We start from the raw sequence: 230,686 nt of genomic DNA on the forward strand, positions 1-230,686 counted from the left end.
AAATATTCTCCATTTTTGAATTCAGGAATTATAGTTTCATCAATCACTTTTTTACATTTTTCATCAGTCAATATTTTTTCCGTACCAAATCCAGTCGTAATGCGTAATTCTCTTAGGTTTTTACTGAACAATATCAAAAGTCCATTATCCGACTCTGGATTTCCGATTCCCCATTCGTTTGCTAAATCTGTTGAGTAATCTTTAATATTATCATACGGTTCAATAGAATGCACAGAAACAATTGCAATTTCGCGTGTTGTTTTCTCTTCGTATTGTGCAATTATTTTAGTCAGTTTTGAAATTTGGTTATCATTAAAAACATTTTCATAATCTGAAACAGAACCTATCGGAAATGGGAAGTTACCGATACTGTCTAAAACTAATTCAGAGGATTTTGTTTCAGAGTATTCTTTTTCGTGTTCAGTCCAAACCTTTTTAGCTTGATAAGCAGCTAATGGAACAGCAATAAAATTTGGCAAAATAAAAGCTAGGAAAACGTATAAAATTCCGATTGAACCAACGATTATTAATGCTTTTTTCATTTTTTCGGGTATTGTGTACAACGTTTCGTGTATGAGCAGTGGCGTGGTTCGTCACGGACAGTTGCAAACAGGTACTTGCCATTGGAAATTCCGCAGGAATTTCCAAGTAGGCGAGGACAAGCCATTGCTTATACACATTGTTGTGGTGCGTATTTTTTTACGTTTTTAGTCAGATATATTTTCGTAAATCAATATGTTTTCTGCTTTTAAAATTGATATTCGATGATATGTTGGTGTGTATCCTCTTTCATTTGGTTTATAATATTCATAGATATATTCTCTTTCAGTTTGGTAATTAGCTGTAAATTCTTCGTCATTGTTACTGTCGGAATACCTTGGTTTATCAACTCTAATGTCAATTGGTTTATCTACGAGATGTTGATAGTTTTCAGCGTTTATAATTTTATTCGTGATTCTTAAGTTGTCGGATTCAGATATTGTTAACTCAAACCGGTGATAAAAGTCTTTAATTCCAGTAAACTCATTAGAGTTCAATTCAAAGTTGTCTTTAAGTTCAATATTATGTTCAGCTATTAATTCTTTTGCGTCTGACTTGAAAAAGAGTTCATCTTCAAAAACAACCGAAAGTATAAAAGTCAGAACCGCAATTGACAAAATTCCCACAATCCATTTTCCTAATTTTCTTTTCCCAAAACGTTTAGGAATCCAATATCCGAGGTAAATCAATCCGATTGTGAGTCCGATAATCAGAAGTATGATTAAAATCCAAAATATCAAAAAAGAATCCATTTTAATTTAATCGTTTCGTTTTTTTTATATGCACCACAACGTTTGGTGTATGATTAGTTGCGTTGGCTAGTAACTAAATTAGTAAAAGAAAACGAACCAGAGGGAATTCCGAAGGAATTTCCAAGTAGGCAAGAACCAAGCAATTAATTATACACGGTGTTATCTCTTGTTTTTTCCGCTCGATTTCCCATTATTAGACAATTCAGAGCTTTCTAAATTCAATACTTTTTGTTTTAAAATACTCCCAAATTTCGAATGGGTTTCTATTCTCGGATAGTTTAGAGAAATCGGATTGTCCCTCGCAATACTCAAAAAATAGTTTTATATTTTCTTTAGGTATATTAAATTCATCGGATAATGTTTGTTCCGAGTAAATATTCCTAATTTCATTCGTGATTTTCAATTCTTTGTCATCCGCAACTCTTTCTCGCATATTTCTAGTTCGACCAGATACTCTGTTGATTATTTTATGTAGGTTAATTATTAAGGTCGGACGATAAATATAGATACTGTCTTTTTGATAAAAGTATACCCATTTTCCATAATCAGTATGTGCTAATCGACGTTCATTTTGGGTTAAAGTTTTAACATCTGCGTTAGGTAAACCTAAAGATGATGCGGTAACAACTGGTTTTAATTCAATGCTCTTAACATCGGAAGCCAAATTTCCAGACAATTTATACGGTGAAATTGTTACTTCGTCTAATTCTATAACATTTTCTTTAAGTTCAATTGTTATTTTCTTTTGATTAAATACTGAATCATTAACTATTACTTTTTTAGAAATAAATTGAAATGCTCTTAATTGTAAGGTGTCATTTAGCTTGACTTCAATAACGAAACCTCCTTTGTAATCAGTAATGGTCGTTTTACTTGAATTTAAATTGATAACCAAAATGTCAGAGATTTCATTTTCTGAGTTTAATACTTGACCTTTTAAAGAAATTTCTTTTTGGCTATAAGTATTAACTGAAATTAAAAACAGAACGGTTACCGATATAAATTTTAAAAGTGAATTCATTTACGGTAAGGTGTATTCTAATCCTGAATAAATACTTAAGATTCCAATTGCAACATCATTAGCAGGCATTGAAACACCGTTAAGAATAAAAGATACTGTTACATTATCATCTGGGAAGTGTTCCGCATAAGATTGAAAACCGTCTATTAGACCAGTATGACCTAATGCTGTTTTCTGATAAAATGGAATTGGAATCAAACCAATACCAAAACCATCAACTACAACTTGCATTGTTTGTAATGAATTTTGAGATACTACATTACCATCAAAAAGTTCTTGATAAAATGTATTTAAATCTTCTGGGTTAGAAACTATTGAGCCTGTAGCGTGTACAAGCGTAATATTTGTTTCAATTGCTAAAACCCAATCATTAGATTCGGGATTATAGGATAGAGCCTCGTTATTTGTTGTTTCTATAATTCCTCCATTATATGTATTTGTTAAACCTAAAGGAATGGTTATTCTATCTCTCAAAGCATCTGAAAATGATTTTTGGTCAATATTTTCAATAATAAAGCCCAAAAGGGCATAATTCGTATTTGAATAAAGTGCTTGTTCATTAGGTTCAAAAACTGTCCCATTTTCGATAAATAAGTCAATAAGTTGCTGTTGTGTAGCTGGTTGTGTCAACACATCGACTCCATATTCTTCAAGTGTATAATTATAAAGTCCACTTCGATGTCTCAACAAATTTTCTATTGTTATTATATCTGAATTTGGTAATTCTGGAAAGAAATTATCCAGCGTTGTAGATAAAGTCAAACTATTTTCATCAATCATTTGCATAATCATTGATGCAGTAAAAGTTTTAGTTATTGAAGCAATTCGATATTTAGTTTGTGCTGTTGAAGAAACACTATTTGCAATATCAGCTTGACCAAATGAATTTTGATAATCTAATTGTCCATCTTTGAAAATAGCCACACTACCCATTCCAAGATTTTCTTGTTCAAGTATTGAAAAAAAAGTATCCATTTTATTGCGGTCAAAATTTTTGCCTAATTCAAAACTTTCGTTCGTGTCGTTCGAACAACTTACCAGAGAACAAATGATGAATAAGTTCAAAATGCATAATTTAATTGTTTTCATAGTATTTTTTAAAATTAAGAGATAGATTGTTTTTGTGTTTGGTCTAATTAACAATCAAAAGTAAATAAAATCGAACTTTGTAAGGTTTCAATATCTTAAAATTGAATAAATCGGCACTTACTTTTGACTTTTACGATACTCTTTTGGGGTCATTCCTGTAATTTTCTTAAACGCTTTATAAAAGGTAGTTTTTGAAGTGAAACCTGATTCTAATCCTATCGCTAAAAGGCTGTAGTTTTCAAATTTTGAATCTGAAATCATTTTCTTAACAGCTTCTACACGATATCGATTTATGTAATTTGTAAAATTTCCTTCTGTTATTGAATTCACAAGTTGAGAAACATAGCCTGCACTTATTCCTAATTTTATAGCAATTTTCTCTCTGCTTAATGTATTATCTCTATAAATTTGATGGCTTTTACAAAGAACTTCGAGTTTTTTATAATAGGGATTATCTATTGTAAAGGCTTCCTTCTTATCGTTTTTTTTATTAGGAATGTCAGTAGGAACATTGTTGTAAGGAACTAAAAAATCATTATTTAGTAATGTATTTATTCCTGCTTTGTCTTTGGCAAGTTTATATTTATAGATTCCAATGTAAGCTGTCCAATGAATTAGAAATGTTGCAAATAATGCAATGATTTTCATAAAAAAGGAAATGTCGTATTGTAAAAATAAAAAGACGATTATGGCGATTACCCAAGAGAATAAGAGTGTAAAAACAATTGACCATAAGAAAGTTAGCAATTGTTTTTCCTGTTTTTCTTTTGAGAATTTTATGAAGCTATAGGTATAAATTAAAATTGCAGGTATGAATATTACTGCTAAAAAAAGTTCTATTTGGTATAGAACCTCAAATAATCTTATACCTGAATTTGGAATGTCATAAATACCTGCAACAACATCAAGGTCATTAATAATACCGATAATGGCTGAATACCCAATTGGAAGAAACATCCACCACAATTTTTTAGAATTTTTTATGGGATGATTTACTTTATTTACAACAAACAAGAAAATAAAAACTGGAAAAATAAATGCCCATTCTATATCATCAAAAAATCGTAGAAGTGGAATAGTATTATAAGCTTCAGTAATTTCGAAAACAAGATTTAATAATAGTAATGATAGTGTGAAAATTGCATAAGCTAAATATTTATTTGCTACTCCTTTAAATAAAGGTGATTTCAAAATAATTATGCTTAAAATTATTCCTTGAAAAATAGCAATATTTAAAAGTGTTATATAAATCAAAAGTAAATACGCTTTAATAAAATGTTTTTCATTCCTTGAGTGTTTTTCCGTTCAATTTTCAATTCCGTCCGAGCTGTGATTCTGTCAATAATTATTTCTTTTTTCGGAATCTTAAACTCTACCAAAAAGTTTCTGTAAAATAAGAGATAACGTGATTGTATAAGGTTAGTTGCGTTGGTAAGCCACTAAATTAATAAAAACGGAACGAACCAGAGGAAATTCCGAAGGAATTTCCAAGTACACTAGAACCAAGCAATTAATTTTATACGGTGTTGGCAATAGTATTTTTTATTTGTCTTCTTTTAAATAACGCAAATATGAAAACAATTAAAACGTGGGATATTAAGCAAAATGCTAATCTAAATAACATTCCTAATCCATATTCATCGTGTTCCCAAATAGCAGTTTTTCCATAAATTATAATTCCTACATATGTAATTACTAAAAGTGCGTTTGCTATAAAAAAAAGTTTAAACTTAATCCAGTTAGAAAGCATATAAGCACTTAAAACCCAAAGAATAATTGGAATCAAAATGATTAGTAGTATTAGCAAGTCTTCCATTATTTTAGTTTGTTAATGTCTCAATTTTTGGTAATTCAATAATATCGGATTCTCCATCTATTGAGTAAAATTCTAATTCAGTCGGCATTTGGTCAGTTCCGAATACAGATATTCCAATCAATTCTCCATTTTTACCTTTTCCTGCGTAATCTATCATTAAATCTCCTTTTTGAATTTCCGAGTCAAATGATTTTCCAAAAACTATAGTCGGACATTTTCCACATCCACATCTTGCAATTACTTTCAGGTTTTTAATTAAGTTACTCCATTCCGATTTTTCATTCCGAAACAAATAAGTCAGAAATTCAATCTCTGATTTGGTCAATTCTCTTTTATCTGGAATGCTATATTTCATTAAGCAATTTGTTCGTTTTTTGCGTTCTGCTATATTATTGCCAACACAGTACCTATGAGCAGTGCGGAAGCAAACTTGCGCTTAACTTCCCTTTAATCACTTAGCCAAAGCATTTTATTTGCGTTTAATTTTATTTCGTTCTAAATGTCGAATCAAACTGATTTGGCGACATAGTAAATATACACAAACGATTTAATTAAACACCATACCTCCGCATTGCTTATAGGTTTTGTTACCACACGTTTTTATGCTAACGTACGACTACATAACGCTTTTCCGCTTTTATTTAGGGTAAAGATTGGCGATTGCTATTTAGTTTTGAGTGTAAAATCTTTTGCGCATAAACAAGCTAAAATCCGCCCGTAAGAGTTGCGTTTGAGTAAGAGTTTCGGATTCGTTAAACTAGCTAAATTCCTTTTGAAGTATAGGCTTAAATTCCGTAGAAATCTGCTAAAAATAGATGTTCAAATTAAGGGGTAGGGAGTAACTTGTTCATTCTGTGCTTAAACGCTTCTCGCTTGCACGACTTTCTCAAGTTACTCCTTTCCAAGGTAATATGAAAATAAATTTGTTGTAGTGTATTGATTATTAGTTTATTGCAATTTTTGGTAAGATTTGAATACTTGTTTATTCATTTTTTTCTTGATAAAAAAACGAACCAAAAAAATCAAGGCTTGACCCTTCGGATATATTTCACATCCTTATTCGCTAAATCAAATGAACTCGCTATCGCTCAAACAGCATTTGATTCTTAACGCTCTTTTCGGTGGAAATATGAATCCTGCCAGGGATCTAGGCCACAAAACGTCAACAGTATAATTTTTATACAGCTCACTTAGCATAAGCACTGTAAAACAATTATAGGTAATGTGTGGTAACGGTTCGGCTATGATTAGTGCGGGGCGGAAATCCAGCGGATTTCCAGTTAAGCGCTAAGCTAAAACTTTGGGTTTTGCTTTTTCTTTTTTTTGTCTAAAGCTAAATTCCAAAGATTTAGCGACATTCTAAATATACACAGAACTTGGCGTTTAAACCTAAGCCCGCATTGATTATAGGCATTGTTACAACAAGTTGCGAAACACAAGAGTAAGCACGATCCTTCGCGTTTCCCTATTTATTACGCTCGAGTTGGAAGTCCATCTGCACAGCAGTTGCGTTTGAGTAATTTGTCCTGCACAAACTAGCTAAAAAGTCCATATGCATAAACTTGCTCAGAAGTCCATTAGGATTTCATTTGCTCGAAAGAAAATTCCATTCCGAATTTTAGCGTTTTTTATTTGAACTTTTCCGATAAGGCTATGCTCTTTAGGGGAGGTGCAAAGCTATCTTCTCGCATCCACCAACAATGAGCTTAAAAAAAAACAAGATATGATAATGCTTATAAATATTTTCTACCAATTTGCAGACCGTAATAGAAGATGGTATCACCATTAGTATCTGATTGAACTCCACCCATCAGTCCCATCTGCCATTTTTCGTTTAGTTGATATTGGTATTTAAGCTTTAACGATGCGCCAACAGAATATGTTCGATAAGGAGTTTCTGACTCTATAACCCTTACCGGAACAGGAAGACCTGTTCCCGCAGGGTAAATTGTTCCTATTCGGTCGCTTATGGAGGTTGCTTGATATCGAAAAAGTGGATTCAAACTCACACCAAGTATATGTTTTTCAGAATTGATAAATTTGAATCCTACTCCACCAATCAATTGCAAGCCATTTGTTACAAAATGCAACGTACCATTTTGAATATTGCCATTTGGTTCTTCATAGAATAAAGGTAAATCAGGGGCATCATTCAAAGTTGCTTCAATTCCTAAAGACCAATATAATATTGAGGTTATTGGTGTGTCGAATTGAAAACCTAAATAATATCCCGCTAAATCTCCAGTACCATGGATACTTCTACCTAAGGCTATGTCGGTTGATGAACTTAATGGATTCTGAGCGCTTGTATAAAAAGACAGCATTAAGAAAAGGATTAAACTATTATACCTCATGTGATTTTAATTATAAGTAAAAGCAAGTTTATGAAAAAACTCGCCTTTAAAACTTGTAAGATGATTTTTTTTTGAGCTATTTGTTGTAACGTTTATGTATAAGAATAGTTGCGGGTTTGTATGCGAGGATTTTCCGAAGGAAAATCAGACGTTACAAACACGCAACGACCTTTGATTAAGCGCTAAACCGCAATTATTTTTATACGGTGTTGGCAAATCGTTTTTTATTTTATTCAACTTATTTGAATTCCGATATTTTTAAACAACTCTTTAGTTTCTATAATATCAGATTCATTTTTCATTTCCATTAAGTCTCTCAATTTTCCGTTTTTCAATTTCAGACTAAATCTTTTTCGACCAAAAACTTGTTTTTCGGTAAGCGAGCTGATTTCAGATAAATTCAATTTTTCCGATGTCGATTTTTTCATTATTTGATAAATCAACATTATCACAGATGCCAATCCAAGAATTATCCAAATAAATCCCATCCATTCTAATTGCTTTTTGTCTAAAACAAAAACAGGAAAAAGAATAGAATTAATAAGAGTAAAAATCAGCATTACTTTTATCATTAAATACTGCGTTTTTAATCCGTCTTTTATTTCAATCGACTTTTCTTTTTCGTTAAAATTTATTTTCATAGTTCTGATTTTTAAATGTTTGCCAACGATATAGCTATGAGCAGTGCGGAAGCAAACTTGCGCTTAACTTCCCTTTAATCACTTAGCCAAAGCATTTTATTTGCGTTTAATTTTATTTCGTTCTAAATGTCGAATCAAACTGATTTGGCGACATAGTAAATATACACAAACGATTTAATTAAACACCATACCTCCGCATTGCTTATAGGTTTTGTTACCACACGTTTTTATGCTAACGTACGACTACATAACGCTTTTCCGCTTTTATTTAGGGTAAAGATTGGCGATTGCTATTTAGTTTTGAGTGTAAAATCTTTTGCGCATAAACAAGCTAAAATCCGCCCGTAAGAGTTGCGTTTGAGTAAGAGTTTCGGATTCGTTAAACTAGCTAAATTCCTTTTGAAGTATAGGCTTAAATTCCGTAGAAATCTGCTAAAAATAGATGTTCAAATTAAGGGGTAGGGAGTAACTTGTTCATTCTGTGCTTAAACGCTTCTCGCTTGCACGACTTTCTCAAGTTACTCCTTTCCAAGGTAATATGAAAATAAATTTGTTGTAGTGTATTGATTATTAGTTTATTGCAATTTTTGGTAAGATTTGAATACTTGTTTATTCATTTTTTTCTTGATAAAAAAACGAACCAAAAAAATCAAGGCTTGACCCTTCGGATATATTTCACATCCTTATTCGCTAAATCAAATGAACTCGCTATCGCTCAAACAGCATTTGATTCTTAACGCTCTTTTCGGTGGAAATATGAATCCTGCCAGGGATCTAGGCCACAAAACGTCAACAGTATAATTTTTATACAGCTCACTTAGCATAAGCACTGTAAAACAATTATAGGTAATGTGTGGTAACGTTGCAGCTATGCGTAGTGCGGAGGCAAGGAAACTTTTACTTTCCGTCTATGCACGAAGCTAAAGCTTATTGTTTAGTTTTATTTTTTTGTTTCAAAGCTAAATCCATAAGATTTAGCGACCTTATAAATATACACAAACCTTGCCGTTTAAGCTTTAAAGCCCGCATTACGTATAGGTTGTGTTGTACCACGTTTTATTTTTTTTCAACGCCAATTATTTTACTCAGCTTATTTAGTCCATTTTCGGAAATAATCCGAAATCCAAATTCGATAAAAACAAAACGTAATGCGATTGGAAACATTATTGTCGGAAATATTAATTCTTTTGAGTTTCCAAATCCGTTTATTATTAACGAAATTATAAATCCAATAATTGGGAGTAGGAAGAGTCCAAATAAAACTGTTTTAAAGTTCTTGTTTATTCCAATTTTCAAAACCCCATTTTTATTTTCAAGTTTACCTTTTATCACACAGAAAGCTCCGTAAACTTTTTTGGATAACTTAACTTCAAATTCTGAATCATTTATTTTTCCGATAAAAACTTGCTTATCCCAGTCAGAAACGAATTGCTTTTCCGACAGCGTTTTCTTTTGTAATTCAGATATTGCTATCGAACTATCTTCTGTTAATGTAACCAAATGTATTTTAGTTGGAAAGATTTTCATTCAGGTTACAAGCTTTTCTTAAATGTGGTACAACGGTCTTGTATATGGCTCGTAGCGTGCAAAAAGGCTGTTTCCATTCGGTTGAGCACAAGCCAGATTTTTAAATTTTACTATTTATCTTTTTTATTGCAAATCGTCAAATTTGAAAATTTGGCGACTTCGCAAATATGCCTTAACTTCGTTTAAGCAACTAATTAGCTATGAGCTATATACGTTGTTGTGGCACGTTTTTCTTACCACTTGTCTTTTTCCTTAACTTTAAATTCAGTTATATTTTCGAATGTAAAGTTTATAATTTTAGATGGCTTTTTTAGAAAACTTGATTTAAATTCTGTGTTTCTTTTCTTGAGTGCGAAAACTTCTAAATCAGTCATTTCGCCTTGACTAGATAAAGCATCATCATAATTTTGTGTCAGTTTTATATGTTTTATAGACACACGATATTTACTCTCTTTAAACTCAATTTGAACAAAAGAATTTACGCTATTTCTTGCAATATACATTGGCGTTGACATTTCGGACGAACCATATCCTTTGAAGTCAAGTGTAAGATTGGTAATTTCCGCAATTATTCCGCTTTCGTTCAATTCCACATTTTTGAAATTACCTGAATTTTTAATTTTGTCAGTTAATTGCTCCTTTGTCAATTCAGTTTCGTAAACTTTTTGCCATATTAATTTGCCGTTTTCAATCTCGAAATTATCAGTTTCAGACGTACTAAATCCGATTAAAATTGGTAAATAAATGAGGAATATTAATGTTTTCATAGGTTTTTCTTAAATGTGCCACAACGGCTGAGCTATGCATAGTGCGGGGCTGAAATCCGACGGATTTCCCGCCACGCACTAAGCTAAACCTTTGGGTTTCGCTTTTTCTTTTTTTTGTCCAAAGCTAAATCCCAAAGATTTAGCGACATCACAAATATACCCAGACCATTCCGTTTCACCCAAAAGTTCGCATTATGTATAGGTTTTGTTAGCAAATGTGGCGATACACAAGAGTAAGCGCAGGCTCTTTATGTAGATTGGAGACCGATTAGAAAACGATTCCATTTTCATAAACTAGCTAAAAAGTCCATCTGCGCAACGGTTGCGTTTGATTATGTCCATTTACGAATAATTGTGTTTGTGTAGTAGTTCAATTCAGATTTCGTTTCTTCAAGAGTATCTCCAATTCATTATTTTTTTTTGAATTACTAACAATTTTATAAATAAAGTAGATAGGAAATAGTAACGGAATAAGTACTACATAATTTTTTCCAATAATCGACGAAACAATTCCAGCTATAACAATGCTCACAAGAAATCCAATAACAAAAGCATTTATTATTTTTGACTTCTTTAGTTTCTTTTTTTCGACCAATAGTTCTTCGTCTGTTAATCCCGTAAGGTTCGTTACTTTCATTATTAGTATTTTTTATTTCGCTTATGCGTTAAGCCAACTGTAAATTTTTTTGAGCCATTTTTGCTAACGTTTTGGCTATGAACAGTACGGGAGCAAATTAGCGTTTACTTTCCGTCATGCACGTAGCGAAATCTTTTGGTTTTGTTTTTTCTTTTTTTGTGTCAAAGCGAAATCCCAAAGATTTCGCGACCTTATAAAAATACGCAAACCCTAGCGTTTATAACCTAAGCCCGTATTGTTTATAGGTTTTGTTATCTGCAGTTATTTTTTCAGATAGAACGGGTCCGTAACATTTCCACCATCATGAACGTCAAACATAAAAAGACCGCCAGGTCTCAGTTTTAACCAATCAAAAAGTCCCTGATTATCAAATTCAGCGAAAACATCATTTAAAATTAGTTTAGATATTCTCCTAGCCATTTCATTAATAATCTGAATGTCGTTTTGGGTGGCTGCGTCGTCATAAATTATGTCCCACTCATCAGAACCTATTTCTGAAATATGATAAGGTTTGCAAATTTCAAATGGATTTAAATTAATTCCTACTCCTGCATCCCAGTAGCCTAGCTCATAGGTTTGAAAATAATAAGGTTCAATAGATATTTTAAAATCTTGCAATTCAGAAAGTGCATGGGAGTAAGCCTCGAAAGGAGGAGTTTCTTGGTCACTATATTCAAATAAAATACAATCAAACAACTCTCTTTCATCATTAGATTGATGGTCTTTCCAATGAGTCAAAGAATTCTCTTTTATCGATTGAGTTATTGACGCTTTGTATTTATTCATATCATATTCTGAATAAATATTTAGAGCTTTTTGAATATAAACTTTATCGCTGCTTATGTTTTCGATTTTAGCCTTGGTCTTCTCATATTCGTTTTTAATTCGTGATGATAATTCTGAATTGAGTTTGTCGACCATATTTCGATAGGTTTTTTATAATTGCAGATAACGTTGCAGCTATGCGTAGTGCGGAGGCAAGGAAACTTTTACTTTCCGTCTATGCACGAAGCTAAAGCTTATTGTTTAGTTTTATTTTTTTGTTTCAAAGCTAAATCCATAAGATTTAGCGACCTTATAAATATACACAAACCTTGCCGTTTAAGCTTTAAAGCCCGCATTACGTATAGGTTGTGTTGTACCACGTTTTATTTTTTTTCAACGCCAATTATTTTACTCAGCTTATTTAGTCCATTTTCGGAAATAATCCGAAATCCAAATTCGATAAAAACAAAACGTAATGCGATTGGAAACATTATTGTCGGAAATATTAATTCTTTTGAGTTTCCAAATCCGTTTATTATTAACGAAATTATAAATCCAATAATTGGGAGTAGGAAGAGTCCAAATAAAACTGTTTTAAAGTTCTTGTTTATTCCAATTTTCAAAACCCCATTTTTATTTTCAAGTTTACCTTTTATCACACAGAAAGCTCCGTAAACTTTTTTGGATAACTTAACTTCAAATTCTGAATCATTTATTTTTCCGATAAAAACTTGCTTATCCCAGTCAGAAACGAATTGCTTTTCCGACAGCGTTTTCTTTTGTAATTCAGATATTGCTATCGAACTATCTTCTGTTAATGTAACCAAATGTATTTTAGTTGGAAAGATTTTCATTCAGGTTACAAGCTTTTCTTAAATGTGGTACAACGGTTGGGCTAAGCGTAGTGCGGAGGCAAGGAAACTTTTCGTTTCCGTCTGCGCACGAAGCTAAAGCTTATTGTTTTTCTTTTTCTTTTTTTGTCCAAAGCTAAATCCATAAGATTTAGCGACTTTATAAATATACACAGACCTTTCGGTTTCGCCCTAAAGTCCGCATTACGTTTAGGCTTTGTTGTAAAACGTTTTTATTTGTCCGTACGGTATTTATTGTACTTCATAATAAGTCCTTCAGCTGCCCTGACCATCATAGGTTCAGCTCGAGTTGTCCAATTAAGGGATCCATCTTTTTCAAGGTCAGAATGTTCTTCTGTGCTTATCGCTTTTCCGTTTGAAGAGGAGATTAAAATTCCGTTCTTCAAATCAAATATTTTGATAAAAACTGCTGAACGATTACTTGTTGAATAACTTAAGTTTTGGTCATTGCTGTAAAAACTACTAGCATTATTTGAGATTATTTGTCCTCTAACATTTATCAAAAAGTCACACTTGGAGTTTTTGTATAATTCCTTTAATTCCGATTGGTCTGGTTCGAATTTTATTTCTGGCTCTACCAATGAGATATTCCTCAATGAGGTTAAGTCGATTAACGAATCTCCAAGTATTTTTCTAAATTCTTCGTAAGATTCCCCGTAAAGTCTTTTGTTATTTTTGGATTCTGAATTAGACGAAACTTCGTTAAAAATCCATTTACCATTACTGAAATCCAAATTCTTTCCAGTATCAAATTCGTAAGCATATTTCCCTCCGACACATGACGAGGCAAGGGTAAGAATTACAATGTAAATTAGGTTTTTATAGTTTCTGTTTCCCATTCTCAAAATGTTTTACAACGTGATGTGTATAGTTAGTTGCGTGGTTAAGCAACTAAATTAGTAAACAAATACGAGCCAGAGAAAATTCCGAAGGAATTTTCCAAGTAGGCAATTGCCAAAGCAATTAATTATACACGTTGTTGGCAAATCGTTTTTATATCAAATATTTTGAATCGTCTCCTAAAATTTTCCTTATTTCTGAATAAGTTTTATTAGTCGTGTTTTCGGAAATGTCAAACTGCTGATAAGTTGAAACATAGCTAAAAACCAATTTACCTTCTAAATCCGAAAGTAATTCAGACGTTATATTTCTAAACTCTTCAAAATGTTCTGGTTTTTCTTCCATCGGTAAAAAACCATTAAAAATCAATTCAGCCATTATTTATAATTTGTACTATTCTTCTTATTCAATTTTTCAAGAACGATATTTGCATTTTTAAATGTATCTGTAAATAATTTTCCGTCTTGAGGTGCGAGGTTCATTTCTACGTAATAAATTACAGCAGATAAATCCATTAGATTGTCCAATTCTAAATCTTCACTAATTCCAGTCAATCGGACTTTAGCATCTTTCGATAAAACTGGTAGGCTTTCATATCGTACGTCAAACATATGTTTTAGAATTTCCGATTTTGTCCAATCTTTTTTTTCGCTCTGTAACTGTCTGAAATTCTTGTAAGTCCATCTAATTACAGAGCCTACAGAACCTTTTCTTTGTAAAATATCAAATATTCCCATTATCTTAATTCAAATGTTTGCCAACGTTAAATATATGGCAAGTAGGGCAGAAACCAGGTGATTATTTTCGGTTAAGCCACAAGCCAAATCTTTTTATTTTGTTTTAATTTTTCTTCTTTAATACCAAATAAAAAGATTTGGCGACTTAGTAAATAGACACAGATCTTTCGGTTAAGCACTAATCGCCCAATTTGCTATATATCGTGTTGTACAACGTTTTCTTGTTTACTTAATTACTTTTTTTTCTATTCCAGATGAATCTTTTACCGTTTCAATTTTTTTATTAGTCAGTTGTAATTTAATTATTGAATTAGTCGCTTTAAGTACTGTGTTTTCTTTATTCAACTCGCTATTTATATTTTCTAATTTCGAAATATTGTGAGTTATTATGATACTATAAATGGCAAGAAATAACGTGGATAATCCGAGTATTGAACTTAATATAATTCCATTTTTGCTATATCTGTTTAACTCGTTTTGTTCAACAAGATTAACTCCTTTTGGTTTTATTTTTATAATAGCAGAAACATCTTCTCTTGCTACTTTTATTCCAGCCTCGACTATAATCCATATTCCACGTTTACTTTGAATTTCTACATATTCTTCTAAACTTAAAAACTTTAAGAAGTCTTTCATTTTTCTTCTTTCTCTCAAATCAGATTCTTCTGGAAAGTTATCTAACAAGAAGGATTTAATTTCGACGAATCCAAAAAAATTACTCTTTTCTATTAGAAATTTCAGTAGTTCAATATGTAGAAGTTTGCTTTTCATTTAAATGTTATATCCTCGTTATTTCATCTACTTCTAAGAGTAATAGAAAGTTTTTTTTAGAAGTGTATTTTTTGTTGTCAATATCTTTCAATTCTGCTCTTATTTTATATCTTCCTTTGTCTCTATTCTCAATTTTACTAATTCCGATTGCTGCATCTAGAAGAACACCAAACCTATAACTTTGACCTGGATTAATTGGGTTTTCAAATTTTTGTTTTCCAATCCAGTCAAGTTCATATTGAATTTTATGTCCGTTTAATAGTATGATAATTGAATTTTTGTCAATTGCAATAGTTTTTGCACCTTGATTAATAATATCAAGTACTATAACTCTGCTTTCTTTCATTCCATTTTCATCAGAATTAAATTCATTGTCTTTATCTAATTCCTCAAGACTTTGACAATACAAATCAATTGATAGTTTTTTTCTTCTTTCAATTCTCGTAAGAATAAAAGTGACTAACGCTAGAACAAAGCCAAAAACTCCTAATATTTCAGTTAATTTTATATTCAAAATTCAGGTTATTAATTCAATTTAGTTGGTTTTTTCTAATGTTGTACAACGTTGTTGTATATGGTTTGTTGCGTGGTTTAAGCAACTAATTTAGTAAATAATTACCGACCAAGAAAGTCCGCGAGGACTTTCGTAAGTAGGCGAGAAGCCAGCAATAAATTATATACGGTGTTAGGCTTTGTTATTTTATTCTAACTATAAATTTCATAAATGAACTTGCCATTTCAATTGTGATTTCAATTTCATTTTCATTCACATCGTCATTATGTTTCACATAAGTATTTTGATATTTCGAAAAGTAATCGATAAGTTTTAAAAACATATTATTCAATTCTTTCGAGCCATTTCTTTCGTTAATATACTTTCCTAATTCGGCAATTTGATTTTCCAACGATTTATTATTCTCAAGCACATTTTTGAGTAACGTTTCCAATGAAAGTCTTAAATCGTCCAATAAATTCCTTTGATGAATTCCATTTGAATGTTTCTCCAAACATTCATTATAGAGTTTTAAGGCATCTGGATATTCAGAAAGCCAATGTTGAGTTTCTTCAATTAAAGATTCATTAATTTCCTCTTTTGCATTTCCTTCTCCTAATGCTCCATATCTTGATATTAGTTTAATTCTCAAATCTTTTACTCCAGCGTTATTTTCAAAATGCGGAAGTTCGGAAAGTTCTTTTATTATTTTAAACTGTTGAGATGGATTAAATACTTTTAAATTCTCACGTAATGCAGTTCTTTTATTTGGTAATTCAGAAGGAAATGGATATTCAGGAAATGGAATATCAACTTCAAAATCGATTGCATATGCTGAACAATATTCAGCAATTCGACTTCCAGAAAGTCCTTCGTGAGTTTCTGCAAGTGTATCAGATGCGTAATTTATAAATGTTGCTGGTATCATTCTATATGTTCGTTTTTAATAAAGCCTAACAATTGGATATACGTTATTGCGTATATCCGTACTATGTGCCTAAGATAGTAAATCTTTTATTTCCATAAATGATCTATTGGCTACATGCGTGTAAATTTCAGTCGTTTTCGTGGAACTATGTCCTAATAAGAGCTGAATGTGTCTAATATCAGTACCATTTTCCAAGAGGTGTGTTGCAAAACTATGCCGTAACATATGAGGCGTAACTCTTTTTAAGATACCAGCTCTTAGGGCAGCACTAGAAATTAAATTAAGTACACTTGTAGGACTATACTTGCCTCCGCTTTGCCCTTCAAATAGGAATTTTTTTGGGCGGTACTCTTTGTAGTATTCCTGTAGATCCTTTAATATACTTGGACTCAACAAAGAGATTCGATCTTTATTACCTTTTGCATTTTTAATTTTCACCACCATTCTTTTACTGTCTATATCCGTAATATTCAAGTTTAATAACTCCGCTCTTCTAAGTCCCGCAGAATACAGTAAACCTATAATACATCTGTGTTTTAGGGTATTCGTATTGTTCATAATTAGTACAATCTCATCTTTAGATATAACTTCGGGCAGTTGTCTTTCTTTTCTAGGCCTTTCAATAGCATAGAACCTATTTGGCATTCCGTGGACTATTTCATAAAAGAATTTTATACTATTAACGGCCATATTTATATAAGAATTAGACTTCCCTTCCTGTATTAGCTTTTGTAGATATTTTCTAACGTCTATTTCATTAAGCGCAATAGGATCAATAGTGTAATAATAATTTATGAACCCTTCAAAGCAAGAGACATAGTTGCGTACAGTGTTGTCAGCGTATCTTTTTAACTCTAGTTTTAATAAGTATTCTTCAGGGCAATATTTAAAGCCATCTTTAGGTTTTCTACTTCTATACCGTTCTAAATTAAGGATGGGATTATTTGCATTAATAATTTTTTCAGAAAAGAAGAAGTTACCATTTACCCAGGCTACACCTTGGAAAGTACAATATATTAATTCTAAATTGGAGGTAGTATTAGGCACATAAAACATCGCAAACTCTTTGCTCCAAGATACTTCAGGTAGCGTATCTATAAGCGCTTGTATAACCTTATTCGTGCTAAATTGAATACCAATAAACTTCTTTTGATTAATAAGGAGATGTTTTAATGTTATGCTTTTGTGTAATTCCATTTTTTTATACTAAACTAATTGATATAAAGTACTTAGTGGTTTGTTAATCGGATAATATGCGTATATTATACTTTTAAATTATGGAATGAAACAACATAAAAAATGTGTGTATTGCGATGAAAAACTGGTAGGAAGATCAGATAAAAAATTCTGCGATGCACAATGTAAGAGTGCATACCAATACCAACAAACAAAACTACAGCCACAACGCTTTTATACTAAAGTAGATAATCAGCTAAAGCTAAACCGTAAAATATTAAAAGAATACAATAGAGGGGGTAAAGTAACCGTAAGGGAAGCTTTATTAGTCGATAAAGGATTTGATCCTAATTTTTTTACACATTATTGGAAAAATCAAAAAGGAGAAGTCTATTTGTTTGTGTATGAATTTGGTTTCTTGAAAATAAAAGAAAGGAATAATGAAAAATATGTTTTAGTACTTTGGCAAGAATATATGTCAAAATGATATAACAAAGGGCACCGTATAAAACTTGAAAATTAAAAAAAAGCATAAAATTGCACCGTTTTTAAATCTTATTTATTTTATGCAAAGGCAATAAGATATTTAAAATCATCGAGGATTTATAGATTTGTTTCCTGAAATTTAGGTAGTAAGGTACGTAGTGCTATTTTAGAAACACTATAAATGAAGCATAAAAAAAACGGTTTAGAATAATCTAAACCGTTTGTTTACTGGTAGCGAGAACGAGAGTTGAACTCGTGACCTCCGGGTTATGAATCCGACGCTCTAACCAACTGAGCTACCTCGCCATGTTTTTTTTAACGGCTGCAAATATATGCTTTAATTTCCTACCTATCAAAATAAATTTCGAAAAAAATATTCTGCTACTTTTAATTTTTTTATCTTATATAAATATATATATTGCCCAACGAAAATACTATTTAGAATGAGTGATAAAGTAAAATTTGAAATTGAGTTCGTGATACAATCGTCACCTCAATTATTATATACCTATATTTCAACGCCTTCAGGATTATCTGAATGGTTCGCAGACAACGTTAATTCAAGAGGAGAAAAATTCTTTTTCATTTGGGATGAGTCCGAAGAAGAAGCAAAGTTGTTGAAAAGAAAAAATGAGGAATTTGTTAAATTTAGATGGACAGCCGAAGAGGACGATAGTTTTTTCGAAATGAAAATTATAGTAGACGAAATTACCTCTGATGTTTCTCTATTCATTACAGATTTTGCTGAAGAAGATGAAATTGAAGAATCTAAAATGCTTTGGACCAACCAAGTATCTAGTTTAAAACAAGTTTTAGGCTCTGCTTAAGGCTATTTTAACATAAAACAATATCTTTGACCTTGAATTTTTTCAAGGTTTTTTTATGCTCAATTATAACGGAAAATTAATTCCGACAACATCACACTTTATCAACCAAGAAAATAGAGGGCTCCGCTATGGCGATTCTCTTTTTGAAACAATCAGGGTTGTAAATAGTAAAATCTATTTCTGGGAAGATCATTATTTAAGGCTAATGGCTTCTATGCGAATTCTACGTATGGAAATACCGATGAGTTTTACCATGGAATATCTTGAAAATCAAATTCTAGATACCATTACTCAGAATGCCTTAGAAAATGCTGCAGTACGCATTCGTTTTACCGTTTTTAGGAACGAAGGAGGCTTATATGCTCCTAAGACCAATGAAATTTCTTATATCATTGAAGCTAAAAAACTAGAAAACACCTTTTTTGTTATTGATGAATCTCCCTATGAAGTAGAACTTTTTAAAGACTTCTATGTAAATCCAGACATGCTTTCTACGCTAAAAACAAATAATAAAATACTAAATGTAGTTGGGAGTATTTTTGCGAAAGAAAATGGATACCAGAATTGCTTGCTTTTAAACAACCAAAAAATGGTAGTAGAAGCATTAAACGGTAATTTATTTCTTGTTTCTGGGAAAACAATTAAAACACCTCCAAAAAGCGAAGGGTGCTTAAACGGCATTCTACGTAAAAAGCTTATTGATATTTTAGGAAAACTAGAAGACTATACCTTTGAAGAAGCTTCAATTTCTCCTTTTGAACTTCAAAAAGCAGATGAATTATTTATCACAAATGCCATTGTCGGAATTCAACCAATTACAAAATACCGTAAAAAGATTTTTGCAAATACGGTAGCTAAAAACTTAATAGGAAAACTAAATGCAGCAGCGCGTTTAGGCTAGTCTCAAAGAATACGGAGTAGCATTAATTTCTTCAAATAGATGTGAAGGAATTTTTATATACAGTTAAACTTCGTATTTAGTTTAAGCTAGGGTTCTCTGGAGTGTTAGACCACAAGAGGTAATCTCCGCCCAAAGTAAGCATATTCTCTTTCCAGAAGGCTCCAGGGGCTTTCTGAATGATGCTGCTTTCATACTTGTTAGGCAATATTGCCCAAGATTTTGAAGACAACTCTTGGTCTAATTGTAAGGAAGACCATCCTGTATACCCTAAGAAAAACCTAATATCTTCTTCAGATATGGCATTGGTATTAATAAGACCTACAATGCACTCAAAATCTCCTCCCCAATAGATACCATCAGATATTTCTATACTGTTGGCTATAAGTTCTGGTACTTTGTGTATAAAATATAAATTGTCTTGCTCTACTGGTCCTCCATTAAATACTTTAAAGGGTACTTCTATTTCAGTAACTAAATCACTAATAGAGTAATCCAAAGGTTTATTTAAAATAAAGCCAACAGACCCATCTTCGCCGTGTTCGGCGAGTAAAACAACAGATCTACTAAAGGAAACATCACCAGCCAACGCTGGTTCTGCAATTAAGAGCTTACCTTTTTCAGGTTGAAGATGTATCATATAGTCGTGGTTCGTTGTTCTAATGTAAGATTTTTTTTAGTTTCTTACAAAATGTAGTATAAAAAAAAAAGCACTTCTTAAAAAGAAGTGCTTTAATTATAGTACTAAAGTATTTTTAGTTTACTGCTTTCGCTAATTCAGCACCAGCTTTAAACTTAACAACGTTTTTAGCAGCGATTTTGATAGTTGCTCCAGTTTGTGGATTTCTACCATCTCTAGCTTCTCTTTTAGATACAGACCAAGATCCGAAACCTACTAAAGAAACTCTATCACCTTTTTTAAGAGAACCTTCAACATTTCCTAAAAAAGACTCTAAAGCTTTCTTTGCAGCTGCTTTCGTGATACCAGCATCTGCTGCCATTGCATCGATTAATTCTGTTTTGTTCATAATTTTAATAATTAATTGTTGTTAAAATTTCTATACCCTAACAAATTTATAAGTAAAAGTGGTTAACGCAAGTAAAACAAGGGGAAATCAGTGTTTTTGTTAATAACTCTAACAGTTTGTTGATAAAGTAGGCTATTTTTTACACTTCATCGAGACTAGTGATAGCAAGGGTTTAGCCCACATATGCTTTTTCATCCAGTTTTAAGCCATTTAGTACCTCATGTGTTTTCATTTTTCTTTTCCCTGGTAACTGTATTTCTAAGAGCGCAACAAAACCACCAGCTACCGCAATTTTCATCGTCTTTTTATCAAAAACAATCGTTTTAAGTTTTAGATGGTGTGGCTCCTTTAGTATAACAGCGTCGTATATTTTTAGAAATAATTCGTCATCACCAGTATATAAGGTAGTCCATGCTGCTGGATACGGACTAAGACCTCTAATGTGATTGTATATTTTATCAATAGTTGTATCCCAATTAATCTCACAAGTGTCCTTATGTATTTTATACGCTACTTTTTCAATAGGAGTAGTGGGTTGTTTTTTAGGACTTATAGTATCAGCCTCAATTGCTTTCACTGTCTCCACAACTACACCTGCGCCCAGGCTCATTAGTTTATCATGCAAACTTCCTGCGTTGTCTTCAGGAGTAATAGCAATTTCTTGTTGTAATAGTATTTCTCCTGTATCGATTTTATTATCTATAAAAAAAGTGGTCACTCCTGTTTTTGTTTCGCCATTAATAACAGCCCAATTAATAGGCGCTGCACCACGGTAATCGGGTAGGAGAGAGGCGTGCAGGTTAAATGTGCCTAATGCCGGTATTTCCCAGACTACTTTTGGTAACATTCTAAAAGCAACTATAATTTGCAAGTTTGGTTTTAAGCTTTTCAATTCGTCAAGAAATTCCTCACTCTTTAAATTGGTAGGCTGCATTACCTTTAGGTTATGTTCAACAGCATATTTTTTTACAGCAGATTCGTTTAGTTTTCTACCACGACCTGCAGGTTTATCTGGAGCAGTAATTACACCCACTATATCGTATGAATTTTGCACTAAGGTATCTAGTATCCCTACTGCAAAATCTGGGGTTCCCATAAAGACAATTCTTAGTTTACTCATGTTTTTGCTATTTTGTATTCGTTTATTTCGTTTATTTCAATAATTTCATCCTCTAAAAGCGCTTGTAAGGCATTAAAAATTGCGGTCTCTTTGTACAATACGGTTTTAATGATTTCTCTTGAGGTTTTAGGTTTTATATGCAATTGCATTAAAATAGCTTCTTTAGCCAATGCAATAATTTCTGCAGCAATTGGGGGCGTTTTTAAACAGACATCACAATGGCCGCAGGCTTTTTTTGTTTCTCCAAAGTAAGCCAATAATTGTTGACTTCTACAAACTTTATCATTTTTTAAATACTGAAGAACAGCTGCTATATTTTTAGTTTTCTGTGCCGTTAGTAATTCTACTTTTTTAGCAAAAAGATTAATCGTTCTATCATCTTCCCGTGGTACAAGAAACAATACTTCTATATCATTATGCTGTGCAGTATAAGTAATGATTTCATCTTTTTTTAATTGTTCCAATACTTTTACGACTTCTCGTTCGCTGATGCCCGATTTTTTGGCAATGGTATACGTATTTATCTTGGTGTCGTATTCAAAAATACCTCCGTAGGTTCTAAGAATAATTTGAATCACAGGAGCTATTTTACCATACCTATCGATATAATCAAAAATATGATTTTTAGGAGCGATAAATCGGATGCTTGTTTTCTTTGAGAACGATTCTGATAATGCGATAACCGAATTCTGATCTAGAATACGCAAAGCATTATACGTAAGAAAAGGACTCAAAGAATAGGTAGCACAAAAAGCATTGAAATTTAATTGATACGTTTCTGTAGTACTTTCTCCAAAAGAAATCTGAAAATAATTATTTAGCTTATTGTAAAGCGTTTTTAAATAGGGAACCGTTGGCAAGCCACTTAAAAACTGCCTTTTAACCTGTGTCTCATCAGCCTTATTAATAAGTACTGTAGCGGTAGCAGGGGTGCCATTTCTACCACCTCTACCAGCTTCTTGAAAATAATTTTCTATGCTATCTGGAATTTGATAATGTATAATGGTGCTAACATCTGGCTTATCAATCCCCATTCCAAAAGCATTAGTAGCGACCATGACTTGTACTTTGTCTTCTAACCACAATTTTAACCGCTCTCCTTTAATTTCTTTAGAAAGTCCGCCATGATAAAAAGTAGCACTTATCTTTTCTGCAACTAAATAATTGGCTAATTCATTGGTTAATTTTCTAGTACGCACATAGACAATACCGCTTTGGGTACTGCTGCGTAGTATTTCTTTTAATTGGTAATTCTTGTCCTCATCCCAGCGTACGTTAAACGCTATATTATCTCTAGCAAATGATGTTTTTTTTATTAACGGATTATTTAGGTGTAGATTTTCTACAATATCTTTAGCTACTATAGGGGTAGCTGTTGCCGTTAACGCAATCATAGGAGCTTCTGGTGCTAAGTCTCTTAAGATACTGCACGTAAGATAGGAAGGTCTAAAGTCATTACCCCATTGAGAGATGCAGTGTGCTTCATCTATGGCAATAAGGTTTACATTCATTTCTTGAATGCGATCTTTAACTAAATCTTGTTGTAGCCGCTCAGGAGAAAGGTATAAAAATTTATAATTACCATAAAGACAATTATCTAAGAGGTCTACAACTTCATTTTGAGAGATACCTCCCGTTAAAGCAATTGCCTTAATATTTTTACTTTTAAGGGTGTCAACTTGATTTTTTATTAAGGCGATTAAGGGCGAAACCACAATGCAAATTCCGTCATTTACTAACGCAGGAACTTGAAAGCAAAGAGATTTACCACCGCCTGTGGGTAGCAAAGCTAATACATCTTTTTTGTCTAAAATTGAAGAAATAATTTCTTCTTGAGATTCTTTAAACTCAGAAAAACCCCAATACTTTTTTAAAATGTCTTTTGGGCTTATCTGCACTACTTCAAATTTAATTGATCTAGAATAAATGCTATTCGTTCCTCTACAGACACTTTAGGTACTTCAATAACGCTATAACCAAAGCTTTTGTAGGCTTCTTCTAAAGCATCATGAATCTGCAGGGCCTCCTCAAAATTCTCAAAGCGTTCATTATCAGAAGTGTGTATTTCTTTCCATGGAGGAAGTAGAAATATAGCATCATATTTGTGCGCTGCACAGATTTCAGAGAATGTTTTTGGGTATGCTGTGCCAAAGCAATCTAAATACGCAACAACATCTGGTAATCCTCTATCAAAAAATACTAAAGGATCTGTAAGAGATTCAGAGTCTTTAAATTGTGAACGCCTGCCTTCTAATATACGCTGACTAAACAATAAAGGATCTGTTAAGAATAACTGTTCAATGCCTTCTTCACGCGCTTGTAAGGTTATTTCTCTAGAAATTTCATGGAAGCATTTGAAACCAGCTTTTTCAATTCCGTTTACCACAGAAGTCTTTCCTGTACTTGGTCCGCCTGCAATTACAATTTTCTTTGTGCTCAATACTTTTTTTTTAGAAGCACAAAAGTAATGAAATGATGTAGTATTGCCACATCAGGTAAAAATGTTTCCTTTTAAGTGGGTTTGTAGCTATGATTTTATTTGAAAGAATCACGAACAGAATAGGGTCAATTGCCTACCGAACAATTTAATTAATCGAAAAAATCAGATTATCTTTGTAAAAAGACTTTTTATGGATTTAGATAAAGAAAAAGAGTTTTACGATACGCTTAAAGAGCGTCTTGAAAAAACAAGTACCTTTCCTACTACGTATTTGTATAAATTTATAGTACCTACCGAAGGAACAGGAGTAAAAGAAATTGAAAGTGCATTTGATGATACCAATGCTATAGTGATTAATAAGCTATCTAAAAACGGAAAGTTTACAAGTGTTTCTATTAGTTTACCCTTAGATTCTGCCGATGCTATTATAGCTTATTATAAAAAGGTTGCTACTGTAGAAGGTTTAATATCTTTATAATTTTAGCATATCTAACAGAATTTTGTTATTTTGCGTGCTTTAAGAGCATACTTTCCTCTTTATAATTATTAAGAAAAATTTTTCAATTTGAATTTAGCCAACAACGAAGTATTCAATCTAGAGTACAACACGGAGCGTCCACAGCTTATTATTCCTGAATACGGGCGTCATTTTCAGAAAATGGTAGACTATGCGATGAGCATAGAAAATGATGAGGAACGAAATAAAGTTGCACAATCTATTATAAGTGTGATGGGTAATTTACAACCTCATTTTAGAGATGTTCCAGATTTTCAACATAAATTATGGGATCAGCTTTTTATAATGTCTGACTTTAAGCTGAAAGTAGATTCACCATACCCTATTACTACAAAAGAAATGCTTTTGGAACGCCCGGAGCCTTTAGAATATCCTCAAAATTATCCTAAATATCGTTTTTACGGAAACAATATAAAGCAAATGATTGATGTGGCTATGTCTTGGGAAAAAGGAGATAAGCGTGATGGTCTTGAGTATGCCATTGCTAACCACATGAAAAAATGTTACCTAAACTGGAATAAAGATACGGTAGACGATAAGATTATTTTTAAGCATTTACATGAGTTGAGTGATGGTGAGATAGATTTAGCGGTAGAAGGAGAACACCTTACAGATAGCGGACAATTCTTGAAAAATAGACCCGCAAAACAAAACTCAAATCGTTCGAACAACAAGAAGAGTACCAATAATAGAAATACTAATCGCGGTAAAAAACGCTATTAATACTAGTTTACATTAAATGGGAACATTTAAAATAGAAGGCGGTCATCAACTTCATGGTGAAATTACACCACAAGGTGCAAAAAATGAAGCACTACAAATACTATGTGCAGTATTATTAACAGCAGAACCTGTTACTATTCATAATATCCCAGATATTATTGATGTTAATAAACTGATTGCTTTATTAGAAGATTTGGGAGTAAAAATCCAGAAAAAAGGAAAAGGATCTTACAGCTTTGTAGCTGATGATGTTAATCTAGACTACTTACAATCAGACCAATTTAAACAAGACGGACGCGGCTTACGTGGATCTATCATGTTAGTTGGACCTTTATTAGCGCGTTTTGGTAAAGGATATATTCCTAAACCAGGAGGAGATAAGATAGGAAGAAGAAGATTAGATACACACTTTGAAGGTTTTATAAATCTAGGTGCTAAGTTTAGGTATAATAAAGAAGAGCATTTTTACGGGGTAGAAGCTAAAAAACTAAAAGGTACTTACATGCTTTTAGATGAAGCCTCTGTTACCGGTACTGCTAATATTGTTATGGCAGCGGTTCTTGCAGAAGGTACCACTACTATTTACAATGCAGCATGTGAGCCTTATTTACAGCAACTTTGTAAGATGTTGAACCGTATGGGGGCTAAAATTAGCGGCGTAGGTTCTAATCTACTTATAATAGAAGGGGTAGATAGTTTAGGAGGAACAGAACATACGATGCTGCCAGATATGATTGAGATTGGTAGTTGGATAGGTCTTGCAGCGATGACTAGAAGTGAACTTACAATTAAAAATGTAAGTTGGGATGATTTAGGGCAAATACCTAGCGTGTTCCGTAAATTAGGAATTACTATTGAACGTAAAGATGATGATATCTTTATACCAGCACATACGAACGGTTACGAGATACAAAATTATATTGATGGTTCTATTTTAACTATCGCAGATGCTCCATGGCCTGGTTTAACGCCAGATTTATTGAGTATTATTTTGGTAGTAGCTACTCAAGCAAAAGGGGAGGTTTTAATCCACCAGAAAATGTTTGAAAGTAGATTATTCTTCGTAGATAAATTGTTAGATATGGGGGCCAAGGTTATTCTTTGCGATCCGCATAGAGCTACCGTTATAGGGCACAATTTTGAGTCTACCTTGAAAGCAACAACAATGGTATCTCCAGATATTAGAGCAGGAGTTTCTTTATTAATCGCTGCCTTATCTGCAAAAGGTACATCTACCATACATAATATAGAACAAATAGATAGAGGATACGAGAATATAGACGAGCGTTTACGTGCTATTGGCGCAAAAATTACGCGAGTGTCTTAATTAGTTAAACCTATAAATTATATAAAACCGCAACGTGAAAGCTTTGCGGTTTTTTTAGGTCTTGTTTTTACAAACGCTTTCTAATATGATTGAAGATGCCTCTAAGAATAAGGATGAGTATTTGCATCGCAATTATCGCTACAAAAGCAACACCAAACCCTACTATAAACATAAGTCCGCTTATCACAATCCAACCAGAAGCTAAAAAAGCTATAAAAATTCCTATGACAGCAAGTATGGCTACCGTAATTGCAAAAGGAGTCACTCATTTGTCTTCCGAATAGGTATAATTCGTAGTTTTTAATAAATACCCTTTTTTTCCTAAGCGGTTATCTACTTCAATAAATAAACTGTTGTTAGTTTCTGCGTCATTGGTTACGTAGAATTCACTTTCTTTAGTGAATATTAATGGAATAACAGTAATAATATCTGCATTGTATTCTAGTTCTAATTGTGCCGTTTTTTTCTTATCAGAATCATCTACAGTCTTCATTTCGACAGTAGCTACAGTACATTGTTCTTTGTTGAGGGTGTTTTGACCCCTATAAAACAAGAGTAATCTTTTAAATTTCGATTATTGCTTAAGCTGTTAATTTTTTCATTAGAATGAGGTGTTCATCAGCGTCCCATTTTTCCATTGGTGTAATACGTCCTAAGAGCCCATGTAACCTAGTATTATTGTAAAAAGTCACATACCTTTTTAAGATTTGTTCAATTTGCCCAAAACATGTGTAATCCACTCTTTTAAAAATTTCTTTTTTTAGTATTCCATGATAGGCTTCTATATGCGCATTTTCTTCTGGTGTGGCTATATGTGTAAATTCTTGCTGAACTCCAATTAGTCCAAGATATTCACGTACATTATTAGCAATAAACTGACTACCGTTATCACTTCTAATAACAACGTTATCAGGGTGTTGATATTCTTCAAACAACTCTGATAAAAATGCTATCACCTTATCCTGTTTAATAGAAAAAGAAAAATAGTCTTTTAATATTCTACGAGTATGTACGTCTATGATGGATAATAAATAAGCGTTTTTACCCACACTAGGAATCCATACCATCTTTATATCCATCTCTAGACATTCCATTGGTCTTGAGGTGTTTACTTTCCTGAATTTTACAAATTTACGTCCAGAACCACTCCTGTTTATCCGATTCTCTAGTTTTAGCATTCCCTGTTCTTTCATAATTCTGTAGAGCTTTTTATGATTAATCAGGTATGCTTCTTTTTTTAAGTAAGAAGTCATTAACCGGTAACCACAATCTATAAATTCATGACTTAAAATCTCTTTTATAGAAGCAATAACAGCGTCTTGATTCACCCAGCCCTTAGATTTATGATAGGTGAGTTTACTAGGAGTATTACCTTTTTTACCAAAACTTGGAGTACGGTAATAGCTACTATGAACCATCCCTACCATATTAATTATGTTGGTTTTACTAATTTTATGCTTGCTATAAATAGCATTCACTAAATCTTTCTTGGATCGGACGTTCCAAACTTTTTTTTTAAAAGTTCTCGTTGTACTTCTAATTCAATTTCTTTATTGCTCAGAAGTTTACGTAGTATTCTATTTTCTTCTTCTGCCTGTTTATGTTCTTTACTTTTAGTGTCATAGGTGACTTTTAAGCCTGCTTCTCCTTGGCTCTCATGTTTCTTCTTCCAACTATAAAAAGTACCTGTACTAACTCCGTATTTACGACAGGCTTCTACGATGCCTATATCTTCTGAACTAGAGAGAATTTCTAACTTCTGATCTAAGGTCCATTTCTTGTATTTCATATCTCAAATATATTAAGTTTGAAATTTAAAAGAGCACTCCGAACTTATTAGGGGCTAAACTAGAGGGTGCCTCTTTGGTGAAAAAGAGTATCTAATCCTGGAGTGTGTTTAGATTTAAATTCATAATTAAAACCTGTAGATATTTCATCATTTAAGCTAGCAAAACTGCAACGAAAAAAGGTGTCACTATCTTTTTTTAGATATCCAACTTTATCTTTTTCAAGATAAATTTCCATCCAATTCTGTTGGTTTCTTCTTTTTTCACGGTTGAATAGAATAAGTTCGTCGGGTGCTAATTCTTTTATAATTCTAGATTTAGATTCATGTTTGGCATAAACCTTTACAGGTTTTAAAATTCGTAGAAATTTGTCCATGACGTTGGTGTTGATAAGGTTGGTTTGAGAACGCTATCCTTGGTAACGTATGGAAAATAGGTTTGATTATTTGCACAAACGCTTATTTTACTTTTTTTCGATGAAAGGCAAATATATTTTATAAAGAAATTTTATAAAAAGGTTATATTTTTTAATGCTTTTATTTACTTAAAGCTTTCAGAATTCTTTCTTCATTTATTACAATGTCTCTAAATAACACATGTGGAAATTCTTTAAATTTGGATGCTTTAAAAGATTCAAATATTTTTGATAGTGTTGTAGCAGTTAGTAAAGACAAATTCATTTCAGTGTCCATTTCACAATCATATATAAAATCGTCACTAAAGTCTGGTGCAACTAGTAATATTTTGACAATCCTTAAGTCATTTTTGAGTGCTAAATTTTGATAAGATTTTAGTTGTCTTGAAACAGCGCTAAATTTATTGTACCCCTTTTCTTTAATAGTTTTACATTCAATAATGATAATTTCATTATTGCCAAGGTTTATAAGAATATCCATCATATCTTTTTGGGTATTTAATTGATTTTTAAATTTATCATCAACATCAAAGCCCAAGCCTTTAAAGATTACTTTAGTTAGTTCTTCAAACTTTAAACCTAATTCACTTTCCTTAATCGATATTCCGTTTTCTTTTAATAAATTTAAGTTCCTAAAACCAACGTTTTCATAATTCTCTAGATATAAATTTTCAACATCTTTATAATGATCAAGAATATTCAGAATATCATCTCCTCTTTGTTTAATTTCGTTATTCTTGATAAATTTGGATAAATCTGTTTTACTTATCAAATCTAGAATATCCCTGGGTTTAATGTTATAGTCTAAAAGGAAATTAGCATTAAGAACATATTCATCTTGTAGTTCAAATTGTTCTTTAAGTTCTTTATTAAGTTTTGGTAAATCTTTATTTAATTCAGTAAGCATTTTGTCAAATCCATCTAAAGAAATGCCAACTTTTTCATCTTTTTCGACATGATCAAAGTGTTCAATCAAACTGGTGATTTTGTCATCGAGAGTACTCCCTTTTAAATTTTGAATATTTAATCCTTTTTCACATAGCTCATTTAGAGTTTTTTTCTTTTCAGTTAAATTTGAACCCTCTTTGTAAATGTCATTTGACAGTAAACTAGTAAAGGAAATACCTTCCTTAATAATTTCCTCAATCTTTTCACCATTGGTTAATTTTCTATCAATATTATAATTCTTTGAAATTTGATTTACTATTGGCTCTCTTAGTAATTTTAACGTACGTCTGTAGAATTTTTCAGCAATTTCTTTTCCCCTAACAGCTCTTAGTAGCTTGACCATTTCATCAGCAACGTAAATTGTGTTTTCCTTTTTTGAAAAGAAAACAACACCTAAATTTTTTAAATCATTTATAACATCTAGAATATCAATTTTTTTGATAGGTAATATCGAATAGTTTATCAATTTTACATCTTCTTGGGATAAATTCAATTGTTTTGATAATGTTAAAATAATTGATAATTCATCAGAAGTAATTTTTGCTTCACGGTTATTGGCAATATCATTTTTATAGGCTGTTGATAAACAGTTTTTATAGATTTTATAGTCCCTTTTTCTTGACTCACTTAATTCAGATTTGTCATTTTCTAATTCTGTATTGAGAACTTTAATTTTGACCTTTAGTTTTTTAATTTCAGTCTCGTATAATCTTGAAAACCAATCTTGTTTCATTACGCAATTACCATCTCTAATTATAATATCAATTAAAATATCTAATTGGGAATTTGCTTCCTGAAATTCACACTTTAAATGGTCTGTAAATTCGGATGCTATTAAGTGAAATATTTTTGAAATATTTTGGTTGTCTGCAGATTTCAATCCTTTATTAGAAGAACTTAATATCTTTTCAATTTCTTTTCCATTTTTTGGATTTTGTGAAATAATATTATCTATTATTTTGATGAAAGAATTTTTTTCAAGGGCACCAAGCTTATCTAATATTTTTTCTAATTTCATTTTAGTAGTTTTAGTATAGTAGTATTTATTCAAATTTATTATGAAAAAATGAAACCATAGTGTGGAAAACCGCAATAACCAAAAAAATTAATGCTTTAAATATTAGGAGCTTATTACTAATTCAATGAATTAAGACATTATTAAAAGTTAGAAAGAGACAACAGATGTTTATAATTCATACTTACTCTACTAAACGCATAGTTATAATACGGACATCCTCAGTGGGCCTGTCAAATTCTCCAATGTCAGTAGTGGCAATAGAATCTATAATAGGCAAGCCTTCAATAACTTCCCCAAAAACAGTATAATTCTGATCTAAATGAGGTACACCCCCTAGTGTTTTATAAACTGTGCGCTGATCTTCAGGAATAGTATAGGCTTTGAATTCCTCAGAATGTGCAGCCCAGTTAGTAATGCTATCTTTATATAGCATGTATTTTGTGTTATTTCCGCTAGCGCTATGATGCTGTAATGAATCTAAAAGATAGCTGTGTGCACGGTCTGTTCTAATATAATGTTCTGCTAACCACCCATTTATTCTCTTTTCTGCAATAGTTAATAGGCTATCATTATATATTTTTCCTTGAACAATATAGAATTGCATTCCACTAGAGGCGCGTTCAGGGTTACCATCACGGGCAGCAGCTAAAACCCCTTTTTTATGAAAAAGATGAGGCAAAATTTCTGCTTTCACACGATAAGGAACATCACCTTCTCCTAAAGTGTCATTAGCCTTTGCACTTCTGCTTTCAGGATCTCCTGCCTGAATCATAAAATTAGAGATAACTCTATGAAATAGAAGACTATCATAGGCCTTGTGCTGTACTAGATTAATAAAGTTATCACGATGAAGTGGTGTATCATTATAAAGCGCTATAACCATAGTTCCTTTATTCGTAACTAGTTCTATACGTTGTCTTTTTTCTGAGGGAGTCTCGGTATCCTTTTGTTTTTCTTGGCAACTATAAATAAAGATGCATGCAAATAGGAGGGAAGAAAATGTTGAAAATAATTTCATCAGGATTATTTTAGGATAGAGAGCATCTAAGATAATCAAATATTAGTACGTAACGCCCTTTAAAGACTTCACTAAGTAAGCTGTTTTAAAAGGCGTGTTTTTAGTGGTAAATGAGGGTATTACAAGAACGAACTTTTTACGTAATGTAATAACTTGGTGCCATCAGAATCTAGATTTGTTTTTAAAGCTGTAAATTCTTCTGCCCATTCAGAAGTTCTAATACGCAAAGGAGGGTTCTCATTGCTAGCAACTTCTAGAAGAACCTTAGCTACTTCTTCTGGAGTTTGATATAAATTTATAGAGGTCAGTAGTTAATTACTTATTAATTCAGCTTGATTGATTTTATCATTATTGACCATTTTAACAATAAGATTATTGAATATTGTAGCTTTACTTTGAGATCTGTTTATTCTAAAACAAAATTCATTGAAATATCTATTTAAATTATTGTCACTAACCCAAGAATAAGTTGTTCTTATCCAAGATTTAACCTGATGTATCATTGTATGAAGCGCTTTAAAATTTAACCCTCCATTACTTTCTATTTGTGTGATGTCGTAAGCCTTTGCAATAGGACTATAGCCTCTCCATTTATCTGTAGTAATCTTTGCGTTTCGGCTGATATGGTTGACAAAAATATATTGTAAGGATTGTGCTGAAAAATCATCTATTTTCATAGCATACATTCTTTTTACCTTTCCATCTTCTGTAAGCTGAACAGCTGTAACCGCCTTCTTTTTCTTAGCATTGTAGCTTCTGCCAACTTTTGTTTCTTCTCTGCCCCCTAAAACAAATTCATCTACATGAACAACTCCGTCCATAGGATTATTCCCACTCGAAGACATAGCTTCTCTGACCTTAAGCATAAAAAGTCTAGCTGTTTTTTCTGTTACTCCGTAACGTACTCCCATATAACTTGCAGATAAGCTTTTCGTGCTTGTAGCCATCTCAAAACAAATAAAAAATGCTTTGCGAACACCAAACTTTACCTTGTGAAATAATGTATCTGCTGTTGCGGATTCTGTATGTCTACAAATATTACATTGCCTAGAGAAATCAGCACGTGTTTGACAGGCTATATGATTGCATCTAGAACATTTAAAAGGGGTTTTAGACTTAATATTTGTTAAATATTCTTTGCAATCATTGTCCGTTTTGAAGCAATCAGAGAACTCTAGAAGATTTTGACCCTTGAAAATATCCATAATTTAATATATTTACTGAGTATCAAGATACGAAGTTAGCTACTGACCTCTATAAATTTAATTTACTTTCATTCCCTCTTTTTTGAATACCAGCCATGTATCTTTCAAAAATTGGGGCATATTCTCCTGTGGCAAGTTGACCGTCAATGGTTGTTTTAGATATGGCCGACTTCATAAATTCGGTAGCAATTCCACCAGGTTCAACACAGGTGATTTTTATATGAAACGGATCAGAAATATAAGTGGCTAAAGCTTCCATATACCCTTCTACGGCAAATTTAGCGCCACAGTACAGTTCATTAAAAGGTTGCCCTACTAAACCACCTACAGAGGTAACGTTTATGATTTGCCCTGATTTTTGTTTACGCATATGGGGTAAAACTGCTTTGGTACATAAGACCACTCCTGTATAATTAACATTGGTCACCCAATCTATTTCATCCTCTGTGGCTTCTTCGGTAGTTTTTGCGAAGCCAGCGCCTGCGTTATTAATAAGCATATCAATCTTTCCATCCTGGGAAATTATTTTCGCTACAGCTGCTGTAATTGAGTCATTCTTAGTAACATCTAAGGGGAGTAGTTCAATAGCTAAGCTTTCAGCCTTAATGTAGGTTTCAAGTTCGGTTGCTTTTGATAAATTCCGCATTGTAGCGTACACTTTGTAGCCATTTCTTGCAAATAAAAGAGCAGTTTGTAAACCTACACCTGTAGAAGTTCCTGTGATTAAAACATTTTTTTTCATAATAAATAATTTTTAATTTTGAATTGGAGCGAACAATCATTCCAAATTAATAATAAATTTTTTTAGTTCTTAATGGAGTCCCACGCCATTGTTAATTGATTTTGGTAGGCTTGACGGACATCCTTTCGGTCTTCCTTAAAATACCAACGTAAGTAGGAGCCTATAGATCCACCTATAAATTGAAGCAGCTCTTCTGTAGGAATATTTTTAACGATGAGTGCTTCTTTTCCTTTATCAAGTAAGTTGGTGACAGGTTCAATAGCTTTATACCCTACAAGTTTACTCTCAGGCGTAATTATTGGTGATGCCTGTAATTGTTCCATAAAACTAAAATAACTTGAGTTATCGATAAAGAAATCTATTATGGCCGAATAATAAGCCTCAAATTGTAGCCTTAGGGGCTGCTCGGAGCTGAGCGACAGGAAAATGGTTTCTTCTTTCTGCTTTATAGCCACATATATTTCATTGATTAAGGCATCTTTGTCTGGGAAATAATTATAGATAGTTCCCATTCCAGTACCAGCCTCTTTTGCAATTGCAGAGACAGGGGTGTTATGAATCCCCTTTACAATTAAAAGCTTTAAAGCTGCCGTTATGATTTGTTCTTTCTTACTCACACAGCAAAGATATATAATTTGGAATGAATATTCCAAATTATAAGTAAGCGAATTTTTAAATTATATAAAGTAGTCCATGTACCTGCTTATACTACCTGTCGTTCTAAAGCCAAATAATGGGTGGTTTCTGCGGTATATAAAGGAATTATTTTTATTTCACATTTATATGCAGACTTATCTTTCCGGTAATTGGTAATAATGTCAGTAAACGGTTTATCTGCTTTTATCTTCGCATTAATACGAGATTTTACGGCTTGAGTCGTTTCTTCACCTTGCAAGAAAGCTGGTGTTTGGTCTATTGCGAATTTTTTAGAATACCCAGTCATATCAGAAAAACCATCACTAACCCAAACGATCTTCTTTTTTAAATCGGTAATGACAAGTGCTTCAAATTCTTGATTTTCGAAAAGAGATGAAATATCATTTTTCCAATGTAATTTTTTAGCAATTTTTTCAAACTCTCTTACAGCAGTTTCCTTTTTAGATTGTATGGACAGATTGTAAAAATTATTAATATGCATATCCCAGCTTAGTAGCGGTGCCATAGCTCCTTTTTTTGCAGGTTTTATCCGGGGTGCAATCTTTTTATTTTCTTCTTCAGTTAATGACGAAAGATAAATATCTAAACACATCATTTGATCCATTTCTTTTTTCATTTCCTTTTTTTTTGTTTTGCTATTTTATGCTAAAGATACTTATTATAGGTTTGCCAATATTTATCTTTATAAACTTCAAAATCGAAACTTATGATTTCTTTATTTTCTCTTTGCATTTTATCGAAAACTTTAGCTGGTTTTCTAAAGTCTAAACAAGAAAAATAAATCTCTCTCGTGGAATCTGCCGTTTCTCTACCGATATTCACATAGCCATCAGAATCTTTTAATTCTAGCATGATAGTATCTTCCAAGGTGTTCAATAACTCATACGTCTTATCATCAGGCATTCCATTATTACTATCTCCATCAAACTTAAATGTAGCAATGGCAATCCAAGGATGAGAAGCCTTAGCATTCCATTGCAATATATCTGTATTGACAATGGCAATAATAGGGAGTCCGTTTTTTAAGGTACCGTTAAAACTTGAATAATTATCTTTTTCGGTATGGTGCCGTATACCTTCATATTTCTCTATAAATTCTTTTTCTCGCCATATTAAAAAATCTTTTAATTTCTCTAAAGGGATAATTTCTTTCTCAGCGTTCTTTGTATTCTTAAAATTTATATGATCTATAGTGGTCACACAATTTAATTCTCCCAAATAATTATCTAATAGGAGGTAAGCGCCATGTGAAATTTCTGATTCATTTTCACTAGTATATTCTTGATGTAGAATAGTGATTTCTATCTGGTCTGGCATTTCAGGATTTTCATTAGCATAGAAACTCATGGTCTCTTCACTAAATGTATATCCATTCATTTTAATTCCGAAAGTACTAGATGCACTGGGTTGTTTTAATGCTGTAATTTTCCAATTCTCAATAACAGGAGCAGCAGCCACTAAGTCTTCTATAAAAGGAATGTTTCTTAAATTTCCGTCAGCTGTCAGAATTAATTCTGCTGTATTGTCATCATACATACCAGCTAAATACCAAAAAGTACTTTCCTTTAATTCATTTAATTTTGGGCCTAGAATATCAAAAAAGTTCTTTTCGATTGCATCACCTTTTTTAACAACCTTAAAAAATTCTTTTTCATGCTTTTGAAACCAGGCCCAAAATTCTTGGTACCTAAGGTCAGCTGTGGCTGTAGTAACGACTTCCTTTTTATTAAATAAAGATTTTAAAAAACTCATAAATACTTGTTCTATTTTTCTACTATATTTCCATCCGGATATTTTGCAAATCTACCTTTAGATTTATCGTGAACATTTGCAGCATCTGGCCAAGGCCATCCTCCAAATTGTGTTCTTTGGTATTCTTCCATGGCTTCTTGTATTTCTTCGTCAGAATTCATAACAAAAGGGCCATATTTAGCAATAGGTTCGTCAATAGGTTTTCCTTGTAACATAAGAAAATGTGCATTTTTCCCACGTACTTTTATTTCAAGCGACTCTAGAGCATCAACACTAATTCCATGGTTAGGAGTAAGCGTTCTTCCTTCAATTTCTACCGTATCACCTTCATAAAAATACAACATTCTAGGAATATCGTTTTTTGCCTTTGGTAAAATATAGGTACTTTCTGCGGCTACTTGTATATTCCAAATAGCAACATCATTAGCCCTGTCTGCAGCCCATGAGTTTGGTGCGGGATCTAAAGCTTCGAGTGTATTGTAGCTTCCTGCAATTACTTTTACAGTACTTGTTTCTGTTTTTAGGATTGGTATTTCTTCATGCCAAAGCATAGCAAAATGAGGTGCTGCAAATTTGTTTTTTTGTGGTAAATTAAGCCAGATTTGAAACATTTCTAGCGGATTTTCTTTATCGGTGCTCAGTAGCGGAAACATCTCTGAATGTTGTACGCCACTACCAGCTGTCATCCATTGTACATCTCCCATTCCAAAACGACCCGCAGCTCCTAAAGAGTCTGAATGATCACAAAAACCTTTATTTACAATGGTTATAGTTTCAAAACCTCGATGCGGATGTGCAGGAAAACCAGGAACCTTTTTTCCATGATACATGCGCCAACCATCTTTTAAGGTAAAATCATTACCTAAGGTTCTGCCTTCTAAAGATGCTTTTGGTCCTAGTTCCTCATTTCCTTCAGGATAATGATCGGAATGATACACACAGAATAAAAAAGGATCTTGTGTTTGCCAAGGGAAGCCCAGTGGGAAAATAGATTTTATTTTGCTCATGATATTTAATGTTTTGCATCGTTTATTTCTATCCAATAACCCTCAGGATCTGTAATATAGATTTGTTTAATACCATCTGCACGTAAGGTAACGGCACCTTTTGTACCTGGCCAATCCTCATATGGAATTTTATTTTCAACTAAGTTTTTTATAAAAGCATCGAGCTGTGAGGTGGATAAGCATACATGGCTAGATTTGTGTTTTTTCATAACCACATTTTCCTTATAAATCAAATGCAATTGTGTATTTCCTTGAATAGAAAACCATCGGAAACCAGGGTCTTTGGTAGGATGATCAATTTCTTTTAAGCCTATAACCGTTTGGTAAAAATCGCCCGTAGTTTTTAAGTCATTGACAATAAGTGTGGTATGGTCAATAGTAAAATCAAATTTTTGAGCGTTGCTTATGGCAACCGTAAAGAATACCAAAAAGAATAGTAGTTTTTTCATTAATTTTTATTTTGAATTACTAATCTACGGATATTCATTTATAGCGCTGTGTATTAAAACGTCTATAAATTCATTTCTAGTATAATAAAATCGATACCTGCCTCAGTATAGGTTTTATTAGTTTCTTTGTCCCGTCCTGAAATAAGTTGACACAAAATCGACTTATTTATGAAACATTCAATTATTACGGTAGACAAGCGTACCCAACGCGATTATAATTTGGGCTTTAAATTAAGTGTTGTCCATCAGGTTGAAAAAGGCGAAATGACTTATAAGCAGGCGCAAAAGGCTTATGGTATTCAAGGTAGAAGTACTGTTTTGGTTTGGTTGAGAAAACATGGTACATTAGATTGGACTAAACCAATACGCCATCAAATGCCAAAATCAAAAGAAACACCTGCCCAAAAAATCAAACGCTTGGAGAGAGAGCTTTCCGATGAAAAACTCAGGAACAAAATTCTCAATACTATGATTGACATCTCCGATAAACAGTATTGTACCGCTATCAGAAAAAAGCATTCGCCCAATCAATCCAGCGCATCCGACAAGAACAACGATTAAGTTTATCTCGTTGTTGTCGATTGTTTGGGGTAAGTAGACAAGCGGTCTATCAAGCAGAAAAACGGATTATAAAAAGAGAACAGGAGTTTATAAAAGTAAAGAACTTGGTTGAAGGTGTTCGCAAGGATATGCCCCGGCTCGGTACACGAAAGCTGTATTACCTGTTAAAGGAAGAATTCGCAAAGCACAATTTAAAAATAGGAAGAGATGCCCTGTTTGGATATTTGCGCTCGGAATCGATGCTGATAAGGCCAAGGAAGAATTACACCAAGACAACAAACTCTAAACATTGGCTTAGAAAACATCCTAATCTGATGAAAGAAATCAAAGTTTCCAGACCAGAAGAGTTCTTCGTCAGTGACATTACATATATCAAAAGTAGAGAGCGGACACATTATCTATCCTTGGTAACCGATGCCTATAGTAGAAAAATAATGGGATATCACCTTAGTGATGATATGAGTGCCGAAAATGTGGTAAAAGCAGTAAGAATGGCTAAAAACAATAGATTGACAAGTAAAGATCTAATTCATCATTCCGATAGAGGATTGCAGTATTGCTCCGGCATATACCAAAAAGAACTAAGGCTAAGCAATATGACTCCGTCAATGACAGATGGTTATGATTGCTACCAAAATGCATTGGCAGAACGAATCAACGGCATATTGAAAGGGGAATTCCTAATCTATAAATGTAACACTGGCAAAGAGTTGAAAAAGCTTATAGCAGAATCAATAAAAACGTATAACAACAAAAGACCACACTTGAGTCTAAAATATAAAACACCTAACTTTGTACATAACAAAAAACCAGAGAAGCTAGCTTCTCTGGTTTAATATTAATTATTTAAAAACTGTCAACCTATTTTAGGACGACTCACTTCTAAGCCAAATTTTTTGTAATAACTGGTTTTGTTAGCTCTAGCATTACACCACAATTTTTTGGCATTGTTCTTTTTTGCGTAGGTAATTATAAAATCTAGAAGCTTAGAAGCATGGCCTTGACCTTGCTCAGATTCTAAGGTAGCAAGCTTACGAAATTGGGCACTATCATTTTCAAAAAACAGAGAAACTACAGTGACGTTTTTTGCTTTCTTTACTACTGCAAAGTGCGTGCCTTCTTGGTCTTTTGGCAGTTTTATATACTCAAAAGGATGATTAGGGTACATCACCTTATGCCGCAGAGGATAGGTCTCCTCTGCGGTAATTTCTTTTATTTCAATCATTTTATTCGTCTCTATAACGGGTCATAATTTCTTTAAATAACTCTCCCGTAGAAGGCGGGGTGTAAGATATAGCATTGGCACCAGCTTCTATGGCTTGAAATATAGTATCCTCAGATTTTCCTCCAGTAGCTAAAATAGCAACATTCGGATCTATGTCTTTAATTCTTTTAATAATATCTGTAGTCTTACTAGCTCCGGAAACGTTAAATATATCTACGCCCGCTTTAATCCTGCCGCGAATATCATCTTTATCAGATACGATTGTTATGGTAACGGGAATATCTATTTTTTCTTTTAATTCTGCAATTAAACTATTTGGAGTGGGTTTGTTGAGCACAACCCCCATTGCACCTTGAAATTCCGCATGTATGGCTAACTCCAAAGAACGAATCCCTGTGGTAAGTCCGCCACCTACACCACAAAAAATAGGTTTATCTGCTGCTAAAATAAGGGCATTGGAAATTACAGGTTGGGGTGTAAATGGGTAGACGGCTATGATTGCATTTGCATTGGTGTTTCTGATAATCGCCACATCGGTGCTGAATAAAAACGATTTTAATACCTGGCCAAAAACACTAATTCCTGAGCATTGATCGATAATTTCTGGTACTGTTACGATGTTTCTTCTAAGGCGACTGCCAAACGATGGGATTTTATCCATAAGATTCACGAATCTTTTTAATCAAGAATTCAAGATTAAAGATATAGTAAATTATTATTTACTATATAACTTTAACATCATGAGTTTAATTTAAGATAAAGCTTCTTTATACGTTTTTAAGCAACGTTCTCTTGCCATCTTATGATCCACCATTTTATCAGGATAGCTCAATTCTTGTAAATCTGAAACCCATGTGTTGATGTATTCTTTTTGTTTATCAAATTTATCCACCTGTGTCATTGGGTTAAAAATTCTAAAATACGGAGCAGCATCAACACCACTACCAGCAGCCCATTGCCAATTACCAACATTAGCACTTAAATCAAAGTCTAAAAGTTTTTCAGCAAAATAAGCTTCTCCCCAACGCCAATCTATTAATAAGTGTTTACATAAAAAACTAGCCACCAACATACGCACTCTATTGTGCATGTATCCTGTAGTATTTAGTTCACGCATACCAGCATCGACCAGAGCATAACCCGTTTCTCCATTTTTCCATTTTTCAAATTCAGCTTCATTGTTACGCCATTCAATTCGGTCATATTTTGGTCTAAAAGCATTTTTAGTTGTATGAGGGAAATGCCAGAGAATTTGCATAAAAAATTCTCTCCAGATGAGCTCACTCCAAAAAACTTCATTTTTCTCAGCGATAGCGCGTTTTGTTATTTCACGAATAGAAACGCTGCCAAAGCGTAAATGTGGTCCTAAACGTGAAGTTCCATTTTCAATAGCAGGGTAGTTGCGGGTATCCTCATAATTTTGAATCACTTTAGAACCTGCGCTATAGTTGGGGACTTTTATTTTAGAAGTTTCAAATCCCATATCAGATAGACTCAAATTAGGGAGCCTACTGTGTGCAATAAAATTTTTAAAATATTTTTTAGTGTTATAGGTTTCTAAATCTTTTTTTGCATCAAAAATAGTCTTCCATTTGTTTTTGTACGGCGTGTACACCACATAAGGATCGCCATCGTCTTTCAAAACATCGCCTTTTTCAAAAATCACTTGATCTTTATAGGAGTGAAAATCAACTTGCTTATCTTTTAAATAGTCTTGAATTTTTGTGTCTCTCTCCGTAGCATATGGTTCATAATCATGATTGGTATATACGGCTTGTACTTCATAATCTTTTATAAGACTTTTAAAAATCTCTTGTGGAGTTCCATGATAGATAGCCAAAGAGCTTTCCACCTCCTCTTGCAGCGTATTTCTCATGCTTTCCAGTTGCTCAAAAATAAAACTCACACGAGCATCGTCTTTAGGAAGATTTTCGAGAATTTCTTTATCAAATATAAAAATAGGTAAAACTGGATAATCTCCTTTTAAAGCTTGGTATAATCCGACATTATCTTCTAATCGTAAATCTCTTCGAAACCAAAAAATTGAAATTTTATTTTGCATTAATTTGTTTTAAAAAGAGGTTAATTAATATTTAAGGTAGACATTCCTCCATCAATGCCCACAATCTGTCCTGTCATCCAAGTGCTGTCATCGCTCAATAAAAACACCGAAAAAGCAGCAATATCTTCAGGTTGTCCAACGCGTTTTAGTGGGTGCCTCTCAGACATCATTTCAATTTTCTTATCATTACTTAATAACCGCTTTGATAAAGGAGTAGCTACTAAAGAAGGAGCGATAACATTTACTCTTATTTTTGGAGCATATTCTGCTGCCATTGATTTTGCAAAACCTTCAATAGCTCCTTTTGCTGCAGCTACACTGGTATGAAAAGGCATGCCTGTACCCACTGCAACGGTACTAAAAAAGACCATGCTAGAATTATCAGCCATCTTTGAAATAATGGATTTAACCACTCTAACCATGCTAAAAAAATTAAGTTCCATGTCTTCATGAAACGTATCTAAACTCATCATTTTAAATGGTTTTAAATTGATGCTGCCTGGGCAGTAGACAAATCCGTCTAGGGTATCGGGTAGGAGTGAAGTATCTAATTCATCATTCAAAGCATCAAAAGGAATATGAGTTACAGAAAGTCCTTCTAATTCTTCTTTGGTTCGTGATGCAACAAAAACGGTATGTTTTTCTTGTATTATTTTAGCGATAGCCAACCCAATACCATGGGAACCTCCTATAAGTAATATGTTTTTTTTCATCTTTTAAATCTTTTTTATTTCAAGAAGACTCGGTTTCCCATCTACTTGTCCAAAGAGTTCTATTAATTTTTCTTCTCGATATTTAAAAATTGTAGCCAATTGCTTTTTTATAAATAGACCGTGCGCGAATTGTCCTAATAGTCCAAATGGAATTTTATAATCAATAATATCTTCCATTACTACGCCATTTTCCGTTGGATGGATAAAGTGTTTATGATGCCAAAGAGCGTAAGGACCAAAACGTTGTTCATCTACAAAATAATTACCTTGATCTACGTGGGTTATTTCTGTAACCCAGCGCGTCTTAATCCCTGCAATGGGAGATACATTATATTGGATGATCTGCCCTGCATACATTTCTTTGTCGGCTCCGGATAAAATTTCAAACCCCATGGCTTCAGGAGTAATCACTTTTAAATTAGCAGGATCGGACAGGAAGCTCCAGGCTTTCTCCTTAGCTATAGGTAATTGTTGCTTTGAATGTAATCTGTAAAGTCGCATTCTATTAATTTTGTTTAAAGTTACAAATTAATGTTTAAACAAAAATTACATTGTTTAATAATTTTTAAGAATTCTTATTTAAGGATTTGTTAACAATTGATGGATTCCTTTATTAGTAGCTTTGTTAAAATTAAATAACTAATTATTATGAAAAGAACACTATTTTTATTTTTAGCACTTTGCACTGGTATTGCAGTGAATGCTCAAATAACAACCCCACAAGCAAGCCCTGCTGCTAAAGTGACACAAGTTGTTGGTTTAACAGATGTAACCTTGGAATACTCTAGACCAGCAATGCGTGGTAGAACGGTATTTGGAGATTTAGTACCTTTTGACAAAATGTGGAGAACAGGAGCTAATAAAAACTCAATAGTTACTTTTAGCAATGATGTAAAAGTTGCAGGGAAAGAACTTAAAGCAGGTTCATATGCTATTTTTACAGTACCAGGAGAAGCCGTTTGGGAAGTTAATTTTTACACGAACACAGAAAACTGGGGAACTCCAGAAAGTTGGGATGCAAGTAAAGTTGCTGCGGTAGTAAAAATAAACCCTACGACAACTGCTGATAAAGCAGAATCTTTTACATTGGCAATCAATCATATTTCAGATAATGGTGCGCACTTAGAAATATCTTGGGATATGACTAAAGTAGCTATTCCTTTTGAAGTTCCTACTGATGCTACAGTAATGGAAGGAATAAGTAAAGTTATGGCTGGTCCTGGTGCTGGTGATTATTATGCATCTGCAGTATACTACTTAAATTCTGGTAAAGATATTAAGCAGGCTAAAGAATGGATGGACAAGGCTATGTCAATGACTGAAAAACCAGCATTTTGGCAACTAAGACAACAATCGCTAATTTATGCAAAAGCAGGAGATAAAAAAGGTGCTATTGAAGCAGCTAAAAAATCTTTAGCAGCAGCGGAAATAGCTAAGAATATGGATTATGTTAAAATGAATAAAGATTCATTAAAAGAATGGGGAGCAAAATAATAGCGACGTATTAAAAATTTAAAAAAGCTTCATAACGTGTTATGAAGCTTTTTTTTTATGCTTCTAGTGACGGTGTCTTAAGGATATTATCAAACAATTGTAAAAAAATTGAAATACCCATTACCAGTAAACAACCAATTAAATTTAAAAGAAGGTAACTTATTTTTTCTTCTCCCTCAGGCATAATGTAAATGAAGAAGTAATAGGTGGCAATAACTAAAAATTGCGTAATTATAGCCCCTATAAAAACAGCATTGCCTTTGACAAATTTAACAAAAAAGGCTAGTAAGAAAATACCAAGTACATTGCCGTAAAAAATGGAACCTATAATATTTACTAACTGTATTAAGTTATCAAATAAATTAGAGACACATGCAATACAAATGGCTATAACGCCCCATATAAGCGTAAACCATTTAGATGCGGCAACATAGTACTCTTGGGGTTTTTCACCATTTTTCTCAGTATGTCTTTTAAAAATATCTAATGCGGTAATTGTACCTAAAGCATTTAGTTCTGATGCCGTAGAGGACATAGCTGCAGATAAAATAACAGCAAGTAGTAAACCTATAAGTCCTTTTGGTAGATAGTTTAAAATAAAATGGATAAAGACATAATCTTTATCATTAGTCTCTATAGTAGGGGCTGCCTCACTAATTACTTCACGAGCAGCAGCTCTGTTTTTTTTATCTTTAGCATTTACAGAGATGATATGTTGCTTTGCTTCCATAGTGGCATCATACTCTTTAATATCTAATGCTGCTGAAAATTCATCTTGCGCAATTTTTTTCTCAATTGCCAATTCATCATGTGCTTGTTCTAATAATTTATAATCTTGAGCATACTTAGAATTGTATACTGCAGTGGTCGCAGCAGGATTAAAATTTAATGGAGAAGGGTTGTATTGGTAAAAAACAAAAACCAAAACACCTAGAAGTAAAATAAAGAACTGCATAGGAATTTTTAGTATGCCATTGAAAATAAGCCCAAGCTGACTTTCTCTTACTGATTTTCCTGAGAGATAGCGCTGAACCTGACTCTGATCTGTTCCAAAGTAAGCTAAGAATAAGAAAAGGCCTCCTGTAATCCCATTCCAAAAAGTATATCTTTTAGAGGTGTCAAAACTAAAATCTAAAATATCTAATTTTCCACTTGCTCCTGCAACTTTTAAGGCTTTACTAAAGGTGATATCTTCTGGTAAATAGCCTAGAATATAGAAGAATGCCACAAACATACCAAGCATAATGATAAACATTTGTTGCTTTTGTGTAACGTTTACCGCTTTAGTACCACCAGAAACGGTATAAATAGTTACAATAGTCCCAATGATTATATTTAGGGTTAATAGATCCCAGCCTAAAACAGCAGATAGAATAATAGATGGGGCATAGATAGTAATCCCTGCAGCCAAACCTCTCTGTATTAAAAATAATAAAGCGGCTAGCGTTCGTGTTTTAACATCAAAACGTGTTTCTAAAAATTCGTAAGCGGTGTATACTTTTAGCCGATGATAAAGTGGAACAAAAACAATACATATGATAACCATGGCTAACGGTAAACCAAAGTAAAATTGAACAAATCCCATCCCATCATGGAATGCTTGTCCCGGAGTAGATAAAAATGTAATTGCACTGGCTTGAGTTGCCATCACAGATAAACCAACAGTAGCCCAATTAGCTTCTTTACCGCCTAAGACGTAATCCTTAACATTTTTACTCCCCTTTGTTTTCCAAACACCATAACCCACAATAAAAGTTAAGGTTCCAATTAAAATACTCCAATCAATCGCTTCCATACTACCTATTTCCTGTCATGATGAAGTAAAATATTATGATATAAATAATATTTAATATTAAGACTACGGAATATTCATTTTTCCAAGTAAATTTATTTTCCATGGCCCTTAATCATTTAATTTTTTATCAGTATTTATGGTAGACTTTCCTACTGATAACATATTGGCAAATAATTTATAAGCACCTGTTACACCAGCCGGTAATTCTCTAAAGAAACTAAGTCCTGTATAAATATAAGTTCCTTTTCCGTAAGGAGCGACAAGTAAGCTTCCTTTTTTTTCTGATTCTCCCTCATCATGCATTCCTAAGATAGGGGTAAATGCTTTATCCCAGGCCTTTGGGAAGTATAATCCCCTTTCTTGAATCCAACCATTAAAATCGTCATTAGTTATTTTATTTGGAAAATTCAATAAAGAATGTTTTTTAGCTAAAATAGTTACCACAGCATTTTCATCAGTAACACGGTCATTAGACAAGGTTAGGTCAAAAGGGGCAATGTTTTCAAATTGCTCATCCCACCTACCAGCAGTATTGTATTGCACAATCATGGTACCACCATTTTTTACGTAATCTAAAAGATTTTTTTGTTTAAATTTTAATTCAGGCAGTACGTTGTAAGCTCTTATACCCATAACAATGGCATCATATTTTTTTAGGGATGCATTTGAAATAGTTGCGGGATCTATCTTATGCACAGTATACCCTATTTGTTCTAAACTTTCAGGAACATTATCTCCAGCACCTACAATATAACCTATATGTTGTCCTGCTTTTTGAATGTTTAAGCGTACCACCTTTGTTTCTGATGGCATTAATACCGTTTGCTGCGGAATGTGATCGTAGTTTATCGTGATTAATTCTCTAGCAATTTCCTGACCATTTATTTTTACAACGGGAGTAATATAACTTTCATCTTGATTTGAAGGCGGAGTGACAGTAAAAATAAGCGTCTGTGCATCATTCTTTTTAGCGATAGTAAAAGCTTGTGTAGGATTGTCAATTGTCCAACCTATTGCATGTGCTAAGGTTACACTTCCTTCTGCCGCATCTTTATGTGCTTTTACAAGTACAGTTATTTGCTTTGGAGTTCCATCAGCAAAAATTAAGACCTTATCTTTTATAGCGGCGGTAGCGGCAGGAACTATTTCAAAAGGTTGGTATAATTCTCCTTTATCGGGTTTAGAGTATCTGTAAATTACAGGTTTTTTTATAGTAATGATTTCTCCCTCAATGTTTAAAGTAAAATAAACATGAAAAGGTCTAGGGGTTTCTGGCTTACCAATTAGTTCTTGGTCTTTTATCGTATAGGTTCCAAGTGTTCCTTTTTCATTTAACCAATAAGGATTCGTATAATTTTCAGATGCAGGTACATTCAATACTAATGTATTTTTGTATTCAACATTATTTTTCAGTGGCGTACCATCAATGACCACTTCATCAGGATTTAGCTCTAGTGCTTGTAATTGCATACTAACAGTACTTCTATTGATAGCTTCGATAGCGATGTCAATACTTTCTCCAGGAACGGCAGAAGCAGCAGTTGCAGAGGCTTCCAAATAAAGACCAGTGACAGCTTCAATAATGGCTAATAATTCTTTTTCTTTATCTTCTTTCCAATCTTTGTCTTTGCTGTTTTGAAGTAATTTATAAGCTTTAATTAATTCTGGAAGATGGGCAGAAGGATTTTTAAAATTGAAATTTTCTTGAACCTTGTAAAGTATATCTCCGATGGCTTTACCACCGTCTATACGACTCCATGTTGTATTAATTCCGTCAAAAAGATTGGTTTTGTCTTCTGGTAAATCTCCTTTTAAAAGTTCTATATATTCTGTTTCTGAGCCTCTAGAAGTAAGTCTTCCAAAACCTTGACACAAATGTTGACTTCTTGCAACATCTGCTATTTCGTTATTGGAGAGCCCTAAATTAGGGTAATATATACCTGTATCTACACTTAATAAATTTGTTTTATCCGCTTCATCAAATTTTTCTTGACTTCCGTAAAACCACCAAGACGTATTAAAAAACAAACGCTTTGGTTGCCATGTACTTGTTTGTGAAAGTTGTTCGGGGTAACTAGTTGCGCTGCCTGCTAAATCAAAGGCTTCAAAACTTAACATTGCCGAAGAAGTGTGGTGTCCGTGTGTGCTTCCTGGAGATCTGTGATCAAATCGATTTACAATTACATCTGGTTTAAAATTTCTAATGACCCAAACAACATCGCTTAAAACAAGATCTCTATCCCATATTTTAAGGGTTTCATTAGGATGTTTAGAATATCCAAAATCTTTAGCTCGAGTAAAAAACTGACTTCCGCCATCAACATTTCTAGCGGCTAATAACTCTTGCGTTCGTAATACACCTAATAATTCTGATAATTCTGTACCTATTAAATTCTGCCCACCATCACCTCTTGTAAGAGATAAATAGGCCGTTTTGGCCTTTACATTATTTGATAAATAAGAGATTAACCGTGTGTTTTCATCATCAGGATGGGCAGCTAAGTATAAAGCCTTTCCTAAGAAGTTTAATTTTTCAAGAGAATGGTAAATATCTGAAGAAGAACTTTTCTTCGGTGCTTGAGCAAATGTGAAATTTGATAATAGTAGAACTGATGCAAACAACGTGGTTATTTTGCGCATATATTGATTGTTGAATTTAGTTGGCACTCAAATATAGAAAGATTAACTGCTAGAGTGCAATTTTTTAAAACTTCTTTAACAGGGTTAATTACAAATCCTGAGTATCTTCATTATAGGTTTGTACTAAGGCAACCCCTTTTTGTAATACTAAGCTATTAGGGTACGTTAATATTTCTCCATTTCTTCGTCTTAAATGTAAATGGAAGGCACGGATATCTTCGATTACAAAGGTTTCTTCTCCATTTTCATCTGTTTTATGAATTTCCTTGTCAAAAATACGGATGGTGTTTCCAATTTTAAACGGGTACGAAAAGAAGATGATTACCCCAGCAGTAATATTACTTAAAATAGACCACTGTGCAAATAAAGCAACACCAATTACGGCAAAAATTGACGCCAGTAATGCGCCTAAATCTTTGAAGTTAACACTCCATATTAACGTTAACACTGCTACAGATATAATGGTTAAAGCAATAGAAATGTATTTGATGATTAAGTTGGTTCTAACCTTGTTAAAATCGCCTAGTTTCGCTACTTTTTTTACAGCTTTTGTGAAGACAAATTTTAAAATTAAGACCACCATAAAGGTGATTAAAGATCTTAGAAATTCTTCTTGATGGTGAATAAAAAAAGTTGTCATAAATTATAATCCTAAACTATCGCGCAAAAATAAGTCACTATTCTTATTTTGTTGCCAATATGGTGTTATAATTGTCTTATTTTTAATAGCTGTTGTTGTTAATGATTTTGCTTTATTCCCGTAGCCGCTAATATAAGTTTCCGACCACCCTTCTATGGTGTGTGGAAACGCTTTTGTGAAGTCAATTTTAAGAGTGCGTTCTAATTCTGGATACGTTAATGTGTACGTTTGTAACGTGTCATTTTTAGCTTCTAGACTCAGAGTAGCAGGATATGCTTTTGGTGTTTTGTGTGTTTGTCTGATGTATTCCAAAGAAGGAATTACGTCATAAGATCCTACAGGTAAATTTTCCGGGTTTATTCTAATTTTATTCCAGAGTTCATTTTCAAGAATTGTTTTTTCTAAACTGAATTCTTGATCTGCTTCACTTTCAAAATAAGAATGCGATACAAGCTCAAATTGTTCTCTGTTATTTAATTGTGCATAGATGTGTCCGCACCATTCTTGAGCAGAAAAAGATAACTTTACTGCGTGTGTATCGTCTTGAACAGGATAAAAACTACTCGTCATTAAGGAATATGGATAGATTCCTGTAATATAGTTTTTAACGCTGTTCAGTTTTAAAACAGGAATATTGGTAGGATTGCTACCATCTGCTTTTACTTGTTTATCTGCTAAAAAAGGTTCGGTTACATAAATTAAAACAGCATTACCACCTCGCATTTCGCCATACCTAGCTTGGTCTAATTTATATGAAGTAATTTCGGCATTCCCTGAATACCAATACGTTTTAAATTCTGCAGATAAATTTTTCTTAGTTTTTGTGCTAGCTTTTTCTGCTGTAGTGGTCTGCTCAGGCTTTTCTTTTTTCTCACTTTGGGCGCAAGATTCTAAACTAATAACACTTAGCGAGAAAATAATTAGTAAGAACTCAAATTTCATCCACTTCATCATAACGTTCAATATTTATTTTAAAATTAAAGAAATAAGCTTAGTTAACCATATCCATAAGCATTTTATGTACTAAATGCGTAGGTAAGCCAACGACATTGGCATGAGAACCTTTAATCTCTTCTATGCCAATAAGGCCTATCCATTCTTGAATACCATAACCTCCCGCTTTATCAAAAGGTTTGTAAGTATTTATGTAATACCAAATTTCTTCGTCGCTTAACTCTTTAAATCTTACAAGGGTGGTGCTATTTACTACTTCTTGCTTTACTGCGGTGGTAAAACAAACAGAAGTAATAACCTCGTGCCAATCATTAGACATTTTTCGTAGCATTTGGTACGCTTCCTCTGCATTTTCTGGTTTGGCTAGAGATTCGTCTTTATACCATACCACAGTATCAGAAGTAATAACCACGTCATTTTTATTCAGTGTTTCTTTAAATTTTGATGCTTTTAATACCGCTAAATAATCAGGGATTTCACTCCCTTTTAAATGTTCGGGATAAACCTCTTCTACAGGTCTTACATCGATAGAAACTTTTAAGTCAAGTTCTTCAAAGAATTTTTTTCTTCTAGGAGATCCTGACGCTAAAATTATAGTAAGGCTTTTTAATTTTTCGTTCCACATAGGTTATGCATTATAAGCATCAAAATTTTCATACCAATCTCCACGAACTTTTAAAACTTGTTCGATAACATCACGTACACAGCCATTACCACCGGCTTTATGTGAAATATAGCTAGAAATAGCTTTTACTTCTGGCGTAGCATCTTGTGGACATGTAGCTAGGCCTACTTTTTTCATTGGAGGAATATCGGGTAGGTCATCACCCATGTATAAAACATGTTCAGGTAAAAGACTATTGTTGTTTAAATAGTCATTTAGAATTTCAATTTTTTGATGCGCTCCTAAGTGAATATCTTTAACGCCTAAAGAGATCATGCGTTGGCGAACCCCTTCATTTGTACCGCCAGAAATAATGCACACATTGTAGCCTTTATTTAATGCCGTTTTTAATGCGTACCCATCTTTTACGTCCATGGTTCTAAGCATTTCACCCTCGGTAGTTATTAGTAACTTACCATCCGTAAAAACACCATCAACATCAAAAACAAATGTGGTAATATTTTTCAGGTACTCTTTATAACTTTTTTCCATATTTTTTTTGAATTGATTCGCTTAGTAATTTATAAATCTGTTTTTTATCTTTAGTCTTTAATTGCTCTAAATGACGCTGCATAGTAGCTACATCATTGCGTCTTGCAGGACCCGTTTGTGCTTCTTTTGGTTTTAGAGTCAGAATTTTAGCAGATGTTTCTTTAATTAAAGGCTCTAGAATTTCAAAAGGTACTTTGTGATCATCACAGATTTCGTTTCCTATGGTGTACATATAATTTGTGAAATTATTTACGAAAACAGCCGCCAAATGTAAATGACTTCTTTGTTCCGTAGAAATTTGATATACCTTGTCAGAAATAGTTTCTGCAAGAAAAGAAAGTGTTTTTAAATTATCTTCATTTTCAGCTTCTATACAAATTGGTATAGGTCTAAAATCTACTTTTTTACCTTTTGTAAAAGTCTGTAAAGGGTAAAATACGCCATAGTTTTTACAAGTGTTTAATGCGTTTATAGAAACACTGCCAGAGGTGTGCACAACCAAACCAGTAACATGTTTTAATTTAGAAGAAACTTCAGGGATAGCATCATCACTTACCGCAATAATGTATACATCTGCTTTTTTGAGTGTGTCGCTCAAAAGGCAGGTCTCGGTTTTCTGACTAAAATAGTGTAGGGATTCATTACGTCTTCCTACAACTTGTAAAACATTAAGCATGTCATATTGCAGGAATGTATCAAAAAAATGCGTTGCAATATTTCCAGTACCAATAAGAACAATTGAAATCATACCCAAAAGTACTAATTTTCGCAAAATTGCTCTAGAAATATGAGACTTCTTCGTTTTATTTACAATTTTAGAGAATATAGCATATTGAGGCTGAATCCTTTCAGAAAGAATTGCTGTAGAAATTATAAGAAATAATTAACATCTTAAAGCAGTTATTTGCAATAGCTAGGTTTTCTTTTAGTACTAAAAGGGCGTACTTTTGTAGACCAAAACTCAATTGGTTATTATCCATGAAAGCACTTCTTCAAAAGTTTTTTTTCTCTACCAGATTAATGTCCGTTTTATTTATTGCATTTGCTATCTCTATGGGGATAGGAACTTTTATAGAAAGTTGGTATAGTACAGATACCGCTCGTATTTACATCTACAATACCACGTGGTTTGAGGCTATAATGGTATTTTTTGTAATCAATTTTTCAGGTAATGTTTTCAGATATCGATTGTTAAGAATAGAAAAGTGGCCCGTACTATTGCTTCATTTATCTTGGATTTTAATTATTATAGGGGCTTTCGTTACACGATACATAAGTTTTGAGGGAATGATGCCTATTCGTGAAGGGCAAACTGAAAAAGTTTTCTATTCTGATAAAACATATTTGAGTGCTACTATTGATGGAGATATTGATGGAGAACGCTTGCGCAAACCTCTTGAAGATGATCTTATAGTAACTCCAGAAGGTATAAAATCTAGTTTGCCTTGGAAAATGGATTTTAACGGTCAGCCTTTTAAAATTTCATTCGTAGAATTTATAAAAGGAGCAGAAGAAGGGTTGTTGCCTGATGAGAAGGGAAATGAATATTTAAAAATTGTAGAAGCTGGTGATGGTGAACGTCATGATCATTATCTAGAAAGCGGGCAAGTGGCAAGCATTCATAATGTATTATTTGCTCTAAATAAACCAACAGATGGCGCTATAAATATTATGCTTACCAATGGGGAGTACCAAATAAAATCTCCTTTTGAAGGCGATTTTATGCGTATGGCAGATCAATTTAAAGGAACCCTTTTAAAAGATAGCCTACAAACCTTACAACTACGCTCTTTATACAATACAGCAGGAATGCAATTTGTAATTCCTGATCCAATAATGAAAGGTTCTTACGGAATTATAAAAGTTCCAGAAGCAGAAGTAACTGAAAAAACAAGAGATGCCATTGTTGTAGAAATAGAAACAAAAGGAGAGAAGATACAACAGACCTTACTTGGCGGTAAGGGTTCTGCTAATTATTCTGATAAAGTTACTATTGGCGGGCTAGATTTTTCCTTACGTTATGGGTCTAAAGTCTATGAATTGCCCTTCGGAATTAAATTAAACGACTTTATAGCCGAAAAATATCCAGGAACAGAAAGAGGATTCTCTTCTTTTATGAGTAAAGTTACTATTGAAGACGAACGCCCATTTGATTATGATATTTATATGAATCACGTTTTAGACCACCAAGGATATCGTTTTTTTCAAGCAAATTTTGATCCAGATGAAAAGGGAACAGGACTTTCTGTAAACCATGATTTCTGGGGAACATGGATTACATACATTGGTTACTTTCTTCTGTATAGTGGATTAATGGGAATTATGTTTTTTGGCCAAACACGCTTTAAAGATTTAACGGCTTCCTTAAAAAAGTTGAATGCGAAAAAAATAGCTTCAACAATTGTATTGTTTATCGGGTTAAGCTTTAGTGTCTCTGCTCAATCTGGTCACACCGATGACGATGGTCATGGGCATAATGCAGCACCTACAGCACAGCAAATAGATTCTATGATGCAAGAAACCATTGTATCTAAAGAGCATGCTTCGCATTTTGGGAAACTAGTAATCCAAGATGATGGTGGGCGTATGAAACCTATAAATACCTACTCTTCTGAGTTGTTACGAAAACTTAGTTTTAAGGATAAATTTAATGACTTAAATTCAGATCAGGTATTGCTATCCATGATGTTAAACCCTTCTATTTGGTACAATACTGAGTTTATAGCCTTAGATAAGAAGGGTGTAAATGATAGTATTAGAAAAATTATAGAAATACCAAGTGATCAGCGTTACGTAAAAGCAACAGATTTCTTTGATGCAAACGGACAAACTAAATTTGAGCCTTTTTTAGATGATGCTTTTAATACTACAAACCCTAATAAGTTTCAATCAGATATAAAAGACACCTATTTGCGATTGGGCTTATTAAACCGAGCTTTAGGGGGAGATATCATTAAAGTTTTTCCTTTATTAGATGATGAAAATAACAAATGGATTTCTGCTGTAGAATTCCGTTCTGGCAAATATCAAGTGAGTGATACGTTATACGGTAACTTTATCAGTAATGCTTTGCCTTTTTATTTAATGACTCTGAAAACGGCAATAGCGACTAAAGATTATACGCAAGCAGATAAATTACTTCAAGCTTTTAAACAAAACCAAAAGAACCATGGGGCAGCGGTGTTGCCTTCAGAGAATAAGGTGAATGCAGAAGTTTTTTATAATAAAGCAGATATTTTCAATAAACTATATAAGTATTATGCCTTAGCGGGTATCATCATGTTCTTTCTTTTAATTTTTCAAATATTTAAAGATAGAAAAGGACTTAGAATTGGAGTGACAACGTTTAAAGTTGTTATTTGGATGTTATTTGTTTTTCATACTGCGGGGCTTATCTTGCGATGGTATGTTTCTGGGCATGCACCATGGAGTGATACTTATGAAAGTATTTTGTATGTAGCATGGGCAACTATGGGTATTGGTTTAGGTTTTAGTAGCCGAAGTAATTTGACCATTGCATCTACAGCTTTTGTTACTTCAATGTTATTATGGGTAGCACATATGAACTGGATAGACCCTGCTGTTGCAAATTTACAGCCCGTATTAGATAGTTATTGGTTAATGATCCATGTAGCTGTAATTGTAGGGAGTTATGGCCCGCTTACTGTAGGGATGATTCTTGGAGTAGTTGGTTTAGTTTTGATTTTGATGACTAACGAAAAAAATAAAAAAAGGATAGAATACAGCCTTAAAGAAATTACGATAGTTAATGAGATTGCTTTAATTACAGGATTGGTAATGTTAACCATCGGAAACTTTTTAGGAGGGCAATGGGCCAATGAGAGTTGGGGGCGTTACTGGGGTTGGGATCCTAAAGAAACTTGGGCTTTAATTTCAATTATGGTATATGCATTTGTAATACATATGCGCTTAGTGCCTGGTTTGCGAAGTAGATGGTTGTTTAACTTTATGAGTGTTGTAGCCTTTGCAAGTATTATGATGACTTATTTTGGCGTAAACTTTTATTTAGCAGGTTTACATAGTTATGCAAGTGGTGCGCAAGTAATTACACCAACTTTTGTTTATTATACCATAGCAGCGGTTTCTCTGTTAGGCGGATTAAGTTTTTGGAAATATAAAAAGTACTATTCTAAAAAATAAAAAAAACTAACTAAATTAGTGACCTTTAATTAATATAAGATACTACAGCAATTATGGAAAATAAAAAAGCAGGATTCAATACCATCTGTACACATTTTGGAGAATTGAAAGATGAAAAGTATAAAGGAGCTATTTCTCCACTTTATATGAGTACGTCTTATGCTTTTGATGATGTTGAAGTTAAAAGATATCCTCGCTATTTTAATACTCCAAATCAAGTTGCCTTATCAGAAAAAGTAGCGGCCTTAGAGCACGCAGAAGCTGCAATGATCTTTGGTAGCGGTATGGCTGCAGTAAGTACAGCGCTCATGGCGTTCTTAAGAGCTGGTGATCATGTTGTGCTTCAAAAAACATTGTATGGCGGGACTTATAATTTAGTTACAGAAGAGTTTGAGAAATTCGGAATTTCATATTCTTTTACAGAAGGTCTAAAACCTGAAGATTTTATTGCTAAAATAAAAGAAAATACAAAGGTTATATATATAGAAACACCATCTAATCCATTACTAACGATTACCGATTTAAAAGCAGTTAGTGCAATTGCTAAAGAACATGGTTTAGTTTCTATGATAGACAATACGTTCGCTAGCCCTGTAAACCAAAACCCTATAGATTTCGGTATTGATATTGTAATACATAGTGCAACAAAATATATGGGAGGTCATTCTGATATCTTAGCAGGTGCAGTGGCTTCTACAAAAGAGAATATGGAACGCATATTTCATTTAGCAAAAAATTTTGGAGGTAGTTTAAGTGATTATACTGTTTGGCTCTTAGAGCGCAGTATTAAAACTATGGGTATACGCGTAAAGGCACAAAATGAAAATGCCCAAAAGATGTCGGAATATTTGTATGAAAACAAGAATGTTCAAGCCGTTTTTTACCCAGGACTACCTAGTCATGCAGATCATCAATTAGCAAAATCTCAAATGCGTGGTTTTGGAGGAATGCTTTCTTTTGAACTAAATGCAAGTATAGATTCTTATACTTTTCAACAAGCCTTAAAGCTCATCAAATCTTCTATGAGTTTAGCTGGCGTAGAAAGCACCCTGTTATCGCCTTCAAAAACATCTCATGGTTTATTGAGTCCTGAAGAAAGAGAAAACCAAGGAATAGCAGATGGTTTAATTCGTTTTTCATTAGGTATTGAAGATATTGAAGATTTAATTGAAGATATAGAACAGGCTATTGCTGTTGCAACGTAAGTAATTGGTTGTGTAGTGCGACAGATTAATTTTAAAACTAAATTATGAAATTAGATATATTAGCTTTTGGTGCACACCCGGATGATGTAGAACTAGGTGCTGGAGGTACTATTGCTAAAGAAATTGCTGCTGGTAAAAAAGTAGGCATCGTAGACCTTACTCGAGGAGAATTAGGTACAAGAGGTAGTGCTGAAATTAGAGATGCAGAAGCAGCAGCCTCTGCAAGAATATTAGGAGTGTCAGTTCGCGAGAATTTAGAATTTGCTGATGGTTTTTTTGTAAATGATAAAGAACATCAATTGGCTGTTATAAGGATGATCCGAAAATACCAACCAGAAATAGTACTTTGTAATGCTGTAGATGATCGTCATATTGATCATGGAAAAGGGAGTAAATTAGTGAGTGATGCTTGTTTTTTAAGCGGGTTGATAAAAATAGATACCAAGTTTGATGCGGCTAATCAAGCTCCTTGGAGACCTAAGCAAGTATACCATTACATTCAGTGGAAAAATTTAGAACCAGATTTTATAGTAAATGTATCAGGATATATTGAAAAGAAAACAGAAGCTATTTTAGCTTATGGTTCTCAGTTTTATGATCCAAAAAGTAAAGAACCAGAAACACCTATTAGTAGTAAGAACTTTACAGAAAGTGTAAATTACAGAGCTAGGGATTTAGGTAGATTAATAGGAGTGGAGCATGGCGAAGGCTTTAATACAGAGCGTTACCCAGGGGTAAATAGCCTAGATGATCTTATTTAATTGTAGTTTTCAAAACATATAGAGTTAATTAAAAAACAGCGGCCCTAAGGCCGCTGTTTTTAGTTGTAGTGGTTTTTTAAAGAAAACACCATACTAATGGTGTTTGAAATAATTAGGATGAATATAGAAAAGGGTATATTTTAACCAGCTAACTGGTGTCTTTTTCTAAAATATACTCAAAGCTTAATGTTTATGTTTCATGTTCTTACACAGGAGTATAAAAAAGCATACCTGAGTTCGTGATATTATTATTATTATTATTATTATTATAAGGAAGTATTACTAGTATTCTAATTTATTATTTTGGGTTTGCTAGGGATCTTTAATTAGCGAAAGCGCTTCCTGCTTTTGTTAAATAATAAAATTACGATGTATAGCTTATGGGGGATTAGTTTTAAGCTTTTTATCTAAAGTAAGAGAGTATTAATAGTATAGAAAAAAGGTTGGTGCTACTTTATTTTTTTTTTTCGAATGTATTCTAGAACAAGTATAAAAAGAGTAGAGCTTCTAAAAAATGGTATTCACAAAATTAATAAATTCCAAAATTTGAGCATTACAACTAATTTCTTGTTAATATTATGTTAATTTCTATGAAATGCACTTTCTGTACTATGAACTACATATTATTAGGTGTATCTTGTCGTTATTATGATGTATTTCATCGTTGAAATGCAAACCCAAAACTTTAAATTGTATAAATTATAATACCTACTTTAATGATGAAGCAACTAAAATCCCCTCTTTTAGTGCTATTAATGCTTGCGATGCTAAGTATTACCGCGCAGAAAAAAAATAGTAATATTAAAATGGATCCTGAAAAATCTATTCTTAAAAATGCTGAAAATTCCGGAAATCACGAATTATTACTTGCTGCAGTACATGTTTCCGAATTAGAAACATTATTAGATGGTGAAGCTCAGTTTACAGTTTTCGCCCCGAGTGATTTTAATTTTGACTCTTCGACTAAAGCAAGAATTATTGACTTAGTGAAAATTAAAAACAAGAAAGAAATTCAATCGATTTTAGGATACCATATAATTGCAGGTAAACTTACGGCCTCAAAAATATTAAGAGCATTATGTAGTGGTAAAGGAAGAACAACATTTACGACAATCACAGGTGATATTCTTGTTGCAACCATGAAAGGTTTAGATATTATTTTAACCGATAAATACGGACAACAATCGATTATTACTAAAGCCGATGCAAACCAATGTAATGGTGTTATTCATGTAATAGATAGTGTAAATCACATTGCAGCAAGTAAAGCTTAAGATTAAGCTTTACTTGTAGTGCTATAGTGTTTTGTTATCTTAATTCTGCGCCAAGTTTTGTTTCAAAATTTTGCTTGAATTTAGACATAATTTTTTCAATCTGTTTATCTGTTAACGTTGCTTTTTCAGATTTTAAGGTGAAACTTACCGCATAAGATTTTTTACCTTTTGGTAGTTTTGATCCTGTATATACATCAAAAAGACTTACTTCTTTAAGTATTGTCTTTTCCGTTTCAAAAGCTATGTTGTGAATATCTTCAAAAGATACTTCATTATTAATAAGTAATGCAAAATCTCTTTTTACTTCTGGGAATTTAGAAATCTCTTTGTAGCCTATTTTTTGATCCTTAATAAGGGTTAAAATTTCATCCCATTTAAAATCAGCATAAAGTATTTCATTCTTTAAATCAAAACTCTTTAAAATAGATTTTTTTACGGTACCCAGATTAACAATTTCTGTTTTTCCTGACTTCATGGCAATTGCTTCAGAAAAATCATCACTCTTAGAAATTACAGTAGATAGATTTTTTATACCTAAACGATCTAAGATACTTTCTACATTAGATTTTAAGGTAAAGAAACTTGTTTTAGCAGCAGGTGCAATCCATGAACCTTCATTTTTATTACCTGTAAGGAAGAGTACTAAGTGTTTATTCTCTTCTTGTTGTCCGCTGTAATTATGATAGCTTTTTCCAAATTCAAAAAACTTTAAATTCTGTCTTTTTCTATTGCTATTATAAGAAATGGCTTCTAATCCAGAAAATAATAATGTTCTTCTTAATACAGAAAGATCGTTACTTAAAGGATTGATAATTTTTACAGTATGTTCTTCTTTTAACTTTTCAAGTTGTTCATTATATATTGGAGAAGTTAAACTGTTGGTCATAATTTCATTAAAACCTTTTGCAGCTAAAAAATCACCTATAATAGATTGTATTTTATAATCTTCAAAAGGACTTGTCGTCGCAACAGATGCGTTTAATTTTTCTTTGAAATTTATGTTATTATAACCGTAAACTCTTAAGATTTCTTCAATTACATCAACCTCTCTACGAACATCAACTCTATAAAAAGGAATAGTTAAACCTAATCCAGTTTCTGTAACGTTGTTAAGTTTTATATCTAAAGAAGCTAGTATAGATTTTATAATATCTTGTGGAATTTCTTGTCCTATTAATCTATTAATTTTTTTATAGGTTAAGAAAACTTGGTAATCCTTTTCTTTATTAGGGTATAGGTCAATAATATCAGATGTAATATCGCCACCCGCAATTTGTTGGATTAAAATAGCAGCTCTTTTTAAGCAATACTCAACACTGTTAATGTCAATACCTCTTTCAAAACGAAATGATGCATCTGTATTAAACCCATGTCTTTTTGATGTTTTTCTTACGGAAATTGGATCAAAATAGGCACTTTCTAAAAAAATTGAGGTAGTGTCTTTTGTAACTCCAGAATTTAAACCACCATATACACCAGCGATGCAAAGAGGTTTTTCTGCATCACAAATCATCAAATCATCTTCGTGTAACTCAATTTCTACTCCGTCTAAAGTTTTAAATTTAGTACCCGTAGCCAAAGTTGTTACTTTAATTTTGTTGTCCTTAATTTTATTAGCATCGAAAGCATGTAATGGCTGCCCTAATTCGTGTAGTACATAATTTGTAACATCTACAATGTTATTGATAGGGTTTAAACCTATTGCTTTTAGTCTGTTCTTTAACCAATTAGGAGATTCTTGAACGGTAAGATTGTTAATGGTTATTCCTGCATATCTTGGCGCAAGTTTATTATTAAGAACATCAACATCAATCTTTAAAGATCTATTGGTAATATGAAAATTACTTATAGAAGGTGTAATAAGCTCTAATTGAATATCTTTTTGTTTAAGACCAGCTTTCAAGTCTCTAGCCACACCTAAATGACTCATAGCATCTGCTCTATTAGGTGTAAGGCCAATTTCAAACACCGTATCATTTTCCACTTCAAAAATAGTAGAACAAGGGGTTCCAGCAATCAATTCATCACTTAAGACCATGATACCATCGTGACTTTCACCAAGACCTATTTCGTCTTCAGCGCAAATCATTCCATGACTTTCTTCTCCTCTAATTTTACCTTTTTTAATAGTCCATTCTTCACCTTCTTTAGTGTAAAGCTTTGTGCCAATAGTAGCAACAGGTACTTTTTGTCCTTGTGCAATATTAGCTGCTCCGCATACTATTTGTATAGGGTTTTCTGCTCCTATATCTACCGATGTAATTTTAAGTTTATCAGCGTTAGGATGCTTTTCGCAAGATAAAACATGACCTACAACTATGCCTTTTAAACCACCCTTAGTAGATTCAAATGCTTCAATTCCTTCTACCTCTAAACCAAGATCGGTTAGTAATTCCGCAGTTTGTTCGGCTTCCCAGCTAATCTGTAAAAATTGTTTTAGCCAGTTGTAAGATATTTTCATTTAATAGTATTTTCAATTCCGAGTTTTAAATAAACTGTAGTGTTCTAGTATTTAGAACTATATAGGCATATTTAAAGACCCTTATCGGATAATTAGTTTTGGTTTTTGATTTTTATTCTTGTAAACCTTGCTATTATTAGTTTTTAATAATTTGCAGCTAACAGCCAACAAATATAAAACAATGTGTCAAGACATTCAATAGCTATTTAATTGATTTGTTTTTTATTTTTAATTGTAACAATTTAATTGTTATTTCGGCCTTGATAAAAGAAGGAATTATGAAGAAGTTGGGATTTGTTATGTGTTTTTTACTATTATTTTTTTCATGTACTGAAGATGAAAAAACACTAAAAGAAGGAAATTGGCTGGTGGAATTGCAAGTTATGGATCATCAAAAACTTCCTTTTAATTTAAAACTAATTAAAGAGACTAATACTAACTATTCTGCAGAAATATATAATGGGGATGAAGTAATACATACTAATGAGATTGATATAGTAGATAATACCATCATTATTAGGCTTCCGGTATTTGAAGGGTATTTGAAAGGTACGTTTGATGACAGCACAATAAAAGGTGATTTTATTAAAGAAAGTTTAGATAGGGTAGTGCCTTTTATAGCTACCTATGGTAAAACAAATAGATTTGAAGTTGCCAATGAGGCTAAGACTTCTGTATCTGGAATTTGGGAAACTAAATTTAGTCCCAATACCAAAGATGCTTATATAGGGAAGGGTATTTTTGTTCAAAATAATACTAGTGTCCATGGTACTTTTAGAACCACTACAGGTGATTATAGGTATTTAGAAGGAGTTTTAGATGGAGATTCTTTAAAATTATCGGCATTTGATGGAGCACACGCTTTCTTGTTTAAAGCCAAAGTAAACGATAGTTTACTAGAGGGGACTTTTTATTCTGGTAATCATTTTAAGGAGCCATTTACGGCAATTAGGAATGAAGTATTTGAATTGCCTGATGAAGACGCTCTTACGTATTTGAAAGAAGGTTATGATAAGTTTGACTTTTCTTTTCCTAATGAGGAAGGCAAGATGTTATCATTGTCTGATGAAATTTTCAAAGATAAAGTAGTAATTATACAAGTGATGGGGACCTGGTGCCCTAATTGTTTAGATGAAACCAAGTTTTTAGTAGACTTTCTTAAAAACAATAGAACGCTTGAATTAGAGGTTGTTGCATTGTCTTTTGAATATGCTAAAACAGAAGAAGATGCTTATAAGTCCATCAACCGTTTAAAGAAGCGTGTAGGTATTAATTACCCTGTTCTTTTAGCGCAATACGGTACGGCTGATAAAGAAGAAGCGCAAAAGAAACTACCAATGTTAAACCATGTCCTATCTTATCCAACAACTATATTTATTGATAAACAAGGCGTGGTACGTAAGATTAAAACAGGATTTAATGGTCCAGCAACAGGAGAAAAATATGCCGAATTTAAAACCGAATTTACAACACTAGTAACGGAGTTAGCTCATGAGTAAAGCCGAAAAAGCCTTTCAAAATTTAATTTGAAAGGCTTCTAACGGACTAATTCTGGGTATAATTTAAATAATAGTGGATTTACCCAATCCAATATTTTCGTAATTCATAGTAAGGCTGTCATCAGTATCAACAATGTTATTCGCAATAAAATCGCCAACATCATTGGTACCATGTTTGCTCTTAGAACTTATATCGGGGGTAACTATTTTTTTCTTTAATGATTTGTTTACAGCAGATACAACAGCTCTGGATTCTTCTTCTAAACCAAAATGTTGAAGCAACATGGCTGCAGAAAGTATAGCCGCTATTGGGTTGGCAATATCTTTACCAGCAGCTTGCGGATAAGAACCGTGTATGGGTTCAAACATAGCGATACCATCTCCTATAGATGCAGAGGGTAGTAATCCAATAGAACCACCAATAACACTTGCTTGGTCAGAAATAATATCTCCGAAAAGATTCGGTGCTAAAATAACATCAAACCTACTTGGGTTTAGTATCATTTGCATAATAGCATTGTGTAAATAAATACATTCTAATTCTACTTCAGGATAACTAGCACTGATTCTTTTTACTACTCTACGCCATAATCGTGAAGTCTCTAGAACATTAGACTTATCAATTAAGGTAATTTTCTTACTTCTCTTTTTTGCTGCTTTAAAGGCTAAATGCGTAATTCTACTAATCTGACTTTCGGTATACGAAGCAATGTCAGTAGCCGTTGTACCATCTCCACTTAAAGTATGTGCTCCGCCATAAATCCCACCAGTTAACTCTCTGTAAATTACAAAGTCGGTTCCTTTTAAAACAGCTTCTTTTAAAGGCGATTTTTTTAGTAGCGTAGGAAATACGGCTACAGGTCTAATGTTAGTAAATACACCTAATGCTTTGCGTAATTCAAATAAACCATTTTCTGGTCTAATTTTAGCATCAGGATTATTGTCATATTCAGGTAATCCTATGGCTCCAAAAAGAACTGCATCAGAATCTAGACAAAGTTTTATAGTATTTTCAGGGAGTGCTTTTTTAGTTTCAAGTATTGCTGCGCCTCCAATAAGTTCGGTAGTAAACGTAAATTGATGGCCGAATGTTTCTTCTACCGCTTTCAAACATTTTACAGCTTGAGCGATTACTTCTGGTCCAATACCATCTCCGGGTAAAAGTGCAATGTTAATATTCATTAGGCGATGCTTTCAATATTAATAGTGCTTGTTTCAATAATTTGATGAATATCTTCATCAACTATTTCTTTCTTTCTATCTGCATAGACTAAAAATTCTTGGTAAACTACGTCTAACTGTGTTTTTGTTAATTCGTATCCAACAATTTTTGCTCTATATGCCAAGGCAGCTCTACCACTTCTAGCTGTTAATATAATTGATGATTCATCAACACCAACATCCAAAGGGTCTATAATTTCGTATGTTTCTCTATTTTTAATGACCCCATCTTGGTGTATTCCAGAACTATGAGCAAAAGCATTAGCGCCAACAATTGCTTTGTTAGGCTGTACAAGCATTCCCATTTTCTGAGAGACCATACGGCTTGTGTCATTTAATAATTTACTGTTGATGTTGGTATCTAAACCTAGGGTAGGATGTTGTCTTAAGATCATGACAACTTCTTCTAATGCCGTATTACCAGCGCGTTCGCCGATACCATTTATAGTACATTCTATTTGCCGTGCACCATTAATAACACCAGCAATAGAGTTTGCTGTGGCTAAGCCTAAATCATTATGACAGTGACAAGAAATGATAGCTCTATCAATACCATTTACGTTTTCATACAGATACTTAATCTTAGCACCATATTCATCAGGCAAGCAATACCCTGTAGTATCAGGAATATTAACTACCGTTGCACCTGCTTTAATTACCGCTTCACAGACTCGAGCTAAAAATTCATTATCTGTTCTACCAGCATCTTCTGCATAAAATTCTACGTCTTCTACAAAAGATTTAGCATATGAAACGGCCTCAATGGCACGTTCTATTATAGCATCTTTATTAGAATTAAATTTAAATTTTATATGAGATTCTGATGTTCCTATACCGGTATGTATTCTTGGTCGCTTCGCAAATTTTAATGCTTCTGCGGCAACTTCTATATCTTTTTTTACGGCTCTTGTTAATCCGCAAACAGTTGCGTTTTTAACAAGTTTTGCAATTTCTTGAACCGATTTAAAATCGCCAGGACTAGAAACAGGAAAGCCTGCTTCAATAACATCTACGCCAAGAAGTTCTAAACGTTCAGCTATCACCAATTTTTGTGTGGTGTCTAATTTACATCCAGGAACTTGTTCTCCGTCTCTTAGTGTTGTATCAAATATTTGTACTATATCTTTGCTCATTATATTTGCGTAGTTTTACTAGTCTATACGAATATAGATGTACTCTTATTAATTAAAGCTGATGTAAAAATTCATTTACAACGTTTAGATGGTTTTTACGATACTCAAGTAATGGGTAATCAGATAGTTAAATTATATTTTTTACGATGACAAATGCCAATAAAGATTCTTTATTTGTTCTTATAAAATCACTTTCTAAGTCAGAAAAGCGACAATTTAAATTATATGTAGGTCGTTTAGGCGTAAATACCGATGCGAAATTTTTAGCATTATTCAATTTGTTAGATAAGGTAAGAGAATATGACGAAAAAGTTATATTAGAAACAGGAATTGTAAAAAAAGCGCAGCTTTCAAACTTAAAAGCACATTTGTATAAGCAAATTCTAATTAGCCTTAGATTAAACCCTGTTAACCAAAATATTCGTGTTCAAATTAGGGAACAGTTAGATTTTGCTACTATTCTTTACCAAAAGGGTCTGTACAAGCAGAGTCTTAAAATTCTAGATAAAGCAAAGACTACTGCTATTGAAAATGAAGAAAAAAATATAGCCTACGAAATTGTAGAGCTAGAAAAAATTATTGAAACTCAATACATTACGCGGAGTATTCCTGATCGTGCAGATGAGCTAGCGATCCAAGCTAAAGAGCTTTCTGCTCAGAATGTAATGACCAGTAAACTTTCAAATTTATCATTGCAATTATATGGGCAGATGCTAAAAATGGGCTATGTACGTAGTGATGAAGATTATCAGTATGTAAAGAATTATTTTCAAAGCCATTTACCAAAATACAAAATAGATGCATTGGGTTTTCGAGAAAAATTGTGGTTGTATAAGGCGCATTTATGGTATAGCTTTTTAATACAAGATTTTTTATCGTGCTATAAGTATGCTAGCAAATGGTCAGATTTGTTTTATGAGCATAAGGACATGATTTATTTAAATCCTGTGTTTTATTTAAAAGGGAGTAATTATTTATTAGAATCATTATTCTATGTACGCTACAGCTCCCAATTTAAAGAGGTTTTAGAAAAGTTAGAAGTTACGATAAATGAGAAAGATTTTCCTCAGAATGACAATGTTACCTCATTGGCTTTTTTATATATTAATAGTAATAAACTAAACTTACATTTCTTAGAAGGTACTTTTGAAAAAGGGGTATATTTAGTAAAAATTATTGAGTATGGCATTGTCAAACATAAAGACCGTATTGATGAGCACCATATTATGTTATTCTATTACAAAATTGCTTGTCTGTATTTTGGAATGGGAGATAATAAGACCTGTATTTCTTACCTAAAGAAAATTATAAATAATAAAAATCTTAAAATGCGAGAGGACTTAATGTGCTTTGCGCGGGTTTTAAGTTTGGTGGCGCATTATGAAGCAGGAATGGATTATCATTTAGAAGTACAACTTAAAAGTACGTACAAGTTTCTATTGAAAATGAACGACTTACATGCTGTCCAAAAAGAAATGATTAAGTTTTTAAGAGGTTTAGGAGATATTTACCCGAATGAACTGCGCAATGAATTTCAGAAATTGTATGATTCGCTTAAGAAGTATGAGGATCATCCTTATGAGAAAAGAGCTTTTTTATATTTAGATATATTGTCTTGGTTAGAAAGTCATTTAGAAAATAAACCAGTTGCCCAAATCATAAAAGAAAAAGCAGCGACTCTAACCAGATAGAATATTTTTTTTTGAAGAATTCAAATCACCTTAGTCATTTAGTAGAAATAAATTTGGCCATGCTTTTTGTGAGTACTTCAGGTACCTTAGGACGGTATGTAAATTTACCTGTACCTGTTACAATTGGTCTTCGGTCCGTTATTGCAGTTCTTCTGTTGGTATCCTACTGTAAATGGAAAAAAATATCCCTACGGATAGATAAAAAACATTTACTTCCTGTCTTAGTAAGTGGGTTGTTGCTAGGCTTGCATTGGATTACTTACTTCTATGCACTCCGCTTGTCTAATGTCGCTATTGGTATGATTTCTTTGTTTACATATCCTATTTTAACTGCATTTTTGGAACCGATATTGCTAAAAACAAAATTTCAAAGAATTCATCTCTTCTTAGCGCTATTGGTGTTAACCGGAATCTATTTTTTAGTACCTAATTTTGATGTTACCAATAAGTATACACTTGCTGTTTGTATCGGAGTCCTGTCAGCATTGTTTTATTCCTTGAGAAACCTATTATTAAAAGCTAAAGCAGCAACATATAATGGGTCTATGCTAATGTGTTATCAATTAATAGTGATAGGTGTTTTATTAGCACCATTCTATTTTACGGTAAATTTTAATGTTGTATTAGCTGATTGGAAAGGCTTAGTGGCATTGGCTTTACTAACTACAGCCATAGGGCATACGCTATTTTTAAATAGTTTTAAAAATTTTTCTATTACGACGGTGAGTATTTTAAGTAGTGTGCAACCAATTTACGGTATCATCTTAGGGGCAATTGTATTGAGTGAGTTTCCTGAAAAAAATACACTGATAGGTGGTTTTTTAATTTTAAGCTCTGTCGTGATAGAAAGTATCCGTTCTTCAAAAAAAGCATAGATTAATCATTCTTAATAGCAGAGCTCTTAATATTAAATTGCTGAATTAAACCATTGGTTGGCTCGTCAAATTTTGCATTCTGAGCCATTTCTTGCACTTTTATTTGTTGAAAATCGAATTAAAGTAAAGAACCTTGTTGTTTATTATTGTTGTGAATCAATATTTCTATGACCACATTTTGCACTTTATCACAGCGATCACATTGCGTTTTAAATCATCATTTTTATGGTATATTTCAATAAATTTTGATCTAGCAATGCTATTTATTTGGTATTGAGAAAATTGGTTTTGTCTGCAGTGGTATTTGGAAACTTAATATAACGTAGCTCTTTCGTATCTCCGATTAGCGCCTCAGTTTTAGGAGAGATACTACATAATAGGGTAAGCATAAAATGAGGTACGCTATCGGCACTAATTTGATGGTTATTCTTGTGGGCAGCATAAAAACTGTTCATATTGTTGTGACTTGCACAAGAAACAAAGCAAATGATACATAGGGTAGGGTGATTTTATTAAAGGAGATCATGGTGCTTGTATTTCTTAAAAAGTAAGAAGATTTACAAACAAGCATTCCAAATAGCCTCATTAGGCGGTTCTGCAATTATGGTGATAGCCTCTTTTTTTACAGGATGTATAAACGATAGTTTTCTTGCGTGTAAGTGAATACTTCCATCTTTATTACTCCGGTCTGCACCGTATTTTAAATCGCCCTTAATTACACAACCAATCGCTGTTAATTGAGCGCGAATTTGATGATGTCTTCCCGTGTGTAAATCAATCTCTAAAAGAAAATAGTTGTCTAGTTTCTTAGCAATTGTATAACTTAGAATGGCTTTTTTGCTTTCGGGGACTTCTTTTGTGTTTGCGTATGATTTGTTCTGTTTGGTATTGCGTTTTAGCCAATGGGTAAGCAAATCGTTTTGTTTTGGTGGTTGATTTTTTACCACAGCCCAATAGGTTTTTTTTGCCTCTTTTTCTGCAAATAACTTATTTAATCTAGGCAATGCTTTTGATGTTTTTGCAAAAACAACAATTCCTGAGGTAGGTCTGTCTAAGCGATGAGCAACCCCTAAATATACATTACCTGGTTTATTATATTTTATTTTGATGTACTCCTTTACAACATCACTTAAAGGTGCATCACCAGTTTTGTCTCCTTGAACAATATCACCGGGGCGTTTATTAATAGCAATTAAATGATTGTCTTCATAGATTACTAGAAGATTGTTGGCTGTTGATAGTATTTTGTTATCCACTAAAATTCAAGTTTTTTATGACGTAAGCTTAAAATAAAAATAAGAATAACTCCAACAGTTACCGAAACATCGGCCATATTGAAAATCCCTGTTTTAAAGATACCGACTTTCAATATAAAAAAATCAGTGACACTACCAAAAGCAATCCTATCTATTAAGTTGCCTATTCCTCCTCCAATTACAAAAGAAAAAGCGAGTATCAGCCACTTGTTTAAATGTGTCTTTCTTAAAATATTTATCAGAATAATAACGAGTACAAGTACGGGTAGAATCTGCAATAGAATAATTTTTAAAATAGGAGGAAAGCTTTGTCCAAAACCAAGCATGGCTCCTGTATTTTCTACATTAGTAAGAATAAAATTATCTTGCACTAATTGAATATAATCATTTTTGTCTACGGTGTTACGGACCATCTTTTTACTGATTTGATCACAACCAATATTTAAAAAAACGAGAATAAGAATGGCTATTTTTTTCAAAAAGTAAAATGGGTTATTAGCTATTAAAATTTTTAGTTAATGAGATTTTTTGACAAGTTAGTTATAGAACTCAAATTTGGGATAACGTTCTATTAAATTCTTGAATTCATTTTTTTTAAATTCAAGAATTTAAAAACTTAACGATTCAAATTAATACTGCTCATCATCACTAGGAAAATCTCTGCTTTTTACATCGGATACATAATCAGATATAGCTTTTCCCATTTCTTCATATAAGTTCATATACCTACGTAAAAATCTAGGGTTAAACTCTTGAGTAAGTCCTACTAAATCATGGACCACTAATACTTGGCCATCAACACCATTACCTGCACCAATGCCTATGACTGGAATAGTAACGAGCTCAGCAACTTCTTTAGCCAATGTAGCTGGAATTTTCTCTAAAACGATTGCAAAACACCCTGCTTTTTCAAGCATTAAAGCATCTTCTTTTAGTTTAATAGCTTCTTCCTCTTCTTTGGCGCGTACCGTATAGGTGCCAAATTTATATATAGATTGTGGCGTTAATCCTAAATGCCCCATTACAGGAATCCCTGCATTTAATATTCTTTTTACAGATTCTTTAATTTCTAAACCACCTTCAAGTTTTACAGCATGGCCTCCGCTTTCTTTCATGATTCTAATAGCAGAACGTAAGGCTTCTTTAGGGTCGCTTTGGTAGCTTCCGAAGGGTAAATCTACCACAACTAAGGCTCTATTTACCGCTCTAATTACAGATGATGCATGATAGATCATTTGATCCAAGGTAATAGGTAGCGTTGTTTCATGCCCAGCCATTACATTACTTGCAGAATCGCCAACAAGGATGACATCTACATTCGCAGCATCAACAATTTTAGCCATAGAATAATCATAGGCTGTTAACATTGAAATTTTTTCACCGTTCTTTTTCATCTCTATAAGAGATTTCACAGTCACTCTTTTATATTCTTTTTTTGCAACAGACATTAGTTCTTTTATTTGGTGCGTTAAAAGTAAGGAAATTGATTCGGTTTTTTGAGCTTCATGTATTGCAGTTTTAAATTTTTATTACCGTATAAAAAATGAATGTTTAGTAGGGTGTATAATTTTATATAGATTAAATTCGGCATAATTCTTGTGTCTTAGCATGGAATCATCATAACCTTCTTTAAATATAGAAAATGAAAACATTTTTAGCAACATTAGCTTTCTGTAGCCTTTGTTTAGTAGTGCATTCTCAAAATGCTAGTGTGGAGCAATCTACCTACGGCATTCAAACAGGGTTTCTAGGAATTTGGGTTCAAAACGAATCAAAACTATCAGCTACAATAGCCTTGCGTTCAGAAATAGGCTTTGATACAGGTATCTGGGGAGGCGCTTTTTATGATGGAACAGGTTTTTTATTAGCGCCGGTATTGACCTTAGAACCAAGGTTGTATTACAATTTGAATAAACGAATCAACAAATCACGTAGAATTGATGGGAACAGCGGAAATTTTATCAGCTTAAAAACGTCCTATCATCCAGATTGGTTTGTTATCTCTAACTATGAAAATATTAGAATCATTAGTGATATCGCTATTATTCCTACTTGGGGAATTAGAAGACCTATTGGCAAACACTTCATCTATGAGGCAGGAATAGGTATTGGTTATTTGTATACTTTTGCTAAAAATGCGGGCTATTTGGAAAATGATAGTGATGCTGTTGCAAATTTACATTTAAGGATTGGATATAGATTCTAAGTCTTTACGGGGTAAAACCAATTTAGTTTTTCAATCGGATAGGAATCCAAATTTCTTCTTCAGAATTAGGATTTGTATTACTATATTTTTCACCTAGTAATTCAAAATGTTCCCGATCATCCAATACATAATCAGACTGGGGTAACCATTCTATAAAAATAGCCTCAAAAGTTTTTTGAAATGCTGTAGCAGATCCTATATGTTTAAAAACGGCATACAATCCGCCTTTGAGTATATAGGTTTCAAAAGCATTTGGCACCATATCAAAATTAGTAACTTCTATGGCAGCCCATTTTGTATACAGCGTATTAGGATCAAAATCTTGATAATTAAAACCCTCAGGATACTTTTGTATACTATATAGATCTGTGCCCATAGTATTTAGGATTAACTTTTTATGTGGCATAAAACTCTCCCAAAGTTTTGGAGTGCTATCGGTAGTAAAAGACATAGTTAGTTGTTTGCCTACCATCTTTTTCTCTGGAAGCATTTCAATGCGATAGTCCATTTTAGAATCTTATTTCTTTGGAGCCTTTTTTTGTTTCAGGATTAATTGATTGATGCCATCCCAAAGTTCAATGCGTTTTTGCAAGGCCTCTTTAGCTACGACTAATGTTTCTTCCCATTTGGTCGTGTCATCCCCACATAATTCTGAAATCATTTTTAAGGAAAGCGGGCCGTGTTCATCGCCATCTAATTCTATATGTCGCTCTAAATAGTACCTTAGTTTAGTATACTCCGTATTTTCCTTATCAGCTTGTTTTAATATTTCAAAAAATATATCTGGAATTAAATCTTCACGCCCAAAAGTAAAGGCAGAAGCAACTACATGTGTTTTCTTCGTGTAAATAGCATCAAATGAAAAGGTAACAAAATCTGAAACCGATTGGTCAATATCAATTGTCGCTAATGCAGCTGTAACAGATTTACCTGTTTCGATAGCCTTTATAAATGAATTGATGGTGGCTGTACTTGCGCCCACTTGATTCATGGCCTCTAAGTACATTTCAAAATGACTTTTAGGCTCTCCTAGTTCATTAATGTCACTTTCTTCACCATGAACAATCTCATTGATAAAACGTGCTAAAGTGGCATTTTTTCTAGGAATCCATGGGGTAGTGGTGTTCGTCAAATCTATTTGTAATGCTTTTAAAAGCGACATAAAGTCCCAAACAGCAAATACATGATGTTCCATAAAGATCTTAACATCATCTAAATCGTTAAGATTCGTGTAAAGCGCGTGAAATTTTAAGTGTTGCCGTAAACTGGATAGTTCACTTTCAATATGTTTTAATCTATTCATCTTTCAATATTTTTATAGTGAAGTAACAAGAAAATCGCTACAAAAAAAAATAATATATTTTTAATAAACGAGTATTGATCTTGACCATAAAAGTGTGAGCAATAAAAAAAATCTCTGAAGAATAATTCTTTCAGAGATTTAAATAGTGCTATTACTTTTTCTTAGCTCTTTTTTCTTCTTTTTTTTCTTTAGCCGTTTTTAAGGGCTCTTTTTTTACGTTCTTCTTCGCATCTTTACTTTTTGCCATGTTTCTTTTTTTTAGTTTTAATTAATTTAACAATCACTCAAGAAAACACCTACAGCTAAGCCACCTTCAGAGGTTTCTTTATATTTAGAGTTCATATCTTTTGCAGTTTCCCACATGGTTTGTACTACTTTGTCTAAAGGAACTTTAGCATCTTTAGGGTCTGAGCCTAGTGCTAATTCTGCAGCATTAATTGCTTTAATGGCGCCCATAGAGTTACGCTCAATACAAGGTATTTGTACCAAACCACCAATTGGGTCACAAGTTAAGCCTAAATGATGTTCCATTGCAATTTCTGCTGCCATTAATACTTGTTCGGGGCTACCGCCTAATAATTCAGTAAGCGCTCCTGCTGCCATTGCAGATGATACGCCAATTTCAGCTTGGCACCCGCCCATGGCTGCAGAAATAGTAGCTCCTTTTTTAAAGATACTTCCAATTTCTCCAGAAACCAATAAGAATTTTTTAATATCATCAAAACCTGCTTTATGGTCTTCAATCACTAAATAATACATAAGAACGGCAGGTATTACACCAGCACTACCATTTGTAGGAGCGGTAACTACACGTCCTAAAGAAGCATTTACTTCATTAACAGCTAAAGCAAAACAGCTTACCCATTGTAAGATTTGTCTAAATTTAACTTCAGTTTTTCTGATGGCAGAAAGCCATTCTTGAGGAGATGTATAGGGTTCGCTATCTTTTAATTTTTTATGGATATCAAATGCACGTCTGCGTACATTTAGTCCGCCAGGTAAAGAGCCTTCGGTATGGCAACCTATATACATACATTCTAACATGGTATCCCAGATGCGATGTAACTCGTGGTCAATTTCAGCATCCGTACGCAAAGAGCGTTCGTTTTCTAAAACAATTTCTGAAATAATTTTGTTTTCCTTTGAACAAAAGTCTAGCAACTCTACTCCATTTGTTACGGGAAAAGGAAAGGCTTTAAACTTTTCAATATTTTTCTTAGCTCTTTTTCGCTCTTCTTTTACTACAAACCCACCACCGATAGAATAATACGTATTCTTAATCTTTTTACCCGTGTATAAAGTGGCTTCAAAAGTCATCCCATTGGCATGGAACGGAAGGAATTCTTTTTTAAAAATTATATTTTTTTCAGGATTAAAGGGAAGTGTACGTTTCCCGCCTAATTCAATTCTCTGTTCCTCTTTAATGCGTTGTACGATACTAGTTATATGTTCTATAGGGATATATTCAGGATCTTGTCCAGACAAGCCTAGCATAATAGCATAATCCGTAGCATGTCCTTTACCAGTAAGTGATAACGAACCGTAAATAGATACATTTATTTCTGCAACATCTAAGAAGTTTTCACTTTCTTGTAATTCTCCAATCCATTTTTCTGCAGCACGCCAAGGTCCTAGGGTGTGCGAGCTTGATGGTCCCACCCCAATTTTAAGCATATCAAAAGTACTGATTGACTCCATAATTTTTTTGTTATAAATGCAACTTTAAAAGGTAAATGTACTGACTAATTTCACAATTACTAAATTTATTTATTTCGGGATAATATCCATTAATTAGGAATATATCCATATTTTTGCATCATGGAACTATTTTCTCACGGAAAAATTAAAAAAGCAGAAAAGCGTCATGCGCCTGAAGTATCAAAACAAACTGGATTTCCAAGTCCCGCTACACATTATTTAGAACCTTCTATCAACCTAGAGCAGGAACTTATTAGCAATGGCGATGCAACTTTTTATGTGCGAATAGATAGCGATGAATTGGCAGATTTTGCTATTTATAAACATGATGTTTTAATTATAGACCGTTCTTTTTATCCGAAGGAAAATAATTTAGCGCTAGTTATTGTAGAAGGGCAATTTAAGGTTATTCGGATTCCGCCTAAACAGACACAAGAAGAATTTACCCTGTGGGGTGTAATTACTTATATAATACATTCGTGCAAATGATAGCATTAGTAGATTGTAATAGTTTTTATGCCTCTTGTGAATTGGTGTTTAGGCCAGATCTTATAGGAAGACCTGTAGTTGTATTAAGTAATAATGATGGATGTATTATTGCAGCAAATAAAGAGGCGAAAGCGCTAACTAATATCCCCATGTTTGAGCCTGTTTTTAAAATTAAAAAACAGCTGCTAGAACATAAGGTCGTTTTTTTTTCATCGAACTATACCTTGTATGGAGAAATGTCACAACGGGTGATCAATATTTTAAAGACTTTTTCGGCGCGGGTAGAAATTTATAGCATTGATGAGTCTTTTTTAGATTTGAGTGATGTTCCAGAAGAAGAGTTAGAGCAATATGCACATCAAATTAAAGATACTATTTTTAAATATACAGGTTTGCCCGTTGGAGTGGGGATAGCACGAACAAAAGTATTATCAAAATTAGCTAATAAAATAGCGAAGAAAGTACCTGATAAAAACTACGTGTGTGTCATCAATTCAGAAAAAGACCGTATAGACGCCTTAAAATGGTGTGCTGTTAAAGATGTGTGGGGAATTGGCAGAAAACACAGTGAGCGTGTCATGAAAATTGGTGTGGCTACGGCTTATGATTTTTCTAAGCTTCCTTTGGCATGGGTTCGTAAAGAAATGACCGTCGTTGGAGAACGTACGTGGCGAGAACTTAATGGAGAAATAGCGATGGACTTTAGTATTGATTTAAAAAAGAAGAAAGCTATAGGTACGGCAAAATCATTTGGAAAAAAATTATCGGAGTTAGCTATTATAGAAGAAGCATGCTCTTATTATGTGGGCGAAGTTACAGAAGTGCTTCGTGCACAAGGTTCTTGCGCAAGTGCATTACAAGTTTTTGTTACCACTAATTACCACAGCAACAAAGACAAGCAATACGCTAATAGTGTTACGGTACAATTAACTATTCCTACGAATGATACCTTTGTATTAATAAAGGAGGCTAAAAAAGCATTACACCTTATATATAGGTTAGGCTTCCGCTATAAAAAAGTAGGTGTTAATCTTTTAGGGATTATTCCAGAGCATTATGTACAAGGTAATTTGTTTGAAATTCCATCCGCATCAAAAAGTAAACTAACGAAAGTAGTAGATAGTTTAAACCTTAAATTTGGAAAATCTAAAGTGTCATCTGCCTTGGTAGGAACCCGAATTAAAGAATGGGAATTGATAAAAGAAGAACGAAGTCCTAGGTATACAACCCAGTGGAAAGAAATGTTACACATAAAAGGCTGAAATAGTAGCAGTACTAACGTCTATTATTTTTTATAAAAGTGTCAGCTATGGTTAAAAAACACCTCTCTTTGCAGTGATTAGCTTTTAAAAATGACATCCTGTCAGTTTTGTTCTCTTGGCATATTGTTTGCCAAATAGATAAGAGAATATAAAAAGCACTAATAATTAAATATAATAAGAGATGAGTAAAATTATAGGAATAGATTTAGGAACTACAAACTCTTGCGTTTCTGTAATGGAAGGTAATGAAGCTGTTGTAATCCCTAATGCAGAAGGAAAAAGAACTACACCATCAGTTATCGCATTTGTAGAAGGTGGTGAGATTAAAGTAGGAGATCCTGCAAAAAGACAAGCAGTTACAAACCCAACCAAAACGATTTATTCTATTAAACGTTTTATGGGGAACAAATTCTCTGAATCTAGTACAGAAGCAAAGAGAGTACCTTATAAAGTAGTAAAAGGAGATAATGACACTCCAAGAGTAGATATTGATGGTCGTTTATATACGCCACAAGAATTATCTGCAATGATTCTTCAGAAAATGAAGAAAACTGCAGAAGACTATTTAGGTCAGACTGTAACAAGAGCGGTAATTACGGTTCCTGCATATTTTAACGATGCGCAAAGACAAGCAACAAAAGAAGCTGGTGAAATTGCTGGTTTAACGGTAGAACGTATTATCAACGAACCAACTGCTGCATCTTTAGCATATGGTATGGATAAGAAAGATACCGATCAAAAAATTGTTGTTTTTGATTTTGGTGGTGGTACGCATGATGTTTCTATCCTTGAATTAGGAGATGGCGTTTTTGAAGTATTGGCTACAGATGGTGATACTCACTTAGGTGGTGATGATGTTGATCAAAAAATTATTGATTGGTTAGCGGATGAGTTTAAAGGGGAAGAAAGTATTGATTTACGTGATGATGCAATGGCTTTACAACGTTTACGTGAAGCTGCTGAAAAAGCGAAAATTGAATTATCTTCTTCTGCATCAACAGAAATTAACTTGCCATATGTAACGGCTACTGCTAGTGGACCTAAGCATTTAGTTCGTACATTGACTTTAGCTAAATTTAATCAATTAATTGATGATTTAGTAAAAAGAACTATTGAGCCTTGTGCTACAGCATTAAAAAATGCAGGTTTATCTAAAAGTGATATCGATGAAATTATCTTAGTTGGTGGTTCTACAAGAATCCCTGCTGTTGTTGAAGCTGTTGAGAAATTCTTCGGTAAAAAACCATCAAAAGGTGTTAACCCTGATGAAGTTGTAGCGGTAGGTGCTGCAATTCAAGGTGGTGTTTTAACAGGAGATGTTAAAGATGTATTATTATTAGATGTTACTCCATTATCATTAGGTATTGAAACTATGGGTGGTGTAATGACAAAGTTGATTGAAGCGAATACAACGATTCCTACTAAGAAATCTCAAGTATTCTCTACAGCTGCAGACAATCAGCCATCAGTAGAAATTCACGTTTTACAAGGTGAAAGACCAATGGCGGCAGATAACAAAAATATCGGACGTTTCCATTTAGATGGTATTCCACCAGCACAAAGAGGAACACCTCAAATTGAAGTAACTTTTGATATTGATGCTAATGGTATTATTAAAGTATCAGCAACAGATAAAGCTACGAACAAAACGCAGGATATTAGAATTGAAGCTTCTTCAGGTTTAACAGAAGAAGAAATTAAGAAAATGAAAGCAGAAGCAGAAGCTAATGCTGAGTCTGATAAAAAACTTAAAGAAACTGCTGATAAATTAAACGAAGCTGATGGAATGATCTTCCAAACAGAAAAGCAATTAGCTGAATTTGGTGATAAATTATCTGATGATAAGAAAAAACCAGTAGAAGATGCTTTAACGGAATTAAAAGCAGCATATGAGTTGAAAGACATCGCTGTTATTGCTCCAGCTTTAGATAAGATTAACGAAGCTTGGAAAGTTGCCTCTGAAGAAATGTACAAAGCGCAAGCTGAAGGACAAGGTGGTGCTGCTCCAGGACCAGATGCTGCTGCAGGTGCAGAATCAGCTGAAGGTGATAACGTAGAAGACGTAGATTTCGAAGAAGTTAAGTAAGCAACAAACTATTTTCGTTACAAACGAAAATATGTGAATCGCTTATCCCGATGCAAATCTGGATCTTTTGAAAAAACACGATTAGAAGAAAACTCCAACGGTATTAGTTGGAGTTTTTTTTGTTTGTAAACGAAAATGTGTGAATCGCTTATCCCGATGCAAATCGGGATCATTTAAAAAAAAAATACGATGAGAAAATAACTCCGACTATATCAGTTGGGGTTATTTTTTTGTTTTAAAAGGAAGTAAGAAATGTGTAATTGTGCTCAGTTTTTGAGTATATAGTTATTGGTTTTAGAATTATCACAATTAATTAATATTCCTTAAATGCTTTTCATAGAATAACTACTAAATTTGTGGTATGATAAAAAACTACCCTTTAAAAATGTTGAGAACTTTTCTGGTACCAGCTTTTATGTTTGCGGCTTTGACGGCAAGCGCCCAAAAGGCAAAAATTTTTACGATTTCTGATTTTGATTTAGTAGGAAAAGTAAAGACCTGTTTTGTAATTACCGATTACGGAAAAGAAGAATTCAATTTTAATGAGAAGGGAGTACTCACAAAGCTTACCACGCGTTATAATGAGGCCGATTATGATATTACGTATTACCGATTCGTAAATGAGGAAATAAGCGAAAAAAGAGTTGAGAATTACCGAGATGGTGTTTTTGATAAAAGTACTTCAATTGCTAATATTTATAGTTACGATAGCATTCCATCCGGTAAAAAAATAACAGAAAACATAATTTCATATACCAAAGAATTTTTAGATCAGTACGAGTACTTCTATGATGCAGCAGATAAGTTGGTAGAAATTAAGCGGAATAATGACAGTGGTATAGAAAGTACAATGGTAACCTATACCACAGATAAAGGAGAAGCAACAACGACATACACGATAAATAATGAAGTACAAAAAACGGTGCGTGTGTCGGACCGTAAAACAAAATTGAAAGGCGTACAACGTATTGAGTTAACTAAAGAATTTTTAGAAGGAAAGCCTTCAAAAGCACTAGAGCAAATTTTTAATCAACAGGATAAGGTAGTTTCCGAGAATTTCTTTGATTTTGATACAAGCACTAATGCTTTCTTTTCAAAAGAATTAAAGACCTACAGCTACAATACGTTAGGTATGCTTACCGAAGTAAAAACACAACATGGTAAACTGGTAAGCACAAAAGAATATATCTACCAGTATGACAATGGTGATAAAGGCAATTGGATCAAACAGATTATAACCCCAGACAATACATTTATCAGCCGTAAAATAAAATACTATGAGGTGGCTGCAATAGAAGAGTAGGTTTCTTATTTTTTTACTGAATATTTTGAGGGTTTTTATAAAATAATTTGAAAAAAAAACAATTAAATTAAATTGATGAAACGACTGCGAAATACCGGAATTTACTATCTATTTTTTGGTGTTTTATTGGCCTTGAGTTTTGTTTTTACCAACTTATGGCCTATAGCTATAGTGGGGTTTCTGCTTTTAATTCTGTTTTTTATTTTAAAATATATTTTCAGAAAATCGGTAGTTCAAACTTCGCTTAACAAGCGTAAACTTCAACTATCGGACTTCTTTTTAATTATTTTTCCATTTATATATGTGATATTAATTTCTTGGTATGTTTGGAGGCCCTATAGGCAGACTATTATTTTACCAAATTCTTACAAAGGTATTGTTGCCATAAAATACGATGAAATTAAGGCTCAAAATGAAATCTGGACGAACACTTTTTTCGGCCTATGTGGTTCTAGATTGATAAAAGTTAATACTTCTGGAGTGGCAAGAACTTCTTTTAAGTTTCATAACAATTCAATTCCCATTCTCGGTATAAAGCAGTTGAATTATAATCGCGGAGGATTAAAAATTTATCATGAAAATAATCTTGACGATGAAATAGTAGAAGGATTTGATGGTACTTGGTTTGTTGGTGCTAGCGCTAAAGAAGGTGGGAAACAAATTTATAGCACTAATTATAGCTATTATCCTTTGATGATTTTTGTAGTGGCACCACCAGAAAATTATTTTGATTATTTTATGACAGAAAAAGAAATAGAAATTTGGGTAGCAGAAGAAAAGAAGAAGCATCCTAATTCTTATATAGAACGGCCAATCACTAAATTAAATGCTAAAAACATTGAGTTTTTAAGAAGGGTTGGTATTTTATAACGAAAACAGAACCTGTTATTTCAGTATGCTGTGATAACAGACATTATTTTTTAATTATTTATTTTATGGCTATCAAAACAGTAGAAGGAATATACGAGATTATAGGTTATAATCAAGATAAAGATCATTCAGGTTATACTGGATACTTGCGATTAATTGTGACTAGTAAGAACCGTGTAGATGCTATCTGGACGATAGGAGGTGAGCAAACGCAAACTGGAAAGGGGTTTTTTAAAGATGACGTTCTAGTCATTAACTTTTCATATCGTGGAGAATTAAAAAATAGACCTAAAACCTTTAAAGGTGTTGTGGTGTACAAAATTATAAATGACAATGTTCTAGATGGCTTTTGGTCCGAGAAATTTGGGGATGATGACTATTTGGGTTTTGAAGAAGGGAGAAGACTATCGGTAGAAGAAGTTTCTCAATTGAAACTGTAGCGGTTTTAATTAGACTTGCTTCATCACTCTAATTGACCGTGTATTTTTATTTTACATTTGATTCTTGAATGTTTTTATTTACTACTTGTTAGTGAGACTCAAATTTTTGAACTTACCATCAACCATCAACCATCAACCATCAACCATCAACCATCAACCATCAACCATCAACCATCAACCATCAACCATCAACCATCAACCATTCTTCTTTTAAAAGTCCGTAGCAGCACGTATTACGTTTAAATCCATCTAATAAATACACATTATTCCGTAAGACACCTTCTAGAACGCAGCCCAATTTTTCTACTGCTTTACGGGAGGCAATGTTGCGTTCATCTATCCTAAATTCTATTTTTTCCATGTGTAATGTTGTGAAGGCGTACTGGAGCATTAAAGCTTTCATTTGAGTATTTAATCCGGTGCCATGAAATTCTCTCCCAATCCAAGTAGCGCCAATCTCTAGTGTTTTATTTTTCCAATTGATGTTCATGAAACGGGTGCTGCCAGCATAGCTGCTAATTCTTTTATCATATACAATAAACGGAATGCTAGTTTCTGCATCTTGGTATTGTAAAGCAATCTTCACATAGTTTTCTAAAGCTGCGGGAGTTTCAATTGCAGAGGGGGAGTATTGTACCAATTTAGGCTGTTTAGCAATAGAGTAGAGGTATTGAAAATTTTCCAAGCTCAGTGGTACAAGTTTTACAAAATCGTTTTCTAGTATAATGGCTTCTGTTTTCATTTAACTAAACTATTAATAATATCTTTCCTTACTTCATGTCCTCCTTCAAAAGTGATGATTTCTGCTTTGTCATTGAACAAGGTTGCTATTCTTTTAGATTCAGATTGCATACGTTCTTCATTTAAATATTCATCTTTAGTGCCAATAATAACTTTTACTTGCGTTTTATGGTCTTCTAAAAACTTAAATTTTTCAGGAGTTATTTCGTTAGGTATTCCTCCGGCATACAGTATTAGTTGCGTACATTTTATGTGGTTTAAGGTGGCCCATCTGGAGGCTATGGAAACTCCTTGAGAAAATCCGAAAACAATAATATTAGTGTTTTCTGGGATTTCTTCTGCAGCAAGGACAGCATCTAAATAATTAGAAACATTTTTCATTTCTAATAGAGTATTCTCTTTGGTAAGCCAACTAGCGCCAACATGTACATACTTTTTGTTTAAATAGTATTTAGAAGGTGCTTGCGGAGCAATGATATAGTTTTCTTCTGGATTCAATTCATTAAAATACTTTAGAAAGTACCTACTCAAATAACCAATACCATGGAAAACAATCCAAACATTTTTTGTTTTTTTAGTACGTGTATTTAGGGTTTCATAGGTATTGCTTGTGGTATAGGAAACTTGTTTTTCTGTGGTGTTCATTTCAATTTTTTATAGAATAGGTATTCAGTCATGAAATTTAAAAAAGAATATTCAAATTGCGCTTGTAATCATTGCTTTTGTTGTTCTAGGAATCGTTAATTTTACATAAAATGATTTTATGGAAGATTTTAAAGAGAAAATACTAAAGATTTGCAATGATACTACCAAAGGTACATTGATGGAAACTTTAGATATTACTTATGTTGATGTTGGAGAAAATTATTTAGTAGGTAAAATGCCGGTAACACCAAAAGTGTTTCAGCCAGACGGTATTTTGCATGGAGGAGCTATGGTGGCTCTTGCAGAAAGTGTAGGAAGTGCGGCATCGTATATATTTTTAAATGCACAAGAAGTTACCGTTCGGGGATTAGAAATCTCTGCAAATCATGTAAAAAGTATTCGTGAGGGTTTTGTCTATGCAAAAGCAATAATCATTCATAAGGGGAGAACCACCCAAGTTTGGGATATTAAACTTACTGATGCCAATGATAATTTAATATCTATTTGTAAACTTACGACCATATCATTACCTAAAAAGTAATATGTTGCACGATTTATTTTATAAAGCAAAAAATCATTTTAAGACTTCAAAACCATTTGTTTTGTATAGGAAACCTTCAGAATCTACTGTTAATGGGGTTTTCCAAAAGGACGATGTGCTTCATTATGTAGAAGACTTTTCTAAAACAGGTTTTATTTTTGCTCCGTTTAATACGGACGATAGGATTGTTTTGTTACAGTCTGATGAAAAACATGAAGCTGAATATATAGCTTCAGAAAGCATAAAGGATCTTGCTAGTTTATCTGTTGTCCAAGATGACGCTCAAAAAGAATTTCATATCAATTTAGTACATAAAGCTATTGAAGCGATTGAAAATGCCGGAGTAAAGAAAGTAGTGCTTTCCAGAAAACTGGAAGTAGGTACTCGTAAGTCGGCCTTTACATTGTTTGACGCTTTACTTGCAAGTTATTCAAATGCTTTTTGTTATCTCTGGTATCACCCTAAAGTGGGTTTATGGTTGGGGGCAACTCCTGAAATTTTACTTAGAACAGAAAATAAACAGCTGAAGACTATGTCTCTGGCAGGGACCAAAAAAGTAGAAGAAGGTAAAGCTCCTGTTTGGGGAACAAAAGAATTAGAGGAACAGAAATTGGTTACGGATTATATCGTAGCTGCCTTAGAAAGTAGTGTAGATAATTTAACTATTTCTGAAACAGAATCCGTGAGAGCAGGAAGTCTATGGCATTTAAGAACATCGGTTTCTGGAAGATTAGCTACCTATAATCTAAAAGAAATTATTGCAGCTTTACATCCTACGCCAGCAGTATGTGGGTTGCCTAAAGCACAAGCCAAGGCTTTTATTTTAGAAAACGAAAATTACGCTAGAGAATACTACACGGGGTTTTTAGGTGAGCTTAATTTTAAAGAAGAGAATTTTAGATCAAGCAATAGGCGCAATAGAGAGAATCAGGCTTATAAAACGGTCAAAAATACAACGTCGCTATACGTAAACCTTAGGTGCATGCAGTTAAAAGATAAAAAAGCACTGGTATATGTTGGTGGCGGAATTACGCATGAATCAGATCCCGAAAAAGAATGGGAAGAAACGGTAGCAAAAAGTAATACAATGCTTAAAGTTGTATTGTAATTTTGTTCCCATAAAATAATTAGATTGAAATACTCTACAATACCCTCAGCACAAACCGTTGCCCACTATTGCAAAATATATGGCATAAAAGAAATTGTTATTTCTCCAGGTTCACGAAATGCACCTTTAACCATTACGTTTACAGAAGATGACTACTTCAATTGCTTCAGTGTGGTAGATGAACGTTGTGCTGCTTTTTTTGCATTAGGTATGGCACAGCAACAACAGAAGCCCGTTGCGGTGATATGTACTTCTGGGAGTGCACTTTTAAATTATTATCCTGCTATTTCAGAAGCTTTTTATAGTGATATTCCATTAGTGGTAATTTCTGCGGATAGACCGCCTTATAAGATTGATATTGGAGACGGACAAACCATTCGTCAGGATCATGTTTTTGATCGCCATATTGGGTATTCGGCTAATTTAAAACTAGATGTAAGTCACGCTACAGAAACTATAAAAAAACAAGGAAAAAGTTTACTTAGTTCAAGTACGTCGCTAGAAAATCAACAAGCGCAAATTGAGGCTTATAATGATAAAGAATTGGGGCAGGCGTTTCAATTAGCTATTGAAACCATGTCTCCTGTGCATATAAATGTGCCATTTGAGGAGCCGTTGTATAATGCCACAACGGTACCAAATCATCAGCCAGCTCTAGTGTATAAAAAGCCTGAGCTTGATGCTGTAGAAGATTTGACAGCCTTTGCAACTAGTTGGAACCAAGCAAAACGAAAATTAGTTTTGGTAGGTGTAGCATACCCAAATGCGGTAGCTCAAGAATATCTTGATTTTCTAGCTACTGATAAATCGGTCATCGTATTAACAGAAACAACATCAAACTTACACCACCCCAATTTTTTTACGAGTATCGATAGTCTTATTGCTCCTATAGAAAAATCTGTTAACAGTGATGAGTTATTTAAAAAATTACAACCCGATATAGTGCTTACTTTTGGCGGACTCATAGTATCTAAGAAGATAAAGAATTTTTTACGTACCTATAAAGCTGGAGTGCATTGGCATATTGATGCTAAAAAAGCATACGATACTTTTTTTTCTATTACACATCATTTTGAAACTTCAGAAAACACTTTTTTTAGGTCTTTTATACCAAAGCTTAAAGCTATTGAAAGTGATTATTATTCGTATTGGTCTGCGGTGAAGAGAAATTATGAAGTCAAGAGAAATCAATATTTAAATGAAATTCCTTTTTCAGATATGTTGGCCTTCTCTAAAATCGCAAAATCAATTCCGAAAAATTACCAACTGCATTTGGCAAATAGTTCTACCGTACGCTATGCACAGTTATTTGCCATAGACCCAAGTATTACAGTTTTTTGTAATCGGGGCACCAGTGGTATAGACGGGTCTACGTCTACAGCTGTAGGAGCAGCTATTTACCATCAAGAACCTACCTTGTTAATTACTGGAGATATTAGTTTTTTATACGATAGTAATGGTTTATGGAATAAAAATATACGGTCAGATTTTAGAGTTATTGTTCTTAATAATGATGGCGGAGGAATCTTCAGGATTTTACCTGGTCAAGAAGATACCGCAAATTTTGAAACCTTTTTTGAGACTACTCATGCTATTGATATAGCTAAACTTTGTAGCGGTTATAATATTCTTCATGAAATGGTTGATAATGAGAAAAACTTAGAAAAAGCCTTAATTAATTTTTATAAAGGCAGTAAAATGCCTAAATTGTTAGAGATAAAAACGCCTAGACTTATTAATAATAAAATTTTGCTTAGTTACTTTGATTTTATATCTTAGGCAAACATTAATATTCTTAAATAAAAGAACACTAACAATTATGAGTAAAAGAGACGAATTAATCGTAAAGTATGCCGCGGACATTAAAGATAAATTTGGTGAAGCTGCTGACATGGATTTATTAACAAAAGTTGCCATAGGATTAGGTCCGGCAATATATAATGCAGATGCTTCTAAAGTTTCTGGAGGAGATCAAAAAGAAAAAGATACCGTAATGAATAACTTTTTAATTAAAAAGTTAGGAATGACGGAAAACGCAGACATGATGCCTGCGATTGAAAGTGTTTTAGAAAAGTACGGTTCTTCTAACCGCAATAAGCACAGAGCTGTTGTTTATTATATGCTAGCAAAACACTTTAAAAAAGAAGCTGTTTACAACAAGTAAATCAACATATAGAATTAAAAGCCGTTTCACTAAAAATGAAACGGCTTTTTTGTTTCTACACTTCAACGAATATTTTTGATAAAATTTATGTTATAAAACGTACTTTTGCAACATGATAGAATTAGGTAATTACAACACATTAGAAATTTTAAGAGATACCAGTGTTGGACTTTTTTTAGGTGATGATGAAGGTAATGATGTTTTGTTGCCCAATAAATATGTTCCAGAAATTTACGAAATAGGAGAAAAGCTTACTGTTTTCTGCTATTTAGATTTTGATGAGCGCCCAGTAGTGACTTCTTTAACGCCTTATATATTTAGAGATACTTTTAGACTTTTAAAAGTTGTGGAAGTAAATAATATTGGCGCATTTTTAGATTGGGGGCTAGAAAAACATCTTTTAGTTCCGTTTAGAGAGCAACGAGAACGTATGCAAGAAGGTCAGTGGTATGTTATTTACTGTTATCTTGATGAAAAATCATTCAGGCTAGTAGGATCAAACAAACTAGATAAATTCTTAGATAATGAAGAATTAACGGTAGAAGTCAATGATGAAGTAGATTTGGTGGTTACTAGACAGAATGACTTAGGTTGGGATGTTATCATCGATGATAAGCATAAGGGGCTAGTTTATACTGATCAAGTATTTAAGAAAATTGCAGTGGGTGATACTCTTAAAGGGTATATAAAACACATTAGACCTGATCATAAAATAGATGTAAATCTAAAACCAATCGGGTATGAAAGTATAGAGCCTGCGGCTAATATAATTTATAATAGATTAGAAAAAGAAGGTGGTTTTTTAAACTTACATGATAAATCTTCTCCTGATGAAATTACGGCTAAATTACAGATGAGTAAAAAGGTTTTTAAGAAGAGTATCGGTACTTTATATAAAGATCGTAAAATTGCTATAAAGCCAGACGGTATTTATTTGCTTTAAAAAGTAAGCTTATATTATCTTATCTGCAATAACATGATTTTCAGTGAAATAATAAGGTAAAATGTTTCCTTTCCTTTTAAGAAATATATACATTTACAATTAAACGAACAGTTTTTATTTGAAATAGAAATAATTCCCCTAATACAAGTTTAATATGCCATTTATTGAAGAAAGCGATTTACTTGACTTACATAAGGATATCGATAAGGCTCAAATACTTAATGAACGTCTATTAGATCAAATTAAGTACAAGAATAAAGAGCTTAAAACAAATAAAATACAAAGAAATATTCTTGCAGGGGTTACCAGTGTATTTCTATTAGGAATTTTTGCCTTGTATGTATTTAATGCAGGCAGAAGAAGTAGTGCGCCTGACACTAACAATAAATTGGTTGTTTATGATTTAGATAGTTTGGATGCTATTAAATCTAGAATGGACAATTTAAAATTAAAAAATGAGGAGCTTAGTAATGTAAAGGAATTTTATCTTGCTAAAGAATTTTTAGATAAGGAAAAAATATATTCTGTTCAAATAAAATCATTTGTAGATAATAATGTAACCTTAGCTTCAGAATCATTAACAAACACCTTGTTTGTAAAAACAAATCCGTTTTACTCGTATTCCTTAGGTAATTTTGAAACAATTGAAGAAGCACGATCATTTCGGTATCAGTTAGTGAAAATGGGCTTTGATGATGCTTTTGTTGCATCTTACCAAAACGGAAAACGCATACAAATAGAAGATCCTTACTAGATTGACAAAATTTAAAGCATGGCTTAACGCAGCTAGACTGCGTACGTTGCCATTATCTATCTCTGGAATTATTGTAGGTGCCGCATTAGGAGACTTCTACGGACATCAAAACTGGATTATTTTTGTTCTGGCACTTTTTACCACTATTGGTTTTCAAGTTACTTCTAACTTTGCCAATGATTATGGCGACGGTGTTAAAGGCACGGATAATGAAGAAAGGGTAGGTCCTAAGAGAGCATTGCAAAGTGGAATTTTAACGAGAGAAGAGTTAAAAAAAGGAATTATTATTTCTATAATCATAGATTTATTTCTTGCAATCACTTTGTTAATTGTAGCCTTTGGAATAGAAAATTATCTTTTAATAATATTGTTTTTTGGTATGGCCCTAGCTAGTATTTGGGCAGCTATAAAATATACCGTAGGAGCATCTGCTTATGGCTATAGAGGTTTAGGAGATCTTTTTGTTTTTATCTTTTTTGGTTTGCTAGCCGTATTAGGGTCATTGTTTTTATTTACTAAATTTCTGACTTTTTCTTCGGTGTTACCAGCAATAACCATTGGTTTATTGAGTACTGCAGTGTTAAATTTAAACAACCTAAGAGACGCAATTTCTGATAAAAATGCAGGTAAAAATACCTTAGTTGTTAAAATGGGATATGCTAATGGTAAAATATACCATTATTTACTTTTAGGGGTGTCTTTTTTAAGTATGTTAATTTTTACTTTATTGAATTACAATTCTTGGTATAATTTTATGCCTTTATTTTTATTTATTCCTCTTATCTTACACGCAATACGTGTGTCCAGTGTAAAAGAACCTTTTTTATTAGATCCTGAGCTGAAAAAAGTAGCATTAAATACATTTTTTCTTGCCGTTATCTTTTATTTAAGTTTTAATATTTTTTCGTAGCTTTGGCTTACATAACTTTAATAAACTAAAACCAAATTTGGAGCAGCCCATTAAAATTCTTATAGTAGAAGATAACGTTATCATTGCTGATGATATGCAATCAATGTTAGAAGAGATTGGTTATGAAATTGTTGATAATGTTATCGTTTATGAACAAGCGATAGAAGTTTTGAAAACAAAGCAAGTAGACCTAGTTTTGATTGATATTATTCTTGCTTCTGATAAAACAGGAATAGATTTAGGAAAACACATTAGAGAAAAATATAATATTCCTTTCATTTTTGTAACATCAAACTCAGATCGTGCAACAGTAGAAAATGCTAAAACCGTAAAACCAAATGGTTATCTTGTAAAGCCTTTTGAGCAACAAGATTTATATACTTCTATAGAGATTGCATTATCTAGTTTTAATTATAATGAGAAAGGATCAGAAAACAATAATGCGCCTGTAGAAGAGGTTGCTGATGATAAACTAGTCTCAAACAGTGTTCTTAAAGATTCAATTTTTGTTAAAAAACAACATCTTTATTATAGAATCCAATTTGGAGATATTCAGTTTATAAAAGCGGATAATGTTTACTTAGAAGTAAATACTGTAGATAAGAAATTTTTAGTGCGTTCTCCTCTAAAAGATTATTTAGAGAAATTGCCTTCAAATAAGTTTTATAGAGCTCATAAATCATACATTGTTAATGTAGATCATATTGAAGCTATTAATTCAAAAGATATTTTAATAAACAATAATTTAATACCAATCTCTAAAGAGTTTAAAGAATTTATTATTTCGGCAATGAATTCTTAGCTGTAAAAATTTATTGAATGATTATTTAAAGCTGGTTAATTTATTAACCAGCTTTTTTTGTTTAAAAAAGTACGATGTAATACCTATAAAAACCTAAAATGAATTGTTTACCACATAAATTAAAGGGTACACAACAAAATGATTGCCACTTTGAAGTATAGACATACCTTTGAGACATGATTAAATAAAAGATCCCAAATCTTATCATTTTCATAATCAAATACAAAGACCGAGCAATGCATTGTTCGGTCTTTTTAATTTAAGCTAAATCTATTTCCACTTTAAGGGAATAAGACCTAATTTTGATTTTTTTGTAAATTGATTTTATGACATACGCAACAACATCATTCAATTGACAATAATAGTACCTGTAAGTAGTAGTATTTACAATATGTATAAATAACACAACGCACCATAAACCAATAATATTAAGAAGCGCATGCACTCTAAACCTATAAAACTGTTTTGCAAGAAAATACTTTTACAGTTTTTATTTCTTTTCTTATATACCGCTGCCTTCGGTCAAGAAAATGGAAATGATGATGTAAATTCATATGCAGCGTTCCAAAGCGCTAGTAATGCTTCTGAACGATTTGTACTTTTTTTTAATTCTCATAATAGGTACAATCAAACATCTCCTTATGATTGGAAGAAGACATTAGAAGAATATATAGAAGAGGCAGAGGACTCAAAAGATTCTATAGAAATTTTCCAGTACAAAACCATGCAGAGTCAGCTTTTTTTTGATTTAGGAGAGTATTCTAAAAGTGTAGAATTGGCAAACAACCTTTATCAGACCAACGAAAAAATGTCTGTGCCAGAAAAAAAAATACTACTAGAACTTCTAGATAAAAGCTACGAGAAACTTAGGCTTTATATAAAGCAATCGGAAGTACGAAAAGAAAGAAAAGAACTTGGTATTTCAGAAGATATTATTTTTTACGATATCTATTCTAATTTAGGACTGCCTAATAAGGCAATGACAGATTATATTCAAGAGGTAAGTAAAACGATAGATCCAAAAGATTACTACGCAAATGCTGTTTATAATAATAATGTAGGAGATTACTTGTGGTTAGATAAATCACCCCCAACGGCAATCACTAAATTTAAAAGTGCAGAATCATTCATCAATTTATATCTGGGTGATGTTATGTTGGCTAAAACAGAGAATGATATTGTTAAAGGTAATTTACTAAAGGGTATAATTGTTGGGAATATAGGAAAGTGTTATGCAGATTTGAAAAATTTTAAAGATGCAGTTTTTTATTTAAATAAAAGCATTGAGGCTATTAATGAATTTAAGATGGGAGCATATTCTTCTGATCTTATTGAGAATACGTTATACTTAGCAGACTGCGAACTGCAAACAAATGAACTTAAAAGCGCAAAAAAATTATTAGATAAAGATTTTAAATACGTAGAATCTGAACACCAATTAAAAAGGAATAGGTTATTAGCGGCATATTATGATAAAGTGGCCGATTTTTCAACAGCATCATTTTACTATAAAAAAAATATTAGGTTATTAGATTCTGTAGCATTAAATGAAAGGATTATAACGGGGCAACAATTAGAAGCCTTAGTTCAATCAGATATAGAAAACTCTAAAGCCATGTACAGGAAATCTAAAGAAAGTTTAGAGGCAAAAAGTAAAGAGTTAGATGCATTAGATAATGAAATATCTTATGTCTATATATCTTTAATTTTTACGCTTTTAGGTTTTGCAGGTTTGGTATATGCCTATTTAAGGAGTATTAAAGTACAGCGAATTATTGTACAGCAAAAACATATTATCGAAGCCTCATTAGTAGAAAAAGATTCGCTTTTAAAAGAGATTCATCACCGGGTTAAGAATAACCTTCAGATGGTTTCTAGTTTATTGAGTCTACAAACTAAAAACACGAAAAGTAAAGCTGCTATTGAAGCTTTAGAAGAAGGAAAAAGTAGGGTGAAAGCTATGGCTTTAATTCACCAAAAATTATATCAGAATGATGATCTTTCTGTTATAGAAATGCAAGGGTATATAGAGAGTTTGGTAAATAGCATACAGTCCGTTTACAAGAAAGGCGGACATAAGATTAATATAAATATTGATGCAGAAGGTATTGAGTTAGATATTGATAGAGCAATACCATTTGGATTGATATTAAATGAGCTGGTATCCAACTCTTTTAAATATGGTTTCCCGGATGATGATGGAAACGGAAAAATCTATATTCATTTACGAAAAACAACAGAAGAAGGAGGCGGTTATTTTGAATATTCTGATAATGGAGTAGGTATGCCATCTGATATGGAAGAACGCGCAGGAGAATCTATGGGTATCCGATTAATGAATCGTTTGGTCAATCAGCTTCAATCTACTTTAAACATAGATAAAGTAGAAGAAGGCGTTAAATTTTGGTTTAATTTTAAATAAAATTAAGTATAAAATAAGCACTTAAAATATGAAAATTACTTTTCTGGGTCATGCAACTTTATTGATTAAGACTACAACGTCAACTATTTTAATAGATCCATTTATTTCTGGTAATGAATTAGCAGCAGGTAAAATTGATTTGAATGATTTAAAACCTGATTTTATTTTACTTACACACGCGCATCAAGATCATGTTTTAGATGTAGAGTTAATTGCAAAGAATTCTGGTGCTACTATAGTTAGTAACTATGAAATTGCTACATATTATGCAAATAAAGGTTTTACAACGCATCCTATGAATCATGGTGGGAGTTGGAATTTTAACTTTGGAAAGCTTAAATATGTAAATGCTATTCATACGTCTTCCTTTGCAGATGGAACGTACGGAGGGCAACCAGGAGGGTTTATTCTTTCTGCAGATGAAAAGCACATCTATATTGCGGGAGATACTGCCTTGCATATGGATATGAAACTTATACCGTATACTTACGAACTTGACTTGGCCATTTTACCGATTGGGGATAATTTTACCATGGGTATTGAAGATGCTATCTTCGCTTCTGATTTTGTAGAATGTGATACAGTTTTAGGGTACCATTATGACACCTTTGGGTTTATTAAAATAGATCATGAAGCAGCAAAAAAGCAATTTTCTACAGCAGACAAAAAATTATATCTCTTAGAAATAGGGAAATCTATTCTAATCTAATATTAGCGTACTTCACTTTTAAGAACAATCTTATGCAGAAGTTTTGGGAAAAATCGTTTTACGTAAATTCCCAAAATTTCTTTTTTACCAATATAGGCTTCAAATTTTTCTTTATCAATAGCTTTTTTCATTCGAGCAGCAAATACGGTAACAGGTAAACCGTTTTTAGTAGCGTTATCTTCTGTATTATTTTTAGAGCCATCTCCCACAAGTGCATTTTTAGCTACATCTGTTTGTATAAAACCAGGGCAGATTAGTGTAACCTTTATACCGTCTTTTTCATGCTCCATGCGTAAGGCATCAAAAAAGCCATGTAATGCATGTTTAACGCCGCAATACCCAGAACGATAAGGCGATGAGAATTTACCCATTAAACTGCTAACAGTAGCAAATTGCCCTTTCTTCTGCTGTATAAATAAAGGCAATATGGTTTTTGATAATGCCACGGTGCCTAAATAATTAATGTCCATTAGTTTTTTATAAACTTCAAGATCTGTATCAATAATTAAAGAGCGTTGACTGACGCCAGCATTATTTATGAGTATATCAATGGCGCCAAAGGCATTCCAAGCTTCCTTAGTTTTAAACTCAAATTCTTCGGTTTTGATGAGATCAAGGGGCAATACATAAATATTTTCAGGATGAATACAATTTTGTTTTACAGCAGCTAAACCTGCTGTATTTCTTGCAGAAATAATCACCTTTGCACCAGAATTTGCATAGGTATAAGTTAATGCTTCTCCAATTCCTGATGAAGCCCCAGTAATCCAAACAATTTTTTCTTGACCCAATCCCATTTCCATTCTATTTAGACCTAAAATATAGTTAAATTTGATCTCTAAATTATGGAAGCAACCTACAAAAAATATATTTTAGACTTTAAGCGTCCTAGCGGAACTTCTCGCGGCGTACTGAAACAGAAAGAAACCTGGTTTATTATACTTAAATCTAAAGGGAAATTCGGAATCGGGGAATGTGGAATATTACGTAGTTTAAGTATTGATGATGTTCCTGAATATGAAGATAAACTAAAATGGACTTGTGAGAATATTCATTTAGGGAAAGAAACACTTTGGATTGCATTGATGGACTTTCCTAGTATTCAATTTGGAATAGAACAAGCTTTTTTATCGCTTGCCTCTTCAGATAAATTTATATTATTTCCTTCTGATTTTGTAACAGGAGGAAAGCCAATACCAATCAATGGATTAATATGGATGGGTGATGAAGTGTTTATGCACGAACAAATTCAGCAAAAAATAGAAGATGGTTTCCTATGTATTAAAATGAAAATTGGTGCTATCGATTTTGAAACAGAATTAAAATTGTTAGCCTCTATTCGTGCGAAATATAGTCCTGAAGAAATAGAATTAAGGGTAGATGCTAATGGAGCATTTAAACCAGAAGAGGCATTGGCTAAATTAAATAAGTTAGCTACATTTAATCTTCACTCCATAGAACAACCCATTAAACAAGGTAATATTCAGGAAATGAAACTCTTGTGTGCAAAGACACCACTACCAATTGCTTTAGATGAAGAATTAATTGGTGTTTTTGATGTAACAAAAAAACAAGAACTGCTACAAACTATACAACCACAGTATATTATTTTAAAACCAAGTTTGGTTGGAGGAATAAAAGGGTGTGAAGAGTGGATTTCAATTGCCGAGAAAAACGGAATAAAATGGTGGGTGACTAGTGCATTAGAGAGTAATGTAGGATTAAATGCTATAGCACAATGGACATTTACTTTAGAAAATGACTTACCACAAGGTCTAGGAACTGGTGGATTGTACACAAATAATTTTAAAAGTCCGTTGGCTGTTGAAAATGGCAAATTGTACTATAAGAAGAATAAAAATTGGAATGCTAATTTGATAAGTGATTTATGTATATAGAACAAGCGTACAATGGGTTAAGAGATTCTTGGAGGTATATTTTGGGCTTTGTTATTATAATAATAGGCTGGCAGTTTATAGGTTTGATCCCACTTTTAATGGGTATGGCTGTGCATGCTACAAATGGTGGAGGGATGGCAGCAACGATTCCTGAGATGGCAAAGGCTCTTGGGAATAATATGTTTGTTTTTCTGATGCTTATTTCATTTGCTATAGGGTTGGCTTTTTTATTTTTTGTAGTGCGTTTTTTGCATCACCAATCCATAATATCATTAACAACGTCTAGAGCTAAAATAGATTGGAAACGTATCTTTTTAGCGTTTGCTTTTTGGGCTGTGATTACTATTTTAATCACAGGTGTGGATGTCTATATGTCTCCAGACAATTATGTTTTGAACTTTGATTTAAATAAGTTTTTGATACTTGCAGTAATAGCTATTTGTTTAGTGCCCTTGCAAACAAGTTTTGAAGAGTATTTATTTAGAGGATACCTTATGCAGAGTCTTGGTATTCTTGCAAAAAATAGATGGATACCATTAGTTGTAACTTCTACCGTGTTTGGTTTAATGCATATGTTTAATCCGGAAGTAGCAAAACTAGGTTATGGTATTATGGTTTACTATATTGGTACGGGTTTCTTTTTAGGTATCTTGGCACTTATGGATGAAGGTTTAGAGCTTTCCTTAGGCTTTCATGCTGCAAATAATTTAGTAACAGCCTTGTTAGTCACTGCAGATTGGACTGCTTTTCAAACAGATTCTATTTATATAGATATATCTAAACCAGAATTGGGGTGGGATGTTTTTATTCCTGTTTTAATAATCTATCCTATTCTTTTAATTATTTTTTCTAAAGTATATAAATGGACCAATTGGAAAGAAAAGTTAACAGGAAAAGTACTTACAGAAGAAGCATTTTTAGCATTAGAAAATAATGAGCCTCAATCATAAATATATTCATCCAGATTTTAAATTAAACGGAATTTCATTTTCATTCATGGATCTGAAAGAAGTAGGGTACAGCCTAATAAAAGAAGGATTATTCTATGAAATTTCAATAGGCAATTTTCTTTTAGACTGGGGCAATGAGGAGGACTATTTAGAGGTTTCAACCTCAGGGTCTACAGGGGTTCCTAAAAAAATACGATTGCAGAAACAATACATGGTAAATTCTGCTATGGCTACAGGATCTTTTTTTAAGCTACATGTAGGGAACACTGCTTTACTCTGTTTACCTGCAGATTATATTGCAGGGAAAATGATGTTGGTTCGGGCTATGATTTTGGGTTTATCACTTGATACGGTAGCTCCAAACTCAAGCCCCTTAGAGGGTACTACTAAAAATTATGACTTTGGTGCAATGATTCCATTGCAACTTGAGAACTCAATCGACAAAATAAACCAACTACAAACATTGATTGTTGGCGGAGCAAAAATGTCGGATAATCTTAAAATTGCTATTCAAAATAAAAGCGTTAGGGTGTTTGAAACCTATGGAATGACGGAAACGATTACACATGTAGCTCTAAAAGCGGTAAATCACCTAGAAGCTACTTCTGATAGAAGCTTTAAGGCATTACCTAAGGTTAGCTTTAAACTTGATGAACGTGGTTGTTTGGTTGTTAAAGCACCTAATATTTCGGACCAAGAAGTAGTAACTAATGATTTGGTTCAGCTAATTTCTTCTACAGCATTTGAATGGTTGGGGCGCTATGATTCTATAATTAATTCAGGAGGCGTTAAGTTAATTCCAGAAAAGATAGAGTCTAAACTATCAAAAGTAATTGCTGCTAATTTCTTCGTAGCGGGACTTCCAGATCAGAAATTAGGTCAAAAACTAATCCTACTCGTAGAAGGTGAAATGAATAAAGCAGACCTTCTAAAAAAACTTCAGAACCTTAGTGCATTAGATAAATTTGAAGTTCCTAAAGAAATTCATACGGTAGCCTCATTTCTTACAACTGCAAATGGTAAAATCCAGCGTAAAAAAACGCTAAACCTCATATAGGACTATCTCTTAATATCATAAAAAACTTTTTCATCAAAAAGATTTCGAATTTCATCTTTTCCCATGAAATATGAGGGTTCTGTATAATTGGCTAACTTATCAATTTCATTTACATCACTTTTTTTATTCGTTTCATAATCATTTTGAATTACAAAAACGGAGTCGGCTGTAATAGAAGTTATTTTTAGTGTAGTAAAATATCCAGATTCAGAATTTTTATATTTAATGACATCACCTACGGCAGGCTCATTTATATAGTCCTGTAAATCGCCCGAGTGTTTTAGGTTAGTGAAAATTATCACACCAATTATTGCAAGTATTATTCCCAATCCAGACCAATACCAAATTGGTGTTTTAGTATTTTTACTTACCTCTTTAGAAGCGTTTTTAAGTTTTTCATTCATACCATTTTGCTCTAAAGTAACCTTGCAATTTGTGCATTCAGAAAACGATTTTCTTCCCATAGGAAAAACAGGTATCCAATAGAGGTATGCATATTTTCCATAAACTGATAGGTTATGAACTGTATTCTCATTGCAATTATCACATTTTATACCGCTTTTTCGTTCGCTGTGTAGATGTGTTCCTTTAGTTCCGTAAAAAATCATAGATTATATTTTATCTAAATATATACAAAAAAAATAAATAATGAAGGTTAATATTTTTGCTTAGCCTATAGATCATATATTTTAATTCCTATGTTTTGATTAATTTTTATTAGAAAAGATACGCTTATGAAGGGTAATTTAGAATTTGAAAATTTGAAGAAAATTAATGGGCTTACATTGGCGTTAAGCTAATTCTATAGCTAGTAAATTATAGTATTCTTACTATAAAACACCGTTTACTCACTCAAAGGTGCACTTCCCTAATTTCTTATTTTAATTTGCTTTTTAGTCTTGTAGGTTTATATCACTCTTAAAAACGATAAAGATGAAAAACACGTTACTACTATTTTTTATTGCAATGTTAAGCAATACAATCAACGCACAAGTAAAAACCATAAGTGGCATTGTATCAGACCAAACAGGACCCTTACCAGGAGTACAAGTATATATAGATAAAGCGGCTAGTGGTACTGAGACCGATTTTGATGGCAAGTATTCTATAAGTGCATCAAAAGGAGATAAACTCGTGTTTGCCTATTTAGGCTATGATACGAAAGAAATAAGCGTTACAGATACTTTAATAATTAACGTTATACTTGAAGTCGCTTCAAATCAACTAGATGAAGTAGTTATTGTAGGATATGGAGTTCAAAAAAAACGAAGTACAACTGCTGCCCTTACCGTAGTACATTCGGAAAGTATTCAGCGTAGGACAAGGTCTAGGAACGTTAAAAATAACAGTCCTCAACCGGTACATAATCAGCTAGCAGAGTCTCAATTATCAGGGATTTCATATAGTCCGGCAGAAATTAAAATTAGTGGAAATAAAACGGTTTCAGAAAATAATCTACCGCTCTACATCGTAGATGGGGTGGCAATTCATACTAAGAACAATAGTATCGTTGCAAATTTAGATCCTGATACTATTGATAAAATTAAGGTGTATAAAGGAAATAAAGCAATTGGCCTGTATGGTAGTTCTGCTAAAAATGGGTGTATTGTTATTCGTACTAAAAGAGGAAATTATAAAATTACTAATGATGAAAAATATGCTCAACTAACAGAGAATCCGTTTAAGCGATTAGCTTTAAGTCCACTTTCTACATTTTCTATAGATGTAGATAAAGCGGGGTATAGTAATATTCGTAGGCTAATTAATGCAGGAAGTCAAATTCCTATTGATGCTGTGAAGATTGAAGAAATGATTAATTATTTTGATTATGACTATCCGCAACCTTTAGGAGAACATCCTTTTTCTATTAACCTTGAGGCCGCTAAAACTCCTTGGAATGCTGCTACTAAAATAGTGCGCATTGGGTTGCAGGGTAAAGAATACTTAAATGAAGACTTGCCAGCATCTAATCTTACGTTTTTAATTGATGTTTCAGGGTCTATGAATAATCAAAATAAATTACCACTTTTAAAATCGGCTTTCAAGCTATTGGTACATCAACTGCGAGAAAAAGATAGAGTTTCTATAGTCGTTTATGCAGGAGCAGCTGGTGTCGTTTTAGAACCAACAGGTGGTAATGATAAGGAAAAAATAATAAAGGCATTAGATAATTTAAGCGCGGGTGGTTCTACAGCAGGAGGAGAGGGTATAGAATTGGCTTATGCATTAGCAGAAAAGAATTTTAAACCGAATAAAAACAATAGGGTTATTATGGCAACCGATGGCGATTTTAATGTAGGAGCTTCTTCCGATAAGGATATGGAAACCCTGATTGAAGAAAAACGTAAATCAGGAATTTTCTTATCTGTATTAGGATTTGGAATGGGGAATTATAAAGATTCTAAATTAGAGAAATTAGCAGATAAAGGAAATGGGAATCATGCGTATATAGATACGATGCAAGAGGCGCAAAAAATATTTGGAGAAGAGTTTGGAGGAACCTTATATACCATTGCTAAAGATGTTAAAATACAGATAGAATTTAATCCAACAAAAGTACAAGCTTACCGCTTAATTGGGTATGAAAACAGATTGTTAGCAGATGAAGATTTTATCGATGATAGAAAAGATGCAGGAGAATTGGGTAGCGGTCATACGGTTACGGCACTCTATGAAATAATTCCTGTTGGTGTAGAAAGTGAATTTCTTAAAGAGATACCAGACTTAAAATACACCCAACCAGAATTAAAAAATGAGTATTCGGATGATCTTTTTACCGTAAAATTTAGATATAAAAAGCCGAACGAAGATAAAAGTATAGAAATGGTAGCGGTATATAAAAATCAATTTACAGAAATGACTCCAGATTTTAAATTCTCTTCTGCTGTAGCACTTTTTGGAATGCATTTAAGAAAATCTCAGTATTTAAATAATGCGAACTTAAACGATGTATTGACTTTAGCAACTTCGGGAAAAGGAACAGATCAGAAAGGATATCGATCAGAATTTATTCGTTTAGTGAAAACAGTAGATAGTAGTCTTTAAAAAAAGTGCCGAAAGGCACTTTTTTCTTCTTTAATAAGTTGTATTTTCAGGGTTAAATTTTTTAATTATAGACCAATAACATTCCACCTATGAAAAAAATAACGCTAACCTTAGCCTTGTTGTATTCCTTAATTAGTCTCGCGCAGCACATATTACCAGAGAAAGAAAGAGCTCTAGTAATCGATGAAATCCTAGAAGAACGCTTTGATGTATTGCTCCCTACTTTGATGGATGCTGCAGCTATTGATATGTGGATTGTGATGTCTCGGGAATATAATGAAGATCCTGTTATTAAGACCATGTTGCCTGCAACTTGGTTAAATGCGCGTAGAAGAACCATCCTTTTATTTTATAGAAACAAAGCAAAGAATACCATAGAGAAATTGGCGATAGCACGTTATGATGTGGGTAAAAGCATTGTTTCTGCTTGGGATAAAAAAAAGCAACCAGATCAATGGAAAAGACTTATAGAATTAATTCAAGAACGAAACCCAAATAAGATTGGACTTAATTTTTCTAAAGACCATAATATCGCTGATGGTTTGGATAAAACAGATTATGACGAGTTCATGAGCTATTTACCTAAGAAAATGCATTCCAAAGTAAGCTCTGCAGAACAACTTGCAGTGCGATGGATAGAAACGCGAACGCCACGTGAAATGATTATTTATAACCAATTAGTAGACATAACACATGATATTATCGCAGAAGCATTCTCAGAAAAAGTAATTACTCCAGGTGTTACAACCACAACAGAAGTGGAGTGGTGGATGCGCCAAAAAGTTACCGATTTAGGCTTGGAGACATGGTTTCATCCTACGGTAGATGTGCAACGCAGTAGCGAAAAATTAGTAGCTCATTTGTATTCATTTTCAGGCAGACCCGATGGTTTAACTATTGTACCGGGAGATCTATTGCATTGCGATTTTGGGATTACGTATCTAAGGTTAAATACCGATTGTCAGGAGTTAGCCTATGTTTTAAAACCAGAAGAGAGAACAGCACCTAAATTTTTAGTAAAGGGATTAATGGAAGGGAATAAAGTTCAAGATTTTCTGACTAAAAATATGATAGAAGGAAAAACAGGGAACGAAATTTTGGCAAAAGCATTAAAAGAAGCAAAAGCTGATGGATTAAAACCATCAATATACACACATCCGTTAGGGACTTACGGACATTCTGCAGGGACTACTATCGGAATGTGGGATTCGCAAGATGGAGTTATGAAAGATGACGGTGAAAATTATCCATTAAATAAAAATACCGTTTACGCTATAGAATTGAATACAACGATTACGATTCCTGAGTGGAATAGAGATATTCGTATTATGCTTGAAGAAGCAGGTTTCTATGGCGAAAACGGATTTAGATATGTAAATTGGCGACAAACGGAATTACTATTAATTCCGCGTGTTAAAAATTATCAAGGCAACTAAACCTGTATAACCCCTAAATTAAATGGTTTTTCTATCGGTGCATGATTCGCAGCATCAATCCCCATAGAAATCCATTTTCGGGTATCTAATGGATCGATGATACCATCGGTCCATAAACGCGAAGCCGCGTAATACGGAGAAACTTGATCATCATACCTATTTTTAATTTTATTAAACAGTTCAGCCTCTTTCTCAGGCGTAATTTCTTCGCCTTTTTTCTTTAAGGAAGCCTTTTCTATTTGTAATAATACTTTCGCCGCTGAGTTACCACTCATAACCGCTAACTCTGCACTGGGCCATGCTACAATTAAGCGGGGGTCGTAAGCTTTACCGCACATGGCATAATTACCAGCACCGTAACTATTACCTATAATGATAGTAAATTTTGGTACTACAGAGTTACTTACGGCATTTACCATTTTTGCACCATCTTTTATAATACCACCGTGTTCACTTTTGCTTCCTACCATAAAGCCAGTAACATCTTGTAAAAATATTAATGGAATTTTCTTTTGGTTACAATTAGCTATAAATCGGGTAGCTTTATCTGCAGAATCAGAATAGATAACTCCGCCAAATTGCATTTCACCTGTTGTCGTTTTTACAACTTTACGTTGGTTTGCGACAATACCAACAGCCCAGCCGTCAATACGCGCATACCCCGTTAATATCGTTTTTCCGTAACCTTCTTTGTATTGTTCAAAATCAGAATCATCAACCAAACGTTTGATGATTTCAACCATATCATATTGATCAGATCTTGATTTAGGTAAGATTCCGTAAATGTCTTGAGGATTTTCTTTTGGTTTTTCGGACTTAATTCTATTATAACCCGCTTTATCAAAATCACCAATCTTACTCATGATATTTTTAATCGTATCTAAAGCATCAGCATCGTCTTTTGACTTATAATCTGTTACCCCACTAATCTCACAATGAGTTGTGGCACCGCCTAATGTTTCGTTATCAATACTTTCGCCAATAGCAGCTTTTACCAAATAACTTCCCGCTAAAAATATACTCCCGGTTTTGTCTACAATTAAAGCTTCATCACTCATGATAGGTAAGTATGCTCCACCAGCCACACAGCTGCCCATTACAGCAGATATTTGGGTAATTCCCATGCTACTCATGACTGCGTTATTTCTAAAAATACGCCCGAAATGCTCTTTATCTGGGAAAATTTCATCCTGTAAGGGCAAATAGACGCCAGCACTATCTACTAAATAAATTATGGGAAGTTTATTCTCAATAGCAATTTCTTGAGCTCTTAAATTCTTTTTTGCGGTAATAGGGAACCATGCACCTGCTTTTACAGTAGCATCATTAGCAACAACAATACACTGCTTGCCTTTTACATATCCTATTTTTACGACTACACCACCAGAAGGGCAACCTCCGTGTTCTTTATACATACCGTCGCCGACAAAAGCACCAACCTCTATAGATTCCGCTTTGTCATCTAATAAATAATCAACCCGCTCTCTAGCGGTCATTTTACCTTGAGCATGTTGCTTGTCAATTCGGCTTTTTCCACCACCTAATTTAACAGTAGCTAGTCTTTTCTTTAATGCTGATAAAAGTAATTTATTATGATCTTCGTTTTTATTGAAGTTGATATCCATAGGTACTAAAATTTCTTTAATGGGTATAAATATAAGGAGTAATTATTGATTAACTTTGATAATATATAAAGAGATATATGAAACAGAAACTACGTTGGGGAATAGTTGGTTTAGGGAGTATCGCAAATCATTTTGTAAAAGATCTTGCTTTAGTTGAAGCATCTGAATTGGTAGCGGTAGCATCTAGAAATCTTGATAAAGCTCAAGAATTTTCTAAAACCTATGCCTCTAAATATGCATTTGGTAGTTATGAGGAATTATTTAAATGTACTGAAGTAGATGTTATCTACATTGCCACCCCACATTCATTTCATGCCAAAATAGCTATTGATGCTATGTATTACGGAAAGCATATTTTATGTGAAAAACCCTTAGGAGTGAATACTGCTGAAGTAGTTAAAATGTTTGAAGCTGCTAAAGAAAATAACGTGTTTTTAATGGAAGCCTTATGGAGTCGGTTTAATCCAAGTATTCAAAAAATAACTGAGCTGATTGCAGAGGGTGTTATTGGGGACATAAAATATGTTCATGCTGATTTTGCTTTTCCAGCATTGCATAGAGATGATGAGAATAGACTTTTAAATCCAAATTTGGCAGGAGGTTCACTTTTAGATATAGGTATTTACCCTGTATTTTTAGCGTATTTGTTGTTAGGAAAACCTGATGATATTATGGCGTCTTCTAAGTTTTACAAAACAGGAGTAGAAATGCAGACGGCTATGATTTTTGATTATCCAGATGCACAAGCTGTTTTATATAGCGGATTAAATTCTAAGTCAGCAATGAAAGCTGAGATTTCAGGAACTAAAGGAGCTATTTATATAAATCCAAGATGGCACGAAGCACAAGGTTTTGAGTTGGAACTTAACGAAAAAATTACGAAATTTGATTTACCGACGAAAGGTAGGGGGTATTATTATGAAATTTTGGAAGTTCAAAATTGTATAGGTAATAAGGAATTAGAAAGTACGTTATGGAATCATGAGGATAGCAGGAGTCTCATTGGGTTATTAGATAGTATTAGAGCTAAAACAGGAGTTGTTTTTCCTTTTGAAGAATAAAACTTAGCGTTTCTAAATAGAAAACTCCTTAAAATAACGATATTTGATCCCACCAACGAACTAAAAATTACAAGATATTATGGGAATGAATAAAAACACGGTGCTCGCATGGGCTACTTTTATAATGATTTTTGTAGGATTATCTTTAATAGCCTTAGGGGCTTTTAGGTATTACGAAGTTGCAGGGTATGGTTTTGCAGCTGTAGGAATTGGATTTTTAGCAGTTGCTTGGGTTTTTAATGCCTTGAAAGGAAGAGTTTAAATTTGACCACAAAATAAAGTACAAACAATTAAATATAGTTAATTACATGTCTGACGATAAGAAAGTAATTTTTTCCATGTCTGGGGTTACTAAAACCTATAAAACGGCAAATACACCCGTTTTAAAAAATATTTATTTAAGCTTTTTTTACGGAGCTAAAATAGGTATTCTTGGTCTTAATGGATCAGGAAAGTCTACACTCCTAAAAATTATAGCAGGAGTTGATAAGAATTTTCAAGGAGATGTGGTTTTCTCTCCGGGCTACCGCGTAGGTTACCTAGAACAAGAGCCACAATTAGATGAGGATAAAACAGTGCTTGAAATTGTAAAAGAGGGTGTTGCAGATACGGTTGCAATTCTTGATGAATACAACAAGATAAATGATATGTTTGGGTTAGAAGAAGTATATTCTGATGCAGATAAGATGGATAAGCTAATGGCGCGTCAAGCCGTGTTGCAAGATGAAATAGATGCCGCAAATGCTTGGGAATTAGATACCAAATTAGAAATTGCTATGGATGCTTTACGTACTCCAGATTCTGATAAAAAGATTGGGGTTTTATCTGGAGGAGAGCGTAGGCGTGTAGCCTTATGCCGTTTGTTATTACAAGAGCCAGAAATATTGTTATTAGATGAACCTACGAACCACTTAGATGCAGAATCTGTACATTGGTTAGAGCATCATTTAGCAGCATATAAAGGAACTGTTATTGCCGTAACGCATGATAGATACTTTTTAGATAATGTTGCGGGTTGGATTTTAGAATTAGATAGGGGAGAAGGTATTCCTTGGAAAGGAAATTATTCTAGCTGGTTAGATCAGAAGTCTAAGCGTATGGCAGATGAAAGTAAGGTTGCTTCCAAACGTCAAAAAACATTAGAACGCGAGTTAGAGTGGGTACGTCAAGGAGCAAAAGGCCGTCAGACTAAGCAAAAAGCACGTTTAAATAATTACGATAAGTTAATGAGTCAAGACCAAAAGGTACTTGATGAAAAACTTGAAATTTATATTCCTAATGGTCCACGTTTAGGAACCAATGTTATTGAAGCCGTTGGGGTTAGTAAAGCATACGGAGACAAACTTTTATACGAAGATCTTAATTTTAAACTTCCACAAGCAGGTATCGTTGGGGTTATTGGACCAAACGGTGCTGGTAAAACTACCATTTTTAGAATGGTGATGGGAGAAGAGAAATCTGATAAGGGAGAATTTGTAGTGGGTGATACTGCTAAAATCGCATATGTAGATCAAAGTCACTCTAACATTGATCCAGAGAAAACAATCTGGCAAAACTTTAGTGATGAGCAAGAAATGATCATGATGGGAGGCCGTCAAGTAAATTCTCGCGCATATTTAAGTCGCTTTAACTTTTCAGGAAGTGAACAAAATAAAAAAGTGAATATGTTGTCTGGGGGGGAACGTAACCGCTTACATTTAGCAATGACCCTAAAAGAAGAAGGGAATGTATTGCTTCTAGATGAACCTACAAACGATCTTGATGTAAATACATTACGTGCATTAGAAGAAGGTTTAGAGAATTTTGCGGGTTGTGCCGTTGTTATTTCTCACGACCGTTGGTTCTTAGATCGTATTTGCACCCACATTTTAGCTTTTGAAGGAGATTCTCAAGTATATTTCTTTGAAGGATCATTCTCTGATTATGAAGAGAATAAAAAGAAACGTTTGGTTGGCGATTTAATGCCGAAACGTATTAAGTATAAAAAACTAATTCGTTAAGTACCGAATTGTTTGAATATAGAAAAAGGCCTTCCAAATTGGGAGGCCTTTTTATTTTGATATTTTGTAAACCAGCTAAATAGATTAGAAACAGTAGTTATAATTTAAAAAGCAGATAAAAACAAATGCAATTATTAGTTTAATAATCCATTTTCGGATACCAATCTAATTGGATCACTTCGATAGTAGGATCTCCTTCATTGACTAATTTCTTAAACTTAGCAACATCACTCACCTCCGGATTTCCTCTGTAATGGTAAGGATACACTTGTTTAGGCTTAAATTCTAAAACAGCACTCGCTGCGCTTTCTTCCGTCATTGTATAAGGAAGGTTCATACAAATGAAAGCCTTATCAATATCTTTTAAAGCACGCATTTCAGGAATATCTTCGGTATCACCTGAAAAATAAATACGCTCCTCGTCTTTACTTAAAAGGTATCCGTTACCTCTCCCTTTTGTATGAAATTTTAAAGCTTCCTCACGTAAGTTGTACATTGGTATTGCTTCAATAGTAATACCATTAAAAACTGCCTTTTCCCCATTGGCTAAAATTTGCAATTGCGATTTTAGATTTTCAGGTAATTTATCAGCCACTGCTTGTGGTACTATTATTTTAGTTTCAGAAAGATCCAAAGAATCTAGAGTAACACTATCTAAATGGTCACCGTGTATGTCGGTTATCAATAAAAGATTAGGTTTTTTTTGCTCGGTATATTCACCTGCCCCACCAACAGGATCAATATAAATAGTAGTTTCGCCCCATTGCAATACAGCAGAAGCATGTTCAATAGGTGATATAGTGATAACGTCTTCCGTTTTTAGAACTGTTTCGGTTTCAGTGGGGTAATTTTCGACACCTATTTCTTCTTTTTTATTTTCTTTGCAGCCTATCGCAAAAAATCCTAATAAGCTTAGTGTTACTAACTTTTTCATAAGCATACTTTATTTTAATTGTAGTTCCATTTTAATATCACTTCTGGCATAAGGTAAATCCGTTTCTAAGGGTACCTCCACAAAGTTATATTTTCTATAAAGGTATAAAGCGTGTGGAAGTTTAGTACTTGAATACAAAATAATTTTATCCCAATCGCTTTTCTCACCAAACCGTATTGCAAATTTTAATAATTCTTGTCCAATTTTAAGTCCTTGGTATTTTTCATTAACAGCCATTTTTCCTAATTCAAAACTAGTAGCATTAACTTTAAGGAACGAGAAACAGCCAACGATTTTTCCTTCATACTTTGCAAAGAAAATATGTCCGTTTTTTTTCAGTATGGTATTTTCGCAATCAGTAAGTAGTTCTTTATCCTTTTCTTCTACATAAAAATATTTTTTTAACCATGCTACGTTTAAATCATAAAAATCTTTGGAATGTATTGATTCGTAAGGTATTATACTAACGGCCATGTTTTATTTTTTTTATAGGCTTTAAAAATAAGGCATTTGTGAACTATTTTTTGCTTAAAAAATCTAAAAATAAGTTTAAAACGTATATATTTCTGATACAAACAAACCCCCTCGTAAGAGGAAAACTAAAAAGAACAATTAATTTTTTAAATTATGGCAGAAACAAAAAGTAACAATGGATTAAAAGTTATAGCTGGTCTATTACTAGTATTGTTGGTTGGATTGGTAATTTATACCGTGAGTCTTTATAAAGAAAAACAAGACAACACAGACAAGCTTAGCAAAGAAAAAGAATTGGTTGTAGAAGATTTAACAAGTCTACGTTCTGAATATGACAAAGCAATTTTAGAAAGTAATGCAACTAATGAAGAGTTAGTAAGCGCAAGAGATAATATCGCAAAATATATTGATTCTGTTAAGACTATGAAACTTGATATTTCTGCTTTAGGGAAATATAGAAGACAAGTGAGTATTCTTACAAAAGAAAGACAACAATTAATTAGAAAAGTTGATTCTTTAACTCGTTCTAATGGTAGATTGGTAATGGAAAGAGATAGTACATTTACAGAATTAGAAAAACAAACTGTTTTCAACGATTCTTTAGTAGTGCAAAATACACAATTAGCAAATGTTGTTGAAAGAGGTTCAGCATTAAACATTTCTAAATTAGCGGTAGATGCAGTAAAAGAACGTAATAGTGGAAAATTAGTTTCTACGTCTAGAGCTGGTGCAACAGATAAATTTAAAGTGTGTTTTACACTTACAAATAACACAATTGCACAAGCTGGTGATAAAGCTTTTTATATTGAAGTTTTAGATCCTCAAGGAAATGTTTTAGGAGAGAGTTTTACTAAAACTAGTGATTCAGGAGCTTCTGTAACGTATAGTAAAGCAACTTCATTCTATTATGAAAATAAAGCTTTAGATGTTTGTGATTACATCAACAAGCCATCAGGAGATTTCCAAAAAGGAAACTACATGGTTAACGTGTATGATAACAAACTTAAATTACTAGGAACAAGTAAGTTCACTTTAAAATAGTCTTAGACTAACCATTAACAAAAAAGGGGTAATCTTTCATTAGATTGCCCCTTTCTTTTTTACATGAATCTCTAATTGCCAACCTACACTACAAAATAGAGATGTAGGTCTTTGTGATTTACTTCCTGATTTTACTTCACAAATTTTAGGAAAAATCACTGAAATATGATGTTTTGGCAGATACCATGAAAATGTAAACCCTTTCGCCAAAAGATATATGTATTTAGGAATTCCGTCTAATCAAGGGTATTAGATGCAGGTAAAAAAGTTTCTGAATTACTTAAAATTCCTTTAGAGCATTTTCATATCAGAGTAGACATTGAAAAAAATTAGGAGTCCTGTGCATCTTACGTGTTAATGCAGATTTAGAGACGCTTAAAAAGAAAAAATAAGTAGTACTAAGGCCTACGATAAACTTGAAGTAAAGAAGTCATTTACTCAGAATTTTTAAAAGAAGTTTTCATCTCTTTGTTTGAGCAATTGATAGGAAGTAGAATATCTTAACGGAGTATAAAAATTAGAGTGTAAATAAAATTCATGAAAAAAAATAGAAAATGAAGTTTGTTTACATATTTTAAATAGAGACAATGGATTTTCGATTAGAAATCCTAAATTTTCAAAGAGATTGGAATTCTTATTTCTATTATAAAAAAGACTCTTACTAGAAATTTTTCAGGTAAGAGTCTTTTTAATTTTATTTTAAAGTTCCAACCATTTCTTCTGGTTTAACCCATTCATCGTAATCTTCTGCAGTTACATACCCAAGATTAATAGCCTCTACTTTTAGAGTAGTTCCGTTTTTATGTGCAGTATTTGCAATTTCGGCAGCTTTATAATATCCTATTTTAGTATTTAATGCGGTGACTAGCATCAATGAATTATTAAGTAATTGCTTAATAACTTCATGATTAGGCTCAATGCCCACAGCACAATTTTCTTCAAAACTTGCACACGCATCTCCAAGAAGTTCTGCAGACTGCAAAATGTTTGCCGCCATCATAGGTTTAAATACATTTAACTCATAATGTCCTTGAGTACCACCAACGCTAATTGCGACATCATTACCCATAACCTGAGCGCATACCATCGTTAATGCCTCACATTGCGTAGGATTAACTTTTCCTGGCATAATTGAACTACCAGGTTCATTCGCTGGAATAATAATTTCGCCAATTCCCGAACGTGGGCCAGAAGCCATCATTCTAATATCATTAGCAATTTTGTTTAAGGATACCGCTAGTTGTTTTAATGCTCCATGACTTTCTACAATAGCATCATGGGCAGCTAAAGCTTCAAATTTATTTTCAGCAGTTACAAAAGGTAATCCTGTAAACTCAGCTATAAAATCAGCTACTATAACATCGTAACCTTCAGGAGTGTTTAAACCAGTTCCTACGGCTGTTCCTCCAAGAGCAAGTTCTGCTAAGTGAGGTAATGTGTTTTTTAATGCTTTTAATCCGTGATCTAATTGTGATACATACCCAGAGAATTCTTGTCCTAAAGTTAGGGGAGTAGCATCCATTAAATGGGTACGTCCAATTTTTACAACGTTTTTAAATTCGATCGTTTTTTTGTGTAATGTATCACGTAGCTGCGTTACTCCAGGAATAGTTACCTCAATAATTTTCTTATATGCAGCAATATGCATTCCTGTTGGAAAAGTGTCATTAGAAGATTGAGATTTGTTTACATCATCATTAGGCTGAATTACTTTTTCGCCCGCTCCAATAATTCTGCCAGCAAGCTCCTGTGCTCTATTTGCAATAACCTCATTAACATTCATATTGCTCTGAGTACCAGAACCAGTCTGCCAAATAACTAAAGGGAATTGGTCATCATGTTTTTTTGCTAGAATTTCATCACAAACTTGGGCGATAAAATCTCTTTTTTCTTCAGAAAGAACTCCTAACTTATGATTTGCATAGGCTGCAGCTTTTTTTAAGTAAGCAAATCCGTATACAATATCTAATGGCATAGACCCAATTGGCCCTATTTTAAAATTGTTTCTTGAACGTTCTGTTTGGGCGCCCCAATATTTATCCGATGGAACTTCTACATTACCCATCGTGTCTTTTTCTATTCTAAAACTCATAAGAAATTTATTAATGTACACTACAAAGATATTGCATTGTACTTTTTTTTTAGTGTCTCTTGAAAATAATTCTACTTTTTTTTAAAATTGATTTGTACTATTCATCATTTTCAAAGTATCTTTGTAATAATAAAAATTAATATCATGTTTGAATTTGACCAATATTTAGGTTTTTTAGCGTTTTTAACCATTTTGACAATAGGTTTTTGGATAATGATTTTCCTATTAACTTTTGTAATACCTTACTGGTTAGGAGGAAACCTTATAGAGCTTTATAAAGAAAAGCGTGATGCTAAAAAAGCAAAGCTGAAAGAAGAAGAGCAATAATAGATTCTATTTTTTTTGTCTAAATTGTTATCTAATAAATAAATATAAAAAAAGAAGCCAATTGGCTTCTTTTTTGTTTCTATAAGGGAACGAAACTTAGAATTCGTCCCCACCATCATCATCATTCCTTTGTTGCCCTTTTTGTTTAGATTTTCCTTTAGGTTGATTAAATCTGTAAACTAACCCGAGTGTAAATTGTCTTCTTCTCCATTGAAATTCACTTTCTGAAGTAAAAAATTCTGTTTCCGTATAAGATCTTCTTTTTGCAGAGTTAAAAACATCACTTACATTAAATGATAATGTACCGTTATCACCAAAAACATCCTTACTAAAAGCAAGACTTACAAAGGTTATACTTTTACTTTCTGTTTGTGAATTCTCTGAAGGGCCTCTATAGAATACATTAGTTTGCCAATCTATATCTGAGGGTAGTGATACTTTAGAGCTAAATCTAGAAAACCAACTTGTGTTTTTTGCACCATAATCTACATCGTTAAAGACACCTTCGGTTTCAAATTGGAAAAAGTTGAAACTACCGTTTAAACGTAACCACTTTGTTGGACTGTATAGGATACCGGCTTCGGCTCCAATTCTTTGATTGGATGATAGATTAATTGGCAATGACCTTATGATGTTAATACCATCAGAAGTAAGCTCTCCAGTCTCTTCTTGAATTCTTTCAAATGAATTAGTTTCTTTCTGGTAATAGATAGAAGAGGTCAATGTTAATTTTTTCCATCTTTTTAAATAACCTAAGTCAAAAGCATTGGCATAAGCAGGGTCTAAATCTGGATTTCCTTGAAATACGTTTGTTCTACTAGATCTTGAAGGAAACGGATTTATATAACGGCCTCTAGGTCTGTTGATTCTTCTATTATATCCTAAAGAAATACTTTCCATTTCACTTAACTCTAAAATTAAATTTACAGTAGGGAAAAGGCCTAAATAGTTCTTATCAAAGTTTAGATCTATCTCTGATCCTAATACTTCTTGTAATGCAGCTTCATCATATTCAGAAGCTACTTTGCCTTTCAACTGTGTGTTTTCTAATCTTAAGCCTAGTAAAAAAGAGAATTTACCATATTTATTACCATATTGAGAATAGAAAGCATTGACATTCTCATCATAACTAAATTTATTCGTCAAATCTAAATTAGTAGTGAATAGGGCTGTATTCTGATTTAAAGTGTCTAATTGATAATCAGTTACGCTTTGTTCAAAACTACCACGATAACCAGCTTCAAATTGAGCATCGCCCATAGGCAATACATAATCTACTTGAAATAAATATTCATTTTCAGTTTCATCTTGATAGATGTTTTCTCTTGCTAATAAATTAGTGTCTGGTATAGTATTGTTTTCTACTATTGTGGTTAAAATATCTTCTACATCATAGGAGTATTGAAAATCTGAAGTTAATTTATGGCCTTCATCATTAAAGTTGTTAGTGTAGTTTAACGATACCTGATAACTTTTATCATCTTCACTCTGATCTTCTGTACGAAAGGTTTCATTGGTAACCGTAGTTCCTTCATAGCGTTTACTTTCATTTTCTGTAAGATCTGATTCGTCAGAAAACCTACCGAAAACGCTAGCCGTTATAGAAGATTTTTCAGTTAAAAAATATTCCATTCCTAAATTAGCATTAAAGGCTTTATCCTTTCTAGTAATGTCTCTATCTTCAAATATTCTATCATAATCACCACTAGTATACGTATTGTCAAAAAATGCATTACCAGGTGATGTACGGTACGAGTAGCCTAACGTGTTAAATAGGTTAAATTTGTCTGTTCTTAGATTTAAATTGCTGCTTATTTGACTTGATGTTGGATGACCTATAGTTGTATTTATAGATCCATTAAAGCCTAATGTTTTTTCTTTTCGTAGAATAATATTTAAAATACCTGCAGTACCCTCGGCATCGTATCTAGCAGAAGGGCTCGTAATTACTTCTACTTTTTCTATAGCATCTGCGGGTAGTTGGCGTAAAGCATCTGTAGAACCAAAACCTGCCATTGCAGAAGGTTTTCCATTAATTAAAATTCTAACATTTTCGTTTCCTCGTAAACTTATGGCTCCATCTACATCTACAGTAACAGAGGGAACATTGTTTAATGCATCACTAACATTGGCACCACTTGTGGTAAGATCTTTACCTATATTGTATACTTTTTTATCTAAACGAACCTCAACAGTAGTTTTTTCTGCAACCACTTCAATGCCTTCTAATTGAGAAACATCAGGGTTAAGTCGTATCGTACCTAAATTTATAGACTTATTCAGGGTTTGATTAGAAAGTCTGTAGGTTTTATAACCTATATATTCTATGCTAACATTATATTTTCCAGGCAGCGTTTCTACTTCATATTTACCTGTTTCATCTGTAATTCCACCAGTAACCTTACTCGGGTCATCTACACTTTGCAAAACTAGTGTTGCATATTCTAGTGGTTGCCCGGTGTCTTGTTCTACTACAATTCCTGTTATTTTTATTGGGTTTTGCTCTTGTGTCCTTTGAGCAGATAGGTTAAATTGTGTGAGTAGTAGTAAGGTAATTGGTAAAAGTAGTTTCATGCTGTTTTTAAATTAATCTTTGTTTTTTCTTTTTTTCTTTTTTTTCTTTTTTGATTTGAATCTTTCTTTTTGCAACTTTTCGAAAGCTTCGTATTTATCTTCTGGTAATCCTTCTTTTAATTCTTCTTCTTGCTCTTTCACAATTTTTTCCATGGCTTCTCTTGTTTTGTCAGGAGCCAATTTTAAAATTTGTAACTCAATTCGCTTTTGAACACTTTTGGTTAAAATTGTTCTAACAATAGCTTCTTCAAAAGGATTTAATCCTACAGATTCAGTTATGTTGGGCATTTCATTATCTACAATTTGTTCTGCAGTAAGTGCCTTTGGCTCTTCTTGCGGGGTTTGCGCTTGTGGAATGGAATTTCTTTGTCTTCCGTAACCATTTCCGCTTCTTCCATTACCATATTGGGCATTAATTTCTACAGATGATAACACAAGAATTAAAATTGCAATTAAAGATTTTAAATATATTTTCATGGCTAATACTATTATAAGATTATAAAACTAAATTAAGGTTTAAACGGACTTGGTTAAAAGTTTGTTAAAATGATTTAACCAAGTTTTATGCCAAACAACCAAATATTAAATAATTGATTGGATATCAGAAGCCGGGCGTCCAATTACCGCTTTTGTACCGTTTACTATAATGGGACGTTCAATTAATTTTGGATGGGCAATCATAGCTTTTATGAGTTCTTTTTCTGATAATTCCTTGCCTTTATATTCTTCCTTCCAGATTTTTTCATTTTTCCGGACTAAATTAATGGCAGGAATATCTAAAAGATGAATGATTTCGGAAAGTTCTTTTTCCGTTAGTACATCTTCTAAATACTTTACTACTTTAAACTCCTTACCTGATTTTTCAAGTACCGCTAAACCTTCTCTAGATTTGGAGCATCTTGGGTTGTGATATATTGTAATCATAATAATTTATTTTAAAAGTTATAGCCTAATTTATTCTTCGTCTCTCTGCCCCATCATCATTAAAAAAGCTTTTAAAAACTTATCTATATCGCCATCCATAACGGCATCAACATTACCAGTTTCTGTAGCGGTACGTACATCTTTTACCAGTTTATATGGATGCATCACATAATTTCGAATTTGAGAACCCCATTCAATTTTCATTTTAGAGGACTCTATTTCCTGGCGGGCTTCCATCTTTTTACGCAATTCAATTTCATAAAGCTGAGATTTAAGCATTTTTAATGCCGTAGCTCTATTTTCATGCTGAGAACGTGAATCTGAACAAGAAATCTGAATTCCACTTGGTTTATGCGTAAGTTGAACTTTAGTTTCAACCTTATTCACATTTTGTCCACCAGCTCCAGAAGACCTTGCGGTTGTGATATCTATATCTGCAGGATTAATAGCAATCTCTATGCTATCATCTACTAATGGGTATACATAAACAGAGGCAAATGAGGTATGACGTTTTGCATTGCTATCAAAAGGAGAAATACGAACCAATCGGTGAACTCCATTCTCACCTTTTAACCATCCAAAGGAAAACTCACCATCAATTTCTAAGGTTACGGTTTTTATACCGGTAACATCACCTTCTTGATAATTGAGTTCTTTTATTTTGAAGCCCTTTTTTTCGCTCCACATCATATACATTCGCATGAGCATAGCAGCCCAATCACAACTCTCAGTTCCACCGGCTCCTGCGGTAATTTGTATAATAGCAGGGAGTTCATCACCTTCCTCAGAAAGCATGTTTTTGAACTCTAGGTTCTCTATAGTGTCTAGTGTTTTAGTATACTGTTTTTCTACTTCTTCCTCGGTAATAGCACCTTCTTTTTGAAACTCAATAAGAACTTCCAGGTCATTAGCTAAGGTTTCGGATGTTTTATAGTCATCAACCCACTTTTTTTTAGATTGAATATACTTCATGTGCTCCTGAGCCTTTTGAGGATTGTCCCAAAAGTCTGGTGCTAATGTTTTTTCTTGTTCATTCTCTATTTCTATAAGCTTGGCATCAACGTCAAAGATACCTCCTCAACGCACCAAGGCGATCTAAAAGACCTTTGTATAGGTCTGTAGTAATTATCATGCTATTCAATTTGAAGCAAAAATAAGTTTCTTTTTACTTGAAAACTCTTCTAATCATAAAAAAGATAATTTACTGCTGCTGACTACTAACTTGTACAGAATAATGTGTTCTGTTTTGACCTTGGGTATATACGATGCCTTTTAAAGGAGAACAGTCTTGGTAGTCTTTACCATGACAGACCTTAATATGGTTAGTACCAACTAATAAATTGTTGGTAGGGTCAAAGCCCACCCAACCAATATTAAGAATATATACTTCTGCCCAAGCATGCATTTGAGAATCTCCGAAATAGCCATTTCCTTGATGTAAGTACCCAGATACATAGCGAGCGGGTACTTTGTTCGCTCTAGCAATAGCACAGAATAGGTGTGTAAAATCTTGACAAACACCATGCCTATTCATGATAATGTTATTTAAAGTAGTCTCTACATTGGTTACATTAACTTTAAAGTAGAGGTGCTCGTAGGTAAAACTATTTAAGTCTTGTACATTTTCAAAAATAGATTTTGCTACATCAAAAGAAAAAATAGCTTCTTTACTTTTGGGTAAAGAAGTGAAATGAGTACTCCTTAAAAACCGATTGAAGTCTATTTTAAAATCTAGAGAATTTAGTTTTTCATAATCTTGTTCAATAGATGTGAAAATTTGAAAATCGAATGGATTTATATCCTTTTTAATTAGTTTAAAGTTTGCTGTAAATTCAATCTCATTAAAGGATTTTTTAGGATTTACGCGTATGGTTTCAAAACCATAACCATTTATAGAAACTTCATTAGGTGTACCCAAAGAGTTTTTAAATTTAATTTCAATGAATTCTTGATTGTCATTAGTTTCTGGGATAATTAGAAATTGCCAAAAAGCACTATGCACCAAATTTTCATAGGTGTTTGTAGTGCTATATAGGATACTATATGCTAATGACATAATTTTAAAAAATTGCTATTAATTCTATGTGTTAGAAATAGTCTAGTAGTTAAAGAATTCTTTTTCCATTTTTAAACTTATTTCTGTTAGATTAATCAAGATATTCTCTATAAACTCTTGAATATTGCATTCTATCTCTTCAATATGCTTGTATTGAATTTCTGATCTTACTTTTCCAATTAAGAATGCTGTTGAATTTTTGTTGTAATTTGTGGTGGTGTCCAAGACCTTAATATGGTAGTAAACTTGGTTTAAACTATTCATTATAGAACGCGGACAATTAGGATTTAAAATTAAAAATTCTAAAGTAGAAATACTTGTTGGCGCTTTCTTGTAATGTCTTCTCATCATATCATATGATTCTGCACATTTTAATAAGGTAGTCCATTCAAAGCTTTTACTAAATTTATCGCCATAACTTCCCTGAGAATTTAGAGCATCTTTGTTTTTAGAATTTATAATTCTAATTACTTGTGTGGCACGTTCCATATTTATGCCTAACATGATAATGGCATACACAGGGTCGTGGAGTAGGGTGCCTCTAATTTTACCTCTTAAGATATCAGTCATTTCTGTTACATGTAGTGTAAAATCATGCAAGCCATTTTTTACAAATACGTCTGAATTATAATTTAATGTAAAATGATAAAACTTATTAATTGCCTCGTACAACTCTGTAGAGATTAAATCCCTGGCACTATTGGCATTTTCACGTGCGGACTTAATATTATTAATAATGGAATAATGGGTTTGGTGATCTAAGCCTATTTTAAATAAAACATTTTGTTCATTAAGAATTTTACTATCGTCTTCCTCAGGGTCTCCAACCATAAAAAGCATGGACCGCAATACAAATTGTCTTGATTGTGAAAGTTGATTAGGTGCATCTAAGGATGAAAAGTAATTGACGTTTAAATACCGAGCGATATGTTCTGAACGTTCAATATAACGACCCATCCAGAATAGATTATTTGCAACTCTTGCTAGCATATATTATATAGATTTTAGTACCCAAGTGTCTTTAGAACCACCGCCTTGAGATGAATTAACAATTAAATTTCCTTTTTGTAGTGCTACGCGTGTTAAACCGCCTTTAAGTACAAACTCTTTGTCTTTGCCCAAGACCGTAAATGTTCTTAGATCTACATGGCGTTGTTCAAATTTCTCAGAATCATCAATATAGGTAGGATGTACAGATAAAGACATTATAGGTTGCGCTACATATTTTCTTGGACTGGCTAAGATTTCTGCTTTTACAACTTCTATTTCTTCTTTACTAAGTCTGTTTCCTATAGATATGCCATAACCCCCAGCTTCATCAACAGGTTTAATGACTAAGTTTCCAATATTTTCTAAAACATACTTTAACTCTTCAGGTCTTGAACAATGGTACGTATGTACGTTACTTAATATAGGCTCTTCGTCTAAGTAATATTTAATAATTTGCGGCATGTACGTATAAACAGCCTTATCATCTGCAACTCCTGTACCGGGTGCATTTGCTAGGGTTACATTTCCTTTTTTGTATGCGGCAAATAATCCAGGAACACCAATGGCAGAGTCTGCCTTAAATTCTAAAGGATCTATATACTGGTCATCAATTCTTCTATAGATAATATCTACTTTTAAAGGTCCTTTTATAGTTTTCATGTATACAAAATCATTTTCAACAAATAAATCTCGACCTTCTACAAGTTCAACACCCATTGTTTTAGCTAAATAGGAATGTTCGTAAAAGGCAGAATTGTACATCCCAGGTGTAATGACTACGCAATTAGGAATGTCTACGCCCTGAGGCTTTACACTTTCTAAAAGGTCTAAAAGGTTTTCTGCATAATTCGTGACAGAATAGGTTTGGTAATGGTTAAAGACACCAAAGAGTGCACGTTTTAAAGCTGTTCTATTGCAGATTACATAGCTTACGCCAGATGGACAACGAATATTATCTTCTAAAACATAATATTTACCATCATTATGTTTTATGACATCAATACCAGAAATATGATTGTAAATACCCCCGGGAGGATCTATCCCATTCATTTGTTCTAAGTAATTAGCAGAAGAACTTATTAGATCCATCGGGACAATACCATCACGAATAATATTTTTATCATGGTAAATGTCCCAAAGAAATAGATTTAAAGCCTTACTTCTTTGTATGGATCCTTTTTCAATAATGTCCCATTCTGTAGCGTCTATTATTCGAGGAAAAAGATCAAAAGGGAATATTTTCTCCTTAGTTTCTTTATCACCATAGACTTGGAATGTAATTCCTTGATTAAAAAAGGAAGCTTTTGCCTTGGTGTTTAGTTTCACATAATCGTCAATTGATTGCTCACCATAAAGGGAAAATAGTTTTTGATAAACTTCTTTAATTTTTCCCTCAGCATCAAAAATTTCATCATACAACTCAGAATCTCTCTCGTAAGATGAAAATATTTTATTTTCAATATTTGTCATATAAATAGTGTTTGAGTTAAATTACTGGTTTTTATAGACTTTATTAGCTATAATTAAGCAATAATCGGACTATGATTTAATATTTTGCATAATAATTTACTGTGAATTTTGATGATTTGGTTTTTTGTTGCCTTTATAGCACATTTAGAACTAAGTCCATTGTTTTTTTATAATTTTAAGATCTAAAAATATTGAAAATGAGACCACAGAAAATACCATTATTTTTACTTTTATGTATAGCGTTAACCGCTACAGCCCAGTTCTCCAAAAAGAGTGCTAGTTTTCAGAAATTTAATGGATTATTTGACTTCTTTTATGATGACCAAAATGATAAAGTCTATATCGCTGTAAATGAATTAGATAAAGAATTTCTTTATGTGTACGCATTGAGTAATGGTATTGGTAGTAATGATATTGGTTTAGACCGTGGCCAATTAGGGAATGAACAAGTGGTCTATTTTAAAAAAGTAGGTAATAAATTATTACTTATTCAACCTAACTTAAAATATAGAGCTTTAACAGATAATGTTTTAGAGAAGAAGTCCGTAGCGCAAGCTTTTGCTACAGCTGTTTTGTTTGGATTTAAAATTGAAGAAGAAAAGAATGGGAGATATATAATTGATATAACCGACTTTCTAATGCAAGATACTCATGGTGTTGCAAACAGACTGCAACAAGCAAAACAAGGGTCTTTTAGTTTGGATACTTCTAAAAGTGCTTTTAATTTAGAACGTACTAAAGCCTTTCCTAAAAATATAGAATTAGATGTTATCTTAACCTTTAAAGGAGATGACAAAGGAGTAGAATTAAGATCTGTGGCTCCTAATCCTAGTTTAATCACTGTAGCTCAGCATCACTCTTTTGTTGAATTACCAGATGCTAATTTTAAGAAGAGGATATATGACCCTCGAAGTGGTTCGTATCCTTTTACTTATTATGATTATGCTACACCAATACAAGAATCTACTTTAAAACAATTTATTAGAAGACATCGGTTAGAAAAGAAAGACCCACAAGCTGCCATTAGTGAAGCTATTGTGCCTATTGTGTATTATTTAGATAATGGTACGCCTGAGCCTGTAAGAAGTGCTTTGCTTGAAGGAGGTAAATGGTGGAATCAAGCCTTTGAAGCAATTGGCTATAAAGATGCATTTCAATTAAAAATGTTACCTGCAGATGCAGATCCGTTAGATTCTCGGTATAATGTTATTCAATGGGTGCACCGCTCAACAAGAGGGTGGAGTTATGGGAGTAGTATTACAGACCCTAGGACGGGTGAAATAATTAAAGGCCATGTGAGCTTAGGTAGCTTGCGTATTAGACAAGATTTCTTAATAGCACAAGCCTTAATGGATAAACCCTTTGAAGAGCGTGATGATAATTATGAACCTATGCTAGAACTAGCTTTAGCAAGAATACGACAGCTCTCTGCGCATGAAATTGGTCATACCTTAGGATTTGCACATAATTTTGCGGCTAGTGCAAATAATAACGCATCAGTAATGGACTATCCTCACCCTCAATTTAGTATAAAACGTAGAAAAATTGATTTTTCCGAGGCGTATGCAAAAGGGATTGGAGCATGGGATAAAGTGACGGTGGCGTATTCGTATTCAGATTTTACAAAAGATAAGAATGAACATAAAGAATTAAATACAATCCTGAAAGATGCACAAGAAAAAGGTTTAAGATATATTACGGATCAAGATTCTAGACCAAAAGGTATTACAAATGGCTTGAGCCATTTATGGGATAATGGTGCTAATGCGAGTGAAGAGTTAGAAAAAGTATTAAAAGTTAGGGCCTTAGCTATTGATAATTTTTCTGTGGATAATATAAAAAGAGGAGAAACATATTCCACCTTAGAAGATGTTTTTGTGCCACTGTACTTTTTTCACAGATATCAAGTAGAAGCTGCAGCAAAACAAATTGGAGGAATAGATTTTAACTATGCTCTTAAAGGAGACCAACAAATGGTAGTAGAAACCTTAGATAGTAAGATTCAGAAAGAGGCTTTAAAAATTGTGCTTAAAACTTTAGACGCAGAAGTTATAGCTATACCGAAAGAGAAGCTAAGTTTATTTCCTCCTAGAGCTTTTGGGAATTCAAGATCTAGAGAGTCTTTTAAAAGTAAAACAGGTATTGCTTTTGATCCTATTTCTGCAGCAGAAACTGCAGCAGATCTTACTCTAGAGTTTCTTTTGCACCCAGAAAGAGCGTCGAAATTAATAGAACAAAAAAGTTTAGATGATAAAAATTTAGGGTTAGAAGACGTGTTAGGCCAAGTAATTAATGCTACTTTTAATACAACCAATAGCGATGCATATCTAACCGAAGTTCAAAAAGCAATTAACTACCGTGTTTTGTATTATTTGATGAATTTAGCTGCTAATCATGAAGTTCATGGCCAAGTAAATGCTATTGCACGTTTAAAATTGAATGATCTGAAACGTAGATATGAGAAAGGTTCTGATGCTTTTTCTTTTGAAATAGCGAATAGGATTATACAATTTCAAGAACATCCAGAAATATTCAAGGGTATACCGGTAGCAGAAATCCCTGACGGTTCTCCTATTGGAATGGCTTGTTATTAAATAGGTATTAAAAGAAAGAAGCTTTTAAATTCAAGAAATTGACTTTAATGCGATAAGTTTAATGCATCAATCTACTATTATATAATAAATGAAAATAAATTTAATTAGTGATACAGTAACAAAGCCAACTCCAGGAATGCTAAAAGCGATGTTTGCAGCAGAGGTGGGAGATGATGTATTTAAAGAAGACCCATCGGTAAACGCTTTAGAGAAAAAAGTAGCAGAGTTGTTTCATAAAGACGTTGCGTTATTTTTTCCTAGCGGAACTATGGCGAACCAAGCAGCTATAAAATTACATACGCAACCAGCAGATCAATTAATCTGTGATAAATATGCTCATGTTTATAATTATGAAGGAGGCGGAATAAGTTTTAATAGTGGTGTTTCTTGCAAATTAGTGGATGGAGAAAGAGGAATGATGACAGCCAAACAGGTTGAAGAAGCTATAAACCCACCAGATTTTTACCACAGTCCTTTAACCACTTTAGTAAGTATAGAGAATACTACCAATAAAGGGGGTGGCGCTTGTTGGGATTTTGAAGAGCTTAAAAAAATACAAACGGTTTGTAAGTCAAATCGTTTAGGATACCATTTAGATGGCGCACGCTTATGGAACGCTATGCTGGCTAAAAATGAAACACCACAACAATACGGTGAGCTCTTTGACACCATAAGTGTTTGCTTCAGTAAAGGGCTTGGTTGTCCTGTAGGTTCTGTATTAGTAGGAAACAAAGAAATAATGCAAAAAGCAATCCGGGTTCGTAAGATTTTGGGAGGAGGTATGCGTCAGGCTGGATATTTGGCAGCGGCTGCATCGTATGCTTTAGAGCATCATGTAGATAGATTGGCTGAAGATCATAATAAAGCCCAAGAAATCGGGAAGGTATTGCGGCAACTACTATTTATCAAGAAGGTAGAACCTATTGAAACCAATATTATTATATTTGAAATTAACGAAACACTAGTAAGTACAGAAAATTTCTTAGAAAAATTGGCAGCAAATAATGTATTTATAATAGGTATGGGCCAAGGTAAATTAAGAATCGTAACCCATTTAGATTATACAGATGAAATGCATGTGGCATTTTTATCCATCTTAAAAAAAATATAGTTTACGGTTTTGAAGTGGTATTAGGGGCTACGATGTTTCTAAGGTTCTTAATACCATTTTCCATTCCGGCCTCTGAGGTGTATAATATAGAATTTCCTACAACTTTGCCTTGGTCATCCTTTAGCATAAATAAAAACTCGCCTTTATAGTTTGTCTTTCGTTCAAATAACAATGGTTTGGTAACTAATATATTTAAGGTTGCTGCAACCTGCTCTAAATCATTCTTGTTAGTGTAGGGAATACTTTCTAGTAGCGTATTCCCATTAGTACTTTCCAATTTAAACGCGTGATTACCAGATTTATCGGTGAAATATTTAATCATATCCTATCCTTTTTTCCTCAAAATACGAAAAAAACAGTAAAATACTAAGCTTTATTTTGTAGGAAAATACAGTAATTTATGTTTAGTAGTGCGTTTTGGCGATAAAATGTGTATTTTGACGATAAATTCCTTTTAGTTTTCTTTAACAAATAGATTTTGATTCAAAGAGAATATATTTGCAGTACTAAATATTAACATAACAAAACACATTTTAAAATGAGAAAAATTTTATTTTTATTGTCAGTTTTTACTGCATCTTTTTCGATGGCACAAGATTTACCTTCTAATCCAGAACCAGGTAAATGTTATGTACGTTGTACAACACCAGATGTTTACGTAAATGAAACGGTGACAATTACATTAAAGCCTGCTTATTCAGTTTTAAAAACTGTTCCAGCAACTTTTAAAACTGTAACAGAAAACGTAGAGATTAAATCCTCTGGAAAAAAATTAACGGTTGTTCCTGAAAAATGGGGTACAGAAACAATCAGTTATACTTCTAAGCAAGGTGGTAATACCTTAAGTATTTCTCCTGCATCTTTTACAACAGGATCTGAAACAATTGAAATTAAGCCAGCTTACGCACAATGGGAACTTGGTGCTGCTGCTCCTGATTGTTCTTCTGGTAATCCTGATGATTGTAGATATTGGTGTTACAAAGGATATCCTGCAGAATTTACTACGGTATCTACTACAGTATTGTCTACACCTGCCAGTGTTAGTAAAACACCAATAGGATCAAAAGATGCTAGCTATACTAAAAGAGTTCTTTTAGAGCAAGCAAAAGTAATTGAAGAAATTATTCCTGCGGAATATAAAAACATTACGAAAACAATTATTGATAAAGATGCTTATACCGTAGAAGAAACTATTCCTGCAGTAACAAAAACTGTTTCTAAAGAAGTTTTAAAGGAAAAAGGTGGTTTAACAAGCTGGAAAGAAGTTGAATGTTCTTTAGTAGAATACCAAGCTTTACCAATAAACTGGAATTCTGGAAGCGCTACTTTAACTTCTGAAGCTAAAAGTATTATAGATAACAGATTAATGCCTGTATTAGCTCAAAATCCTGGAGTTAAAGTTGAATTAGCTTCTCATACAGATTCTCAAGGAGCTTCTTCTTCTAATCAAGATCTTTCTGAAAGAAGAGCAAAAGCTGTTGCAGATTACCTTATCTCTAAAGGAGTTAATTCAAGTCTTTTAGTTGCTAATGGATACGGCGAAACTAAATTATTAAATAGATGTAAAGATGGTGTTTCTTGTACTGCAAGAGAGCACGCTGCAAACAGAAGAACTCAGTTTAGATTAATCAATAACTAAGTTTTTACTCATACTAATAAGTAAGTTACTAAAAGCCCTCTGTTCTCAGGGGGCTTTTTTAGTAGCTATATGTTTGCGCTGACCTTTAGAAATTAAACGAGTACTGTTAGTGATTAAAATAATGGGCCTCTCCCTTAGTTTTCTTTGATAGTTTTAAGGTAAGTGGAGCAATGTAATTCTTTTAAGCTCTAGTATTTAGGTGTATTAGTCCTATAGCTAATGGTAATTTAATGATTACTATTTAAGTTTTATGCGAATAAAGAAGAGAAGTATTAGTTTTTTAGGGCTAGTAGGTTTTACTTGTAAGTACAAAGGAGCACTTATAAGTAATCTAATAGAACCTATATAAATGGTAAAAGCCGCATTTTAGATTTCTAAAATGCGGCTTTTACAGGTTTTTTAGTTATTGAATACCTACTTTATTTATAGTATTTATCTAAAAATTTAGTGTGGTACTGTATTTCACCATTCATGCTATATCCTGACATAGCGCCTAATTCCTTTCCGTTTTCATTAATAACCTTTAGCATAGGAACACTTCCTCTTTTGTTATATTTAGAGGCTAATTCTTTATTTTGGGCTAATTGATCTGCACTCAATAAATCTCTATTTCTAGGGATATCTACATATAATAAAATATATTCTTTAGCATATTCATCAAAAGAAGGAGTTTCAAAAAAGTCTTTCTTCAAGGCGATACATGGTGGGCACCAATCACTACCTGTAAAAAAGACAAGTATATTTTTATCTTCTTTTTCTGCTTTTTTAACAGCCGTTTTGTAATCTGTAAGCCAATTTGTTTTTTTCTCTTTTAAATCCCCTTGAGCACAAAGTAGTACAGGGAATAAAAGCGCAATCAGTAACTTCTTCATTGGTTTATGTTTAATTATTTAAATAACGAATCCATTCCAGGAATATTGGGCATTCCGTCTTTCGCAACGGCAGAAAGTTCTGCTTCATTTACATTGGTAGCTTTTTCAATAGCTTTATTTAGTACTAGTATAAGGTAATCTTCCAGTTGTTCCTTGTCGGCTAATAATTCGTCATCAATAGAAATTTCTTTAATAACCCTATTCGCATTTAAGGTAACCTTAAGTTTTCCATCAGAAGATTTTTCATCTACTAGTATAGTATGCATTCTTTCTTTGGCCACTTTAATTTTTTCTTGGGTTTCTTTTAGCTTACCCATCATGCCCATCATATCTCCAAACATAGTCGTTGTATTAGTATTTAATCTTCAAAAGTAATAAATTGTGGTGTTAAATTTTTCCATACGATGAGATGTACCCTAAAAAAAGCGTTTATTTTTCTTTTAAGTATTAGTTTTGCTGCTTCTTGTAAAAGTGATAAAAAAATTATGTCTCAAAATACCGTACCTGTTGCAAAAAAGATGCCGAAATCATTAGAGATTCACGGAGATACACGAATTGATAATTATTATTGGTTAAATGATAGAGAAGATAAGGAGGTTATTGATTATTTAAATGAAGAAAAAGCCTACTATGAAAAAATGATGGCGCATACGGTTTCTTTTCAGAATTCTTTGTTTGACGAAATGAAATCTAGAATAAAAGAAGATGATTCTTCTGTACCTTACAAGCAAAATGGATATTGGTATTCAACCCGTTATGAAATAGGAAAAGAATATCCTATTTATTCTAGAAAGACAGATACTAACAATGCGGAAGCGATAGAATTGTTTGATTGCAATGTTATGGCAGAAGGTTTAGACTATTTTAAATTGGGTGGTATTGCGGTTAGTCCTAATAATGAATTAGCAGTTTTTGGAGTTGATGATGTGTCTAGAAGAGAATACACTTTAAAGATTAAAAACTTAAATACAGGAGAAATCTATGATGATGTCATTGAAAAAACTACAGGAGGGGCGGTTTGGGCAAATGACAATAAAACGTTTTTCTATTCTAAGAAAGATCCGATAACCTTACGCTCTGATAAAATTTATAAGCATGTTTTAGGTACACCAACTGTCGATGATGTAATGGTTTACCATGAAGAAGATGAAACTTACGACTGTTTTGTCTATAAAACAAAATCAAAAAAATATATTATTATTGGATCAACAAGTACGCTTACTTCAGAATATAGGTATATAAAATCTGACGCTCCGAATAGTGATTTTACTATTTTTTCTAAAAGAGAACGGGGAGTTGAATATTCATTAGCACATTATAAAGATGATTTTTATATTCTGACGAATAAAGATGACGCAACGAATTTCAAATTAATGAAAACGTCGGATACTAAGACCAGCTCAGAAAATTGGGAAGATTTTATTGCACACAGGAGTGATGTGCTTTTAGAAGATATTGAAATATTTAAAGAATTTTATGTAATTTCTGAACGAGAAAACGGATTAGCTAAAATAAAGATTGTTCGTTGGGATTCTGAAGAGAGTTATTTTTTACCCTTTAATGATGAAACCTATACTGCGTATGTAAGTACTAATCCAGATTTTGATACAGAAATACTTCGGTATGGGTATAATTCACTTACCACGCCAAGTTCTGTTATCGATTTTAACATGAAGACTAAAGAAAAGGATGTTAAAAAAGAACAAGAAGTATTAGGAGGTAAATTTCAAAAAGAAAATTACACCTCAGAAAGAATTTGGGCAACAGCAAGAGACGGTGTAAAAATACCAATGTCTGTTGTTTATCATAAAGACACTAAGCTAGATGGCTCTAGTCCTTTACTACAATATGGCTATGGTTCTTATGGGTATACCTTAGATCCAAATTTCTCTACGGTTAGATTAAGTTTATTAGACCGTGGCTTTATTTATGTGATAGCGCATGTTCGTGGAAGCGAATATTTAGGAAGGCAATGGTATGATGAGGGTAAACTTTTAAAAAAACAAAATTCATTTACAGATTTTATAGATTGTTCTAAGTTCTTAATAGCAAACCAATACACCAGTCCAGAACATTTATACGCAGAAGGCGGTTCTGCAGGTGGCTTACTTATGGGAGGAATCGTTAATATGGAACCAAATTTGTATCATGGCGTTATTGCTGCAGTACCTTTTGTAGATGTTGTAACTACAATGTTAGATGATACCATACCTTTAACGACAGGGGAGTATGATGAATGGGGTAATCCAAATGAAAAGGAATATTATGACTATATGAAATCCTATTCTCCTTATGATAATGTACAAGAAATAAAATATCCAAATATGCTGATCACTACGGGGTTGCACGATTCTCAAGTGCAATATTGGGAACCAGCAAAATGGGTAGCTAAATTAAGAGATATGAAAAAAGATACTAATGTATTACTTTTTGATATTAATATGGATGCGGGTCATGGAGGTGCATCTGGACGGTTTGAAGCCTTAAAAGAAGTTGCTAAAGAATACGCTTTTTTAATTGATTTGGAAAAGAAAATCGATTAATGAAAAAAATTCAATAAATTTGTAGCTTATTGTTATGTATATATCATAAAAAACAACCTGACAATAGTTGTATAACTTAGATCCAACAAATGGAAAATAAGATAAACGCTCATAATAACGTTTTGGAACTAATAGGTAACACACCTTTAGTTAAATTAAATAGAGTAGCAGAATCATTTACTGGTAATTTTTACGCTAAAGTAGAAGCTTTTAACCCAGGCCACTCCTCAAAAGATAGAATTGCTAACTTCATTATAGAAGAAGCAGAACATAAAGGTTTACTTAAGCCTGGTAGTACAATCATTGAAACAACCTCTGGTAATACGGGTTTTAGTATTGCAATGGTTAGTATTATAAAAGGCTATAAATGTATCTTAGCGGTTAGTTCAAAATCTTCACTAGATAAAATAGACATGTTACGCTCTATGGGGGCTGAGGTTTATGTTTGTCCTGCACATGTAGCTCCTGAAGATCCTAGATCTTATTATCAGGTAGCGAAACGTTTACACGAAGAAACTAAAGATAGTATTTACATTAATCAGTATTTCAACAAATTAAATACGGAAGCGCATTACAGGTCTACCGGTCCAGAAATTTGGAAGCAAACAAACGGGCAGATTACGCATTTAGTAGCATGTAGTGGTACTGGAGGAACAATCTCTGGAACAGCAGCCTATTTAAAAGAACAGAATCCTAATGTTAAAATTATAGCTGTGGATGCTTATGGTTCTGTTTTAAAGAAATACCACGAGACAAGAGAATTTGATAGTAAAGAAATTTACCCATACCGAATTGAAGGTTTAGGTAAAAATTTAATTCCAGATTCTATTGACTTTGATGTAATTGATAAGTTTATAAAAGTAACTGATGAAGAGAGTGCACATTCTGCACGTGAAATATCTAGAAAAGAAGGTATGTTTGTTGGGTATACCAGTGGTGCAGCTTTACAGGCCATTAAACAATTAGATGCTGAAGGTGAGTTTGATGAAAATAGTAATGTAGTGGTTATTTTTCCTGATCATGGCTCTCGTTATATGAGTAAAGTATATAGTGATAAATGGATGGCTGATCAAGGTTTTTCAAATGCAATATCTACAGATAAGATACCAGAAGTACAGTATATAAAATAAGATAATTTAATAATATTAATTTAAAGCAATGGTTCATTTGAATCATTGCTTTTTTTTGTATCTATATTTTATGAAAACATACTAAAAATCTTTACTTTTGCGGTAAATTCAATTTAATTTAGAATGAGAGATTTATTTGAAAGAATAATCGAGAATAAAGGACCATTAGGGAAATGGGCATCGCAAGCTGAAGGTTATTTTGTATTCCCAAAACTTGAAGGACCTATCTCTAATCGTATGAAATTCCGAGGAAAGGAAGTTCTAACGTGGAGCATTAACGATTATTTAGGTCTTGCTAATTTACCGGAAATTAAAAAAGTTGACGGAGAAACAGCAGCAGAATATGGAGCTGCATACCCTATGGGTGCGCGTATGATGAGTGGTCATACCGATTTTCATGAACAATTAGAGCAAGAACTAGCTACTTTCGTTAGCAAGGAAACCGCTTATCTTTTAAACTTCGGATACCAAGGTATCATGTCTGCTATAGACGCGTTGGTTGGTAAAGATGATATTATTGTTTACGATGTAGATTCTCATGCTTGTATAATAGATGGTGTTCGTTTACATATGGGTAAGCGTTTCACTTTTAAGCATAATGATATTGAGAGCTTAGAGAAAAATCTTGAACGTGCCGTTAAAATGGCAGACCAAACAGGTGGCGGTATCCTTGTGATTACTGAAGGTGTTTTTGGTATGCGTGGTGAACAAGGTAGGTTAAAAGAGATTGTCGCTTTAAAAGAAAAATACAATTTTAGACTACTTGTAGATGACGCACATGGTTTTGGTACCTTAGGTAAAACTGGTGCTGGAGCAGGTGAGGAGCAAGGTGTTCAAGACGGAATTGATGTTTATTTTGCAACTTTCGCAAAATCTATGGCCGGTATCGGTGCATTTTTAGCTGCTGATAAAGGAATTATAGATTATTTAAAATACAACTTGCGTTCTCAAATGTTTGCGAAGTCATTACCTATGATTTACGTGAAAGGAGCATTAAAACGTTTAGATATGTTACGTACGATGCCACAACTTAAAAATAAGTTATGGGAAAACGTAAATGCATTGCAAGGCGGACTTAAAGAACGTGGTTTTGATATTGGAACAACAACAAGTTGTGTAACTCCTGTATATTTAAACGGAAGTATTCCTGAGGCAATGGCTTTAGTAAAAGATTTACGTGAGAATCATGGTATCTTTTGTTCTATCGTTGTGTATCCAGTAATTCCAAAAGGATTAATATTACTTCGTATGATTCCTACAGCGACCCATACTTTAGAGGATGTTGCAGTTACTTTAGAGGCTTTCTCTGCAATTAGAGAGCGTTTAGAGAACGGAACTTACAAAAGACTTTCTGCTGCCGTAGCTGCCGCTATGGGTGAGTAAGAAGGACTACTATAACATATAAAAATCCCGAGTGTAATTTAATTACATCTCGGGATTTTTTTTATTCTATAACCAAAAGCTTATAAATTTTTTCGGTACGTTCTTCTGCGTTTATAAATTTCAGGATCAAAATTTTTCCATAATTGTTTTATGGCAATATTTTCTTCTAACTCAGGTGTTCGTACACAGCTTAGAATACCTCTAGCAGTAAAAGTTTCATAATATTCATTAAATATAATAGCAGTAACACCTTTGTTTTGGTAGTCAGGATGCACACCTATTAAATAAAAGATGACCTCTTTACTTTGTTTTTTTGCTTTTAGTAAATGAAAAATACCTGTTGGAAATAATTTTCCTTTAGATTTTTGTAGTGCTTCCGAAAATGAAGGCATTACAATGCTAAACGCAACAAGTTTATCATCCTTATCTACTACAAATTTTATATATTCAGGATTAATAAAGCTAATGTATTTTTTCTTAAAATAGGCTTTTTGTATTTCTGTAATGGGCACAAAAGAGGATAGTGAGGCGTAGGATTCATTAAATAAATCGAACATTTTATCAGCCATAGGCATTACATCCTTTGTTTTTGTGAAATTTATAGGGCGTAAATTGTATCGTTTTTTAATTAATTCATTTGCTTTCGCATAAAATTTAGGATCAGCATTAGCAAATGGAAATCTGTTTTCCATGTATTCCTTTTCTTTTGCGAAACCTAAGTTTTCGTAGTGGTTTACATAATAGGCGTGGTTGTACCAGGTAATCATAGTTCCAATTTCTTCAAAACCTTCCGTAAGTACACCTACTTTATCTAAGTTCGAAAAGCCAACGGGACCTTCCATGTACTCAAGGTTGTTCTTCTTTCCAATTTCTTTTACCTTTTCAATTAAGGCTTTGGAAACTTCAAGATCATCAATAAAATCAAACCAGCCAAAACGCATTTTAGAAACTTTCTGCTGTTTAATCTCAATCCAATTAACAATTGCGACTATGCGGCCTACTATTTCATTGCCCCTATAGGCAAGAAATAAAGTAGCGTCCGCGTCTTTAAAGGCAGGGTTTTTGTCTTTGTCAAAGGAGTCCATTTCATCGGCAATGATGGGAGGAACCCAATATGGAGAATCTTTATATAGGGTAAAAGGAAATTTTACAAACTTTTTAATATCTGCTTTTAACTTTACTTCTGAAACTGTAATCATCTGTGCTTTTTAGAAGTATCAATATTAGCACTATTTATCAACATCTTAAAGCAAGAAAGGAAGTTAATGTTTTATAATTTTCAATTTTAAAAAAAAGAGGTAACTAGAAATCAATAGCGCCATTCTCTCCTTTTTTCTTTTTCTTTTCTGCTTTCTTAAGTTTTTTAAATTGTTTTTTTGTTGGCCCCAAATCTACATCTTCTGCACCACCTTCTTTTTTAGACTCTTTGGCTTTCTTTTTCATGTCTTTTTTGCCAATCTGTCCATTTTCGCCTCCTTTTTGCTCGTCAATTGGTATAATCTTATCTTGGTGTTTGTCTAAGCGATAGGAAAGCCCAAGGGTGCCAAACATACGGGTAGGAGTGTCTTTAAAGCTTCCTCCGAAAGTAATGTCTGCTTGTAAATTTTTAGAGAATAAATGAGCAATACCTGTTCTGTATAAAGCATCTGCATAGCGATCGCTCTTAATTCCTTGTTGTTCTAAGAAAATACTCCATTTAGGGTTTCTAAAAGCATGAGTAAGAGATACAATATAACTCCATTCAGGAAATTCAGAACCAATTCTATCGTATGCAATGTTAGATATAAAAACAACTCTTGGAGAAATTTTACTTTGCGTAGCAAGCATTACACGTGGTGTAACAGTACCATCGCCAATATAATAGGGGTTATCCCCTAAATTAAACGTAGCCCCTGCATAAAGAGATACTGCAGGAAGTAAATTGCGCCATTGAAATTTATGGTTCGCTTTCCAGCTCATTAAATTTGGCTTATTGCGTTCTGGGTTTTTGAACGGATCATAGATCAAATATTTTAATCCCAATCTGTTTCTAGAAAAATCTGTTATGGATTGATCAGGAGAAGAATTAGAATAGGTAATCTCTTCTTTTTGATAAGTACCCTCATAAATAAGCTCTAATTTTTCAAATAAAAGACCATAGCGAAGGGCTAGTTCTGTACTTAAAATATTAGAATCAGAACTTAATAACACATGGTCTTGTTGTTCGTAACCAATACCAAACTCAGCCTGAATTACATTTTTGCCAACGGCATAAGCGCTAACAGATTGTCCAGGACGGTTAGAATTAATCACATCTGTGTATTGTGATGATGCTATTATGGAGTAAAGAAAAATAGTTATTAGTAGAAAATATTTCATGATATATAGTTCTGTGACGTACTGTATGCAACGGTTTTATTAATATTTTAAGATTTTCATCGCCATAATGCGGATTGATAATTGTATTTTTGATATTAATTATTTGAACAATATGGCTTTCTTAAAAACGATATTAATCATACTATTAGTATATTATTTATTTAAAATATTAATAAAATTATTTGCGCCTAAAATATTGGGTTATGCGGGTAAAAAAGCGGAACAACATTTCAGAGAAAAGTTTGAGGGTTTTAACACGCAACAGTCACCGCAAAATAACACCAAACAAGGTGATGTGATTATAGACGACAACACGATTAAAAAATCTAATTCTTCAAAAAAAGTTGGAGAATATATAGATTTTGAAGAAATTGATTAATTTTCCTTTTTTTAACCACCAATCAAAATATAGAAGAGAAGCTCGAGGATTTTAAGTCTTTGGTTTTAGCTATCTATTTTTTAGAAAACAGAATTATAAATGAAAAGTAATCTTAGGGCTTTTTTAATTCATTTTTTTGCTATTGCCATTTTTATTTTCGCAGCAATAGCTTTTTTCACACCAGTTTTACAAGGTAAAGTTATTTTTCAGTCAGATATTGCCCAGTATACGGGGATGGCTAAAGAGCAAACTGATTTTAAAGCGCAAACCGGGGAAGAACCTTATTGGACCAACAGTGCGTTTGGCGGAATGCCAACCTATCAACTAGGAGCACATTATCCCTATAATTTTGTGAAAAAGGTAGATTTAGCATTGCGCTTTTTACCACGTCCTGCAGATTATTTATTTCTATATCTATTAGGTTTTTATATCTTACTTTGTTGTTTGAAAGTAGATTACAGGCTAGCTGTTTTAGGCGCTCTGGCTTTTGGTTTTTCTACATATTTGATTATAATTTTGGGTGTAGGGCACAATGCAAAAGCACATGCTATTGCTTATTTACCAATGCTTTTAGGAGGTATTATTTTAGTTTTTCGAAAACAATATGTTTGGGGATTTATTTTAACAGCTATTGCTATGGCACTTGAAATAAATGCGAATCACTATCAAATGACCTATTATTTTATGCTTTTAGTTTTAATACTAGGCATTGTTTATTTAATAGCTGCTATCCGAAAGAAAGAATTGAAACATTTATTTACATCGGTAGGTGTTTTATTAATAGCCGTTTTGTTGGGTATTGCTACTAATGCAACTAGTTTAATGGCTACTAAGGAGTATGCTGATTGGAGTACACGAGGTAAAAGTAGTTTAACGATTAATCCTGATGGTTCTCCAAAAGAAGATACAGGAGGCCTAGGGAAAGAATATATTACACAATACAGTTATGGTATTACCGAATCTTTAAATCTATTTGTTCCTAGGCTTTTTGGAGGTTCAAATTCAGAAGATTTAGGAGAAGATTCTAATGCGTATGATTTTTTAATAGAACGAAATATCTCTCCTTCACAAGCCTTAGAGTTTAGTAAAGGAATGCCATTATATTGGGGAGATCAGCCAGGAACTTCAGCGCCAGCTTATATTGGCGCGATACTTTTCTTCTTATTTTTCTTAGGCTTATTTTTAGTAAAAACGAATAGTAAGTGGTGGCTATTAGGTGGGGTTATTATGTCTTTATTACTTTCTTGGGGAAAGAATTTTAGTTTCCTTACAGATTTTATGATAGATTATTTTCCATTATACGATAAGTTTAGGGCTGTTTCATCTATCCAAGTTATTCTTGAATTGTGTGTGCCAATCCTGGCAATACTAGCACTAAACGCATTAATGGACGCTAAAGTTGAAAAATCTAAAAAACTCAATGCCCTTAAAATCAGTTTTTTTATTAGTATTGGTGTAGGGATATTACTCCTGTTAACCAAAAGTCTATTCCATTTTGAAGGTGCTAGTGATCCGTATTTAGAAAAAAATTATGGGAATGAATTAATGACCATGATTCGTTTAGATAGAGAAGCAGTATATACCAATGATACGCTACGTTCTCTGTTGTTTGTCTTTCTAGCGGCTACTTTACTTTGGTTTTTTATTAAAGAGAAAATAAATAAAAATGTCTTTGTACTTGTTTTAGGCCTTCTGATTCTTTTTGATTTAGTGGGTGTAGCTAAGCGTTATGTTAACGATGATGATTTTGTACGTCAACGTGCAATGACTACGCCGTTTCCAAAAACAGAAGTAGATCAATTAATAAAGCAAGATGATGGGGTGTTTAGAGTGTACAACCCAGCAGAAGGTTTGAATGGGGCAAGCACGTCATACTACCATCAATCTATTGGTGGGTACCATGCTGCTAAGCCTGCAAAAATTCAAGATTTATTTGATTTTTATATTTATAAAGTTAATTTAAACGTGTTGAATATGCTTAATGTTAAGTATATCATTCAACAAGATGAAAATGGAAGTTTCCCTGCTCAAAATCCTGATGCTAATGGTAATGCGTGGTTTATTTCTACCTTAGAGAAAGTGAGCACAAGCTCAGAAGAAATTTTAGCACTAAAAGATTTAGATACCAAGAATAACGCCGTTATCAATAACGAGAACTATCCTGAGATTACGGAGTTCCAGTATAAAAAAGATTCCTTGGCTATACTAACATTAAAGTCATATCAACCCAATAAAATCTCTTATATTTCTGATAATGCAAATAAAGGTTTTGCGGTCTTTTCAGAAATGTATTATGAAAAAGGTTGGAATGCTTATATTGACGGACAGATAAAACCGCATATGTGTGTAGATTATGCTTTAAGAGGATTAGTTATACCTGCGGGTAAACACAATATTGTATTTAAGTTTGAGCCTGAAGTAATTAAAAAAGGCTCTACAATTGTGGTCTTAAGTTCGGGGTTACTAGCTTTACTAGTACTAGCGGCTATAGGTTTTACTTTTTCAAGACCTCGTAAAAAAGAAAAAGAATAATGAAGAAAGTTTTAATTATCACGTATTACTGGCCACCTGCAGGAGGGCCAGGCGTACAACGGTGGTTGAAATTTGTGAAGTACCTTAGAGATTTTAATATTGAACCCGTATTATTTATACCTAAAAACCCCAATTACCCAATAACAGACGCCGCTTTTTTGAAAGAAATTCCAGAAGGAATCAAAATAATAAAGCAATCTATTTTTGAGCCCTATCAATTGGCTAGTTTTTTATCTAGTAAAAAAACAAAGCGTATAAGTTCGGGAATTATTCAAACTAAAAATCAATCTTTTTTAGAAAAAATTTTACTCTGGATTAGAGGGAATTTATTTATTCCTGATGCACGTAAATATTGGATAAAACCTTCTGTGAAGTCCATTACTAAAGTACTTCAAGAAGAAAACATTGAAACAATTATTACCACAGGACCTCCGCATAGTATACATCTTATTGGTTTGGCCTTAAAAGAAAGATTAGGAATTACTTGGTTGGCAGATTTCAGAGATCCATGGACCTCTATAGGGTACCATAAAAAATTGAAATTAACTAGAGCAGCAAAGAAGAAACATAAATTTTTAGAAAAACGTGTTTTGAATATTGCGGATACAATAGTTGTCACAAGTCCAACTACGAAAAGAGAATTTGAAGCGCTTACATCGCAACCAATCTCGGTAATCACCAATGGTTTTGATGATCAGCAAATTCAAGAAATTAAGTTAGATGCTGCCTTTACTATGGTACATATAGGATCTTTATTGTCTGGAAGAAATCCAGAAAATTTATGGCGTATTCTTTCTGAGTTGCTAGTATCAAATGCTGATTTTAAAAAAGTTTTTAAACTTAAATTAATAGGGGTTGTTAGTGAAGATGTCTTAGAAAGTATATACGCTCACCATTTAAAACCATATGTGGATTTGGTGGGTTATGTTTCTCATAATACCGCTTTACAGGCGCAAAAAAAATCTCAAATTCTGTTATTGACGGAAATAAATTCAAAAGAAACCCAAGGGATTATTCCGGGAAAACTTTTTGAATACCTAGCAGCAAAGAGGCCTATCTTAGCCATTGGGCCTAAAAACTGGGATGTTTCAGCTATTTTAGAGGATACTAAAGCAGGGAAAACATTCGATTATACGGAAGATGTTAAGCTAAAAAAATTACTTTTAGAATGGTTTGAGGCGTATAAAACTTCATCTTTAAATATAGCAGCAACAAATATAAATAAGTATAGTAGGAGGGAACTTACCCGAAAATTAGCAGAACTAATCTAATGGGAATCGTACTTAAACAGTCACTTAACAATACAATAATAACCTATCTAGGCTTTGCTGTAGGTGCTGTTAATACGTTATTTTTATATACTCGTTTTTTAACAGATGAATATTACGGGCTAGTTGGTGTTATTCTCTCTGCTTCAGCAGTACTAATGCCTCTATTAGCTTTTGGGGTACCTAATACCTTAGTGAAATACTTCAGTGGCTTTAAAGATAGTACTCATAAAAATGGGTTTTTAACCTTAATGTTGGTATTACCGTTATTTTTAATACTACCGGTTGCTCTAATTTCCTATGTAGCTTATGATGCTATTGGTAATTTTTTGGCAAAAGAAAACCCTATAGTGAAAGGCTATGTTTGGTACATCTTTATCATAGGGATGTCAATGGCTTATTTTGAGATCTTTTATGCTTTGGCCAAAGTGCATATGAAATCTATTTTCGGTAATTTTTTGAAAGAGGTATTTACACGAATAGGAGTTACCATACTCCTCATAATGGTTTATTTTAATTGGATTTCTGTGGATACTTTTTTAATAAGCTTAGTAATTCTTTATATTTTGAGAATGCTCATTATGAAATTCTATGCTTATTCATTACAAATGCCAGTCTTAAGTTTCAAGTTTCCAGCGAATACCAAAACCATAATTCAATATAGTGCCTTAATCATTTTAGGAGGCTCCGCAGCTGTAGTGTTGCTAGAGGTAGATAAGGTAATGATCAATCAATTTATCAAAATTGAAAATGTAGCCTATTATAGTGTAGCTATTTTTATAGCAACGGTAATTTCAGTGCCTTCCAGGGCAATGCATCAAATAGTATACCCTTTAACTGCAGAAATTTTGACTAAAAATGATACGGCTAGTTTAAAGAACCTGTATCATAGAAGTGCGTTAACATTATTTATTATTTCGGGTTTACTTTATTTGTTAATTATAGTAAACCTAGGAGATCTTTATTTGCTTTTATCGGATGATTACAGCAAAGGTTTTTTTGTTGTTTTATTAATAGGATTGGCGAAAGTATATGATGCTATTTTAGGAAATAATAATGCCATCTTATACAATTCTGATTATTATAAGATGCTATTAATTCTAGGTGTTTTTTTAGCTATAATAACCATACTATTTAATATGTGGCTTATTCCCGAATATGAATTAATAGGAGCGGCAATAGCATCATTCTCTGCAATTTTTATATATAATACTTTAAAGATAGTATTTGTAAAGGTTCGTTTTGGAATTCTTCCTTTTTCTAATGCAATGCTTAAAGTACTACTTGTATTGGTTTTATTAGGAGTTGCTTTTTATTTTATAACAATTCCTTTTCATCCCATACTCAGTATCAGTATAAAAAGTATACTCATGATAGTATTTTATACTTGGGTTTTATACCGTTTTAAATTATCAGAAGACGTATCGGGAGTACTCCATAAATTCTTTAAAAAATAAATAAACCCCGCAGTGAATTAATTCACTACGGGGTTAACAACTAACCAACCTAAAAACTATTTTTAATTTCTTGATCTACTACTTCTACTAGAAGTACTAGTTGATTTTGAACTTCTAGAAGGTGTACTACTCACTTTTCTAGAAGAAGTACTTCTCGTACTCACACTATTTTGTCTTGTAGGAGTACTTTTTGCTGCTCTTGAAGAAGATGAACTTCTTGAAGACACTCCATTATTTTTAGTAGAGGTAGTTGTTCTTTGCGTATTACTTTTGTTGTTAGAAGGACTTCTATATGTAGTACTTCTCGTAACCGTCGTAGAACGTGGATTTTTTGTTACACTAACTTCTCTTTTAACATTAGTACCACTTCTAGAGTTTGTATTAGATCTAGAGGCTACAGTTCTATTTGTATTTTTTGTAGAAGGGCTTCTGTAATCAGACCTTGTATTTCCTTTTCTACTAGAGGCATTAGATCTTGAAGTTACTCCTTTAGAATTACTTCTTGTAACAGGTGTTCTGTAATTAGATCTCGTAGTTCCTTTTGACGATCTAGAACTATAGTTTCTAGAATGAGCATCTCTTTGTGCTACTCTTCTATCATTTTTATAAACTTGAGCTCTTTCATTACGAACTTGGTTATATCTATGTTCTTTACCCACTACAGCATAAGCTCTACGTGTGTTGTAACGGTAAGGATTATAATACGTATACCTTACAGCACTATAGTATCTTCTATATGGTCTGTTGTTTACTAAACAGAATCCTACAGATGGTCTAGCAAAATAACTGTGAAAAGGACGGTAAACATATGATCTATTGTACACGTTAATAAAACCTCTGTAATGATTGTAATTTCCTCTGTTGTCATAAAAAACATACATACCACCTAAACGAGATACTCTATTATTGTTGTAGTTAATATCTACACCACCAATTTCAGTTACACGGCCATAATAATCATAATATACAGGTACATTCTCAACTTGAATAATAGCTCCGTAATCATCATATTGAACATATGGGTTGTAATCATAACCAGAATTAAAAGTGATGTTGGTACGACCAATGTTTACATTTGCATTTACACTAGTTCTATCGTCGATATAGAAATCGAATTCACCATCAGGATAAACTGAAAATGTTATCCCGTTTTCAACAAAGATGAATGAGTTATTATTGTTATTGGTATAAGTATTGCTTGCTGCAACCTTATTTTCTGTGTTAGCAGCTACAGCACTTGAGGTACTCAAAACTAAAGCTGATAAAAGGAGTATTAATTTTCTCATGATATAAGGTTTTAATAATTCATGAAAGCAACTATTTGCATTCGGTTAGTATATTACAAACAGCGTGCCAAGATTAAAAAAACACTGATTATCAATTCTTTATGAGGTTTAAGGAATGAATTTCCTTCGTTGTAAAACAAAAAAAACGATGTTAACTTAATAACATCGTCTTTATTTAACTTTCTAAAAGGTACTATTTATAACTTCTCTTTTAAATACTTTGCGGTATGAGATACTTTATTTTTTGCTACTTCTTCGGGGGTACCAGCAGCTATAAGTTCGCCTCCTTTTGTTCCACCTTCCATTCCAAGATCTATAATATAATCAGCACATTTAATTAAATCGATGTTGTGCTCAATCACAACAATAGAATGACCCTTATCAATTAAGGCATTAAATGATTTTAGTAGTTTTTTGATATCATGAAAATGTAAACCGGTAGTAGGTTCATCAAAAATAAATAAAGCCTTTTCCTTGGTTGTTCCTTTTACTAAAAATGATGCTAATTTAATTCGTTGAGCTTCTCCACCAGATAGGGTAGAAGAAGATTGTCCTAGCGTTACATAGCCTAAGCCAACGTCTTGTAGCGGCTTTAATTTTCTGAAAATTTTTGTTTGTTGGTGTTTTTCAAAAAAAGCAAGGGCATCATCAATGGTCATATTTAACAAGTCGTCAATATTGGCCTCTTCAAACTTAACCTCTAAAACTTCTTTCTTAAAACGTTTACCTTTACAGGTTTCACACTCCAAATGAACATCAGCCATGAACTGCATTTCTACCGTAATTTCTCCCTCTCCTTTACATTTTTCACAGCGACCGCCATCTACATTAAACGAAAAATGTTTGGTTTGGTAGTTTCTAAGTTTACTTAGTTTTTGTGCAGCGTAGAGTGCGCGGATATCATCATAAGCTTTTATATACGTTACAGGATTAGAACGTGAAGATCTACCAATAGGGTTTTGATCTACGAATTCTACATGTTTTATTTCACTGTACTTTCCTTTGACACTAGTAAACTGACCTGCTTTTTCTCCATAGCCGCCAATTTCTTTTAATATAATAGGATATAAGATCTTTTTAATCAAAGTACTTTTTCCACTACCGGATACTCCTGTAACTACAGTAAGCATATTTAAAGGAAAAGTAACATCTATATTTTTTAAGTTGTTTTCTCTTGCGCCTAGTATTTCAATAAAGTTTTTAGAGGTTCTTCTTTTTTTAGGAACTTCTATTTCTAGAGTACCATTTAAATAGCCAGCGGTAAGTGAAGATGAATTTAAGATGTCTTTCATAGTACCATGAGCAACCACATGGCCCCCTTGTGTACCTGCTTCAGGGCCTATATCAATAATTTCATCGGCAGCTTTCATGATATCTTCATCATGTTCTACAACAATTACGGTATTCCCTAAATCTCGAAGTGACTTTAAAACATCAATTAAATTTTCTGTATCCTTAGGGTGTAGTCCAATACTAGGTTCATCTAAAATATACATAGACCCCACCAAGCTGCTACCTAAAGAGGTGGCTAAATTAATTCGTTGGCTTTCTCCACCTGATAAGGAGTTAGATTTTCGGTTTAAAGTTAGATAGGTAAGTCCTACCTTATATAAGAAGCCTAATCTACTTTTAATTTCAATTAATAATCGAGAAGCAATTTTCTTATCGGTTTCATTTAAGCTTATCGTTTCAAAAAAAGCAATTAAATCTTCTATGGGTTGTTCTACTAAGTCAGAAATAGATTTACCATCTACTTTTACATAGTCAGTTTCTTTTCTTAATCTTCTGCCTTTACAAGTCGTACACCTGGTTTTACCGCGATACCGCGATAACATAACACGATTCTGAATTTTATAACTCTTTTCTTCTAACGCAGAAAAGAAAGCACTAATCCCCGTAAAATGTTCGTTTCCGTCCCAAACTAATTGTTTTTGCTTGTCTGTAAGTTGAAACCAAGGTTTGTGTATCGGAAAATCGAATTTATAAGCGCTATTCACTAATTGATCACGATACCATCCCATACTATCACCTCGCCAAGGGAATACTCCATTTTCAAAAACAGATAAAGCTGTGTTAGGTACTACTAAATCTTCATCAATACCAATAACATCTCCATACCCTTCGCAAGTAGGGCATGCGCCATAAGGATTATTAAAACTAAATAGGTGTACATTAGGTTCTAAGAACTTCATGCCATCTAATTCAAACTTATTGCTAAACGGGATTTGTTCACCAGTTGTTAAGCTCTCAATAATACAATCTCCTTTGCCTTCAAAAAAAGCGGTATCGACAGCATTTGCTAATCGATTTAAAAAATCTTCGTCATCCTTAGTTATAATACGATCTACAACTAAGCTAAACTCTTTATCTATTTCTGTAATGGTATCATCAATACGGATTACTTCTCCTTTATATTTAATACGCGCATAGCCTTGTTGTGAAAAAATCTGTAAAGATTTAAGCGCATCTCTATCTTCTCTTATTTTTATTGGTGCTAATAAAAGGAGCTTCGTTCCTTCTGGAAATGTTTTTACAAAATTAATAACATCAGTAACGGTATGTTTTTTTACCTCATTACCAGAAATAGGGGAGATAGTTTTTCCTATTCTCGCATAGACTAGTTTTAAGTAGTCATATATTTCGGTAGTGGTTCCTACGGTAGAACGTGGATTGGTAGAGTTAACTTTTTGCTCAATGGCAATTGCAGGAGCTATACCTTTTATATAGTCTACTTTAGGTTTATCTAATTTTCCTAAAAACTGACGTGCATAAGACGATAGACTTTCTACATACCTACGTTGTCCTTCTGCATACAAGGTGTCAAATGCTAAGCTAGATTTTCCTGAACCAGACAAACCAGTAACTACAACGAGCTTATTCCTAGGGATTACAACATCTATATTCTTAAGATTGTGCAACCTAGCACCTTTAATTATTATATTTTCTTTAGGATTTACATCTAAAATGCTATTCATACATGTATTTATAAAGCACAAAGATACAATTTGAGCACTTCAATACCCACAATACACGTTTTAACATCGGAAATATTGCATGTCACAACAATTTTTTTTTAAAAGTATGTAGTTCGTATATATTTGACATGTAATTAATAAGTAACCGCTCATAAAGAAACATTATTCTTTACACATTTTTACACATTTTCGCACAAAAAAAAATCACATCCGTAAGAAGATATGGCCGCCTAAGTTTAACCAAAAAAAACCGTAATTTGTATGGAACTACAGATTGAAGACTCAGTATTAGTAAAGAATTATATCAACGGAGAAGAAAAAGCTCTAGAGATTTTAATTAATCGCCACAACCAAAGAATTTCTAGCTTTATTTATTCTAAAGTATTAGATAGAGATATTACAGAAGATATCTTTCAGGATACTTTTATTAAAGTAATTAAAACCCTGAGAAAAGGATCTTATAGTGAAGAAGGTAAATTCTTACCTTGGGTAATGCGTATTGCGCATAACTTGGTTATAGATCATTTTAGAAAGAACAAAAGAATGCCAATGTTTGAAGGTAACGATGATTTTAATATCTTTTCTGTAATTGGTGATGATCAATTGAATATAGAAAAACAATTAATCAAAGATCAGATAGACAACGACTTAAATCTGTTAATAGAGGAATTGCCAGAAGATCAGAAAGAAGTTTTAATGATGCGTATTTATAAGGATATGAGTTTTAAAGAAATATCTGAGAATACGGGAGTTAGTATTAATACAGCTTTAGGTAGAATGCGATATGCGTTAATTAATCTTAGAAAGGTAATTGATAAGAACAATATTGTTTTAACTAATTAAAAGGGGCTATACCAAACCAAACAATAATTCCGTTTTAGTAGCGTTATCTTATCATAACAATACTGTGGAAATGGGAAAAATTTATTCTGAAAACCAAAATATTAGCAAGTCTAACAAAGCTTGTGCAGCAACTGTACAGTTCCTAATGAATTATTCAAAATCTCTTCATGTTATTACTTATAATAATATGAAGTTTGAAAATAATTTAAATTAAAAAGAGTCGCAATTAGCGACTCTTTTTAATTTTTAATAATCTCCGTTTATATGCACCGCCTATAGCTTTTAAGCTTTAATCTTCATTAGGTGTGTAATGCTTATTTATTAAATAATTTATGCTAGTTATTTAAGTAAAATTTTTATGAAACCTATAGAAGGTAGCTTTAATATCTAAATTTTTATTTTTCATTTATATATTTTAAGAAAATATTTGCTATCAAATAAAAGCAGCTAAATTTACTTTAAAAGTTCTAATCGTCATAAAATCATTATATTAGCTATTTTGTAAGGTAAAAGTATAGCGAGAAATTCTATGAATAATTATATTTATTTTAAGAATTACATCTAAAACACCAATCATGCTCGTATGTATAACGCACAATACTAAAATATGAGGAGCTCAATTCCTACAAGACACGTTTTAACATCGAAAATATTGCATATCACAACAAACTTTTTTTAGAAGTGACCTTTTTCTCTATATTTGATATGTAATTAAAAACCAGTAGCCTATAAAGCAAAATTACTTTTTTAAAAATTTAAGCACACAAAAAGAAAGTTCATATCCATAACAGGAGGTGGATGCCTAATGTTAACCAAAAAAAAGTAATTTGTATGGAACTACAGATTGAAGACTCAGTATTAGTAAAAAATTATATCAACGGAGAAGAAAAAGCTCTAGAGATTTTAATTAATCGCCACAACCAAAGAATTTCTAGCTTTATATATTCTAAAGTATTAGATAGAGATGTTACAGAAGACATCTTTCAAGATACTTTTATTAAAGTAATTAAAACGCTAAGAAAAGGGTCTTATAGTGAAGAGGGTAAATTTTTGCCTTGGGTAATGCGTATTTCACATAACCTAGTTATAGATCATTTTAGAAAGAATAAAAGAATGCCAATGTTTGAAGGCAGTGATGATTTTAATATCTTTTCTGTAATTGGTGATGATCAATTAAATGTTGAAAAACAATTGATTAAAGATCAGATAGATAATGACTTAAACCTTTTAATAGAGGAATTACCAGAAGATCAGAAAGAAGTTTTAATGATGCGTATTTATAAAGATATGAGTTTTAAAGAAATATCTGAGAATACAGGAGTTAGCATTAATACTGCTTTAGGAAGAATGCGATATGCATTAATTAACCTTAGAAAGGTAATAGAAAAGAACAATATCGTTTTAACGAATTAATTCGTAGTACACCGAACCAAACAATAATTCCGTTTTAGTAGCGTTATCTTAACATAACAATACTGAACATATGGAAAAAATTTACTCTGAGAATAAAAATAAGTGTGAGCTTGCAAAAGCTTGTCCAGAAACTATACAGTTTCTAATGAGTTATTCTAAAGCTTTAGATATTATTACTTATAAAAATAATATTCAGTTTGAGAATAACTTAAACTAAAACTAAAAAGAGCCGCCAACTAGCGGCTCTTTTTAGTTTTATAATAGGCGTCTAGCACCGTTTTTCTGCCTATTGTTTTAGTAATTATATCATCTTCCAAATTCCACCCTCTTGCAGGGGAATATTCACGACCATACCATATAATTTGTAAATGTAGATCGTTCCAAATTTCTTTTGGAAATAAACGTTTTGCGTCTTTTTCTGTCTGGACAACATTTTTTCCATTGGTAAAGCCCCAACGGTACATTAATCTATGAATATGGGTATCTACAGGAAAAGCAGGGATTCCAAAAGCTTGTGATACTACAACGCTAGCTGTTTTGTGGCCAACAGCAGGAAATTCTTCTAGTAATTCTAATTCTTGAGGTACAATGCCATCATACTTATCGACTAACATTTGTGACAAACCATGAATCCCCTTAGATTTCATTGGAGACAAACCTACAGGTCTTATTATCGCTCTAATTTCATCAATCGTAAGTTTAATCATATCATACGGATTGTCTGCTTTTGCAAATAGTAAAGGCGTAATTTGATTGACTCTAACATCTGTGCATTGCGCAGACATTAGAACAGCAATTAGTAGTGTGTATGGATCTTTGTGGTCTAAAGGAACGGGTATCGTTGGGTATAATTCTTTAAGTTTTTGAATTGTGAATGCTACTTTTTCTGATTTTGTCATTAGAATAGTTTATAAATCTATTTGCAAAGAGTATTTGTCTACACTAGCAATCAAGATTTCTAATTTGTATTTTTACAAAAAAACGAATTTAAATAAAAAAAGCTATGCAAACTTTAAAAGTAGGAGATAAGGTTCCTTCATTTTCAGCAAAAGATCAAGATGGAAAAACAATTAATTTATCTGATTACGCAGGGAAAAAACTAATTGTATTTTTTTATCCTAAAGCGAGCACGCCTGGTTGTACTGCAGAGGCTTGTAACTTACGTGATAATTACGCGGAATTACAATCTCAAGGATATGAATTATTAGGGGTAAGCGCCGATTCTGAAAAAAGACAAGCTAATTTTAAAAATAAATACGAATTTCCATTTCCATTATTGGCAGATGAAGACCATACAGTTATCAATGCTTTTGGAGTTTGGGGACCGAAAAAATTTATGGGAAGAGAATATGATGGTATTCATCGTATGACTTTTGTAATAGATGAAAATGGTGCTGTATCAAATGTTGTTGAAAAAGTAAAAACAAAAGATCATGCAGCACAATTATTAGGTGAGTCGTCCTAAAATAGGTTGACAGTTTTTAAATAATTAATATTAAACCAGAGAAGCTAGCTTCTCTGGTTTTTTGTTATGTACAAAGTTAGGTGTTTTATATTTTAGACTCAAGTGTGGTCTTTTGTTGTTATACGTTTTTATTGATTCTGCTATAAGCTTTTTCAACTCTTTGCCAGTGTTACATTTATAGATTAGGAATTCCCCTTTCAATATGCCGTTGATTCGTTCTGCCAATGCATTTTGGTAGCAATCATAACCATCTGTCATTGACGGAGTCATATTGCTTAGCCTTAGTTCTTTTTGGTATATGCCGGAGCAATACTGGCCTTATCGGAAAAATGAGAGAAAATGTTCATTAGATAATAGTTCCATTTACAGCTAATCCCAGAGCTTTTCAAAACGCTTACTTACGACTCTTGTATAATGAGCGGTATGTTTAGGGTCGCGATGTCCAAGGTAATCCTGTATTAATCGAAGGTCGTATCCTTTGTTGGCCAGATAGAAACCACAAGAGTGTCTCAACGTATGTGGATGAACATTTTCCAATTTAGCTGCGGTAGCGATAACATTCACAATATAATTGATTGCCTGCCTTGTCAATGGCAGCCCCCTTTCGTTTACAAATAGCCAAGGCAGATTATCCTCTCTGGAATTCAGGTATCGTTTAATTGCGCGAAGTTCATCCCCGGAAATAGGATGCTCTACCGAAAGTCCGCTTTTGAGTCTATTTATCCAAATTCTTGATTCTTTTATGTTAACATCGGATTTTTTGATGGCTATCGCTTCACTAACCCTGAGACCATGCCGGTAAGTCATTAAAAGTAAAAGGTAGTTCCGTTTTGGATATCGGGTTTTTTTAGAAGCAGCTAAGAGTGATTTGATTTCGGCATCGCTTAAAAAGTCCTTTGGTCTTTCATGGGCATTGGTAGTCCTTTTTTTACACTCTTTACATTTCGCCCGTTGGTCATGATTTTTGCATTGTGAATTAGCTCCGTGAAATATAGTCCAAAAAATCAATACTCTTTACATAATACGGTTTTTGTAAAGAGTTCACAGTTTTCCTATATAATCTTAGCAACTATAAATGACTAAAAAAGCGAGACAATTTATTTGTCTCGCTTTAATATTTCAATTTAATAGATTCAATTACACTCTACGGCTTCCATCAAATCCGATTCCTTGAAAATAAACTCAAGCCCGTAATCCCTTTGGCCTGTCAATTCTTCCGAATAGTTATCATATTCCTTTATGGAGAAAATTCTATCATTGAAATCTTTTCTGAAATACAAACACTTATCCGTTACAAATTTTACCGCTATCGAATCACCTATACTATCTGTAACTGTTTTAAAACTAAATACTGCAGGTACTTCAGATACTGTAGTATTCGTGATGATTTCGCCTCCGTCTTCAATGGTGTAGTTTCTGATAAGTACATCAAGTCGATTATAGACTTCCATCGAAAGTTGAACGCCGGTCTCATTTTTATAGGTGTAATCTACTGTTTTCAATTCTTCAGTATTGGTCGTACAACCCTGTAGAAAAGATAGCATACTACTTCCAAATATTAAAAAGAGCTTCCAAATTATTTTCTGTTCCATTTGTATGTTTGTTTTTAATGTTTATTCTCCAACCATTCCAGTTATCTTGTCCGTCTAAAGCATCTTCAATTTGTCTTATCGAGTATCCCGAGACCTGATCGACCCCTGAGATTCCATCAATCATATCCTGAACAACTCCCGTATATTCATTGAAATATGGTGGTTGATAACCAGAATATACCATACGTGTCAACTCCCATTGAACACCTCTGGCCCAACTTTCCACAACGTAATCGTCCGCACCGTTATATCCGGATCTATCCATGTTCCAATGTGAAGCATGTGCCAATTCATGAATTATCGTGCCATATAAATCCATAGTATTTCTAGTGGGATTATAAATTCTTATGGCACTATTGATGCCGAAGAACCTACAAGCAGCACAATGACTGCCATTAGTATCACTATTTGTTTCAAAAACTGCCCTTAACTTTAACTGGGTTTTTAAGACACCGTTATTAGGAGGCCTTCTCAATCCCTTTATATTATTGTAATAATAGTGATGTGCAGCTCTAAAAATCGTCGCAAAGAATTCTTGCTCGCCGTTTCTAATATCTATACTCCAACTACCTCTTTTTTTAGGCCCGCCGTAACCTGCGGTATTCAAAAAGCCATCCTTACGCACTTCAAATTCATATCTCCCATTCAAAGGAATAATTTGCATCTCTTCTAAATCTTCCATCACATGAATAGTAACCATTTGCATCGGTAAAACCATTATGCGTGGTAAACCATCTACGGGCTTTTACACGAAGACCAGCAACTCCGACATAGGTACTTTTTTCATCATCCCATACTTTAATGGTTCCAGAGGGTCTCCATTTACTTTTAGCAGATAGCGAGCTACTAATATCCCCCTCACTTAAATTTCCTGTTAATTTTAAAGATTCGTCAACTAGCATTTCAATTGTAACTTTTGATGCAAACATACTTTTAGATGTTTCCGTAAAATCTCCATCTTCGTCAGGTATAAATAACTCTTCCAATATTTCATGAGGAACACCCGATGGGAGCTTTTTTCCTACAGGTAATGCAGCATATTGATAAGTAGGCTGTCCGGACGGTACATCGGGATCGCGATAAAAGTCACCATTCGCTTTAATTTCGTAATCTAAGGGTATGTCATAAAGTGCAATAGTCGAATCCATTTTTAAAATAGATAGATGTTCTTCTGATTCGGGCTTAAACTTAACATATAAATGTGTTGCTTTAATAGCTCCATTTTTGGAAGCAATACCTTTTCCTTCCAAGTTTTCCCATGCTTTTTTCATGCTAGAAACTGAATACGGATTTTCCATTTTAGACCCTAATTCTGTAACAGTTGAAGCACTAGCGATGTTATTATCTATCGCTTCGTTTATTTGAAAGGATTCAGCTTCTTCCTTTTCACAGGACAATAGTAAACCGAAGAATAATGTTAAGATGGAAATGCTTTTTAATGTTTTCAGATGTTTCATTTTAGTTATCTCTAAAGTTAATAATATTTTGAGTGCTTTTTTATGATGCTAATATCCTACAAATATAGTAATACATTAACAAATATTTATGATAAATGTTATGTTTTGAAAATTTAATCTGTTTTAGATAACTTCGCTACGAGAATAAAGAAATATGCCCTTAATAAGTTTACTGAAGGATGATGACATTAAGGAATTTGATTCCCCAACTAGACTTACGGACGAAGAAAGAAATGCTGTCTTTTCCGTTAACGGTATAGAAGGAATGGAAGGTATGTTCCGTAAGCCCATAATCAAGATCGGCTTTATACTTCAGCGTGGTTATTTTACGATGCAGAAAAAGTTTTTTGTGCCTCATCAGTTTCACACGGAAGATATCGATTTTGTAGCTAGATTATGTCCCAGGAAAAACAACTTCGATATTTCACTTTACAAGAAACCCACATATATAAAGCACAGGGCTATCATACTCGGGTTATACGGCTACAGGTCTTTTGCCGAGGGAAAGAAACTTTTCGAGAACGAGGCCAATGAGCTTGTCAAGACCTCGTTGCGGCCCAAGGAACTCTTCAATGCGCTAAACGAGTTTCTGTCAATTAAAAAGATAGAATGTCCCAAGTACTATGTTTTTGCAGGGACAATAGGACATGCCCTGAATTCGTTCGAGACAGACTTGATATCGGTGCTAAACCGGAATCTAAGTCCACAGCAAAAGGAAATTCTGAACGGGTTGATGGTGTTGTCCTCTCAGGAAGGAGGCATCGTTGGCAAAGACCCTTATTTGATTACTACTCTAAAAAAACCGGCACAGGCAAGCACCCCAAGAAAAATAAAGGAGAGTTTGTCGGATTTTGAGATAATAGCCGAACTTCATTCCGATTTTTCTAAAATGGTTGAAAAGACAGGTTTTTCAATGGAACTGCTAAATTATTATGCAGTTTGGATAATCAAGGCCAAGTATGTCCAATTTGAAAGTATCAGGGACATTGAAAAAAAACGGCTGTACCTAATTGCATTCATTCTCTATCAATACCGTATTCGTCAAGACCTTTTCGTGGACACGTTCTTACAGGCCATTCAAAAATATCTCAACGATGTGGACAATAGGGTCGTGCATAGTTTTATGGGCGATAATAAAAAAGAGGCATCGAATAAGAACAGGCTAAACAAATTAAGAGGTATTGTACTGTCCTCAAAAGGGCAATTGGATAAGGTACGTGGGATACTCTTCGATAATCAATATCAAGATTCCGAGAAATTATGCCTTCTTAGGAATCTGATGGGATATGACCAGGGGCAGTTCCATGATGAGCTTTTGTCGGAAATCACGAAGTTTGAGAATTCCGGTACGCTACAGCTCAAAGATGACATGCGATTTCAGGAAATGGAAAAGGGGTACCGAAGAATACACAATAGGGTTGCCGGTATTCTAAGGATATTGGACTTTAATCCTGACACCTCGGATTTGAATATACTGAACGCCGTTCAGCACTATCAAAAGACAAAAGGAAAGATAACCTCTAGGGCACCGATGGATTTCATATCCAATAGCGAGCAAAAACGGATTTATGCCGATAACGGGAAATTTATCCCATCGATTTACAAGGTAATACTGTTCAAGGAAGTTGCGCATCATATCAAGGCAGGTTCACTTAATCTTAAATATTCCGATAAATACAAATCGATCGATGAATACCTTATTTCTAAGCAACGTTGGGAAACCAATAAAAAGGAACTTATGGAGAGGGCGAATATCGTCGACCTAGACAATGTTCATAAATTCCTTGAGGACTTAAAAGTTGACCTTCGAAATCAGTACATAAGCACAAACGAAAACATCCCGAACAACAAGCTCCTTAGGTTCTCTAGGGAAGGAAAACCTATTGTAAAAACGCCTAGAATAGAAGTTGTTGAACAGGGCACGATATCTAACCTTTTTGGCAACGATTCCTTCCTTCCGCTAATCACGGTATTATCCGACATTCGGCATTCAACGGATTTTATAGACTCTTTTATGCATTATAGTAAAAGAAGCAATAAGGATGTTCCCCCTGACGCTATGATTTATGCGGCCATTATAGCATTAGGTTGTAATATTGGAGTTAGGAAAATGGGGAGAATATCCAAGGGGCTAGGCGCTGACAAGCTTGAATATGCTGTCCGATGGCATTTCAGCAAAGAGAACATAGATGATGCCAACCGAAGAATCGTCTCTTTAACCGATAAACTGGCGTTGCCATCCATATTCAAAAAGGACCAAGGAGCAAAGCATACTTCTAGCGATGGCCAAAAATTCAATGTTGGTGTACCTTCCTTACATGCCACTTATTCATACAAATATTTCGGATTTGGCAAAGGTGTCTCCGCATATAGTTTTATTGACGAAAAAAGTCGGTTGTTCTATAATACCGTGATTAGTGCCTCCGAAAGGGAAGCCGGCTATGTAATAGACGGTCTGATGCACAATGACGGCATGGAAAGCAGTATACACTCGACCGACACACATGGGTATAGTGAAATCGTATTCGGGCTTTGTAATGCCATGGGTATATTTTTTGCCCCTAGGATAAAGAACTATAAAGACCAGCTGATATATACTTTTAAGGAAAATCCAAGAAAATACTACGAGAAAATGGATTTTAGGATTCTACCCTCCAAAAATAAATATATCGATGAGAGCATACTTCTAGGCCAATGGGAGAATATTTTAAGGTTGTTGTGTTCCATTAAATTAAAGGAAACCAAATCTTCCGAAGTACTGAGACGGCTGAGTTCCTATTCTAAACAACACCCCCTGTATAAATCCTTAAAAGAAATGGGCAGGATATTTAAAAGCATATTCATATTGCGCTATTTGGATGAAAGACCTTTGAGACAGGGCATTGAAAAACAATTAAACCGAATAGAGCAATCCCATCAATTTGCAAAAGCCATATTTTTCGGAAATAATCAGGAATTCAAGGTAGAAACCAAGGAAGAGCAGGAAATTGCCGTTGGTTGTAGGCATTTGATTCAGAATGCAATCGTGTTATGGAACTACCTGTTCATTTCAGAGAAACTTTCTGAAATCATAGAAGAAGATGAATATAAGAAAATATTGAATGCGTTTTCGAATAGTTCCATTATGACGTGGCAGCATATAAATCTACACGGCGAATACGATTTTGAGATTGCGAAAGCGACTACTTTATTCGATTTAGAGAAAATCCTATCGATGGATCTGAATACGGCTTAAATTTCTCTAATGGACATTTTCTCCCATTTTACCGATGAGGCCAATACTGCAATCCTCTATCGGAATGATGAATTAGATCTTTACTTGTCAATCTATTGTTTTTAGCCATTCTTACTGCTTTTACCACATTTTCGGCACTCATATCATCACTAAGGTGATATCCCATTATTTTTCTACTATAGGCATCGGTTACCAAGGATAGATAATGTGTCCGCTCTCTACTTTTGATATATGTAATGTCACTGACGAAGAACTCTTCTGGTCTGGAAACTTTGATTTCTTTCATCAGATTAGGATGTTTTCTAAGCCAATGTTTAGAGTTTGTTGTCTTGGTGTAATTCTTCCTTGGCCTTATCAGCATCGATTCCGAGCGCAAATATCCAAACAGGGCATCTCTTCCTATTTTTAAATTGTGCTTTGCGAATTCTTCCTTTAACAGGTAATACAGCTTTCGTGTACCGAGCCGGGGCATATCCTTGCGAACACCTTCAACCAAGTTCTTTACTTTTATAAACTCCTGTTCTCTTTTTATAATCCGTTTTTCTGCTTGATAGACCGCTTGTCTACTTACCCCAAACAATCGACAACAACGAGATAAACTTAATCGTTGTTCTTGTCGGATGCGCTGGATTGATTGGGCGAATGCTTTTTTCTGATAGCGGTACCATACTGTTTATCGGAGATGTCAATCATAGTATTGAGAATTTTGTTCCTGAGTTTTTCATCGGAAAGCTCTCTCTCCAAGCGTTTGATTTTTTGGGCAGGTGTTTCTTTTGATTTTGGCATTTGATGGCGTATTGGTTTAGTCCAATCTAATGTACCATGTTTTCTCAACCAAACCAAAACAGTACTTCTACCTTGAATACCATAAGCCTTTTGCGCCTGCTTATAAGTCATTTCGCCTTTTTCAACCTGATGGACAACACTTAATTTAAAGCCCAAATTATAATCGCGTTGGGTACGCTTGTCTACCGTAATAATTGAATGTTTCATAAATAAGTCGATTTTGTGTCAACTTATTTCAGGACGGGACAAGGATAAAAAATAAGCCCTAAATCAAATGATTTAGGGCTTATTACTTTAAGATGATGTTTCATCTTTATTTTCAATCTCTATTTTTTTTCGCTTGAACAAACTTCTTTTTTTAATAATTTCTGAAATACCTTCAGGCAATACATCTTCCCAACCTTCATCATTATTAATAATTTTCTTTAATACATCTCTAGAAAATATATGTAGTACATCAGGGTCGTAATCAATAATATCCATTACTTTGCCATTGTATTTAAAGAACTTGTAAAGTTCTTTCATACGCGGATGTACCTTAACATTATTACTGGTCATAATTTGTCCAGTCTCTTCATTTTTCATTGGGTATAAGTATACCTTCAAATCTTTAAAGAATAATTTACCAAAAGCTTCTAAAATACCACCACTTAAATGACGGTAATATTTTTCATCAAAAATATCAACTAGGTTATTTACACCCATTGTTAAACCAATTTTTGCTTTCGTATAATTATTAAAATATTCTACTAACTTGAAATACTCTTGAAATTTAGAAATCATTACGGTATGCCCAAGGGAACATAAAAGTTCTGCCCTGTCCATAAAATCTTGTTCATCTATCTCTCCAGAGGCTTTTAAGTTAGAAAGGGTAATTTCGAAAATTACGATCGTATTTTCTTCTTCAACGCTAGTCTCTCTTATAAATATATCGTGAGACTTTTCTAGCATGTCCATATTTACTTTGGTCACAGGTCTAAAGCTACCACGTAAGGCAAGAATATTTTTCTTATATAAAACAGCTGCTGGTAATAAGTTGTTCCCGTCAGGACCGAACATTACCGCATCGGTCATGTTATTTTTAATCAGCTGTAAACTCATTAAACGGTTATCTACAGCCTTAAAGTTAGGACCAGAAAAGTTAATCATATCAACTTCTAATGTATCCTTATCTAAATGGTCGTATAAATATTTAAGAATTTTACGAGGTTGGTCGTGTTTGTAAAAAGCACCGTAAATAAGATTAACTCCTAGAATACCAAGTGTTTCTTGTTGCAAACGCGCCTCATTTTGTTTAAAACGAACATGAATTATTATTTCATCATATTCTTTTTGAGTAGGGTCTAACTGATATCTTATCCCTAACCAGCCGTGCCCTTTATATCTTTTAGAGAAGTCAATAGTGGCTACTGTGTTTGCATAAGAGAAAAATAAACGTTCTGGGTGTTTTTTTCTACTAATACGATCTTCCATGTTCATCATCTCGTGAGTCAACATTTTTTTCAATCGTGATTGCGTAACGTAACGTCCGTCTTCTTCTATGCCGTAAATAGCATCACTAAAATCTTTATCATACGCACTCATTGCTTTTGCAATTGTACCAGAGGCACCGCCAGATCTAAAAAAATGTCCAGACGTTTCTTGACCAGCACCAATTTCTGAAAATGTTCCGTAAATATCTGGATTCAGATTTATACGAAGCGTTTTAGATTTTATTGAGGGGATATTTTCAAATGCAGTATCCTTTCTTAAAACAGAAGCCATGTAATTTATTTGTTTACAGCAAAGTTAACAAGATTGGGCAATCTAATAAATAAATAAGTTATAAATTTGGATAAAATAGACAATCAGGTGACGATTACATTTTTAGGAACTGGAACTTCGCAAGGAATCCCCGTAATAGGGAGCATACATCCAGTTTGTTTAAGTGAGAACCAGAAAGATAAAAGGCTAAGAGTATCCGTGCTTGTATCTTGGGAAAACTTTAATTATGTTATAGATTGTGGTCCAGATTTTAGACAGCAAATGCTGGAAAACCCTATTGATCAGCTAGATGGTATACTTTTTACACACGAGCATTCTGACCATACTGCAGGTATTGATGATATTAGACCTTTCTTTTTTAAGCAAGGAGATATACCTATTTATGCGCATGAGCGTGTAATTAAGTCTCTAAAAATTCGGTTTGATTATATTTTTGCTCATGAAAACCGGTATCCAGGAGCTCCAGCTGTTGAAATTAAAGAAGTTAGAAATGGAACAACTTTTAAAATTGGCAATTTAAATGTAATTCCTATAGATATTAAACACAACCGATTGCAAGTTTTTGGGTATCGTCTTCAGGATTTTGCCTATTTAACAGATATTAAAACGATAGAGGAGCAGGAGATAAAAAAACTAAATGGTGTTAAGGTTTTAGTGGTTAGTGCTTTACGTATTGAGCCACATCATTCTCATTTTAATTTAGCCGAAGCCCTTGCGTTTATCGCTAAAATTAAACCAGAAAAAGCATATTTAACACATGTAAGTCATCTACTAGGTTTTCATGATGAAGTGCAAAAAACGTTACCCAAAAATGTATATTTGGCTTACGATAATTTAAAAATAACCATCTAATTTAAAAATTGAACCAAATGAAAAGTAAAATTTTCTTATACCTATTTCTTTTTGCATCATTGATCGCACTTTATCTTTTTGTGAGTAGTGGTAATATGAATAAAGAAAAAGAAGCAAGAATTACAAGCTTAAAATCACAAACAGAAAAACTTAACGACTCTATTAGGGAATTACATTTGAAGTTTTTAGAAATGGAATATTTTTCATTAGAAAATAATGATGATGCCTTTGCTTATTATCAACATTTAAATCTTAAAAATCCTACAGGATATATTACAGATAAATTATTAGAAACTAACGAGAGTAAAGGAGATAATCCATTGGTGCCTTATGAAGGTATGGAAGGGAACTTTAAAATTAATAAAATAAAGGTTTTAAACCATAAATGGATTGTAGCCGATTTTTCTGATGGTCAATATTGGGGAGACCTTATTATAAAATATGAGTTGAAGGATGATTTAGGAGTAGATTTTTCACTGCTAGATCATTTGCTTTATGCAAGAAGTAACGAGTAATATGCTTAAAAAAGCTTCTATAGTTTATAGAAGCTTTTTTTATGTTTTTTAGTTTTGAGCTAACCATGTTTTAAACGAGTAAAAATTCTGAGGGGCAACACCATGACCTACAGGAAATTCTTCATAGGTATTTGTTATCCCTAAATGGTCTAAAAATTTAGGAGCTTTAGCTGCCCAGTCTACAGGAATAACTTGATCTACAGATCCATGAGAAGCATATATCTTTAACGATGAAAAATCGTTTTTTTCATAGCCTTCTTTTATTATATTTTCATTGATATATCCACTAAGCGCAATTACACGACTTACTTTTTCAGGATAGGATAAGGCTACAGCATAACTTAAAATAGTACCTTGGCTAAAGCCTAGGAGGGTAACATTATTTTGGTCTACGGAATAAGCGGCACAAGCTTCCGTGATAAAACTAGCAATCTTATCTCTAGATTCAATAGCTTGTTCATCATCACTCCATTTTCCTTTTTCTGCATCAAAATTTATGGCATACCATGCGTTTCCAGATGGCTGTAAAGGATAAGGAGCGCGCACAGATATTATAAAATAGTCTTCTGGTAATTCGGCAGCAAAAGAGAATAAATCTTCTTCATTACTGCCATACCCATGTAGCATAAAAAGCACAGGAGCATTTTTTTCAATAGAAGATGGGCGAATGATATGATATAATGATAATGATTTTGTTTGCATATATATGGTGCTAGATTGTAATAATTATTTAATAAATGTAAACCATTTTTGGTACAGCGGGCCAACAATTGGCATTTCTTGCTTTTTACCGGTTAAAGCCCCAGTAAAACCATAACCCCATAGAATTACATAAAATATATATAAGCCATAAAAAGCATAAGCGCCTCCCCATAAGTTAATAAATATAGCAAAAGCTAGAAATGTTAAGTGCAAGCCGAAGGCTTGTCTGGTGTGATATCTTGCAAAATCATATTGGGGCTCGTTGTTCATACTAACGGCTATGATAGCTCCCACTATCGTAAAGTATGCTATGATAGCAGTATTTTTCGCCTGTTTTTCTCGGTTTAATTCCATGCTTCAAATTTACACCTAGTAAAAGTAATGCGCAAAAAAAAATAGGCTCCAAAATGAAGCCTATTTTTTATATTTTGTGATAAGGAATTATCCTCCAATAGTTCCAATTACAGGAATAGGCTCTTCTTTCAAGTTGTTTGCGTTCATAGCACCTAAAATTGCCAAAATTAATGGTATATAGCCTAAATAGGCCAACATTCCAATACTAGTAACAAATACCAAAATATTAACAACTACAGTCAGTATAATCCATAATATCCAAATACGTACAGCTTGACCGACATGAAAAGTTACAAATTCATTTTTTTTATCTCCTTGGTTTGAAAAATAAGCAATTAGTGTTCCAATTAAGGTAACATAGCTTATTATAGCCATTGTTTTTCCTGCTTCTTTGGTAGTTTGATCCATAATTTTTATTGGTATTTAATGTTTGTTTTTAATACAAACTCAAAAGTACTTATAATAGTATGTTTTTGTCTACTATTATTCCATAAACATTGCCAAGCATCTCTTGTCCTAAAAAAGCGCTATTCTTACTTGTAGCAAATATGTTTTCTTTTGAGAATTCTTTTTTGCTATCTGGATTGAATAATGTTAAGTTCGCTATTTCTCCTTTAGCTAATTTTGGAGTTTTAATGTTATACCGCTCTCTTCCTTTTGTAAGTAGTTGTATGGTAGTTTCTATCTCAAAAATTTGATTTAAAGCTCCAAAGGCAGATTCTAAACCAATAGTACCATAAGCAGCATTATCAAACTCTATAATTTTCTCTTCTACATTTAATGGGGTATGGTCTGATGTTACAAAATCTATAACTCCATCTAGTACTCCTTTAATAAGTGTTCTTGTGTCCTTTTTGGTGCGTAAAGGGGGCATAACTTTGTAATTGGTATCAAAACCTTCTAAAAGTTCATCAGTAAGTGCAAGATTATGGACTGCAACACTACAAGTAACATCTAAGCCCTTCCTTTTGGCTGCCGCTATGAGTTTAACAGAATTAGCAGCAGATATCGTAGGGATATGTAATTTCCCTCCAGTATATTCTAATATAGATAGATCTCTGGAAATTTGTAATTCCTCGGCTAAAGATGGGATTCCTTTAAGTCCCAGGCGTGTAGAAACTTTCTCTTCATTAACAACCCCTTTCCCAGCAATTTGAACGTCTAAAGGAAAAGAATAGACTAAAGCGTCAAAACCTTGAGCGTATTGTAGGGCTATTTTTAAAAGGTTAGAATTTTTAGTCGGATTTTTAAAATCTGAAAATGCAACGGCTCCTGAATGCTGCATATCAAATAATTCAGCGAGAACTTCTCCTTCAGACTTTACTGTTAGGGCTCCTAAAGGATATAATTTTGTTGGATTATTATCAGCTTTATTTTTTAAAAAGACAATATCAGAACTAGAATCGGGTAGTGGGTTTGTATTCGGATTTAAAACCACATCTGTAAAACCACTTTTTGCAGCAGTGAATAATCCATTTTCAATGGTTTCACGCTCTTCATGACCAGGTTCGCCAAAACTTACGCTACTATCAAACCAACCAACAGAGACATGTAAATTGTCTAATTCGATAATTTTTGTTGATTTTTCCGCATCAATTTTAGGAGCAATTTCAGAGATAATACCGTTCTTAATTAAGATATCTCTTTTTTTTTGGTGATGTTCTTTATGAGTAACATCTATAATTGTTGCGGCTTTTAAAAGTACGTTCATTTAAAATATTTTTGAATACCAATTTCAATCAAAGCAAATAGTAGTGCTAAAATAACAAACCATTTCCAAAGCTCGTTTACGCTATCTTCTTTTTCTAAAGTTTCAAATAAATCTGATATTGATGTTGGTGTATTTATCGCTTTAAAATTATCTAAATCCCAATAGGTTAGCTTGCTTTCTGTTCTAGGATAGTTAAAACTTAGCTGTTTAAAGGTTTTTTCTTTATTCTTTACGGCAAACAATCCATCTTCTAGCGGTACTTCATTGAAAATCAGTACTATTTTATTACTTAAAGATTGCTGTTGGGGTATATATTCATTTTTATCATTTGCAATTTTTAACACATCATCCTTCGCTATATGTATTGGTAATGCAATAGAAGTATTTTTACCTACCGTATAATATAAAGTTTCCTGTGCTAAACTTTCTACTCCCATATTGTATAGGGTAGGAACAATTAAAGGTGAATTTTTAAAGTTAGAAAAATCTGAAGATAAGGGAGAGGTAAACACATAAATTCCTTTTTTACCGATCAAAAATGCTTCATTACTAGCATAAGAAAGTATGGAAGGTAGACTAGCTTCTAATTTATAATACGATAAAACGTCAGGATATTGAAAATTATCAATCTTTTTATCAAACACATAGGAGTATAGTGGATGATCAAAATTAATGCTTGTAATTTCCTGAATATTATTTATTTTTTGATTCAACCTTACACCAAATTTGGTTAACAGTGAATTGTAATTAGTTACTAAGATTTTATTATTTGGAATTACTATCAAAGTTCCTCCGTTCTGATTAAATAACTGTAGTGCTTGCATTAAAGCATCAGGGATACGCTCTATTTCATTTAATACTATGGTATTCTGACTCTCAAGTTGACTATAATTTAATTGAGAAATACTACTTTTTTGGAATTCAAATTCTTCAGAAGTATAAATGCGTTCTAAATAATTAGTTTGGACGCCATAAATCTCTAATACTTTTATTTTCTCTCGCTTGTTTTTGCTAAAATAAAATTGATTATCATAGCTTAAGCCGCCATCTTCTATTTGTATTTTACCTAAAATAGATTCATTGTCAGGTAATGAAATTGAAACCTCTGCAGTATTAGAATGTTCAAATGCTGCAGATGTTTTTGCAATTAATTGAGTATCATTATATACTGATATAGGTTGATTTTCTAAATTATAAGAAGCTGATAATTGAATTTTTAAATTGCTGAGCTCATTTGATGTTGTATCATAGAAGACACTGTCAATGGCTATATTTTTATTTTCGGATGGTGTTAATTGGATATAGTATTTAGAAATTTCTTTCGAAGAAATTTCCGTAAATTCTTCATTCTTTTTTTGGAAATCACTTATAATTACTAAATTTTTAATACTGTTAGAAGAAGTGCTAAAAAGTGATTTAGCTTTTAATTCAAGAGCATTTAGCGGTAATTGATTTTGAGAAAAATTTAGTGATAATAAATCATTTTGGATGGCTCCAATAGTCGTGTTTATATAGGTGTCGGTATTGGTAAATACACTTAATTTAGTATTTTTAGGAGCCTTTTTTAAGAGGTCTTGCACTGCTATTTCTAATAAAGAGACATTTCCTTTTTTTGCTTGCATGCTAAAAGAATTATCTATATAAATTATAGTTTCCTTACTTTTAAAAGCAGTAGTTTTTGCAAAATAGGGTTGCGCAAATGCTATAATAAGCGCAGTAAAAAGTGCTATTCTTGTTATGAGGAGGAGCCACTTTTTTAGCGATCTGCTTTTTTGAGATTCGGCAACAACTTTTTGAAGCATTTTTACATTGGTAAATGCTGTTTTTTTAAATCGTCGTAATTGTAAAAGGTGGATTAATATAGGAATCAGTAGTAAAAATAAGCCCCAAAGTATTTCTGGATGTTTAAAATGCATTCCTAATAATTGTTTGACAAATATAATTAAATAATTGTAGTGCTATCTGTAAAAACGGACTTTAATTAAACCAAACGGCATACCCTTTTCTTCGCAATTCTAAAGCTACAAATTCTTCCATTTTTAATCCTTCTTGTTTTGTTTTTAGAGTAGGTATATGATTGTACAAGCTAGGACGCAAATAACTACCGTATTTTTCTACTATAGAAGAGGATAACTTATGTCCTTTTTTGTTCCTATACCCCGTTTTGTGTTGTTCTAAACGTTCTTTTGGTGTCTTACTCGTCATGCCAACATATACACACTCTAACACGCCGTTAAACTGCGGATTAGCAGCTCTAAATCTCCAGTTTTCTGTAAATACTTTTTTCTGTAATTCTATTACGTATATTCTGTATTCTGTTTTTGCCATAGCATTGTTTTATAATTTTAGCAGAAAAAATAATAATCTTCGTACGATGTTAAGTGTAGACTTTCTAATAGTGTTTTAATAGCTTTTTGATCTTCTTGGTTAGCTACAGTAATGATTAATTGTGGATTCTCAATTTCTTTTAAAGCAGTTACACTTTGCATTTCTACCTCATATATATGTTTTCCAATTTTTTTTGTGTTGTTGCAAATCCACCTAAAATCAATAGCAGCGTTTATAAGTTTTTGGGCCATTGTTTTTCCTTTTTTTCCAGCACCCCATAGTACTATGTTTTTTTTAGGGTTTAATTCGATTTCTTTAAAGTAGTGAAATTTTAAATCTAAGAATGTATTTTCGGCATAATGATCGCTTGTTCTAGATGTTCTTGTAGAATAATCACGCCATAAATGCAACACTTGGTCACATGGGATACATTTTAGATGATTTTTGTAAAAACGAAACGCCAAATCATAATCTTCAGGATATACCTCAGAGTTAAACGCTCCACAGCGGTCAAAATCAGATTTGTGTACCATCCAACAGGGAGAAGGTATAACGCACTCCTTGTAAATTTCACTAAAATTTTTACCGTCTGCAGTCAAAGAATTCAACCAACTTTCATAAACAGCATACCCGTCATTAACACCCGTGGCAGAAAAGTATTTAACCTTACCCACGGCAATGTGGTTTGTGCCGTATTTTTGTAATGATCGTACCATTACTTCTAGTCTTGTGGAGCTCATAACATCATCAGCATCCATACGAGTTATAAATGTTCCCTTCGCTTTACGATAGGCTAATTGTAATGCAGAAATAATCCCGGTTCCTTGATTGGTTAAAACTGTAAACCGATCATCGGTATTTGCTATAATCGTTGCAATTTTCTTGCTACCGTCAGTAGAGGAATCATCTACAGCGATTACCTCAAAATTTAGATATGATTGTTGGCTAATGGAAGACAAACATTCTAAAAAGTAGTCTTCTGTATTTTTAAAAGGAATAACAATACTTACTAACGGATTTTGCATTAAGGGTATTAATTTAATTCTTCCAAGACATTTTTTATAGCATTTAGAACCAACGGCGTCATAATATCATAACCTAGAATTGTAGGGTGTACTCCGTCTTCAGAATACATGGCTTTCATTCCTTTTTTATCATCTACCAATGTAGAATAATAATCTAAATAGTAACAATTGTTTTCAGTAGCATATGTTTTAAGAAAGGTATTCATTTCAATAACACTGTCTGCTGGTTCAATACCCGGTTTCCATGCAAATTTATTGGCGGGAAGAATGGAAGCTATAATGACCTTTATTTGGTTAGCTTGTGCAAGTTCTACCATGGATTTAAAATTGTCTTGAATCATTTTCAAGGTAGAAGGTCCTGTATTGCCTGCAATATCATTAATGCCTGCTAGAAGAACAACAGCTTTTGGTTTTAAATCGATCACATCTGCTCTAAAACGCAGTAACATCTGCGGTGTTGTTTGTCCGCTAATTCCCCTATTAATATAAGTATTTTCTTTAAATAACGCTGGGTTACCATAGTCTATCCAGCCTTGAGTAATAGAATTACCCATAAAAACCACTCTCTCTTCATGTTCACCAGGTAGTCCTAAACTGTCGTTTTCTTCTTTAAATCTTTCTAAATTTGGCCAGTCTTGGCTTTGTGCTGTTGCGGTCATAAAGAGTAGTAAACTTGAAATCTTAAGCCAAAATTTTTTCATAAAGTTAAAAGTAATTTATAAACTGTCTCGTTCCGTAGTATCTAAGGAAAGTTCCTCTATAGCTTTAGCTTTACTAGGTTTTTGCATGGACAAATAAAGCATTAATGTTGCGCCAATCGTAAAGTATAGCGTGTAACCATTAGATAGAAATTGTATAAATGCTAAAAATGCAGGCCCTTCTATCAAGGCATATTTTAAAATATTAGCTTTTTGGTAAAGTGCTAATTTTGTGTTTAATGGAGCTGAAGGATTTATAGCAGAGAGCGCTTTAGTGTATAGAAATTTACTCGCAAAATATCCTAGCATAGCCACAATAGGTACAACGTAAATAAATACATTATTTTCCATGCTAAACTGATTTACAAAACCAGGTCCACTAAAAAATGTAAAAGCAGCGAATGCTGCCAAACTAAGCACTAGTAGGGTATGTATAATGGTTAATGTTTTAAAACTCATAAAATGTTTTATAGAATTTAAGACTACCAATTTAAGGTAATTTTAGTTCTTGAAAAACCAATACAGTAAAAATAACATTACGACAGATATCGTAGCAGATAATATAGGTATCCAATGCTCTGTAGCTTTATATTTCTCTAAATTTATTTTCATTTATTTCTAGAGTCGATTTTTTAAAAATAGATTACTTAAATTTTCAGCACCAAGGCTGTTAAAATCCTTTGGATTTCTTTGCATTTAAAGACTTTGTACTAGATGGCATATATGCAGAAAAGCTTATAATAGATTGATTGTCATATAGTTATATTTGTTTTTATAGTTTAATCGGTACAATTTAGATCTAAAGTATCATTAGGCGTCTATACTACCCAAAAGAATAATTTAGCTTTAAAATTGAATATACGGAATTAAGTATCTGAAAATGAGTGTTTTAATTTTACATTAGGCCAATATTAAATTACACTTGAGCTAACCTTTATGTAACCTCTTAACCTTTTTATAAGAATGGGGTAATAAAAGCAAAATACTGTAGTAACATAGCTCTTCAGGTTTATAGATAGTTTTGGCAGCGAGAATAAATAACTATAAACTAAAAAAAAATTATGAAAACCTTTAAATCAACTTTTTTAAGTGCCGTATTGCTTTCTGCAATGGCCTTAACTTTTAACAGCTGTAACCCAGAAGATGGTATAGACGGTACTGATGGTGTTGCCGGTATTGATGGTACTGACGGCGTTGATGGGATTGATGGCGTAGACGGAATGGATGCTTCGGTTTACTTGGCAAATTCAAAATCACCAAATTTATTTAAAGTAACTAGTGATTTTGTGAATTTAAAGATGTCTTTAGTATTAACATCTGAAGATATTATTCCTAATTCACCAGATTTCGTCTATGGTTCTTTAGCAGATGGTGCTGGATTATTGGATAACGGAGATGAAACATTTACATTAATTAACAATATAGAGGGTGATTATTCTATAGCGCGTATCTTATTAAACAAAAACCTGAGACCTTTTCATGGTGAGTATATTTTAAATGCTGAAGCTACAGCATCAACAGCTATGTGTTCTGGGACTTTAATTACAAATGAAGAACACGGATTTGGACCTTTATATTTATCAGGTGGCGAATGGGGTGGTGCTTCCAAAGGAGTATTCGTTACAGATCCTGCAAAGAGTGCAGATGCAGCTAGTACAGGAGAAATGTTACCTGCTTTAGGGCAATGGTCTACAGAAAATGCGGTGCCAATTGGTAAAGATGCTTATGCAGATAAAACAGTCGTATTTATTGGTGATGATCACGCCGATAATAGTGTTCCTTCTGGTCAATTAGGAATGTATGTGGGTGACAGAGGTGATTTAAGTGGTGGAAAATTATACGGGTTAAAAGTTACCACTTCTGGTGTAGATTTTGAAATGGACATGGAACAAGGTACTGCGTATGATGTTGAATTTGTAGCACTTGAAGAGAAAGAAATTGATGCCTTGGATGCAGAAGCGAAATCAAAAGGTGTTATGGGCTTTTCTAGATTGGAAGATATTGATTGGAGAAGAGGTTCTGCAGCGAATCAAAGAGAAATCTATTTTTGTGTTACCGGTCGTTACAGTGCAGATTTAGTAGGTAAAGGATCTATTTTAGGTCGTGTTTATAAAGTTGTATTAAATGAAAATGACCCCACTGGTGCAGCAAAAATCACTTGTGTTTTAGATGGTGATATAGTAGGAGGTAAGGCAGAAGGTTTTCATTCCCCGGATAACATTTTGGTTACTGAAAATTACGCTTACATTCAAGAAGATCCTAACGGATATTTAGATACTGCAGTAAATGGATATGCAAAATTATACCAATATAATTTGACAACAGGAGCAATTAAAACAGTTTTAGAATGTGATCAAAATAGAGCTGAAAGCTTGGGTTACGGTTCGGCTGCAAGTACTTGGGAAATTACAGGTATGATTGATGTTACAGATATCGTGAATAACGGCGAAAACACCTTTTTAGTAATGACTCAAAACCACGGGTGGGAGCCAGCAGACGGTACCTCTTTTACAGACCCTAAAGCTGTTTCAGATATATCATCAGCAACTAAAGAGGGTTCAATGATGTACATGATTAAAGGTTTAGAGAGATAATATTGAAGAAATATCATGAATAAAATACTATTTATGAAAGCTAAGACATATACTTTGGGTATATGTCTTTTGCTTTTACTAACAACTGCTTGTAAGAACGATAAAAAACCGCTTGTTTTAGTAACTACAGATGATGAAATAACTAAATTTTATACGTCGCACTTAAATAATTGTATTCAGTATCTAGAGGCTATGAAGGGTGCAAATCAGGCAGAATATAATATTGATTTATATAAAAAAGCGCGATTTAAATTTAAAGCAATTGAACCTATCTTATCCGCAATTGATAAGAATAATTACAAGTCCCTCAATGCTCCTAACATTTTGCAAGTACAAGAAGAAGATCTTACAGATGTTAAGATTAGAAATCCCTTTGGGTTTCAGGTTATAGAAGAATTACTTTTTGGTGCTGAGACAGACAGTTTAGCACTATATAATGCTATAGACTTAACAAAAAACCGACTTAAACTACTTGAAAAAAATACGCAAATAAATCTTAAAGACCATCATCTAATATGGCTTTTTAGGAATCAAATTGTACGTACAGCCACAACAGGTATAACTGGTTTTGATTCTCCCGTATTAGGACAATCTTTGTTAGAGAGCCAAATAACCTACCAAACCTTAATTGATTTAACGGAGCTTTTAGAATCAAAATTTAGTTCCAACACCTTGTATGTGGCACTAATAGATTCATTCAAAAATTCGATTTCAACATTACAACATGATTTTGATAGCTTTGATCGGTATCGTTTTATTCAAAATTATACAGACAAGCAATTAGAATTATTGGTGAAAGTTCAAAAAGATTGGAACGTTGAGTTTCCTTTTGAAATGGCTATTTCCAATGAAGCAACTTCGCTGTTTGATTCCAATACATTAAATATATTTTATTTTTCAGATTATAAAAGTGATACGTTACGATTGAAAGAAAAACAGCTTTTAGGAAAGCAGTTATTTAATGATAAAATGCTATCTAAAAATTACAAAATGGCTTGCGCTACTTGTCATATAAAAGATAAAGCCTTTACAGATGGCAAAAAGACATTTGATGGTAATCAAATAAGAAATACACCAAGCTTACGCTACGCCGCATACCAACAAACGTTTTTTATGGATGGGCGTTCCGGTAGCTTAGAAGGTCAAATTGTTGGAGTTGCTGATAATCACGATGAGTTTAATTTGCCAATGGATTCTATTACAAATCGTGTACTCAAAAAACAGCCGTATAAAATTCAGTTTGATTCACTATATCAAGGGAAAAGAATGGAGTATAATGTTAGGCATGCTATAGCTTCTTACATCAGAACGTTAAATAGTTTTGACTCTAAATTTGATAAAAACGTAAATGGACTTGAAGATACATTGACGGAAGAAGAAATTTCTGGGTTTAATTTATTTATGGGAAAGGCGGTTTGTGCTACCTGTCATTTTGCTCCTTTATTTAATGGTACCGTACCTCCTGATTATAAAGATACCGAAATGGAATTGATAGGTGTACCTGAACAAAATGACACGATTAATGCGTTAATAAGTAGCGATTTAGGGAGGTATAATATGTTTAAGACAGCGCAACGAAAACATTTTTTTAAGACGCCTACGGTAAGAAATGTTGAAAAAACAAGTCCTTATATGCACAACGGAGTATATACAACACTAGAACAAGTTGTTGATTTTTATAATAGAGGTGGAGGGCAAGGAATAGGAATTGAAGCAGCATATCAAACCCTTCCTTTTGATAATTTAGCACTAACAGAGAAAGAGCAAGCCTCTTTGGTTGCTTTTATGAAAACACTAACCGACTCAGAATAAGGAATTTAATCCTCTCAAGTTTAGAGAGGGTTAAAATTTTTCAAAAACACCTAATCCAAATAAGGCAAAATCATACTTAGCAGGATCATTTGCATCCATTTTACGAAGATTTGCATCTAATTCTGCCAAGGCCTTAGCATCGTTTTGTTTTCGTTTAAGGAGTTTTAGTTTACGTGCTACATTACCAGAATGCACATCTAGCGGACACGATAAATAGGCACTGGGGATGGTATTCCATATACCAAAATCGACTCCTGTTGCAGCATCTCTAACCATCCAACGTAAAAACATGTTAATGCGTTTAGCGGCAGAACCTTTCATAGGGTCCGAAACATGTTTAGTGGTTCTACTGGGATGCGGAATTTCAAAAAATACTTTTTTAAATCCAGATATGGCAGGCTGTAATGATTTGTCTGAAATATGGGCTTTAAAAACAGCTTCTAATCCACCATGATGTAAGTAAATATTCTGTAAGCTTGTGATAAAAAATTTAAGATCTTCTCCATTAAAGGTACGGTGCACAAATTCATCAAACCTTGCGAGATCCTCCTCTTGATGATTTAAAATAAAATCATGAGGAGAATTATCCAATAAAGCCATCATTTTTTTTGCATTGGTAATAATACTTTTTCTATTTCCCCATGCGATGGTAGCGGTTAGAAAAGCACTAATTTCAATATCTTCTTTTTGTGAAAATGTATGTGGAATCTGAATAGGATCTGTATCTAAAAAAGTAGGCTTGTTATATTCAATTACTTTTTCGTCTAGAAATATTTTAAGGTCTGCTTTCTTCATTAAGGAATAGTTTCTCCTGCAAATTTAAAGAATAACATTGGGGTAAGTAGAATTCCATTATGTAACCCATGCAATAACATAGACCAAACAAGGCCTAATTTTACGCGAGTAAACCCTAAAAATATTCCTGCAGAAATTTGAGGAAGTACTAATATAGGTGCCAACCAAAGATGATCTGCGTAAGATTCAAAATTGCTCAAGTGTACGGCTCCAAAAAGAAAAACAGATACGTAATAGGCGTATTTAAAAGATTTTGGGTTCTTAAAAAACGTTAGGGTTCCTCTAAAAATCAACTCTTCTAGAATAGGAGCTAGAATGACTGCTAAAAAAAAGATAATGTAAACAGGATACTTTTTAAACATCTCACCTACGCCATGTGCTCCTAAATCTGCTCCGGCAACTGTCGTGATTATTCCCATTACAATCCCGAGAATAAAACTAAAAACAATATTTAAAATTAATATCTTTTTTAGAAGCGACCATTTTTCTAGGTTTTGCAAACTAGGGTAGGGTTCATTTTTAGGATTTTTAAAGTAGTCCCAAATTTCATAAATCATTCTGATGGTAACATTTTTCCGTCTACCATGGTGAGTTTTCTATCGGCCATCTCAGCCAATTCTTCATTATGGGTAACTATAACAAAGGTTTGTCCAAATTCATCCCTTAATTTAAAAAATAATTTATGAAGATTATCGGCGCTTTCTGTATCTAGATTTCCACTAGGTTCATCAGCAAAAATAACACTTGGGCTATTTACTAAAGCACGTGCTACAGCAACGCGTTGTTGTTCTCCACCAGATAGTTCATTCGGTTTGTGATGGTACCGATGCGATAGGCCTAAAAAGTCTAGCAATTCTTTGGCTCTTTTTTCAGCAGCATTCTTTGTCGTGTTTTTGATAAAAGCAGGAATACAGACATTTTCTAATGCAGTAAATTCTGGCAATAATTGGTGGAATTGAAAAATGAACCCTATATTTTCATTTCTAAATTTGGCCAATTCCTTTTCTGATAAAGCCGTTATATCTCTATCTTTTATTAAAAGCTGACTGTCATATTTATTAGACTGTATATCTAAGGTGCCTAAAATTTGTAAAAGTGTTGTTTTTCCTGCCCCAGACGGTCCAACAATAGATACAATTTCTCCTTTAGTAATATGAATATCTACACCTTTTAAGACTTGTAGGTCTCCATAATATTTCTGGATATTTTGCGCTTTTATCATATTTAATTCTAATTAAAGTATGAAAGTAAACATTAGCCAAGACATGGCAAAACCACTTTAACTTAAACTTTAATTGTTGCTATTTTTCATTGCATACGCTATAGGCCTATTGTGGTATAAGAAATTACAATCATCATATTAAAGGGGAGTATATTACCTTTGACATTAAAATAAATTTATTTTTTTATTTTTTGAAACTACATATTGATTAACTTTGTTTAAGTATTTTTATTAAATAGTAAACAAAATAGCTTTAAAAAGAAATTTAATGGCACCATATAAAAAGTTTGAGGAATATAATATTGAAATTACTGATGATGTTCGCAGTAATTACAAAACAATCATTGAAGGAGTTGGTGAAGATATTACCAGAGAAGGTTTAGTGAAAACTCCTGAACGCGCTGCTAAAGCAATGCTTTATTTAACACAAGGATACCAACAAGATCCTGTAGCTATTTTAAAAGGAGCAATGTTCAAAGAAGATTATGACGATATGGTTATTATAAAAGACATAGAGTTATATTCACTTTGCGAGCATCATATGTTACCATTTTTTGGGAAAGCGCATATTGCTTATATTCCTAACGGACACATTGTAGGTTTAAGTAAAATTCCTCGTGTTGTAGATGTTTTTTCAAGACGTTTACAGGTGCAAGAGCGTTTAACTCATGATATTTTAGAGTGTTTAAATGATACTTTAAAACCAAAAGGTGTTGCTGTAGTTATAGAAGCTTCACATATGTGTATGATGATGCGTGGTGTTCAAAAGCAAAATTCTGTTACAACAACTTCTGGATTTAGAGGCCAATTTGAAAAGCAAGAAACAAGAAATGAATTTTTAAAATTGATTAGTTCTAAGCTTTCCTAATTTAAATTTATATTTTTTTGGCATCTATTTTGATTATAATTAATTAAAATAGTAAATTTAAATATGTCAGATTTAAAAGATAAAAAATTTAGAAATTTGTTTTTAAGCCTTCTTTTTGATGCTTTAGGACTAGTTTCATTTGTAATACCGGGAATAGGAGAGTTTTCAGATATTATCTGGGCTCCAATTTCTGCTTGGTTAATGACTCGTTTATATAAAGGTAAGATAGGGCAAGCAGCAGCAATGGTCACTTTTGTAGAAGAACTAATCCCTGGAACAGACTTTATACCCACCTTTACTATTATGTGGTTTTATACCTATGTATTCAAAAAAGAAAAAGAAGAAATAATTATAGAAGTATAGTAAAATTCTCGGTTAAACGCCGGGGATTTTTTGTTTAATAAAGTTAGCTATTTTACTAAAGGTAAGGGACAAGGATGTATCTTTGCCGCCAATCTATTTTTAATGAGTTTTACCTTACTATCTTCTCCATTACAGGGCTTTACCGATTTTCGGTTTAGAAATGCATTCCACCATTTTTTTGGAGGTATTGATACATTTTATGCACCTTACATTCGTTTAGATGGTAAATTAGTTATAAAATCGTCCTATCAACGCGATTTGCAATTAGAAAACAACGCAGCTCTAAATCTTATTCCGCAGGTGATGACCAATGACGCAGATGAATTTTTGTTTGTGGTCAAATACATTCAAGACTTAGGCTACACGGAGTTAAATTGGAATTTGGGTTGTCCTTATCCTATGGTCACAAAACGTGGAATGGGTTCTGGATTGGTAAAAGAAGCTGATAAAATAGATCATATCTTAGATCGTGTGCATGCTGAAACAAATGTTACCGTTTCTATGAAAATGCGCATGGGTTATGAGGATAGTTCAGAAATATTAGATACGTTTCCTGTATTAGAAAAATATCCAATTAAGAATATTGCGATACATGCACGCATAGGTAAACAGTTGTATAAGGGTGGAGTAGATTTAGATGCTTTTCAACGTTGTGTGGAAAGTACCAGTCATAAATTATACTACAATGGGGATATAACTACGGTTGATGCCTTTAAAAAAATGCAAGAACGTTTCCCAAGCATAGATCATTGGATGATTGGTCGAGGTCTAATTGCAGATCCCTTTTTACCAAGTATGATTAAAGCAAATACTTTTGAATACCCTGAGAATAGATGGGCTATTTTTAGTGAATTTCATGATACCATTTATCAAGACTATGATGCTTTTTTATCTGGACCGACTCCTATTAAAATGAAAATGCAGGGGTTTTGGGAATTTTTCGCAAACTCATTTTCAAATCCGCAGAAAACATTTAAAGCGATAAAAAAAGCAAATAATCCAAGGGCTTACCAAAGTACTGTAGCAGAAATTCTAAAGAAAGAAATGAGCTTGACCTAAACTATTGGCGTACCTTTGCAGCTTATTTTTTAATGCATTTTGAAAGACATTTTACTTATAACACCTCCGTTTACACAATTAAATACGCCTTATCCAGCAACGGCTTATTTAAAAGGATTTCTGAATACAAAAAACATTTCTTCTTTTCAAATCGATTTAGGGATTGAAGTAATTCTAGACTTATTTTCAAAAAATCAGTTTGAGAAAATATTTCAATATGCGTATGAAAATAATACGATTACCTCAGAGAACTGTCAACGTATTTATGCCTTAAAACAAGTTTATTTAAATACAATAAATCCCATTATTGCTTTTCTGCAAGATAAAAATCCAACCTTTGCAAGACAAATTTGTACGGATGGTTTCTTACCAGAAGCATCACGTTTTCAGGAGTTAGATGAGTTAGATTGGGCATTTGGTGAAATGGGGTTACAGGATAAAGCAAAGCATTTAGCGACCTTGTATTTAGAAGATTTATCAGATTTTATTGTAGAATGTATCGATGCTAATTTTGGCTTTAGTCGGTATGCAGAACGTTTAGGGCGTAGTGCTAATTCTTTTGATGAATTGTATGAAAAGTTGCAAGAAGAACTTACCTATATAGATCAATTAACAATAGCGATTATCGAGAATCACATTAAAACGATACAACCTAAGCTTGTTTGTTTTTCTATTCCTTTTCCTGGTAATTTATATAGTGGATTTAGATGTGCACAATACATTAAAAAACATTATCCAGCCATAAAAATTGGAATGGGTGGTGGTTTTGCAAATACAGAATTGCGATCGCTTGCTGATAAACGCGTTTTTGAGTTTTTTGATTATATCACGCTTGATGATGGAGAACTCCCGATAGAATTGGTAGTAAAGGCAGTTACAAATGAAACCGCATCAGACCATGAATATAAAAGGACTTTTTTACTAGAAAACGGAGAGGTTACATACTTAAATACAGCAAAGCAAGCCGATTATAAGCAAAGCGATGTAGGAACTCCTGATTATACAGATTTACTTTTAGACCAATATATATCAGTAATTGAAATAGCCAATCCCATGCATAGTTTATGGAGTGATGGTAGATGGAATAAATTAACTATGGCGCATGGTTGCTATTGGGGAAAATGTACGTTTTGTGATATATCATTAGATTACATAAAAATATATGAGCCTGTTGCGGCTAAACTTTTAGTAGACCGCATGGAAACCCTAATTACCCAAACCGGAGAAAACGGATTTCATTTTGTAGATGAAGCGGCGCCACCATCCTTGATGAAAGCTTTGGCTATAGAAATACTAAAACGGAATTTGATTGTTACTTGGTGGACAAACATTCGTTTTGAGAAAAACTTCACGACAGATTTATGTAAATTATTAAAAGCATCTGGCTGTATTGCCGTTTCTGGCGGATTAGAAGTAGCTTCTGACCGCTTGTTAAAATTGATAGACAAAGGAGTAACAGTAGCTCAAGTAGCACAAGTAACCCGAAATTTTACCGAGGCTAATATTATGGTGCATTCGTATTTAATGTACGGATATCCAACACAAACGGTACAGGAGACCGTAGATAGTCTTGAAATGGTACGTCAACTTTTTGAAATAGGCGTTCTGCAGTCTGGTTTTTGGCATCAATTTGCATTAACAGCTCATAGTCCTGTGGGGATAAATCCATCAGAATATGGTATTATTCCAGATATAAAAGAAATTACTTTTGCGAATAATGATATTGATTTTACGGATACAACAGGAATAGATCATACTCAATTTAGTTACGGATTAAAAAAATCGCTATTTAATTATATGCATGGTATCGGTTTTGAAACCGCGCTGCAAGAATGGTTTGATTTTAAAATTCCGAAGTCACAAATTGCTAAAAATTTTATAGAAAACTGTTTAGAGACGCAAGTGGATTTAAGTACCAAGGCTAGTGCTAAAATTCTTTGGTTGGGGAGTTTGCCGCAATTGGAAGTAACTACCAAAACAAAAAGAGGACAATCATGGGAGCTCTTAAAGATGACGTTTCATGACCGAAAAAAAGTGACTACAATTTCCTTAGAAAAGGAAACTGGGGAGTGGTTATACCAGCAATTAGAAAAATTACAGGTTCAAGAGGAGAGACTTATTTCTTTTGGGGCTTTAAAAAATGATTTTGAAATACACTTTGAGAATTTTGAATTATTTTGGTTTTCAAAACCGCTACAAACATTAAAAGAAACAGGATTATTAACGCTTTAAATAAAGTGTAAACTATTAAAATAAATGAATTTTAAGCAAGCTTTAGGGTATATGGTCATCAGTACGTTGTCCTTCACTTTTATGAATGCCACCGTAAAATATTTGGTTCATTTACCAGCCTATGAATTGGTTTTTTTTAGATCACTAGGAACTTTAGTTCTAACGCTTTCATTCTTAACGTATCATAAAATTCCTGTTTTAGGAAATAAAAGAAAATTGCTTATTTATAGAGGTTTAGCGGGGGTAACTTCTATGACCTTATACTTTATGTCATTGAAGTACTTAACTATGGGAACGGCTGTTTCTCTGCGGTACATAGCACCAATATTCGCTGCTTTCTTCGCTATATTTTTATTGAAAGAAAAAGTGAAATTTATACAATGGGTATTTTTTGGGATAGCTTTTGGAGGAGTAATGATATTGAAAGGTTTTGATGGTAGTCTAGATCCTTTTGGTTTAATTTTAATTATTGGTGCCGCTTTTTTTAGTGGCTTGGTGTATGTAACCATTACTAAAATAGGAAAACAAGATCATCCTGTAGTTGTGGTTAACTATTTTATGATGATCGCAACTATAATAGGAGGAGTACTCACCATTTTTAATTGGGTAACCCCTAAAGGTATAGAGTGGCTTCTTTTATTAGGTTTAGGGATATTTGGTTATTTTGGACAATTGTATATGACCAAAGCATTTCAATCTGGCAGCACAACCCAAGTAGCACCCCTAAAATATATAGAAGTGCTTTTTACAGTTTCCGTAGGTTTACTTTGGTTTAATGAAATTTACACCTTGTGGAGTTTATTAGGGATTATAATGATTATAGGCGGACTTATTCTAAATGCACTTTATAAATCAAGAGCTTCTTAATTAATTTTTCGTTGCCTGAACCATAAATCTTCTAAACTCATATTTAAAGTAAATAGGTGATAATTTTCTTTTATTAACACGTTTTCTATAATTCCTTTGGATCCATAGCTATAAGATAGATTTATCATGGAGTTAGAACTTCTACTCACAGGTAAACCTATTCCTGTAGTAATATTAAAACCATTTATTTTTTCCTTGTTTACTTCTAAGTAACCGGTGTCATAATTATACCCAAGTCTATAATTAATACGATCACTATATTTAAAACTACTCTTATTCTTTATATATTCTAGGCCAACACCTAGAATATCTTGATCTACATAACTCCCCGATAGATCTGTTTGGTTGGTAGCATCCCAATAGTTCTTTTTATAATCAGCACTCAGCATAAAAGACTTATATAGTTTAGCACTGAAGCCAAAACCTACTTCTAAGGGCAGGTCAAAATTATCAGCGGTATCTGGCTCATCTGATTCAACAGTTACACTGGTAGAACCTTCTATTACTTTAGTTATAGAACGGTCTATACTTCCTTTTAAACTGGTAGGAAATTGCATGGTACTTCCTATGGTAAATTTATCATTTAAATCAAACTGCATTCCGTATCCTAAACGAGCACCGCTATAATTAGTAGTTTCTGTTAAGCTCAAAGCGCTATTGCTAATGACAAAAGATTCTGTTTCTTCAATATTACCAAATAAGAATGAAGCACTTAATCCAAACCTTAAATTGTCTAATAACGAATATCCTATATTCAATTTTAAATCGCTTAATGCCCCTAAACCGGTAACAGCACTTTCAAAAGTTTCTGTACTTCCTTCTACATTAGATTGAATGCCTACAAGCGAATATCCCACATCACTATAAGGTACCATAGAAATACCCGCACCTAGTCCTTCTGTAATTCTAAAAGCGAAAGCAATATTTGAAAAGTTTACATTTTTCTTTTTTTCACTATAACTTCTATTGCTATAGTTATTTACTTCACCGGTAACACCAATATCATAGAAAAAAGAATTTTGAGGAATTAAACCATAGTTAGCAGGATTCAAATTATTAATCTCTGAGTCCGTTTTTAATCCAATTCCAGTATACCCTAGCGCATTAGATTTACCAATACTTGTTTGATTAATTACGCCTAAACCATATAAAGAATAGGGAGAACTTGTTAAAGCTTCTGTTTGTGAATATCCAGCATTAATTGATGCGATGAGTACTAGTATACTCGTTAAGGAAGGTATTTTAATTTTCTTCATCGTAAACTGCGTATGTAAGTTCAAGTTTTGTTTTGGTACTAGAATTAAGTGTTCCATTTAAAATAAATCGGTCTACAGTTGCCGTATAATTTTCAGGAATCAGGAGTAAAGATTCTTCAGAGTTGAGATCAGTAGATAGAATACCTTCAATATAGGCGGTTAAGTCTATTTCAAAATAAACATCGTTATATTCTTGATTGTATGTATTTAATATCGCACTAACTACCGAAGCATCTGTGTTGTATAATTGACTTGTAATGTCATTATTTTTATCGACCAAATAGACAGATAAATATTCTCTGAGCATCAAGTAATCTGAGTATGATCCTGCAACAGGTTTTATTTTTAAAACAGCTTTTAATAATGTTCCTTGCCCACCAACATTATTTACCGTTTTAAGATATGGCAGCTCAATTTTGGTAGCAATACCAGTTCCTGACTGAATAAAGCTTTCATCGTCGCTGTCATCACTAGATAAACTAACTTCTCCATTTGTAAGTGTTTGTAAATAATTTATAGGATCGGTAGCACTTATGTTATTAAAAAATGGATTAGGACTATCAGAGGTATTCAATATAATATCGGTATAACTTTGAGTTCGTTCTATTTCTCCTGCAGTAGAATAATAAAGGCGCATATAAAAATCACTTGAGCTTTTAGAAAATCCGATTACAGAACCATCATCTTCCGTATCAGGCAATAATGCTAAGCCTTTAAATTCATTGGTGAATTCGGCATTATCTGTTACAATTTTATTTTGAAATTGATTAAAAAATTCGAGACCTAAATCATCCGTTAATTTTATCTCTAAGGAGTCTGATGATTGCGGTCTAGGGATATAACTTATAATTCCTAGATCTATGTCATCGTAAGCAACGGTACTGTTATTATAAAAAACATTATTCTCGTCAGGATCAAAATTATCACTTAAGCGCTTTATTTTGATGGTGTTTGTTTTCGTTGTATCGTTATAATAGTAGGTGTCGTATTTGGCGAATAAAACAATACTATCGTATTCTGCTTCTGTATCAATATAATAGGAGTTAGGTAAAAATCCGGAATAATTAGCACTCCTCACTTTACCGAAGACAGGATCTGTATATTGGCCAATTAAAATTCTCTCTGCAGCAGAGGTAATAATACTATCGAATTTTATTGTAGATATATTGACGGTCAAGGTATCAATAAGTACCACTCTAATGTTGCTATCTGTAAACAAATCTCCCGCTAAAAAATCAGAATCATTAGTATCATCACTACAACTGCCTAGTAAACCTAGCAGTATTATTGTGCTAAAGACCCACAATTTGTTTATCATAATTTAATTTTTTGATAAAAGTAGATGACACATGATAAGCGCTATAGTAGAATAGATAAAAGCGGTAATTTTTAAGACGAACCCTTGAATTGTTTCTATGAAGTAAGATGTTCTGTTCGTAGATTAATTTTGGGGTTTCATATGTTAAAACTAGGACTTCATCTATTCTGTTTTATTTGACTTCATAACCAGTATAGATTTGAATCGAATTAAAAAATCAACGAATTATAAAGCATTAGTTTATGAAGAAAATGGTATTAAAACATAAAATAGCCTACTTATGTAGTATAAGCCTATTATTAGTAGCAACGAGTTGCTCCAGTGATGACGATGATGATGATACAGGAAACTGGGTAGAGCGATCTGTTTTTGATGGAAGCCCTAGAAGTGGAGCAACTAGTTTTACTATTGGTAATATTGGGTATATGGGCGTTGGTTATGATGGAGATGATTATTTAAACTCATTTTGGGCTTATGATATAGAAGGCAATTACTGGTCTCAAAAAGCAGATTTCACAGGTGTTGCACGTAATGCAGCAGCAGGTTTTACGGTTAATGATAAAGGGTATATTGGTTCTGGATATGATGGTTTAGATGAACTAGCAGATTTCTATTCGTATGACCCAGGAACAAATGCATGGACACAGATAGCAGATTTCCCATCTACACCTAGAAGAAATGCAATAGGTTTTGGATTAAATGGAGTTGGTTATTTTGGTACCGGCTTTGATGGAGATAATGATCGTAAAGATTTTTGGAAATACAACCCTACGACTGATTCTTGGTCAGAGCTAGTTGGTTTCGGAGGCGATAAGAGACGTGCAGCTACAACATTTATTCTAGAAGATAAAGCGTATTTAGCGACGGGTATTTCTAACGGTGTTTATTTAACAGATTTCTGGGTTTTTGATCCTACTACAGAAGTGTGGACAGAAAAATTAGAATTAGATGAAGAAGATGATTATGCTATAGCCCGCAGTAATGCTGTAGGTTTTACATTAAATGGCTATGGCTATATAGCTTGTGGAGATCGTAGTGGTGCAAGTACTTCTGTTTGGGAATATGATCCTTTAACGGATACCTGGGAAGTAAAGACAAGTTATGAAGGTACAACACGACAAGACCCTGTGGCATTTTCAAATGGTTCAAGAGGCTTTGTTGGTTTAGGTAGATCTGGTACTTTATATTTAGATGATTTGCAAGAATTTTTTCCTTTTGCAGAATATGATGATGAAGATTAATTTGAATTAGTTATTTATAATGAATAGGGTTGTTTTATCGAAAATCAGCCCTATTATTCTTAAAATTTTGATAAATGAAAAAGAGCAATCTAGATAAAACCATAACTTTAGCAGCATTTACTATAGCATTGATAACCATTGTAATGGTTATTATGAATTATATGGACTCCAAACCTATATTAGATTCTGAGGTTTTTACGGTAGAAGGCGGTTTTGGATATCAAATACAAGCAGAAGATAAAATAATTATCAAACAAGAATATATTCCTGCTATACAAGGAGCAGTTCCTTTTAACACTAAAAATGATGCGTGGTTAGTGTCTAATTTGGTTATAAACAAGCTTTTAAATAAAGAGAATCCTGTAGTTACCTTAAACGATTTAGAAAATTTAAATATAAAAGTGTTGAATAGGCAGTAAATTTATGGTTCTAAAGAAAAGGTACTTTTGGCAAATTTTTATTCATGTAATACTATGGCTATTTTTTTATGGTCTTCTGTTATATCCATTTATTTCTCAAGAAAGGCCATTTCCGCCAGATCTTCATATTCGCTTTATTTTTTCATTTCTACTATTTTATATTAACTACTATTACCTAATTCCTAAGCTTTTATTAAAGAAGAATGTTGCCAATTATATTGTAATCTCTATTGTATTAATTATCATATTTGGACTCATTGTAAATATTTTCGGAAATCTATCTTTTATAAAAACTATTCCTGCAGAGCTTAACGACTTACAAAAAAGACATTTGCGTTCAGAGAACCCTGAATTTCGTTCTTTCTTCATGTCCATCATCACTTTCGGAATTCCTTATGTAGTTAGTTCATTGCTTCGTATTTATATTGAGTGGAACCGCAATGAAGATTTGAGAAAAATTACAGAGAATGAAAAGGTAAATTCTGAGCTTCAATTTTTAAAAACGCAATTAAATCCACATTTTTTATTCAATTCATTAAATGCTATTTACTCCTTGTCCGTAAAGAAATCAGACAAGACTTCAGAAGCTATTATAAATTTATCAGAACTCATGCGCTATATGTTGTATGAAGCCGATAAAGATTTGGCACCTTTATCTAAAGAGATAGAATATATAAAGAACTACGTTCAGTTACAACGCTTACGATTATCGGATACAGAGAATGTACTTTTAAAAATATCAGGAGAAGACAAACAGAAATCTATTGCGCCTTTGCTATTCATCTCATTTATAGAAAATGCCTTTAAATATGGTACGGATTTTAAAGGGAAAACCAATGTTAAAATAAGCCTCTCAATTTTTGATGATGGTATTCATTTTAGTGTGATCAATAAAATAGGGGCTTTTAGAAAAGAAGCCAAAAATTCTGGTGTTGGACTAACAAATATTAAAAATAGACTGAACTTATTGTATCCGGACTCCCACGAGCTGTTTGTTGAGAATGATGGAGAAAATTATTGCGTTAGGCTTACCTTAAAATTATAACTATGAAATGTATTATTATAGACGATGAGCCATTAGCAATAGATATCATAACGGATTATTGCAGTAAGCTAGATTTTATAGAAGTCGTAGGTACTTTTACGAACCCCCTTGATGCGATCAGCATCTTAAATGATAAAAAAGTAGACCTTCTTTTTTGTGATATTCAAATGCCACAAATTAGCGGGATAGATTTTATAGCTTCCCTAGATAATAAACCCTTATTTATTTTTACAACGGCCTATTCTCAATATGCAGTAGAAGGCTTTGAGCTTAATGCGGTAGATTATTTAGTGAAACCTATTCCTTACCACCGTTTTATAAAAGCTATTTCAAGAGCAAAAGAACAATTATCTAAAAAAGAAAAACCTATGGAAGGCAATGTATTTTCATCTCATGGAGAAACCAACGAATCAAAGAAGTTTATTTTCGTAAAAGCAGAATATGAAAGTATTAAGATAAATTTAGATGAGATTGAATATGTTCAAGGTTTGAAGGACTATTTAAAAATTCATATCACCAATACTAATAAGACGGTGTTGACCCTTATGAATTTTAAAGAGATATTAGATAAACTTCCTTCCAATCAGTTTTTACGCGTGCACAAATCATTTGTGGTCAATGTAAATTTTATTAAGACGGTTCAACGGAATAGAATTGTAATTAACGATACAAGAATTCCTATTGGAGAAAGCTATAAAGCGAAATTTTTCTCTGTTTTAGGATTATAATTTTCTCCTAACATTTACTTTTCAACGATGAATAGTACCGATAAACCATGGTTATACGGTAGAAAGGAGGTTATTTCTTAACGTTCTGTTAATAAAGAATAACTTCTTACGCAATAGAATTTCTTAATTTTGGTGGTACTAAAATAATTAGACCACTATGAAACAAAATTACTTAAGGAAGAATCTATTGCTATGGATTCTGGCATTTTTTATGCTAAACTTTGTCTCTGCACAAATTCCTTCCTATTATTCAGGAACGAATATTAGTGCTACAGGAGAGAGTTTGAAAAACAATTTGGGCACACTTGTCACCAATACACAAAGTACGGTATTGAGTTATACTCCAGGAGTGTGGGAAGCTTTAAAGCAAACAGATTTAGACCCTGCTGATCCTAACAACGTTTTCTTATTATACGGCTATAATGATAGTGATGCAGATGCTACCAATGACAGAACGCGTTCTAAGGATAATAATGGTGGTGGATCTGGCCAATGGAACAGAGAGCATTCCTATCCAAAATCATTAGGAAATCCCAATTTAGGAACAACAGGTCCTGGGTCTGACGCGCACCATTTGCGTGCTACAGATGTTCAATTTAATTCAACAAGAGGTAACCGTCCGTATATTGATTCAGAGGGTACTGCAAAAGCCTTGAATAACGGATTTTATCCTGGTGATGAATGGAAAGGTGACGTTGCTCGTATGATGATGTATATGTACATTAGATATGGGAATCGTTGTTTGCCCAATACGGTAGGATTAGGGAACTCTACCTATAGCCCAGAAATGAGAGACATGTTCTTAGAATGGAATGCAGAAGATCCAGTATCTCAGGTAGAAATTAATAGAAATGTTCTTTTAGAAGGTATTCAAGGGAATAGAAACCCATTTATAGATAACCCTGCTTTTGCTACTACTATTTGGGGAGGACCACAAGCAGAAGATAGATTCCAAAATACCTCTACTGATATAGAAGCACCTACAGTACCGGCTAATTTGGTGGCTGCAAATACCACTATTACGGGTGTAGATTTAACGTGGACCGCTTCAATAGATAATGTAGCAGTATTGGCTTACCAGGTTTTTAATGGGACTAATTTTGTTACTTCTACCAGTAGTACTTCATTTACCGTTTCTGGTTTAGAAGCAAATACTAGCTATTCTTTTTCTATAAAGGCAATAGATGCCGCAGGAAATAGCTCATCGGAGAGCAATGTAGTAATGTTTACTACATTAGAAGATACAACAACGCCACCAACACCAACGGGAGATTTTATAGCTTTTCAAGGGTATGAAAATTCTTCTAATGACACGTGGATGTATGTGCAATCTCCTGTGCCGTGTAATACAGGAGGAGATGTTTGGGACGTAGTTTCTAGTGTAGGTTCTATAACAGCACCAAAAACAGGTGCTAATTTCTTCGGTATTCAAGATTTAGAAGGTAATTGTGCTACGGTTGATGGAGGTACTTTAACTTTCAATGCTATAGATATTAGCAATTTTACGGGAGTGACCCTCTCTTTTGAAGTGCAGGTAGATGGTTTTGATGTTGCCAATGGCGATATTCTTACGTATGAAATTTTTCACGACGCCGTTTCGCAAGGTGTGGTTACTATCACAGTAGGCAGTCCGTACAGTACTACAGGTTGGGAGCAGATATCTCAAGCAATACCTAATACGGTTTCTAGTGTGAGCCTACAATTGTACGCAAAACAAAATGGCGGGAGTGATTATGCCGGTTTTGATGATGTACACTTACAAGGAACAGCAACAGGATCAGGATCATCTGACCAAGGGCTGCTAATTAATGAAATTGATGCAGATCAAGAGAGCACCGATGCTTCTGAGTTTATTGAGTTGTATGATGGTGGTTCTGGAAATACGAGCTTAGATGGCTATGTAGTTGTGTTATATAATGGGAGTAATAACCTAAGTTATAATACGATAGATTTAACAGGTTATGCTACTGATGAGAATGGATATTTTGTGATAGGAAGTGCTAATGTTGCTCATGTAGATTTAGCGGCTTTTACCACCAATGGTATTCAAAACGGAGCAGATGCCGTAGCACTTTATTTGGCAGATCCTGCTAGTTTTTCTTCAGGAACGGCACTAGTTTTAGAGGAAACTTTAATAGATGCGGTAGTGTATGGAACTAGTGATGGTGATGATGCAGAATTGTTAACCTTATTAAATTCAGGTCAAGTCCAAGTAGATGAAAACGAAGGTGGTAACGCTACTGTAAATTCTATGCAACGTAGTCCTAATGGTCAAGGTGGCGCTAGGAACACTAATTTATTTGTCATGAATGTACCTACTCCGGGTACTTCTAATGGAGCAGGAGCTAGTACAACAGATACTGAAGCGCCAACAATACCTTCTCAAGTAACCACCGCTACTATTGAAGCTACAAAGGTGGCGTTGTCATGGACAGCAGCAGCAGATAATGTAGGTGTTATTGAATATCAGATTTTCGAGGGAACAACCTTGGTAGGTACTACAAATACCACTACATTCTCAGTAGAAGGGCTAAGTGCAGCTACCCTATATTCTTTTACCGTTGTAGCCATTGACGCCGCAGGTTATAGCTCAGCACTTTCAGAAGTTTTAGCAGTAACTACTAGTGGAGGCGGAACGTCGCCACTCAGTGCTTTATTGATCTCAGGGGTTTTTGATGGTCCGCTTACCGGCGGTGTACCTAAAGGGGTAGAACTTTATGCCACTGCTGCTATTGCAGATTTAAGTAGTTATAGCCTTGGCTCCGCAAACAATGGAGGTGGTACAGATGGAGAAGAATTTACATTTCCAGCAGTAGCATTAGCTAAAGGAGAATTTATATATGTAGCTACAGAAGAAGTAGAATTCAACAACTTTTTTGGTTTCATGCCTACATTTATTGATGGCGCTATGGCTATTAATGGGGATGATGCGGTTGAGTTATTTCAAAATGGAACCGTGATTGATGTTTTTGGAGCTATTGATGTAGATGGTTCTGGACAAGCTTGGGAGTATACAGATGGTTGGGCCTATAGAACTGAAAATACAGGACCAGATGGTGCCGTTTTTAAGAGTAGTAACTGGACTTTTAGTGGTCCAAATGCTTTAGATAATGAAACCACAAATACTGCAGCGGTAACACCTTTTCCTGTAGCTAGTTATACCATTTCTGGACCAGCTCAAATAGTTATCAACGAAGTAGATGTTGATAATTTAGGAACAGATGCTTTAGAATTTATAGAACTCTATGATGGTGGAAGCGGAAATTCATCCTTGGATGGCTTAGTCGTTGTTTTATTTAACGGAAGTAATGATTTAAGCTATAATGCTATAGACTTAACAGGTTATACGACGAATGAAAATGGCTATTTTGTACTAGGGAGTTCAGCTGTTGCTAATGTATCATTAGAAGCATTTACCACAAACGGTATTCAAAATGGCGCAGATGCAGTAGCCTTATATTCCGGAGCAGTAACCGACTTTCCTAGTGGTACGCCAGTTCTTGTGAATGATTCCTTATTAGATGCGTTGGTGTATAGTACAGATGACGGTGATGATGAAGGTTTATTAGTACTTTTAAACTCAGGAGAGCTGCAAGTAAATGAAGCTGCATTGGGAGATAAAGATAGCCAGTCTATGCAAAGAATGCCTAATGGTGCTGGTGGTGTGAGAAACACCGCTGCGTATATTACAGCAATACCATCTCCTGGAACAGAAAACGGAGCGATAATTCCGGCGCCTGCTACCATATCAATTTTAGCGGCTCGTAATACAGCAGAAGGTGATGTGGTAACGGTGAGTGGTGTTTTAACCGTATCAGATCAATTGGCAGGTTCTGCTTACCTTCAAGATGCTACCGCAGCCATTGCAATTTTTGATTCTTCCGTACATGGTGAAGGTAATTTCATGATAGGAGACTCTATCACAGTTACCGGTACCCGTAGTGCTTTCAATGATCAGATTCAAATTAGTACAGTCACACAGGTAGAAAATAATGGAACTCCAAATGTTGCTGTTACACCATTGGTAATCACGTTAGCAGAATTAGGAAATCATCCAGCGGAATTAGTAAGCGTTTTAAATCCATCTTTTCCTAAAGCAGGAGATATTTTATTCGGAAATTCTAATTACACCTTATCAGATGCAAGTGGTTTTGGAGACCTTCGTATAGATAATGATGTAGAGGCTATAGTAGGTTTAGGCCAACCCGCTTCTTGTTCAGAAATTACAGGTGTTGTAGGTCGTTTTTTTGAGTCATATCAATTACTACCGCGTGCCAAAGCAGACATGCCTTGTGCAACGGCATATGTTCCCTTAGACAATGGTGTAGCTGTTGGAAAGGATAAAACTTTTGACGTTGTGGCTTGGAATATTGAATGGTTTGGTGATGAAACCAATTCCCCTACGGTCGGTAATCCACTTTCAGATGCTATTCAAAAAGACAGTGTTTTAACCATCCTAAAAAAAATGGATGCAGATGTATATGCTGTAGAGGAAATATCTGATGATGTTCTTTTTGGTCAAATGGTTAGTGAGATGAACGGGTATGATTATGTACTTTCGGAAGCTGTATCGTATCCTAATGATGCAACTGGGACACAACAAAAAGTGGGATTCATCTATAATACAGCTACCGTTTCTGTAGTTGCAACAAAACCATTATTGGCTAGCATACACCCCTACTATAATGGAGGAGATGCTACTGCCTTGTCTGACTATCCAGATGCAGATAAAACGCGTTTTTATGCTAGTGGACGCCTACCTTTTTTAATGACGGCAGACGTAACTTTAGGAGGTGTAACAAAGCAATTTGATATTGTAGCACTACACGCTAGAGCAAATAGCAGTTCTGGCCCACAATCGCGTTATGATATGCGTAAGTATGATGTGGAAGTATTAAAAGATACTTTAGATGCACAATTTGCAGACTCAAACCTTATTGTTTTAGGGGATTACAACGATGATGTAGCTTTCACAGTCGCAGATGAGGTTAGTTCTACGGTAAGTACCTTTGATGCATATGTTCAAGATACTGTAAATTATACTATTCTTACAAAGGTATTAAGCGAAGGCGATTATCGCTCTTATGTGTTTAGAGAAAACATGATAGATCATATTACCGTTTCTAATGAATTATCAGCAAGCTACATTGATGGGTCTGTTAGTGTAGGCTATGAGTTTTATGATACGGATTACACCACAACTGTTTCAGATCACTTCCCAGTTTCAGCACGTTTCATTCTTGAAGAATTACAAATTGCAGAGATAGTAAGTTCTGAAACAACTTGTTCAGGAGATGCGGCTACGGCAACAGTACAGGTTAGTGGTGGTGTAGCTCCTTATGCCTATTCTTGGAATGACGGACAAACAACAGCTATTGCTACAGATTTAATTAGTGGATCTTATAGTATTGTGGTAACCGATGCTATTGGTACTACTGTACAAGATTCTATTTACGTAGCAACATTTGAGCCTATTGAGTTTACGGTAACAGACACAGTAAAAGTATTTCATGGATATGAGGCTGAAGCCTGTGCAACTATCGGTGTAACGAGTACTTGGGGTGGTGTAGCTCCTTATAACTATTCTTGGAGCTCAGGGGAGGATACCGAGTCTATTACGGTATGTCCTAATGAAACTACCTTATTTACTGTAACTATTACCGATGCTAATGGATGTACTGTAAGCGGTGAGATTACGGTAGAAGTAGAGGATGTTTCTTGTGGTAATAACTACAGAAGACCAAAAGTTAGTATGTGTAAAAATGGAAGATCAATATGCGTTTCTGCAAGAGCTGTAGAAATTCTTAAGAGAAAAGGATATACACTAGGTTCTTGTGCACCTCCAACGGATAATCCTGATGAAGATATCGCTTTAAAGATTTATCCAAATCCGTTTACTTCTTATGCTATTGTTCAACAGGAAAGTACTAAGAAGTCATATGCTTCCTATGTAGTTTATGACTACTATGGCAGCGTAGTGTATAAATCATATGATAAGTTAAGACCAGGGACTAATAAATCTGTATTACCGTTGTGGTATTTATGCAGCGGGTATTACGTTTTGAAGACTTATATAGATGGCGACTTAAAAAGTACAGCGCAAATTATTAAGAAATAATACTACGATCCTTAAGTAAAAAACCGCCAAGAAATTGGCGGTTTTTTTATGCGTACTAATTATTTCTATGGTAGTTTTTATTTTAAACGTACTAAGAAAGTTACGGCATGCTTTAAATGTGCTTCTTTTTTTGTGTCATCCATCCGATCAAAGGTAGAGAGTAACATTTTTAACCTTGGATTTCCTTTGAAAAACTCACGGTGTTCATGCATAAATCGCCAAAAAAGTCCATCCCATGATTGTTGCCAATCTCCTTTACCGTAATTACTCATTTTCATTACATAATTACTACCGCTGATATAGGGTTTGGTAGCAAAAGATCCACCATCTGCAAATTGGCTCATACCATATACATTAGGAACCATCACCCAATCATAAGAATCTATAAACAATTCCATAAACCACTTATAAACTTCTTCAGGATCAAACTCACACAACAACATAAAATTACCTAATACCATTAAGCGTTCTATGTGGTGGCAATACCCTGTTTTTAATATTTTTTTTATCGTAGTGTCTATAGGAACAATCCCGGTAGTACCGGTATAAAATGATTTTGGAATCTTACGGGTAAACCCCCAGAAATTGCGGGTACGTTGGTATACACCTTTCAGTTCATACATACCGCGCATAAACTCTCTCCACCCAATAATTTGACGGACAAAGCCTTCTAAAGAATTGATAGGGATATCATGTTTTTCAGCATAGGCTATAGTGGTATCAATAATAAGATGAGGTGTTAATAAGCCCACATTTAGCATGGGTGTTATTACACTGTGATTCAATATAGAATTCTCACCAACAATCGCATCTTCGTAAATACCAAATTCTGAAAAGCGTTGTTCTAGAAATTGATCAAACCAAACTTTAGCGGCCTCAAAATCTATAGGATAATATACTTCTTTGGTTAATGCGCCATAATGATCAGAAAAATGAAGATCTACATATTCTTTTGCTTCTTTATGATAGGTAGTGACCTCAGGGAAATGTATAGAAGGAGGTGTTTTTTTAGCGGGATACTTTTTTCTGTTTTCCGTATCATAAGTCCATTTACCCCCCATCGGCTCATCATTCTTATCTACAAGAATACCTAGCCTTTTTCGTTCTTGTTTGTAGAAGGTTGTTTGATGAAAGCTTTTTTTATCTTTTTTAAAAAAATGAGTTAAATCTTCTTTATTATTTATAAATAGGGGAGAGTCAAATTCTTTTAAAGTAATAGTATATGCTTTACTGGTCTCTTCAATTCTTTTACGCAACCAATAGTCAGAAACTTCAATGTAATTTAATTGATTTATTCCTTCTTTGTTCAGCTGTTTAATTAGGGTACGAATATCTGATACATCTTCTGTAGCTTCAATATAAATGACCTCGTGATTATTTGCTTTTAAGAACGCTTCATAACATTTCATGCTAGCCCTATGAAAAGCAATTTTCTGCTTGTGAAATTTGTAGTGTTTGAAAAATAAATATTCTTCAATTAAATATATGGGTGCATCAAATTCTAATACGGGAGAATTCTCAAATAACTGGTGTGGAAATATTAGGGTAACATCTTTCATCATTGGTTTTTGTTTCTTCTACATCGTTCAGAACAGTATTTTACATTGTTCCATTCTTTCTCCCACTTTTTTCTCCATGTAAATGGCTTATTGCAGACCAAACAGACCTTTTGTGGCAAGTGTTGTTTTTTCATTTAAATTTAGGTACTTCACTAGTGCGTGCATACGGGTATTCGGCTATTTTGTTGACGGTGTAATAGCTGTTGAGCCCAGAAATGCCTATGCTATTAATTTCTTCTAAATTGATATCCTCCGTACTTTCAAAGGAGGCATCGGGTAGAATTAAACTTGTAATTTCACCAATGACCAATAGGGTATTGTTTTGCTTTATTGGTAAAGCCTCCACAAATTGCATTCCCATTTTAAAACGACTCTCTTTTACAAAAGGAGCCTTACAGGCTTCTATATATTCTTCTGTGAGTCCGCAGCGTTCAAATTCAGAAATAGACGCATCAAATTTTGCTGAGGTATAATGCGCCTTCTTTGTGAATTCTGGATGAATGTGATTAATCGTATAGGAGTTGTTTGCTAAAATATTATCATAAGTATTTCTTGGTACTTCACCTATAGGTCTTAAAATAAAGCCTAATAAGGCAGGATCACTTCCCAAATGCACTACAGAACTGAAGATAGCTACATTCGTGATTCCGTCTTCATTTATACTAGCTATAAGATTAGCAGGTTTAATTCCAGAAACTGCGTTAATAATTTTAATGCGTTCTATTCTATCTAAGTTTTCTAATGCCTTTTTGTTAAGCTTCATGTGCAATCTTATTTTTAATTTCTTTTTTACATTTTTTCCAAAAGGCAAAAAAGGAAGGGTAATATCCTTCTACAGCAAACATCCAATCTCTAGAATCTTCAATTCCTGAATAGTGGTTATTGGTAGGATGTTCTTTGTAAAGGCAATGATTTAAATTATATAGGGAGCTGAGTTCATCAAATTCACCCACAAAAACTTGAATCCCTTTAATGTTTTTAGCTAACTCTAGTAGGAACTCAATGCTTTTACTAGAAACCGGGAATTTTTTAAAGAGAGAGGGTTCTAATAGTAATATGCGATTTGCGGTTAGTTCTTTTCTCCACATGGGATCAAGATTGTAATAATTGTAGATTAGTGTTGGTAATTCGGTAACAAGATCTAAAGTATCTGAAGTAGGGAGTGTCGTTTCTAAACGTGGTATATAGGTTTCCGTTAGTACTTCAGGGATTGACAAATTTTCAAAGTCTTCGTAAGCAACATCTAAAAAAGTAGTGCTTTGTGTTGTATGACAATAGCGGTTGATATTTTCTTGGTTGGCATAATATTTTTTGTTGCTATTTGCTCCTGCAACCCACTGCCAGCTTAAAGCATTACTAGCCCAATCAGCATCTAAAAGATGATAATACATCCATTGTGCAGGAATTTTCCAGTGACTTTTAGCTACATTGCATGCGATACTCGCTATATACATGCGCAAATGATTGTGCATATAGCCTGTTTTGTAAAGCAGGCTAATCGCTTCATCTATAGCTATAATTCCAGTAGTACCCTCGGCAACTATCTTAGGTATTTCATAATTTTCAACGGTTGGCTGTGGATGTTTTAAATCTGAATCTATAGCATTTTCTTTATGGATCCATACTTGCTGCCAGTAATCTCGCCAGGCTAATTCTTGAATAAATTTTTCAGCATTAGAGATTGTAAAACCTCGTTCTAAAAGCGATTGGTATACTTGTTTAGTAGAAATTACGCCTCTAGCTAAATAAGGTGATAAATAGGATACGCTGCCATCAATATAATTTCTAGAACTGGCATATTTCCTAGGATCTACATGTGCTATTCGTTTTTGAATGGCATCCATATCCGTAGGAAATTCAGGGTTTAAAAAATTAGGGAAACTACTCATTTATCGTTTGCTTATTTTATTACCAGAAATAGCACGCTGTCTAGAACATTTGAATCTATTAATTTCTGGATTTCTCTTTTTTAAATGCTTCTGACTTACGCCACTGTTCACCCTTTTCCGCCACCTTTTAAAACTACTTTCTTTGAGGTTGGAGCGCATCAGTCTTATGACGTCTTTTTCAGGAATTTTAAATTGGAATTCAATGGCCTCAAATGGCGTACGATCTTCCCATGCCATCTCAATGATTCGGTCTAATTGTCGTTCTGTAAATTCTAAAGTATCTTTCATAATTAAAGTTTCTCCCAAATTTGATCCGCATTCAAATAAAAACTACCTAGAGGCTCAAAGTTGCATTGCTCCGGAGCTATTATGGATAAAAAATTAGTGCCGTCCTTTTTGGCATACAGATGGTATTTTTCTCCTATTATGGGTTCAAAAGAGAATTTGGCATTATAAATCAAATTATTGTGCTCAAATTCAGCCATCATTTTATCATACGATTCTTTTAATTCTTGATACCTGGTTTGAATTTTGTGATTTACCTTGTTAATAGACCTATTTTTCCAAGCAATAGTGTCCATAGGTTGTATAGCAGGAGCACCCAGATTGGTGCTATAGGGTCTTAATGCAGCATCATACTTTTGAGTATCGGTATTGAAAACCACGCTATCTGGCTTTTTTGAATTCATGTTATTCCATTTTTGTGCTTAACTGTTCTATCTTTTTCATGATCTCTTCTGCTTCATACGTCTTTTGATCACTCAATTTTCTATTAGAGGTAGACAGCTTATGTGCTTCTTGAAGTAAACTCTGGTAGGTTTCATATAGCTTATCTTTCTCTGATTTTTTCTTAAATAGTCCAAACATGGTATACTGATTTTATAGAATTAATAGCGGTACTATAATGTAAAGTTACAATATGTTTAACTATTTGTGTAAAATATTAAACAAAATAATATAAACGAGTTATTTTGAATGTTTCTGAATTAAAGTAACCTACGAGATTCTAGGTTTTAAAATTGTATATTTGATTATATGTTGAAATTGGTTTCCATATCATTTTCATTCCTGATTTTCATGCAGAGTCTAGGAATTTGTTTCACTGATGTAGTTAAACTAAATCAGTTGATGGAGCATGCTTCGTTTCATAGTGAGCAATATGGAGATGATGTATTTACTTTTGTAGCTAAGCACTACGGAGCATCTAAAGCAGAACATCAAAAAGAACACCAAGAAGAAAAGGAAGATCATGAAAAACTACCTTTTCAAAATCATTCTCATATTTCTACAGTCATTGCTATTGTAAATCCAGTTTATAGGGCAGATTTTAATAAAATAGAATTTGTTCTGAATACGATATCAAATTTTCATTACCAAGAACCTAGTTCTTCCTTACACTCCATAGGCTTATTTCAGCCACCCCGCATTTCATAATAATTTTTAGATGTTAATAGACTCCATTTCATTTCTTTGAATTGGAATAGTTCTAATTATAATATTATGAAAAAATGTTATCATATATAATTCATTTTAGTATTAAGAATAAGTTTGTAATTCTCTTATTCACACTTTTTATCGTTGGGTTTGGATTGTATTCCTTGTCTCAAATACCTATTGGCGCAGTGCCAGATGTTACCAATAATCAAGTACAAGTAATCACTACCTCCAGAAATCTTTCTACGCAAGACATGGAGCAATTTATAACCTATCCTGTTGAGTTAGAGATGGCAAATTTACCAGGGGTAGAAGAAATTAGATCGGTATCAAAATTCGGTCTCTCTGTAGTAACCATTGTCTTTAATGACGATATGGGTACTTTTTTACCTAGGCAGTTAATTGCTGAAAAAATCAAATCTGCTTCTGAAAAAATCCCTGAAGGTTTTGGTTCGCCAGAAATGGGTCCTATTACTACAGGCTTAGGAGAAATTTACCAATACATTTTAGATGTTAAGCCCGAGTTTAAAGATAAATATACTACGGAAGATTTACGAACCATTCAAGATTGGATTGTAAAACGACAACTCTCAGGAATTCCTGGTGTCGTTGAAGTGAATACTTGGGGTGGTTTTTTAAAACAATATGAAGTTGCTATAGCTACCGATAAACTTTATGCCATGAACATCAGTGCTCGCGATGTTTTTTCAGCTTTAGAAACCAATAATAGTATTTCTGGTGGCGGGTATATTGAAAAAACTAATCAGGCTTATTTTATTCGTGGTGAGGGTTTAATAACTTCACTTGAAGACATTGAAAATGTTGTCGTTAAAAATATAAATGGGATACCTATCTATATTAAGGATGTAGCTAAAGTAGGGTTCGGTAGTGCTAATAGGTTTGGGGCCATAACAGCAAATGGAGAAGGAGAAAAGGTTTTAGGTCAGGTAATGATGTTAAAAGATGCTAACTCTAAAAAAGTAATCGATGCCGTTAAACTACGTGTTACTGAAATTAGCAAAGCTTTACCAGAAGGCGTTTACATCAATGCCTTTTTAGATCGGAGTGAACTCATCGCGAAAACTACGCTTACAGTAACTGAAAACTTGGTGTTAGGTTGTCTTATCGTCATTTTCGTAGTGGTCTTATTATTAGGTAATTTTAGATCTGGTTTGGTGGTTGCCTCCGTCATTCCACTTTGTCTACTTTTTGCCTTGTCGCTCATGTATATTTTCGGAGTCGATGCCAACCTCATGAGTTTAGGCGCTATAGATTTTGGAATTATTATAGATGGAGCAGTAATTATTGTGGAGTTTATTGCTTTTAAAATAAGTAGTACTAGTGCAGAAATTATGGCATTACCGAAAGAAGAACAACAAGAATTAAAAGACCAAATAGCGCAAAATGGAGCATCAAAAATGATGAACTCGGCAGTATTCGGTCAATTAATAATTCTGATTGTTTTTATTCCAATTTTATCTTTAAGTGGTGTAGAAGGGAAAATGTTTATTCCTATGGCACTTACGTTTAGTTTTGCACTAATAGGAGCCATGATTTTATGTTTTACTTATGTGCCCGTGGCGGCTTCATTATTTTTAAAACCTCAAAAAAAGACTGAAAAAAGAAATATCTCTATACGATTAATGGATAGGCTTGTGGCTACATATGACCCCATTATTACCTGGGCGCTGCGCAGTAAAAAAGTAGTATTGTCTATTGCAGCAGTACTATTAGCGCTAGCAATTTTTATCTTTACACAGATGGGGGGAGAGTTTGTACCTACTTTAGATGAGGGCGATTTTGTCATTCAGCCTGTACTTAAAACAGGAACATCATTGAGTAAAACGGTTGAAACCACCACTCAAATTGAACGTATACTATTAACAAATTTTCCAGAAGTAAAACAAGTGGTAACTAGAATTGGCGCGGCTGAAGTACCTACTGATCCTATGTCTATGGAAGAGAGTGATGTGATCATTATCTTAAAACCAAAAAGCGAATGGACATCTGCCGCTTCAAAAGATGAATTGGCTGACAAATTTAAAGAAGCTTTAGCGGTGATTCCTGGAATGGAGGTTGAATTTACACAGCCTATTGAAATGCGATTTAATGAACTAATTACTGGAGTTCGCGCAGATATCGCTATTAAAATATTTGGAGATGATTTATCTGTTTTAGCTAAAAAAGGCAGTGAAATAGGAGAATTAATTACCAATGTTAAAGGTGCATCTGATATTTCTATAGAAAAGGTAGAAGGTTTACCTGAAATGAGTATTAAATATGACCGCAGTAAAGTGGCCCGTTACGGATTAAACATTCAAGAATTAAACGATCTGGTAGCAATGGCTTTTGCAGGAAAGACTGCAGGGAGCATTTTTGAAGGAGAAAAGAGGTTTGACTTAGTCGTTCGTTTAGATAAATCTCAACGGAAAGATATTAATAACCTTCAAAACTTATTTGTTGACCTTCCTAATGGTGGAAAAGTTCCTTTACGAGAATTAGCCACGATTAGCTATCAAAAAGGTGCCGCTAAAATATCTCGAGATAATACGCGAAGACGCATTGTCGTAGGGGTAAATGTGCGGAACAGAGATCTACAGTCTGTGGTAGATGATGTGCAAAAACTTATCAATGAAAATATTGACTTACCAGTGGGGTATAGTATTTCTTATGGCGGGCAATTTGAAAACTTACAGAGTGCTAAATCTCGCTTATTAGTTGCAGTGCCTATAGCTTTAGTTTTAATTTTTGTGCTGTTGTATTTTGCCTTTAAATCGGTAAAAGAAGCTTTAATGATCTATTCTGCAATACCATTGGCTGCTGTAGGCGGTGTGTTTTTATTATGGATCAGAGATTTGCCTTTTAGTATTTCTGCGGGAGTAGGTTTTATTGCACTTTTTGGAATTGCAGTTTTAAATGGAATTGTCTTAATCGAACATTTTAAAGAGTTAAAAGCGGAAGGTTTTGAAACAATTGAAGAATTAATAAAACATGGAGCTAAAGATAGATTGCGAGCTGTTTTATTAACCGCTTCTGCCGCTGCATTAGGTTTTTTACCCATGGCAATATCTACCAATGCAGGAGCAGAGGTACAGCGGCCATTGGCAACTGTGGTCATTGGAGGTTTAATTACGGCTACTATATTAACACTGGTAGTATTGCCTGTGCTTTATGCTTATTTGAATACCATTAAACCCCTTAAAATAAAAAATAAAGGTAATGCTGTTGCGTTAATCCTTGGTTTTTGTTGTTTAGGGCAAGTTATGTCACAAGAAAAACAACATCAAGCTCTTAGTTTAGAGGAGTTAATACCTATAGCTATTGAGAATAATGCTTCTTTGAAAGCTAAAAACAATCAACTACTACAATCTGAACAACTCATTAATTCGGCTTTTGATTTTGATAAGACCCAGGTCTATTATGAGTTTGATGAGAATAACTTAGCCAGCAATAATCAGCCTTTAAAAGTTTTTGGGGTGCAGCAAGATTTCCGTTTTCCTACCGTTTATTTTTCTCAAAAGAAAGTGAATAAAATGCGGTATTCTCTGAGCGAAAATTCTTTTGAAATTCAGAAGAAATCGGTTATTAGAAGAGTAACTACTAGTTATTACAACTATCAAATAGCTTTAAAAAAGCAGGAGCTTTATCACACATTAGACAGTTTGTATAGCAATTTTTCAGCAATGGCTAGTAGACGATTTGAACTAGGGGAAACCAATTATCTAGAAAAAATAACCGCTATTTCTAAAGAAAAGCAGATTGCATTGCAATATTCTGAATCAAAAAAACAGGTAAAAGAGGTGTATACAGAATTGCAAGCAGTACTACAATTGGAAGATTCCATACGGGTTACTCCGCTACTTAATTTAAAGGTAGTAGCGCAGCAAGTACCTATAGCGCAAAGTCCTGAACTAGATTTTTATCAAAATAGAGCATTGTTTTTTAAAGCAGAAAAACAGTTGGAGAAACAACAAGTACTCCCAGATATCAGTCTACAGTATTTTCAAGGGACTAATGAAGGGCTAAACGCTAATTTATATGGCTACCAATTGGGCTTAAAAATTCCCATTCTTTTCGGAGGTAAATCTGCGAAAATTAAAGCATCAAAATTTGCAGAAGAAGCATCAATCAATGAGTTAAAAGAATACCGAACGCAAGTAAATTCTAAACAAGAAGTTTTAAAAAATCAATTAAAAAGCTTTGGTGCATCTTTAGCTTATTATGAGAATGAAGGACAGCAACTTTCTAATGAAATTTTAAAAACTGCAATCGGTAGCTTTAAAAACGGAGAGATTAACTTTTATCAATACTTGCAAAGTCTTGAAAGCGCCTATGAGATACAACTAGAATATCTCAACACATTAAAGGAGTATAATCAAACCGTAATTGCTATCAATTTTTTAACACTATAACAATCATGAAATATATAATTAATAGAATCGCCATAACAGGTGTGCTTACGCTACTAATAAGTTGCGGTAGTAAGGAAAAAACGAGTGTTTCGAAAGAAAAAAATTCGGAATACATCGAAATAACCATGGAACAGTTTAATAAAAATAACATGGAACTCGGGACCTTTAAAGAACAAGATTTTCCAAAAATAGTATCGGCAACGGGCATGATTGATGTACCGCCAGAAAATAAAGCAAGCGTTAGTGCAACGATGGGAGGATATATAAAAACGACTCCCTTGTTAATAGGGGATACCGTAAAAAAAGGACAGCTATTGGTAACTTTAGAAAACCCAGAATTTGTTACGATCCAACAAGAATATATGGAACTGAATGAGCAGTTGATGTATTTGAAGTCTGAATATGACAGACAAGAAACCATGATAGCAGAAAAAATCACTTCTCAAAAAAGTTTTTTAAAAGCAGAAAGTGATTATAAAACGAGTATAGCAAGACGGAATGGTTTGAAAAAACAGTTGGAAATGCTTCATATATCGACTGCTAATGCTGCTCAAGGTAATTTTACAGCAATTGCTAGCATTTACGCACCTATTGCAGGTAGTATTTCTAAAACCTTTGTGTCTATGGGGTCTTATGTTTCGCCAGCTAGTCCTATTTTAGAAATCATAAACAATGATCATATTCATTTAGAGCTTTCCGTTTTTGAAAAGGACATTATGAGTATTAAGAAAGATCAGAAAATCGAATTTGAAATCCCCGAAGTTTCAGATCAAGAATATTCAGGAGAAGTTCATCTCGTAGGGAATTCTATTGATGAAAATAGAACGATTAAAATTCATGGCCATATTGAAGATGAATCTAAGTATAAGTTTATTTCAGGAATGTTTGTATCCTCTAGAATAATTACAAGCACAGAAAAGAGATTAGCTTTACCCTCAGAAGCTATTGTACCTATTGATGATATTGACTATGTCTTGGTCTTGGTAAAAAAGGAAAATGATACGTACTATTTCCATCAAGAGGAAGTAAAACAAAATGGAAATTTTGAAGGTTTTTCTCTTATAGAAAACACAAATGACTTTAAGCAGAATACAAAGTTCTTGACAAAAGGTGTTTTTAACTTATTAGGCGCGTAATTATGGATGCACAAAACACAGAAAAACACTATATTAAACGTAGCGGATGGCTTAGAGCTGGAGTCTTAGGAGCAAACGATGGGATTTTATCGACAGCAAGTATTATTATAGGGGTTGCCGCTGCTAGTAGTACACGAGAACCTGTTTTAGTTGCGGGAGTTGCAGGGCTAGTTGCTGGAGCATTATCTATGGCGGCTGGAGAATATGTATCTGTGAGTTCTCAGACAGATGTCGAAAAATCTGATCTTGCTCGAGAGCAACAAGAACTTATAGATACTCCAGAAGAAGAGCTTCTAGAGCTAGCAAAAATATATGAAGAAAGAGGTTTAAAAGTTGAGACAGCCTTAGAGGTTGCAATACAATTAACAGCCCATAATGCTTTAGAAGCACATGCAAGAGATGAGCTAGGAATACACGAAATGACGGAGGCAAAACCTTTACAGGCAGCAATTTCTTCTGGTATAGCTTTTACTGTAGGTGGCTTTTTACCTGTACTCGTAGCGTTTATAGCCCCTCTTAATCGTATGGAATACCTGCAATATGTGAGTGCGATTCTGTTTCTAGCTATTTTAGGAATAGTAGCAGCAAGAGCGGGAGGTTCTAACCCTACAAAAGTAGTGCTAAGAATAACATTTTGGGGAACCTTAGCTATGGGATTAACGGCTTTTATTGGACATCTTTTCAATATAAATATTGCGTAGTATGATCACACAAGAAGAAAAATATTGTTCAGACTTATTAGCATTTCGTAAATGGAAAGAGCTCACTTTTCATGATCTTATACATACGCAAGAGGTTGCAGAATACGTCAATTATATTTGCTGTGAAATGAATAGTACACCCCGTAAAACTGAGTTACCTATGCTCACCGCTCGGTTTCAAAATACAGGTTTTTTAAATAGTTATAATGATTATGAAGAAGAAAGTAAAAATAGAGGAATAGGGTATCTTAACGCTGCAGGGATGTATTACAATTCTATGGTACAAATATGCAAGTGCATTGATGGTACAAGATGGCATCAAAACCCAACGACAGCGCTAGCTGAAATACTTTGTGATGCAAATATAATTCATGTTAACAATGCTCATTTTTTTTATAGAAATAGTCTGCGGGACAGAGAAAGGGAGTTTTTTTGTGATAGGCACTTGACAGAAGAGAAGTGCTCCGTATTTAATTTAGAGGTTTTAGTAAATGTTCATTTTAAGTCTCATCATGAAAAGGGCTATGTTGAAGTAAGAAACCAGAAGAATTTGGAAGATGTAAAAACAAATTTCAGCGTATTATGAAGACTAATTTATTTCCACACGACAAATTCAGTTTTGATAATCAAGATTTGCTTTCAGGACTACCTGAAGCTGTCTGCAAAACGATTACTAAAAACAGTGTCATTATTCACTTTAAGGCAGGAGATGCGATTTTTATAGAAGATAATACGCCAGAAGGCATTTATAGCGTTAAAAATGGAAAAGTAAAGAAGTTTACAGTTACTGATCATAGAAAGGAGCATATTTTTTATATCTGTAAAGAAGGAGAGTACTTAGTATATCACGCCGTGTTAAGCGAGGAGTTATATCCAGACTGCGCATCAGCTCTTACAGATTGTGATATGGAGTTTATACCTAAAGAAGATTTTATAAAGGCAGTAGACAAGTCACCTATCTTATCAAAACGTTTATTAAGGAGTTTGGGTCACGAATTTGGAGTTTTTCTTAAGGCGACAAAAATTCTTGCAAAATATACGGTAAGAGAACGAACAGCATTAAACCTTCTGATTTTAGAAAGTAAATATAAAAATAATCAGAAGTTGGATACAGAAATCAGTATTCATAGAGAAGACCTAGCTAGCATGGTTGGTACTGCTATGGAATCTGTAGTGAGAATGCTCAAGGATTTTAAAGAAGAAAAACTTATTTCAACAAAGCGAAGCAGCATTTTTATTAAGGACCATAAAGGTCTCTTAAAGGTAGCTAACTTTAACTGATTGCCTATAGCTTACATTGATAATTATCAATGTAAGCTATAGAATTAAATTACGATTAATAGAATTAATTAACCTAATTATAAGACTATGAAAAATTTTTTATTACTAGCAGTGATTTTTGTTGCTTTTGGTACTACAGTAAGTGCTCAAGAATGGCAGACGGATTTTGTAAAAGCAAAAGCTATCGCTGTAAAAGAAAGTAAACCTATAATTCTTGTTTTTCAAGGATCAGATTGGTGTGCACCTTGTATTAAGCTTGATCGTGAAATTTGGAGTACAGATAAATTTAAAAAATATGCAGGAGAACATTATGTAATGCTTCAGGCAGATTTCCCTAGGCGAAAAAATAATGCATTATCAGATACTCAAACAAAGGCAAATGCTCAACTAGCAGAATGGTATAATAGAAATGGCGTCTTTCCATTTGTGGTAGTTCTAGATAGTAAGGGTAAAGTGCTGGGGGAGACAAGCTACAAAAAGACTACACCTGAAAATTATATCAAAGAATTAAATGCTTTTACAAAATAATTTGAAAACATACATTACTTTGCTGGTCACACTATTTTCATTGGTATGCTTAGCACAACAACCTTATAAACGGACACTCAAACTTATGGGGAGCCGTTTTGATATAACGGTAGTTGCAGATAATGAATTACAAGGTAATATAAGCATAGATATTGCTATAGCCGAAATTACGAGAATAGAAAAGCTTATTTCTTCTTGGGATGTTAATTCGCAAACTTCTGCGATCAATAAAAATGCAGGTATACAACCAGTAAAGGTTGATAAAGAGCTTTTTAATTTGATTGAAAGAGCTATTGGAATATCAAAACTTACCGATGGAGCTTTTGATATTAGTTACGCATCAATGGATTATATCTGGAAGTTTGATGGCAGTATGACGGCAATGCCATCAGAAGAAGAAATTGCATCCTCTGTACTAAAAGTAGGTTTTAAGAATATCGTTTTAGATAAAAAGAATAGTACTGTATTTCTTAAGCTAGAGGGAATGAAAATTGGTTTTGGTGCTATAGGCAAAGGATATGCTGCAGATAAAGCAAAAGCATTACTAATAGAAAAAGGAGTATCCTCGGGAATTATAAATGCTTCTGGAGATATGAATACTTGGGGAAAACAACCAGATGGGAGCGAGTGGAAAGTTGCTATTACAAACCCAATGAATAAAAATAAAGTATTTGCATTACTCCCTATAACCAATGGAGCAGTAGTAACCTCAGGTAATTATGAGAAGTACGTAAACTTTAACGGTAAGCGATACACACATATTATAGATCCACGTACAGGCTATCCTTCTAGTGGGATTATAAGTGTGACCGTTTTTGCGCCTAAAGCAGAACTTGCAGATGCGCTCGCGACCTCTGTGTTTGTGATGGGTAAAGAAGCAGGTTTAGATAGGATAAATCAGTTACCTCAGATAGAATGTATTATTATAGATGATCAAGGAAATATTACCAAGTCAAAGAATATTAAAATAGACAAATTATGATTAAAAAGATTATTTATCTCACAGTAATAGCTATTAATTTTAGTAGTTGTGTTGTGGTTAAAGAATATGAAAAGGTCAATATAAACGACCCAGATATGGTGCTTTCAGAAAAAAAATGCGATCGTAATGTAACGACTGCGCACTCTTATCGTGAGGCTGCTGTAGGCGCCAATGGAGGAAAAACAGGAGGAGGCTGCGGCTGTAACTAATATGGAAAATCACTTGAAAAAAATAGTTATTTTTATGTGTGTATTCGCTTTTGCGAAAGCGCACGCTCAAACAGCTCAAGAAGAAACAAAAGCTTATAAAAAACGCGTGTTAGAAACTACTGAAGTAGACTTCTTAACAAGTTATTATTCTCAGGATGGTGACAATGCTGCCGTAAGTGGAGGTATAGGTACCGAAGAATTAACAGATGTTACAGGAACCTTCATAGTTTCTATTCCATTAAATGATGACGATGTGCTTACCATTGATGCTGGAGTTTCTGCATATACTTCTGCATCTTCTAGTAATGTAGGACCTTTTGATGATGGTCTTGCAGACCCTTTTCAAGCATCTTCTGGTGCTTCAAGCAGTGATTTATGGGCAAATATAACTGGAAGTTATAGCCATAGCTCAGATGATAGAAACGATATTTGGTCTACTAAGTTATCAATATCTTCGGAGTATGATTATTTTTCCTTGGGAGTTGGCGGTAGTTACACCAAGCTTTTTAATGAAAAAAACACTGAAATAAGTGTAAACGGTAATGTTTACATAGATACTTGGAATGCTATTTATCCTACAGAGTTAAGACCTTTTGGAGAAGGAGGAGCTGGTTTAAGTGATCGTTTGTTTACTCAAAACACCATTACAGGCAATACGAATTATAATCCTAGATTTACAGCGTTTGATAGTGAAGGACGTAACTCTTATTCGGTAGGTTTTGGGTTGTCACAGATATTACACAAAAAGGTACAAGGTTCATTAGCATTAGATTTTGTGCAACAAGACGGACTGTTATCAACCCCATTCCAAAGAGTTTATTTCAGTGATATAGCAGATTCATTTATTGATAATTTTCAATTGGCCGATGCTGTTGAACGTCTACCCGATTCTAGATTTAAAGTGGCAGCTGGGGGTCGTTTAAATTGGTACCTCAATGAAACCGTTACAGTACGTACTTTTTATCGTTATTATTTTGATGATTGGGGGATTACTTCGCATACAGCGAGCATTGAAGTACCGGTTAAAATAACAAATAAGTTTACCTTATATCCATCATACAGATTCTACAATCAAACGGCAGCAGACTATTTCAATACCTACGAAAGTGCTTTATCTACGGATGAGTTTTATACGTCAGATTATGACCTTTCTGAATACTCAGCAAACCAATTCGGTTTTGGAGTATCCTATACAGATATTTTCGCGAAAGCCCATCTTTGGCAATTTGGTCTTAAAAGTATTGACTTAAAGTTTTATCAATACGATAGAGATACCACTTTTAGTTCTAGTATCATTACGGCAGGCTTCAAGTTTGTCATGGACTAAGCATAAGAACTATGTTTTAACAATATTTATAAGCGCTAAGAATATTCAAAATCTTAGCGCTTATATTATGTACTGAGACATTAAAAAACCATTTTACTTCAAGTAGTATTTATTGGTTTTTTAGCTCATGCTCAACAGGGAATAATTGAACCCATTAAATGGGATTCTAAAGGCGAAAAAAAAAGTCTGTACATAGGGGTATTGACTTTTTTTGTTTAAAAACGTGTTGTCAAGAACATTGGCAATAATTAATAGGAGATAGGTTAAGAATACATGCTTTTTTCAAGATAAGAAAGCGTATTATTTTTTAACCCCTAATTTCACCAAAATAGTTTCTAATAGACACCATTTTGTAAAAGCAGACTGTATTAAATTAACCCCAATGAACACGGTAAACCATAACCAGTTAACACTTACATATACAGTTAGTACAACACTCAATAATACCATGATACCAACAATTACTCTAAAATAGGTGTTCATCATTTCTAATTAATTTTAAATTTATATAGATTTTTCAATAGGAACCACCGCCGCTTTTAAGGGGTTATTAGTTTCTATACTTTTATTAAATTCTTTTATTAAATCGAATAAAGTATCAATATTTTCATCTTCTGTAAAAGAGAAAAACATACTCGATTGACTTCCTCCTTTTCCTGAAGAAAACCAATTAGAAGCCATTAAAATTGTGGAATCACTTTTGTGCCCATCAATATCAGAACTACTAAATTTCTCAATATTTGCATTTTTAAAAAGGGTTAAGACGTCTTTTTGGTATTCTTCAACTGCGGTAACGATAACTAATTTCATAGTGTTGGTTTTTTAGTTATTATTCTGAATTATCAAACCGAACAGGGGAGTTGACAACTCAGAATTTAATTATTTATAATTTTTCTTTTCTATCATATAATATACTAAGGGAACTACTAATAAGGTAAGCACCGTAGAAACTATAGTTCCGCCCATTAAAGAGATGGCTAAACCTTGAAAAATTGGATCAAATAAGATGACAAAAGCTCCAATAACAACAGTTCCAGCAGTTAATAGAATAGGTGTAGTACGCACAGCTCCTGCTTCGATAGCTGCTTGTTTTAAGGGTACACCTTCTGCTGTTCTTATATTGATAAAATCAATCAATAAAACAGAATTTCGTACCATAATTCCCGCTAAAGCAATCATCCCAATAAATGATGTTGCGGTAAAGAATGCTCCCATAATCCAATGTCCTAAAATAATTCCGATTAAAGAGAGCGGAATTGCAACCATCATGACAATTGGTGCTTTAAAGTTTTGGAACCAACCTACGATTAAAATGTATATTAAGATAATAGCGCCTAAAAAGGCAATTCCTAAATCTCTGAATACTTCTAAAGTAATTTGCCATTCTCCATCCCATTTTACAGTATAATTGTCTTCAAACTCGGGCTGACCTAAATACATTTCGTTTAACTCGTAGCCTTTTGGTAACGGAATTTCTTTTAATTTTTCTTCCATTCCAAGAATAGCATACGCCGGACTTTCTAATTCTCCAGCCATATCTGCCATTACATAAACAACACGTTTTTGGTTTTTATGGTAAATACTTTTTGCTGCTGTTCTAGCTGTAATCGTTACTAAATCTGCAATAGGAACCATATTTCCCTGTGTCGATTTCACTTTCAATTGAGAAATATCTGTAACGGTAGATTTCTCCTTTTCATCTAAAGCCAATACTAAACCAACTTGAGTAACCGCATCTTCATCATATAAATTTGTAATGGCTCTGTTAGACATTGCCATATTCATGGTATACGCAATTTGTTGTGGTGCAACACCATACAACATGGCTTTTTCTTTGTTAATATCAAATTGATACTCCGTTTGATCTGCTTCAACCATCCAATCAATATCCACCACATCATCTGTGTTTTTTAAGATCTTTTGAACGCCATCGGCAATTTTAATTTGTTCGTTATAATCCGGGCCATACACTTCTGCCACAATTGTTGATAGTACAGGAGGTCCTGGTGGCACTTCTACTAACTTAATATTAGCGTTATATTTTGCAGCAATTTTCTGAATATCTGGACGCATTATTTTAGCAATGCCATGACTTTGAATATCACGTTCTTCTTTGTCTATTAAATTTACTTGGATATCTGCCATATTGCTTCCTCCACGAAGATCATAGTGGCGCACCAAACCATTAAACGTTATTGGAGCAGAGGTGCCCACGTAGTTTTGATAATTCACTACTTCTGGTCGTGTTGATAAGTATTGAGACACTTCTTGTGCTACAACACCTGTACGTTCTAGCGTTGTCCCTTCTGGCATATCAATAACCACCTGAAACTCATTCTTATTATCAAATGGCAGCATTTTTACGGCAACTGATTTAGTAAAAAATAACACCATGGTTATCATCAATACTAAAAATGTTCCTCCTAAAAACAACCAACGTTTTGCTTTGTTTTCTAATAATGGACGTTCAAATTTGTTATAAATTCTATAAATTAACGTCTCTTCAATAGGCTTTTCTTGTTTTTCTTCTACACCTTTCTTCTCTTTTTCTCTTAGGAAAATATACCCTAAGTAAGGCGTGATCGTTAAGGCTACAAACAGAGATAATATCATTGCTATTGACGCCCCTATAGGCATTGGAGCCATATATGGACCCATTAGTCCAGAGACAAAAGCCATAGGTAAAACAGATGCTATTACGGTAAATGTTGCTAGAATGGTAGGGTTCCCAACTTCGTTTATCGCATATAAAGCAGCATCTTTAAACGGTAAGCGTTTCATTTTAAAATGCCGATGCATATTTTCGGCAATAATAATGGAGTCATCGACGACAATTCCGGTTACAAATACTAACGCGAATAAGGTAATACGGTTTAACGTGTAATCCATCATATAATAGCTCAACAAGGTTAAGGCAAACGTAATGGGAACGGATAAAAACACGACCAATCCACCACGCCAACCCATGGCTAACATCACGACAAGGGTTACCGCAAAGATAGAACCAATAAGGTGCCACAATAATTCCGATACTTTATGCGATGCTGTTTCTCCGTAATTTCTGGTAATCTCTACATGAACATCATCAGGAATTAAATTGCTTCGTAAATGATCTGTTTTATCAATAATTACTTCTGCAATTTTCATGGCATCTGCACCTTTTCGTTTTGCAACAGAAATAGTTACTGCAGGATATTCCGACTTATAATCAGCCGATTTAACGCTTCCTTTTCCGTAACCTAAACTCACATAGTTTTGTGGTACTTCTGGGCCATCAATAATTTTAGCGACTTGCTTTAAATAAATAGGCTGATTTTGTTGTACACCAACTACCAAATTTTCTACATCAGTAACCGAAGCTAAAAAGGCGCCTGTATTTACTAAAAACTCAGTATCATTTTTATCAAAACTACCAGCATTTAATTGGCTGTTATTTGCTTTAATCATTTCTGAAACCGACAAGAAATCTAATCCACTAGCAGCTAATTTATCTTTATCTAAAACTACCCGCAATTGGCGGTCTCTACCACCAATTTTATGGGTCGTAGCAACATCGTTAACTTTTTTAATTTCAGCCTCAAGTTCTTGAGCCATTTGGTTTAATTGGTAATCGTCGTAATTTTCACTCCATAAGGTTAATCCCAACATGGGTACATCATCAATTGCACGTGTTTTTACTAATGGAAATGTCACACCTGCCGGCATTTGATCCATGTGCTTGTTAATTTCGTTGTACAATTTTACAAAACTGCGTTCAATATCTTCGCCCACATAAAACTGCACGATCACCATTCCTTGTTCTTTCGAGGAAGTAGAGTATACGTATTCTACGCCTTTGATGTTTGAAATTAATTGCTCCAATGGCTTAATTACACGGGACTCTACTTCCGTAGGGCTTGCTCCAGGATACCCCACAAAAATGTCTGCCATAGGCACATCAATTTGTGGCTCTTCTTCTCGTGGAATTAAAAACGAACTGTACACACCCACCACCATAAATACAATCATTAAAAGCACTGTAAGCTTAGACTGCATAAAGACTTTGGCAATTTTACCTGCGATTCCTTCTTTCATATTCCTATCCCTAACCCTTTCCAAAGGAAAGAGAAATGTTATGGGTTATTTTTAGTTAATATATTTTTTATAGCTTGAAAACGCTTCTTCAAACCGACAATCATGAGTATTTAAAGTATATTTATATCACTTAGTTTCCAAATTGGCTTCCTTCCCTTTGGGAACGATTGAGGATGGGATAATTTTCACGCCATTAAACAATTTACCATCTGCAGAAACGATATACGCTTCGTCTGAATTTAAACCAGATAATACCTCTACTTGATCTCCAAAAGTTCTTCCTAAGCGCAACCATCGTAACATTGCAGTGTTACTCTGGCTTACGGTATAGACACCCGATAATTGTCCGTTTGTTACGATAGCATCAGTAGGTATTAAAACCATTGCAGCCGTTGCTTTTCTTTCCACAGGAAATTGCACCGTTGTAAACATCCCTGATAAAATATTGGCATCTGTTTTGTCTAAAGTTATTTTTACTAAATATTGTCCACCTGTATTTTTAGCGGAAGTACTTACTTCTGTAACTTTCCCTTTTATCGTTTTATGAATTGATTTAACCAACACATCAACAGTACTTTCTTTTTCAATCGCAGAAATTTCTGTCTCAGGAATCATCGCCATCACTTCAAAATTTCCAGGTGTTTCCATACTTATCAAGGGCACACCAGGATTAGCCATGTTGCCAGCTTCTACATTTTTACTAGTTATAATTCCGCTAAAAGGCGCCGTAATATTGCTGTAAGCAAACTGTGCGTTGATTTCGTTTTTCATTTGGTTGGCAGCTTCTAAACGCGCCTTTGCCATTTCAAAATTTGCGGTCATATCATCCATTTCCTTTTGAGAAGCACTTTTTTCTGCAAACAAATTTTTAAAGCGGTTGTAGTCTTTCTGGGAATTATTAAAAGCAGCATTGGCTTCTGTTATTCCTGCGTTTACTTGCGCTCTTTTGGCTTGTAAATCACTATTATTAATAGACACTAATAATTGTCCTTTACGCACGTTATCCCCAACATTGACATAAACTTTAGTTACGTAACCCATCATTCTCGTGCTTAATTCTGCACTATTTGTAGCTTGTATTTTTCCACTTGCACTTAAAAAAGGACTAGTGTCATTTGTTTCTACTTGAATGACTTCTACATTAATTGCGGATGAATTATCTACAACAGGCTTGTTATCCTCACTTCCACAACTAGCAAATAGCAAGGCGAAAGAAAATGCTACGATGGTATATGTTTTTTTCATTTTATTTTTTGTTTTATTTTTTTATTTCCCTAGCGCTTTTCAGAGCAAAAGGAACTCTTATAGTTACGTATTGGCGCCTTTTACTTGGAAGGATTAAGGCTATATTTTATTTCGTTAAAAACTGTAAATAAGCTTGTGCGTAATTGTATTCAAAAATAGTTTGATAGTATTCTAGTTGCTTCTGTGCATATTGGGTATCGGCTAGTAGTAAATCTGATGTTTTTTCTAAACCTTCTTTAAATCTATTGGTTCTAATACGCAATGATTCTTCTGATTGTTCCATAGCTAATGCACTTAGTTTTAATTTATTTTTGGAATCTAAAAAGGCACGTTTTGCTTTATTCAATTCTAAATTACTTTGTGATACATATTGACTGTATTCTAATTTAGATTTTTCAAATTCAGATTTACTTTTTTGTGCTTTTCCAAAACGTTTTGACCCTTGAAAAATATCCCAACTTAATTGCGCTCCAAATAGATATCCATTGGCATCACCTTGGAATAGTTGATCATCATATAATTCATAACTACCAAAGGCATTTAATCGCGGTAGAAAGGCCATCTTATCAGCTTTATTCATGGCTTCATAGGCATTTGACGCTAATTGCATCGCTTTAATATCTGAACGATTTTCAGAAACTGTTTTATCTTCAATAGTCAAAGTAGAAACGGTTAATTCATCAGCTGGTATGTATACCACATACGTTTTATCATTCATTAAAAATGATAAATAATTTGATGCATTTTGAACATTACTCTTAGCGCTTTGTAACTGATTTTGAATTTCGGTAACCCGTACTTCAACATTCAATACATCTGCACGTTGTAAATACCCTTGTTTAAAACTATCTTCTGCTAATTTTTTATTGACATCTGCAGCTTCTAAGGCTTTTTCTAAAACGGCCACTGCTTTGTAAGCTAATTGTAATTGCATGTATGATTTGTCTACTTCAAATATTAAATAATCTTCTGTGCGCTCTGTTTGTAAAGACATAGCGTCCATTTTAGATTTGGCAGCTTTACGCTGATAAAGGCCATCGAAATTTAGTAATGGTTGCTGAATTTCAAGTTTTGTAGCGTAATTTTCAATTTGGGAAGGATCATTTAACAATGCTGGACTAAAATCATTTGCACTTAAAATTTCCTGATTTAATTTAGATCCAAAAGCCATTAATGGATTTGTGGTTGCCATTGCGGTATGACTTGCTGTTATGTTGGGTAAAAACACAGCGTTGGTTTGTCTATAATCTGCTCTTGCTTGATTAAATTCTTCTTCAGAAATTTTAATAGCTGTATTATGGTCAGACACTTTAGTCTGGACTTCACTTTTAGTAATTGGAACTAAATCTTGCGCACTAACTAGTAAACCGGTAAGGAATAAAAAAAAGCTTATGTAGGAATGTTTTTTCATCAATCTATGATTTATTATTGCAAATTTACTTTTAGTCTTAGGGCTAGTCAGTAACATTGGTTACACTGCATAGAATAGTTATGTAATAATTAATTTAGTTTATAGCGCTCCCAAACTTGTATGTTTTGACTATCCTTTTCGACTAATTTTTCTAGTATTAGAGTACTTACGACTAAAGCTTTTGAAGTATATTTAGGCGAAAAATTGAATTAGTTAAAAAAGAAAAATTGTTATGTTAACATGGAAAAATATTATTTCGTTTGCTACAACAGGAAACCCTGAGCCAGATAAGCGAGTAGAAAAGTCTGAGGAAGAATGGAAAGCGCAATTAACTCCTGAGCAATATAGAGTAATGCGTAAAAAAGGTACAGAAGTAGCACATACAGGAGCGCTTTGTACTAGTTATGAGGCAGGGCAATATAATTGTGCTGGATGTGATACCCCTCTTTTTGATTCTACTATAAAGTTTGAATCAGGAACTGGTTGGCCGAGTTTTACACAGCCTATAAAAGAGAATGCTATTAAATATATTAAAGATTCATCTTTTGGAATGGTTCGCGTTGAAGTGTTATGTAATACCTGCGATTCACATTTAGGACACATTTTTCCTGATGGCCCTGAACCAAGTGGTTTGCGTTATTGCGTAAATTCAGAATCGATGGTATTAGATACTTCAGTTGCAAAATAAAACTAAAACGGTATGTCAAAAATAGAAACGGCTACATTTGGTGGTGGTTGCTTTTGGTGTTTAGAAGCAGTTTTTAGACATATAGAAGGTGTTAAGGATGTAGTTTCTGGATATGCAGGAGGTAATTGTCCAGGAATACCAACCTACAGAGAAGTGTGTTCTGGTAAAACAGGGCATGCTGAAGTAATTCAAGTAAGGTTTGATACCACACGTATAACGTTTAGTGATGTTCTTAAATTATTTATGAGCAACCATAACCCTACCTTAGATACGTATATGAAGGGAGATTATGGTTCTCAATATCGTTCTATAGTGCTGTATCATTCTAAGGAGCAAGAAGAAGTTTCGCTAAACATATTACAAGAAATGCGTATGGAACATGCTAAAAACATCCGTACAGAACTGGCTGAATTTCGCGGTTTTTTTAAAGCGGAAGACTACCATCAAGACTATTTTACTAAAAATAAAGAAGCGGCCTATTGTAGGGGTATTATAGCACCTAAAATAGAGAAGTTAAAACAAGAATTTATTCAAAATATAGAACATTAAAATTATGAGTGCATTAAAAAAAGCATATATCGCCGGTGGATGTTTTTGGGGAATGGAAGATTTGTTTAGAGTTCGCCCAGGCATAAAAGATACTGAGGTGGGTTATATTGGTGGCGAAAATGAAAACCCTACCTATCATAATCATACGAGCCATGCAGAAGGAATAGAACTTACCTATGACCCTACAGAAACATCATTTAAAGAAATATTAGATTATTTCTTTAGAATTCATAACCCAACAACTGTAGACCAACAAGGAAATGATCGTGGTGCTAGTTACAGATCAACAATATTCATTCAAAATGAAGAAGAGAAAGCTATAGCCGAAGAGGTTATTGCTATTGTAAATGCATCAGGACGATGGGAAGGAGATGCCGTAACAACCTTAGAGCCTTACACCACCTTTTGGTTAGCAGAACCAGAACATCAAGATTTTTTATTGAAAAGGCCTAATGGATATACCTGCCATTTTGAGCGCTTTGCTACATTCTTATAATTTATAAAGCCGACAAATTCTTTGTCGGCTTTTATTTTTTTTACACTACCTTTTTTAAAATAGGCTCATATTGTTTCTGTTTTCTTACTTGCTTTTTTATTCCCTTCATTTTTTTATAAACTACATAATTAATCAGTAATATTATTAAGCAAACAACGGCGGTAGCTCCGTTACCATCTTTAGCCAGTAGATGTGCAACAATTCCAAAAAAGAGGTTCATAAAGAAGCCTGCATAGGCCCATTCCCGAATCCAATTGGTTTTGTTAAAAATTAAAATACTGATACCAATAACTTGAGCAGCACCTAGTATTTGTAAAACAGAAGTAGGGTACCCTAGTTTTATAATTTTCAGAACAATGGCATCGTAATTAACAATGCTATTAAGGACAGCTCCTAGCATAGCTAAGGAGAAAATTACCAAAGAAATAACATAGTAGGTTTTTAGATTTTTCATGGGTTTGAGTTTTAATTATTAGCCTTAAACTAGTCCTAATTAAATTTATAAGTTCTTTAAATAGTATGAAATGTTTTTATCTATAGGTGTTTGGTATATCTTTATCGGTAGGAATATTAATTTACAGGATTTTCTGAGGAATTAAGCGATAGTTTGTCCTTATTTACATACTAAAAAAATAGAAGCTCCGTTTTTTATATTTGTGTTTAATTACGAGGCATATCTATTTTTATGAGAAAAATAATAATCTTCATTAGCGTTTTAGTAGTATGCAGTTCTTGTATTTCAAGATTAGTGCGGCCAGCCCTATCAGGAACTATTGTAGATTTTAATGGAAACCCTATAGATAGTTGTTTGGTTGGTGAAACAGTAACAGATCATAATGGGACTTTTTATTTAAAGGAAATTAGAAAAAATTATTTTTTTATTACAGAACTTTTAGTCATGGAGGCACCTCCATTATTCGTGAGGGAACAAATTTCTAAAGCAAATTACACCACGACTGTATTTGAAAATTTTAATAGCCGGGGAGGGGGAGCAAAAAAAGGAACCCACTGGAAATTGGATACACTCCATTTAAAAAAAGAGCACTTCAAAATTGATACTACTTTTTTAAGTCAAAAATGGAAAGTCGCTGCTACCAAAAATTTAGATAGCCTCTACATTATAAAATCTAATTTCATGGAGCTTTGTAAATTGCAGCATTGTTCTAGAATTTATGATGAATATTACAAGTACAGTAGCGATTCCTATTATAATCAATCTAAAAACTTACCCGATAGTATTGTTCAAAAAATAATAGAATTAGACTTATCTACTACACATAGTTTAGCAGCTACTAAAATTATTCAATATGGAGATAAAACAGGGAAAAGTACTATTCGGAAAGCTAATGATACTTTAACGACTATAGGGAAATGGAATTTTAAGGATGATTTATTGCTTTTTAATAGTAATTTTGATGAATTAAATGGAAAATATGCGGTTCAAGAAAACAATTATGAATATTTGTTAGTAACTAAAGTAGATGAATGAAACTTTAGAATTATTAACAAAAAATGAGGTAACAACAGCGGGAATTATTTTTTTGATGATTTTTAGTTGCTTCGTGGCCCTATTTCATACCGTTATTTTTTCAGGGCTTTTTAAAGCCAAATTTAATGGATGGTTATTTTTTGTTATCAACCCACTACTTGTATTACTTTCTAGTTTAATTTATAGGCCCATTACTTATGTAATGTTTGCCCTACTCTTTATTTCTGTATTTATTCTAGCCTTTATAGGAATGATATATTCCGGAATATCAGGCGTAAAGAAGGCTCGTGTAGAACAAGATAAAATTAATAAAAAATATGATATTGAGGCAACACCTATCTGGAAGAAACTTCTAGGTTACCTAGCTGTTTTAGTAGTTATAATTGCTTTATATTACGTTGGCTTTTATGCCATTTTCTTTTTGCTTTTTGCCATTCCATTTCTAAAATTTATACTACCCAATACTAAAAGTAGATTCTTAAAATACCAAAGTACGCTGCCTACCTCTAAAATTAGATCTGTGGCAATGGGCTTAGCGGAAATTGAAGGAAAATTAAGAACCATTGAGCATTTAGAATCGCCCATAGGTTCCATACCATGTATTGGGTATAGGTATAAAATAGAAAATATTAGTACGGATAAAGATGGAGACAAAAGCTACAGTAGTATTTTTGATGAGATTAAATGTAATACATTTTATGTCTTAGACGAGACAGGAATTATTAAGGTAATACCAGATAAAATAGAATTTGTATACGTATCAGAATATGATTCATATATAGGGTCAGGTAAACGATATACCCAATATTTATTGCAAGAAAATGATAGTGTGTTACTTATAGGAAAGGCAAGTATACAGTCCGATAATGAACCAATATTTGAGTATGAAAATATAAAAAAAGTATTTGCAATTGCTCCTTCAGAAAATGTAAAACATTATAATACGTTTAAACCATTGTTAAATTCGCTTACACTTTTTTGCTCATTCTTTGGTTTTTTAGTAGCGGTAGTATTAGTGACACCTATAGATATTACAAAACATAAAATAAGTATTAGCGAACCACAATTTTTCGATTCAAATCAAACGGAATCCATCTATGAAATTGAATATGATAGCGCTACGGAAACTGACGGTTCCTATGAAGAAAATGAAGACTTTAATCCACAAAGAGCAAATAATCCTTATAATTCACCATATCAAGATTCTGAACCAACTAACTAAATAAAAAAAATGAGTCCATTAATTTCGTATTCCATTATTGCTTTATTAATCGTAGGTATAATTAGTGTAATTATTTCTTCTTATAACAAATTAATTATGCTAAAAAACAATGTAGATAAGGCATTTTTTAATATTGATGTGCTTTTAAAACAGCGTGCAGATGAGATTCCAAATCTGATTAAAGTTGTTAAAGAAAGCATGCATTATGAAGAAGCTACGCTTACAAAACTTACAGAACTTAGAACTTCTTATTTTAGCTCCAACAAGCAAGAAGAAAAGATAGGGTTATCAAATCAAATGGATGCATTGGTAAATTCCATTTTTGTGATCTCAGAGAATTATCCTGACTTAAAGGCAAATAAAAATTTTACCATGCTACAGCAAAGGGTTTCTGGAATAGAAGATGCTATTGCCGATCGCAGAGAATTTTATAATGAAAGCATTACTATGTTTAATATTGGAATTGCAGAATTCCCTCCCGTTATTTTAGCAAAATTATTAGGGTATAAAGAAAAGGCCTTATTACAGATCACCGCTTTAGAAAAAAAATATGACGGAATTCAGTTTTAAATTTATTGATTTAGTACTTTTATTTGAGAAAACCCCAATGTTAATGGTTATGTGGGCAGCTTTTGGATATATTTTTACGTCTTTTATTTTATTAATTCCATCTATGATTTTAAGAAAAATGGGGCTAACATTAAAACTTGATAAGGCAATGGGAGTAGTGGGTGTTATAATTGTATTGACGTGGTTGGTCGGGTTTATCACTCAAATGATACTTCTATTCTCTGACGTTCCAGGATCCAAAATGTTTATTATTTGGATTTTAATGCTATTTACATTTATCATATTTGCAATTACAAATTATCAAATGATCGTAAAATATTTAAATACGATAGGGAAAACCAAATCATAAATAGCCATAGAATTACACTAAAAGAAGTAATGGTAATAGTAAATAACTAAATTATTACTGTTGGTTATTTTCTTTAAACTTGGTATAAATCCATTGTTTTTCTCTCAAAGAGAATTTCTTTTGTTCAAACCAATCGTAAGCTGCTATTTTTTCATTTTCTATTTGAGCATTGCGTATGGCTTGTAAGGAAACTAAATGCCAATGTGTTCCTCTTTGTCTCGCAACAGAGTATCCAATATCTTCTGTGATGAAGGAGATTTTTGGCTCATTGTATAAGCGAGTGCCATTTTTCAAGATAGCTAAAGTCTTCGTTAATTTTTCTACTTCAGAAAATGAATATCTAATGAAATCATCAAAACCATCTTGTTTTGTATTGTATACTTTATCTCCAATCTTTAATCTATCCATGCTTATCTAAAGTTTGCAAAAATAAGCCGAACATCGTTTTTAGACTAGGGTAGTGGTTTATTACTTATTAACAAATAATTAGAGCGCTATTAATCAGTGTTTTACGATTTTTTTTATTTGGTTTATTTTTTTTAAAATGAATTACTTTGGACCCCTTTCCCATTAGTACTAAGTCAGTTGTAGTTAAAAATAAGCCGGTTTCTACAATTCCAGGAATAGCGATTAATTCTTGGTTTAGAGATTCTAAATTATAGAAAGGTAAAATATTTACATCTAAAATGTAATTCTTTTCGTCTGTCGAAAATACTGTTTCTCCTTTTTTTCTTAGTATAGGGTCTAAGCCTTTTTGATGTAATTGATCTGCTATTTTTTTAGTTGCGAAAGGGACGGTTTCAATCGGAAGTCTAAATGCTCCTAAGCGAGATACTTGTTTACCAGAGTCGGCAATTATGATGTTGAATTCAGAGTTTGATGCAATTATTTTTTCTCTTAATAATGCGCCACCTCCGCCTTTAATTAATTGAAGGTAAGTATCAAACTCATCTGCACCATCAATAGTAATGTCTATTTTTTTTACTTCTTCTAACGATAGGATTTTAATACCATTTTTTAGCGCAAATTTTTCAGTAGCTTCTGAAGTAGGAACTCCGTAAATAATCAGGCCTTCTTTTTTTATTCGTTCTCCTAAATGCGTAATCATATAGGCAGCTGTAGACCCTGTTCCTAAACCTATGGTCATATTATTTTTAATAAATTTTACAGCTTCAATAGCTGCTAATTCTTTTTCAGAAATACTATTCATTTTTTTCTTTCCTTTAGGAATCTATTTTTACACTTTTTAATCGTAAGGCATTGGTTATAACCGATACAGAGCTAAAACTCATGGCTAATGCTGCTATCATTGGAGATAATAACATCCCGAAAAACGGAAATAATACGCCTGCAGCAATAGGGATACCAATGGTATTGTAAATTAAAGCGAAAAACAAATTCTGTTTAATATTTTTCATGACGGCTTCACTCAAGCTTCTAGCTTTGACGATACCGTGTAAATCTCCTTTCACTAAAGTAATCATAGCACTTTCAATAGCCACATCAGTACCGGTACCCATAGCGATCCCAACATTACTTTGTGCTAGGGCAGGGGCGTCATTTATTCCGTCACCGGCCATGGCTACAATATGCCCATCATCTTGTAATTTTTTTACTTCATTTAATTTATCTTCGGGTAACATACCCGCTTTAAAATCGGTTAAATTTAATTGTTTTGCAACTGCGGCTGCTGTTTCGCGATTATCTCCCGTAAGCATAATTACGGCAATACCTTTGTCTTGTAATTCCTTGATTGCTTGTGCGCTAGTCGTCTTTATTTTATCGCCAATAACTACATACCCAACAACAGTTGTGCCTACAGCAAGATAGGATACTGTTTTTCCTTCTTTTTGATACGTAAGTACTTCATCGGCTATATTTTTATGAATTTTAGCATCAGCATGCGCCATCATTTTTTCATTTCCTAAGCGGATTTTTTCACCCTTAATTTCTCCTTCAACCCCTTTGCCTGTTACTGCATTGAATTTTTCTATGGTTACTACTTCAGCCTGTTGTTCTTTACCATATTTTAAGGTCGCAGCCGCAAGCGGATGTTCACTCTGATTATTTAATGCGACAATAAATTTTAGGACATCTTTCTCAGATAAATCACTCACAACACCTATTTTTTCAACGGTAGGTTTTCCTTCAGTAATCGTACCTGTTTTATCTACAATTAAAGTATCAACTTTATCCATGATCTCTAAAGCCTCGGCATTTTTTATTAAAACACCATTCTTAGCACCACTACCCACACCCACCATAATAGACATGGGTGTTGCTAAACCTAATGCACAAGGACAAGCAATTATTAATACAGAAATAGCATTTACTAAAGCAAAAACATAAGCAGGATTTGGTCCCCAAATTGCCCAAACAATAAAAGTAACAACTGAAATAAAAACTACAACAGGAACAAAATACCCAGAAACCTTATCTGCTAAATTCTGAATAGGAGCACGGCTACGGCTTGCATCGTTTACCATTTTTACAATTTGCGATAAAAGGGTTTCATTCCCTACTTTTTCGGCTTCCATTAAGAATGACTGATTTCCGTTAATTGTTCCGCTGTTCACCTTATCCGCTACCGTTTTACTAACGGGTACAGGCTCTCCAGAAATCATGGATTCATCAACACTTGTATCCCCTTCTATAATAGCACCATCTACAGGAATCTTTTCTCCTGGCTTAACCCTTAGAATATCTCCTTTTTTTATTTTATCAATAGAAACCTCTTTTTCCTCACCGTTAACCACCAGGAGTGCCTTATTAGGTGCCAATTTTAATAGCTCTTTTACCGCAGTGTTTGTTCTGCTGTGTGCTCTAGCTTCTAGCACTTGTCCCATTAAAACTAACGTAAGAATCACCGTTGCAGCTTCAAAATACACATGTACAGCTCCTGTTTCTGTTTTAAACTGTGCAGGAAAAAAGTCTGGAAATAACATTCCGAAAAAACTAAAAATCCAAGCAACACCTGCACCAATACCGATTAGCGTGAACATATTTAGGTTCCAAGTTTTTACACTTCTATAGGCTCTTTGGAAAAATACCCAAGTAGCATAAAAAACAACAGGGATAGATAATAAGAACTGTATCCAATTCCACCATTTTTGTTCTAGCAGGTTATATAAAGGATTGTTTGGTATCATTTCACTCATCGCAATGATGAAGATGGGTAGTGTGAAACCAAAAGCTATCCAGAATTTTCTCAAAAGTTTTTTATAGGTCTTTTCCTCTGCAGAAGTATCAGGTTGCATCGGAACTAAATCCATTCCGCAAATAGGACAACTACCTGGTTCATCCCTAATAACTTCTGGATGCATAGGGCACGTCCATTGTTCACTATTGGAAACGCTTAAATTTTGTTCCTCTACTAAGTCCATTCCGCATACGGGACAATCTCCAGGTTTGTCATAGGTTTTATCTCCTTCGCAATGCATAGGGCAATAAAATGTGCCAGTACCTTGACCTGTAGCTTTTTTTACTTTTTCTTCTTTTGTATGCTGGTGATCTCCTGGCTTATGAATGCTATAACCACCCCCGTCGGCAGCTAATGCTTCTTGAAAAGTTTCTAAGGAGATATGAGAATCCATAGCAATAGTGGCTTCAGCCTTATCTAAATCTACAGATACACTACTTACGCCATCAACTTTAGAAAGCGTTTTTTCAACATGTGCTCTACAGCCATTACAACTCATTCCGTGAATAGGATAGGTGTGTTCCATTTGCTTTAATTTTATAGTGTAAAGCTAAACAGAAGCCTTGAGAAAGCTTTACATAATTCGGATTCTTATTTATACAATTTGGTCTAGTTTTTTTCTATTCCAATGCTCTAAATTTTTATATGTACTCATAGACATCCCTGTAATTGTTTTGAATTGTCTCGACAAGTGGCTACTCGATTTATAATTTAAAGCATAAGCAATTTCAGAAAAATTTAATTGTCCCAATTGTATGTATTCTTTTACTTTTTCAATTTTTAGATTGATGGTGTATTTTTCTAAAGTAAGCCCCTCTAACTTGCTAAACAACTTACTCAAGTAAGCTTCTGTTCTCCCCATTTCTTTAGCAACTAGCGCAAATAAATGTGTCGTATTTTCTTTGTGAATTTTTTGAATTAGTTTTACTTTTAATTGCTCTATGATGGCCTCGTCATCATTTTGTATCAGCTCAAAACCAAGTGCTTTTAATTGATTAGATAGTTTTTTCTTTTGGCTCTGAGCGCTAGATAGTGCAGACACTTTTCCTAACTCAATAGTAGTAACCTCGTAATTTTCTGAAGTAAAAACCTCTAATACAGAGGCAATACATCTATTGCAGACCATGTTTTTTATGTAAAAAGTAGAATTCATTACTGCATTTTATATGTTATGAGTACACCAACTAGCCATTAGTCTCTCTAGATAAATGTAACTTACCCCTAAAAATAGTGTTTTTTGACTAGTTTCTTAAAGAATATAAACCTGCTAATTCTTACTAGACTATATTTACAAACGGTTTTATACATTTGAAAATTAACACTTAATTTAAAGTACACTATTGGACACTTGCAAATATGTTCTTTTTACTGCAGACAACAAGTATGTTGTAGAGTATCTCTTAAGGCAATTAGTATTGAGTACGAGTATTACTGAAGCTCTAATTTTTGAGAATTATGATTTAGCTGTAGGTTTTAAAAAAATGCTGGTAAGAGATTGTAAATTAGAGTGTTCTATTAATACGTATATTGATTGATATCAACATGTTATTTAGTTGTAGCTTGCTTTTCTAATGTTTCGAATAACTTTTTAAGTTCTATAGTTTTTAAAGGTTCATCATAAGCTGCATCATCGTATAAAATAAGATGGTCTTCTTTTATTATAAATGCACCATTTTCAGCACTATTAAATTCGCGAGAATTCATGGTATCAAACTTTAAACGACCACAAATTCCTGTAGTTATATTTATTACAAATATTTGATACCTACGAGTAGGCGGTAATACGTGTTGAAAAATAAGGTAATTACCCACCACTACTATTTTTTCTATTGATTTATAGCGTAATCTATCAGGTGCATCTGTTAATCTACCTGAAGTGATGAATAACCATTTGTAGCGTTTTTCTTTTTTTAAAATAATACTATGCGCCGATTTTAGAATTTCAAGAGTATCAGAACTTATTACAGTTTCGAAGTCGGTAATTTTAGGGGTTCCAGAGTTTGAAAAGAGTACAGAAGGATTATAGGATAATAGGTGAGTGTTATAATCTTCATTATAGGAATCATCATATATATGCTCTCCTAATAAAGTTATTAATTCTGATTTTGAATTGTTAATGTAATAAGGTTTTGCTAACTTAAATTTAGTATTTATCCACTCCGGTTTAGAATAAATAATAAAATTAAAATAAGGATTATCTGTTAATTCCTTGCTGTTTTTTAAGCCGTTGAGAATCCAGATTAAAGAAGAATCGGGTTTTTTTCTTTCTATAGGTAAATAATTTTTTTTTAGAATATTTAAAAAGGATTTATTTTTTTTAAGTATAAAATTTGGTTGCATTGAAACAACTTGAGTAATCATTGCATAGGGACCAAAACTATCGTATTCCAAAATCTCCTTTGTTTTTCCATTGGTTATTTTCACATAAGTTCCTCCAAAGGAAGAACCTCCATCATAGTGAGAATATAACGTGTCGAGAACTCCATCAAGGTTATAATCTTTACTATAATTTCGCACATTAAATTGTGAAAAACCTTGAAATGAAAGAAAGTAAACGATTAATAAAAGTATATACTTCATAAAAGGTTCTTGTTTCAGTTGTATTTTTTCTATAAAGAAATCTAAGATAGTAAACTCATAATAGATTTAATTTGTAATTCTCTTATTCCTTTTGCACTGCAATTGCATCGTAAATGTTTTACATTTGCATTGTGAAAATAATCTTAAGCATATTATCTATTTATTTGTTGGCACTTAACTTTGTGCCTTGTGCAGATACGATACAAGAAAATAGCGAGACGCAGGCTTCATTTTCACAAGTGGCAGATGCAGATCATGACCATTCTTCTCAAGATCTTTGTTCTCCATTTTGTCATTGTCATTGTTGCCATGTTCATAGTATTAATTTTGAATTAATTGTTTTTGAACCTTTTAATGGATTTATTTCTAATGAAATCCTAGGCAATTTTAAGAAGCAAGGTAAAGATATTCAGATTTCCTTATTTCAACCTCCACAAGCATAATTCAGTTTTTGTTGGGATACATACGTCCTAACCCTAAAGCATACTCTTTGCTTTAGTTTTTACTTTTTCACGAAAGCATCACTTTTTTTAACTGAATTAATACCCTTTCTATGATTAATAAAATCATTGATTTTTCAATCAATAATAAATTTATTATTGGGTTGTTTACGCTTACACTTATAGGATTAGGTGTGTGGAGTATGACCCAAGTTCCTATAGATGCTGTGCCAGATATCACGAATAATCAGGTACAAATAATCACCCAGTCACCCAATTTAGGGACAGAAGATATTGAACAATTTGTTACGTATCCAGTAGAAATTGCCATGAGTAATTTACCCAATGTGCAGGAAATAAGATCTGTTTCTAGATTTGGACTTTCTGTAGTCACTATTGTTTTTGATGATAAAATAGGGACCTATTTACCACGTCAATTAGTCGCAGAAAAACTTCCAGAGGTACAAGATCAAATTCCAGCAGGTTTTGGAGAACCCACAATGGGTCCAATAGCTACCGGATTAGGTGAAATTTATCAGTATACCTTAGAAGTTGATGAGGAAATGAAAAAAACCTATACTACTACAGATTTGCGTACCATTCAAGATTGGATTGTACGCAGGCAAATGTCTATGGTTTCAGGAGTTGTAGAAGTAAATGCATTTGGTGGAAATCAAAAACAGTATGAAGTAGCTGTTAACCCTAATGAACTTAGCGCCATAGGGATTACAATTTTAGAAATTTTTTCGGCGCTTGAAAATAATAATCAAAATACTGGAGGTGCGTATATTGAACGCAACCATCAAGCAAATTTCATTCGAGGTGAAGGACTTGCAAGAACTACAACGGATATTGAAAACATCGTAGTAAAAACAGTAAATAATATTCCTATAAAAATTAAAGATGTAGGAACAGTAAGTACGGGCAGTGCTGTGCGTTATGGAGCATTAACCAAAGATGGTAAAGGCGAAGCTGTAGGCGGAATGATTTTGATGCTAAAAGGAGCAAACTCAAATGAGGTTATTAAAAATGTAATAGACCGGATAGCTCAAATTCAAAAATCCTTACCCCAAGGAGTACACATCGTGCCCTTTTTAGATCGTAGTGAACTAATATCTAAAACTACCGGTACTGTAAAGGGAAATTTATTAGAAGGAGGATTAATCGTAGTCTTTGTTTTAGTCTTATTATTAGGTAATTGGCGCGGGGGCTTAATTGTAGCCTCTACAATTCCATTATCGCTTTTGTTTGCTTTTATATTAATGAATGTTTTTGATGTATGGGCAAACCTGATGAGTTTGGGTGCTATTGATTTTGGTATTATTGTAGATGGTGCTGTAATTATCGTAGAAGCTACCGTATTTCTAATGTATTCTCACAGTACTAAAAAGAAAATAACAGATACTGGTTCTGAATCTAATGCTAACACAAACAAACAAGCCTTGAAGGATGAAATAGCAGCAAAATCTTCTAAAAAGATGATGAATGCCGCTTTTTTTGGACAACTAATCATATTAATCGTTTTTTTGCCCATACTCGCATTAGAAGGGGTAGAAGGGAAAATGTTTAGGCCTATGGCCCTAACCTTTATTTTTGCGATGATTGGTGCTATGGTTTTGTGTTTGACATATGTACCAATGATCTCTGCCTTGTTTTTAAAAGTTCCAGAAACAAAGAAAGCATCTTATGGAGATAAATTTGTGCATTGGATAGAGCGTATTTATGAAAAAATAGTAACTAAGGCCCTAACTAAAGGTAAAATTATTATTACGAGTGCTATGCTGTTTTTCGTGTTCGCAGTTTTTTTATTTACTAGAATGGGAGGTGAGTTTATTCCACAATTGGATGAAGGAGATGTAGCATTTCATGCTATTTTAAAACCAGGTAGTTCCCTCAGCGAAACACTTGAAACTACTACAAAAATTGAACGTATTGTAAAGTCTGAATTTCCTGAAGTAGAATCTATTATTAGCCGTATTGGTGTTGCAGATGTACCAACAGATCCTATGCCTATGGATATAGCCGATGTGTTTGTTATTTTAAAACCTAATAGTGAATGGACATCTGCAGATTCTAAAGATGAATTAGTAGCTAAAATGAAAATAGCTATTAGTACTGTTCCAGGTGTAAATTTTGAATTTACCCAGCCTATGGAAATGAGGTTTAATGAGTTACTTACGGGGGTGCGAGAAGATGTAGCCATCAAGCTTTTTGGCGAGGATTTAGAAGTACTCGCTAGCAAAGCAGAAGAAATGGGTAAAATAATAGCTACTATTCCTGGCGTTGCCGATATGAAGGTAGAAGCCATTGATGGTTTACCACAAATTACAATTCATTACAATCGGAATAAAGTAGCCCAATATGGTTTAACTATTAAGGAGTTAAATCAAATAGTTCAGTCTGCTTTTGCAGGCGGTAAAGCGGGAGTAATTTTTGAAGGTGAAAAAAGATTTGATTTGGTAGTACGACTTCAAGAAGCCAATAGAGCAAGTATAAATGATGTAAAAAATTTATATATAAGCCTACCTTCAGGAGCACAGATACCCCTTAGAGAGTTGGCAGAGGTTTCCTATAAATCAGGGCCTATGCAAATAAGCCGTGATAATACGAACCGTAGGACTTACGTAGGGATTAATATTAGAGACCGCGATGTAAAATCTGTTGTAGAAGATATTAAAACTAGACTTGATGCTGAATTTGAATTGCCTCCAGGTTACTTTATTAGATACGGTGGTGCTTTTGAAAATTTAGAACGTGCGAGTAACAAACTACAAACAGTAGTTCCTATTGCTTTGTTGTTGATTTTTATATTGATTTATTTTGCACTCAAATCCCTCCCCCAAACGGTAATGATTTACCTTGCTATTCCTATGGCAACCATTGGGGGTGTATTCGCATTGTGGTTTAGAGACATGTCATTCAGTATTTCGGCAGGGGTTGGCTTTATTGTGCTTTTTGGAGTAGCCGTACTAAACGGACTGGTCATGATTAGTGGTTTAAATGAATTAAAAGACGAAGGGGTAACCGATTTAAAAACCAGAATTATAGAAGGTACTAGACGTAGAATACGCCCAATTATGTTAACTGCTTTTACAGATGTTTTAGGGTTTTTACCCATGGCAATTTCTTCATCTGCAGGAGCAGAAGTGCAACGGCCATTAGCAACCGTAGTTATTGGTGGCTTGCTTACCTCTACATTATTGACATTATTTATTCTTCCAATTTTTTATCAATGGGTAGAACGTAGAACAGCTCATAAAAAACAAATGAATTTAAAATCATTACGACCTATAGGGATCATTTTGTTTCTCTTTATTTTTCCACTAGCGAATGCTCAGGAAATTGAGTCTGTTAAAAATAGGGAACCTACAAAGAAGGCCTCATATCCAGAAATTACGTTGGATAGTGCTGTTGTCATAGCACGACGTAATTATCCATTATTACAAACAGAAAGGTTAGAGATAGAACGGCAGCAAGTGCTAAAATCAAGTGCTTATGATTTTGGGAGTACTCAAATTTTTACGAGTGGAGAAGAAATTTCAGAGGAACAAGGGATATATACATTAATAGGAATCGGGCAGCAGAATATAGACATATTGGGTATAGCTGCTAAAAAACGATTACAAAATAAACGTGTAGCCCTTGCTGAAGCCTCCTATACGCTGACAGAAATTCAAGTAGCTCAACATGTAAAAAATGCTTGGTCAGACGTTTTTCAACAAAAGAAGAAAGTGAATTTGTATCATGAACTTGATGCTATTTATAGGCAATTTTCAAAAGCAGTAGCCCTAAATTTTGAAGTAGAAGCAATATCTAGGTTAGAATATGCCGCGGCAAAAAATCAGGCATTACAAATTGCAAATAAGTACCAGCAAGCACAGCAAGATTATCTTATTTCACTACAAAAACTTAACCTATGGTTTGTTTCTGATACGTTTTATACTGTTCCAGATAATTTTAATCCAAATAATTTTTTTGATTTGGATGTAACACAAGCAGATAATTCCCATCCAGAAATTGTTAAATCACAGCTACGTGTAGAAGAAGCGCATGCGAATTATAAGGTTGCAAAAGCAAATCTATTGCCTAAGTTTACTATTCAAGGTGGTTTGCAGAAAGTAAATAATGTGAGTGGTTTTTATAGCTATCAAGCAGGAATTTCAGTGCCTTTTTTTTCAGGTAGTGATCGGAGCCGTATCAAAGCTTCAAAAATAGAAGAGCAAATAGCACAAACAGAAGCTACGTTTAAAAACAAACAAGTTAAAGCAGCATATGCCCAAGCAATTCAATCCTATGTAAAATGGAAAAATGCTTGGTTATTTTATGAGCAAGAATCACTCCCTTTAGCAAATGAGCAAAGGAATGGTGCATTATTGGCATACAAAGAAGGTGCAATTGAGTATACTGGATTTACGCTAATTATTAAAGATGCTACAGCTATAGAAATTGAAGCTCTTGAAGCCTTAGACCAATATTTAATTGCCTTATTTAATTTAGAATATTATACCCTATAAAATGAAAAATTATAACAATTATAAATGGATAGGTTTATGGATACTTGTCTTAAGTGTTTTTGCCTGTAAAGATCAAACGAGTACAATTTCAGAAAAAAAAGAATCGGGTGCAATATCTAATGAAAGTAAAAAGGAAACTGTGCATACGGAAGGGCAAGAAGTGATGCTATCAGCAAGACAATATGAAGCCTTACAAATGAAGATTGATACGTTGACTAAACGGAGCATGAGCGGGTATGTAGAAGCGAATGGTCAATTAGAAGTTCCTCCACAAAATGAAGCGATGATTACTTCCGTAATTGGAGCTAATATTGTTTCTATTGAAGTTATAGAAGGCGATAAAGTAGCTAAAGGGCAAACGGTTGCCTATTTATCACATCCTAATATTATAGAAAAACAAACAATGTATTTAAATGCTTTTAGTAATAGTCAGTTTCTAGAAAAATCATTTGAACGACAAAAGAAATTATATGATGCGGGAGTGGGTAGTGGTGCAAATTTTCAAAGAGCAGAGGCAGAATATAATGCATCTCTTGCTTTAGTAAATGGATTTGAAGCGCAGTTGCAACAATTAAATATACCTGCAGCAGGGGTTAGAAAAGGAACTATATATCAGCGAGTAGCATTGAGAAGTCCTATTGAAGGGTATGTAGAAAAAGTTTCTATAAAAACAGGGCAGTATGTAGATCCACAAACAGATTTGATGGAAATTGTAGATACACACCATGTGCATGCAGATCTCATGGTTTTTGAAAAGGATGTTTATAAAATAGCAAAAGGACAAAAAATAAACTTTAACGTGCACGCTATTCCAGGAAAGAAACTTGTAGCAGAAATTTATTCCATCAGTAAAACTTTTGAACAAAACCCAAAAGCATTACATGTTCATGCAGAGATAGAGAACAAGGAAGGGAACCTAATTCCCGGAATGTATATTCAAGGACGTATTCAAACAGATGCGGTCATGGGTATTGCATTTCCTGAAAGTGCTATTTCTATTGATGGAGAAAAGGCTTATGTTTTTAGTGCAGTTAAGGAGGGCGAGGATTGGAGTTTTGTTCCTATTGAAGTTGTATTAGGAGAGAAAGATGGAGATTGGTATGGCATTAGTTTTTTAGAGCCAAATGCTTCTACTATTAAATATGCAATGAATAATGCTTATTATTTGATGGCAGAAATGAAAAAAGGAACAGCAGAACACAGTCATTAGAATTAGTATTATGATAGGAGTGGAACAGGTACTTAGTGAAAAAGGAATTCGTCCCACAGCGATGCGAATCCTTATTTATAATTTTTTAGAGAAACAAAAAGTAGCCGTAGCATTATCAGATATTGAAAGCGATTTTGATAAAGCAGAGCGTACAACGGTATATAGAACCTTAAAAACGTTTGTAGAGAAAGCCCTTGTACATCAAATAGAAGATGGAACAGGGGTGTCAAAATATGCTTTATGTGAAGTAGATTGTAAGTGTGAATTAGATCAGGATTTACACCTTCATTTTCATTGTAGGAGCTGTAATGAAACTGTTTGTTTAACTGAGTATAAAATTCCACATATTCAATTACCAAATGGGTATGTTGCTGAAGATGTAAATTTGGTAATCAAAGGAATTTGTGAAAGGTGTACCACCTTATAATTGCACTATAGTTGCATTGTATTAAGTATGATATTTATAGTATGAAAAAAAAGAAAAACTTAAAAGATCTAAAAATAGATAAGCATCAAGGAGATCATCATCATGAGGATCATCATGGTCATACCCATGGTAGTGCAAATGGTTCCTCAAATATAATAACCTATCTACCGGCAATATTTAGTTTTACCATACTTGTATTAGGTATTGTGTTAGACTATTTAAAAGAGCCATTTTTCACAAAGTGGATTCGGATTTCTTGGTATATTATTGCGTATATACCAGTAGGATGGCCGGTAATTAAAGAAGGCTGGAAAAGTATAAAAAATGGAGATTTTTTTACGGAGTTTCTTTTAATGACTATTGCCACCATTGGTGCTTTTGCTATTGGAGAATATCCAGAAGGAGTAACGGTAATGCTTTTTTATGCTGTGGGAGAATTATTTCAAGATGCAGCTGTGAAAAGAGCCAAAGGAAACATTAAAGCGTTATTAGATGTAAGTCCTAAAGAAGCACTTGTATTCAGAAATAATATGTTTGTTGCCGTTCCTCCAGAAACAGTAGTTGTTGGTAGTATTGTACAGGTACGTGTGGGTGAAAAAATTCCACTTGATGGGATTTTAAAATCTGAAAAAGCAAGTATGAATACAGCAGCAATTACAGGAGAAAGTAAACCAGATTCCATAGTTTCAGGAGCTAAAGTATATGCGGGAAGTATTAACTTAGAGGGTGTTATTGAGATTGAAACGACCAAGGAGTTTAAAGATAGTTCAATTGCTAGGATATTAGAAATGGTACAGCATGCAACAGCACGTAAATCTAAAACAGAATTATTTATTCGGAAATTTGCTCGTATTTATACGCCAATTGTTGTTTTTCTAGCCATTGGCTTAACAGTGCTACCTTATTTTTTTGTCGCAGATTATATTTTTAGAGATTGGTTATATCGCGCGCTTATATTTTTAGTAATTTCTTGTCCTTGTGCTTTGGTAATTTCAATTCCACTCGGTTATTTTGGCGGATTAGGAGCTGCTTCTAGAAATGGAATTTTGTTTAAAGGGGCTTCCTTTTTAGATAAAATAACGAAGGTGAATACAGTGGTAATGGATAAGACTGGCACTGTAACTAAAGGAGTTTTTAAAATTCAAGAGATTGAAAATAAGTCCGTTTTGCCTACCAGTGATTTTATGAAATATGTATTGGCTATTGAGGAACAATCTACGCACCCAATTGCCAAAGCCTTAATGGAATATAATATAGAGGGCGATAAGTACAAGGCAACCAATGTATCAGAAATTGCTGGGAAAGGCTTGAAAGGAACGGTTAATGGAAAAACGGTTTTAGTAGGGAATAAAGCATTGATGATTTTAAATGCAATTGAAGTGCCTCTAGAAACTGAAGTCATTATTTCATCGGTGATTATGGTGAGTATTGATGCAAATTTTTCGGGGTATGTAACGATATCCGATGAGCTTAAAGAAGATGCACATCAAACAATACATGAACTTAGAGCCGCTGGAATTACTAAGATTATTATGCTTTCTGGGGATAAAGATGCTATTACGCAACAAATAGCAAAAGACTTAAAGATAGATTGGGCTAAGGGAGACTTATTACCTGAAGATAAGCTTAAAGAAGTAGAAAAATTGAAAGAGAACCCAGAAAATAGGGTTGCATTTATAGGGGATGGGATTAATGATGCACCCGTTTTAGCAGCTAGTGATGTGGGTATCGCCATGGGAGGATTAGGTAGTGATGTAGCTATTGAAACAGCAGCTATTATCATTCAAAATGATCAGCCTTCAAAAATCACTCGTGCTATAAAAATTGGCCGTGCCACACGACGAATTATTTGGCAGAATATAGCTTTAGCATTTGGAGTAAAACTTGTGGTGCTTATTTTAGGTGCAGGAGGGATGGCAACAATGTGGGAAGCTGTATTTGCAGATGTAGGAGTTGCACTTTTAGCTATTTTGAACGCCGTACGATTACAGAAAATGAATTGGGATTGAAAATAAATTGTAAGAGTAAAAAGTACTTTTCAGAATACGGATCTAAAAAAAATAACCCCTTCTTTAAAGCGGTTATTTTTTTAGGTCCTTTTTAGTAGCTTAACTATTTTTTCTCGTTAATTCTAAGTACTAAACCCTTTCCGAAGGTTACATAATACATAGGGTATATAAGAATGATGATAGCTAAAATTAAAAAAATCAAGCTTTTTGTCAAGAAGAAAATTAATACAAGCCCGAACATCACTATTTTAAAGATGCTTTCCTATTTAAAAGAAATTAACTCTAGCGTAAGCTCTTGATCATCAGCTATATTTAATTCTAATGTTTGGCTTATATATCATGATGCTTTAGCACAAACTGTATGAAGACCTGTTTCTACTTCAAATTCTTAAATCCCTTTCTTAAAGATCCCAAATTTATTCCCGTCTATATGAATTTTCAGCAATTTCGCTACTATTATTAATTAGTATCTTACCCATTTTTCATGTTTTAATACTTAATCAATTTTATAGTTTATAGAATATACATTACGTGCTAATTTTGGGTGCATACATGCTACTGCTTGGCTAACTTTTTCTAACTTTTTACCGGTATCATTCGTCAATACATAAACATAAACATTATCCGTAGAATGTTGTCTTATTAATAACTCTCCTTCTTCTACAGTCTCACGATTAAAACCATCTACTAAACAACATCCACGAAGGTCCTGACTTTCATATCTTATGTTACCTATGTCGTCTAATAAGCCTTTTTCTTGAAGTTGTGCTTTAATACCCGCTAATTCTTGTTCTCCCTTTTTATTTAAAATACAAGCAAATATGCCATATTCTCCAAATCCTGAATCTGTACCTTCCGATTCAGGTTCGTAATATTTTAATAATACTTGAGGCACTACTTTATGATTTTCTGATGCGGTATATCGCTTAAATGAAGGATCAATAAATCCTAAAAGTCCTTTTCCTGCACCCGTCGATTTCTTGAAAAATGATTTATCTAACATTTTTTTTGCTACCTCCTGATTCGTCATATTATGTGTATTTGCTAATTATTTTTTTATAAAATTATACTATTAGTTACGCTGTTTTGTGTGATACTACAGCGAATTTTACTTCTTAAATTCAATTGTTCCTATATTAAAATCACCACTCTTAGCAGGTTCTAGTTGAAGGGTCAAGACTTCTTTTTGCTCATCTTTTGTTCCGAAGTTAGTATATACTAAGGCTCTTACGGTGACATTGCCCAATGCAGTTTGTTTTCTTGTACCATAAAAATTAACATCTATACCATATGCACCATCTATAGCATCCTTAAGTCTAAACTCTTCAGGGCCATATCCTTGAGTAATATCATAAGATATTCTCCCGCCTAAGCGCGTATTCTTGTTGCTATAACTACACTTTTCTTTATTAGGATCTGTAATCCATAAATCAATATCTGTTTCATTAGCATCCCAGTCAATAACAATTCTAACATCTACAGGCATATGTTTTAGAAAACATGGGTTTATAAAAGAGACGTCTAATTTTTCCTTATGTTTGAAAATAATATTGTTGATATCATGAAGGGTGATTAATTCTATACCATTAAATCGAGACATAATATCTGCATCCCATTCTTTATCTATGACACGGTATAAGTTATTAATCGCTTCCTGATTTTCTCCTAATTCGGCATAAGTAAGTCCTAAATCTATATAAGAATGTGGTTCAAAGGATCTTGTGTCTAGAACTTCTTTAAATACAGCTAATGCTTCGGTAAAGAACTTAAATTCAAAAAGTTTTCTACCTAAGGTGCGCAGTAATTCTGTATTTTCTAATTCTAATTCTGCAAGATTAGAAATTACACGTAAGCCTTCTTTCCTTTGGTTGTTTTGAAACATATAGGTAGCTACATCAAAGTAGAAAGATGGGTTTGTACCATTTTCGTCCTTTAGCTCTAAATATGTAGTATAGACATTTTCTTTTGCAACAGATTTCAAAGTATTGATATAAGGAGCTTTACTGTCCCATGTTGCAATTGTTATTTTAGGCTTGTTTTCCTTCTTTTTAGATCTTTTCTCACTAGACTTACTTTCAGAAGCAACTTCATCCATCGCCATTTCCATTTCCATATTAGCTTGTGGAGCGTCTGAAATTTCATCTCTTGAAACCATTTCTACTGGTTCAATATTTACATCATTTACGTTTGGTCTCTTAGGTACCGATTTTTGAATTGGTGGATTCTTCCACCAATTGTAATCTTCACTAAAGGTGCTACATAAACTTAAAATTCTATGCTTTTTGATATCTTTTTTTTGCTCATTTTTCATAGCAATGCGCTTAAAATATTCCTC

Annotated in this window: 216 protein-coding genes, 1 tRNA gene and 2 pseudogenes (2 of these 219 cut by a window edge); 94 read left to right on the top strand and 125 right to left on the bottom strand. The window is 33.4% G+C overall.

Going from position 1 to position 230,686, the window contains the following annotated elements; translation table 11 throughout:
* The 21 genes from CELAL_RS16535 to xerA all read right to left on the bottom strand — a co-directional run.
* Positions 1 to 542 carry the 5' portion of a TPM domain-containing protein gene (locus tag CELAL_RS16535; RefSeq protein ID WP_013552034.1) on the bottom strand. It extends 49 nt beyond the left edge of the window, so 542 of the gene's 591 nt are visible here — the first part of the coding sequence; the start codon lies at positions 540 to 542; its stop codon lies off the left edge, out of view.
* A gap of 165 nt (positions 543 to 707) precedes the next feature.
* Complete coding sequence (locus tag CELAL_RS16540; RefSeq protein ID WP_148229700.1) at positions 708 to 1,229, bottom strand: hypothetical protein; 522 nt, start codon at positions 1,227 to 1,229, stop codon at positions 708 to 710.
* A 265-nt stretch (positions 1,230 to 1,494) separates the two neighbouring features.
* Positions 1,495 to 2,313: a peptidase associated/transthyretin-like domain-containing protein gene (locus tag CELAL_RS16545; RefSeq protein WP_013552036.1), complete on the bottom strand. Its 819-nt coding sequence runs from the start codon at positions 2,311 to 2,313 to the stop codon at positions 1,495 to 1,497.
* On the bottom strand, positions 2,314 to 3,378 hold the full coding sequence (locus CELAL_RS16550; protein ID WP_169311409.1) for a serine hydrolase domain-containing protein: 1,065 nt from the start codon (positions 3,376 to 3,378) through the stop codon (positions 2,314 to 2,316). It abuts the gene before it with no gap.
* A 141-nt stretch (positions 3,379 to 3,519) separates the two neighbouring features.
* Positions 3,520 to 4,656 (bottom strand): helix-turn-helix domain-containing protein, encoded by a 1,137-nt coding sequence (locus CELAL_RS16555; RefSeq protein WP_013552038.1) that lies wholly within the window; start codon positions 4,654 to 4,656, stop codon positions 3,520 to 3,522.
* A 262-nt stretch (positions 4,657 to 4,918) separates the two neighbouring features.
* On the bottom strand, positions 4,919 to 5,218 hold the full coding sequence (locus CELAL_RS16560; RefSeq protein ID WP_013552039.1) for a hypothetical protein: 300 nt from the start codon (positions 5,216 to 5,218) through the stop codon (positions 4,919 to 4,921).
* A 4-nt stretch (positions 5,219 to 5,222) separates the two neighbouring features.
* Positions 5,223 to 5,573, bottom strand: a complete 351-nt coding sequence (locus CELAL_RS16565; RefSeq protein ID WP_013552040.1) for a hypothetical protein — start codon at positions 5,571 to 5,573, stop codon at positions 5,223 to 5,225.
* A 1,378-nt stretch (positions 5,574 to 6,951) separates the two neighbouring features.
* On the bottom strand, positions 6,952 to 7,572 hold the full coding sequence (locus tag CELAL_RS16570; protein WP_148229701.1) for a hypothetical protein: 621 nt from the start codon (positions 7,570 to 7,572) through the stop codon (positions 6,952 to 6,954).
* A gap of 233 nt (positions 7,573 to 7,805) precedes the next feature.
* Positions 7,806 to 8,213, bottom strand: a complete 408-nt coding sequence (locus CELAL_RS16575) for a hypothetical protein (RefSeq protein WP_013552042.1) — start codon at positions 8,211 to 8,213, stop codon at positions 7,806 to 7,808.
* A gap of 1,056 nt (positions 8,214 to 9,269) precedes the next feature.
* On the bottom strand, positions 9,270 to 9,740 hold the full coding sequence (locus tag CELAL_RS16580) for a hypothetical protein (protein ID WP_013552007.1): 471 nt from the start codon (positions 9,738 to 9,740) through the stop codon (positions 9,270 to 9,272).
* Between the two features lie 233 nt (positions 9,741 to 9,973).
* On the bottom strand, positions 9,974 to 10,507 hold the full coding sequence (locus CELAL_RS16585; protein ID WP_013552043.1) for a hypothetical protein: 534 nt from the start codon (positions 10,505 to 10,507) through the stop codon (positions 9,974 to 9,976).
* Between the two features lie 370 nt (positions 10,508 to 10,877).
* Positions 10,878 to 11,144 carry a hypothetical protein gene (locus CELAL_RS16590; RefSeq protein WP_013549058.1) on the bottom strand — a complete coding sequence of 89 codons (267 nt, stop codon included), beginning with the start codon at positions 11,142 to 11,144 and terminating at the stop codon, positions 10,878 to 10,880.
* 261 nt (positions 11,145 to 11,405) lie between these two features.
* Positions 11,406 to 12,065 carry a hypothetical protein gene (locus CELAL_RS16595; protein ID WP_013552025.1) on the bottom strand — a complete coding sequence of 220 codons (660 nt, stop codon included), beginning with the start codon at positions 12,063 to 12,065 and terminating at the stop codon, positions 11,406 to 11,408.
* A gap of 227 nt (positions 12,066 to 12,292) precedes the next feature.
* Entirely contained in the window at positions 12,293 to 12,763 is a 471-nt protein-coding gene (locus CELAL_RS16600) for a hypothetical protein (RefSeq protein WP_013552007.1), read from the bottom strand.
* Between the two features lie 230 nt (positions 12,764 to 12,993).
* On the bottom strand, positions 12,994 to 13,620 hold the full coding sequence (locus tag CELAL_RS16605; protein ID WP_013552044.1) for a hypothetical protein: 627 nt from the start codon (positions 13,618 to 13,620) through the stop codon (positions 12,994 to 12,996).
* A 154-nt stretch (positions 13,621 to 13,774) separates the two neighbouring features.
* A complete protein-coding gene (locus CELAL_RS16610; RefSeq protein WP_013552045.1) occupies positions 13,775 to 13,999 on the bottom strand; it encodes a hypothetical protein in 225 nt (74 codons plus the stop codon).
* Complete coding sequence (locus CELAL_RS16615; protein ID WP_013552046.1) at positions 13,999 to 14,358, bottom strand: PDDEXK family nuclease; 360 nt, start codon at positions 14,356 to 14,358, stop codon at positions 13,999 to 14,001. The genes CELAL_RS16610 and CELAL_RS16615 overlap by 1 nt, the downstream gene beginning before the upstream one ends.
* 225 nt (positions 14,359 to 14,583) lie before the next feature.
* Positions 14,584 to 15,129 carry a hypothetical protein gene (locus CELAL_RS16620; RefSeq protein ID WP_013552047.1) on the bottom strand — a complete coding sequence of 182 codons (546 nt, stop codon included), beginning with the start codon at positions 15,127 to 15,129 and terminating at the stop codon, positions 14,584 to 14,586.
* Positions 15,130 to 15,136: 7 nt separating this feature from the next.
* The gene (locus CELAL_RS16625) at positions 15,137 to 15,643 is read right to left on the bottom strand and encodes a hypothetical protein (protein ID WP_013552048.1); all 507 of its coding nucleotides are present in this window, start codon (positions 15,641 to 15,643) and stop codon (positions 15,137 to 15,139) included.
* A 181-nt stretch (positions 15,644 to 15,824) separates the two neighbouring features.
* A complete protein-coding gene (locus CELAL_RS16630) occupies positions 15,825 to 16,550 on the bottom strand; it encodes a hypothetical protein (protein WP_013552049.1) in 726 nt (241 codons plus the stop codon).
* Between the two features lie 69 nt (positions 16,551 to 16,619).
* A complete protein-coding gene (xerA, locus tag CELAL_RS16635; RefSeq protein WP_013552050.1) occupies positions 16,620 to 17,747 on the bottom strand; it encodes a site-specific tyrosine recombinase/integron integrase in 1,128 nt (375 codons plus the stop codon).
* Between the two features lie 85 nt (positions 17,748 to 17,832).
* On the opposite strand from xerA, the gene CELAL_RS16640 reads away from it, so the two are divergent.
* Positions 17,833 to 18,213 carry a hypothetical protein gene (locus CELAL_RS16640; protein ID WP_013552051.1) on the top strand — a complete coding sequence of 127 codons (381 nt, stop codon included), beginning with the start codon at positions 17,833 to 17,835 and terminating at the stop codon, positions 18,211 to 18,213.
* Positions 18,214 to 18,441: 228 nt separating this feature from the next.
* Here the strand turns inward: CELAL_RS16640 and CELAL_RS16645 are convergent.
* Positions 18,442 to 18,518 (bottom strand) — tRNA-Met (locus CELAL_RS16645).
* Positions 18,519 to 18,655: 137 nt separating this feature from the next.
* Between CELAL_RS16645 and CELAL_RS16650 the strand changes: the two genes are divergently transcribed.
* Positions 18,656 to 19,039: an START-like domain-containing protein gene (locus CELAL_RS16650; RefSeq protein WP_013552052.1), complete on the top strand. Its 384-nt coding sequence runs from the start codon at positions 18,656 to 18,658 to the stop codon at positions 19,037 to 19,039.
* Positions 19,040 to 19,094: 55 nt separating this feature from the next.
* Positions 19,095 to 19,940, top strand: coding sequence for an aminotransferase class IV (locus CELAL_RS16655; protein WP_013552053.1), 846 nt, complete (start codon positions 19,095 to 19,097; stop codon positions 19,938 to 19,940).
* A 76-nt stretch (positions 19,941 to 20,016) separates the two neighbouring features.
* Here CELAL_RS16655 and CELAL_RS16660 read toward each other — a convergent pair whose 3' ends face one another.
* The 5 genes from CELAL_RS16660 to CELAL_RS16680 form a co-directional block, all read right to left on the bottom strand.
* Entirely contained in the window at positions 20,017 to 20,577 is a 561-nt protein-coding gene (locus tag CELAL_RS16660; protein ID WP_013552054.1) for a YqgE/AlgH family protein, read from the bottom strand.
* A 115-nt stretch (positions 20,578 to 20,692) separates the two neighbouring features.
* A complete protein-coding gene (locus CELAL_RS16665) occupies positions 20,693 to 20,965 on the bottom strand; it encodes an HU family DNA-binding protein (protein WP_013552055.1) in 273 nt (90 codons plus the stop codon).
* 172 nt (positions 20,966 to 21,137) lie between these two features.
* Positions 21,138 to 22,085: a methionyl-tRNA formyltransferase gene (fmt, locus tag CELAL_RS16670; RefSeq protein ID WP_013552056.1), complete on the bottom strand. Its 948-nt coding sequence runs from the start codon at positions 22,083 to 22,085 to the stop codon at positions 21,138 to 21,140.
* Entirely contained in the window at positions 22,082 to 23,983 is a 1,902-nt protein-coding gene (locus CELAL_RS16675; protein WP_013552057.1) for a RecQ family ATP-dependent DNA helicase, read from the bottom strand. The genes fmt and CELAL_RS16675 overlap by 4 nt, the downstream gene beginning before the upstream one ends.
* A complete protein-coding gene (locus tag CELAL_RS16680) occupies positions 23,983 to 24,525 on the bottom strand; it encodes an AAA family ATPase (protein ID WP_013552058.1) in 543 nt (180 codons plus the stop codon). Before CELAL_RS16680 ends, CELAL_RS16675 begins: the two co-directional genes overlap by 1 nt.
* 190 nt (positions 24,526 to 24,715) lie before the next feature.
* Between CELAL_RS16680 and CELAL_RS16685 the strand changes: the two genes are divergently transcribed.
* The 4 genes from CELAL_RS16685 to CELAL_RS16700 all read left to right on the top strand — a co-directional run bounded on the left by CELAL_RS16685 (position 24,716) and on the right by CELAL_RS16700 (position 27,376).
* Complete coding sequence (locus CELAL_RS16685; protein ID WP_013552059.1) at positions 24,716 to 25,003, top strand: DUF493 family protein; 288 nt, start codon at positions 24,716 to 24,718, stop codon at positions 25,001 to 25,003.
* Between the two features lie 87 nt (positions 25,004 to 25,090).
* Positions 25,091 to 25,765 (top strand): DUF4290 domain-containing protein, encoded by a 675-nt coding sequence (locus tag CELAL_RS16690; RefSeq protein ID WP_013552060.1) that lies wholly within the window; start codon positions 25,091 to 25,093, stop codon positions 25,763 to 25,765.
* 16 nt (positions 25,766 to 25,781) lie between these two features.
* Complete coding sequence (murA, locus tag CELAL_RS16695) at positions 25,782 to 27,092, top strand: UDP-N-acetylglucosamine 1-carboxyvinyltransferase (protein WP_013552061.1); 1,311 nt, start codon at positions 25,782 to 25,784, stop codon at positions 27,090 to 27,092.
* 95 nt (positions 27,093 to 27,187) lie between these two features.
* Positions 27,188 to 27,376: a hypothetical protein gene (locus CELAL_RS16700; RefSeq protein WP_013552062.1), complete on the top strand. Its 189-nt coding sequence runs from the start codon at positions 27,188 to 27,190 to the stop codon at positions 27,374 to 27,376.
* Here CELAL_RS16700 and CELAL_RS16705 read toward each other — a convergent pair.
* The 13 genes from CELAL_RS16705 to CELAL_RS16765 all read right to left on the bottom strand — a co-directional run bounded on the left by CELAL_RS16705 (position 27,358) and on the right by CELAL_RS16765 (position 38,090).
* Entirely contained in the window at positions 27,358 to 27,645 is a 288-nt protein-coding gene (locus CELAL_RS16705) for a hypothetical protein (protein ID WP_013552063.1), read from the bottom strand. The two genes, CELAL_RS16700 and CELAL_RS16705, sit on opposite strands and share 19 nt — an antisense overlap.
* 28 nt (positions 27,646 to 27,673) lie before the next feature.
* Positions 27,674 to 28,570: an IS3 family transposase gene (locus CELAL_RS16710; RefSeq protein WP_245529640.1), complete on the bottom strand. Its 897-nt coding sequence runs from the start codon at positions 28,568 to 28,570 to the stop codon at positions 27,674 to 27,676.
* Positions 28,570 to 28,881 (bottom strand): transposase, encoded by a 312-nt coding sequence (locus tag CELAL_RS16715; RefSeq protein ID WP_013552065.1) that lies wholly within the window; start codon positions 28,879 to 28,881, stop codon positions 28,570 to 28,572. The genes CELAL_RS16710 and CELAL_RS16715 overlap by 1 nt, the downstream gene beginning before the upstream one ends.
* A gap of 59 nt (positions 28,882 to 28,940) precedes the next feature.
* Positions 28,941 to 29,255, bottom strand: a complete 315-nt coding sequence (locus tag CELAL_RS16720) for a hypothetical protein (RefSeq protein ID WP_013552066.1) — start codon at positions 29,253 to 29,255, stop codon at positions 28,941 to 28,943.
* A 160-nt stretch (positions 29,256 to 29,415) separates the two neighbouring features.
* Positions 29,416 to 31,260, bottom strand: coding sequence for a hypothetical protein (locus tag CELAL_RS16725; RefSeq protein WP_013552067.1), 1,845 nt, complete (start codon positions 31,258 to 31,260; stop codon positions 29,416 to 29,418).
* Positions 31,261 to 31,441: 181 nt separating this feature from the next.
* A complete protein-coding gene (locus CELAL_RS16730; protein ID WP_013552068.1) occupies positions 31,442 to 32,278 on the bottom strand; it encodes a peptidylprolyl isomerase in 837 nt (278 codons plus the stop codon).
* Between the two features lie 311 nt (positions 32,279 to 32,589).
* The gene (locus CELAL_RS16735; protein WP_013549103.1) at positions 32,590 to 33,483 is read right to left on the bottom strand and encodes an IS1595-like element ISCal1 family transposase; all 894 of its coding nucleotides are present in this window, start codon (positions 33,481 to 33,483) and stop codon (positions 32,590 to 32,592) included.
* A gap of 49 nt (positions 33,484 to 33,532) precedes the next feature.
* A complete protein-coding gene (locus CELAL_RS16740) occupies positions 33,533 to 34,225 on the bottom strand; it encodes an SDR family oxidoreductase (RefSeq protein ID WP_083807802.1) in 693 nt (230 codons plus the stop codon).
* Between the two features lie 62 nt (positions 34,226 to 34,287).
* Entirely contained in the window at positions 34,288 to 34,842 is a 555-nt protein-coding gene (locus CELAL_RS22735; RefSeq protein ID WP_041557782.1) for a TetR/AcrR family transcriptional regulator, read from the bottom strand.
* Between the two features lie 86 nt (positions 34,843 to 34,928).
* Positions 34,929 to 35,498 carry a PAS domain-containing protein gene (locus tag CELAL_RS16750; protein ID WP_013552070.1) on the bottom strand — a complete coding sequence of 190 codons (570 nt, stop codon included), beginning with the start codon at positions 35,496 to 35,498 and terminating at the stop codon, positions 34,929 to 34,931.
* A gap of 29 nt (positions 35,499 to 35,527) precedes the next feature.
* Entirely contained in the window at positions 35,528 to 36,634 is a 1,107-nt protein-coding gene (locus tag CELAL_RS16755; protein ID WP_013552071.1) for a DUF695 domain-containing protein, read from the bottom strand.
* 11 nt (positions 36,635 to 36,645) lie between these two features.
* Complete coding sequence (locus CELAL_RS16760; RefSeq protein WP_013552072.1) at positions 36,646 to 37,641, bottom strand: pirin family protein; 996 nt, start codon at positions 37,639 to 37,641, stop codon at positions 36,646 to 36,648.
* A gap of 5 nt (positions 37,642 to 37,646) precedes the next feature.
* On the bottom strand, positions 37,647 to 38,090 hold the full coding sequence (locus CELAL_RS16765; RefSeq protein WP_013552073.1) for a VOC family protein: 444 nt from the start codon (positions 38,088 to 38,090) through the stop codon (positions 37,647 to 37,649).
* A 168-nt stretch (positions 38,091 to 38,258) separates the two neighbouring features.
* Here CELAL_RS16765 and CELAL_RS16775 point away from each other — a divergent pair.
* A protein-coding gene (locus tag CELAL_RS16775) for an IS3 family transposase (RefSeq protein ID WP_085951521.1) occupies positions 38,259 to 39,487 on the top strand; the annotation gives its coding sequence in 2 pieces (ribosomal slippage) (positions 38,259 to 38,607 and positions 38,607 to 39,487; 1,230 coding nt in all).
* Positions 39,488 to 39,507: 20 nt separating this feature from the next.
* Here the strand turns inward: CELAL_RS16775 and CELAL_RS16780 are convergent.
* The 5 genes from CELAL_RS16780 to CELAL_RS16800 form a co-directional block, all read right to left on the bottom strand.
* Entirely contained in the window at positions 39,508 to 39,876 is a 369-nt protein-coding gene (locus CELAL_RS16780; RefSeq protein ID WP_013552075.1) for a GNAT family N-acetyltransferase, read from the bottom strand.
* Position 39,877: 1 nt separating this feature from the next.
* Positions 39,878 to 40,537 (bottom strand): beta/alpha barrel domain-containing protein, encoded by a 660-nt coding sequence (locus tag CELAL_RS16785; RefSeq protein WP_013552076.1) that lies wholly within the window; start codon positions 40,535 to 40,537, stop codon positions 39,878 to 39,880.
* A gap of 90 nt (positions 40,538 to 40,627) precedes the next feature.
* Positions 40,628 to 41,938 (bottom strand): cryptochrome/photolyase family protein, encoded by a 1,311-nt coding sequence (locus CELAL_RS16790; RefSeq protein ID WP_013552077.1) that lies wholly within the window; start codon positions 41,936 to 41,938, stop codon positions 40,628 to 40,630.
* A 20-nt stretch (positions 41,939 to 41,958) separates the two neighbouring features.
* Positions 41,959 to 42,651 carry an SDR family NAD(P)-dependent oxidoreductase gene (locus CELAL_RS16795; RefSeq protein ID WP_013552078.1) on the bottom strand — a complete coding sequence of 231 codons (693 nt, stop codon included), beginning with the start codon at positions 42,649 to 42,651 and terminating at the stop codon, positions 41,959 to 41,961.
* A 3-nt stretch (positions 42,652 to 42,654) separates the two neighbouring features.
* On the bottom strand, positions 42,655 to 43,152 hold the full coding sequence (locus CELAL_RS16800; protein WP_013552079.1) for an SRPBCC family protein: 498 nt from the start codon (positions 43,150 to 43,152) through the stop codon (positions 42,655 to 42,657).
* Positions 43,153 to 43,299: 147 nt separating this feature from the next.
* On the opposite strand from CELAL_RS16800, the gene CELAL_RS16805 reads away from it, so the two are divergent.
* On the top strand, positions 43,300 to 44,145 hold the full coding sequence (locus CELAL_RS16805) for a DUF2911 domain-containing protein (RefSeq protein WP_013552080.1): 846 nt from the start codon (positions 43,300 to 43,302) through the stop codon (positions 44,143 to 44,145).
* Positions 44,146 to 44,200: 55 nt separating this feature from the next.
* On the opposite strand, the gene CELAL_RS16810 is transcribed toward CELAL_RS16805, so the two are convergent.
* The 7 genes from CELAL_RS16810 to CELAL_RS16840 all read right to left on the bottom strand — a co-directional run bounded on the left by CELAL_RS16810 (position 44,201) and on the right by CELAL_RS16840 (position 52,078).
* A complete protein-coding gene (locus CELAL_RS16810) occupies positions 44,201 to 45,940 on the bottom strand; it encodes a sodium:solute symporter (protein WP_013552081.1) in 1,740 nt (579 codons plus the stop codon).
* 108 nt (positions 45,941 to 46,048) lie between these two features.
* Positions 46,049 to 48,580 (bottom strand): PIG-L family deacetylase, encoded by a 2,532-nt coding sequence (locus tag CELAL_RS16815; RefSeq protein ID WP_013552083.1) that lies wholly within the window; start codon positions 48,578 to 48,580, stop codon positions 46,049 to 46,051.
* Between the two features lie 88 nt (positions 48,581 to 48,668).
* Positions 48,669 to 49,220, bottom strand: coding sequence for a mechanosensitive ion channel domain-containing protein (locus CELAL_RS16820; RefSeq protein ID WP_013552084.1), 552 nt, complete (start codon positions 49,218 to 49,220; stop codon positions 48,669 to 48,671).
* Positions 49,221 to 49,223: 3 nt separating this feature from the next.
* A complete protein-coding gene (locus CELAL_RS16825; protein ID WP_013552085.1) occupies positions 49,224 to 50,174 on the bottom strand; it encodes a hypothetical protein in 951 nt (316 codons plus the stop codon).
* 37 nt (positions 50,175 to 50,211) lie between these two features.
* Positions 50,212 to 50,799: a Maf family nucleotide pyrophosphatase gene (locus CELAL_RS16830; protein WP_013552086.1), complete on the bottom strand. Its 588-nt coding sequence runs from the start codon at positions 50,797 to 50,799 to the stop codon at positions 50,212 to 50,214.
* A gap of 3 nt (positions 50,800 to 50,802) precedes the next feature.
* Complete coding sequence (locus CELAL_RS16835; protein ID WP_013552087.1) at positions 50,803 to 51,330, bottom strand: KdsC family phosphatase; 528 nt, start codon at positions 51,328 to 51,330, stop codon at positions 50,803 to 50,805.
* Positions 51,314 to 52,078 carry a Rossmann-like and DUF2520 domain-containing protein gene (locus CELAL_RS16840; protein ID WP_013552088.1) on the bottom strand — a complete coding sequence of 255 codons (765 nt, stop codon included), beginning with the start codon at positions 52,076 to 52,078 and terminating at the stop codon, positions 51,314 to 51,316. The genes CELAL_RS16835 and CELAL_RS16840 overlap by 17 nt, the downstream gene beginning before the upstream one ends.
* A 230-nt stretch (positions 52,079 to 52,308) precedes the next feature.
* Here CELAL_RS16840 and ccsA point away from each other — a divergent pair, with 230 nt between their 5' ends.
* The 4 genes from ccsA (at position 52,309) to CELAL_RS16860 (ending at position 58,731) form a co-directional block, all read left to right on the top strand.
* The gene (gene ccsA / locus CELAL_RS16845) at positions 52,309 to 55,491 is read left to right on the top strand and encodes a cytochrome c biogenesis protein (RefSeq protein ID WP_041557783.1); all 3,183 of its coding nucleotides are present in this window, start codon (positions 52,309 to 52,311) and stop codon (positions 55,489 to 55,491) included.
* A 53-nt stretch (positions 55,492 to 55,544) separates the two neighbouring features.
* The gene (locus tag CELAL_RS16850; RefSeq protein ID WP_013552090.1) at positions 55,545 to 56,696 is read left to right on the top strand and encodes a trans-sulfuration enzyme family protein; all 1,152 of its coding nucleotides are present in this window, start codon (positions 55,545 to 55,547) and stop codon (positions 56,694 to 56,696) included.
* Positions 56,697 to 56,740: 44 nt separating this feature from the next.
* Positions 56,741 to 57,457 carry a bacillithiol biosynthesis deacetylase BshB1 gene (bshB1, locus tag CELAL_RS16855; protein WP_013552091.1) on the top strand — a complete coding sequence of 239 codons (717 nt, stop codon included), beginning with the start codon at positions 56,741 to 56,743 and terminating at the stop codon, positions 57,455 to 57,457.
* A gap of 716 nt (positions 57,458 to 58,173) precedes the next feature.
* Positions 58,174 to 58,731, top strand: a complete 558-nt coding sequence (locus CELAL_RS16860) for a fasciclin domain-containing protein (protein ID WP_013552092.1) — start codon at positions 58,174 to 58,176, stop codon at positions 58,729 to 58,731.
* A gap of 34 nt (positions 58,732 to 58,765) precedes the next feature.
* Here the strand turns inward: CELAL_RS16860 and pheT are convergent, their stop codons facing one another.
* Complete coding sequence (gene pheT, locus CELAL_RS16865) at positions 58,766 to 61,192, bottom strand: phenylalanine--tRNA ligase subunit beta (protein WP_013552093.1); 2,427 nt, start codon at positions 61,190 to 61,192, stop codon at positions 58,766 to 58,768.
* Between the two features lie 278 nt (positions 61,193 to 61,470).
* Here pheT and CELAL_RS16870 point away from each other — a divergent pair, with 278 nt between their 5' ends.
* A complete protein-coding gene (locus tag CELAL_RS16870) occupies positions 61,471 to 62,691 on the top strand; it encodes a peroxiredoxin family protein (protein ID WP_013552094.1) in 1,221 nt (406 codons plus the stop codon).
* Positions 62,692 to 62,754: 63 nt separating this feature from the next.
* Here CELAL_RS16870 and leuB read toward each other — a convergent pair whose 3' ends face one another.
* Both leuB and CELAL_RS16880 read right to left on the bottom strand, forming a co-directional pair.
* On the bottom strand, positions 62,755 to 63,873 hold the full coding sequence (gene leuB, locus CELAL_RS16875; protein ID WP_013552095.1) for a 3-isopropylmalate dehydrogenase: 1,119 nt from the start codon (positions 63,871 to 63,873) through the stop codon (positions 62,755 to 62,757).
* Positions 63,873 to 65,045 (bottom strand): 2-isopropylmalate synthase, encoded by a 1,173-nt coding sequence (locus CELAL_RS16880; protein ID WP_013552096.1) that lies wholly within the window; start codon positions 65,043 to 65,045, stop codon positions 63,873 to 63,875. Before CELAL_RS16880 ends, leuB begins: the two co-directional genes overlap by 1 nt.
* Positions 65,046 to 65,191: 146 nt before the next feature.
* Here CELAL_RS16880 and CELAL_RS16885 point away from each other — a divergent pair, with 146 nt between their 5' ends.
* Positions 65,192 to 66,736, top strand: a complete 1,545-nt coding sequence (locus tag CELAL_RS16885) for a hypothetical protein (protein WP_013552097.1) — start codon at positions 65,192 to 65,194, stop codon at positions 66,734 to 66,736.
* Between the two features lie 11 nt (positions 66,737 to 66,747).
* Positions 66,748 to 67,611, top strand: a complete 864-nt coding sequence (locus CELAL_RS16890) for a DMT family transporter (RefSeq protein ID WP_041557784.1) — start codon at positions 66,748 to 66,750, stop codon at positions 67,609 to 67,611.
* A 557-nt stretch (positions 67,612 to 68,168) separates the two neighbouring features.
* Here CELAL_RS16890 and CELAL_RS16900 read toward each other — a convergent pair.
* From CELAL_RS16900 to panB, 3 genes are all read right to left on the bottom strand, one after another.
* Positions 68,169 to 68,867 (bottom strand): RluA family pseudouridine synthase, encoded by a 699-nt coding sequence (locus tag CELAL_RS16900; protein ID WP_013552099.1) that lies wholly within the window; start codon positions 68,865 to 68,867, stop codon positions 68,169 to 68,171.
* A complete protein-coding gene (gene lspA / locus CELAL_RS16905) occupies positions 68,867 to 69,346 on the bottom strand; it encodes a signal peptidase II (protein WP_013552100.1) in 480 nt (159 codons plus the stop codon). Before lspA ends, CELAL_RS16900 begins: the two co-directional genes overlap by 1 nt.
* 150 nt (positions 69,347 to 69,496) lie before the next feature.
* On the bottom strand, positions 69,497 to 70,315 hold the full coding sequence (gene panB / locus CELAL_RS16910; protein WP_013552101.1) for a 3-methyl-2-oxobutanoate hydroxymethyltransferase: 819 nt from the start codon (positions 70,313 to 70,315) through the stop codon (positions 69,497 to 69,499).
* A 194-nt stretch (positions 70,316 to 70,509) separates the two neighbouring features.
* On the opposite strand from panB, the gene CELAL_RS16915 reads away from it, so the two are divergent.
* Positions 70,510 to 71,073, top strand: a complete 564-nt coding sequence (locus CELAL_RS16915; RefSeq protein ID WP_013552102.1) for a hypothetical protein — start codon at positions 70,510 to 70,512, stop codon at positions 71,071 to 71,073.
* Positions 71,074 to 71,095: 22 nt separating this feature from the next.
* Here the strand turns inward: CELAL_RS16915 and CELAL_RS16920 are convergent, their stop codons facing one another.
* The 3 genes from CELAL_RS16920 to CELAL_RS16930 all read right to left on the bottom strand — a co-directional run bounded on the left by CELAL_RS16920 (position 71,096) and on the right by CELAL_RS16930 (position 74,074).
* Entirely contained in the window at positions 71,096 to 71,581 is a 486-nt protein-coding gene (locus CELAL_RS16920; RefSeq protein ID WP_013552103.1) for a GyrI-like domain-containing protein, read from the bottom strand.
* 9 nt (positions 71,582 to 71,590) lie between these two features.
* Positions 71,591 to 72,376 carry a DUF3050 domain-containing protein gene (locus CELAL_RS16925; RefSeq protein WP_013552104.1) on the bottom strand — a complete coding sequence of 262 codons (786 nt, stop codon included), beginning with the start codon at positions 72,374 to 72,376 and terminating at the stop codon, positions 71,591 to 71,593.
* A gap of 273 nt (positions 72,377 to 72,649) precedes the next feature.
* Entirely contained in the window at positions 72,650 to 74,074 is a 1,425-nt protein-coding gene (locus CELAL_RS16930) for an L-serine ammonia-lyase (protein WP_013552106.1), read from the bottom strand.
* A gap of 120 nt (positions 74,075 to 74,194) precedes the next feature.
* Between CELAL_RS16930 and CELAL_RS16935 the strand changes: the two genes are divergently transcribed.
* From CELAL_RS16935 to CELAL_RS16960, 6 genes are all read left to right on the top strand, one after another.
* Positions 74,195 to 74,563, top strand: a complete 369-nt coding sequence (locus CELAL_RS16935) for a S24 family peptidase (RefSeq protein WP_013552107.1) — start codon at positions 74,195 to 74,197, stop codon at positions 74,561 to 74,563.
* Positions 74,560 to 75,825 (top strand): Y-family DNA polymerase, encoded by a 1,266-nt coding sequence (locus CELAL_RS16940; RefSeq protein WP_013552108.1) that lies wholly within the window; start codon positions 74,560 to 74,562, stop codon positions 75,823 to 75,825. Before CELAL_RS16935 ends, CELAL_RS16940 begins: the two co-directional genes overlap by 4 nt.
* A gap of 181 nt (positions 75,826 to 76,006) precedes the next feature.
* Complete coding sequence (dnaK, locus tag CELAL_RS16945; RefSeq protein WP_013552109.1) at positions 76,007 to 77,911, top strand: molecular chaperone DnaK; 1,905 nt, start codon at positions 76,007 to 76,009, stop codon at positions 77,909 to 77,911.
* Between the two features lie 361 nt (positions 77,912 to 78,272).
* Entirely contained in the window at positions 78,273 to 79,214 is a 942-nt protein-coding gene (locus CELAL_RS16950) for a hypothetical protein (protein WP_013552110.1), read from the top strand.
* Positions 79,215 to 79,289: 75 nt separating this feature from the next.
* On the top strand, positions 79,290 to 80,084 hold the full coding sequence (locus tag CELAL_RS16955) for a hypothetical protein (protein WP_013552111.1): 795 nt from the start codon (positions 79,290 to 79,292) through the stop codon (positions 80,082 to 80,084).
* Between the two features lie 65 nt (positions 80,085 to 80,149).
* Positions 80,150 to 80,524, top strand: coding sequence for a hypothetical protein (locus tag CELAL_RS16960; protein ID WP_013552112.1), 375 nt, complete (start codon positions 80,150 to 80,152; stop codon positions 80,522 to 80,524).
* Between the two features lie 181 nt (positions 80,525 to 80,705).
* On the opposite strand, the gene CELAL_RS16965 is transcribed toward CELAL_RS16960, so the two are convergent.
* Positions 80,706 to 81,266, bottom strand: a complete 561-nt coding sequence (locus CELAL_RS16965; RefSeq protein WP_013552113.1) for a GNAT family N-acetyltransferase — start codon at positions 81,264 to 81,266, stop codon at positions 80,706 to 80,708.
* The gene (locus tag CELAL_RS16970; RefSeq protein ID WP_013552114.1) at positions 81,263 to 81,910 is read right to left on the bottom strand and encodes an alpha/beta hydrolase; all 648 of its coding nucleotides are present in this window, start codon (positions 81,908 to 81,910) and stop codon (positions 81,263 to 81,265) included. Before CELAL_RS16970 ends, CELAL_RS16965 begins: the two co-directional genes overlap by 4 nt.
* Positions 81,911 to 82,028: 118 nt before the next feature.
* Between CELAL_RS16970 and CELAL_RS16975 the strand changes: the two genes are divergently transcribed.
* The 10 genes from CELAL_RS16975 (at position 82,029) to CELAL_RS17020 (ending at position 92,263) form a co-directional block, all read left to right on the top strand.
* Positions 82,029 to 82,451, top strand: coding sequence for a PaaI family thioesterase (locus CELAL_RS16975; protein WP_013552115.1), 423 nt, complete (start codon positions 82,029 to 82,031; stop codon positions 82,449 to 82,451).
* Position 82,452: 1 nt separating this feature from the next.
* On the top strand, positions 82,453 to 83,559 hold the full coding sequence (locus CELAL_RS16980) for a chorismate-binding protein (RefSeq protein WP_013552116.1): 1,107 nt from the start codon (positions 82,453 to 82,455) through the stop codon (positions 83,557 to 83,559).
* A 24-nt stretch (positions 83,560 to 83,583) separates the two neighbouring features.
* Positions 83,584 to 85,338: a 2-succinyl-5-enolpyruvyl-6-hydroxy-3-cyclohexene-1-carboxylic-acid synthase gene (gene menD, locus CELAL_RS16985; protein ID WP_013552117.1), complete on the top strand. Its 1,755-nt coding sequence runs from the start codon at positions 83,584 to 83,586 to the stop codon at positions 85,336 to 85,338.
* A gap of 40 nt (positions 85,339 to 85,378) precedes the next feature.
* Complete coding sequence (locus CELAL_RS16990) at positions 85,379 to 85,723, top strand: DUF2853 family protein (protein WP_013552118.1); 345 nt, start codon at positions 85,379 to 85,381, stop codon at positions 85,721 to 85,723.
* Positions 85,724 to 85,835: 112 nt separating this feature from the next.
* Complete coding sequence (locus CELAL_RS16995; protein WP_013552119.1) at positions 85,836 to 86,666, top strand: CvfB family protein; 831 nt, start codon at positions 85,836 to 85,838, stop codon at positions 86,664 to 86,666.
* 154 nt (positions 86,667 to 86,820) lie between these two features.
* Positions 86,821 to 87,420, top strand: a complete 600-nt coding sequence (locus CELAL_RS17000) for a sporulation protein (RefSeq protein WP_013552120.1) — start codon at positions 86,821 to 86,823, stop codon at positions 87,418 to 87,420.
* Between the two features lies 1 nt (position 87,421).
* Positions 87,422 to 88,330, top strand: coding sequence for a 1,4-dihydroxy-2-naphthoate octaprenyltransferase (gene menA, locus CELAL_RS17005; protein WP_013552121.1), 909 nt, complete (start codon positions 87,422 to 87,424; stop codon positions 88,328 to 88,330).
* Between the two features lie 37 nt (positions 88,331 to 88,367).
* The gene (locus CELAL_RS17010) at positions 88,368 to 89,132 is read left to right on the top strand and encodes a LytR/AlgR family response regulator transcription factor (protein WP_013552122.1); all 765 of its coding nucleotides are present in this window, start codon (positions 88,368 to 88,370) and stop codon (positions 89,130 to 89,132) included.
* 439 nt (positions 89,133 to 89,571) lie between these two features.
* On the top strand, positions 89,572 to 91,554 hold the full coding sequence (locus CELAL_RS17015) for a sensor histidine kinase (RefSeq protein ID WP_013552123.1): 1,983 nt from the start codon (positions 89,572 to 89,574) through the stop codon (positions 91,552 to 91,554).
* A 28-nt stretch (positions 91,555 to 91,582) separates the two neighbouring features.
* Entirely contained in the window at positions 91,583 to 92,263 is a 681-nt protein-coding gene (locus tag CELAL_RS17020) for a metal-dependent hydrolase (RefSeq protein WP_013552124.1), read from the top strand.
* Positions 92,264 to 92,265: 2 nt separating this feature from the next.
* On the opposite strand, the gene CELAL_RS17025 is transcribed toward CELAL_RS17020, so the two are convergent.
* Positions 92,266 to 93,060 (bottom strand): SDR family oxidoreductase, encoded by a 795-nt coding sequence (locus tag CELAL_RS17025; protein ID WP_013552125.1) that lies wholly within the window; start codon positions 93,058 to 93,060, stop codon positions 92,266 to 92,268.
* 48 nt (positions 93,061 to 93,108) lie between these two features.
* On the opposite strand from CELAL_RS17025, the gene CELAL_RS17030 reads away from it, so the two are divergent.
* Genes CELAL_RS17030 through CELAL_RS17040 form a run of 3 tightly spaced genes read left to right on the top strand, consistent with a single transcriptional unit; the run spans position 93,109 to position 96,168 of the window.
* Positions 93,109 to 94,161, top strand: coding sequence for an o-succinylbenzoate synthase (locus CELAL_RS17030; RefSeq protein ID WP_013552126.1), 1,053 nt, complete (start codon positions 93,109 to 93,111; stop codon positions 94,159 to 94,161).
* Positions 94,152 to 95,111 carry a CPBP family intramembrane glutamic endopeptidase gene (locus tag CELAL_RS17035; protein WP_013552127.1) on the top strand — a complete coding sequence of 320 codons (960 nt, stop codon included), beginning with the start codon at positions 94,152 to 94,154 and terminating at the stop codon, positions 95,109 to 95,111. Before CELAL_RS17030 ends, CELAL_RS17035 begins: the two co-directional genes overlap by 10 nt.
* Positions 95,095 to 96,168 (top strand): AMP-binding protein, encoded by a 1,074-nt coding sequence (locus CELAL_RS17040; RefSeq protein WP_013552128.1) that lies wholly within the window; start codon positions 95,095 to 95,097, stop codon positions 96,166 to 96,168. Before CELAL_RS17035 ends, CELAL_RS17040 begins: the two co-directional genes overlap by 17 nt.
* Before the next feature lie 2 nt (positions 96,169 to 96,170).
* On the opposite strand, the gene CELAL_RS17045 is transcribed toward CELAL_RS17040, so the two are convergent.
* Positions 96,171 to 96,776 carry a zinc-ribbon domain-containing protein gene (locus CELAL_RS17045; protein ID WP_013552129.1) on the bottom strand — a complete coding sequence of 202 codons (606 nt, stop codon included), beginning with the start codon at positions 96,774 to 96,776 and terminating at the stop codon, positions 96,171 to 96,173.
* A 325-nt stretch (positions 96,777 to 97,101) separates the two neighbouring features.
* Here CELAL_RS17045 and CELAL_RS17050 point away from each other — a divergent pair, with 325 nt between their 5' ends.
* Together CELAL_RS17050 and CELAL_RS17055 are read left to right on the top strand one after the other, a co-directional pair.
* Entirely contained in the window at positions 97,102 to 99,213 is a 2,112-nt protein-coding gene (locus CELAL_RS17050; protein ID WP_013552130.1) for a VWA domain-containing protein, read from the top strand.
* An 89-nt stretch (positions 99,214 to 99,302) separates the two neighbouring features.
* Entirely contained in the window at positions 99,303 to 100,649 is a 1,347-nt protein-coding gene (locus CELAL_RS17055; protein ID WP_013552131.1) for a M24 family metallopeptidase, read from the top strand.
* On the opposite strand, the gene CELAL_RS17060 is transcribed toward CELAL_RS17055, so the two are convergent.
* Positions 100,646 to 102,274, bottom strand: a complete 1,629-nt coding sequence (locus CELAL_RS17060; protein WP_013552132.1) for an acyl-CoA carboxylase subunit beta — start codon at positions 102,272 to 102,274, stop codon at positions 100,646 to 100,648. The genes CELAL_RS17055 and CELAL_RS17060 overlap by 4 nt on opposite strands.
* A 77-nt stretch (positions 102,275 to 102,351) precedes the next feature.
* On the opposite strand from CELAL_RS17060, the gene CELAL_RS17065 reads away from it, so the two are divergent.
* The 3 genes from CELAL_RS17065 (at position 102,352) to ettA (ending at position 105,335) form a co-directional block, all read left to right on the top strand.
* The gene (locus CELAL_RS17065; protein WP_013552133.1) at positions 102,352 to 103,335 is read left to right on the top strand and encodes a Gfo/Idh/MocA family protein; all 984 of its coding nucleotides are present in this window, start codon (positions 102,352 to 102,354) and stop codon (positions 103,333 to 103,335) included.
* Between the two features lie 85 nt (positions 103,336 to 103,420).
* A complete protein-coding gene (locus CELAL_RS17070) occupies positions 103,421 to 103,597 on the top strand; it encodes a CAL67264 family membrane protein (protein ID WP_085951526.1) in 177 nt (58 codons plus the stop codon).
* Positions 103,598 to 103,643: 46 nt separating this feature from the next.
* The gene (gene ettA, locus CELAL_RS17075; protein ID WP_013552135.1) at positions 103,644 to 105,335 is read left to right on the top strand and encodes an energy-dependent translational throttle protein EttA; all 1,692 of its coding nucleotides are present in this window, start codon (positions 103,644 to 103,646) and stop codon (positions 105,333 to 105,335) included.
* A 139-nt stretch (positions 105,336 to 105,474) separates the two neighbouring features.
* Here ettA and CELAL_RS17080 read toward each other — a convergent pair whose 3' ends face one another.
* Positions 105,475 to 106,275, bottom strand: coding sequence for an MBL fold metallo-hydrolase (locus CELAL_RS17080; protein ID WP_013552136.1), 801 nt, complete (start codon positions 106,273 to 106,275; stop codon positions 105,475 to 105,477).
* 3 nt (positions 106,276 to 106,278) lie between these two features.
* Positions 106,279 to 106,743 carry a GNAT family N-acetyltransferase gene (locus CELAL_RS17085; RefSeq protein WP_013552137.1) on the bottom strand — a complete coding sequence of 155 codons (465 nt, stop codon included), beginning with the start codon at positions 106,741 to 106,743 and terminating at the stop codon, positions 106,279 to 106,281.
* Between the two features lie 153 nt (positions 106,744 to 106,896).
* Between CELAL_RS17085 and CELAL_RS17090 the strand changes: the two genes are divergently transcribed.
* Positions 106,897 to 107,784: a hypothetical protein gene (locus tag CELAL_RS17090; RefSeq protein WP_013552138.1), complete on the top strand. Its 888-nt coding sequence runs from the start codon at positions 106,897 to 106,899 to the stop codon at positions 107,782 to 107,784.
* 694 nt (positions 107,785 to 108,478) lie between these two features.
* Here the strand turns inward: CELAL_RS17090 and fumC are convergent.
* Entirely contained in the window at positions 108,479 to 109,876 is a 1,398-nt protein-coding gene (gene fumC, locus CELAL_RS17095) for a class II fumarate hydratase (protein ID WP_013552139.1), read from the bottom strand.
* 144 nt (positions 109,877 to 110,020) lie between these two features.
* Between fumC and CELAL_RS17100 the strand changes: the two genes are divergently transcribed.
* Positions 110,021 to 110,203, top strand: coding sequence for a hypothetical protein (locus tag CELAL_RS17100; RefSeq protein ID WP_013552140.1), 183 nt, complete (start codon positions 110,021 to 110,023; stop codon positions 110,201 to 110,203).
* A 96-nt stretch (positions 110,204 to 110,299) separates the two neighbouring features.
* On the opposite strand, the gene CELAL_RS17105 is transcribed toward CELAL_RS17100, so the two are convergent.
* The 7 genes from CELAL_RS17105 to CELAL_RS17135 form a co-directional block, all read right to left on the bottom strand.
* Positions 110,300 to 112,777, bottom strand: coding sequence for an outer membrane beta-barrel family protein (locus CELAL_RS17105; protein ID WP_013552141.1), 2,478 nt, complete (start codon positions 112,775 to 112,777; stop codon positions 110,300 to 110,302).
* Between the two features lie 12 nt (positions 112,778 to 112,789).
* On the bottom strand, positions 112,790 to 113,254 hold the full coding sequence (locus CELAL_RS17110; RefSeq protein WP_013552142.1) for a hypothetical protein: 465 nt from the start codon (positions 113,252 to 113,254) through the stop codon (positions 112,790 to 112,792).
* A gap of 105 nt (positions 113,255 to 113,359) precedes the next feature.
* The gene (gene arsC, locus CELAL_RS17115) at positions 113,360 to 113,701 is read right to left on the bottom strand and encodes an arsenate reductase (glutaredoxin) (protein WP_013552143.1); all 342 of its coding nucleotides are present in this window, start codon (positions 113,699 to 113,701) and stop codon (positions 113,360 to 113,362) included.
* A 30-nt stretch (positions 113,702 to 113,731) separates the two neighbouring features.
* Positions 113,732 to 114,830 (bottom strand): peptide chain release factor 2 gene (prfB, locus tag CELAL_RS17120; RefSeq protein WP_245529702.1). Its coding sequence is split into 2 segments (ribosomal slippage): positions 113,732 to 114,766 and positions 114,768 to 114,830, totalling 1,098 coding nucleotides; the frame shifts between segments, so codons are not numbered across the junction.
* Positions 114,831 to 114,902: 72 nt separating this feature from the next.
* Positions 114,903 to 115,757: a transglutaminase-like domain-containing protein gene (locus tag CELAL_RS17125; RefSeq protein WP_013552145.1), complete on the bottom strand. Its 855-nt coding sequence runs from the start codon at positions 115,755 to 115,757 to the stop codon at positions 114,903 to 114,905.
* Positions 115,758 to 115,799: 42 nt separating this feature from the next.
* Entirely contained in the window at positions 115,800 to 116,747 is a 948-nt protein-coding gene (locus tag CELAL_RS17130; protein ID WP_013552146.1) for an alpha-E domain-containing protein, read from the bottom strand.
* A gap of 3 nt (positions 116,748 to 116,750) precedes the next feature.
* Positions 116,751 to 118,217, bottom strand: a complete 1,467-nt coding sequence (locus CELAL_RS17135) for a circularly permuted type 2 ATP-grasp protein (RefSeq protein WP_013552147.1) — start codon at positions 118,215 to 118,217, stop codon at positions 116,751 to 116,753.
* Positions 118,218 to 118,414: 197 nt separating this feature from the next.
* Between CELAL_RS17135 and CELAL_RS17140 the strand changes: the two genes are divergently transcribed.
* Positions 118,415 to 120,811, top strand: coding sequence for a zinc-dependent metalloprotease (locus tag CELAL_RS17140; RefSeq protein WP_013552148.1), 2,397 nt, complete (start codon positions 118,415 to 118,417; stop codon positions 120,809 to 120,811).
* Positions 120,812 to 120,899: 88 nt separating this feature from the next.
* Positions 120,900 to 121,922, top strand: coding sequence for a threonine aldolase family protein (locus CELAL_RS17145; protein ID WP_013552149.1), 1,023 nt, complete (start codon positions 120,900 to 120,902; stop codon positions 121,920 to 121,922).
* Position 121,923: 1 nt separating this feature from the next.
* Here the strand turns inward: CELAL_RS17145 and CELAL_RS17150 are convergent, their stop codons facing one another.
* Complete coding sequence (locus tag CELAL_RS17150) at positions 121,924 to 122,244, bottom strand: YegP family protein (RefSeq protein WP_013552150.1); 321 nt, start codon at positions 122,242 to 122,244, stop codon at positions 121,924 to 121,926.
* 216 nt (positions 122,245 to 122,460) lie between these two features.
* On the opposite strand from CELAL_RS17150, the gene CELAL_RS17155 reads away from it, so the two are divergent.
* A complete protein-coding gene (locus CELAL_RS17155; protein ID WP_013552151.1) occupies positions 122,461 to 123,561 on the top strand; it encodes an OmpA family protein in 1,101 nt (366 codons plus the stop codon).
* Positions 123,562 to 123,980: 419 nt separating this feature from the next.
* Here CELAL_RS17155 and CELAL_RS17160 read toward each other — a convergent pair whose 3' ends face one another.
* A complete protein-coding gene (locus CELAL_RS17160; RefSeq protein WP_013552152.1) occupies positions 123,981 to 124,433 on the bottom strand; it encodes a thioredoxin family protein in 453 nt (150 codons plus the stop codon).
* Positions 124,434 to 124,447: 14 nt separating this feature from the next.
* A complete protein-coding gene (locus CELAL_RS17165; protein WP_013552153.1) occupies positions 124,448 to 124,774 on the bottom strand; it encodes a YbaB/EbfC family nucleoid-associated protein in 327 nt (108 codons plus the stop codon).
* Between the two features lie 63 nt (positions 124,775 to 124,837).
* Between CELAL_RS17165 and CELAL_RS17170 the strand changes: the two genes are divergently transcribed.
* From CELAL_RS17170 to CELAL_RS17180, 3 genes are all read left to right on the top strand, one after another.
* Complete coding sequence (locus CELAL_RS17170) at positions 124,838 to 126,976, top strand: S9 family peptidase (RefSeq protein WP_013552154.1); 2,139 nt, start codon at positions 124,838 to 124,840, stop codon at positions 126,974 to 126,976.
* Between the two features lie 89 nt (positions 126,977 to 127,065).
* Positions 127,066 to 128,106 carry a PLP-dependent cysteine synthase family protein gene (locus CELAL_RS17175; protein ID WP_013552155.1) on the top strand — a complete coding sequence of 347 codons (1,041 nt, stop codon included), beginning with the start codon at positions 127,066 to 127,068 and terminating at the stop codon, positions 128,104 to 128,106.
* 123 nt (positions 128,107 to 128,229) lie between these two features.
* Entirely contained in the window at positions 128,230 to 129,489 is a 1,260-nt protein-coding gene (locus CELAL_RS17180; RefSeq protein WP_013552156.1) for an aminotransferase class I/II-fold pyridoxal phosphate-dependent enzyme, read from the top strand.
* Between the two features lie 80 nt (positions 129,490 to 129,569).
* On the opposite strand, the gene CELAL_RS17185 is transcribed toward CELAL_RS17180, so the two are convergent.
* Together CELAL_RS17185 and CELAL_RS17190 are read right to left on the bottom strand one after the other, a co-directional pair.
* On the bottom strand, positions 129,570 to 130,688 hold the full coding sequence (locus CELAL_RS17185; RefSeq protein ID WP_013552157.1) for a hypothetical protein: 1,119 nt from the start codon (positions 130,686 to 130,688) through the stop codon (positions 129,570 to 129,572).
* Between the two features lie 103 nt (positions 130,689 to 130,791).
* Positions 130,792 to 131,847 (bottom strand): transporter, encoded by a 1,056-nt coding sequence (locus CELAL_RS17190; RefSeq protein ID WP_013552158.1) that lies wholly within the window; start codon positions 131,845 to 131,847, stop codon positions 130,792 to 130,794.
* 112 nt (positions 131,848 to 131,959) lie between these two features.
* Here CELAL_RS17190 and CELAL_RS17195 point away from each other — a divergent pair, with 112 nt between their 5' ends.
* From CELAL_RS17195 to CELAL_RS17210, 4 genes are all read left to right on the top strand, one after another.
* Positions 131,960 to 132,226: a DUF4834 family protein gene (locus tag CELAL_RS17195; RefSeq protein WP_013552159.1), complete on the top strand. Its 267-nt coding sequence runs from the start codon at positions 131,960 to 131,962 to the stop codon at positions 132,224 to 132,226.
* Between the two features lie 99 nt (positions 132,227 to 132,325).
* Positions 132,326 to 134,758: a YfhO family protein gene (locus CELAL_RS17200; protein ID WP_013552160.1), complete on the top strand. Its 2,433-nt coding sequence runs from the start codon at positions 132,326 to 132,328 to the stop codon at positions 134,756 to 134,758.
* On the top strand, positions 134,758 to 136,029 hold the full coding sequence (locus tag CELAL_RS17205; RefSeq protein ID WP_013552161.1) for a glycosyltransferase family 4 protein: 1,272 nt from the start codon (positions 134,758 to 134,760) through the stop codon (positions 136,027 to 136,029). The genes CELAL_RS17200 and CELAL_RS17205 overlap by 1 nt, the downstream gene beginning before the upstream one ends.
* Positions 136,029 to 137,483, top strand: coding sequence for a lipopolysaccharide biosynthesis protein (locus tag CELAL_RS17210; RefSeq protein WP_013552162.1), 1,455 nt, complete (start codon positions 136,029 to 136,031; stop codon positions 137,481 to 137,483). The genes CELAL_RS17205 and CELAL_RS17210 overlap by 1 nt, the downstream gene beginning before the upstream one ends.
* 62 nt (positions 137,484 to 137,545) lie before the next feature.
* On the opposite strand, the gene CELAL_RS17215 is transcribed toward CELAL_RS17210, so the two are convergent.
* On the bottom strand, positions 137,546 to 138,769 hold the full coding sequence (locus CELAL_RS17215) for a hypothetical protein (RefSeq protein ID WP_013552163.1): 1,224 nt from the start codon (positions 138,767 to 138,769) through the stop codon (positions 137,546 to 137,548).
* Positions 138,770 to 138,966: 197 nt separating this feature from the next.
* Positions 138,967 to 141,744, bottom strand: coding sequence for an excinuclease ABC subunit UvrA (uvrA, locus tag CELAL_RS17220; RefSeq protein ID WP_013552164.1), 2,778 nt, complete (start codon positions 141,742 to 141,744; stop codon positions 138,967 to 138,969).
* A gap of 261 nt (positions 141,745 to 142,005) precedes the next feature.
* Between uvrA and CELAL_RS17225 the strand changes: the two genes are divergently transcribed.
* Entirely contained in the window at positions 142,006 to 142,587 is a 582-nt protein-coding gene (locus tag CELAL_RS17225) for an RNA polymerase sigma factor (protein WP_013552165.1), read from the top strand.
* An 831-nt stretch (positions 142,588 to 143,418) separates the two neighbouring features.
* Positions 143,419 to 144,000, top strand: coding sequence for an RNA polymerase sigma factor (locus CELAL_RS17230; protein WP_013552166.1), 582 nt, complete (start codon positions 143,419 to 143,421; stop codon positions 143,998 to 144,000).
* A 236-nt stretch (positions 144,001 to 144,236) separates the two neighbouring features.
* Here the strand turns inward: CELAL_RS17230 and CELAL_RS17235 are convergent, their stop codons facing one another.
* The gene (locus CELAL_RS17235; RefSeq protein WP_013552168.1) at positions 144,237 to 144,899 is read right to left on the bottom strand and encodes an endonuclease III domain-containing protein; all 663 of its coding nucleotides are present in this window, start codon (positions 144,897 to 144,899) and stop codon (positions 144,237 to 144,239) included.
* A 104-nt stretch (positions 144,900 to 145,003) separates the two neighbouring features.
* Here CELAL_RS17235 and bcp point away from each other — a divergent pair, with 104 nt between their 5' ends.
* Entirely contained in the window at positions 145,004 to 145,465 is a 462-nt protein-coding gene (gene bcp, locus CELAL_RS17240; protein WP_013552169.1) for a thioredoxin-dependent thiol peroxidase, read from the top strand.
* Between the two features lie 30 nt (positions 145,466 to 145,495).
* Here bcp and CELAL_RS21960 read toward each other — a convergent pair.
* The 5 genes and pseudogenes from CELAL_RS21960 to CELAL_RS17260 all read right to left on the bottom strand — a co-directional run.
* Positions 145,496 to 145,780, bottom strand: a pseudogene (locus tag CELAL_RS21960) (integrase core domain-containing protein); the annotation flags it as partial.
* A 54-nt stretch (positions 145,781 to 145,834) separates the two neighbouring features.
* Positions 145,835 to 146,473, bottom strand: a complete 639-nt coding sequence (locus tag CELAL_RS17245; protein WP_013552170.1) for a tyrosine-type recombinase/integrase — start codon at positions 146,471 to 146,473, stop codon at positions 145,835 to 145,837.
* Between the two features lie 125 nt (positions 146,474 to 146,598).
* Positions 146,599 to 147,057: a hypothetical protein gene (locus tag CELAL_RS17250; RefSeq protein ID WP_013552171.1), complete on the bottom strand. Its 459-nt coding sequence runs from the start codon at positions 147,055 to 147,057 to the stop codon at positions 146,599 to 146,601.
* The gene (locus CELAL_RS17255; protein ID WP_169311410.1) at positions 147,011 to 147,757 is read right to left on the bottom strand and encodes a hypothetical protein; all 747 of its coding nucleotides are present in this window, start codon (positions 147,755 to 147,757) and stop codon (positions 147,011 to 147,013) included. The genes CELAL_RS17250 and CELAL_RS17255 overlap by 47 nt, the downstream gene beginning before the upstream one ends.
* Positions 147,690 to 148,514: a hypothetical protein gene (locus CELAL_RS17260; protein WP_013552173.1), complete on the bottom strand. Its 825-nt coding sequence runs from the start codon at positions 148,512 to 148,514 to the stop codon at positions 147,690 to 147,692. Before CELAL_RS17260 ends, CELAL_RS17255 begins: the two co-directional genes overlap by 68 nt.
* Before the next feature lie 154 nt (positions 148,515 to 148,668).
* Here CELAL_RS17260 and CELAL_RS21630 point away from each other — a divergent pair, with 154 nt between their 5' ends.
* On the top strand, positions 148,669 to 151,749 hold the full coding sequence (locus CELAL_RS21630) for a Tn3 family transposase (RefSeq protein ID WP_013552174.1): 3,081 nt from the start codon (positions 148,669 to 148,671) through the stop codon (positions 151,747 to 151,749).
* A gap of 43 nt (positions 151,750 to 151,792) precedes the next feature.
* Here the strand turns inward: CELAL_RS21630 and CELAL_RS22655 are convergent.
* Both CELAL_RS22655 and CELAL_RS17280 read right to left on the bottom strand, forming a co-directional pair.
* A pseudogene (locus CELAL_RS22655) lies at positions 151,793 to 152,742 on the bottom strand (IS3 family transposase); the annotation flags it as partial.
* Positions 152,743 to 152,829: 87 nt separating this feature from the next.
* Positions 152,830 to 154,299, bottom strand: coding sequence for a hypothetical protein (locus CELAL_RS17280; protein WP_013552176.1), 1,470 nt, complete (start codon positions 154,297 to 154,299; stop codon positions 152,830 to 152,832).
* 87 nt (positions 154,300 to 154,386) lie between these two features.
* Here CELAL_RS17280 and CELAL_RS17285 point away from each other — a divergent pair, with 87 nt between their 5' ends.
* Both CELAL_RS17285 and CELAL_RS17290 read left to right on the top strand, forming a co-directional pair.
* Positions 154,387 to 155,151, top strand: a complete 765-nt coding sequence (locus CELAL_RS17285; RefSeq protein ID WP_041557790.1) for an MBL fold metallo-hydrolase — start codon at positions 154,387 to 154,389, stop codon at positions 155,149 to 155,151.
* Positions 155,152 to 155,168: 17 nt separating this feature from the next.
* Positions 155,169 to 155,666 carry a hypothetical protein gene (locus tag CELAL_RS17290; protein ID WP_013552178.1) on the top strand — a complete coding sequence of 166 codons (498 nt, stop codon included), beginning with the start codon at positions 155,169 to 155,171 and terminating at the stop codon, positions 155,664 to 155,666.
* Positions 155,667 to 155,714: 48 nt separating this feature from the next.
* Here the strand turns inward: CELAL_RS17290 and CELAL_RS17295 are convergent, their stop codons facing one another.
* From CELAL_RS17295 to CELAL_RS17335, 9 genes are all read right to left on the bottom strand, one after another.
* On the bottom strand, positions 155,715 to 156,368 hold the full coding sequence (locus CELAL_RS17295) for an alpha/beta hydrolase (RefSeq protein WP_013552179.1): 654 nt from the start codon (positions 156,366 to 156,368) through the stop codon (positions 155,715 to 155,717).
* A 24-nt stretch (positions 156,369 to 156,392) separates the two neighbouring features.
* Complete coding sequence (locus CELAL_RS17300) at positions 156,393 to 156,722, bottom strand: hypothetical protein (protein WP_013552180.1); 330 nt, start codon at positions 156,720 to 156,722, stop codon at positions 156,393 to 156,395.
* An 87-nt stretch (positions 156,723 to 156,809) separates the two neighbouring features.
* Positions 156,810 to 157,130, bottom strand: a complete 321-nt coding sequence (locus tag CELAL_RS17305) for a DUF4870 domain-containing protein (protein WP_013552181.1) — start codon at positions 157,128 to 157,130, stop codon at positions 156,810 to 156,812.
* A gap of 49 nt (positions 157,131 to 157,179) precedes the next feature.
* Positions 157,180 to 158,433: a dihydroorotase gene (locus CELAL_RS17310; RefSeq protein WP_013552182.1), complete on the bottom strand. Its 1,254-nt coding sequence runs from the start codon at positions 158,431 to 158,433 to the stop codon at positions 157,180 to 157,182.
* Positions 158,430 to 160,349 carry a BatA domain-containing protein gene (locus CELAL_RS17315; protein WP_013552183.1) on the bottom strand — a complete coding sequence of 640 codons (1,920 nt, stop codon included), beginning with the start codon at positions 160,347 to 160,349 and terminating at the stop codon, positions 158,430 to 158,432. The genes CELAL_RS17310 and CELAL_RS17315 overlap by 4 nt, the downstream gene beginning before the upstream one ends.
* A gap of 61 nt (positions 160,350 to 160,410) precedes the next feature.
* Complete coding sequence (locus CELAL_RS17320; protein WP_013552184.1) at positions 160,411 to 160,761, bottom strand: GIY-YIG nuclease family protein; 351 nt, start codon at positions 160,759 to 160,761, stop codon at positions 160,411 to 160,413.
* Positions 160,762 to 160,778: 17 nt separating this feature from the next.
* Positions 160,779 to 161,786 (bottom strand): glycosyltransferase family 2 protein, encoded by a 1,008-nt coding sequence (locus tag CELAL_RS17325; protein ID WP_013552185.1) that lies wholly within the window; start codon positions 161,784 to 161,786, stop codon positions 160,779 to 160,781.
* Between the two features lie 8 nt (positions 161,787 to 161,794).
* Complete coding sequence (locus CELAL_RS17330; protein ID WP_013552186.1) at positions 161,795 to 162,487, bottom strand: SGNH/GDSL hydrolase family protein; 693 nt, start codon at positions 162,485 to 162,487, stop codon at positions 161,795 to 161,797.
* A gap of 15 nt (positions 162,488 to 162,502) precedes the next feature.
* A complete protein-coding gene (locus CELAL_RS17335) occupies positions 162,503 to 162,943 on the bottom strand; it encodes a hypothetical protein (RefSeq protein ID WP_013552187.1) in 441 nt (146 codons plus the stop codon).
* 602 nt (positions 162,944 to 163,545) lie between these two features.
* Between CELAL_RS17335 and CELAL_RS17340 the strand changes: the two genes are divergently transcribed.
* Both CELAL_RS17340 and CELAL_RS17345 read left to right on the top strand, forming a co-directional pair.
* Positions 163,546 to 165,078, top strand: coding sequence for a PhoX family protein (locus CELAL_RS17340; protein ID WP_013552188.1), 1,533 nt, complete (start codon positions 163,546 to 163,548; stop codon positions 165,076 to 165,078).
* Between the two features lie 33 nt (positions 165,079 to 165,111).
* Entirely contained in the window at positions 165,112 to 166,890 is a 1,779-nt protein-coding gene (locus CELAL_RS17345) for a cytochrome-c peroxidase (protein ID WP_013552189.1), read from the top strand.
* 30 nt (positions 166,891 to 166,920) lie between these two features.
* Here CELAL_RS17345 and CELAL_RS17350 read toward each other — a convergent pair whose 3' ends face one another.
* From CELAL_RS17350 to CELAL_RS17360, 3 genes are read right to left on the bottom strand one after another with little or no spacing between them, the layout of a single operon-like run.
* Positions 166,921 to 167,685, bottom strand: coding sequence for a TIGR02757 family protein (locus CELAL_RS17350; RefSeq protein WP_013552190.1), 765 nt, complete (start codon positions 167,683 to 167,685; stop codon positions 166,921 to 166,923).
* Entirely contained in the window at positions 167,685 to 168,242 is a 558-nt protein-coding gene (locus CELAL_RS17355; RefSeq protein WP_013552191.1) for a CPBP family intramembrane glutamic endopeptidase, read from the bottom strand. The genes CELAL_RS17350 and CELAL_RS17355 overlap by 1 nt, the downstream gene beginning before the upstream one ends.
* A complete protein-coding gene (locus tag CELAL_RS17360; protein ID WP_013552192.1) occupies positions 168,239 to 168,907 on the bottom strand; it encodes an ABC transporter ATP-binding protein in 669 nt (222 codons plus the stop codon). The genes CELAL_RS17355 and CELAL_RS17360 overlap by 4 nt, the downstream gene beginning before the upstream one ends.
* A gap of 268 nt (positions 168,908 to 169,175) precedes the next feature.
* Between CELAL_RS17360 and folE the strand changes: the two genes are divergently transcribed.
* The 5 genes from folE (at position 169,176) to CELAL_RS17385 (ending at position 174,296) form a co-directional block, all read left to right on the top strand.
* Positions 169,176 to 169,775 (top strand): GTP cyclohydrolase I FolE, encoded by a 600-nt coding sequence (gene folE / locus CELAL_RS17365; protein ID WP_013552193.1) that lies wholly within the window; start codon positions 169,176 to 169,178, stop codon positions 169,773 to 169,775.
* A 63-nt stretch (positions 169,776 to 169,838) separates the two neighbouring features.
* Positions 169,839 to 170,138, top strand: a complete 300-nt coding sequence (locus tag CELAL_RS17370; RefSeq protein ID WP_013552194.1) for a hypothetical protein — start codon at positions 169,839 to 169,841, stop codon at positions 170,136 to 170,138.
* 102 nt (positions 170,139 to 170,240) lie between these two features.
* Complete coding sequence (locus CELAL_RS17375; RefSeq protein WP_041557791.1) at positions 170,241 to 171,197, top strand: tRNA dihydrouridine synthase; 957 nt, start codon at positions 170,241 to 170,243, stop codon at positions 171,195 to 171,197.
* A gap of 39 nt (positions 171,198 to 171,236) precedes the next feature.
* On the top strand, positions 171,237 to 173,429 hold the full coding sequence (locus CELAL_RS17380) for a B12-binding domain-containing radical SAM protein (protein WP_013552196.1): 2,193 nt from the start codon (positions 171,237 to 171,239) through the stop codon (positions 173,427 to 173,429).
* Positions 173,430 to 173,453: 24 nt separating this feature from the next.
* Entirely contained in the window at positions 173,454 to 174,296 is an 843-nt protein-coding gene (locus CELAL_RS17385; protein ID WP_013552197.1) for a DMT family transporter, read from the top strand.
* Here CELAL_RS17385 and CELAL_RS17390 read toward each other — a convergent pair.
* Together CELAL_RS17390 and CELAL_RS17395 are read right to left on the bottom strand one after the other, a co-directional pair.
* Entirely contained in the window at positions 174,293 to 175,552 is a 1,260-nt protein-coding gene (locus tag CELAL_RS17390; protein ID WP_041557792.1) for an OmpP1/FadL family transporter, read from the bottom strand. The two genes, CELAL_RS17385 and CELAL_RS17390, sit on opposite strands and share 4 nt — an antisense overlap.
* Positions 175,539 to 176,870, bottom strand: a complete 1,332-nt coding sequence (locus CELAL_RS17395; protein ID WP_013552199.1) for a DUF4270 family protein — start codon at positions 176,868 to 176,870, stop codon at positions 175,539 to 175,541. The genes CELAL_RS17390 and CELAL_RS17395 overlap by 14 nt, the downstream gene beginning before the upstream one ends.
* A gap of 242 nt (positions 176,871 to 177,112) precedes the next feature.
* On the opposite strand from CELAL_RS17395, the gene CELAL_RS17400 reads away from it, so the two are divergent.
* From CELAL_RS17400 to CELAL_RS22660, 5 genes are all read left to right on the top strand, one after another.
* Positions 177,113 to 178,111, top strand: coding sequence for a Kelch repeat-containing protein (locus tag CELAL_RS17400; RefSeq protein WP_013552200.1), 999 nt, complete (start codon positions 177,113 to 177,115; stop codon positions 178,109 to 178,111).
* Between the two features lie 74 nt (positions 178,112 to 178,185).
* Entirely contained in the window at positions 178,186 to 178,530 is a 345-nt protein-coding gene (locus CELAL_RS17405) for a DUF4907 domain-containing protein (RefSeq protein WP_013552201.1), read from the top strand.
* Between the two features lie 4 nt (positions 178,531 to 178,534).
* Positions 178,535 to 179,575, top strand: coding sequence for a sensor histidine kinase (locus tag CELAL_RS17410; RefSeq protein WP_013552202.1), 1,041 nt, complete (start codon positions 178,535 to 178,537; stop codon positions 179,573 to 179,575).
* A 2-nt stretch (positions 179,576 to 179,577) separates the two neighbouring features.
* Entirely contained in the window at positions 179,578 to 180,303 is a 726-nt protein-coding gene (locus CELAL_RS17415) for a LytR/AlgR family response regulator transcription factor (protein WP_013552203.1), read from the top strand.
* Between the two features lie 157 nt (positions 180,304 to 180,460).
* Positions 180,461 to 186,421, top strand: a complete 5,961-nt coding sequence (locus tag CELAL_RS22660; protein ID WP_041557793.1) for an endonuclease — start codon at positions 180,461 to 180,463, stop codon at positions 186,419 to 186,421.
* A gap of 77 nt (positions 186,422 to 186,498) precedes the next feature.
* Here the strand turns inward: CELAL_RS22660 and CELAL_RS17425 are convergent, their stop codons facing one another.
* Genes CELAL_RS17425 through CELAL_RS22215 form a run of 7 tightly spaced genes read right to left on the bottom strand, consistent with a single transcriptional unit; the run spans position 186,499 to position 190,736 of the window.
* On the bottom strand, positions 186,499 to 187,980 hold the full coding sequence (locus CELAL_RS17425) for a cryptochrome/photolyase family protein (protein ID WP_013552205.1): 1,482 nt from the start codon (positions 187,978 to 187,980) through the stop codon (positions 186,499 to 186,501).
* Complete coding sequence (locus CELAL_RS21965; RefSeq protein ID WP_013552206.1) at positions 187,980 to 188,114, bottom strand: DUF2256 domain-containing protein; 135 nt, start codon at positions 188,112 to 188,114, stop codon at positions 187,980 to 187,982. The genes CELAL_RS17425 and CELAL_RS21965 overlap by 1 nt, the downstream gene beginning before the upstream one ends.
* The gene (locus CELAL_RS17430) at positions 188,111 to 188,743 is read right to left on the bottom strand and encodes a flavin reductase family protein (protein ID WP_013552207.1); all 633 of its coding nucleotides are present in this window, start codon (positions 188,741 to 188,743) and stop codon (positions 188,111 to 188,113) included. Before CELAL_RS17430 ends, CELAL_RS21965 begins: the two co-directional genes overlap by 4 nt.
* Complete coding sequence (locus CELAL_RS17435) at positions 188,733 to 189,869, bottom strand: FAD-binding domain-containing protein (RefSeq protein WP_013552208.1); 1,137 nt, start codon at positions 189,867 to 189,869, stop codon at positions 188,733 to 188,735. The genes CELAL_RS17430 and CELAL_RS17435 overlap by 11 nt, the downstream gene beginning before the upstream one ends.
* A complete protein-coding gene (locus CELAL_RS17440) occupies positions 189,870 to 190,157 on the bottom strand; it encodes a TIGR03643 family protein (protein ID WP_013552209.1) in 288 nt (95 codons plus the stop codon).
* 2 nt (positions 190,158 to 190,159) lie between these two features.
* A complete protein-coding gene (locus CELAL_RS17445) occupies positions 190,160 to 190,558 on the bottom strand; it encodes a DUF2452 domain-containing protein (protein ID WP_013552210.1) in 399 nt (132 codons plus the stop codon).
* A 1-nt stretch (position 190,559) separates the two neighbouring features.
* Positions 190,560 to 190,736 carry a Lacal_2735 family protein gene (locus CELAL_RS22215; protein WP_013552211.1) on the bottom strand — a complete coding sequence of 59 codons (177 nt, stop codon included), beginning with the start codon at positions 190,734 to 190,736 and terminating at the stop codon, positions 190,560 to 190,562.
* A gap of 210 nt (positions 190,737 to 190,946) precedes the next feature.
* Here CELAL_RS22215 and CELAL_RS17455 point away from each other — a divergent pair, with 210 nt between their 5' ends.
* The 10 genes from CELAL_RS17455 (at position 190,947) to CELAL_RS17500 (ending at position 201,879) form a co-directional block, all read left to right on the top strand.
* Positions 190,947 to 191,303, top strand: a complete 357-nt coding sequence (locus CELAL_RS17455; RefSeq protein ID WP_245529646.1) for a hypothetical protein — start codon at positions 190,947 to 190,949, stop codon at positions 191,301 to 191,303.
* Positions 191,304 to 191,377: 74 nt separating this feature from the next.
* A complete protein-coding gene (locus CELAL_RS17460) occupies positions 191,378 to 195,715 on the top strand; it encodes a CusA/CzcA family heavy metal efflux RND transporter (RefSeq protein ID WP_013552213.1) in 4,338 nt (1,445 codons plus the stop codon).
* 5 nt (positions 195,716 to 195,720) lie between these two features.
* The gene (locus CELAL_RS17465) at positions 195,721 to 196,851 is read left to right on the top strand and encodes an efflux RND transporter periplasmic adaptor subunit (RefSeq protein ID WP_013552214.1); all 1,131 of its coding nucleotides are present in this window, start codon (positions 195,721 to 195,723) and stop codon (positions 196,849 to 196,851) included.
* Between the two features lie 2 nt (positions 196,852 to 196,853).
* The gene (locus CELAL_RS17470) at positions 196,854 to 197,552 is read left to right on the top strand and encodes a VIT1/CCC1 transporter family protein (protein WP_013552215.1); all 699 of its coding nucleotides are present in this window, start codon (positions 196,854 to 196,856) and stop codon (positions 197,550 to 197,552) included.
* A 1-nt stretch (position 197,553) separates the two neighbouring features.
* Entirely contained in the window at positions 197,554 to 198,138 is a 585-nt protein-coding gene (locus CELAL_RS17475; protein WP_013552216.1) for a hypothetical protein, read from the top strand.
* Positions 198,135 to 198,833: a Crp/Fnr family transcriptional regulator gene (locus CELAL_RS17480; protein WP_013552217.1), complete on the top strand. Its 699-nt coding sequence runs from the start codon at positions 198,135 to 198,137 to the stop codon at positions 198,831 to 198,833. The genes CELAL_RS17475 and CELAL_RS17480 overlap by 4 nt, the downstream gene beginning before the upstream one ends.
* An 87-nt stretch (positions 198,834 to 198,920) precedes the next feature.
* A complete protein-coding gene (locus CELAL_RS17485) occupies positions 198,921 to 199,361 on the top strand; it encodes a thioredoxin family protein (RefSeq protein ID WP_013552218.1) in 441 nt (146 codons plus the stop codon).
* Positions 199,345 to 200,343, top strand: coding sequence for an FAD:protein FMN transferase (locus CELAL_RS17490; RefSeq protein WP_013552219.1), 999 nt, complete (start codon positions 199,345 to 199,347; stop codon positions 200,341 to 200,343). The genes CELAL_RS17485 and CELAL_RS17490 overlap by 17 nt, the downstream gene beginning before the upstream one ends.
* Positions 200,340 to 200,552, top strand: a complete 213-nt coding sequence (locus CELAL_RS17495; protein WP_013552220.1) for a DUF4266 domain-containing protein — start codon at positions 200,340 to 200,342, stop codon at positions 200,550 to 200,552. Before CELAL_RS17490 ends, CELAL_RS17495 begins: the two co-directional genes overlap by 4 nt.
* A gap of 34 nt (positions 200,553 to 200,586) precedes the next feature.
* Entirely contained in the window at positions 200,587 to 201,879 is a 1,293-nt protein-coding gene (locus tag CELAL_RS17500; protein ID WP_041558287.1) for a DUF3570 domain-containing protein, read from the top strand.
* Between the two features lie 300 nt (positions 201,880 to 202,179).
* Here CELAL_RS17500 and CELAL_RS17505 read toward each other — a convergent pair whose 3' ends face one another.
* The 5 genes from CELAL_RS17505 to CELAL_RS17525 form a co-directional block, all read right to left on the bottom strand.
* On the bottom strand, positions 202,180 to 202,365 hold the full coding sequence (locus tag CELAL_RS17505; protein WP_013552222.1) for a YgaP family membrane protein: 186 nt from the start codon (positions 202,363 to 202,365) through the stop codon (positions 202,180 to 202,182).
* Between the two features lie 18 nt (positions 202,366 to 202,383).
* Positions 202,384 to 202,689, bottom strand: coding sequence for a hypothetical protein (locus CELAL_RS17510; protein ID WP_013552223.1), 306 nt, complete (start codon positions 202,687 to 202,689; stop codon positions 202,384 to 202,386).
* Between the two features lie 69 nt (positions 202,690 to 202,758).
* On the bottom strand, positions 202,759 to 205,953 hold the full coding sequence (locus CELAL_RS17515) for an efflux RND transporter permease subunit (RefSeq protein ID WP_013552224.1): 3,195 nt from the start codon (positions 205,951 to 205,953) through the stop codon (positions 202,759 to 202,761).
* A gap of 126 nt (positions 205,954 to 206,079) precedes the next feature.
* Positions 206,080 to 207,198 carry an efflux RND transporter periplasmic adaptor subunit gene (locus CELAL_RS17520; protein WP_013552225.1) on the bottom strand — a complete coding sequence of 373 codons (1,119 nt, stop codon included), beginning with the start codon at positions 207,196 to 207,198 and terminating at the stop codon, positions 206,080 to 206,082.
* Positions 207,199 to 207,304: 106 nt separating this feature from the next.
* Entirely contained in the window at positions 207,305 to 208,609 is a 1,305-nt protein-coding gene (locus CELAL_RS17525; protein ID WP_013552226.1) for a TolC family protein, read from the bottom strand.
* A gap of 232 nt (positions 208,610 to 208,841) precedes the next feature.
* Here CELAL_RS17525 and msrB point away from each other — a divergent pair, with 232 nt between their 5' ends.
* The 3 genes from msrB to msrA (CELAL_RS17540) are packed head-to-tail and all read left to right on the top strand — an operon-like array spanning position 208,842 to position 210,342.
* Positions 208,842 to 209,297 (top strand): peptide-methionine (R)-S-oxide reductase MsrB, encoded by a 456-nt coding sequence (gene msrB, locus CELAL_RS17530; RefSeq protein ID WP_013552227.1) that lies wholly within the window; start codon positions 208,842 to 208,844, stop codon positions 209,295 to 209,297.
* 12 nt (positions 209,298 to 209,309) lie between these two features.
* A complete protein-coding gene (msrA, locus tag CELAL_RS17535) occupies positions 209,310 to 209,846 on the top strand; it encodes a peptide-methionine (S)-S-oxide reductase MsrA (protein WP_013552228.1) in 537 nt (178 codons plus the stop codon).
* A gap of 4 nt (positions 209,847 to 209,850) precedes the next feature.
* Positions 209,851 to 210,342 (top strand): peptide-methionine (S)-S-oxide reductase MsrA, encoded by a 492-nt coding sequence (gene msrA / locus CELAL_RS17540; RefSeq protein ID WP_013552229.1) that lies wholly within the window; start codon positions 209,851 to 209,853, stop codon positions 210,340 to 210,342.
* A gap of 40 nt (positions 210,343 to 210,382) precedes the next feature.
* Here msrA (CELAL_RS17540) and CELAL_RS17545 read toward each other — a convergent pair whose 3' ends face one another.
* Positions 210,383 to 210,796 carry a DoxX family protein gene (locus CELAL_RS17545; RefSeq protein WP_013552230.1) on the bottom strand — a complete coding sequence of 138 codons (414 nt, stop codon included), beginning with the start codon at positions 210,794 to 210,796 and terminating at the stop codon, positions 210,383 to 210,385.
* 231 nt (positions 210,797 to 211,027) lie between these two features.
* Here CELAL_RS17545 and CELAL_RS21635 point away from each other — a divergent pair, with 231 nt between their 5' ends.
* The 4 genes from CELAL_RS21635 to CELAL_RS17565 are packed head-to-tail and all read left to right on the top strand — an operon-like array spanning position 211,028 to position 213,972.
* Positions 211,028 to 211,831, top strand: a complete 804-nt coding sequence (locus CELAL_RS21635; RefSeq protein WP_013552231.1) for a hypothetical protein — start codon at positions 211,028 to 211,030, stop codon at positions 211,829 to 211,831.
* On the top strand, positions 211,824 to 213,053 hold the full coding sequence (locus tag CELAL_RS21640) for a tripartite tricarboxylate transporter TctB family protein (protein WP_013552232.1): 1,230 nt from the start codon (positions 211,824 to 211,826) through the stop codon (positions 213,051 to 213,053). The genes CELAL_RS21635 and CELAL_RS21640 overlap by 8 nt, the downstream gene beginning before the upstream one ends.
* A gap of 9 nt (positions 213,054 to 213,062) precedes the next feature.
* Positions 213,063 to 213,623 carry a LemA family protein gene (locus tag CELAL_RS17560; protein WP_013552233.1) on the top strand — a complete coding sequence of 187 codons (561 nt, stop codon included), beginning with the start codon at positions 213,063 to 213,065 and terminating at the stop codon, positions 213,621 to 213,623.
* Positions 213,604 to 213,972: a hypothetical protein gene (locus CELAL_RS17565; protein ID WP_013552234.1), complete on the top strand. Its 369-nt coding sequence runs from the start codon at positions 213,604 to 213,606 to the stop codon at positions 213,970 to 213,972. The genes CELAL_RS17560 and CELAL_RS17565 overlap by 20 nt, the downstream gene beginning before the upstream one ends.
* Before the next feature lie 54 nt (positions 213,973 to 214,026).
* Here the strand turns inward: CELAL_RS17565 and CELAL_RS17570 are convergent, their stop codons facing one another.
* The 4 genes from CELAL_RS17570 to CELAL_RS17585 form a co-directional block, all read right to left on the bottom strand.
* A complete protein-coding gene (locus CELAL_RS17570; RefSeq protein ID WP_013552235.1) occupies positions 214,027 to 214,380 on the bottom strand; it encodes a hypothetical protein in 354 nt (117 codons plus the stop codon).
* Between the two features lie 67 nt (positions 214,381 to 214,447).
* Entirely contained in the window at positions 214,448 to 215,182 is a 735-nt protein-coding gene (gene rpiA / locus CELAL_RS17575) for a ribose-5-phosphate isomerase RpiA (protein ID WP_013552236.1), read from the bottom strand.
* A gap of 13 nt (positions 215,183 to 215,195) precedes the next feature.
* Positions 215,196 to 217,697: a heavy metal translocating P-type ATPase gene (locus CELAL_RS17580; protein WP_013552237.1), complete on the bottom strand. Its 2,502-nt coding sequence runs from the start codon at positions 217,695 to 217,697 to the stop codon at positions 215,196 to 215,198.
* Positions 217,698 to 217,766: 69 nt separating this feature from the next.
* The gene (locus CELAL_RS17585; RefSeq protein WP_013552238.1) at positions 217,767 to 218,324 is read right to left on the bottom strand and encodes a helix-turn-helix domain-containing protein; all 558 of its coding nucleotides are present in this window, start codon (positions 218,322 to 218,324) and stop codon (positions 217,767 to 217,769) included.
* Positions 218,325 to 218,511: 187 nt separating this feature from the next.
* Between CELAL_RS17585 and CELAL_RS17590 the strand changes: the two genes are divergently transcribed.
* On the top strand, positions 218,512 to 218,706 hold the full coding sequence (locus CELAL_RS17590; protein ID WP_013552239.1) for a hypothetical protein: 195 nt from the start codon (positions 218,512 to 218,514) through the stop codon (positions 218,704 to 218,706).
* 10 nt (positions 218,707 to 218,716) lie between these two features.
* Here CELAL_RS17590 and CELAL_RS17595 read toward each other — a convergent pair whose 3' ends face one another.
* Positions 218,717 to 219,751 carry a hypothetical protein gene (locus CELAL_RS17595; RefSeq protein WP_013552240.1) on the bottom strand — a complete coding sequence of 345 codons (1,035 nt, stop codon included), beginning with the start codon at positions 219,749 to 219,751 and terminating at the stop codon, positions 218,717 to 218,719.
* Positions 219,752 to 219,882: 131 nt separating this feature from the next.
* On the opposite strand from CELAL_RS17595, the gene CELAL_RS17600 reads away from it, so the two are divergent.
* The 5 genes from CELAL_RS17600 to CELAL_RS17620 all read left to right on the top strand — a co-directional run bounded on the left by CELAL_RS17600 (position 219,883) and on the right by CELAL_RS17620 (position 228,351).
* Positions 219,883 to 220,194, top strand: a complete 312-nt coding sequence (locus tag CELAL_RS17600; RefSeq protein WP_013552241.1) for a DUF6660 family protein — start codon at positions 219,883 to 219,885, stop codon at positions 220,192 to 220,194.
* A gap of 110 nt (positions 220,195 to 220,304) precedes the next feature.
* On the top strand, positions 220,305 to 224,705 hold the full coding sequence (locus CELAL_RS17605) for a CusA/CzcA family heavy metal efflux RND transporter (protein ID WP_013552242.1): 4,401 nt from the start codon (positions 220,305 to 220,307) through the stop codon (positions 224,703 to 224,705).
* 1 nt (position 224,706) lies between these two features.
* Positions 224,707 to 225,915, top strand: coding sequence for an efflux RND transporter periplasmic adaptor subunit (locus tag CELAL_RS17610; protein ID WP_013552243.1), 1,209 nt, complete (start codon positions 224,707 to 224,709; stop codon positions 225,913 to 225,915).
* A 10-nt stretch (positions 225,916 to 225,925) separates the two neighbouring features.
* Positions 225,926 to 226,342, top strand: coding sequence for a Fur family transcriptional regulator (locus CELAL_RS17615; protein WP_013552244.1), 417 nt, complete (start codon positions 225,926 to 225,928; stop codon positions 226,340 to 226,342).
* A 41-nt stretch (positions 226,343 to 226,383) separates the two neighbouring features.
* The gene (locus tag CELAL_RS17620; RefSeq protein ID WP_041557794.1) at positions 226,384 to 228,351 is read left to right on the top strand and encodes a heavy metal translocating P-type ATPase; all 1,968 of its coding nucleotides are present in this window, start codon (positions 226,384 to 226,386) and stop codon (positions 228,349 to 228,351) included.
* Between the two features lie 496 nt (positions 228,352 to 228,847).
* Here CELAL_RS17620 and CELAL_RS17625 read toward each other — a convergent pair whose 3' ends face one another.
* Together CELAL_RS17625 and CELAL_RS21645 are read right to left on the bottom strand one after the other, a co-directional pair.
* Positions 228,848 to 229,381, bottom strand: coding sequence for a hypothetical protein (locus tag CELAL_RS17625; protein WP_013552246.1), 534 nt, complete (start codon positions 229,379 to 229,381; stop codon positions 228,848 to 228,850).
* A 78-nt stretch (positions 229,382 to 229,459) separates the two neighbouring features.
* On the bottom strand, positions 229,460 to 230,686 hold the 3' portion of the coding sequence (locus CELAL_RS21645) for a VIT domain-containing protein (RefSeq protein WP_013552247.1). 1,638 nt of this gene lie beyond the right edge of the window; the window shows 1,227 of its 2,865 coding nt (coding positions 1,639–2,865); the start codon falls outside the window, past its right edge; its stop codon occupies positions 229,460 to 229,462.

It is taken from the genome of Cellulophaga algicola DSM 14237 (assembly GCF_000186265.1).
Classification (GTDB): domain Bacteria; phylum Bacteroidota; class Bacteroidia; order Flavobacteriales; family Flavobacteriaceae; genus Cellulophaga; species Cellulophaga algicola.

What these genes read in the sequence shown, in the direction of transcription:
- CELAL_RS16570 (WP_148229701.1), bottom strand. Translation starts at nt 7,572, where the DNA reads ATGAGGTATAATAGTTTAATCCTTTTCTTAATGCTGTCTTTTTATACA.
- CELAL_RS16815 (WP_013552083.1), bottom strand. Translation starts at nt 48,580, where the DNA reads ATGCGCAAAATAACCACGTTGTTTGCATCAGTTCTACTATTATCAAAT.
- CELAL_RS17335 (WP_013552187.1), bottom strand. Translation starts at nt 162,943, where the DNA reads ATGAGTTTTAAAACATTAACCATTATACATACCCTACTAGTGCTTAGT.
- CELAL_RS16880 (WP_013552096.1), bottom strand. Translation starts at nt 65,045, where the DNA reads ATGAGCAAAGATATAGTACAAATATTTGATACAACACTAAGAGACGGA.
- CELAL_RS17105 (WP_013552141.1), bottom strand. Translation starts at nt 112,777, where the DNA reads ATGAAACTACTTTTACCAATTACCTTACTACTACTCACACAATTTAAC.
- CELAL_RS17280 (WP_013552176.1), bottom strand. Translation starts at nt 154,299, where the DNA reads ATGGCTTCTGTTTTAAGAAAGGATACTGCATTTGAAAATATCCCCTCA.
- CELAL_RS17210 (WP_013552162.1), top strand. Translation starts at nt 136,029, where the DNA reads ATGGGAATCGTACTTAAACAGTCACTTAACAATACAATAATAACCTAT.
- CELAL_RS17040 (WP_013552128.1), top strand. Translation starts at nt 95,095, where the DNA reads ATGAGCCTCAATCATAAATATATTCATCCAGATTTTAAATTAAACGGA.
- CELAL_RS16615 (WP_013552046.1), bottom strand. Translation starts at nt 14,358, where the DNA reads ATGGGAATATTTGATATTTTACAAAGAAAAGGTTCTGTAGGCTCTGTA.
- CELAL_RS22660 (WP_041557793.1), top strand. Translation starts at nt 180,461, where the DNA reads ATGAAACAAAATTACTTAAGGAAGAATCTATTGCTATGGATTCTGGCA.
- CELAL_RS17415 (WP_013552203.1), top strand. Translation starts at nt 179,578, where the DNA reads ATGAAATGTATTATTATAGACGATGAGCCATTAGCAATAGATATCATA.
- CELAL_RS16585 (WP_013552043.1), bottom strand. Translation starts at nt 10,507, where the DNA reads ATGAAAACATTAATATTCCTCATTTATTTACCAATTTTAATCGGATTT.
- CELAL_RS16870 (WP_013552094.1), top strand. Translation starts at nt 61,471, where the DNA reads ATGAAGAAGTTGGGATTTGTTATGTGTTTTTTACTATTATTTTTTTCA.
- CELAL_RS16785 (WP_013552076.1), bottom strand. Translation starts at nt 40,537, where the DNA reads ATGGATAAAATCCCATCGTTTGGCAGTCGCCTTAGAAGAAACATCGTA.
- CELAL_RS17430 (WP_013552207.1), bottom strand. Translation starts at nt 188,743, where the DNA reads ATGAAGCTTAACAAAAAGGCATTAGAAAACTTAGATAGAATAGAACGC.
- CELAL_RS17525 (WP_013552226.1), bottom strand. Translation starts at nt 208,609, where the DNA reads ATGAAAAAACATTCCTACATAAGCTTTTTTTTATTCCTTACCGGTTTA.
- bshB1 (WP_013552091.1), top strand. Translation starts at nt 56,741, where the DNA reads ATGAAATTAGATATATTAGCTTTTGGTGCACACCCGGATGATGTAGAA.
- CELAL_RS17155 (WP_013552151.1), top strand. Translation starts at nt 122,461, where the DNA reads ATGAGAAAAATTTTATTTTTATTGTCAGTTTTTACTGCATCTTTTTCG.
- rpiA (WP_013552236.1), bottom strand. Translation starts at nt 215,182, where the DNA reads ATGAATAGTATTTCTGAAAAAGAATTAGCAGCTATTGAAGCTGTAAAA.
- CELAL_RS17170 (WP_013552154.1), top strand. Translation starts at nt 124,838, where the DNA reads ATGAGATGTACCCTAAAAAAAGCGTTTATTTTTCTTTTAAGTATTAGT.
- CELAL_RS21630 (WP_013552174.1), top strand. Translation starts at nt 148,669, where the DNA reads ATGCCCTTAATAAGTTTACTGAAGGATGATGACATTAAGGAATTTGAT.
- CELAL_RS17545 (WP_013552230.1), bottom strand. Translation starts at nt 210,796, where the DNA reads ATGAAAAATCTAAAAACCTACTATGTTATTTCTTTGGTAATTTTCTCC.
- CELAL_RS17020 (WP_013552124.1), top strand. Translation starts at nt 91,583, where the DNA reads ATGAAAATTACTTTTCTGGGTCATGCAACTTTATTGATTAAGACTACA.
- CELAL_RS16975 (WP_013552115.1), top strand. Translation starts at nt 82,029, where the DNA reads ATGGAAGATTTTAAAGAGAAAATACTAAAGATTTGCAATGATACTACC.
- CELAL_RS17355 (WP_013552191.1), bottom strand. Translation starts at nt 168,242, where the DNA reads ATGATTTATGAAATTTGGGACTACTTTAAAAATCCTAAAAATGAACCC.
- CELAL_RS16575 (WP_013552042.1), bottom strand. Translation starts at nt 8,213, where the DNA reads ATGAAAATAAATTTTAACGAAAAAGAAAAGTCGATTGAAATAAAAGAC.
- CELAL_RS17320 (WP_013552184.1), bottom strand. Translation starts at nt 160,761, where the DNA reads ATGGCAAAAACAGAATACAGAATATACGTAATAGAATTACAGAAAAAA.
- dnaK (WP_013552109.1), top strand. Translation starts at nt 76,007, where the DNA reads ATGAGTAAAATTATAGGAATAGATTTAGGAACTACAAACTCTTGCGTT.
- CELAL_RS17325 (WP_013552185.1), bottom strand. Translation starts at nt 161,786, where the DNA reads ATGCAAAATCCGTTAGTAAGTATTGTTATTCCTTTTAAAAATACAGAA.
- CELAL_RS17160 (WP_013552152.1), bottom strand. Translation starts at nt 124,433, where the DNA reads ATGAAGAAGTTACTGATTGCGCTTTTATTCCCTGTACTACTTTGTGCT.
- CELAL_RS16655 (WP_013552053.1), top strand. Translation starts at nt 19,095, where the DNA reads ATGCTCAATTATAACGGAAAATTAATTCCGACAACATCACACTTTATC.
- CELAL_RS17125 (WP_013552145.1), bottom strand. Translation starts at nt 115,757, where the DNA reads ATGTCATTAGCATATAGTATCCTATATAGCACTACAAACACCTATGAA.
- CELAL_RS16825 (WP_013552085.1), bottom strand. Translation starts at nt 50,174, where the DNA reads ATGATGAAGTGGATGAAATTTGAGTTCTTACTAATTATTTTCTCGCTA.
- CELAL_RS17310 (WP_013552182.1), bottom strand. Translation starts at nt 158,433, where the DNA reads ATGAACGTACTTTTAAAAGCCGCAACAATTATAGATGTTACTCATAAA.
- CELAL_RS17410 (WP_013552202.1), top strand. Translation starts at nt 178,535, where the DNA reads ATGGTTCTAAAGAAAAGGTACTTTTGGCAAATTTTTATTCATGTAATA.
- CELAL_RS16810 (WP_013552081.1), bottom strand. Translation starts at nt 45,940, where the DNA reads ATGGAAGCGATTGATTGGAGTATTTTAATTGGAACCTTAACTTTTATT.
- CELAL_RS17345 (WP_013552189.1), top strand. Translation starts at nt 165,112, where the DNA reads ATGAAAGCTAAGACATATACTTTGGGTATATGTCTTTTGCTTTTACTA.
- CELAL_RS17400 (WP_013552200.1), top strand. Translation starts at nt 177,113, where the DNA reads ATGAAGAAAATGGTATTAAAACATAAAATAGCCTACTTATGTAGTATA.
- CELAL_RS17030 (WP_013552126.1), top strand. Translation starts at nt 93,109, where the DNA reads ATGGAAGCAACCTACAAAAAATATATTTTAGACTTTAAGCGTCCTAGC.
- CELAL_RS17135 (WP_013552147.1), bottom strand. Translation starts at nt 118,217, where the DNA reads ATGACAAATATTGAAAATAAAATATTTTCATCTTACGAGAGAGATTCT.
- CELAL_RS16980 (WP_013552116.1), top strand. Translation starts at nt 82,453, where the DNA reads ATGTTGCACGATTTATTTTATAAAGCAAAAAATCATTTTAAGACTTCA.
- fmt (WP_013552056.1), bottom strand. Translation starts at nt 22,085, where the DNA reads ATGAGTAAACTAAGAATTGTCTTTATGGGAACCCCAGATTTTGCAGTA.
- CELAL_RS17315 (WP_013552183.1), bottom strand. Translation starts at nt 160,349, where the DNA reads ATGCATTTTAAACATCCAGAAATACTTTGGGGCTTATTTTTACTACTG.
- CELAL_RS17015 (WP_013552123.1), top strand. Translation starts at nt 89,572, where the DNA reads ATGCACTCTAAACCTATAAAACTGTTTTGCAAGAAAATACTTTTACAG.
- CELAL_RS17405 (WP_013552201.1), top strand. Translation starts at nt 178,186, where the DNA reads ATGAAAAAGAGCAATCTAGATAAAACCATAACTTTAGCAGCATTTACT.
- CELAL_RS17250 (WP_013552171.1), bottom strand. Translation starts at nt 147,057, where the DNA reads ATGGAACAGAAAATAATTTGGAAGCTCTTTTTAATATTTGGAAGTAGT.
- CELAL_RS16795 (WP_013552078.1), bottom strand. Translation starts at nt 42,651, where the DNA reads ATGAAAAAAAACATATTACTTATAGGAGGTTCCCATGGTATTGGGTTG.
- CELAL_RS17390 (WP_041557792.1), bottom strand. Translation starts at nt 175,552, where the DNA reads ATGAAGAAAATTAAAATACCTTCCTTAACGAGTATACTAGTACTCATC.
- msrA (WP_013552229.1), top strand. Translation starts at nt 209,851, where the DNA reads ATGAGTGCATTAAAAAAAGCATATATCGCCGGTGGATGTTTTTGGGGA.
- CELAL_RS16885 (WP_013552097.1), top strand. Translation starts at nt 65,192, where the DNA reads ATGACAAATGCCAATAAAGATTCTTTATTTGTTCTTATAAAATCACTT.
- CELAL_RS17255 (WP_169311410.1), bottom strand. Translation starts at nt 147,757, where the DNA reads ATGGTTACTATTCATGTGATGGAAGATTTAGAAGAGATGCAAATTATT.
- CELAL_RS21640 (WP_013552232.1), top strand. Translation starts at nt 211,824, where the DNA reads ATGAATGAAACTTTAGAATTATTAACAAAAAATGAGGTAACAACAGCG.
- CELAL_RS16660 (WP_013552054.1), bottom strand. Translation starts at nt 20,577, where the DNA reads ATGATACATCTTCAACCTGAAAAAGGTAAGCTCTTAATTGCAGAACCA.
- CELAL_RS17090 (WP_013552138.1), top strand. Translation starts at nt 106,897, where the DNA reads ATGGCAGAAACAAAAAGTAACAATGGATTAAAAGTTATAGCTGGTCTA.
- CELAL_RS16640 (WP_013552051.1), top strand. Translation starts at nt 17,833, where the DNA reads ATGAAACAACATAAAAAATGTGTGTATTGCGATGAAAAACTGGTAGGA.
- CELAL_RS17580 (WP_013552237.1), bottom strand. Translation starts at nt 217,697, where the DNA reads ATGGAACACACCTATCCTATTCACGGAATGAGTTGTAATGGCTGTAGA.
- msrB (WP_013552227.1), top strand. Translation starts at nt 208,842, where the DNA reads ATGTTAACATGGAAAAATATTATTTCGTTTGCTACAACAGGAAACCCT.
- CELAL_RS17140 (WP_013552148.1), top strand. Translation starts at nt 118,415, where the DNA reads ATGAGACCACAGAAAATACCATTATTTTTACTTTTATGTATAGCGTTA.
- CELAL_RS17480 (WP_013552217.1), top strand. Translation starts at nt 198,135, where the DNA reads ATGAAGACTAATTTATTTCCACACGACAAATTCAGTTTTGATAATCAA.
- CELAL_RS16560 (WP_013552039.1), bottom strand. Translation starts at nt 5,218, where the DNA reads ATGGAAGACTTGCTAATACTACTAATCATTTTGATTCCAATTATTCTT.
- CELAL_RS17060 (WP_013552132.1), bottom strand. Translation starts at nt 102,274, where the DNA reads ATGGATATCAACTTCAATAAAAACGAAGATCATAATAAATTACTTTTA.
- CELAL_RS17585 (WP_013552238.1), bottom strand. Translation starts at nt 218,324, where the DNA reads ATGAATTCTACTTTTTACATAAAAAACATGGTCTGCAATAGATGTATT.
- CELAL_RS17625 (WP_013552246.1), bottom strand. Translation starts at nt 229,381, where the DNA reads ATGACGAATCAGGAGGTAGCAAAAAAAATGTTAGATAAATCATTTTTC.
- CELAL_RS17185 (WP_013552157.1), bottom strand. Translation starts at nt 130,688, where the DNA reads ATGATTACAGTTTCAGAAGTAAAGTTAAAAGCAGATATTAAAAAGTTT.
- CELAL_RS16790 (WP_013552077.1), bottom strand. Translation starts at nt 41,938, where the DNA reads ATGCAAAATAAAATTTCAATTTTTTGGTTTCGAAGAGATTTACGATTA.
- CELAL_RS17360 (WP_013552192.1), bottom strand. Translation starts at nt 168,907, where the DNA reads ATGATAAAAGCGCAAAATATCCAGAAATATTATGGAGACCTACAAGTC.
- CELAL_RS17605 (WP_013552242.1), top strand. Translation starts at nt 220,305, where the DNA reads ATGATTAATAAAATCATTGATTTTTCAATCAATAATAAATTTATTATT.
- CELAL_RS17260 (WP_013552173.1), bottom strand. Translation starts at nt 148,514, where the DNA reads ATGAAACATCTGAAAACATTAAAAAGCATTTCCATCTTAACATTATTC.
- CELAL_RS17230 (WP_013552166.1), top strand. Translation starts at nt 143,419, where the DNA reads ATGGAACTACAGATTGAAGACTCAGTATTAGTAAAAAATTATATCAAC.
- CELAL_RS17215 (WP_013552163.1), bottom strand. Translation starts at nt 138,769, where the DNA reads ATGAGAAAATTAATACTCCTTTTATCAGCTTTAGTTTTGAGTACCTCA.
- CELAL_RS17205 (WP_013552161.1), top strand. Translation starts at nt 134,758, where the DNA reads ATGAAGAAAGTTTTAATTATCACGTATTACTGGCCACCTGCAGGAGGG.
- CELAL_RS17165 (WP_013552153.1), bottom strand. Translation starts at nt 124,774, where the DNA reads ATGTTTGGAGATATGATGGGCATGATGGGTAAGCTAAAAGAAACCCAA.
- CELAL_RS17520 (WP_013552225.1), bottom strand. Translation starts at nt 207,198, where the DNA reads ATGAAAAAAACATATACCATCGTAGCATTTTCTTTCGCCTTGCTATTT.
- CELAL_RS16940 (WP_013552108.1), top strand. Translation starts at nt 74,560, where the DNA reads ATGATAGCATTAGTAGATTGTAATAGTTTTTATGCCTCTTGTGAATTG.
- CELAL_RS17560 (WP_013552233.1), top strand. Translation starts at nt 213,063, where the DNA reads ATGAGTCCATTAATTTCGTATTCCATTATTGCTTTATTAATCGTAGGT.
- CELAL_RS17370 (WP_013552194.1), top strand. Translation starts at nt 169,839, where the DNA reads ATGTCAGATTTAAAAGATAAAAAATTTAGAAATTTGTTTTTAAGCCTT.
- CELAL_RS17330 (WP_013552186.1), bottom strand. Translation starts at nt 162,487, where the DNA reads ATGAAAAAATTTTGGCTTAAGATTTCAAGTTTACTACTCTTTATGACC.
- CELAL_RS16665 (WP_013552055.1), bottom strand. Translation starts at nt 20,965, where the DNA reads ATGAACAAAACAGAATTAATCGATGCAATGGCAGCAGATGCTGGTATC.
- CELAL_RS17180 (WP_013552156.1), top strand. Translation starts at nt 128,230, where the DNA reads ATGAGAGATTTATTTGAAAGAATAATCGAGAATAAAGGACCATTAGGG.
- CELAL_RS17045 (WP_013552129.1), bottom strand. Translation starts at nt 96,776, where the DNA reads ATGATTTTTTACGGAACTAAAGGAACACATCTACACAGCGAACGAAAA.
- CELAL_RS16935 (WP_013552107.1), top strand. Translation starts at nt 74,195, where the DNA reads ATGGAACTATTTTCTCACGGAAAAATTAAAAAAGCAGAAAAGCGTCAT.
- CELAL_RS16610 (WP_013552045.1), bottom strand. Translation starts at nt 13,999, where the DNA reads ATGGCTGAATTGATTTTTAATGGTTTTTTACCGATGGAAGAAAAACCA.
- CELAL_RS17130 (WP_013552146.1), bottom strand. Translation starts at nt 116,747, where the DNA reads ATGCTAGCAAGAGTTGCAAATAATCTATTCTGGATGGGTCGTTATATT.
- CELAL_RS16950 (WP_013552110.1), top strand. Translation starts at nt 78,273, where the DNA reads ATGATAAAAAACTACCCTTTAAAAATGTTGAGAACTTTTCTGGTACCA.
- pheT (WP_013552093.1), bottom strand. Translation starts at nt 61,192, where the DNA reads ATGAAAATATCTTACAACTGGCTAAAACAATTTTTACAGATTAGCTGG.
- CELAL_RS17570 (WP_013552235.1), bottom strand. Translation starts at nt 214,380, where the DNA reads ATGGATAGATTAAAGATTGGAGATAAAGTATACAATACAAAACAAGAT.
- CELAL_RS16860 (WP_013552092.1), top strand. Translation starts at nt 58,174, where the DNA reads ATGATGAAGCAACTAAAATCCCCTCTTTTAGTGCTATTAATGCTTGCG.
- CELAL_RS17470 (WP_013552215.1), top strand. Translation starts at nt 196,854, where the DNA reads ATGGATGCACAAAACACAGAAAAACACTATATTAAACGTAGCGGATGG.
- CELAL_RS17225 (WP_013552165.1), top strand. Translation starts at nt 142,006, where the DNA reads ATGGAACTACAGATTGAAGACTCAGTATTAGTAAAGAATTATATCAAC.
- CELAL_RS17085 (WP_013552137.1), bottom strand. Translation starts at nt 106,743, where the DNA reads ATGGCCGTTAGTATAATACCTTACGAATCAATACATTCCAAAGATTTT.
- CELAL_RS16740 (WP_083807802.1), bottom strand. Translation starts at nt 34,225, where the DNA reads ATGAAAAAAAATGTTTTAATCACAGGAACTTCTACAGGTGTAGGTTTA.
- CELAL_RS16830 (WP_013552086.1), bottom strand. Translation starts at nt 50,799, where the DNA reads ATGTGGAACGAAAAATTAAAAAGCCTTACTATAATTTTAGCGTCAGGA.
- CELAL_RS16970 (WP_013552114.1), bottom strand. Translation starts at nt 81,910, where the DNA reads ATGAACACCACAGAAAAACAAGTTTCCTATACCACAAGCAATACCTAT.
- CELAL_RS17395 (WP_013552199.1), bottom strand. Translation starts at nt 176,870, where the DNA reads ATGATAAACAAATTGTGGGTCTTTAGCACAATAATACTGCTAGGTTTA.
- CELAL_RS16715 (WP_013552065.1), bottom strand. Translation starts at nt 28,881, where the DNA reads ATGAAATACAAGAAATGGACCTTAGATCAGAAGTTAGAAATTCTCTCT.
- CELAL_RS16565 (WP_013552040.1), bottom strand. Translation starts at nt 5,573, where the DNA reads ATGAAATATAGCATTCCAGATAAAAGAGAATTGACCAAATCAGAGATT.
- CELAL_RS16545 (WP_013552036.1), bottom strand. Translation starts at nt 2,313, where the DNA reads ATGAATTCACTTTTAAAATTTATATCGGTAACCGTTCTGTTTTTAATT.
- CELAL_RS17440 (WP_013552209.1), bottom strand. Translation starts at nt 190,157, where the DNA reads ATGAAAGATACTTTAGAATTTACAGAACGACAATTAGACCGAATCATT.
- CELAL_RS17055 (WP_013552131.1), top strand. Translation starts at nt 99,303, where the DNA reads ATGAAAAAAATAACGCTAACCTTAGCCTTGTTGTATTCCTTAATTAGT.
- murA (WP_013552061.1), top strand. Translation starts at nt 25,782, where the DNA reads ATGGGAACATTTAAAATAGAAGGCGGTCATCAACTTCATGGTGAAATT.
- bcp (WP_013552169.1), top strand. Translation starts at nt 145,004, where the DNA reads ATGCAAACTTTAAAAGTAGGAGATAAGGTTCCTTCATTTTCAGCAAAA.
- CELAL_RS16590 (WP_013549058.1), bottom strand. Translation starts at nt 11,144, where the DNA reads ATGAAAGTAACGAACCTTACGGGATTAACAGACGAAGAACTATTGGTC.
- CELAL_RS17150 (WP_013552150.1), bottom strand. Translation starts at nt 122,244, where the DNA reads ATGATTAAATATTTCACCGATAAATCTGGTAATCACGCGTTTAAATTG.
- CELAL_RS17620 (WP_041557794.1), top strand. Translation starts at nt 226,384, where the DNA reads ATGAAAAAAAAGAAAAACTTAAAAGATCTAAAAATAGATAAGCATCAA.
- CELAL_RS16960 (WP_013552112.1), top strand. Translation starts at nt 80,150, where the DNA reads ATGGCTATCAAAACAGTAGAAGGAATATACGAGATTATAGGTTATAAT.
- xerA (WP_013552050.1), bottom strand. Translation starts at nt 17,747, where the DNA reads ATGGAATTACACAAAAGCATAACATTAAAACATCTCCTTATTAATCAA.
- CELAL_RS17500 (WP_041558287.1), top strand. Translation starts at nt 200,587, where the DNA reads ATGTGTGTATTCGCTTTTGCGAAAGCGCACGCTCAAACAGCTCAAGAA.
- panB (WP_013552101.1), bottom strand. Translation starts at nt 70,315, where the DNA reads ATGTCTGTTGCAAAAAAAGAATATAAAAGAGTGACTGTGAAATCTCTT.
- CELAL_RS17100 (WP_013552140.1), top strand. Translation starts at nt 110,021, where the DNA reads ATGTTTGAATTTGACCAATATTTAGGTTTTTTAGCGTTTTTAACCATT.
- CELAL_RS17515 (WP_013552224.1), bottom strand. Translation starts at nt 205,953, where the DNA reads ATGAAAGAAGGAATCGCAGGTAAAATTGCCAAAGTCTTTATGCAGTCT.
- CELAL_RS17505 (WP_013552222.1), bottom strand. Translation starts at nt 202,365, where the DNA reads ATGATGAACACCTATTTTAGAGTAATTGTTGGTATCATGGTATTATTG.
- CELAL_RS16965 (WP_013552113.1), bottom strand. Translation starts at nt 81,266, where the DNA reads ATGAAAACAGAAGCCATTATACTAGAAAACGATTTTGTAAAACTTGTA.
- CELAL_RS17065 (WP_013552133.1), top strand. Translation starts at nt 102,352, where the DNA reads ATGAAACAGAAACTACGTTGGGGAATAGTTGGTTTAGGGAGTATCGCA.
- CELAL_RS16915 (WP_013552102.1), top strand. Translation starts at nt 70,510, where the DNA reads ATGAAAACATTTTTAGCAACATTAGCTTTCTGTAGCCTTTGTTTAGTA.
- CELAL_RS16850 (WP_013552090.1), top strand. Translation starts at nt 55,545, where the DNA reads ATGGAAAATAAAAAAGCAGGATTCAATACCATCTGTACACATTTTGGA.
- CELAL_RS16730 (WP_013552068.1), bottom strand. Translation starts at nt 32,278, where the DNA reads ATGAAATTATTTTCAACATTTTCTTCCCTCCTATTTGCATGCATCTTT.
- CELAL_RS17190 (WP_013552158.1), bottom strand. Translation starts at nt 131,847, where the DNA reads ATGAAATATTTTCTACTAATAACTATTTTTCTTTACTCCATAATAGCA.
- CELAL_RS16780 (WP_013552075.1), bottom strand. Translation starts at nt 39,876, where the DNA reads ATGATTGAAATAAAAGAAATTACCGCAGAGGAGACCTATCCTCTGCGG.
- CELAL_RS17195 (WP_013552159.1), top strand. Translation starts at nt 131,960, where the DNA reads ATGGCTTTCTTAAAAACGATATTAATCATACTATTAGTATATTATTTA.
- CELAL_RS16685 (WP_013552059.1), top strand. Translation starts at nt 24,716, where the DNA reads ATGGATTTAGATAAAGAAAAAGAGTTTTACGATACGCTTAAAGAGCGT.
- uvrA (WP_013552164.1), bottom strand. Translation starts at nt 141,744, where the DNA reads ATGAATAGCATTTTAGATGTAAATCCTAAAGAAAATATAATAATTAAA.
- CELAL_RS17565 (WP_013552234.1), top strand. Translation starts at nt 213,604, where the DNA reads ATGACGGAATTCAGTTTTAAATTTATTGATTTAGTACTTTTATTTGAG.
- CELAL_RS16735 (WP_013549103.1), bottom strand. Translation starts at nt 33,483, where the DNA reads ATGGATATTTTCAAGGGTCAAAATCTTCTAGAGTTCTCTGATTGCTTC.
- arsC (WP_013552143.1), bottom strand. Translation starts at nt 113,701, where the DNA reads ATGATTACAATATATCACAACCCAAGATGCTCCAAATCTAGAGAAGGT.
- CELAL_RS17435 (WP_013552208.1), bottom strand. Translation starts at nt 189,869, where the DNA reads ATGAGTAGTTTCCCTAATTTTTTAAACCCTGAATTTCCTACGGATATG.
- CELAL_RS16580 (WP_013552007.1), bottom strand. Translation starts at nt 9,740, where the DNA reads ATGAAAATCTTTCCAACTAAAATACATTTGGTTACATTAACAGAAGAT.
- CELAL_RS17385 (WP_013552197.1), top strand. Translation starts at nt 173,454, where the DNA reads ATGAATTTTAAGCAAGCTTTAGGGTATATGGTCATCAGTACGTTGTCC.
- ettA (WP_013552135.1), top strand. Translation starts at nt 103,644, where the DNA reads ATGTCTGACGATAAGAAAGTAATTTTTTCCATGTCTGGGGTTACTAAA.
- CELAL_RS16995 (WP_013552119.1), top strand. Translation starts at nt 85,836, where the DNA reads ATGATAGAATTAGGTAATTACAACACATTAGAAATTTTAAGAGATACC.
- CELAL_RS16760 (WP_013552072.1), bottom strand. Translation starts at nt 37,641, where the DNA reads ATGAGCAAAATAAAATCTATTTTCCCACTGGGCTTCCCTTGGCAAACA.
- CELAL_RS17295 (WP_013552179.1), bottom strand. Translation starts at nt 156,368, where the DNA reads ATGCAAACAAAATCATTATCATTATATCATATCATTCGCCCATCTTCT.
- CELAL_RS17425 (WP_013552205.1), bottom strand. Translation starts at nt 187,980, where the DNA reads ATGAAAGATGTTACCCTAATATTTCCACACCAGTTATTTGAGAATTCT.
- fumC (WP_013552139.1), bottom strand. Translation starts at nt 109,876, where the DNA reads ATGAGTTTTAGAATAGAAAAAGACACGATGGGTAATGTAGAAGTTCCA.
- CELAL_RS16925 (WP_013552104.1), bottom strand. Translation starts at nt 72,376, where the DNA reads ATGAATAGATTAAAACATATTGAAAGTGAACTATCCAGTTTACGGCAA.
- CELAL_RS22215 (WP_013552211.1), bottom strand. Translation starts at nt 190,736, where the DNA reads ATGTTTGGACTATTTAAGAAAAAATCAGAGAAAGATAAGCTATATGAA.
- CELAL_RS16840 (WP_013552088.1), bottom strand. Translation starts at nt 52,078, where the DNA reads ATGATTTCAATTGTTCTTATTGGTACTGGAAATATTGCAACGCATTTT.
- CELAL_RS17445 (WP_013552210.1), bottom strand. Translation starts at nt 190,558, where the DNA reads ATGAATTCAAAAAAGCCAGATAGCGTGGTTTTCAATACCGATACTCAA.
- CELAL_RS16990 (WP_013552118.1), top strand. Translation starts at nt 85,379, where the DNA reads ATGAGTAAAAGAGACGAATTAATCGTAAAGTATGCCGCGGACATTAAA.
- CELAL_RS17455 (WP_245529646.1), top strand. Translation starts at nt 190,947, where the DNA reads ATGCAGAGTCTAGGAATTTGTTTCACTGATGTAGTTAAACTAAATCAG.
- CELAL_RS17025 (WP_013552125.1), bottom strand. Translation starts at nt 93,060, where the DNA reads ATGGGATTGGGTCAAGAAAAAATTGTTTGGATTACTGGGGCTTCATCA.
- ccsA (WP_041557783.1), top strand. Translation starts at nt 52,309, where the DNA reads ATGAAAGCACTTCTTCAAAAGTTTTTTTTCTCTACCAGATTAATGTCC.
- CELAL_RS17235 (WP_013552168.1), bottom strand. Translation starts at nt 144,899, where the DNA reads ATGACAAAATCAGAAAAAGTAGCATTCACAATTCAAAAACTTAAAGAA.
- CELAL_RS16720 (WP_013552066.1), bottom strand. Translation starts at nt 29,255, where the DNA reads ATGGACAAATTTCTACGAATTTTAAAACCTGTAAAGGTTTATGCCAAA.
- CELAL_RS16725 (WP_013552067.1), bottom strand. Translation starts at nt 31,260, where the DNA reads ATGAAATTAGAAAAAATATTAGATAAGCTTGGTGCCCTTGAAAAAAAT.
- CELAL_RS17290 (WP_013552178.1), top strand. Translation starts at nt 155,169, where the DNA reads ATGAAAAGTAAAATTTTCTTATACCTATTTCTTTTTGCATCATTGATC.
- CELAL_RS17510 (WP_013552223.1), bottom strand. Translation starts at nt 202,689, where the DNA reads ATGAAATTAGTTATCGTTACCGCAGTTGAAGAATACCAAAAAGACGTC.
- CELAL_RS16755 (WP_013552071.1), bottom strand. Translation starts at nt 36,634, where the DNA reads ATGAGTTTTTTAAAATCTTTATTTAATAAAAAGGAAGTCGTTACTACA.
- CELAL_RS17595 (WP_013552240.1), bottom strand. Translation starts at nt 219,751, where the DNA reads ATGAAGTATATACTTTTATTAATCGTTTACTTTCTTTCATTTCAAGGT.
- CELAL_RS17080 (WP_013552136.1), bottom strand. Translation starts at nt 106,275, where the DNA reads ATGCTTATGAAAAAGTTAGTAACACTAAGCTTATTAGGATTTTTTGCG.
- CELAL_RS16700 (WP_013552062.1), top strand. Translation starts at nt 27,188, where the DNA reads ATGCCTCTAAGAATAAGGATGAGTATTTGCATCGCAATTATCGCTACA.
- CELAL_RS16605 (WP_013552044.1), bottom strand. Translation starts at nt 13,620, where the DNA reads ATGGGAAACAGAAACTATAAAAACCTAATTTACATTGTAATTCTTACC.
- CELAL_RS16920 (WP_013552103.1), bottom strand. Translation starts at nt 71,581, where the DNA reads ATGGACTATCGCATTGAAATGCTTCCAGAGAAAAAGATGGTAGGCAAA.
- CELAL_RS16620 (WP_013552047.1), bottom strand. Translation starts at nt 15,129, where the DNA reads ATGAAAAGCAAACTTCTACATATTGAACTACTGAAATTTCTAATAGAA.
- CELAL_RS17300 (WP_013552180.1), bottom strand. Translation starts at nt 156,722, where the DNA reads ATGGAATTAAACCGAGAAAAACAGGCGAAAAATACTGCTATCATAGCA.
- CELAL_RS16930 (WP_013552106.1), bottom strand. Translation starts at nt 74,074, where the DNA reads ATGGAGTCAATCAGTACTTTTGATATGCTTAAAATTGGGGTGGGACCA.
- CELAL_RS16820 (WP_013552084.1), bottom strand. Translation starts at nt 49,220, where the DNA reads ATGACAACTTTTTTTATTCACCATCAAGAAGAATTTCTAAGATCTTTA.
- CELAL_RS17110 (WP_013552142.1), bottom strand. Translation starts at nt 113,254, where the DNA reads ATGAAAATATATTTAAAATCTTTAATTGCAATTTTAATTCTTGTGTTA.
- CELAL_RS17340 (WP_013552188.1), top strand. Translation starts at nt 163,546, where the DNA reads ATGAAAACCTTTAAATCAACTTTTTTAAGTGCCGTATTGCTTTCTGCA.
- CELAL_RS17615 (WP_013552244.1), top strand. Translation starts at nt 225,926, where the DNA reads ATGATAGGAGTGGAACAGGTACTTAGTGAAAAAGGAATTCGTCCCACA.
- CELAL_RS16805 (WP_013552080.1), top strand. Translation starts at nt 43,300, where the DNA reads ATGAAAAGAACACTATTTTTATTTTTAGCACTTTGCACTGGTATTGCA.
- CELAL_RS16650 (WP_013552052.1), top strand. Translation starts at nt 18,656, where the DNA reads ATGAGTGATAAAGTAAAATTTGAAATTGAGTTCGTGATACAATCGTCA.
- CELAL_RS21635 (WP_013552231.1), top strand. Translation starts at nt 211,028, where the DNA reads ATGAGAAAAATAATAATCTTCATTAGCGTTTTAGTAGTATGCAGTTCT.
- CELAL_RS17460 (WP_013552213.1), top strand. Translation starts at nt 191,378, where the DNA reads ATGTTATCATATATAATTCATTTTAGTATTAAGAATAAGTTTGTAATT.
- CELAL_RS21965 (WP_013552206.1), bottom strand. Translation starts at nt 188,114, where the DNA reads ATGAAAAAACAACACTTGCCACAAAAGGTCTGTTTGGTCTGCAATAAG.
- CELAL_RS17145 (WP_013552149.1), top strand. Translation starts at nt 120,900, where the DNA reads ATGAAAATAAATTTAATTAGTGATACAGTAACAAAGCCAACTCCAGGA.
- CELAL_RS17490 (WP_013552219.1), top strand. Translation starts at nt 199,345, where the DNA reads ATGCTTTTACAAAATAATTTGAAAACATACATTACTTTGCTGGTCACA.
- CELAL_RS16630 (WP_013552049.1), bottom strand. Translation starts at nt 16,550, where the DNA reads ATGATACCAGCAACATTTATAAATTACGCATCTGATACACTTGCAGAA.
- CELAL_RS16835 (WP_013552087.1), bottom strand. Translation starts at nt 51,330, where the DNA reads ATGGAAAAAAGTTATAAAGAGTACCTGAAAAATATTACCACATTTGTT.
- CELAL_RS16750 (WP_013552070.1), bottom strand. Translation starts at nt 35,498, where the DNA reads ATGAAAAAAGAAATGGATCAAATGATGTGTTTAGATATTTATCTTTCG.
- CELAL_RS17305 (WP_013552181.1), bottom strand. Translation starts at nt 157,130, where the DNA reads ATGGATCAAACTACCAAAGAAGCAGGAAAAACAATGGCTATAATAAGC.
- CELAL_RS17475 (WP_013552216.1), top strand. Translation starts at nt 197,554, where the DNA reads ATGATCACACAAGAAGAAAAATATTGTTCAGACTTATTAGCATTTCGT.
- CELAL_RS17610 (WP_013552243.1), top strand. Translation starts at nt 224,707, where the DNA reads ATGAAAAATTATAACAATTATAAATGGATAGGTTTATGGATACTTGTC.
- CELAL_RS16955 (WP_013552111.1), top strand. Translation starts at nt 79,290, where the DNA reads ATGAAACGACTGCGAAATACCGGAATTTACTATCTATTTTTTGGTGTT.
- msrA (WP_013552228.1), top strand. Translation starts at nt 209,310, where the DNA reads ATGTCAAAAATAGAAACGGCTACATTTGGTGGTGGTTGCTTTTGGTGT.
- CELAL_RS17175 (WP_013552155.1), top strand. Translation starts at nt 127,066, where the DNA reads ATGGAAAATAAGATAAACGCTCATAATAACGTTTTGGAACTAATAGGT.
- CELAL_RS17495 (WP_013552220.1), top strand. Translation starts at nt 200,340, where the DNA reads ATGATTAAAAAGATTATTTATCTCACAGTAATAGCTATTAATTTTAGT.
- CELAL_RS16765 (WP_013552073.1), bottom strand. Translation starts at nt 38,090, where the DNA reads ATGAAAAAACTACTATTCTTTTTGGTATTCTTTACGGTTGCCATAAGC.
- leuB (WP_013552095.1), bottom strand. Translation starts at nt 63,873, where the DNA reads ATGAATATTAACATTGCACTTTTACCCGGAGATGGTATTGGACCAGAA.
- CELAL_RS16600 (WP_013552007.1), bottom strand. Translation starts at nt 12,763, where the DNA reads ATGAAAATCTTTCCAACTAAAATACATTTGGTTACATTAACAGAAGAT.
- folE (WP_013552193.1), top strand. Translation starts at nt 169,176, where the DNA reads ATGGCACCATATAAAAAGTTTGAGGAATATAATATTGAAATTACTGAT.
- CELAL_RS17050 (WP_013552130.1), top strand. Translation starts at nt 97,102, where the DNA reads ATGAAAAACACGTTACTACTATTTTTTATTGCAATGTTAAGCAATACA.
- CELAL_RS17200 (WP_013552160.1), top strand. Translation starts at nt 132,326, where the DNA reads ATGAAAAGTAATCTTAGGGCTTTTTTAATTCATTTTTTTGCTATTGCC.
- CELAL_RS16800 (WP_013552079.1), bottom strand. Translation starts at nt 43,152, where the DNA reads ATGCGACTTTACAGATTACATTCAAAGCAACAATTACCTATAGCTAAG.
- CELAL_RS17350 (WP_013552190.1), bottom strand. Translation starts at nt 167,685, where the DNA reads ATGAAGAAAGCAGACCTTAAAATATTTCTAGACGAAAAAGTAATTGAA.
- CELAL_RS17375 (WP_041557791.1), top strand. Translation starts at nt 170,241, where the DNA reads ATGAGTTTTACCTTACTATCTTCTCCATTACAGGGCTTTACCGATTTT.
- CELAL_RS16595 (WP_013552025.1), bottom strand. Translation starts at nt 12,065, where the DNA reads ATGGTCGACAAACTCAATTCAGAATTATCATCACGAATTAAAAACGAA.
- CELAL_RS17485 (WP_013552218.1), top strand. Translation starts at nt 198,921, where the DNA reads ATGAAAAATTTTTTATTACTAGCAGTGATTTTTGTTGCTTTTGGTACT.
- CELAL_RS17465 (WP_013552214.1), top strand. Translation starts at nt 195,721, where the DNA reads ATGAAATATATAATTAATAGAATCGCCATAACAGGTGTGCTTACGCTA.
- CELAL_RS17000 (WP_013552120.1), top strand. Translation starts at nt 86,821, where the DNA reads ATGCCATTTATTGAAGAAAGCGATTTACTTGACTTACATAAGGATATC.
- CELAL_RS17035 (WP_013552127.1), top strand. Translation starts at nt 94,152, where the DNA reads ATGTATATAGAACAAGCGTACAATGGGTTAAGAGATTCTTGGAGGTAT.
- CELAL_RS17070 (WP_085951526.1), top strand. Translation starts at nt 103,421, where the DNA reads ATGAATAAAAACACGGTGCTCGCATGGGCTACTTTTATAATGATTTTT.